At 60.9% G+C, this 223,699-nt stretch carries 221 protein-coding genes, 1 tRNA gene, 21 pseudogenes and 1 riboswitch (2 of these 244 running past the window's edge); of the genes and pseudogenes, 91 read left to right on the forward strand and 152 right to left on the reverse strand.

Annotation, left to right across the window (positions count from 1 at the left end; translation table 11 throughout):
* Positions 1-500: the final stretch of a sodium:proton antiporter gene (locus ETW23_RS17505; protein WP_254695071.1), read on the forward strand. The gene continues 649 nt to the left of window position 1, outside the view; 500 of the gene's 1,149 nt are visible here — the last part of the coding sequence; the start codon falls outside the window, past its left edge; its stop codon occupies positions 498-500.
* A gap of 271 nt (positions 501-771) precedes the next feature.
* Here the strand turns inward: ETW23_RS17505 and ETW23_RS17510 are convergent, their stop codons facing one another.
* Entirely contained in the window at positions 772-1,188 is a 417-nt protein-coding gene (locus tag ETW23_RS17510; protein WP_134830774.1) for a hypothetical protein, read from the reverse strand.
* Between the two features lie 89 nt (positions 1,189-1,277).
* On the opposite strand from ETW23_RS17510, the gene ETW23_RS17515 reads away from it, so the two are divergent.
* Both ETW23_RS17515 and ETW23_RS17520 read left to right on the forward strand, forming a co-directional pair.
* A complete protein-coding gene (locus ETW23_RS17515) occupies positions 1,278-2,009 on the forward strand; it encodes a Crp/Fnr family transcriptional regulator (RefSeq protein WP_129369360.1) in 732 nt (243 codons plus the stop codon).
* A 304-nt stretch (positions 2,010-2,313) separates the two neighbouring features.
* Positions 2,314-2,484, forward strand: a complete 171-nt coding sequence (locus ETW23_RS17520) for a DUF1328 domain-containing protein (RefSeq protein WP_134830775.1) — start codon at positions 2,314-2,316, stop codon at positions 2,482-2,484.
* 175 nt (positions 2,485-2,659) lie between these two features.
* On the opposite strand, the gene ETW23_RS17525 is transcribed toward ETW23_RS17520, so the two are convergent.
* Positions 2,660-3,067 (reverse strand): hypothetical protein, encoded by a 408-nt coding sequence (locus ETW23_RS17525; protein ID WP_134830776.1) that lies wholly within the window; start codon positions 3,065-3,067, stop codon positions 2,660-2,662.
* Positions 3,068-3,602: 535 nt separating this feature from the next.
* Here ETW23_RS17525 and ETW23_RS17530 point away from each other — a divergent pair.
* The 3 genes and pseudogenes from ETW23_RS17530 (at position 3,603) to ETW23_RS17540 (ending at position 7,324) form a co-directional block, all read left to right on the forward strand.
* Complete coding sequence (locus ETW23_RS17530) at positions 3,603-5,009, forward strand: Zn-dependent hydrolase (protein ID WP_254695072.1); 1,407 nt, start codon at positions 3,603-3,605, stop codon at positions 5,007-5,009.
* A pseudogene (locus tag ETW23_RS26850) lies at positions 4,918-5,651 on the forward strand (carbon-nitrogen hydrolase family protein). Before ETW23_RS17530 ends, ETW23_RS26850 begins: the two are co-directional and overlap by 92 nt.
* A complete protein-coding gene (locus ETW23_RS17540) occupies positions 5,648-7,324 on the forward strand; it encodes an amidohydrolase (RefSeq protein ID WP_134830778.1) in 1,677 nt (558 codons plus the stop codon). Before ETW23_RS26850 ends, ETW23_RS17540 begins: the two are co-directional and overlap by 4 nt.
* Positions 7,325-7,326: 2 nt before the next feature.
* Here the strand turns inward: ETW23_RS17540 and ETW23_RS17545 are convergent, their stop codons facing one another.
* The 3 genes from ETW23_RS17545 to ETW23_RS17555 are packed head-to-tail and all read right to left on the reverse strand — an operon-like array spanning position 7,327 to position 10,335.
* On the reverse strand, positions 7,327-8,208 hold the full coding sequence (locus ETW23_RS17545) for a response regulator transcription factor (protein WP_134830779.1): 882 nt from the start codon (positions 8,206-8,208) through the stop codon (positions 7,327-7,329).
* Between the two features lie 49 nt (positions 8,209-8,257).
* Positions 8,258-9,319: an agmatine/peptidylarginine deiminase gene (locus ETW23_RS17550; RefSeq protein ID WP_134830780.1), complete on the reverse strand. Its 1,062-nt coding sequence runs from the start codon at positions 9,317-9,319 to the stop codon at positions 8,258-8,260.
* Positions 9,316-10,335: an agmatine/peptidylarginine deiminase gene (locus ETW23_RS17555; protein WP_205879914.1), complete on the reverse strand. Its 1,020-nt coding sequence runs from the start codon at positions 10,333-10,335 to the stop codon at positions 9,316-9,318. The genes ETW23_RS17550 and ETW23_RS17555 overlap by 4 nt, the downstream gene beginning before the upstream one ends.
* Before the next feature lie 100 nt (positions 10,336-10,435).
* On the opposite strand from ETW23_RS17555, the gene ETW23_RS17560 reads away from it, so the two are divergent.
* Positions 10,436-11,002: a LysR family transcriptional regulator gene (locus tag ETW23_RS17560; RefSeq protein ID WP_134830781.1), complete on the forward strand. Its 567-nt coding sequence runs from the start codon at positions 10,436-10,438 to the stop codon at positions 11,000-11,002.
* A gap of 50 nt (positions 11,003-11,052) precedes the next feature.
* Positions 11,053-11,316: a LysR substrate-binding domain-containing protein gene (locus ETW23_RS26855; RefSeq protein ID WP_368075900.1), complete on the forward strand. Its 264-nt coding sequence runs from the start codon at positions 11,053-11,055 to the stop codon at positions 11,314-11,316.
* Here ETW23_RS26855 and ETW23_RS17570 read toward each other — a convergent pair.
* Positions 11,204-12,355, reverse strand: a complete 1,152-nt coding sequence (locus ETW23_RS17570) for an ABC transporter ATP-binding protein (protein WP_134830782.1) — start codon at positions 12,353-12,355, stop codon at positions 11,204-11,206. The genes ETW23_RS26855 and ETW23_RS17570 overlap by 113 nt on opposite strands.
* Entirely contained in the window at positions 12,352-13,341 is a 990-nt protein-coding gene (locus tag ETW23_RS17575; protein ID WP_167738146.1) for an ABC transporter ATP-binding protein, read from the reverse strand. Before ETW23_RS17575 ends, ETW23_RS17570 begins: the two co-directional genes overlap by 4 nt.
* A 216-nt stretch (positions 13,342-13,557) precedes the next feature.
* Here ETW23_RS17575 and ETW23_RS17580 point away from each other — a divergent pair, with 216 nt between their 5' ends.
* From ETW23_RS17580 to ETW23_RS17595, 4 genes are read left to right on the forward strand one after another with little or no spacing between them, the layout of a single operon-like run.
* Positions 13,558-15,213 (forward strand): ABC transporter substrate-binding protein, encoded by a 1,656-nt coding sequence (locus tag ETW23_RS17580; RefSeq protein WP_134830784.1) that lies wholly within the window; start codon positions 13,558-13,560, stop codon positions 15,211-15,213.
* An 11-nt stretch (positions 15,214-15,224) separates the two neighbouring features.
* Positions 15,225-16,232, forward strand: a complete 1,008-nt coding sequence (locus ETW23_RS17585) for an ABC transporter permease (RefSeq protein ID WP_134830785.1) — start codon at positions 15,225-15,227, stop codon at positions 16,230-16,232.
* The gene (locus ETW23_RS17590) at positions 16,229-17,158 is read left to right on the forward strand and encodes an ABC transporter permease (RefSeq protein WP_134830786.1); all 930 of its coding nucleotides are present in this window, start codon (positions 16,229-16,231) and stop codon (positions 17,156-17,158) included. Before ETW23_RS17585 ends, ETW23_RS17590 begins: the two co-directional genes overlap by 4 nt.
* A 16-nt stretch (positions 17,159-17,174) precedes the next feature.
* Positions 17,175-18,287 (forward strand): agmatine/peptidylarginine deiminase, encoded by a 1,113-nt coding sequence (locus ETW23_RS17595; protein WP_134830787.1) that lies wholly within the window; start codon positions 17,175-17,177, stop codon positions 18,285-18,287.
* A 37-nt stretch (positions 18,288-18,324) separates the two neighbouring features.
* Here ETW23_RS17595 and ETW23_RS17600 read toward each other — a convergent pair whose 3' ends face one another.
* From ETW23_RS17600 to ETW23_RS17610, 3 genes and pseudogenes are all read right to left on the reverse strand, one after another.
* A complete protein-coding gene (locus ETW23_RS17600) occupies positions 18,325-18,786 on the reverse strand; it encodes a GNAT family N-acetyltransferase (RefSeq protein ID WP_129370038.1) in 462 nt (153 codons plus the stop codon).
* A pseudogene (aguB, locus tag ETW23_RS17605) lies at positions 18,783-19,663 on the reverse strand (N-carbamoylputrescine amidase). The gene ETW23_RS17600 and the pseudogene aguB overlap by 4 nt, the downstream one beginning before the upstream one ends.
* Positions 19,651-21,039: an aminotransferase gene (locus ETW23_RS17610; protein WP_134830788.1), complete on the reverse strand. Its 1,389-nt coding sequence runs from the start codon at positions 21,037-21,039 to the stop codon at positions 19,651-19,653. Before ETW23_RS17610 ends, aguB begins: the two are co-directional and overlap by 13 nt.
* A 556-nt stretch (positions 21,040-21,595) precedes the next feature.
* Here ETW23_RS17610 and ETW23_RS17615 point away from each other — a divergent pair.
* Positions 21,596-22,682 (forward strand): annotated as a pseudogene (locus ETW23_RS17615) (IS5 family transposase).
* A gap of 145 nt (positions 22,683-22,827) precedes the next feature.
* On the opposite strand, the gene ETW23_RS17620 reads toward ETW23_RS17615, so the two are convergent.
* Entirely contained in the window at positions 22,828-23,022 is a 195-nt protein-coding gene (locus ETW23_RS17620; protein WP_134830789.1) for a hypothetical protein, read from the reverse strand.
* Positions 23,019-23,294, reverse strand: coding sequence for a PhzF family phenazine biosynthesis protein (locus tag ETW23_RS17625; protein ID WP_167738147.1), 276 nt, complete (start codon positions 23,292-23,294; stop codon positions 23,019-23,021). Before ETW23_RS17625 ends, ETW23_RS17620 begins: the two co-directional genes overlap by 4 nt.
* A 1,117-nt stretch (positions 23,295-24,411) precedes the next feature.
* On the opposite strand from ETW23_RS17625, the gene ETW23_RS17645 reads away from it, so the two are divergent.
* Entirely contained in the window at positions 24,412-24,648 is a 237-nt protein-coding gene (locus ETW23_RS17645; RefSeq protein WP_134830791.1) for a hypothetical protein, read from the forward strand.
* Between the two features lie 292 nt (positions 24,649-24,940).
* Here the strand turns inward: ETW23_RS17645 and ETW23_RS17650 are convergent, their stop codons facing one another.
* From ETW23_RS17650 to rplB, 31 genes and pseudogenes are all read right to left on the reverse strand, one after another.
* Positions 24,941-26,029, reverse strand: coding sequence for a 3-deoxy-7-phosphoheptulonate synthase (locus tag ETW23_RS17650; protein WP_134830792.1), 1,089 nt, complete (start codon positions 26,027-26,029; stop codon positions 24,941-24,943).
* Between the two features lie 292 nt (positions 26,030-26,321).
* Positions 26,322-28,745 carry a CHASE3 domain-containing protein gene (locus ETW23_RS17655; RefSeq protein WP_134830793.1) on the reverse strand — a complete coding sequence of 808 codons (2,424 nt, stop codon included), beginning with the start codon at positions 28,743-28,745 and terminating at the stop codon, positions 26,322-26,324.
* A 173-nt stretch (positions 28,746-28,918) separates the two neighbouring features.
* Complete coding sequence (rplQ, locus tag ETW23_RS17660) at positions 28,919-29,347, reverse strand: 50S ribosomal protein L17 (protein WP_027257365.1); 429 nt, start codon at positions 29,345-29,347, stop codon at positions 28,919-28,921.
* A 145-nt stretch (positions 29,348-29,492) separates the two neighbouring features.
* On the reverse strand, positions 29,493-30,509 hold the full coding sequence (locus tag ETW23_RS17665; protein ID WP_129372206.1) for a DNA-directed RNA polymerase subunit alpha: 1,017 nt from the start codon (positions 30,507-30,509) through the stop codon (positions 29,493-29,495).
* 112 nt (positions 30,510-30,621) lie between these two features.
* Positions 30,622-31,011 carry a 30S ribosomal protein S11 gene (rpsK, locus tag ETW23_RS17670; RefSeq protein WP_129372207.1) on the reverse strand — a complete coding sequence of 130 codons (390 nt, stop codon included), beginning with the start codon at positions 31,009-31,011 and terminating at the stop codon, positions 30,622-30,624.
* A 15-nt stretch (positions 31,012-31,026) separates the two neighbouring features.
* The gene (rpsM, locus tag ETW23_RS17675; RefSeq protein ID WP_129372208.1) at positions 31,027-31,395 is read right to left on the reverse strand and encodes a 30S ribosomal protein S13; all 369 of its coding nucleotides are present in this window, start codon (positions 31,393-31,395) and stop codon (positions 31,027-31,029) included.
* A gap of 270 nt (positions 31,396-31,665) precedes the next feature.
* Positions 31,666-32,313 carry an adenylate kinase gene (locus ETW23_RS17680; RefSeq protein WP_134830794.1) on the reverse strand — a complete coding sequence of 216 codons (648 nt, stop codon included), beginning with the start codon at positions 32,311-32,313 and terminating at the stop codon, positions 31,666-31,668.
* On the reverse strand, positions 32,310-33,674 hold the full coding sequence (gene secY, locus ETW23_RS17685; protein WP_129372210.1) for a preprotein translocase subunit SecY: 1,365 nt from the start codon (positions 33,672-33,674) through the stop codon (positions 32,310-32,312). The genes ETW23_RS17680 and secY overlap by 4 nt, the downstream gene beginning before the upstream one ends.
* A 111-nt stretch (positions 33,675-33,785) precedes the next feature.
* Positions 33,786-34,256, reverse strand: coding sequence for a 50S ribosomal protein L15 (gene rplO / locus ETW23_RS17690; RefSeq protein WP_129372211.1), 471 nt, complete (start codon positions 34,254-34,256; stop codon positions 33,786-33,788).
* 142 nt (positions 34,257-34,398) lie between these two features.
* Positions 34,399-34,935, reverse strand: coding sequence for a hypothetical protein (locus ETW23_RS17695; protein WP_134830795.1), 537 nt, complete (start codon positions 34,933-34,935; stop codon positions 34,399-34,401).
* A 223-nt stretch (positions 34,936-35,158) separates the two neighbouring features.
* Positions 35,159-36,350 (reverse strand): annotated as a pseudogene (locus ETW23_RS17700) (IS3 family transposase).
* Between the two features lie 303 nt (positions 36,351-36,653).
* Positions 36,654-36,866 carry a DUF1127 domain-containing protein gene (locus ETW23_RS17705; RefSeq protein ID WP_134830796.1) on the reverse strand — a complete coding sequence of 71 codons (213 nt, stop codon included), beginning with the start codon at positions 36,864-36,866 and terminating at the stop codon, positions 36,654-36,656.
* Positions 36,867-37,134: 268 nt separating this feature from the next.
* Positions 37,135-37,347, reverse strand: coding sequence for a DUF1127 domain-containing protein (locus ETW23_RS17710; RefSeq protein ID WP_129372213.1), 213 nt, complete (start codon positions 37,345-37,347; stop codon positions 37,135-37,137).
* Between the two features lie 244 nt (positions 37,348-37,591).
* Positions 37,592-37,780 carry a 50S ribosomal protein L30 gene (rpmD, locus tag ETW23_RS17715; RefSeq protein WP_129372214.1) on the reverse strand — a complete coding sequence of 63 codons (189 nt, stop codon included), beginning with the start codon at positions 37,778-37,780 and terminating at the stop codon, positions 37,592-37,594.
* 13 nt (positions 37,781-37,793) lie between these two features.
* Complete coding sequence (gene rpsE, locus ETW23_RS17720; RefSeq protein ID WP_129372215.1) at positions 37,794-38,363, reverse strand: 30S ribosomal protein S5; 570 nt, start codon at positions 38,361-38,363, stop codon at positions 37,794-37,796.
* A 130-nt stretch (positions 38,364-38,493) separates the two neighbouring features.
* Complete coding sequence (gene rplR / locus ETW23_RS17725; protein WP_027257354.1) at positions 38,494-38,853, reverse strand: 50S ribosomal protein L18; 360 nt, start codon at positions 38,851-38,853, stop codon at positions 38,494-38,496.
* Positions 38,854-38,864: 11 nt separating this feature from the next.
* Positions 38,865-39,398, reverse strand: coding sequence for a 50S ribosomal protein L6 (gene rplF / locus ETW23_RS17730; RefSeq protein ID WP_129372216.1), 534 nt, complete (start codon positions 39,396-39,398; stop codon positions 38,865-38,867).
* A 12-nt stretch (positions 39,399-39,410) separates the two neighbouring features.
* Positions 39,411-39,802, reverse strand: a pseudogene (rpsH, locus tag ETW23_RS17735) (30S ribosomal protein S8).
* A 13-nt stretch (positions 39,803-39,815) separates the two neighbouring features.
* Positions 39,816-40,121: a 30S ribosomal protein S14 gene (gene rpsN / locus ETW23_RS17740; protein WP_129372217.1), complete on the reverse strand. Its 306-nt coding sequence runs from the start codon at positions 40,119-40,121 to the stop codon at positions 39,816-39,818.
* A 20-nt stretch (positions 40,122-40,141) separates the two neighbouring features.
* Positions 40,142-40,705 (reverse strand): 50S ribosomal protein L5, encoded by a 564-nt coding sequence (rplE, locus tag ETW23_RS17745; protein WP_129372218.1) that lies wholly within the window; start codon positions 40,703-40,705, stop codon positions 40,142-40,144.
* Positions 40,705-41,010: a 50S ribosomal protein L24 gene (gene rplX, locus ETW23_RS17750; RefSeq protein ID WP_027257351.1), complete on the reverse strand. Its 306-nt coding sequence runs from the start codon at positions 41,008-41,010 to the stop codon at positions 40,705-40,707. Before rplX ends, rplE begins: the two co-directional genes overlap by 1 nt.
* A gap of 2 nt (positions 41,011-41,012) precedes the next feature.
* Positions 41,013-41,381: a 50S ribosomal protein L14 gene (gene rplN / locus ETW23_RS17755; RefSeq protein WP_027257350.1), complete on the reverse strand. Its 369-nt coding sequence runs from the start codon at positions 41,379-41,381 to the stop codon at positions 41,013-41,015.
* 100 nt (positions 41,382-41,481) lie between these two features.
* Positions 41,482-41,712, reverse strand: coding sequence for a 30S ribosomal protein S17 (gene rpsQ / locus ETW23_RS17760; RefSeq protein ID WP_024088546.1), 231 nt, complete (start codon positions 41,710-41,712; stop codon positions 41,482-41,484).
* An 11-nt stretch (positions 41,713-41,723) separates the two neighbouring features.
* Positions 41,724-41,924 (reverse strand): 50S ribosomal protein L29, encoded by a 201-nt coding sequence (rpmC, locus tag ETW23_RS17765; protein ID WP_024088545.1) that lies wholly within the window; start codon positions 41,922-41,924, stop codon positions 41,724-41,726.
* Between the two features lie 223 nt (positions 41,925-42,147).
* Positions 42,148-43,190 (reverse strand): annotated as a pseudogene (locus ETW23_RS17770) (succinylglutamate desuccinylase/aspartoacylase family protein).
* A gap of 132 nt (positions 43,191-43,322) precedes the next feature.
* The gene (locus ETW23_RS17775) at positions 43,323-43,943 is read right to left on the reverse strand and encodes a TIGR02466 family protein (protein ID WP_129372220.1); all 621 of its coding nucleotides are present in this window, start codon (positions 43,941-43,943) and stop codon (positions 43,323-43,325) included.
* A gap of 240 nt (positions 43,944-44,183) precedes the next feature.
* Positions 44,184-44,597, reverse strand: coding sequence for a 50S ribosomal protein L16 (gene rplP / locus ETW23_RS17780; RefSeq protein ID WP_024088541.1), 414 nt, complete (start codon positions 44,595-44,597; stop codon positions 44,184-44,186).
* Between the two features lie 12 nt (positions 44,598-44,609).
* Positions 44,610-45,320, reverse strand: a complete 711-nt coding sequence (gene rpsC, locus ETW23_RS17785) for a 30S ribosomal protein S3 (RefSeq protein WP_044008297.1) — start codon at positions 45,318-45,320, stop codon at positions 44,610-44,612.
* Positions 45,320-45,700, reverse strand: a complete 381-nt coding sequence (rplV, locus tag ETW23_RS17790; protein WP_024088540.1) for a 50S ribosomal protein L22 — start codon at positions 45,698-45,700, stop codon at positions 45,320-45,322. The genes rpsC and rplV overlap by 1 nt, the downstream gene beginning before the upstream one ends.
* Positions 45,701-45,703: 3 nt before the next feature.
* The gene (gene rpsS / locus ETW23_RS17795) at positions 45,704-45,982 is read right to left on the reverse strand and encodes a 30S ribosomal protein S19 (protein ID WP_024088539.1); all 279 of its coding nucleotides are present in this window, start codon (positions 45,980-45,982) and stop codon (positions 45,704-45,706) included.
* A 3-nt stretch (positions 45,983-45,985) separates the two neighbouring features.
* Positions 45,986-46,828 (reverse strand): 50S ribosomal protein L2, encoded by an 843-nt coding sequence (gene rplB, locus ETW23_RS17800; RefSeq protein WP_129372221.1) that lies wholly within the window; start codon positions 46,826-46,828, stop codon positions 45,986-45,988.
* A 360-nt stretch (positions 46,829-47,188) separates the two neighbouring features.
* On the opposite strand from rplB, the gene ETW23_RS17805 reads away from it, so the two are divergent.
* Positions 47,189-48,034, forward strand: coding sequence for a hypothetical protein (locus ETW23_RS17805; protein ID WP_134830797.1), 846 nt, complete (start codon positions 47,189-47,191; stop codon positions 48,032-48,034).
* A 298-nt stretch (positions 48,035-48,332) separates the two neighbouring features.
* Here the strand turns inward: ETW23_RS17805 and ETW23_RS17810 are convergent, their stop codons facing one another.
* The 10 genes from ETW23_RS17810 to rpsL all read right to left on the reverse strand — a co-directional run bounded on the left by ETW23_RS17810 (position 48,333) and on the right by rpsL (position 56,516).
* Positions 48,333-48,848, reverse strand: coding sequence for a hypothetical protein (locus ETW23_RS17810; RefSeq protein WP_247676990.1), 516 nt, complete (start codon positions 48,846-48,848; stop codon positions 48,333-48,335).
* 247 nt (positions 48,849-49,095) lie between these two features.
* The gene (locus ETW23_RS17815; RefSeq protein ID WP_024088533.1) at positions 49,096-49,392 is read right to left on the reverse strand and encodes a 50S ribosomal protein L23; all 297 of its coding nucleotides are present in this window, start codon (positions 49,390-49,392) and stop codon (positions 49,096-49,098) included.
* A complete protein-coding gene (gene rplD / locus ETW23_RS17820) occupies positions 49,389-50,006 on the reverse strand; it encodes a 50S ribosomal protein L4 (protein WP_129372224.1) in 618 nt (205 codons plus the stop codon). The genes ETW23_RS17815 and rplD overlap by 4 nt, the downstream gene beginning before the upstream one ends.
* Complete coding sequence (gene rplC, locus ETW23_RS17825; protein ID WP_027257340.1) at positions 50,003-50,728, reverse strand: 50S ribosomal protein L3; 726 nt, start codon at positions 50,726-50,728, stop codon at positions 50,003-50,005. Before rplC ends, rplD begins: the two co-directional genes overlap by 4 nt.
* A gap of 18 nt (positions 50,729-50,746) precedes the next feature.
* Positions 50,747-51,061 (reverse strand): 30S ribosomal protein S10, encoded by a 315-nt coding sequence (gene rpsJ / locus ETW23_RS17830; protein ID WP_019298501.1) that lies wholly within the window; start codon positions 51,059-51,061, stop codon positions 50,747-50,749.
* Positions 51,062-51,297: 236 nt separating this feature from the next.
* A complete protein-coding gene (locus ETW23_RS17835) occupies positions 51,298-51,897 on the reverse strand; it encodes a hypothetical protein (RefSeq protein WP_134830798.1) in 600 nt (199 codons plus the stop codon).
* Between the two features lie 386 nt (positions 51,898-52,283).
* Positions 52,284-53,459 carry an elongation factor Tu gene (tuf, locus tag ETW23_RS17840; RefSeq protein ID WP_072503619.1) on the reverse strand — a complete coding sequence of 392 codons (1,176 nt, stop codon included), beginning with the start codon at positions 53,457-53,459 and terminating at the stop codon, positions 52,284-52,286.
* Between the two features lie 63 nt (positions 53,460-53,522).
* Complete coding sequence (gene fusA / locus ETW23_RS17845; RefSeq protein ID WP_129372227.1) at positions 53,523-55,640, reverse strand: elongation factor G; 2,118 nt, start codon at positions 55,638-55,640, stop codon at positions 53,523-53,525.
* 18 nt (positions 55,641-55,658) lie between these two features.
* The gene (rpsG, locus tag ETW23_RS17850; protein WP_027257337.1) at positions 55,659-56,129 is read right to left on the reverse strand and encodes a 30S ribosomal protein S7; all 471 of its coding nucleotides are present in this window, start codon (positions 56,127-56,129) and stop codon (positions 55,659-55,661) included.
* Positions 56,130-56,144: 15 nt separating this feature from the next.
* A complete protein-coding gene (rpsL, locus tag ETW23_RS17855) occupies positions 56,145-56,516 on the reverse strand; it encodes a 30S ribosomal protein S12 (protein WP_008204009.1) in 372 nt (123 codons plus the stop codon).
* A 386-nt stretch (positions 56,517-56,902) separates the two neighbouring features.
* On the opposite strand from rpsL, the gene ETW23_RS17860 reads away from it, so the two are divergent.
* Positions 56,903-57,709: a putative rhamnosyl transferase gene (locus ETW23_RS17860; protein ID WP_134830799.1), complete on the forward strand. Its 807-nt coding sequence runs from the start codon at positions 56,903-56,905 to the stop codon at positions 57,707-57,709.
* 23 nt (positions 57,710-57,732) lie between these two features.
* Here the strand turns inward: ETW23_RS17860 and ETW23_RS17865 are convergent, their stop codons facing one another.
* The 10 genes from ETW23_RS17865 to secE all read right to left on the reverse strand — a co-directional run bounded on the left by ETW23_RS17865 (position 57,733) and on the right by secE (position 72,040).
* Complete coding sequence (locus tag ETW23_RS17865) at positions 57,733-58,548, reverse strand: glycosyltransferase (protein ID WP_134830800.1); 816 nt, start codon at positions 58,546-58,548, stop codon at positions 57,733-57,735.
* A gap of 131 nt (positions 58,549-58,679) precedes the next feature.
* Positions 58,680-62,924, reverse strand: a complete 4,245-nt coding sequence (gene rpoC, locus ETW23_RS17870) for a DNA-directed RNA polymerase subunit beta' (protein WP_129372230.1) — start codon at positions 62,922-62,924, stop codon at positions 58,680-58,682.
* Between the two features lie 52 nt (positions 62,925-62,976).
* The gene (rpoB, locus tag ETW23_RS17875; RefSeq protein ID WP_129372231.1) at positions 62,977-67,110 is read right to left on the reverse strand and encodes a DNA-directed RNA polymerase subunit beta; all 4,134 of its coding nucleotides are present in this window, start codon (positions 67,108-67,110) and stop codon (positions 62,977-62,979) included.
* A 246-nt stretch (positions 67,111-67,356) separates the two neighbouring features.
* Positions 67,357-67,728, reverse strand: coding sequence for a 50S ribosomal protein L7/L12 (gene rplL / locus ETW23_RS17880; RefSeq protein WP_129372232.1), 372 nt, complete (start codon positions 67,726-67,728; stop codon positions 67,357-67,359).
* A gap of 80 nt (positions 67,729-67,808) precedes the next feature.
* The gene (gene rplJ / locus ETW23_RS17885; protein ID WP_129372972.1) at positions 67,809-68,327 is read right to left on the reverse strand and encodes a 50S ribosomal protein L10; all 519 of its coding nucleotides are present in this window, start codon (positions 68,325-68,327) and stop codon (positions 67,809-67,811) included.
* A gap of 296 nt (positions 68,328-68,623) precedes the next feature.
* Positions 68,624-69,685: a Hint domain-containing protein gene (locus tag ETW23_RS17890; protein WP_134830801.1), complete on the reverse strand. Its 1,062-nt coding sequence runs from the start codon at positions 69,683-69,685 to the stop codon at positions 68,624-68,626.
* 153 nt (positions 69,686-69,838) lie between these two features.
* On the reverse strand, positions 69,839-70,537 hold the full coding sequence (gene rplA, locus ETW23_RS17895) for a 50S ribosomal protein L1 (RefSeq protein ID WP_134830802.1): 699 nt from the start codon (positions 70,535-70,537) through the stop codon (positions 69,839-69,841).
* Between the two features lies 1 nt (position 70,538).
* On the reverse strand, positions 70,539-70,964 hold the full coding sequence (gene rplK / locus ETW23_RS17900; protein WP_129372235.1) for a 50S ribosomal protein L11: 426 nt from the start codon (positions 70,962-70,964) through the stop codon (positions 70,539-70,541).
* Positions 70,965-71,092: 128 nt separating this feature from the next.
* Positions 71,093-71,626, reverse strand: coding sequence for a transcription termination/antitermination protein NusG (gene nusG / locus ETW23_RS17905; RefSeq protein ID WP_129372236.1), 534 nt, complete (start codon positions 71,624-71,626; stop codon positions 71,093-71,095).
* Between the two features lie 216 nt (positions 71,627-71,842).
* Entirely contained in the window at positions 71,843-72,040 is a 198-nt protein-coding gene (secE, locus tag ETW23_RS17910; protein ID WP_027257327.1) for a preprotein translocase subunit SecE, read from the reverse strand.
* Between the two features lie 202 nt (positions 72,041-72,242).
* Between secE and ETW23_RS26210 the strand changes: the two genes are divergently transcribed.
* Together ETW23_RS26210 and ETW23_RS17915 are read left to right on the forward strand one after the other, a co-directional pair.
* Positions 72,243-72,920 carry a tetratricopeptide repeat protein gene (locus ETW23_RS26210; protein ID WP_254695075.1) on the forward strand — a complete coding sequence of 226 codons (678 nt, stop codon included), beginning with the start codon at positions 72,243-72,245 and terminating at the stop codon, positions 72,918-72,920.
* On the forward strand, positions 72,824-74,365 hold the full coding sequence (locus ETW23_RS17915) for a UDP-N-acetylglucosamine-peptide N-acetylglucosaminyltransferase (RefSeq protein ID WP_254695076.1): 1,542 nt from the start codon (positions 72,824-72,826) through the stop codon (positions 74,363-74,365). The genes ETW23_RS26210 and ETW23_RS17915 overlap by 97 nt, the downstream gene beginning before the upstream one ends.
* A 1,375-nt stretch (positions 74,366-75,740) precedes the next feature.
* Here the strand turns inward: ETW23_RS17915 and ETW23_RS26860 are convergent.
* The 3 genes from ETW23_RS26860 to ETW23_RS17930 form a co-directional block, all read right to left on the reverse strand.
* Complete coding sequence (locus ETW23_RS26860) at positions 75,741-76,064, reverse strand: SIR2 family protein (protein WP_134830803.1); 324 nt, start codon at positions 76,062-76,064, stop codon at positions 75,741-75,743.
* A 44-nt stretch (positions 76,065-76,108) separates the two neighbouring features.
* A protein-coding gene (locus ETW23_RS17925) for an IS3 family transposase (protein WP_134830046.1) occupies positions 76,109-77,238 on the reverse strand; the annotation gives its coding sequence in 2 pieces (ribosomal slippage) (positions 76,109-76,995 and positions 76,995-77,238; 1,131 coding nt in all).
* Positions 77,239-78,417: 1,179 nt separating this feature from the next.
* Positions 78,418-78,493: transfer RNA gene (locus tag ETW23_RS17930), tRNA-Trp, on the reverse strand.
* A gap of 176 nt (positions 78,494-78,669) precedes the next feature.
* Between ETW23_RS17930 and ETW23_RS17935 the strand changes: the two genes are divergently transcribed.
* Complete coding sequence (locus tag ETW23_RS17935; RefSeq protein WP_134830804.1) at positions 78,670-79,380, forward strand: lysophospholipid acyltransferase family protein; 711 nt, start codon at positions 78,670-78,672, stop codon at positions 79,378-79,380.
* A 190-nt stretch (positions 79,381-79,570) separates the two neighbouring features.
* Here the strand turns inward: ETW23_RS17935 and tuf (ETW23_RS17940) are convergent, their stop codons facing one another.
* The 3 genes from tuf (ETW23_RS17940) to ETW23_RS17950 all read right to left on the reverse strand — a co-directional run bounded on the left by tuf (ETW23_RS17940) (position 79,571) and on the right by ETW23_RS17950 (position 83,945).
* On the reverse strand, positions 79,571-80,746 hold the full coding sequence (tuf, locus tag ETW23_RS17940; RefSeq protein ID WP_134830805.1) for an elongation factor Tu: 1,176 nt from the start codon (positions 80,744-80,746) through the stop codon (positions 79,571-79,573).
* 124 nt (positions 80,747-80,870) lie between these two features.
* The gene (locus ETW23_RS17945; protein ID WP_129369357.1) at positions 80,871-81,470 is read right to left on the reverse strand and encodes a hypothetical protein; all 600 of its coding nucleotides are present in this window, start codon (positions 81,468-81,470) and stop codon (positions 80,871-80,873) included.
* A 126-nt stretch (positions 81,471-81,596) separates the two neighbouring features.
* Positions 81,597-83,945, reverse strand: a complete 2,349-nt coding sequence (locus tag ETW23_RS17950) for a DNA topoisomerase IV subunit A (protein WP_129369356.1) — start codon at positions 83,943-83,945, stop codon at positions 81,597-81,599.
* A gap of 240 nt (positions 83,946-84,185) precedes the next feature.
* On the opposite strand from ETW23_RS17950, the gene ETW23_RS17955 reads away from it, so the two are divergent.
* The 6 genes and pseudogenes from ETW23_RS17955 to ETW23_RS17980 all read left to right on the forward strand — a co-directional run bounded on the left by ETW23_RS17955 (position 84,186) and on the right by ETW23_RS17980 (position 88,502).
* The gene (locus ETW23_RS17955; RefSeq protein ID WP_134830806.1) at positions 84,186-84,806 is read left to right on the forward strand and encodes an SH3 domain-containing protein; all 621 of its coding nucleotides are present in this window, start codon (positions 84,186-84,188) and stop codon (positions 84,804-84,806) included.
* A gap of 35 nt (positions 84,807-84,841) precedes the next feature.
* Positions 84,842-85,672, forward strand: a complete 831-nt coding sequence (locus ETW23_RS17960) for an SDR family NAD(P)-dependent oxidoreductase (RefSeq protein WP_134830807.1) — start codon at positions 84,842-84,844, stop codon at positions 85,670-85,672.
* A 75-nt stretch (positions 85,673-85,747) separates the two neighbouring features.
* Positions 85,748-85,951 (forward strand): twin transmembrane helix small protein, encoded by a 204-nt coding sequence (locus ETW23_RS17965; protein WP_129369353.1) that lies wholly within the window; start codon positions 85,748-85,750, stop codon positions 85,949-85,951.
* A 6-nt stretch (positions 85,952-85,957) separates the two neighbouring features.
* Positions 85,958-86,529 (forward strand): annotated as a pseudogene (locus ETW23_RS17970) (cob(I)yrinic acid a,c-diamide adenosyltransferase).
* A gap of 285 nt (positions 86,530-86,814) precedes the next feature.
* Entirely contained in the window at positions 86,815-87,573 is a 759-nt protein-coding gene (locus ETW23_RS17975; protein ID WP_134830808.1) for an electron transfer flavoprotein subunit beta/FixA family protein, read from the forward strand.
* On the forward strand, positions 87,573-88,502 hold the full coding sequence (locus tag ETW23_RS17980; protein WP_129369350.1) for an electron transfer flavoprotein subunit alpha/FixB family protein: 930 nt from the start codon (positions 87,573-87,575) through the stop codon (positions 88,500-88,502). The genes ETW23_RS17975 and ETW23_RS17980 overlap by 1 nt, the downstream gene beginning before the upstream one ends.
* 78 nt (positions 88,503-88,580) lie before the next feature.
* Here the strand turns inward: ETW23_RS17980 and ETW23_RS17985 are convergent, their stop codons facing one another.
* Positions 88,581-89,333, reverse strand: a complete 753-nt coding sequence (locus ETW23_RS17985) for a DUF6473 family protein (RefSeq protein WP_254695077.1) — start codon at positions 89,331-89,333, stop codon at positions 88,581-88,583.
* A 221-nt stretch (positions 89,334-89,554) separates the two neighbouring features.
* Here ETW23_RS17985 and ETW23_RS17990 point away from each other — a divergent pair, with 221 nt between their 5' ends.
* Positions 89,555-90,430, forward strand: coding sequence for a 3-hydroxybutyryl-CoA dehydrogenase (locus tag ETW23_RS17990; RefSeq protein ID WP_129369348.1), 876 nt, complete (start codon positions 89,555-89,557; stop codon positions 90,428-90,430).
* 65 nt (positions 90,431-90,495) lie between these two features.
* Here ETW23_RS17990 and ETW23_RS17995 read toward each other — a convergent pair whose 3' ends face one another.
* The 7 genes from ETW23_RS17995 to ETW23_RS18025 are packed head-to-tail and all read right to left on the reverse strand — an operon-like array spanning position 90,496 to position 95,893.
* Positions 90,496-91,389 carry a lysophospholipid acyltransferase family protein gene (locus ETW23_RS17995; RefSeq protein ID WP_134830809.1) on the reverse strand — a complete coding sequence of 298 codons (894 nt, stop codon included), beginning with the start codon at positions 91,387-91,389 and terminating at the stop codon, positions 90,496-90,498.
* Between the two features lie 32 nt (positions 91,390-91,421).
* A complete protein-coding gene (locus tag ETW23_RS18000) occupies positions 91,422-91,691 on the reverse strand; it encodes an HPr family phosphocarrier protein (RefSeq protein ID WP_129369346.1) in 270 nt (89 codons plus the stop codon).
* Complete coding sequence (locus ETW23_RS18005; protein WP_129369345.1) at positions 91,692-92,099, reverse strand: PTS sugar transporter subunit IIA; 408 nt, start codon at positions 92,097-92,099, stop codon at positions 91,692-91,694.
* 9 nt (positions 92,100-92,108) lie between these two features.
* On the reverse strand, positions 92,109-92,987 hold the full coding sequence (gene rapZ / locus ETW23_RS18010; protein WP_134830810.1) for an RNase adapter RapZ: 879 nt from the start codon (positions 92,985-92,987) through the stop codon (positions 92,109-92,111).
* A complete protein-coding gene (locus ETW23_RS18015; RefSeq protein ID WP_134830811.1) occupies positions 92,980-93,417 on the reverse strand; it encodes an HPr kinase/phosphorylase in 438 nt (145 codons plus the stop codon). Before ETW23_RS18015 ends, rapZ begins: the two co-directional genes overlap by 8 nt.
* Positions 93,418-93,419: 2 nt before the next feature.
* Positions 93,420-95,135, reverse strand: coding sequence for a sensor histidine kinase (locus ETW23_RS18020; protein WP_134830812.1), 1,716 nt, complete (start codon positions 95,133-95,135; stop codon positions 93,420-93,422).
* A 53-nt stretch (positions 95,136-95,188) separates the two neighbouring features.
* Positions 95,189-95,893, reverse strand: coding sequence for a response regulator transcription factor (locus ETW23_RS18025; protein ID WP_134830813.1), 705 nt, complete (start codon positions 95,891-95,893; stop codon positions 95,189-95,191).
* A gap of 342 nt (positions 95,894-96,235) precedes the next feature.
* On the opposite strand from ETW23_RS18025, the gene ETW23_RS18030 reads away from it, so the two are divergent.
* On the forward strand, positions 96,236-97,834 hold the full coding sequence (locus ETW23_RS18030) for a phosphoenolpyruvate carboxykinase (protein WP_027257306.1): 1,599 nt from the start codon (positions 96,236-96,238) through the stop codon (positions 97,832-97,834).
* 68 nt (positions 97,835-97,902) lie between these two features.
* On the opposite strand, the gene dgt is transcribed toward ETW23_RS18030, so the two are convergent.
* The 3 genes and pseudogenes from dgt to ETW23_RS18045 all read right to left on the reverse strand — a co-directional run bounded on the left by dgt (position 97,903) and on the right by ETW23_RS18045 (position 101,014).
* Complete coding sequence (dgt, locus tag ETW23_RS18035; protein WP_134830814.1) at positions 97,903-99,258, reverse strand: dGTP triphosphohydrolase; 1,356 nt, start codon at positions 99,256-99,258, stop codon at positions 97,903-97,905.
* A gap of 70 nt (positions 99,259-99,328) precedes the next feature.
* A pseudogene (locus tag ETW23_RS18040) lies at positions 99,329-100,224 on the reverse strand (cation diffusion facilitator family transporter).
* Between the two features lie 22 nt (positions 100,225-100,246).
* Positions 100,247-101,014: a sulfite exporter TauE/SafE family protein gene (locus ETW23_RS18045; protein WP_134830815.1), complete on the reverse strand. Its 768-nt coding sequence runs from the start codon at positions 101,012-101,014 to the stop codon at positions 100,247-100,249.
* A 688-nt stretch (positions 101,015-101,702) separates the two neighbouring features.
* On the opposite strand from ETW23_RS18045, the pseudogene ETW23_RS26215 reads away from it, so the two are divergent.
* The 4 genes and pseudogenes from ETW23_RS26215 to ETW23_RS18060 all read left to right on the forward strand — a co-directional run.
* A pseudogene (locus ETW23_RS26215) lies at positions 101,703-102,289 on the forward strand (acyl-CoA dehydrogenase family protein); the annotation flags it as partial.
* A 30-nt stretch (positions 102,290-102,319) separates the two neighbouring features.
* Entirely contained in the window at positions 102,320-102,844 is a 525-nt protein-coding gene (locus ETW23_RS26220; RefSeq protein ID WP_368075901.1) for an acyl-CoA dehydrogenase family protein, read from the forward strand.
* 174 nt (positions 102,845-103,018) lie between these two features.
* A complete protein-coding gene (locus ETW23_RS18055) occupies positions 103,019-103,702 on the forward strand; it encodes an SGNH/GDSL hydrolase family protein (RefSeq protein ID WP_167738148.1) in 684 nt (227 codons plus the stop codon).
* 226 nt (positions 103,703-103,928) lie between these two features.
* Complete coding sequence (locus tag ETW23_RS18060) at positions 103,929-104,321, forward strand: META domain-containing protein (protein ID WP_129369336.1); 393 nt, start codon at positions 103,929-103,931, stop codon at positions 104,319-104,321.
* On the opposite strand, the gene recO is transcribed toward ETW23_RS18060, so the two are convergent.
* The 3 genes from recO to era all read right to left on the reverse strand — a co-directional run bounded on the left by recO (position 104,305) and on the right by era (position 106,423).
* Entirely contained in the window at positions 104,305-105,030 is a 726-nt protein-coding gene (recO, locus tag ETW23_RS18065) for a DNA repair protein RecO (protein WP_129369335.1), read from the reverse strand. The genes ETW23_RS18060 and recO overlap by 17 nt on opposite strands.
* Before the next feature lie 69 nt (positions 105,031-105,099).
* Positions 105,100-105,429, reverse strand: coding sequence for a DUF1491 family protein (locus ETW23_RS18070; protein ID WP_129369334.1), 330 nt, complete (start codon positions 105,427-105,429; stop codon positions 105,100-105,102).
* Between the two features lie 88 nt (positions 105,430-105,517).
* Entirely contained in the window at positions 105,518-106,423 is a 906-nt protein-coding gene (era, locus tag ETW23_RS18075) for a GTPase Era (protein ID WP_134830816.1), read from the reverse strand.
* Positions 106,424-106,624: 201 nt separating this feature from the next.
* On the opposite strand from era, the gene ETW23_RS18080 reads away from it, so the two are divergent.
* Complete coding sequence (locus ETW23_RS18080; RefSeq protein ID WP_134830817.1) at positions 106,625-108,004, forward strand: multicopper oxidase family protein; 1,380 nt, start codon at positions 106,625-106,627, stop codon at positions 108,002-108,004.
* Positions 108,005-108,008: 4 nt separating this feature from the next.
* On the opposite strand, the gene rnc is transcribed toward ETW23_RS18080, so the two are convergent.
* From rnc to folK, 9 genes are all read right to left on the reverse strand, one after another.
* Positions 108,009-108,686, reverse strand: coding sequence for a ribonuclease III (gene rnc, locus ETW23_RS18085; RefSeq protein ID WP_134830818.1), 678 nt, complete (start codon positions 108,684-108,686; stop codon positions 108,009-108,011).
* Entirely contained in the window at positions 108,683-109,519 is an 837-nt protein-coding gene (gene lepB, locus ETW23_RS18090) for a signal peptidase I (protein WP_134830819.1), read from the reverse strand. The genes rnc and lepB overlap by 4 nt, the downstream gene beginning before the upstream one ends.
* Positions 109,520-109,577: 58 nt before the next feature.
* Positions 109,578-110,009, reverse strand: a complete 432-nt coding sequence (acpS, locus tag ETW23_RS18095; RefSeq protein WP_129369329.1) for a holo-ACP synthase — start codon at positions 110,007-110,009, stop codon at positions 109,578-109,580.
* The gene (locus ETW23_RS18100) at positions 110,006-110,425 is read right to left on the reverse strand and encodes an ABZJ_00895 family protein (RefSeq protein ID WP_134830820.1); all 420 of its coding nucleotides are present in this window, start codon (positions 110,423-110,425) and stop codon (positions 110,006-110,008) included. Before ETW23_RS18100 ends, acpS begins: the two co-directional genes overlap by 4 nt.
* 7 nt (positions 110,426-110,432) lie before the next feature.
* A complete protein-coding gene (locus ETW23_RS18105) occupies positions 110,433-111,179 on the reverse strand; it encodes a pyridoxine 5'-phosphate synthase (protein WP_134830821.1) in 747 nt (248 codons plus the stop codon).
* 105 nt (positions 111,180-111,284) lie between these two features.
* Positions 111,285-111,926 carry a DUF2062 domain-containing protein gene (locus tag ETW23_RS18110; protein WP_134830822.1) on the reverse strand — a complete coding sequence of 214 codons (642 nt, stop codon included), beginning with the start codon at positions 111,924-111,926 and terminating at the stop codon, positions 111,285-111,287.
* A gap of 43 nt (positions 111,927-111,969) precedes the next feature.
* A complete protein-coding gene (locus ETW23_RS18115; protein WP_129369325.1) occupies positions 111,970-114,117 on the reverse strand; it encodes a bifunctional (p)ppGpp synthetase/guanosine-3',5'-bis(diphosphate) 3'-pyrophosphohydrolase in 2,148 nt (715 codons plus the stop codon).
* Positions 114,118-114,153: 36 nt separating this feature from the next.
* Entirely contained in the window at positions 114,154-114,507 is a 354-nt protein-coding gene (gene rpoZ, locus ETW23_RS18120; RefSeq protein ID WP_129369324.1) for a DNA-directed RNA polymerase subunit omega, read from the reverse strand.
* 84 nt (positions 114,508-114,591) lie between these two features.
* Positions 114,592-115,170: a 2-amino-4-hydroxy-6-hydroxymethyldihydropteridine diphosphokinase gene (folK, locus tag ETW23_RS18125; protein WP_134830823.1), complete on the reverse strand. Its 579-nt coding sequence runs from the start codon at positions 115,168-115,170 to the stop codon at positions 114,592-114,594.
* A 137-nt stretch (positions 115,171-115,307) separates the two neighbouring features.
* On the opposite strand from folK, the gene ETW23_RS18130 reads away from it, so the two are divergent.
* The 6 genes from ETW23_RS18130 (at position 115,308) to ETW23_RS18155 (ending at position 119,640) form a co-directional block, all read left to right on the forward strand.
* Positions 115,308-115,877: an NYN domain-containing protein gene (locus tag ETW23_RS18130; protein ID WP_019296609.1), complete on the forward strand. Its 570-nt coding sequence runs from the start codon at positions 115,308-115,310 to the stop codon at positions 115,875-115,877.
* A 386-nt stretch (positions 115,878-116,263) separates the two neighbouring features.
* Positions 116,264-117,214 carry a 4-hydroxy-3-methylbut-2-enyl diphosphate reductase gene (gene ispH, locus ETW23_RS18135; RefSeq protein WP_134830824.1) on the forward strand — a complete coding sequence of 317 codons (951 nt, stop codon included), beginning with the start codon at positions 116,264-116,266 and terminating at the stop codon, positions 117,212-117,214.
* 102 nt (positions 117,215-117,316) lie between these two features.
* Positions 117,317-117,931, forward strand: a complete 615-nt coding sequence (locus ETW23_RS18140) for a LysE family translocator (protein ID WP_134830825.1) — start codon at positions 117,317-117,319, stop codon at positions 117,929-117,931.
* A gap of 18 nt (positions 117,932-117,949) precedes the next feature.
* Positions 117,950-118,543, forward strand: a complete 594-nt coding sequence (locus tag ETW23_RS18145) for a class I SAM-dependent methyltransferase (RefSeq protein ID WP_134830826.1) — start codon at positions 117,950-117,952, stop codon at positions 118,541-118,543.
* Positions 118,536-119,000: a ribonuclease HI gene (rnhA, locus tag ETW23_RS18150; RefSeq protein WP_134830827.1), complete on the forward strand. Its 465-nt coding sequence runs from the start codon at positions 118,536-118,538 to the stop codon at positions 118,998-119,000. The genes ETW23_RS18145 and rnhA overlap by 8 nt, the downstream gene beginning before the upstream one ends.
* Before the next feature lie 16 nt (positions 119,001-119,016).
* Positions 119,017-119,640, forward strand: a complete 624-nt coding sequence (locus tag ETW23_RS18155) for a trimeric intracellular cation channel family protein (RefSeq protein ID WP_129369318.1) — start codon at positions 119,017-119,019, stop codon at positions 119,638-119,640.
* 206 nt (positions 119,641-119,846) lie between these two features.
* Here ETW23_RS18155 and ETW23_RS18160 read toward each other — a convergent pair whose 3' ends face one another.
* The 6 genes from ETW23_RS18160 to def (ETW23_RS18185) all read right to left on the reverse strand — a co-directional run bounded on the left by ETW23_RS18160 (position 119,847) and on the right by def (ETW23_RS18185) (position 123,530).
* Positions 119,847-120,839: a glycosyltransferase family 2 protein gene (locus ETW23_RS18160; RefSeq protein WP_164982661.1), complete on the reverse strand. Its 993-nt coding sequence runs from the start codon at positions 120,837-120,839 to the stop codon at positions 119,847-119,849.
* A gap of 131 nt (positions 120,840-120,970) precedes the next feature.
* On the reverse strand, positions 120,971-121,207 hold the full coding sequence (locus tag ETW23_RS18165) for a GlsB/YeaQ/YmgE family stress response membrane protein (RefSeq protein WP_134830828.1): 237 nt from the start codon (positions 121,205-121,207) through the stop codon (positions 120,971-120,973).
* A 10-nt stretch (positions 121,208-121,217) separates the two neighbouring features.
* Positions 121,218-121,454 (reverse strand): hypothetical protein, encoded by a 237-nt coding sequence (locus tag ETW23_RS18170; protein ID WP_129369315.1) that lies wholly within the window; start codon positions 121,452-121,454, stop codon positions 121,218-121,220.
* 13 nt (positions 121,455-121,467) lie between these two features.
* A complete protein-coding gene (gene fmt / locus ETW23_RS18175) occupies positions 121,468-122,373 on the reverse strand; it encodes a methionyl-tRNA formyltransferase (protein ID WP_134830829.1) in 906 nt (301 codons plus the stop codon).
* A gap of 127 nt (positions 122,374-122,500) precedes the next feature.
* The gene (gene def / locus ETW23_RS18180; RefSeq protein WP_134830830.1) at positions 122,501-122,998 is read right to left on the reverse strand and encodes a peptide deformylase; all 498 of its coding nucleotides are present in this window, start codon (positions 122,996-122,998) and stop codon (positions 122,501-122,503) included.
* 13 nt (positions 122,999-123,011) lie between these two features.
* The gene (gene def, locus ETW23_RS18185; RefSeq protein ID WP_129372793.1) at positions 123,012-123,530 is read right to left on the reverse strand and encodes a peptide deformylase; all 519 of its coding nucleotides are present in this window, start codon (positions 123,528-123,530) and stop codon (positions 123,012-123,014) included.
* Positions 123,531-123,640: 110 nt separating this feature from the next.
* Here def (ETW23_RS18185) and ETW23_RS18190 point away from each other — a divergent pair, with 110 nt between their 5' ends.
* Entirely contained in the window at positions 123,641-124,813 is a 1,173-nt protein-coding gene (locus ETW23_RS18190; RefSeq protein WP_134830831.1) for a MalY/PatB family protein, read from the forward strand.
* A 2-nt stretch (positions 124,814-124,815) separates the two neighbouring features.
* Positions 124,816-125,346: a murein L,D-transpeptidase family protein gene (locus ETW23_RS18195; protein ID WP_134830832.1), complete on the forward strand. Its 531-nt coding sequence runs from the start codon at positions 124,816-124,818 to the stop codon at positions 125,344-125,346.
* Positions 125,347-125,355: 9 nt separating this feature from the next.
* Here the strand turns inward: ETW23_RS18195 and ETW23_RS18200 are convergent, their stop codons facing one another.
* Positions 125,356-125,724, reverse strand: a complete 369-nt coding sequence (locus tag ETW23_RS18200) for a hypothetical protein (RefSeq protein ID WP_134830833.1) — start codon at positions 125,722-125,724, stop codon at positions 125,356-125,358.
* Between the two features lie 214 nt (positions 125,725-125,938).
* Between ETW23_RS18200 and ETW23_RS18205 the strand changes: the two genes are divergently transcribed.
* The 4 genes from ETW23_RS18205 (at position 125,939) to ETW23_RS18220 (ending at position 130,148) form a co-directional block, all read left to right on the forward strand.
* Entirely contained in the window at positions 125,939-126,913 is a 975-nt protein-coding gene (locus tag ETW23_RS18205; RefSeq protein WP_134830834.1) for a glutathione S-transferase family protein, read from the forward strand.
* Between the two features lie 148 nt (positions 126,914-127,061).
* Entirely contained in the window at positions 127,062-128,024 is a 963-nt protein-coding gene (locus tag ETW23_RS18210) for a threonine-phosphate decarboxylase (RefSeq protein ID WP_134830835.1), read from the forward strand.
* Entirely contained in the window at positions 128,021-128,932 is a 912-nt protein-coding gene (gene cbiB, locus ETW23_RS18215; RefSeq protein ID WP_134830836.1) for an adenosylcobinamide-phosphate synthase CbiB, read from the forward strand. Before ETW23_RS18210 ends, cbiB begins: the two co-directional genes overlap by 4 nt.
* 46 nt (positions 128,933-128,978) lie before the next feature.
* Complete coding sequence (locus ETW23_RS18220) at positions 128,979-130,148, forward strand: lytic murein transglycosylase (protein WP_134830837.1); 1,170 nt, start codon at positions 128,979-128,981, stop codon at positions 130,146-130,148.
* Here the strand turns inward: ETW23_RS18220 and ETW23_RS18225 are convergent.
* The 4 genes from ETW23_RS18225 to ETW23_RS18240 form a co-directional block, all read right to left on the reverse strand.
* Positions 130,145-130,489, reverse strand: coding sequence for a hypothetical protein (locus ETW23_RS18225; protein ID WP_348773135.1), 345 nt, complete (start codon positions 130,487-130,489; stop codon positions 130,145-130,147). The genes ETW23_RS18220 and ETW23_RS18225 overlap by 4 nt on opposite strands.
* Positions 130,490-130,559: 70 nt before the next feature.
* Positions 130,560-131,027, reverse strand: coding sequence for a YbjN domain-containing protein (locus ETW23_RS18230; protein ID WP_134830838.1), 468 nt, complete (start codon positions 131,025-131,027; stop codon positions 130,560-130,562).
* A 58-nt stretch (positions 131,028-131,085) separates the two neighbouring features.
* Positions 131,086-134,541: a chromosome segregation SMC family protein gene (locus ETW23_RS18235; protein ID WP_134830839.1), complete on the reverse strand. Its 3,456-nt coding sequence runs from the start codon at positions 134,539-134,541 to the stop codon at positions 131,086-131,088.
* A 165-nt stretch (positions 134,542-134,706) separates the two neighbouring features.
* A complete protein-coding gene (locus ETW23_RS18240) occupies positions 134,707-135,915 on the reverse strand; it encodes a PLP-dependent aminotransferase family protein (RefSeq protein WP_134830840.1) in 1,209 nt (402 codons plus the stop codon).
* A gap of 158 nt (positions 135,916-136,073) precedes the next feature.
* Here ETW23_RS18240 and ETW23_RS18245 point away from each other — a divergent pair, with 158 nt between their 5' ends.
* Together ETW23_RS18245 and ETW23_RS18250 are read left to right on the forward strand one after the other, a co-directional pair.
* On the forward strand, positions 136,074-136,844 hold the full coding sequence (locus tag ETW23_RS18245) for a FadR/GntR family transcriptional regulator (protein ID WP_134830841.1): 771 nt from the start codon (positions 136,074-136,076) through the stop codon (positions 136,842-136,844).
* A 90-nt stretch (positions 136,845-136,934) separates the two neighbouring features.
* Entirely contained in the window at positions 136,935-137,351 is a 417-nt protein-coding gene (locus tag ETW23_RS18250; protein WP_129369301.1) for a VOC family protein, read from the forward strand.
* Positions 137,352-137,482: 131 nt separating this feature from the next.
* Here the strand turns inward: ETW23_RS18250 and ETW23_RS18255 are convergent, their stop codons facing one another.
* The 6 genes from ETW23_RS18255 to ETW23_RS18280 all read right to left on the reverse strand — a co-directional run bounded on the left by ETW23_RS18255 (position 137,483) and on the right by ETW23_RS18280 (position 141,278).
* On the reverse strand, positions 137,483-138,040 hold the full coding sequence (locus ETW23_RS18255) for a F0F1 ATP synthase subunit B (protein ID WP_134830842.1): 558 nt from the start codon (positions 138,038-138,040) through the stop codon (positions 137,483-137,485).
* Between the two features lie 4 nt (positions 138,041-138,044).
* A complete protein-coding gene (locus ETW23_RS18260; RefSeq protein ID WP_129369299.1) occupies positions 138,045-138,593 on the reverse strand; it encodes a F0F1 ATP synthase subunit B' in 549 nt (182 codons plus the stop codon).
* Positions 138,594-138,681: 88 nt separating this feature from the next.
* A complete protein-coding gene (locus ETW23_RS18265; protein ID WP_008205040.1) occupies positions 138,682-138,918 on the reverse strand; it encodes a F0F1 ATP synthase subunit C in 237 nt (78 codons plus the stop codon).
* 84 nt (positions 138,919-139,002) lie between these two features.
* Entirely contained in the window at positions 139,003-139,803 is an 801-nt protein-coding gene (locus ETW23_RS18270; RefSeq protein WP_129369298.1) for a F0F1 ATP synthase subunit A, read from the reverse strand.
* 40 nt (positions 139,804-139,843) lie between these two features.
* Positions 139,844-140,179 carry an AtpZ/AtpI family protein gene (locus ETW23_RS18275; RefSeq protein ID WP_129369297.1) on the reverse strand — a complete coding sequence of 112 codons (336 nt, stop codon included), beginning with the start codon at positions 140,177-140,179 and terminating at the stop codon, positions 139,844-139,846.
* Between the two features lie 202 nt (positions 140,180-140,381).
* On the reverse strand, positions 140,382-141,278 hold the full coding sequence (locus ETW23_RS18280) for a DMT family transporter (protein WP_129372792.1): 897 nt from the start codon (positions 141,276-141,278) through the stop codon (positions 140,382-140,384).
* Between the two features lie 89 nt (positions 141,279-141,367).
* Between ETW23_RS18280 and ETW23_RS18285 the strand changes: the two genes are divergently transcribed.
* Positions 141,368-141,712, forward strand: a complete 345-nt coding sequence (locus ETW23_RS18285; RefSeq protein ID WP_134830843.1) for a helix-turn-helix transcriptional regulator — start codon at positions 141,368-141,370, stop codon at positions 141,710-141,712.
* Here ETW23_RS18285 and ETW23_RS18290 read toward each other — a convergent pair.
* The 3 genes from ETW23_RS18290 to ETW23_RS18300 form a co-directional block, all read right to left on the reverse strand.
* Positions 141,709-142,119, reverse strand: a complete 411-nt coding sequence (locus ETW23_RS18290) for a universal stress protein (protein WP_134830844.1) — start codon at positions 142,117-142,119, stop codon at positions 141,709-141,711. The two genes, ETW23_RS18285 and ETW23_RS18290, sit on opposite strands and share 4 nt — an antisense overlap.
* A 130-nt stretch (positions 142,120-142,249) precedes the next feature.
* A complete protein-coding gene (locus ETW23_RS18295; protein ID WP_134830845.1) occupies positions 142,250-143,146 on the reverse strand; it encodes a DMT family transporter in 897 nt (298 codons plus the stop codon).
* Positions 143,143-144,021, reverse strand: a complete 879-nt coding sequence (locus ETW23_RS18300) for a LysR family transcriptional regulator (protein ID WP_134830846.1) — start codon at positions 144,019-144,021, stop codon at positions 143,143-143,145. The genes ETW23_RS18295 and ETW23_RS18300 overlap by 4 nt, the downstream gene beginning before the upstream one ends.
* Before the next feature lie 126 nt (positions 144,022-144,147).
* Between ETW23_RS18300 and ETW23_RS18305 the strand changes: the two genes are divergently transcribed.
* On the forward strand, positions 144,148-144,729 hold the full coding sequence (locus ETW23_RS18305; RefSeq protein WP_129369292.1) for an FMN-dependent NADH-azoreductase: 582 nt from the start codon (positions 144,148-144,150) through the stop codon (positions 144,727-144,729).
* A gap of 122 nt (positions 144,730-144,851) precedes the next feature.
* A complete protein-coding gene (locus ETW23_RS18310) occupies positions 144,852-145,604 on the forward strand; it encodes an aspartate/glutamate racemase family protein (protein WP_134830847.1) in 753 nt (250 codons plus the stop codon).
* Here ETW23_RS18310 and ETW23_RS18315 read toward each other — a convergent pair.
* Complete coding sequence (locus ETW23_RS18315) at positions 145,601-146,128, reverse strand: prolyl-tRNA synthetase associated domain-containing protein (protein WP_134830848.1); 528 nt, start codon at positions 146,126-146,128, stop codon at positions 145,601-145,603. The two genes, ETW23_RS18310 and ETW23_RS18315, sit on opposite strands and share 4 nt — an antisense overlap.
* A 108-nt stretch (positions 146,129-146,236) precedes the next feature.
* Complete coding sequence (locus ETW23_RS18320; RefSeq protein WP_134830849.1) at positions 146,237-148,144, reverse strand: elongation factor G; 1,908 nt, start codon at positions 148,142-148,144, stop codon at positions 146,237-146,239.
* A 274-nt stretch (positions 148,145-148,418) separates the two neighbouring features.
* Between ETW23_RS18320 and ETW23_RS18325 the strand changes: the two genes are divergently transcribed.
* From ETW23_RS18325 to rimM, 9 genes and pseudogenes are all read left to right on the forward strand, one after another.
* Positions 148,419-148,946 (forward strand): hypothetical protein, encoded by a 528-nt coding sequence (locus ETW23_RS18325; protein WP_134830850.1) that lies wholly within the window; start codon positions 148,419-148,421, stop codon positions 148,944-148,946.
* A 208-nt stretch (positions 148,947-149,154) separates the two neighbouring features.
* Positions 149,155-150,675, forward strand: coding sequence for a signal recognition particle protein (ffh, locus tag ETW23_RS18330; protein ID WP_129369287.1), 1,521 nt, complete (start codon positions 149,155-149,157; stop codon positions 150,673-150,675).
* 3 nt (positions 150,676-150,678) lie between these two features.
* The gene (locus ETW23_RS18335; RefSeq protein WP_134830851.1) at positions 150,679-151,293 is read left to right on the forward strand and encodes a GNAT family N-acetyltransferase; all 615 of its coding nucleotides are present in this window, start codon (positions 150,679-150,681) and stop codon (positions 151,291-151,293) included.
* An 84-nt stretch (positions 151,294-151,377) separates the two neighbouring features.
* The gene (locus ETW23_RS18340; RefSeq protein WP_247676847.1) at positions 151,378-151,944 is read left to right on the forward strand and encodes a GNAT family N-acetyltransferase; all 567 of its coding nucleotides are present in this window, start codon (positions 151,378-151,380) and stop codon (positions 151,942-151,944) included.
* Positions 151,945-152,005: 61 nt separating this feature from the next.
* Positions 152,006-152,608, forward strand: a complete 603-nt coding sequence (locus ETW23_RS18345) for a GNAT family N-acetyltransferase (RefSeq protein ID WP_129369285.1) — start codon at positions 152,006-152,008, stop codon at positions 152,606-152,608.
* A gap of 114 nt (positions 152,609-152,722) precedes the next feature.
* Positions 152,723-153,031 (forward strand): chorismate mutase, encoded by a 309-nt coding sequence (locus ETW23_RS18350; RefSeq protein WP_134830852.1) that lies wholly within the window; start codon positions 152,723-152,725, stop codon positions 153,029-153,031.
* A 61-nt stretch (positions 153,032-153,092) separates the two neighbouring features.
* A complete protein-coding gene (gene rpsP / locus ETW23_RS18355) occupies positions 153,093-153,461 on the forward strand; it encodes a 30S ribosomal protein S16 (RefSeq protein WP_129369283.1) in 369 nt (122 codons plus the stop codon).
* Positions 153,462-153,519: 58 nt separating this feature from the next.
* Positions 153,520-154,103: pseudogene (gene bluB / locus ETW23_RS18360) on the forward strand (5,6-dimethylbenzimidazole synthase).
* Between the two features lie 153 nt (positions 154,104-154,256).
* Positions 154,257-154,760, forward strand: a complete 504-nt coding sequence (gene rimM, locus ETW23_RS18365) for a ribosome maturation factor RimM (RefSeq protein ID WP_134830853.1) — start codon at positions 154,257-154,259, stop codon at positions 154,758-154,760.
* A 15-nt stretch (positions 154,761-154,775) separates the two neighbouring features.
* On the opposite strand, the gene ETW23_RS18370 is transcribed toward rimM, so the two are convergent.
* The gene (locus ETW23_RS18370; RefSeq protein ID WP_167738149.1) at positions 154,776-155,603 is read right to left on the reverse strand and encodes a phosphotransferase; all 828 of its coding nucleotides are present in this window, start codon (positions 155,601-155,603) and stop codon (positions 154,776-154,778) included.
* A 272-nt stretch (positions 155,604-155,875) separates the two neighbouring features.
* On the opposite strand from ETW23_RS18370, the gene trmD reads away from it, so the two are divergent.
* Positions 155,876-156,679 carry a tRNA (guanosine(37)-N1)-methyltransferase TrmD gene (gene trmD / locus ETW23_RS18375; RefSeq protein WP_134830855.1) on the forward strand — a complete coding sequence of 268 codons (804 nt, stop codon included), beginning with the start codon at positions 155,876-155,878 and terminating at the stop codon, positions 156,677-156,679.
* A 116-nt stretch (positions 156,680-156,795) separates the two neighbouring features.
* On the forward strand, positions 156,796-157,131 hold the full coding sequence (locus tag ETW23_RS18380; protein ID WP_134831355.1) for a YegP family protein: 336 nt from the start codon (positions 156,796-156,798) through the stop codon (positions 157,129-157,131).
* Between the two features lie 65 nt (positions 157,132-157,196).
* On the opposite strand, the gene ETW23_RS18385 is transcribed toward ETW23_RS18380, so the two are convergent.
* Complete coding sequence (locus tag ETW23_RS18385; protein ID WP_134830856.1) at positions 157,197-158,180, reverse strand: mechanosensitive ion channel family protein; 984 nt, start codon at positions 158,178-158,180, stop codon at positions 157,197-157,199.
* 351 nt (positions 158,181-158,531) lie between these two features.
* On the opposite strand from ETW23_RS18385, the gene rplS reads away from it, so the two are divergent.
* The 4 genes from rplS (at position 158,532) to ETW23_RS18405 (ending at position 162,205) form a co-directional block, all read left to right on the forward strand.
* Positions 158,532-158,906 carry a 50S ribosomal protein L19 gene (rplS, locus tag ETW23_RS18390; protein ID WP_129369277.1) on the forward strand — a complete coding sequence of 125 codons (375 nt, stop codon included), beginning with the start codon at positions 158,532-158,534 and terminating at the stop codon, positions 158,904-158,906.
* Between the two features lie 11 nt (positions 158,907-158,917).
* Positions 158,918-159,139 carry a 50S ribosomal protein L31 gene (gene rpmE / locus ETW23_RS18395; RefSeq protein WP_129369276.1) on the forward strand — a complete coding sequence of 74 codons (222 nt, stop codon included), beginning with the start codon at positions 158,918-158,920 and terminating at the stop codon, positions 159,137-159,139.
* Positions 159,140-159,251: 112 nt separating this feature from the next.
* On the forward strand, positions 159,252-161,285 hold the full coding sequence (locus ETW23_RS18400; RefSeq protein ID WP_134830857.1) for a DEAD/DEAH box helicase: 2,034 nt from the start codon (positions 159,252-159,254) through the stop codon (positions 161,283-161,285).
* A gap of 110 nt (positions 161,286-161,395) precedes the next feature.
* Entirely contained in the window at positions 161,396-162,205 is an 810-nt protein-coding gene (locus ETW23_RS18405; RefSeq protein WP_129369274.1) for a division plane positioning ATPase MipZ, read from the forward strand.
* A gap of 16 nt (positions 162,206-162,221) precedes the next feature.
* On the opposite strand, the gene ETW23_RS18410 is transcribed toward ETW23_RS18405, so the two are convergent.
* Both ETW23_RS18410 and ETW23_RS18415 read right to left on the reverse strand, forming a co-directional pair.
* Positions 162,222-163,454 (reverse strand): adenylate/guanylate cyclase domain-containing protein, encoded by a 1,233-nt coding sequence (locus ETW23_RS18410; RefSeq protein ID WP_129369273.1) that lies wholly within the window; start codon positions 163,452-163,454, stop codon positions 162,222-162,224.
* Positions 163,455-163,505: 51 nt separating this feature from the next.
* Complete coding sequence (locus tag ETW23_RS18415; RefSeq protein ID WP_134830858.1) at positions 163,506-163,946, reverse strand: MarR family winged helix-turn-helix transcriptional regulator; 441 nt, start codon at positions 163,944-163,946, stop codon at positions 163,506-163,508.
* Positions 163,947-164,017: 71 nt separating this feature from the next.
* Here ETW23_RS18415 and hmgA point away from each other — a divergent pair, with 71 nt between their 5' ends.
* The 7 genes and pseudogenes from hmgA to maiA all read left to right on the forward strand — a co-directional run bounded on the left by hmgA (position 164,018) and on the right by maiA (position 170,910).
* Entirely contained in the window at positions 164,018-165,373 is a 1,356-nt protein-coding gene (gene hmgA / locus ETW23_RS18420; RefSeq protein WP_134830859.1) for a homogentisate 1,2-dioxygenase, read from the forward strand.
* A 106-nt stretch (positions 165,374-165,479) separates the two neighbouring features.
* Complete coding sequence (gene fahA / locus ETW23_RS18425) at positions 165,480-166,736, forward strand: fumarylacetoacetase (protein ID WP_134830860.1); 1,257 nt, start codon at positions 165,480-165,482, stop codon at positions 166,734-166,736.
* 11 nt (positions 166,737-166,747) lie between these two features.
* Entirely contained in the window at positions 166,748-167,698 is a 951-nt protein-coding gene (locus tag ETW23_RS18430) for an MBL fold metallo-hydrolase (RefSeq protein WP_134830861.1), read from the forward strand.
* 149 nt (positions 167,699-167,847) lie between these two features.
* Positions 167,848-169,457 (forward strand): annotated as a pseudogene (locus tag ETW23_RS18435) (FAD-dependent oxidoreductase).
* Between the two features lie 5 nt (positions 169,458-169,462).
* Positions 169,463-169,678, forward strand: a complete 216-nt coding sequence (locus tag ETW23_RS18440; protein WP_129369267.1) for a DUF2783 domain-containing protein — start codon at positions 169,463-169,465, stop codon at positions 169,676-169,678.
* Positions 169,675-170,217 (forward strand): VOC family protein, encoded by a 543-nt coding sequence (locus ETW23_RS18445; RefSeq protein WP_129369266.1) that lies wholly within the window; start codon positions 169,675-169,677, stop codon positions 170,215-170,217. The genes ETW23_RS18440 and ETW23_RS18445 overlap by 4 nt, the downstream gene beginning before the upstream one ends.
* A gap of 60 nt (positions 170,218-170,277) precedes the next feature.
* Entirely contained in the window at positions 170,278-170,910 is a 633-nt protein-coding gene (gene maiA, locus ETW23_RS18450) for a maleylacetoacetate isomerase (RefSeq protein WP_134830862.1), read from the forward strand.
* Between the two features lie 206 nt (positions 170,911-171,116).
* Here maiA and ETW23_RS18455 read toward each other — a convergent pair whose 3' ends face one another.
* The 8 genes and pseudogenes from ETW23_RS18455 to ETW23_RS26225 form a co-directional block, all read right to left on the reverse strand.
* Complete coding sequence (locus ETW23_RS18455) at positions 171,117-172,541, reverse strand: aminotransferase class V-fold PLP-dependent enzyme (protein ID WP_134830863.1); 1,425 nt, start codon at positions 172,539-172,541, stop codon at positions 171,117-171,119.
* Between the two features lie 224 nt (positions 172,542-172,765).
* A complete protein-coding gene (locus ETW23_RS18460) occupies positions 172,766-173,416 on the reverse strand; it encodes an energy-coupling factor ABC transporter ATP-binding protein (RefSeq protein WP_134830864.1) in 651 nt (216 codons plus the stop codon).
* Positions 173,403-173,888: an energy-coupling factor transporter transmembrane protein EcfT gene (locus ETW23_RS26865; RefSeq protein ID WP_368075855.1), complete on the reverse strand. Its 486-nt coding sequence runs from the start codon at positions 173,886-173,888 to the stop codon at positions 173,403-173,405. The genes ETW23_RS18460 and ETW23_RS26865 overlap by 14 nt, the downstream gene beginning before the upstream one ends.
* Positions 173,819-174,190 carry an energy-coupling factor transporter transmembrane protein EcfT gene (locus ETW23_RS26870; RefSeq protein WP_368075856.1) on the reverse strand — a complete coding sequence of 124 codons (372 nt, stop codon included), beginning with the start codon at positions 174,188-174,190 and terminating at the stop codon, positions 173,819-173,821. Before ETW23_RS26870 ends, ETW23_RS26865 begins: the two co-directional genes overlap by 70 nt.
* Positions 174,187-174,780, reverse strand: a complete 594-nt coding sequence (locus ETW23_RS18470; protein WP_134830865.1) for a cobalt ABC transporter permease — start codon at positions 174,778-174,780, stop codon at positions 174,187-174,189. Before ETW23_RS18470 ends, ETW23_RS26870 begins: the two co-directional genes overlap by 4 nt.
* The gene (cbiM, locus tag ETW23_RS18475) at positions 174,777-175,394 is read right to left on the reverse strand and encodes a cobalt transporter CbiM (RefSeq protein WP_134830866.1); all 618 of its coding nucleotides are present in this window, start codon (positions 175,392-175,394) and stop codon (positions 174,777-174,779) included. The genes ETW23_RS18470 and cbiM overlap by 4 nt, the downstream gene beginning before the upstream one ends.
* 10 nt (positions 175,395-175,404) lie before the next feature.
* Entirely contained in the window at positions 175,405-176,190 is a 786-nt protein-coding gene (locus ETW23_RS18480; protein WP_134830867.1) for a DUF4198 domain-containing protein, read from the reverse strand.
* Positions 176,191-176,330: 140 nt separating this feature from the next.
* A riboswitch (cobalamin riboswitch) is annotated at positions 176,331-176,546 on the reverse strand.
* A gap of 225 nt (positions 176,547-176,771) precedes the next feature.
* A pseudogene (locus tag ETW23_RS26225) lies at positions 176,772-177,111 on the reverse strand (hypothetical protein); the annotation flags it as partial.
* Positions 177,112-177,310: 199 nt separating this feature from the next.
* Here ETW23_RS26225 and ETW23_RS18490 point away from each other — a divergent pair.
* A complete protein-coding gene (locus ETW23_RS18490) occupies positions 177,311-177,874 on the forward strand; it encodes a LysR substrate-binding domain-containing protein (RefSeq protein ID WP_134830868.1) in 564 nt (187 codons plus the stop codon).
* Positions 177,777-178,163 (forward strand): hypothetical protein, encoded by a 387-nt coding sequence (locus tag ETW23_RS26875; RefSeq protein WP_134830869.1) that lies wholly within the window; start codon positions 177,777-177,779, stop codon positions 178,161-178,163. The genes ETW23_RS18490 and ETW23_RS26875 overlap by 98 nt, the downstream gene beginning before the upstream one ends.
* Here the strand turns inward: ETW23_RS26875 and ETW23_RS18500 are convergent.
* The 9 genes and pseudogenes from ETW23_RS18500 to pqqA form a co-directional block, all read right to left on the reverse strand.
* A protein-coding gene (locus ETW23_RS18500; RefSeq protein WP_134830870.1) for an IS3 family transposase occupies positions 178,081-179,210 on the reverse strand; the annotation gives its coding sequence in 2 pieces (ribosomal slippage) (positions 178,081-178,967 and positions 178,967-179,210; 1,131 coding nt in all). The two genes, ETW23_RS26875 and ETW23_RS18500, sit on opposite strands and share 83 nt — an antisense overlap.
* Positions 179,211-179,674: 464 nt before the next feature.
* Positions 179,675-180,025 (reverse strand): RlmF-related methyltransferase, encoded by a 351-nt coding sequence (locus tag ETW23_RS18505; protein ID WP_247676978.1) that lies wholly within the window; start codon positions 180,023-180,025, stop codon positions 179,675-179,677.
* A 17-nt stretch (positions 180,026-180,042) separates the two neighbouring features.
* A pseudogene (locus ETW23_RS26880) lies at positions 180,043-180,117 on the reverse strand (hypothetical protein); the annotation flags it as partial.
* A gap of 306 nt (positions 180,118-180,423) precedes the next feature.
* Positions 180,424-180,864: a hypothetical protein gene (locus tag ETW23_RS26230; RefSeq protein WP_247676979.1), complete on the reverse strand. Its 441-nt coding sequence runs from the start codon at positions 180,862-180,864 to the stop codon at positions 180,424-180,426.
* Between the two features lie 273 nt (positions 180,865-181,137).
* Entirely contained in the window at positions 181,138-182,223 is a 1,086-nt protein-coding gene (gene pqqE, locus ETW23_RS18520) for a pyrroloquinoline quinone biosynthesis protein PqqE (RefSeq protein WP_134830871.1), read from the reverse strand.
* Positions 182,220-182,507: a pyrroloquinoline quinone biosynthesis peptide chaperone PqqD gene (gene pqqD, locus ETW23_RS18525; RefSeq protein ID WP_129369631.1), complete on the reverse strand. Its 288-nt coding sequence runs from the start codon at positions 182,505-182,507 to the stop codon at positions 182,220-182,222. The genes pqqE and pqqD overlap by 4 nt, the downstream gene beginning before the upstream one ends.
* Positions 182,504-183,256 carry a pyrroloquinoline-quinone synthase PqqC gene (gene pqqC, locus ETW23_RS18530; protein WP_134830872.1) on the reverse strand — a complete coding sequence of 251 codons (753 nt, stop codon included), beginning with the start codon at positions 183,254-183,256 and terminating at the stop codon, positions 182,504-182,506. The genes pqqD and pqqC overlap by 4 nt, the downstream gene beginning before the upstream one ends.
* Positions 183,253-184,137: a pyrroloquinoline quinone biosynthesis protein PqqB gene (gene pqqB, locus ETW23_RS18535; RefSeq protein WP_134830873.1), complete on the reverse strand. Its 885-nt coding sequence runs from the start codon at positions 184,135-184,137 to the stop codon at positions 183,253-183,255. The genes pqqC and pqqB overlap by 4 nt, the downstream gene beginning before the upstream one ends.
* Positions 184,138-184,158: 21 nt before the next feature.
* Positions 184,159-184,260 (reverse strand): pyrroloquinoline quinone precursor peptide PqqA, encoded by a 102-nt coding sequence (gene pqqA, locus ETW23_RS18540; RefSeq protein WP_134831356.1) that lies wholly within the window; start codon positions 184,258-184,260, stop codon positions 184,159-184,161.
* Between the two features lie 1,346 nt (positions 184,261-185,606).
* Here pqqA and ETW23_RS26885 point away from each other — a divergent pair.
* Together ETW23_RS26885 and ETW23_RS18550 are read left to right on the forward strand one after the other, a co-directional pair.
* Positions 185,607-186,485: a 4Fe-4S binding protein gene (locus tag ETW23_RS26885; RefSeq protein WP_368075857.1), complete on the forward strand. Its 879-nt coding sequence runs from the start codon at positions 185,607-185,609 to the stop codon at positions 186,483-186,485.
* Positions 186,482-187,393, forward strand: coding sequence for an FAD:protein FMN transferase (locus tag ETW23_RS18550; RefSeq protein WP_134830874.1), 912 nt, complete (start codon positions 186,482-186,484; stop codon positions 187,391-187,393). Before ETW23_RS26885 ends, ETW23_RS18550 begins: the two co-directional genes overlap by 4 nt.
* 77 nt (positions 187,394-187,470) lie before the next feature.
* Here the strand turns inward: ETW23_RS18550 and ETW23_RS18555 are convergent.
* The 3 genes and pseudogenes from ETW23_RS18555 to pedF all read right to left on the reverse strand — a co-directional run bounded on the left by ETW23_RS18555 (position 187,471) and on the right by pedF (position 190,536).
* Positions 187,471-188,853, reverse strand: a pseudogene (locus ETW23_RS18555) (transposase).
* Positions 188,854-188,938: 85 nt separating this feature from the next.
* Entirely contained in the window at positions 188,939-189,841 is a 903-nt protein-coding gene (locus ETW23_RS18560) for an ABC transporter substrate-binding protein (protein WP_205879915.1), read from the reverse strand.
* A gap of 17 nt (positions 189,842-189,858) precedes the next feature.
* Positions 189,859-190,536 (reverse strand): cytochrome c-550 PedF, encoded by a 678-nt coding sequence (pedF, locus tag ETW23_RS18565; RefSeq protein ID WP_134830875.1) that lies wholly within the window; start codon positions 190,534-190,536, stop codon positions 189,859-189,861.
* A gap of 170 nt (positions 190,537-190,706) precedes the next feature.
* Between pedF and ETW23_RS18570 the strand changes: the two genes are divergently transcribed.
* The 9 genes from ETW23_RS18570 to ETW23_RS18610 all read left to right on the forward strand — a co-directional run bounded on the left by ETW23_RS18570 (position 190,707) and on the right by ETW23_RS18610 (position 201,090).
* Positions 190,707-191,870, forward strand: a complete 1,164-nt coding sequence (locus ETW23_RS18570) for an ABC transporter substrate-binding protein (RefSeq protein ID WP_134830876.1) — start codon at positions 190,707-190,709, stop codon at positions 191,868-191,870.
* Positions 191,867-192,844, forward strand: a complete 978-nt coding sequence (locus ETW23_RS18575; protein WP_134830877.1) for a YVTN family beta-propeller repeat protein — start codon at positions 191,867-191,869, stop codon at positions 192,842-192,844. Before ETW23_RS18570 ends, ETW23_RS18575 begins: the two co-directional genes overlap by 4 nt.
* A 49-nt stretch (positions 192,845-192,893) precedes the next feature.
* Entirely contained in the window at positions 192,894-193,352 is a 459-nt protein-coding gene (locus tag ETW23_RS18580) for a hypothetical protein (RefSeq protein WP_134830878.1), read from the forward strand.
* Positions 193,349-194,068, forward strand: a complete 720-nt coding sequence (locus ETW23_RS18585) for an ABC transporter ATP-binding protein (RefSeq protein WP_134830879.1) — start codon at positions 193,349-193,351, stop codon at positions 194,066-194,068. Before ETW23_RS18580 ends, ETW23_RS18585 begins: the two co-directional genes overlap by 4 nt.
* Positions 194,065-194,865, forward strand: a complete 801-nt coding sequence (locus tag ETW23_RS18590) for an ABC transporter permease (RefSeq protein ID WP_129369622.1) — start codon at positions 194,065-194,067, stop codon at positions 194,863-194,865. Before ETW23_RS18585 ends, ETW23_RS18590 begins: the two co-directional genes overlap by 4 nt.
* Positions 194,866-195,078: 213 nt before the next feature.
* Positions 195,079-196,845: a PQQ-dependent methanol/ethanol family dehydrogenase gene (locus tag ETW23_RS18595; protein WP_129369621.1), complete on the forward strand. Its 1,767-nt coding sequence runs from the start codon at positions 195,079-195,081 to the stop codon at positions 196,843-196,845.
* A 141-nt stretch (positions 196,846-196,986) separates the two neighbouring features.
* Positions 196,987-197,682 (forward strand): response regulator transcription factor, encoded by a 696-nt coding sequence (locus tag ETW23_RS18600; protein WP_134830880.1) that lies wholly within the window; start codon positions 196,987-196,989, stop codon positions 197,680-197,682.
* A 33-nt stretch (positions 197,683-197,715) separates the two neighbouring features.
* Positions 197,716-198,885: an FIST N-terminal domain-containing protein gene (locus tag ETW23_RS18605; protein WP_129369619.1), complete on the forward strand. Its 1,170-nt coding sequence runs from the start codon at positions 197,716-197,718 to the stop codon at positions 198,883-198,885.
* A gap of 3 nt (positions 198,886-198,888) precedes the next feature.
* Entirely contained in the window at positions 198,889-201,090 is a 2,202-nt protein-coding gene (locus ETW23_RS18610) for a PAS-domain containing protein (protein ID WP_134830881.1), read from the forward strand.
* A 17-nt stretch (positions 201,091-201,107) separates the two neighbouring features.
* On the opposite strand, the gene ETW23_RS18615 is transcribed toward ETW23_RS18610, so the two are convergent.
* Both ETW23_RS18615 and adh read right to left on the reverse strand, forming a co-directional pair.
* A complete protein-coding gene (locus ETW23_RS18615) occupies positions 201,108-201,455 on the reverse strand; it encodes a DUF779 domain-containing protein (protein WP_205877333.1) in 348 nt (115 codons plus the stop codon).
* Between the two features lie 70 nt (positions 201,456-201,525).
* A complete protein-coding gene (gene adh, locus ETW23_RS18620) occupies positions 201,526-203,070 on the reverse strand; it encodes an aldehyde dehydrogenase (RefSeq protein WP_134830882.1) in 1,545 nt (514 codons plus the stop codon).
* 387 nt (positions 203,071-203,457) lie between these two features.
* Between adh and ETW23_RS18625 the strand changes: the two are divergent.
* A pseudogene (locus tag ETW23_RS18625) lies at positions 203,458-204,553 on the forward strand (IS5 family transposase).
* A gap of 322 nt (positions 204,554-204,875) precedes the next feature.
* Here the strand turns inward: ETW23_RS18625 and ETW23_RS18630 are convergent.
* The 4 genes from ETW23_RS18630 to ETW23_RS18645 form a co-directional block, all read right to left on the reverse strand.
* The gene (locus ETW23_RS18630) at positions 204,876-205,610 is read right to left on the reverse strand and encodes a DUF3726 domain-containing protein (RefSeq protein WP_134830883.1); all 735 of its coding nucleotides are present in this window, start codon (positions 205,608-205,610) and stop codon (positions 204,876-204,878) included.
* Positions 205,607-207,262: a hypothetical protein gene (locus tag ETW23_RS18635; protein ID WP_205879916.1), complete on the reverse strand. Its 1,656-nt coding sequence runs from the start codon at positions 207,260-207,262 to the stop codon at positions 205,607-205,609. The genes ETW23_RS18630 and ETW23_RS18635 overlap by 4 nt, the downstream gene beginning before the upstream one ends.
* Positions 207,263-207,411: 149 nt before the next feature.
* Positions 207,412-208,374: a LysR family transcriptional regulator gene (locus ETW23_RS18640; RefSeq protein ID WP_134830885.1), complete on the reverse strand. Its 963-nt coding sequence runs from the start codon at positions 208,372-208,374 to the stop codon at positions 207,412-207,414.
* A 140-nt stretch (positions 208,375-208,514) separates the two neighbouring features.
* Positions 208,515-209,735: an IS110 family transposase gene (locus ETW23_RS18645; RefSeq protein ID WP_134830886.1), complete on the reverse strand. Its 1,221-nt coding sequence runs from the start codon at positions 209,733-209,735 to the stop codon at positions 208,515-208,517.
* A gap of 12 nt (positions 209,736-209,747) precedes the next feature.
* Between ETW23_RS18645 and ETW23_RS18650 the strand changes: the two are divergent.
* Positions 209,748-210,409: pseudogene (locus tag ETW23_RS18650) on the forward strand (integrase core domain-containing protein); the annotation flags it as partial.
* Between the two features lie 586 nt (positions 210,410-210,995).
* Here the strand turns inward: ETW23_RS18650 and ETW23_RS18655 are convergent.
* Positions 210,996-212,176: pseudogene (locus tag ETW23_RS18655) on the reverse strand (IS3 family transposase).
* Positions 212,177-212,518: 342 nt separating this feature from the next.
* Here ETW23_RS18655 and ETW23_RS18665 point away from each other — a divergent pair.
* Together ETW23_RS18665 and ETW23_RS26890 are read left to right on the forward strand one after the other, a co-directional pair.
* Positions 212,519-214,159, forward strand: a complete 1,641-nt coding sequence (locus ETW23_RS18665) for an FAD-dependent oxidoreductase (protein ID WP_134830888.1) — start codon at positions 212,519-212,521, stop codon at positions 214,157-214,159.
* 110 nt (positions 214,160-214,269) lie between these two features.
* On the forward strand, positions 214,270-214,962 hold the full coding sequence (locus ETW23_RS26890) for an alpha/beta fold hydrolase (RefSeq protein ID WP_247676923.1): 693 nt from the start codon (positions 214,270-214,272) through the stop codon (positions 214,960-214,962).
* A 153-nt stretch (positions 214,963-215,115) separates the two neighbouring features.
* On the opposite strand, the pseudogene ETW23_RS26895 reads toward ETW23_RS26890, so the two are convergent.
* Positions 215,116-216,105 (reverse strand): annotated as a pseudogene (locus ETW23_RS26895) (AraC family transcriptional regulator ligand-binding domain-containing protein); the annotation flags it as partial.
* Positions 216,106-216,194: 89 nt separating this feature from the next.
* On the opposite strand from ETW23_RS26895, the gene ETW23_RS18675 reads away from it, so the two are divergent.
* The gene (locus ETW23_RS18675) at positions 216,195-216,665 is read left to right on the forward strand and encodes a hypothetical protein (protein ID WP_134830890.1); all 471 of its coding nucleotides are present in this window, start codon (positions 216,195-216,197) and stop codon (positions 216,663-216,665) included.
* A 351-nt stretch (positions 216,666-217,016) separates the two neighbouring features.
* Here the strand turns inward: ETW23_RS18675 and ETW23_RS18680 are convergent.
* A pseudogene (locus ETW23_RS18680) lies at positions 217,017-218,019 on the reverse strand (IS110 family transposase).
* 154 nt (positions 218,020-218,173) lie between these two features.
* Positions 218,174-218,409: pseudogene (locus ETW23_RS18685) on the reverse strand (hypothetical protein); the annotation flags it as partial.
* A gap of 65 nt (positions 218,410-218,474) precedes the next feature.
* Here ETW23_RS18685 and ETW23_RS18690 point away from each other — a divergent pair.
* Positions 218,475-218,942, forward strand: a pseudogene (locus ETW23_RS18690) (IS5 family transposase); the annotation flags it as partial.
* On the opposite strand, the gene tnpA reads toward ETW23_RS18690, so the two are convergent.
* The 3 genes from tnpA to ETW23_RS18705 form a co-directional block, all read right to left on the reverse strand.
* Positions 218,882-219,346, reverse strand: coding sequence for an IS200/IS605 family transposase (gene tnpA / locus ETW23_RS18695; RefSeq protein WP_134831358.1), 465 nt, complete (start codon positions 219,344-219,346; stop codon positions 218,882-218,884). The pseudogene ETW23_RS18690 and the gene tnpA overlap by 61 nt on opposite strands.
* 554 nt (positions 219,347-219,900) lie before the next feature.
* Positions 219,901-221,046, reverse strand: a complete 1,146-nt coding sequence (locus tag ETW23_RS18700; RefSeq protein WP_254695078.1) for a fumarylacetoacetate hydrolase family protein — start codon at positions 221,044-221,046, stop codon at positions 219,901-219,903.
* 69 nt (positions 221,047-221,115) lie between these two features.
* A complete protein-coding gene (locus tag ETW23_RS18705; RefSeq protein ID WP_134830891.1) occupies positions 221,116-221,895 on the reverse strand; it encodes a MipA/OmpV family protein in 780 nt (259 codons plus the stop codon).
* A gap of 602 nt (positions 221,896-222,497) precedes the next feature.
* On the opposite strand from ETW23_RS18705, the gene ETW23_RS18710 reads away from it, so the two are divergent.
* The gene (locus ETW23_RS18710; protein ID WP_167738151.1) at positions 222,498-222,950 is read left to right on the forward strand and encodes a LytTR family DNA-binding domain-containing protein; all 453 of its coding nucleotides are present in this window, start codon (positions 222,498-222,500) and stop codon (positions 222,948-222,950) included.
* Between the two features lie 125 nt (positions 222,951-223,075).
* On the opposite strand, the gene ETW23_RS18715 is transcribed toward ETW23_RS18710, so the two are convergent.
* Positions 223,076-223,699 carry the 3' portion of a hypothetical protein gene (locus tag ETW23_RS18715; RefSeq protein ID WP_134830893.1) on the reverse strand. Its footprint extends 231 nt past the window's final position, so the window shows 624 of its 855 coding nt (coding positions 232-855); its start codon lies beyond the right edge, outside the window; it ends in the stop codon at positions 223,076-223,078.

Genomic DNA, 223,699 nt, shown 5'->3' on the forward strand with positions numbered 1-223,699 from the left:
GTGTTGTGATGGGCGCCTGCGGTGGCTGGGCGCTGGGGCAAGTGCTGTTTCGGTTTCCCCGTTCTGCGGTTCTGGCTGACACTGCGTCGGGTGTTGTGGCGGTTGCCGGCGTATTGCTTTGCTACGGCTCTACCGAACTGGTCGAAGGCTACGGGTTCATCGCCGTCGCTGTCATGGGCCTGACACTGCGCCGGATCGAAAATGAACACCGTTTTCACCGCAGGCTGCACGATTTCTGCGAAACAATCGAACACGCTTTGACAGCACTGCTATTGGTTGCCCTTGGCAATGTCCTGCCGGTTCTTCTTGAAGATCTAACCTGGGCACATCTCCTATTGGCGCTTTTGCTTATCGGTGTGATCCGGCCTCTGGCTGGCTGGCTCTCGCTGGCTGGTTCGCAGCTCCGCAAACGCGACCGTTTTGTGGTGTCCGTGTTTGGTGTTCGGGGATCGGGTCAATCTATTATCTCTGCTACGCCGGCGCACATTTGGAGTTTGTGAACGAACCGGAATTATGGGCACTGATCGGGCTGACCATCCTGCTTTCGACCATGTTGCACGGCTTCACTGTCGGCCGCGCTATGGATGCGATCGCAAAATAAGCAGGCCGGTCAATCTGAAACACGCAGCCTATAGTCTTAAGCATGCAAGAAACGGGAGAAATTCCGGGAAAGAGTGACCAGACGACCCAGGCATTCATGTGCACTTTAACAAGCGCTTCCAGTGCAACAGCCATCAACATTCACGGACTTCGGCAATTCTGCTGCAATCCCTAACTTTGCCCGGCAACACCGCGATTGCTCCGCATCCTGCACTGCTCCTGCGCCAGATGCGCCTGAATCATCCGGGTGGAAACTGGGCGGGCAAGCACCGGCCATCTTAAGCGCGGTGAATGCCCGTCCAGTTCGTCTTCGGCAGCATCACCCAATAGGACCAGCCTCCCGCCGCGTCCCTGAACCGCCTGATCAATCTTGAGACTGGTAACCTGTTCGGATCCCGCTTCGACAAAGGCCACCGCAATCCGCCGGAATGGCGTGATCGACATCAGCGCGCATTCATGCCCCTTTTGCACACTGATTTCGGCCACCGGGTCAAAGTCCGAGATGGTATCGCAGATATCGCAAGTGATCAGGTAGTTTCTGGACACGATCAGATAGACATGTGCCCTGTCTTGATTGGGCTCTTCCATTGCTTCCGCTCCCCCTACAGTCAAGCATTTTGGAACTTTTCCGGTTCAGGCGCATTAAACTGTGACATAGCTGCGAAAGGGGAAGGCCCGTGTCACCAACCGCCTGCCAGAATTGCCCGCTGCGCAAGCGGCCCGTTTTTACACCAATGTCGCGTGAAGAAGTCATCTTTACCCAGGAGTTTAAAACTGGAGAGCTAACGGTGGATGCAGGCACGACGATCCTGCTGGAAGGATCTAACAGCCCGCAGTTTTATACAGTGCTGAGCGGCATGGGCACGCGCTACACGACCTTGGAAAATGGCCGCCGGCAAGTGATCAATTTTCTTTTCCCCGGCGATATAGCCGGTCTGCAGGCCAGCCTGATGGGAGAGATGAAGCATTCAGTGGAAGCGGCCACCCCGATGACGCTGTGCGTGTTCCGCCGCGCTGCGCTGTATGAGCTGTTCCAGCGGCAGCCAGAGCGCGCATACGACTTGACGTGGATTGCCGCGGTCGAGGAGCATTTCCTGGGCGAAACCATTGCGTCTCTGGGGCAGCGGGATGCTTCGCAGCGCATTTCCTGGGCACTGGTGCGGATTTACGAGCGGCTCAAATCTGTTGGCATGGAGGTGAAGGACACAGTGCCGCTGCCATACCGCCAGCAGGACCTGGCAGATGCGCTTGGCCTGTCTTTGGTACACACCAACAAGATGCTGAAAACGCTGCGGGACAGCAAACTTGCACAATGGCAGAATGGAAATCTGCAGATCAGGGACCTGCCCGCGCTTGCCGAGGTGGCGATGGTCGAATTGACCGCGCCCGAACGGCGGCCGTTGATCTGACGCAGCATTGCCAGGTGCTTCCGCCAAATCTTCCGCCTGCCTCCAGCTTCGGCTTCCTAGGTTTCAGCGGTCTCTCTGCTTCGAGTTTCTTGCGCGGGGCATCGCCGCTTTAAAGATCAACAAATGCGCGCCGCGAATAGGTCCCCGGCCCGGCCTTGCGCCCGGATTGGCGGCCAGAACTATGTTTTGTCCTGACGGATCGCGGTCAGCACTTTGCCGCTAAGGAAGTTCCGGACCGCAATACGGAACTTTTGGCTGCCTGAAGGGTTTTACTAACAACAACTCGCAACCGAAAGGACAAGGTATGCTCAATTGGGCTCTCGTTTTCCTGGCCGTTGCCATCATTGCCGGCATCTTCGGATTTGGCGGCATCGCTTCGGCCTCCGCTGGGATCGCACAGATCCTGTTCTTTATTTTCCTCGTGCTATTTGCACTGGCGCTGATCCTGCGCTTAGTTCGCGGCGCCTCCCGCTGACGGCCAGTGCGGGCGGCCGTCCGAAATCGCCGGATTCTTTCCTGGTCGGGGATGAAGGTGAGGGTGCACGCACCCATAATGCCAATGCGAGACCAGCGAGTGCCAATGCTCTTCCGCGCCAATCTGATGTCAGTCAGCGCAGGGCGGCAATGTCCTGCAGGAAGTGCCAGCCAGTTCATTGAACAGGCGGCGAGCTTCCGGATGCAGATCCGCGCCGCAATGTTGGTGCAAATGTATTCGCGATGCGGCGCCAAAGTCTCGGCAAGCGCTCTGCCCATTCCGGTCCGAGGCTGATCGTTTGCTCGGCGGTATAGAGCAGGTATTCGACGTAATGGTCATAGGCAATGCGCTTTTCAAAGGGATGAGCGACGCAGTGGTCGAAGGTGGCCAGTTCGGATTTGTTCATCGAAATCCCGAGAAAGCCCCGGTAACAATCCCGGGCTGATTGCGCGCGCTGCTGCGCCGCGGCAGAATCGATCTGGAACTTTACTCCCACGATCGCGACGACCGCCGCAAGCGCCATGCTCAGCGCCGCGAGCGCCTTGATCGGCGTTGAATGTCTACTGATCGAAGCCTGCTCCACATTCTGAAATTCAATTGAGCGAGATGCCGCAGACGCTCGTGTCTTACGAGTCCCCGGCTGGTGAGGCACGAAAAACTGCTAGCAACATGGGGAGGTCGAAGCCACGGAAACCTTCAGCCCCATGCAATCTCCCGGCTGCAGTAGCCAGCAATTTTGCCCGGGAAGCCGACCCATTCGGTTCGCTTCGGCATCTTCGCCTTCACGCTCATCGCAGCCCCTTTGGAGGGACACCCCAGTGGTCTGCAAAATCGAAAATAAGCAGTTCCCGGACGTGGGTCATATTCCGGTCAACCAAAGTCACCCGTCACCCTTCCCTACGGCGCAGTTTCCGGTCAGCCCGTATATTCAGTGCCAATCTGCCCTCTATGCAGCCTGTGCGTGCAATCACTGCCAGCCTGAAGAGGACTGCCAAAAGCGGCACCAAAAGCACCACGATACTGGGGGCGGTTCGCCAGTCCCACAGATGGGGGACTACCGGGAAGCTGCCCCGGCGGGGATCATGCGGGTATTTCGCGAAGCTTTGAAGGAGCGTTCGATGACAGGTTATTCGGTAGACGGAACGCGGCTTTGGTCCCGGCTAATGGACATGGCCGAAATCGGTTCCACAACAAACGGCGGTTCGCACCGGCTGTCGCTCAGCCAGGATGACGAGGACGGCCGCGAGCTGTTTCTTGCATGGTGCAAAAACCGCGGCTTTGCACCGGTCTTCGACAAGATCGGCAACCTGTTCGTCCGCCGTGCGGGCCGGAACCCGGCAGCGCCTCCGGTTGTCATCGGCAGCCACCTGGACACGCAGCCCAATGGCGGCCGGTTCGACGGCGTGCTGGGGGTGCTGGCCGGATTGGAAGTGCTGGAAACGCTTGAAGATCTCGGCATTGCAACAGTGACGCCGGTAGAGGTCGCCGTGTGGACCAACGAGGAAGGCGCCCGGTTTCAGCCTGCCATGATGGGCTCGGGCGTTCATTGCGGTGTGCTTCCCCTTGCAGAGGCACTGGCGGCGACCGACGCATCCGGCATCCCGGTTGCGCGGGAACTCAAACGATTTGGCTACGATAGCGGTAAGGAGCCGGGAAACCGCGCAACCGGCAGCTATCTGGAACTGCATATCGAGCAGGGGCCGGTCCTTGAGCAGGAGGAGAAGACCATCGGTGTAGTCACCGGCGGACAGGCAATCCGCTGGTATACCCTGACACTGAGCGGCGAAGAGGCCCACGCAGGTCCGATGCCCATGGCGATGCGGCGCGATCCCGTGCAGCATCTGGCAGCAGTGACGGAGCTTGTTTACCGGAGTGGCCTGACGGATCCCGATGCCCGCGCGACCATCGGAATAATCGAAACGCTGCCGGGTTCGATCAATGTAATGCCCGGTCAGGTTTGCCTGTCGGTCGATTTGCGCCACCCCGGCGAGGCCGCGCTGGAGCACATGCATGGCGCGTTGGCCGAGGGTATTGCGCGATTGAATGCCGCGGCCGAGGGCGTGGATATTCGTCTTGAGCAGATCTGGCACTCGCCTGTGGTGTCTTTCGATCCGCAATTGATTGAGGCGGTGCGAACCGGTGCTGCAGCGCGGGGCTATCCCTCCCGGGATATGGTCTCCGGAGCCGGGCATGATGCGTTCCATCTTGCCAAACTGGTACCCGCAACGATGATCTTTGTGCCCTGCCGTGATGGCATCAGCCACAACGAGCGGGAATACACGGCACCGGAACATGTCGAGGCCGGTGCGAACGTGCTGCTGGATGTCGCGCTGCAAGCAGCGGGTGTGCAGGCATTGGCGGGGGCACGGCATGAGGATCAGCATTGCCGATTGGGATCCGCGGCCGCAGGCAAGGGCGGCGCAAGCGGACGCATTGGCCGACCATGCGGCGGCAGAGCAGAGCGACCTTGTGCTGCTGCCGGAAATGCCGCTGAGCGCTTGGCTGGCCATCAGTCCGGAACGTGACGCGGCGCTGTGGGAACAGTCTGTCCATGACCACGAGAGCGGTTTGGATGAACTTGGTGAGCAGCTGGGAACGGGTTTGGCGGGATCGCGGCCGGTCCTGAATGCAGGCGGCCAGCCCAGAAACCGTGCTTTCCTGTGGCAGAACAGCCGGTTCGCCGCCGTGCAGCACGAGAAAGCGGCCCTGCCGGAGGAAGACGGCTATTGGGAGAGCCGCTGGTATGGAGCGGGTGCGCAGCAACCGGCGCCGCTGGATTGGAACGGGCTGCGGATCGGTTTTGCCATCTGCACCGAGCTTTGGGACCCGGCGCATGGCTGCCGCCTGTCGCAGGCGGGGGCAGAAGTGCTTCTGGTGCCCGCGCAAGCCCGGATCTGGGCAGCGATATCTGGGTCTCCGGCGCCCGCGCCATGGCGGTGCGGACCGGCTGTTATGTCCTGTCTTCGAATTTTGCCTATCCGGCAGGAAGTTTTGCTTTTGAGGGGCTTTCCGTGGCGGTGGATCCGGACGGCGAAATTCTCGCGGTGACCAGCGAGGAGCAGCCCTATGCCACGGTGTCAGTCAGCGCCGGTGCCGCACGGGATGCAAAGGCCACCTATCCCCGGTATGTGTTTGACAAAATCAAGAAACAGAAAGGTGCGACATGAAACATCTCTGCGCAGTTGCGGCGGGGTGGGCCCTTTTGGCAGGCGGTGCCGCAAATGCGGACAGCCTGGTGCTGACCAATGCCGCCATATACACGGTGGATGAGGCGCGCAGCAGGGCCGAGGCGCTTGCCATTGATGAAGACGGCATCATTACCGCCGTTGGCAGCGAGGCTGAGGTACTGGCTGCCGCAGGTGAAGACCCGGAGATTGTGGATCTGGCCGGGCGAATGGTGCTGCCGGGGTTCCAGGACATCCACTTGCATGCGGTAGAGGCCGGGGTGAATGCGGTTCTCTGCCCGTTCGAAGCCTTCGACACGCTTGCGGGCTATAAGGCCACGGTACAAGGCTGCGCCGAAAACGGCGATACCGGCGCCTGGGTGCTGGGGGCCGGAGTGAATATGGTCAACCTGCTGGAATTGCACAGCAACCCGGTTACGGTACTTGACGAAATCTCGCCGGACCGCCCGGTGATGATCCTCGACGACATCGGCCATGGCGCCTGGGCCAATTCCCTGGCGCTGCAGGCAGCGGGATATGACACGGCCAAGGATGCGGCCAACGGCAATATCATCCTGCGCGGGGCTGATGGGCGGCCCAACGGGGTGGTGCTGGAAAACGCACCGCACAACCTGCGCACACTTGCCTTCCCGCCAACTCAGGAGAACTTGGACTTTGCCTATGACAGCCTGCTGAACGCGGCAGCAGAACTGAATGCCAACGGGATCACTTCGATCAGCGATGCAGGCGGATATTGGCCGCAGGGCCATCACAAGGTGTGGGATTGGGCCGAGGAAGCGGGTGAGCTGCCCCTGCGGGCCTCGAACGCCTTTTACATTTATCCTGACCGGCCATTGGACGCGCAAATCGCGGAGATCAAGACCCTCTACCACAACGACCCGGACCGGCTGGTGCGCTTCAACGCCGCCAAGATCTATGTCGACGGCATTCTGAGTCAGGCCACCGGCGCCTTGCTGGAACCTTATGAAGCAGGGCTGGACCTGCAGGGCGGCGCGGAATACGGGTATCTCTATTTCGAGAAAGACGAGCTGATGCGCGCCGCGCGGGAACTTGCCGCAACCGGCTTTCAGCTGCATTTCCATGTGACCGGGGATTACGGCGCGCGGCTGGCGCTGGACGCGATTGCCCAGGCCGCGCCGGAATCTGGACCGCATCGGCTGACCCATCTTTACCTAGCCGACCCCGCCGATTACCCCCGCTTTGCCGAGCTTGGCGCCATTGCTGATTTGCAGCTGGCACCCAGCGCGGTCGCCGAGGACTACCAGGCCTTCATGGCAGAGTTCATCGGCGACCGCATCGATCGGCTGCTGCCTGCCGGGGCACTGCTGGAAGCCGGAGCGACCGTTACGCTGTCAAGTGACTGGGACGCGGATGAGTTGAATCCGCTGATCAAGATCGAAACGGCGGTCAGCCGCAGGCACGACGGCCTGCCCGATGTCGCCACGGCCATCGCGGCGATGACCATCAACCCGGCCATTGCCCTGCGCCACGCAGACCGGACCGGCTCCATCGAGGTTGGCAAATTCGCGGATCTGGTGGTGCTCAGTAAAGACATCCTGAAGATCCCGGCCAACCAGATCAGCAGCGTTGCCGTTGAGGCGACCCTGCTGCAGGGCGAAGCGGTCTTTGACAACGCGGGGCTGTTCGCTGAATGAGCTCAGAGCTGCCCGCTCACTGGCCTGTCGAGGTAGCTGAGCGGGTCTTCGGTGGCATTCGCCGGTGCCTTGGTCAATGCCTCGAGAAACAGCGAGAAAAGTTCGCCCTGCGAGGTAATACCCAGCTTGTTGTGAATGCGCTTGCGGTGGACCTTGACGGTTTCCGGGCTGTTGCCCAGCTCGCGTGCAATCGACTTCGAGGAATGCCCCTTAAGGATCAGCTGCACGATTTCAACCTCACGCCCGCTCAGCGTCGAGGTGGCAAACCGGTCAAAGGACTTTTTCAGATGCAGCCCCATGCGGCCGCTGCCGGCCAGAGAATTGGGGTCCAGCGCAGGCCAATGGCGGCGGCACAGCGCCGCAATGCAGGGCAGCAGCCCGGCAAGCGCGGCCCTTTGATCCGGACCAAACTGGAAGCCTTCCTCCCTGCTGCCCAGCGAGATCACCGTAGCAGCACCGTTCCCGAAGCCGACGAACACGCTGGTTTCATCAAACAGACCGGTGTCTGCATAGAAGGTCTGGTAGTATTCTGACCACATGAAATCATCAGGCGCGCATTCGCCAAGCGTGACCACGCGGTCCCCGATCCCCTGCTGGAAGAGATTGTAAAAAGGGTCGAGGAAATAGGCGAAATCCAGATAGGGCTTGATCGTCGCGGCACTGTATTCATCCGACAGGTTGTCGAACAGCTCCATCGGCGGGTGATCCGGGAAAAAGGCTGCAATGAAGGTGCTGTCATATCCTGATGCCGATTGGCACAGGTCTGCGAGGGCGGCCAGGAACCCGTCCTGCCCGGCAAGCTCGATGGCCCGGGCAAGGCCTGCAAGGCAGCCAGACTCACCTGTTCTGTTGGAGCTTTGCATCATCGTCCTTGCGTCAAACATCGTGATTCCCAACGTTCAAATCAGAATAACCTTGACCGCCTGCCGGCATCTAGGCCGGCTGCTGCTGTGTCATGCAGTGGATGCCGCCGCCGGCATGGCAGATCCCGCGCATATCCACCGCCAGGATCTCGCGGCCGGGGAAAGCCTTGGCGAAGATTTCCTGCGCTGCCGCATCAGTGGGCGTTCCGAACGATGGGACCACCACGCCGCCGTTGGCGATATAGGCGTTCACATAAGACAGGGCCGTCGTGTCGGTTTCGGGTTCGACCATATAGGCCTCGTCGATCAGCCCGAATTCGATCTCCCGGCCATCGGCATCGGTCTGGCCGCGCAGGGCTTTCAGGTTTTCCTCACAGACCCTGTGGCGCGGGTTTGCCGGGTCCGGGTTGCGCTCGAACAGCAGCTTGCCCGGCGCAGTGAAGGTCAGCATGCCGTCGATATGGCCGTCAGTGATCCATTCCTCCTCGTCGCCCGGCAGCCAGATGACCTTGCGGGCGCCGATGGCATGGAACAATTCGCGTTCCACATCCGCCTTGGTCATGCCCGGATTGCGGTTGGGATTGAGAAAGCAAGTCTCCGTCGTGATGACGGTGCCGCGGCCGTCCACATGCAAGCCGCCGCCTTCGCCGGTCAAGGGGGACTGGAACAGCGGCAGGTTGAGGTGGCGTACCAGTGCGGCACCGATGCCTGCATCAAGCTCGTAGTCCGGGAACTTTTCGCCCCAGCAATTGAAAATCAGATTGGATCCGATGGTCCGCCCGTTGCCATCCGTCACGAACAGCGGGCCGGTGTCGCGGAACCAGTGATCATTCTGCGCCAGCGGTACGACATCGGCCTGAGGCGGCAGCAGACGGCGCGCAATGCTGGCGTGATCGGGATGCGCGGCAACCCGGACCGGCTCAAACCTTAAGATCGCAGTTGCGACCCGCACAAAGTTCTCCTGCGCGGCAGCCAGGCCGCTGCCCCAGTTGTCTTCGTGGCCGTCCCAGGGCCAGGCCATCCAGCAGGCGGTATGATGCGCAGTTTCGATCGGCATGACAAAGCCCAGTTCTCCGGGGCTCTTGCCGCTGGCAAGGGCTGCGGTCAGGTCTGTTGAGGTAAGCATGTTCATGCTGCGGGCTCCTGCTGGGTAATACAATGAATGCCGCCGCCGCCAATGGCGATGGCAGGGATCGGCACTTGCGCCACGCGGCGGCCGGGGAAGAGTTCTTCGAAGATTTCGCGCACCAGCCCGTCCTCGCGGATCCCGTATTCAGGCATCACCACACCGCCGTTGCAGATGTAGGAATTGACGTAGGAACGGCAGAACCGCGGATCGTCAGAGTCGGCACTGGCGGCATCGGGGATCTTCACCAGCCTGAGGCTGCGGCCCTTGGCGTCGGTCTGGTCTTCTATCGCGCTGATATTGGCCAGATTGATACCGTGCCAATCGTGATCAGCGGGGCCTTCCGCCTCGATCAGCACCACGCCCGGTGCGACAAAGTTTGCGATGCCGTCGACATGGCCGTCGGTTTCGGTTTCCTCCACATTGCCGGGCAGCCAGATCACCTTGTCACCGCCAAGCATGGCCTTCAGCTCTTCCTCGATGCGGCTGCGGCTCCAGCCAGGATTGCGGTTGGCATTGGGAAAGCAGCTCTCGGTGGTCAGGATGGTGCCTTCGCCATCGACGGAGACGCCGCCGCCTTCGGCGATCAGACCGGAGTGGAAGATTGGCACACCGGCGGCGTTCAGGATCGCATCCGCAGCGGCATTATCGCCATCAAACGGCTGGTACTTGCCGCCCCAGGCGTTGAAGCCAAAGGACACGCCGGCGCGGCCGCCCTTGCCATCGGTCAGGAAACAGGGGCCGGCATCGCGCGCCCAGCTGTCGTCGATCGGGCTGGTAAGGACGTCGATATCCGACCCCAGCAGCGACTTTGCTTCTACCGCATCTTCGGGGCGGACCAGCATGGTCAGCGGTTCGAATTCGCGGATGGCGCGGGCCACGGCGGCGTAGTTGCGGCGGGTCTCTTGCATATCGGGCCAGAACCCTTCCCGCGTCGGCCACATCATCCAGGTGCGCTGGTGCGGCGCCCATTCAGCGGGCATGCAAAAGCCCGCGGATTTTGGTGTTTGCTGGTCGGACATGGAGGGCTCCATTATGCAGGAAATGTTGTCCGACCAGTCTAAATGTGAGAATATGTAATGCACAAACGCGGATTTCTACGGGTTAGGATGAGATATTTTAATGAATAACCCCTATCGCCCCTTACCGCCGCTGGGCGCCCTGATCGGGTTCGAAGCCGCGGCCCGGCTCGGCAGTTTCTCGCTGGCGGCGGAAGAGCTGAACATGACGCAATCGGCAGTGTCGCATCAGATCCGGACGCTGGAGACTCATCTGCAGCAACCGCTGTTCCTGCGCATCAGCCGGCGGGTGGAACTGACAGACGCCGGCCGCGACCTGATGGTCTCTGCCCAGGAGGCGCTGGAGACGGTGCGGCTGGGGGTGCGGCGGCTGGACGCCTATTCCAAGCCCGGTTCGGTGGTCATCCACATGCCGCCCGCTTTCGGGGCGCTCTGGCTGGCGCCCCGGCTGGCGCGTTTGCGCGGCAGCCATCCCGATGTGGACCCTTGGCTTTATACCGGCAGCCACGACGTCGATCTCACCGAATCCGAATTTGACATCACGCTGACAACAGAGGCGCCGATTGGTGAAGGCTTTGCCGCGGCGACATTTTTGCGCGAGGAACGCATTGCGCTGGCGAGCCCCGGTCTGGCGGCGGATTTTCAAAACTGCATGGGCGAGGCCCCCTGATCCATGACGAACACCCCGATGACTGGCAGAGCTGGTTCCTGGCAGCCGGGCTGGAGCGGGCGGATTGCGCCAAGGGGCTGAACTTCTCCGATACCGCGCTGGCAGTTGATGCCGCCACGCGCGGACTGGGGATGTGCCTGTGCGACAGGACGCTGGCGCAGCCGCTGGTCCGCGCGGGCAGGCTGCAGGTGCTAAGCACTGTCAGCCTGCGCGGCGGCGGCCAATACCGCCTTGTGACGCTGGAACGCAATCTGAAGCGCACTGCGGTCCGGGCGCTATGGGATTGGATGCTGGCGGAAACCGGCGGCAGTTAGCGGCCGGCTGCCGAAGGGGCGGTGCCGGTCTGGCCGCCTCATCCGGGAAGAAGCAGGCCGACTGGCGTCCACCCGCCCGCGTTTCCAACTGCGGCACTTCGGTCCGGCAGCGGGCCGGGCAGCCCTTCTGCTCATACAGCCAGCAGCGGGTGTGGAAGGGGCAGCCGGCGGGAATGGCGGCGTGTGAGGGGACGTCGCCGGACAGCACGATCGGCGCGGCCTGTGCCCGGTTCCTGGCCTTGACCCGCGGCGCTGCCGACAAGAGGGCCGTTGTATAGGGATGCGCTGGGGCGGCGGTCATCTGCTTTGACGGACCGATCTCGACAATCCGGCCCAGATACATCACCGCAATACGCTGGCACAGATGCCGCACCACCGACAAATCATGGCTGATAAACAGCATCGCCATGTTTTGTTCGGCGCGCAAATCGTCCAGCAGATTCAGGATCTGCGCCTGCACCGATACATCCAGGGCACTGACTGGCTCGTCTGCGATGATCACCGGCGGATCATTGGCAATCGCCCTTGCGATGGCGATGCGCTGGCGCTGACCACCGCTGAACTGCTGGGGGTAGCGCGCCGCATGGTCCGGGCTCAGCCCGACGCGCCGCAGCAGCGCCCGGACGCGGGACTGGAGCTCAGGGCCCGAGGCGGTTTGCTGGATCCTGAACGGTTCCGACAGAATGCGTCCGATGGTCTTTCTGGGATGCAGCGAGGCATAGGGATCCTGGAACACCATCTGAACCCGCCGCGCGAGAGTGAGCCGCTCTGGTGAACAGGAAGGATCAATATGCTGGCCGTTGACTTGAATGCCGCCTGCAGAGGTTCCGGTGAGGCCGACGATGGCCTTGCCCAGCGTGGTCTTGCCGCTGCCGGATTCACCAATCAGGCCCAGCACCTCGCACTGCCGGATCTCCAGGGTTACATCGCTGAGCGCCTTGAAGGTTGCGGGTTTCTCAAACAGCGCCCGGCTGCCGGAGGCACGGAATTCGACGGCAAGATTGTTGATCTCAAGCGCCGGGGACGGTGTCGGCCTCATGCGGTTTCCTTTGCCTGGGAAAGGGTGGCGTGCAGCAGGCAGGCGACCTTATGCGCCTGCTGCGGCATTGCAACGGGTTGCGGTTCAACCAGGGCGCAGGTGTCAAATGCTGCCGGGCAGCGATCGCGGAAGGCACAGCCCGAGGGCCGCTGCCAGATCGCCGGCGGGGTTCCGGGAATGGGCGTCAGCCGGGCGTGCTCGCCGTCCATTGACGGATGCGCCCCCAGCAATCCTTGCGTATAGGGATGCTGCGGGTTTTCCAGTACCTCAGCGGCGGGTCCGCGTTCCACGCCGCGCCCGGAATAAAGCACGATCACCTCATCGGCCATTCCGGCGACCACCCCCAGATCGTGGGTGATCAGCACCAGCGCCATGTTCAGATCCTGTGAGAGTTTTGTGAGGAGCTGCAGAATTTGCGCCTGGATCGTCAGATCAAGCGCGGTGGTCGGCTCGTCTGCGATCAGCAGCTTGGGTTCAAAAACAATGGCCATCGCGATCATGACACGCTGGCGCTGGCCGCCGCTCAACTGATGCGGATAGCGGGCCATCATACCTTCGGGGTCCGGCATTCCAACCCGTGACAGCGCCTCTATGGCCTTGCGGCGGGCCTCGGCTTTGGTCAGGCGCCGGTGCGCCTGCAGACATTCCACAATCTGATCGCCGATCCGCATCACCGGGTTCAGGCTGCTCATCGGGTCCTGGAAGATCATCGCAATGCCGGTGCCCTGCAGTTTGCGGAACTCCGCTGCGGGCAGCTGGGCCAAATCGGCGCCGTCGAACAGGATCTGCCCGGAGACCTGCAAAGGCCCAGCAGCCAGCAGCCCCATAATGGCCATCGCCGCAGTGCTTTTGCCGGAGCCGCTTTCACCCACGATGCCCAGGCATTTGCCCCTTGCAAGGCGCAGGCAAAGGGGGGCGACAATTGCTGCCGTCCGATCGCCTGCCTTGATGCTTACTTTCAGATCCGTGACGTCCAATAGTGCCATGGCGCGCGCAACATCCTTTTTTGTCTGGGTGTCCGCCGGCACACAGAGAGAACCGGGGTATTGCAAATTACTATAGCCCATCCGCTTCAGGTGGCTGTGCCCCATAGGTGGTATCGACAGGAACAGCACTATTTTGGGAGTTTAAGAGCAAGGAAACGGTAAGCGGCTCCCTGATTGGCCGAGGCGCAGATTTCCTGACAACATAGGGAGCTGAACATGAGCCATCCGCGCAAACGCCCGAACACACCGCAATTCCATCTGCCGCGCCGGTCCTTTCTGGCCGGCAGCTGTGCCTTTGCCGCGTTGGCAGCGGCGCCAGGTACGGTGGCCTGGGCCGCGGGTTCTGCGGTTCCGCCCAGCCTTGGCGCCCGCGATCCCAATGCCCTGGTGGTGCTGGTGGATGCGACGGTCGAAAACCTTGACCCGGCGACCAATATCGAATGGGCCTATGGGCTGCGCCCGGTCTATGAAACGCTGACCGTGCTGGACGGCACCGATACGCTGAAGGCGGCACCGGCGCTGGCGGCCTCCTGGGAGGCCAGCGAAGACGCCAGCAGCTGGACCTTTACCCTGGCCGAGGGGGTGATGTTCCACGATGGCACCCCCTGCGATGCCGCAGCGGTGAAAAAAGCGGTCACCCGTCTGGTGCTGCATCCCGCCGGGCTGGCCGGCACCTGGCAGCTGGATGACCCGGACAGCCAGATCGTGGTGGTGGATGCCAAAACCATCCGCTTTGACCTGGGCGAGCCGCGCCCGTTCTTCGACCGCCAGGTGTCTTCGCAATACGGGTTCTGGATCGCCAGCCCCACCGCGGCCGAGGCGCATTCCAAGGGTGATGATGACATGGGGTCGCAATACCTGCAGGCCAATCCGGTGGGCACCGGCCCGTATACGCTGGAAAGCCTTAACCCCGGTCAGGATGCAACCTTTGCCGCCAATACAGAATTCCGCGGCGGCTGGGACCATCCGCATTTCAACCGGGTGATCACCAAGACCATTCCGGTCTCCGCCACCCGCCGCCAGCTGCTGGAAACCGGCGAAGCCGATATGACCCTGGCGATGGAACCCGAGGATATGGTGGTGCTGCGCGATGACCCGCGGTTTGCGGTAAGCGATACACCGACCTTCACCGTGCAATATGTGGCCTTTGCTACCGACGGAAAACTGGCCGACCCGCGCGCCCGCCAGGCGCTCTGCCATGCCTTTGACCATAACACCTATATCCAGGAAGTGGCGCTTGGCACCGCTGACAAACCTACCTCGGTATTTCCATCGCTGATGCAGGGCATGGACGGCAAGGACCGGCTGCTGCCGTTTGACCTGGACAAGGCCCGCGCCCTGCTGGCCGAGGCCGGGATCACCGAAGGCACCGAGCTGACGATGGCCTATTACTCCGGTTTCGGGGACATCGAAGGCCAATTGCTGCAAGCCTGGCTGTCCGAGATCGGCATCAGCCTCAAACTGCAGGAAATGTCCTTCTCCGCCTATCTCGACGTGTTCTTTGGCGAAGGCACCGCCGAGGAGCGCCCCGATCTGTTCTATTTCTCCTGGTGGCCCAATGTGGATCATCCCTACAGCTTTGCCTGGGGGCTGTTCAGCGGCGATGCGGCCACCTTCGACGGCAATGCCGGGCGTTACGGAAATGCCGAGGCGACGGCGCTGATCGACGAGCTGCGCAATCAGGTGATAAATGACGAAATGGCGGCCAAGTTCCAGCGCCTTGCCGCCATACTGACAAATGAAGACCCGGCCTGGCTGCCCATTCTGCAGGAGCGGTCGCAGTTTGTATCGCGCAGCGACATTGCCGGGCTGGAGAACAACCCGGTCTATGTGGCGACGCTCGATATGTACAACCTGTCGCGCACGTCATGAGGGGTGTCTGAATGCTGCGTTTCATTCTCAGGCGCACGGCAGCCACCCTGGTTCTGCTGACAGGTGTTGTGCTGATGACCTTTGCGCTCGCCCGGCTGTTGCCGGGCGATCCCGCGCGCCTGATCGCCGGCGCCCGCGCCGATGCCGAGGCGGTGGCTGCGGTGCGCGAGCGGCTTGGCCTGGATGACCCGGTCACCACGCAATTCGCGGCCTATGCAGGCAACGTGCTGCAGGGCGATTTCGGACGCTCGGTTGTTACCAGGCGGCCTATATCCGAGGACATCCAGGCCTTTTTTCCTGCAACGCTGGAATTGGTTCTTGCAGCGGGGCTGATCTCATTGGTGCTGGGGGTGCTGCTGGGCACTATCGCCGCGGTCAAAAGCGGCCGGCCCGCGGATGCCGGCGTGCGCAGCGTGGCGGTTCTGGGCCTGTCGGTGCCCGACTTCTGGATTGCGCTGGTCTGCCAGCTGATCTTCTTTGCTACCCTGGGGCTGGTGCCCTTTGGCGGACGGCTTGGCACCGGGATTGCAGCGCCTGAGTTTGTCACCGGCTTCATGACCATCGACAGCCTGATTGCGGGCCGGTTCGACCTGTTCACCGACGCGCTGCACCATATGGTCCTGCCGGTTGCTGTGCTGGCGATCCCGTCTATGGCGATCACCATCCGGGTGGTGCGGACCTCGCTTCTGGAGGTACTGTCGCAGGATTTCATCCGCACCGCGCGCGCCAAGGGGATTTCGCCGGTCCGGGTCTATTTCAAACATGCGCTTGGCAATGCGCTGCTGCCGATCGTCACCATCTTCGGGCTGAACACCGGGCTGCTGATTTCCGGCGCGGTGTTCATCGAGCTGATCTTCGACTGGCCGGGGCTGGGCCGCTACACCGCCAATGCAATCTCCGCCTCCGACTATAACGCCATCATGGCCATCACCCTGGTGGTGTCGATGGCCTATACGCTGATCAACTTCCTGGTTGATCTGAGCTATTCCTTCCTCGACCCGCGGGTGGATCTGACATGAGCGCCGAAACCTCTTTGCCCCCGTCTCGCACCCGCCTGCCAAAAACCCTGGGCCGCATCATCCGCCCGGTTGCCGGTTTTGCCGGTTCATCGGGCCAGGCTGCTCTGGCGGTGGCAATTGTCACCCTGGTGCTGACGATCTCGCTTCTTGCCTTCGGTGCCTATGCAATGGACACGCATATCACTGCCTTTGACCCGCTTAAGATGAACATCCGGGCGCGGCTTGATCCGCCCTCGGCAGAGCATTGGATGGGCACAGACAAGATCGGCCGGGACATGCTGGCGCGGGTGGTGGCCGGGTCCTGGATCTCGCTGTCGGTGTCCTTTGCCGTGCTGACGGTTGCTGCGGTGATCGGCACCAGCTTCGGGCTGATTGCGGGCTATGCCGGCGGGCTGGCGGATGAGATCCTGATGCGGGTGACCGACCTGTTCCTGGCATTCCCTGCGCTGATCCTGGCGGCGGCAATTGCCGCCAGCTTTGGCGGCGGGATGCTGTCGACCACCATTGCCCTGTCGGCGGTGTTCTGGCCCTGGTACGCCCGGTTGATCCGCAGCCGCATCCTGTCGCTGAAAGAGCAGGAGTTCATTGCCGCCGCCCGCTGCATGGGCGCCTCGCACCTGCGGCTGATCTTCTCGGACCTGCTGCCGATGGTCTGGCCCTTGGTGATCGTCCAGGCCACCACCGACGTGGGCTTTGTGATCCTGGCGGCATCCGGACTGTCGTTCCTTGGGCTGGGTGCGCAGCCGCCAACGCCGGAATGGGGCGCGATGATCTTTGACAGCCTCACTCACCAGCCGGCCTCGTGGTGGCTGGCGGTGTTCCCCGGCGGCGCGATTGCCCTGGTTGCAATCGGCTTCAACCTGCTTGGCGATAGCCTGCGCGACCACCTCGACCCTTCGCTTGGCGCGTCCGAAGCCGGCATCTGAACAAGGAACCCCTGATATGAACCGACGAAACTTTCTCGCCTCCGGGGCGGCGGCGCTATCCGGTGCGCTGACAGCAAGCCCTGCCGCGGCAGCCCGGTCTGTGAACTACGCCAAAACCGGGGCTGAGATCATTCCGGGCAGCGCGGGTGCGGACGGATTTGCCTTTCCCGCCGAATGGGTTCGGCACGAGCGCACGCTGATGCAATTCCCGCCGCCGCAGAACTGGTATCCCAACCAGCTCAACGCTGCGCGCAAGGAATGGGCGGAAGCGGCCAATACCGTGGCGGAGTATGAGCCCGTCACCATGGCAGTGCGGCGGCGCGATATGGCAACGGCGAAAAAGCTGTTGTCCTCGGAGATCAGCCTGATCGAAATGCCGCTGAACGATGCCTGGTCGCGCGACAGCGGGCCGATGATTGTGCAGAACGCGCAAGGCGCGCGCCGGATCGCTGGATTTACCTTCAACGGCTGGGGCCGCAAGTTTCCGCCCTACAAACACGACACGCTGGCAAAAGGCCGGTTTGCGGCACACCTTGGCCTGCCAATGTATACGTCCGATCTGGTGCTGGAAGGCGGCGCCGTGGCGGTGGACGGCCAGGGCACCCTGCTGACCACCGAGGAATGCCTGCTGCACAAGAACCGCAATCCTGGCTGGAGCAAAGCCCAGGTGGAGGCAGAGCTGAAGGCGGGTCTGGGTGTTCAGAAGGTGATCTGGCTGCCTCGCGGCCTCACCCCGGACCCGATCACCGACGGGCACGTGGACGGCATTGCAGCCTTTGCCGCGCCGGGCGTCGTGCTGCTGCACACAACCGATGACCGCTCCGATCCGAACTACGAAATCACCCAGGATGCCAAGCGCATCCTGCAGCAGGAAACCGACGTCCACGGGCGGCGCTTTAAGATTATTGAGATCCCGTTGACCAGCTATGACGTTGTTCACATGAACTTCTACATCTGCAATGGCGCTGTAGTCGTTCCGGTGTCCGGCAGGAAGGGCGAGGATGACCAGCCCCTCGCCATCCTGCGCGAGGCTTTCCCCGGCCGGCGCGTTGTGGGCGTTTCAGGCCGCATGATCGGCGGCGGCGGTGGCGGGGTGCATTGCATCACCCAGCAGGTACCCGCGGTTTGAGAGCAAAAAAGAAGGGGCCAATTGCTTGGCCCCTGTTTCAGTTGCGGGAGAGGGGCTTGTCGTACTTCACGAAAGGTGTGAGCGCGGCAATCCGGTCGTAGAGCTTGCGTGCAGTGTGATTGAATTCCTGCGTGTGCCAGTAGAGGACAGAGGCACCTTCGGCCGCCCCCCGCCGCGCCACTTCATCGATCAAAGCCCGCCCGATACCGGCTCCACGCGCCTGCGGATCGACAAACAGATCCTGAAGATAGCAGGTATCTTCCACCGACCACATGTCGCGGTGCAGCAAATAATGGGCGAGTCCAACGGCTTCGCCATTCAGTTCAGCAATCAGGCCGCTGTATTCCCGCGCATCCGCCGACAGCAGCCTTGCAAAGCTGCTGTCGTAGATGCGCGCCGGCAGCGTAGCCTTGTAAAAGGTGAGGTAGCCGGTCCACAGGCGGTCCCAGCATTCACGGTCGCTTTGTTCAACCGCTCGGATCGTCAGCAAGTTTGTCATCGCAGTGCCCCTGTTTCGCCGTCCAAGGTACGCAGCGCCCCGTACATATGCGGCCTGCGGTCCCGGAACACCCCCAGGCACTGCGGTAGCGCGCGGCGGCGTCCAGATCGACAGCTGCCGTGATGAAGGTTTCCTCCGTGCGGTTGGCGTCCGACAGAATCTCTCCAGTATAGCCCGCGATGAAGGAGGTGCCGTAAAAGACGCCGGCTGTTTCGCCACCCTGTTCGGTGCCCACGCGGTTGGACGCCACCACCGGGATCATGTTTGCCGCGGCGTGGCCCTGCATCGTGCACCGCCAATGGCCGCTGCTGTCCAATTCAGGGTTCTTCGGTTCGGTGCCGATGGCGGTCGGGAACAGCAGCACCTCAGCCCCCTGCAGCGCCAGGCAGCGGGCGGTTTCCGGGAACCACTGGTCCCAGCAGATGCCGCAGCCGACGCGGCCAAAGCGGGTTTCAACCACCTGAAAGCCGCTGTCGCCCGGCGAGAAATAGAATTTCTCCTCATATCCCGGTGCCTGCGGAATATGGGTTTTACGGTAGTTGGTCAGGATGGTCCCGTCAGCATCGGCGATGGCCAGCGAGTTGTAGCGCGCCAGCCCTGCCTCCTCGTAATAGGAGATTGGCAGCACCACTCCCAGTTTCCGCGCCAGCGACGCAAAATGCGACACCACCCGGCTTTGCTCAAGCGGCCGGGCGAGCTGCAGGTGGTCTAGTGACTGTTCAAGACAGAAATAGGGCGTTTCGAACAGCTCCTGCAGCAGGATAACCTGGGCCCCTGCTTCGGCGGCATTGGACACCAGCGCCTCAGCCTTGGTGATGTTTTCGTCGATGTCCCAGTTGCAGGCCATCTGGGATGCAGCAAGCGTTATCTGTCGCATGCATTCACTCCTGACTCAATGAAGTCCTTGATTGAGCCGGCAACAGCCCCGATCAGCTGGTCGCATTGCTCCCTGTTGATGATCAGCGGCGGTGACAGGATGAGCCGGTCGCCAACCGGGCGCACGATGACGCCCCGCTCCATGCAGCCCTTGAACACCTTTCTGGCTGCTTGCTCGGACAGATCGAGCGGGGCCTTGCTTGCCTTGTCGGCGACCAGATCAATGCCCAGCATCAGATGGCTGCCACGCACATCGCCTACAATCGGCAGATTGAGCAAAGACTGGGCGCATTCCTGAAGATAAGGGCCAACCGTCCGCACATGATCCAGAATGCCTTCGCGCTCGATGATCTCGATGTTCTTGAGCGCCGCCGCGCAGGCCACGGGATGCCCGAAATAGGTCAGCCCCATTGAGAATACGCCGCCCTCACACTGCGGCCTGGCGATGATGCCGTAAATCTCATCCGAGATCAGCGTTGCCCCCAGCGGGATGTAGCCCGAGGTCAGCCCCTTGGCGCAGACCAGGATGTCCGGCGTATAGCCATACAGCGTTTCCGAGGTGAACCACTCCCCCAGACGGCCAAAGCCGGTGACCACCTCATCAGCAATATAGAGCATGCCGTGGCGCTTGCAGACTTCATACATGCGCTTGTGGTAGCCCGCGGGCGCAACCAGCACACCGCCGGCACCCATGATCGGTTCGGCGATGAAAGCGGCCACATTGTCAGGGCCCAGCTGTTGAATGCGGGCTTCGAACTCGCGCACCAAATGGTCGCAATAATCCGCATCGCTCCAACCCTCCGGCTTGGCATAGAGATTGGCTTCGGAAACGTGGCTGATGAACTCCTCGCCAATCCGGTCGAAGCCGTATTTAGTGCCATGGATGCCGGTGAGCGAGGCCGCCACATAGGTGGCGCCATGGTAGCCGTTCTGCCGCGAGATGATCTTTTTCTTCCGGTGCTGGCCCTTCATGTCAAAGTAGTAGTGGACCAGCCGGACTGCGGCATCATTGGCGGTGGAGCCGCCGCAGGTGTAATAGATGTGGTTCAGATCCCCCGGCGCCAGCTCCGCCAGCTTGGCGCCCAGCTGGGCCGCCGGCACATTGGTGCTGTGCCCGAACGGGTTGTAATACTGCATGTCCATCACCTGTTTGGCGATGGTCTCGGCCATCTCCTCGCGGCCATGGCCGATGTTCACGCACCACAGCCCGGCAATGCCGTCCAGCAGCCGGTTGCCCTCGGTATCGATGACATGCATGCCCTGGGCACGCTCGATGACATGGCTGCCTTCTTCGGCAAAGGCGGCAAAATCCGTGTAGGGGTGCAGAAGATGGGCGCGGTCCTGTGCCCATGCGGTCTGCGGTTCGGGAACACTCATCTGGACTCTCCTGAATGTGGCGGGGTTTCCATTGCTGGGTCCCAGCTTCTTCCAGGTTGTCTTGCGGGCACAGTCCCCCGCAGTGGGTATTGGCAACCCGGTTGCCATCCAAGGAACCAGGCCATCACCAATGTCGCACCGGTCAGCCATGCCTCCGCCTGATAACCTGCTCCATGCGGTATTTCTGGATTGAGCGTGTCCGGAAGCTGCGAGAGATGAAGTGATCATGGTCGTGCAGCATAGATGCAGCGTCTGAAACGAACTGGAGCTTCCCGGGCCGCACTGCAGGGTTGAGGTAGACGGCATTCAGAAAACAGCGCCGATCTTACCGCGGGCAAGCTGCATTCTTGCTGGCTGCCAAGGGTCGTCATGACCTTCATTTTCAGACCTTCGATTGCAGCACCTAAGTTCAGGCAAAGACAGTGTATTTTGCATCAGATCGAGATCTTTCAGCCAATCGTTTTTCGGGCCTACATCAATTCGCTCACGGATGGGCCTTGTTGCAAAAATCGGGCGAGGGATTCACTGCGTGAAACCAGCATGCTAGCTGTGAGCCATGAGCAGTTGGGCCGCTAGGAAGTACAAGACCACGAACCGGCCGGCTTACAATGAGGCACTAAGGCGGCGCGGTTCGCTGACGGTGTGGTTTGATCCCGACATGGTGTGGAGACCTGCGCCGACGGGACGGCAGCCGAGCTTCAGCGATGCCGCAATCCAGACCTGCCTGACGATGAAGGTGCTGTTCGCGATGCCGTTGCGACAGACGGCTGGGTTCGTCGAAAGCCTCCTGCGGCTGGTCGGGCTGGACTGGCCGGTCCCGGACTTCAGCCCCTTGTGCCGTCGCCAGCGGAAGCTGAACGTGGCCATCCCCTACCGTGGAGGGAAAGGCCCGCTGAACCTGTTGATCCCCTCTCGTGACATCACTGCGTGATGCACTGCCGGGCAGCGGACAGCACCGGGATCAAGGCCGAGGGCGAAGGTGAGTGGAATGCCCGAAAGCCCCCCTCTCGCACATGCCATGCATGTGCTGCCGGGCAGCGGGTGGCTCCAAGCGGCGCATCTGGCGCAAGATACACATCCCTTGCCGTCAGGGTCATGCACAGCATGATCCCGAGAGGGGAATTGATGAGGAAACGCTGGAAGTTCGGGCGGTTGATGTCACCAGTAGCAATATCGGCGACGCCCCCATACTACCGGAACTGCTGGACCAGACCGGAGCGGATCAGGACATCGCGCCGGTCACAGCCGGCGGGGCCTGCGGCACAAGAAATTGCCACGAGGCAATCGCTGCCCGAAATGCTGCCGCTGTCATACCGCCACGCAAGAACGCAAAGCCTTGGAAACCAACGGGTCCCGGCGCCGTCGCCCGCAACGAAGCGCTGCGAGCCTCGAAGGACTTGGGCCGTGCCGTCTGGCGACGGTGGAGCGGCTGCCACCGCCGGAGCCGTGTCGAGATATGAGGAGGATCAGAAGAGGATCCGGGGGATCCTTTTCCCGGCGATTGTATGAATTGCATCAAACTCCTTGGCCAATCCTTGATGGCACGAGACTTCGAACGCCAAGTCGCCGAGCTGCAGGTCCGTATCGCCGTGCTGAACGGCTGCACTGCGCTTGGCATATCTGTTACGCGGCCCGTGGGGTAAGTCCGTCCGGGGAAAGGGGAACTACGGTCAAACCCCGATTTGTGCAACAAGGCCCGTCGCTGGGAATGAAACCTGAAGCCCAATAAACTCGCAATTCTCATCTTCCGGGTTCGACGCAATCAAAGCCCGATTTTGCTTAACGAGTTCACACATCGCGGTTGTCTTGCCGCTTCCCGATTGCCCAATAAGCACAATTCCACGGACATTCGTTGTGAGCCGCCGCCGCTGCTTTGCCTGTGCTGCAGGCAATCATCGCCTGGCGCACCGGTGACAGCAGGGCCGCGTGGGACAGCCGGGCGGAGATTTCGTCGCGGGTGATATGGCGCAGGGCAGGTGTCATGGCAGCACCTCGAACCAGCCGGTGCCCAGGATTGAGACCTGACCTCCGACTTGAATAGCTCTGATCCCGTCCGGCCCGCTGTCGACCTGCACCGAAATCCGGCTGGGGCGGCCTGCATACTGCCCCTGCTTAAGTTCCAACCTGTTGGCCGCGTTCAGCAACTGGTGCTTATGGGCATAAGCGCCGATGACGCCTGCGGCGCTGCCGGTTGCAATGTCCTCGATCCGCCCATCGTTGGTCCAATGGCGCCCTTCGGTTTTTGGTTCCGGCAACCACAATGTGATCGCTGGTCGCACCGGCAAAGGTAACAGCCGCTGGAAAGGTTAGCCCGGCAGGGTCGGTGTCTTGCAGCCCGAGGGCCAGGATCGAGCGGGTTGTCCAATGATTGCCTGGCACCAGGCTCTGCGCCGAGAGGGCCAGGTCGGATAATTTCAGCGGTACCGGCTTTAATTTGATTTTCGTCTCAATCACCTCAGCCAGCAGCGTGAATGCATCTGTATGAAGCCCGCTGATCGGGTGCCCGGAATTTGTGACCCCTGTCACGATAATTCCGCGCGGTTTCAGACGCTCAACAAGACATCGCGTGTTGTCGCAGATCTTGTGCAGGTCAATTTTAATACGCGGTACGCTCATAGCGCTGCCGCAACAGGCATCAGCCGCAACCGGGAATAGCTAACCTAGGTCAGTGCGCACCGATCGGGACCCAGCTAAGCATTCTAGACTGGCCGCGCATTTGCCAGCGTGAGTATTACGAATGCAAAGATGCGCGGAGGATGTGCCGGCCTAATTTAGCCCTGCGTGCAGTTCGCGCTTCTTTTTCCGCGGGCGCCAAGGAAAGGACAATCGAATGACACCTGAAACAAGAGAGCTGTCCATAAAGCTGGCCTCTGTCAGAGCTGCCTGAGAAAGGGTTCCTGCCGGGCCGCGGAAAGATACTGCCTGGAAGCATTACCGGCTGGCCGAGCTGGCGCAGAGCGAGGAAAACGATGCCGAAATGTACAAGGGGCTTGATGCGGCAAAACTAGCCCTCGTGTAACCTTCCTGTTCCGGACCGGTTTACCGGCCGCCCAGGTTTCACCCGAGGGCGGCCGCTTCATTTCAGAAGCGGTCCAGCCTGATCCAGATACGCCGGATCGAAATCCGCCAGTGCCACCAGGCGGTCAAAACTGCCGAACTTCACATAACCGTCGCAAAAGCTGACAACTTTCTTGTAAAAGGGCTATTTTTGATGGCGTTCATGGCCCCCCGGACAGACGCAGCAGTTCAGAACGCCCCCAGGACAGTGACTGCTCTCGATCAGCCCAGCATACTCCGTTTTCTGCAAAGATGCCCTTCATCACCAGTCTGCCACATTGGCTTGATATGCAATGCAAGAAAGGAAAATGCAGGATGCCTGAGTATTCCGGCAATGCTGGAATGGCCGCCCTATCAATTTGCGAGGCGCTGCTGCTTGCCATCAATGACCTCCAAGTGTTGCCGGAGCATGAAATCACCGGAATCCTCCGTGACGCTGCAGCCTCACATGAAAACGCTGCCGGTACGGATGCAGAAGTCGCGATTCACAAGGCAGCGGCTGCTCTGATCAATCAGATCATCGCCAACGGAAACTCTGTCCGGCGGACGTGAACGCGGCTCTCGGCAAGCGGTGCGAAGGACTGAAATCCTGAAGCGATCAATGCTTTGCAAAGCCCGCTTCCTGCGCAAAGGTGCCGCTCGTGCTAGGCGCAGCATTCGGCGCTCTGGGTTCTCCTGTTGATTTCGCTGCGCGAAAGAAGAAGGGCTGCTCTGCTGAAAATCGCATGGGCTGAGTATTGACCAAAGCAACACGATAGATGTTCTCCACCAGAAAGAAGCAGACGGCCGGCAAGGCGCATCAGGCCTTCTTCCTTGCCGGCATCCTCGCAGTCCCTTTGCGGCATCAGGCCTCTGCCAAGCTCGGTGCAGCAGCCCGCGCCGCATGGGCACGCCGCGCGGTGACAGCTTCTGCCAGCGCCTCCAGCTCTTGTACTGTATCCTCCCAGCCCAGGCAGCCGTCGGTAACCGACTGCCCGTAAGTGAGGTCCCCTTTGCCCAGGTCCTGACGGCCCGCCACCAGATGGCTTTCCACCATCACCCCGGTAATGCGGCTGTCGCCGCCTGCGATCTGGCCCGCTACATCGCGCAGCACGGCGGGCTGCTTCATGGGATCCTTGCCGCTGTTGGCATGGCTGGCGTCGATCATCACATGGCCGCGGATGCCGTCTTTTTCCGCCAGCCTGCAGGCCGCATCGACCGAGGCGGCGTCATAATTGGTGCCGCCGCCGCCGCGCAGGATCAAGTGGCAGTCCGGGTTGCCGCTGGTCGCCGCAATTGCCGCGCGGCCCGATTTGGCCAATGCCATGAAATGATGCGGATGCGCCGCCGAGCGCACCGCGTCCACTGCGATCTGCAGATTGCCGCGGGTGCCGTTCTTGAAGCCCACCGGGCAGCTGAGGCCTGAGGCCATCTCGCGGTGGATCTGGCTTTCGGTGGTGCGGGCGCCGATGGCGGCCCAGGCCACCAGATCCGAGATGTATTGCGGCACCGCCGTGTCCAGAAACTCAGTTCCGACCGGCAGGCCCAGGCTGTTGATGTCCAGGCACAGACGGCGGGCCAGCCCCAGGCCTTCGTTGATGCGGAACGAGCCGTCGAGGCCGGGATCGTTGATCAGCCCTTTCCAGCCCGAGATGGTGCGGGGTTTCTCGAAATAGACCCGCATCACAACCTCCAGCTCACCCGCCAGCCGTTGGCGCAGCGGTGCCAGCCGTTCGGCATACTCCATCGCCGCCTTGGGGTCGTGAATCGAACAGGGGCCGACCACAGCGACAACACGGTCATCGCGATCATGCAGCACATCCTGGATGGCGGTGCGGCTGGCCAGCACGGTATCTGTGGCCGCCGCCGTGCCGGGTAGCTGGGATGCGAGGTCTTCCGGCGAGATCAGCTCCTGCATGCCGGTGATACGGAGATTTTCGGTCTGGGGTGTCATGTTTCAGCTTCCTTGGCGGGGGCCCTTGGCGCTGCGGCGGATACGAAAAAACCGCCGGCTGCTGCGGGCGGTTGGTGGTATCCTGGTGCGTTCCGATATCTTAGCTCAGAATGCGCTGACCCCTCCGTCCGCCATGTGGCGCGGATAAAAGAAATACCAGAATGCGGCATAGCTACGGGTCATGAGCCGGACGCTAGCGGAGATTCGCCGGGCTGTCACCCCGGAAAATCCTCCCTGAAAAGGCAACAGGCCCTCCACCAGGGAGAGCCTGTGCGGCGGTTTCCTCTGCGACTCAGAAATCCTGCCAGAGGTCGCGGGCTGCATTTCCGTCTGCCGCCGGCGCTGCTGCGGGCGGGGCCGGGTTGGCCTCCAGGTCCCAATCATCGCTGCCATGGGCTGAGGGCGCCATGGCAGCCGGCGCCGCGGAAACCGGGGCGGATGCGGCTGCAAGGGCACCGCCGCCGGCCACCTGGAAGCGGGCGACCAGATCCGACAGCTTACCCGCATCGCTGTTCAGCAGATGGCCTGCTGCCGTGGCTTCCTCGACCATGGCCGCGTTCTGCTGGGTAACCTGATCCAGCTGGGTGACGCCGGTATTGATCTCAAGCAGGCCGGTGGATTGCTCCTCGGCGCCTTCTGCGATCTCGGAGACCAGTTGCGAGATATGGCTGACCTGGCCGACAATCGACTGCAGTGCGTCACCGGCGCGGCCGACCAGGTCCACCCCCTCCCCGACCTGACGTGAACTGTCGCCGATCAGAGTTTTGATCTCCATCGCCGCGTCCGAAGACCGCTGCGCCAGCGCCCGCACCTCGGACGCCACCACCGCAAAGCCGCGACCGGCCTCGCCCGCGCGGGCGGCCTCGACCCCGGCGTTCAGCGCCAAAAGGTTGGTCTGGAAGGCGATGTCGTCAATCACCGAGATGATCTGGGAAATCTTCTTCGAGCTGGCCTCGATCCCGCTCATGGCGGCCACGGCGCTTTGCACCACCTCGCCGCTGCTTTCGGCCTCCTGGCGGGCTTCGCGCACGGTTGCCTCGACATTACGGGCACCTTCGGCGGCGGATTTCACCGAGGCCGTCAGCTCATCAATCGCGGCAGCGGTTTCTTCGAGCGTTGCCGCCTGGCTTTCGGTCCGGTGGGACAGATCGTCGGAGGCCTGACTGATCTCTGCAGAACCGCTGCGGATGCTGGTGGCGGCTTCGATCACCTGCTGCACCGTGGCGTTCAGATTGTCGATGGAGCCGTTGAAATCAGCGCGCAGCTGTTCGTATTCCTCCGGGAATTCCTCGGCGATGCGGATGGTCAGATCGCCGTGCGACAGCCGCGCCAGACGCTCGCTCAGCTGCTGGACCACATTGCCCAGTTCGGCGTCTTTGCTTTCCGCCTTCTGCGCTTCCGCCTCCTGCATCCGCAGCAGTTCAGCGCGGAATTTATCCAGCGCGCGGGCCATATCGCCGACCTCGTCGCCGCGGGTCTGGCCCTTGATCTCCACCGCGTTGTTGCCCTCGGCCAGACCCCGCATCGACACCACAATGCGCCGCAGGCCCGAAGCGATGCCGGAGCCGGTGATCAGCGCCATCACCGCGCCGATCAGGATCGCCGCAGCAATTGCCCCCGGAATCATGATCCGGGTCTGGGCGGCTAGCGCCTCATTGGCGGCGCGGCGGGCGGCCATTGCCTCGGCCCCTTTCGCCTCGATCGTCTCCATGGTGGCACGGAAGCTGTCGAAATACGCCTTGCCCTGCCCCTGAGCGACAAGATCGGCCATGTCATCCATAGTCGCCGCGCTGCCGATCACCCGGCGCAGCTGCAGCATCGGAACCACCACGCTGCTGCGCCATTCGTCAACGATTTTGGCCACGTTATCCAGGCGGTTTGCCTGCATCAGATTGTCGGCCAGCGCTAGGTGGAGGTCGGCCAGCACCTCGTTGAAGCGCCCGTTGCCCTCCATATACGGTTCGAGAAATTCCCGGTCGCCCGCCAGAAGAAAGCCGCGCATCCCGGTTTCCATGTCGACCGCCGCCGACAGCAGATCCTTGGCGCTGCTGATGACCTTGTGGGTCTGCTCCACCGCCTGCAGCGAGGTGTTCAGGTAATCCGGATCGGCAATCCCGGCGTTTACCAGGGAAGAAAAGGTGTTGCGCCGGTTGTTCAGCTCGACTTCCTCTTCCTCAATGACCTTAGCCATCTCCGCACGGAAGTTCTCGAAGTAGACCCTGCCCTTGGACTGTTTCACCTCTGCCGCCATGTCGTTCATGGTCAGGGCGTCGCCGATATCGCGGCGCAACGCGATGGCGCCGGCCGCGACATCCTCCTGCCAGCCGGCCAAAGTCTGCTCCGCCGTATCGAGGTCAGCCAGCAAGTCCGGATTGCCCGCGGCCAGGCTGCGCAAACGATCCAGGGAGCCGGCAACTTTGGCGCTGCCGTTCTCAAACGGCACCAGATATTCATCCTGCCCGGCCAGCAGATAGCCCCGCAGCCCGGCCTCCATGCCTGAGGCGGCTTCGGCCAGCGCCTGCGCTTCGGTCAAAATCTCCTGGGTGTGGTCAACAGCCTGCGCAGTCTTGTCCATGCGGCCCAGGTTCACCACCGCCAGCACCCCGACCCCAAGAACCAGCAGCAGCGGGAACACCGCCACCGAAACGATCTTTGTCTTGGTGCTGAGGTTCGCCAGTGAGAACCGCCTGGCCGCGGGTGTCTTCTTTACTGCCATCACATCCGTCCCGGAACTTGCTTGTTTGCGACAGTAAAATCAGAAGAAAATTACGATTCCCTTTCGCACAAAAAATGCATTCTAAACATTGTCCGGATGCCGTCAGGTAACGAAAAACCCCCGCTCCGGGCGGAGCGGGGGCCAGATAGCTGAACCTGATAATTCAGCGTGATTTATTCGTCAGCTTCAGCAGCTGCTTCTGCTGCTTCCAGGCGGGCCTTGTCGGCGGCACCTTTGGCGGCAGTGTCGCGGTCGACAAACTCGATGATCGCCATCGGAGCCATGTCGCCGTAACGGAAGCCGGCCTTCAGGATACGGACATAGCCGCCCTGACGGTCCTTGTAGCGCGGGCCCAGAACCTCGAACAGTTTTGCGACGTCCTTGTCCTGCTTTAGCTTGGACGCGGCCTGACGGCGGGCGTGCAGGTCGCCGCGCTTTGCCAGGGTGATCATCTTTTCGATGATCGGGCGCAGTTCTTTTGCTTTGGGCAGGGTTGTCTTGATCTGCTCGTGTTCGATCAGCGAGCCGCACATGTTCGAAAACAGGGCTTTGCGGTGCTCATGAGTACGGTTCAGGCGGCGGTAACCACGTGCGTGACGCATTTCTAAATTCCTTATCTTGCGTTTTTGCTTTGTCAGGCAGCTGATGCGTGTCGGCTGCTCACCTTGGGGCAGAAGCCCGTGTCTTCCCCGGCCAAACCCGGGAATGGTTTGGGGAGGGCCAGTGCCCTCCCCTCAAAGACGCGCTTTAGAAGCTGTCTTCGAATTTCTTGGCCAGATCTTCGATGTTGTCCGGCGGCCAGTCCTCGACGTCCATGCCAAGGTGCAGACCCATGCCCGACAGCACTTCTTTGATCTCGTTCAGCGACTTGCGGCCGAAGTTCGGCGTGCGCAGCATTTCTGCTTCGGTCTTCTGGATGAGATCGCCGATATAGACGATGTTGTCGTTCTTCAGGCAGTTTGCCGAGCGCACGGACAGTTCCAGCTCGTCCACTTTCTTGAGCAGAAGCGGGTTGAACTCGAGACCGTCGTCCTCGTCCTGACGGTTTGCCGATTCCGGCTCGTCGAAGTTGACGAAGATCGACAGCTGGTCCTGCAGAATGCGGGCGGCATAGGCCACGGCGTCATCCGGCGTGATGGAGCCGTCGGTTTCCACCTTCATGGTCAGCTTGTCATAGTCCAGAACCTGGCCCTCACGGGTCGGCTGAACGTCATAGGAGACCTTCTTGACCGGCGAATAGATCGCGTCGATCGGGATCAGGCCGATCGGTGCGTCTTCCGGCTTGTTCTTCTCTGCCGAGACATAGCCTTTGCCGGTGTTCACGGTCAATTCCATGAACAGGTCGGCACCGTCGTCCAGGTGGCAGATGACGTGATCGCGGTTCAGAACCTCGATGCCGGCGGTTTCGGCAATGTCACCAGCAGTGACAACAGCCGGGCCCTTGGCATTGATCGACAGGCGCTTGGGGCCTTCGACTTCCATGCGCAGGGATACGCCCTTGAGGTTCAGGATGATGTCGGTGACGTCTTCGCGCACACCGGCAACAGACGAAAACTCGTGCAGCACGTTGTCGATCTGCACGCTGGTGATGGCCGCGCCTTGCAGCGAGCTCATCAGAACGCGGCGCAGCGCGTTGCCCAGGGTCAGGCCGAAACCGCGTTCCAGCGGCTCTGCGACGACAGTCGCCTGACGTGCAGGATCGTTGCCCGGCTTCACTTCCAGCTGTGCCGGCTTGATCAGCTCTGCCCAGTTCTTATGGATCATGCGTTCCCTCCATTCCTGTCCTTGCCCCATGTCCGAAAGGCCAAGGACGCCCGAGGTTTAAATGACGCACTGGGGCCCTGCGAATCAAGCGGGGCCCCAGCAAAAATTCGAATTAGACGCGACGGCGCTTCGGCGGGCGGCAGCCGTTGTGCGCGATCGGGGTCACATCACGGATCGAAGTGATGTTGAAACCGACGGCAGCCAGTGCGCGCAGAGCCGATTCACGGCCAGAGCCGGGGCCCTGAACTTCGACTTCCAGCGTCTTCACACCGTGATCCTGGGCTTTCTTGCCCGCATCCTCGGCAGCCATCTGGGCCGCGTAAGGCGTGGATTTCCGCGAGCCTTTGAAGCCCATGGTACCGGCCGACGACCAGGAGATCGCGTTGCCCTGCACGTCGGAGATCAGGATTTTGGTGTTGTTGAACGACGAGTTCACATGCGCAACACCGGTTGCGATGTTCTTGCGCTCTTTCTTCTTAACGCGTGTCTTATCACGTGCCATTGGTCAAACCCTCCCTTACTTCTTCTTACCAGCGATGGCCTTTGCGGGGCCTTTGCGGGTGCGAGCGTTGGTGTGGGTACGCTGACCGCGGACCGGCAGGTTGCGGCGGTGGCGCAGGCCACGGTAGCAGCCAAGATCCATCAGACGTTTGATGTTCATCTGAGTTTCACGGCGCAGGTCGCCTTCGACGGTGAAGTTGGCGTCGATGTGCTCGCGCACGGCCAGGACTTCTGCGTCGCTGAGTTCGTTCACACGGCGGGTCGCGTCGATGCCAACGGCTTCGCAGATAGCTTTCGCCGAGGTATTACCGATACCGGTGATGTAGGTGAGGGCGATGGGAACCCGCTTTGCAGTCGGGATGTTAACGCCGGCAATACGTGCCACGTGTCACTTTCCTTTTCGTTGCGGTTCCGTAGCGCCGGAACCTTTTTTCACAACACTTGACCGTGGCAGTGTGGCCAGAGGGTCCAGCATTTCGAGGTGATAAAGCAGGCAAACGAATCTGCCCGCCGGGAATCATTCCCAGAAGGGATGTGGGTAACTAGGGGCTGGGAAATGGGCCGTCAAGCCCTAAAGAAAAAGCCCCGCCGGACCGGCAGGGCTTGGCTGTTCAGGCAGCTGGCAGAGCGGCTGCCCTGCTGCCTGCAATGTGCGTTATTCGCCCATAATCCAGGCCATCGTCTTGCGCACTTCCTGGATCGAGGCAAGGCCGTCCAGACGCTGCAGATTGCCCTTGGCATAGTAGTAGCCAATAAGGGGCGAGGTCTTTTTGTAATACTCCATCAGACGGGTCCTGAGGCTGTCCTCATTGTCGTCCGCACGGCGTTTCACATCATCGCTGCCGCAGTTGGCGCATTTGCCGTCCGCCGGCCAGGGCTTGGTCTGGTCATGGTAGACCTCGCCGCAGCCGCCGCAGGTGGAGCGGCCGGTGATGCGGGTGACCAGCGCGTCATCATCGACCTGCATCTCGATCACCGCATCAAGCTTCAGACCCATCTCGTCCAGCAGCTTGGCCAGCGCATCGGCCTGCGCAAGGGTGCGCGGGAAGCCGTCGAAGATAAAACCGCCCTCGGCGCCCTCGCGCAGTTTCTCGCGGATCAGGCCAATGACGATCTGGTCGGTGACCAGCTTGCCTTCGGCCATGATGGCAGCAACCTTCTTGCCCATTTCGGTTCCGGAGGTCTGGGCCTCGCGCAGCATATCACCGGTGCTGAGTTGCACCATGCCGCGGGATTCAACCAGGTAGCGCGCTTGCGTACCTTTGCCCGCCCCCGGCGGGCCAAGAAGGATAATGTTGCTCATCGGCGAGAGGGTCCCCGTTTTGTCCGTTTTTTGTTGCGCCCGCGCAGCTGGCTTTTCTCAATAAGCCCCTCATACTGATGCGCGAGGAGGTGGCTTTGCACCTGTTGGATGGTGTCCATAGTGACGGATACCACAATAAGAACGGAGGTGCCGCCAAAATAGACGGGGATGGCGAATTGGCCGCGGAGGACCTCGGGCAGCAGGCAGACCAGCGCCAGGTAGCCGGAGCCGAGAACCAGGATGCGGTTGACCACGTACTCGATGTATTCTGCGGTTTTCTTGCCGGGACGGATGCCGGGAACAAAGCCGTTCTGGTTCTTCAGGTTGTTCGCCACGTCATCCGGTTTGAAGGAGACGTTGAAGGTGTAGAAATAGGCAAAGAACACGATCATCGCGACGAAGAACAACAGGTACAAAGGCTGGCCGGGGCCGAAGTTTGCCAAGAGCCAGGACATCACCGGGCCGGTTGCAGCACCCGAGGAGAACGCCGAGATGGTGGTCGGCAGCAGCAAGAGCGACGAGGCGAAGATCGCCGGGATCACGCCCGCCGGGTTCACCTTGACCGGCAGATGCGAGGAGCCGCCGTCATAGACCTTCATGCCGACCTGGCGGCGCGGGTACTGGATGTGGATCTTGCGCAGGGCGCGCTCCATGAACACGACAAACATGATCACGCCGATCACCATCAGGATCACACCGATGATCACGGCGGGGCTGATCGCACCGGAACGGCCGGAGGCAAAGAACTGGGCAATCGCTGCCGGAACCTCGGCGATGATGCCGACAAAGATGATCAGCGAGATACCGTTGCCGATGCCGCGCTGGGTGATCTGCTCGCCCAGCCACATCAGGAACATGGTGCCGCCGACCAGGGTGATCATGCAGGCCATGCGGAAATACATGCCCGGATCGGTCGCCAGATCACCCGATTCCAGCGACACCGCCAGCCCATAGGCCTGCGCGGTCGCCAGCGCCACGGTGCCGTAGCGGGTGTACTGGTTGATCTTCTTGCGGCCCTGTTCACCCTCTTTCTTGAGCTGCTCAAGCGAGGGCACCATCGAAGTCAGAAGCTGAACGATAATGGAGGCGGAGATATAGGGCATGATGCCGAGGGCAAAAATCCCCATCCGGCCAAGCGCGCCGCCGGTGAACATCGACACCATGCCGCCGATGCCCTGGCCTGCCTGCTCCATGAACTGGCGCAGGGCGCCTGAATCAATGCCCGGAACCGGAATGAACGTGCCCAGGCGATAGACAATCAAAAGGCCGATCGTGAACAGGATCCGGTTGCGCAGATCCGTGGCCTTGCCCAGGGCAGCCCAGCTGGTGTTCGCCGCCATTTGTTCTGCTGCTGATACCATGAAAAGGTCTCTTCTTTAGCGAAACGCCGCCCGGAACCGTTTTCCGGCTCGGGCGGCGTTCTAGGAAAACTCGAAGACTATGTAAGCGGCATTGGCGCCGCTCACAAGCCGTTACTCTGCGGCGGCTGCAGTTGCCACAGTCAGAGCGCCGCCAGCTTTTGCAACAGCGTCAACGGCAGCTGCCGATGCACCGGTCACAGTGATGGTGGCTTTGGCGGTGATTTCACCTTTGGCCAGGACGCGGACGCCGTCCAGCTTGCGGCGTACCAGACCCGATGCGATCATCGAATCTTCGGTGATGTCCGCAGCGTCCAGCTTGCCCAGGTCGATGAATTTCTGGATCAGACCCAGGTTCACAACGGCGTATGCCTTGCGGTTCGGCTTGTTGAAGCCGCGCTTGGGCAGACGCTGGTACAAGGGCATCTGACCGCCTTCGTAACCGTTGATCGACACACCCGAACGGGATTTCTGGCCTTTGATACCACGGCCGCCCATTTTGCCTTTGCCGGAGCCGGGGCCACGGGCAACGCGCATGCGTTTTTTGGTTGCGCCAGGATTGTCGCTGAGTTCGTGAAGTTTCATGTCGCTTCTCCTTGCCGGATGTGGCCCCCGAAGCGTGATGGGCCAACCGCGGCGTTTCTTGATTGGTGATTCCATGGCGCAGAACGCCACCGGGTGCCTATAGACCCGATGGAGGATGGGTTCAAGGGTTACGCATCCACATTCAAGCGACGACTGGTTCAAGGCCCTTTGGAATGAACTTCGCCTCAAGCCTCACTCGCCCCGGCAATCGAGCTCCCATCAACTCCAAATCGTCGGCACAGAACTCCACTAGAGGCATTCCTCGCTCTAGTTCCGCCCACAATTGGCGCCCCAAATTTCGAAGCTCGGGTGTTTGTATGCAACGAACGCTATGAAGCCATATCATTGCTCCTGCCGCATCGGACAACTGGCCTTCTTTTTGAAATGTGCGGATCAGCTTGTTCAATCGAAGACCGGCGGTATCGTCATCAATTCCGTTGGAATAAAGCCCAACATCCAAGGCGCTTTCCGAAATCACTCCCCTCTCAAGTAAATTTAGGCGAATGGTAGTCGCTACAACTAACATCATGCCTAACTCTTGACTGGCCGCACCCTTCAGCGACTCCAAGAAACGAAGAAGATCATCACGCATTGTATCTGCGATCTTCTTCTGGGCTTTTGCTTTAAGCCAGCCAAACATAACAACCTCGATGAGTGTACGCCGTATGATATTCACCATTTAGGTTTCTCAAGTCGTCGACAAGTAGAAACCACCCGCCAAGGCCCCTGCCCTGCCGGTTGCGCGTCCTGCCGCTGTCTGTATCCGTTCCGTTGCTGGCCGTCCGGTAAAGGGTGGCGCCGCCGCCGGGGTGGAGATGGGATGGGGCTGCCCCCATGCGAAAATGCTTCTTGCGCGCTCCGGGTGAGCTACTCCCCAATTGTTGGACAGGTTCTGGCGTAATTTAAGCTACTCTCTGCTCCTGCTGATCGGGTTGGGTTTTGTGTTTTCTCAGCCAATAGACCACGGCCGGGGGTTTGCCGCCAAGGGCGGAATGTGGGCGTTTTCGGTTGTAGAACTCGATCCACTTTCCGACGCCGACCTTCGCCTCTGATCCGGTCTCCCAAGCATGCAAGTAGACGCATTCGTATTTCAGGCTCCGCCAAAGCCGCTCGACGAAGATGTTATCGAGGAACCGGCCTTTGCCATCCATCGAGATGCGCACACCGGATCGCCACAGCCTGTCCGTCCAGGCGAAGGACGTGAACTGGCTGCCCTGATCTGTATTCATGATCTCGGGCGGGCCGAACTTGTGGATGGCCTCGTTCAGCGCCTCGACACAGAAGTCCGCTTCCAGCGTGTTCGAGATGCGCCAGGCCAGCACCTTGCGCGTGTGCCAGTCAATGATCGCCACCAGATACAGGAACCCCTTGCGCATTGGCAGATAGGTGATGTCTGCCGCCCAGACCTGGTTCGGGCGCCCCACCCGCAGACCACGCAGCAGATAGGGGTAGGTCTTGTGCCCCTTCGCAGCCCTGCCCCCTCTCGCACATGCTTTGCATGTGCTGCCGGGCAGCGGGTGTTGGGCTTCTGGTAGATCGGCATGAGCCCCATCACCCTCATCAGCCGCCTGATCCGCTTTTCGTTCACCAAATGACCTTCATTGCGCAGATGCCAAGTCATCTGCCGCACACCGAAGAACGGCGTTTCCAGGAACTGTTCGTCGATCCGGCGCATCAGCATCAGGTTCAGAGCCGTCTCGCCTTTGGGCTGATAATAGAACGACGACCGCGAGATCGACAGCAGCTTGCACTGCTTGCTAATGGGCAGATTGGCATTGGCAGGCTCGATCATTTTCCTCCTCACTTGCCGATCCACGGTTTGAGCTTTCGTGACAAAAAATCGTTGGCAACGGCCAGCTCCCCAATCTTGGCGTGCAGCTCTTTGACCTGTTCTTCGTCAATCTCCTGGGGCTTCCTGCCGCCGCGCTTGAACACGCCGGACGCGCCCTCCAGAAGAGCCCGCTTCCAGCTGTGGATCATCGTTGGGTGAACGCCAAACTGGCTCGCCAGCTCAGCAACAGTCCGCTCGCCCTTCAGAGCCTCAAGCGCGACTTTCGCTTTGAAATCGGGCGAATGGTTCTTCCGTTTCGACATCTCTGATCTCCTCTTCGTCGAAGATCAGCAGACAGCAAATCGCAGCTTACGTCAGTGTCCGAAATTCAGGGGGTAGCTCAGGGTGCCACGCCGGAACCCTGCTCCAGGTGCCGGGGGTGTCAGGCCCGGCGGGTGATCATGACCGGGGAACAGCATGGCGCATCCGGGTTAAATCCGCGTGGGCAGTGCGAACGGCGCCTGCGCAACACCTCTGCAAACAAAAACGCCCCCGCCGGGATGGCAGGGGCGCTTTCGGGCCGGGCTTTCGGAGAGGGAGGAGGATCCGTCAGCCGGCCGATGAGGTTACTTGCCGTAAACGTGTTCACGCGCGACGCCGGGGATGGCGCAGCGGGTCAGGCCGATGTCGGCCAGATCGCGGGCAGACATCGCGCGCAGGGCGTTGACGGTCGCCTTGTAGTCGCGGCGCAGCTTCCAGTTCTGGATCAGCCCGGCGGCAAAGCCTGCGAAACGGGCTGAAATCCCGGCGGAGGGTGCGGAGAGAGTTGAATATGCCATTGTTCTTGTTCCTTCGCTGCGCTGCCGGAGCGGGCCTCCGGCGCGTTGCTTGATCTGTTCGTCTGAAGTGAACGGCACATAAGGACGGCACGGACCGGGATCAACGGATGCTTTGGTCTGGCGGCTATGCAGCACCCGCATAGCACGATTGCGTGAGTTTCCTTCAAAGGCGCGCAAAAGAAAACGCCCCCGCCCGGCGGGGGCAGGAGCGCTTTGGCCCGGACACAAAGGAGGAGGAGGAGAGTAGCGTCCGGGAAGGAGGAAATTCTTAGCCGTAGACGTGCTGACGGGCCAGGTCGGCGATATCGTCGCGACGCACGCCGATGTCCGAAAGCTCATGATCGCTCAGCGCGTCCAGTTCATTGTAGGTGCGCTGGAATTCACGGGCTTTCACCCAGGAATCGGCCAGGCCTTCCACGGCGGAACGGATGCGGGCGGTGAGGCTGTGGGTGCTGTGTGCGGTGCTGATAACATGTGCCATCGTAACAATCCTTATCTCTGATACCGGGCATATTCCCGGTGGTCTGTGTTTGGTCATTTGCTGTGACCCCGAGATAGGGAGCCGCTGCGATTCCAACAACTGACACAACCGGCAAGCCGCTATGCACGCGGCGCAAGGGGCTTTTCCCGCAGGCAAACGCCCTGCCCCGGCCCTGCGCTGTCCCAAAACGAAAAACGCCCCCGGTTTCCCGGAGGCGTTTTTTAGTCAGGGATCGAAAAGAGGCTTAGCCGCGCTCTTCGATGATCTGAACCATATGCGAGATCGAGTTGACCATGCCGCGGACCGAAGGAGTATCCTCCAGCTCACGGGTTTTGTGCATCTTGTTCAGGCCCAGGCCAATCAGCGTTGCGCGCTGTTTGGCAGGACGGCGGATCGGCGAGCCGATCTGCTTGATCACGATGGTTTTTGCCATGTCTCTCTACTCCTTACGCTTCAGCTTCGGCAGCTGCCGGTGCTTCGTCCCGCTTGGGCAGGATGTCAGCGACCTTTTTGCCGCGGCGCTGAGCCACCGAACGCGGGCTCTGCTCTTTGGACAGGCCGTTCAGGGTGGCGCGGATCATGTTGTAGGGGTTCTGCGAACCGATCGACTTCGAAACAACGTCTTTGACGCCAAGCATTTCGAAGACAGCACGCATCGGACCACCTGCGATGATACCGGTACCTTCAGGCGCGGTACGCATCACAACTTTGCCTGCGCCGTGACGGCCGGCCATGTCGTGGTGCAGGGTGCGGCCCTCTTTCAGCGGCACGCGGACCATCTGGCGCTTGGCCTGCTCGGTCGCCTTGCGGATCGCTTCGGGCACTTCTTTCGCTTTACCCTTGCCAAAGCCGACGCGGCCTTTTTGGTCGCCAACAACAACCAGGGCTGCAAAACCAAAGCGCTTACCGCCTTTTACGGTTTTGGAGACGCGGTTGATCGCGACCAGGCGATCTGCGAATTCCGGTGTCTCGTCACGGTCGCGGCGGTTGCCACGGCGGTTATCACGTTCTGCCATCAGGCATTCCTTTTAAGAGAGGCGCACTGCACAAAGCACGGGGCGCCTGTTGTTCCAATCCTGGTGACACCCGGACAAAGCCCGGGGTCCCGGATCATCGGGGCGGTCCCGAAAGACCGCCCGCAATAGATTAGATCTTCAGGCCGCCTTCACGCGCAGCGTCGGCCAGAGCCTTCACCTTGCCGTGAAACAGGAAGCCGCCGCGATCGAAGTAGGCTTCGCTGACACCGGCCGCTTTTGCGCGTTCGGCGATCAGAGCACCAACTTTGGTCGCTGCTTCGACGTTGTTTTTGCCAACAACGCCGAGATCTTTTTCCAGGGTCGAAGCGGAGGCCACGGTCACGCCGCGCAGGTCGTCGATCAATTGAACAGAGATGTTCTTGTTCGAACGGTGCACAGAAAGACGCGGACGGCCTGCGTTCACTTTGCGAAGCTTGTTCCGGACGCGCAGCCGGCGCTTCAGAAACAGGGTACGTTTGCTGTTTGCCATTTTGCTGGTCCTTACTTCTTCTTGCCTTCCTTGCGGAAGATGAATTCGCCCTTGTAGCGGATGCCTTTGCCTTTGTAGGGCTCGGGACGGCGCCATTCGCGGATTTTCGCCGCGACTTCGCCCACCTGCTGCTGGTCGATACCTTCCACAACGATTTCGGTCTGCTTCGGTGCGGTGATGGTGACGCCATCAGGTGCAGTGAAGTCGACATCGTGGCTGTAGCCCAGGTTCAGCTTCAGGGTGTTGCCCTGCATCTGAGCCCGGTAACCCACACCCTGGATCTCAAGCTCTTTCTTGAAGCCCTGGGTCACGCCGGTCACAAGGTTGGCCACCTGAGTGCGGGACATGCCCCACTGCTGACGGGCACGCTTGGACTTGCCGCGCGGCTCGATGGTGACAACATTGTCGTTGACCGACAGGGTGACATCGTCGGTGGCAGTGAAGGTACGGGCGCCTTTCGGGCCTTTCACTTCGATGGTCTGGCCGGACACGGCAGCGGACACGCCGCTGGGCAGTTCGACCGGTTTTTTACCAATACGGGACATCTGCGAGCCTCCTTAGAAGACGGTGCAGAGCACTTCGCCGCCAACGTTGGCTGCGCGTGCGCTTGCGTCCGACATCACACCCTGGGGGTGGAGACAATCGACACGCCCAGGCCCTGACGGACCGACGGGATGTCATTGACGCCCATGTAAACGCGGCGGCCGGGCTTGGAGACCCGCTTAAGCTCGCGAATGACAGGTTCGCCGTCGAAGTACTTCAGGCTGATTTCGATGGCCGGGTGGCCATTGGCACCAGTCATCTTCTCATAACCGCGGATGTAGCCCTCGTCTGCCAGCACGTCCAGCACCCAGGCCCGCAGCTTGGAAGCCGGGGTCAGGACGGTGGATTTGCCGCGCATCTGAGAGTTACGGATACGGGTGAGCATATCGCCGATAGGATCGTTCATATCTGTCTCTCCCTTACCAGCTCGATTTCACCATGCCGGGGATCTGACCAGCAGAACCCAGCTCGCGCAGCGCAATACGGCTGACCTTCAGCTTACGGTAGTAAGCGTGGGGACGGCCGGTGAGCTGGCAGCGGTTGTGAAGACGGGTTGCCGACGAGTTGCGCGGCAGTTTCGCCAGTTTCAGACGCGCTGTGAAACGCTCTTCCATCGGGCGGCTTTCGTCAGTCGCGATTTCTTTCAGCTCGGCGCGCTTTGCGGCGTATTTTGCCACCAGGCGCTCGCGCTTCTTCTCGCGTTCGATCATGCTTTTCTTAGCCATGGTCTCTATCCTTCCCCCGCTTAGCTGTTGAAGGGCATGTTGAAAGCTTTCAACAGCGCCTTTGCTTCCGCGTCGGTGTTCGCGGTGGTGGCGATCACGATGTCCATGCCCCAGTTTTCATCGATCTTATCAAAATCGATTTCCGGGAACACGAGATGCTCTTTCAAGCCCATGGCATAGTTGCCACGGCCGTCGAAAGAGGTGCCCGAAACACCGCGGAAGTCGCGGATACGGGGCATCGCAATGGTGATCAGACGGTCGAGGAATTCGTACATCCGGTCACCGCGCAGGGTCACCTTGGCGCCCATCGGCATGCCTTCGCGAACGCGGAAGCCGGCGATGGAGTTCTTTGCCACGGTGGTCAGAGCTTTCTGGCCCGCGATGAGGGTCAGATCGGCCTGAGCGGATTTGGCTTTCTTGCTGTCTTTGACAGCAGCGCGGCCGCAGCCGATGTTCAGAACGATTTTCTCCAGCTTGGGGAGCATCATGTCGTTCTTGTAGCCGAACTCTTCTTTCAGGGCGCCACGGATGGTGTCCTTGTACAGAGTCTTCAGGCGCGGGGTGTAGGTTGCAGCGTCAAGCATCAGACAGTCTCCCCGGTGGTCTTGGCGAAGCGCACCTTCTTGCCGTCTTCCTCGCGGAAGCCGACACGGGTTGCTTTGCCGTTGCTGTCCAGCAGCGCCAGGTTCGACAGGTCGATCGGCAGTGCTTTGGGCAGACGGCCGCCCTGTTCGTTTTGCGACTGGCGGGTATGGCGGATGGCCATGTTCACGCCGTCGACGATGGCTTTGCCGGCTTTCGGGTCAACGGAGGCGATAGCGCCTTCTTTGCCTTTGTCTTTGCCGGACAGCACGACGACCTTGTCGCCTTTGCGGAGTTTAGCAGCCATGATTACAGCACCTCCGGAGCAAGCGAGATGATCTTCATGAAGTTTTTCGCGCGCAGTTCACGAACAACCGGGCCAAAGATCCGGGTACCGACCGGCTCATTGTTGGTGTTCAGGATGACGGCTGCGTTCCGGTCGAACCGGATTGCAGTGCCGTCTTCGCGGCGGACTTCTTTGGCGGTGCGTACGACAACGGCCTTGCGGACGTCGCCTTTTTTCACGCGGCCGCGCGGGATGGCTTCCTTGACCGAAACGACAATGATGTCGCCTACGGATGCGTATTTACGCTTGGAGCCACCCAGAACCTTGATGCACTGAACTCGGCGGGCGCCGGAGTTGTCAGCAACATCCAGATTTGTTTGCATCTGGATCATGTGGTTTCTCCCGACCTATGGGGCGCCGATGCGTGGCGTGATCCCCCAGGGTTTCGACTTTGCTTTTCAGCCCAGTCGCCAGGAGTCTCGGATGAGACTCTTAGGCTTCCAGAACTTCCCAGCGTTTCGTTTTCGATTTCGGCGCGCATTCGATGATGCGTACAGAGTCGCCGACCTTGAAAGCGTTCTTTTCATCGTGAGCCCGGTATTTCTTGGACTTACGGATGGTTTTCTTCAGAACCGGATGCGTGAAGCGGCGTTCAACCGAGACAGTTACGGTCTGGGCGTTGGCATCGCTGGTCACGGTGCCAGTGAGAATACGTTTGGGCATCGTGTCGCTCCTTATTCAGCTGCTGCAGCAGCTTTTTCGTTCAGGATGGTCTTCACTTTGGCAGCGTTGCGGCGGGCCGCTTTGATGCCTGCAGTGTTTTCCAGCTGACCGGTCGCCTGCTGAAAGCGCAGGTTGAAGCTCTCTTTTTTCAGGGATGCGAGGGCATCGCGGAGTTCATCCACGGTTTTGTCGCGCAGATCATTGGCGTTCATCGCCTTTGTTCCTTGTCCAAAGCACCAGAAGGCCCCGATGGGTAACCTTTGACCTGGTGGGTTATGTCAACCGCGCCAAAGACGCGGCAAAAAAGAATCACCCGGCCCAAATCCAAGGCGGATAAGGGACAGGCGATGGGTCCCTATAGAGGAGACAGGGTGCAGGGGCAAGGGAAAGATCGGAGATACGCCGCAAGCCCGTCCGACCAGCGGCGGCGGCGGTTCAGATGATCTCATCCTCGTCGAACATCGCCGCGTCCTCCAGCTGCGCATGCAGGCTCTCGATGCGGCTTTCGGCCTCTACCGGCGTCGCCACCCTGGCAATGTGGAACAGGGCGTCGCCCTCATTCACGATCGGCATATTGGCACGGCCGATGATCAGGCCCGCCTGGCCTGCCTGCAGCTCTTCTTCGTGTTCGCCAAAGGGATCGGAAACAACCCCCAGCACATCGCCCTCCTCGACCATTTCACCGGTGGTCTTGTAGGTCCGCAGCAACCCGCCGGCGGGCGCGCGCTCCCAGCTGCTGCTGCCCGCCCGGACCGGCACCACCTCGGCCAGCGGCACGCCATCCCCGGGATCATGTCCAGCGCGTGCATCACCCGCAGGATGCCGGCAACCCCCACCCGCGCGGACTGCTCGTCGAACCTAAGGCCCTCGCCGGCCTCATACAGCAGGACATCGACCCCGCGCGCCTGCGCCTCCTTGCGCAGGGAACCGTCGCGCAGCCCGGAGCGGATCACCACCGGCGCGCCAAAGGCATCGGCATAGGCCAGGGTCTCCTGCGCCTTCGGCGACACCCGGATCTGCGGCATATTGGTGCGGTGGATGGCGGCAGAATGCAGGTCGATACCCAGATCGCAGCGATCCACCACTTCGGTCATGAACAGATGCGCCAGGCGGCTGGCCAGCGAACCGCCGCCGCTGCCTGGGAAACAGCGGTTCAGGTCGCGCCGGTCCGGCAGATAACGGGAGTGGTTCAAAAACCCGAAGGTGTTGACGATCGGCACCACGATCAGCGTGCCCTTCAAGCGCGAAAACTTGCGGCTGCGCAGCAGGCGGCGGGCAATTTCCACCCCGATCACCTCATCGCCATGAATGGCCGCCGAGACAAACAGGGTTGGCCCGTCCTTCGCCCCGTGGATCACATGTGCGGACATGGTTACCGGTGTATGATCCGACAGCACGCTCACTGGCAGGTCCACCGTGCGGCGGGTGCCGGGCGGAATGTCGAAGCCGCCGATTTCAAAGTCAGGACGGGTCGCCATGGCAAAGCCTTTCAATGAGATACTCTCAACAGGCTTAGCAAGTTTTCCGCGTTACGCAATTGCACCGGTCCAGGTCAGCGCTCTGCCCGTTCGCAGGCGAAACCCTCACCGGAGCGTTTCAGGGAAGCCTGGTTACTCCCACTTGTAATTAAAACTGACCGAGATCCGCTCTTCCTCGGCCATATTCAGCGGCACTTCGTGGCGGATAAAGCTTTCCCACAACAGCACATCCCCCACCGCGGGCGACTGGTAGACAAAGGTCCGCAGCTCCTGACGGCAGTCCTTCACCCGCGGCGGATGCGCCATCATCATCGCATGGCGCGGGTCCTCCAGCTTCAACGCCGAGGCGCCCTCGGGCATCGACACATAGGTGGTGCCGGAAATCACCGAATGCGGATGGATGTGGCTTGCATGGGTCCCGCCCTCAGGCAGAATGTTGATCCACAGATCCTCTAGCACCAGTGCGCGCCCGTCCAGATCCAGCTCCAGATCCTTGGCAAATGCCGCCACATGCAGATCCAGCGATTTCACCAGATCGGCAAAGATGGGAAACCGCCAGGGCAGATCGGTGAGCGAGGCGTAAGAGGTATAGCCGGGATAGCCGTTCTCCTCGCACCAATCCTGCCCGGCATCGTCATCACCGGCGATGACAAGACAGGAGTTTTCCATTTCCTGCGCGTCAATAGATGGTCCGTGTTCGGACAATTGCGCGCGGTAGAGGCGGGTCGCAAAAAGCGATTCAATCTGGGCCATAGCGCCGTCTTAGCGCAGCACTCCTGCCTTGGCGAGATGCTTCCTGCAGCTTCTTTCTGGTTGCAAATACCCCGGGGGAGCCGCCAAGGGCGGCGGGGGCAGCGCCCCAACGGACGGCCACAACGAAAGACCCCCGCCGATCACTCAGCGGGGGTCTTTGATTTTTTCAAAAACCGGCCGCGCTCTCATCGCTTTTGCAGGCAAAAGCAACTGTTGCGCAGGCGGCGGCAAGGCCGCCGTTTACCAGTCTTCGCGAACCACGACGCGGGTCTTGACCGGCAGTTTCATCGCTGCCAGGCGCAGGGCCTCGCGGGCGACTTCGTCGGTGACGCCGTCGATCTCGAACATCACGCGGCCAGGCTTAACCTTGGCGGCCCAGTAATCCACGGAACCTTTACCTTTACCCATACGGACTTCGGTCGGCTTCGAGGTCACCGGAGTGTCCGGGAAGATACGGATCCAGACACGGCCCTGGCGTTTCATGTGCCGGGTCATGGCGCGGCGGGCAGCCTCAATCTGGCGTGCAGTCACACGCTCAGGAGTGGTTGCCTTCAGGCCATAGGTGCCGAAGTTCAGGTCGGAACCGCCTTTTGCCAGGCCGTGGATCCGGCCTTTGTGCATTTTGCGGAATTTAGTGCGCTTTGGCTGAAGCATCTCAAATCCTCCTTAGCGACGGCCGCCACCGGCACCGCGAGGTGCTGGGCCGTCCTGGATTTCTTGTGCTTTACGGTCACGTGCCGAAGGATCGTGCTCCATGATCTCGCCTTTGAAGATCCAGACCTTGATCCCGATGATCCCATAAGGGGTCACCGCTTCGGTGGGTGCGTAATCGATGTCGGCACGCAGGGTGTGCAGCGGCACGCGGCCTTCGCGGTACCATTCGGTACGGGCGATTTCAGCACCGCCCAGACGGCCGGCGACGTTCACCCGGATACCCAGGGCACCCATGCGCATGGCGTTCTGCACGGCACGTTTCATCGCGCGGCGGAAGGACACACGGCGTTCCAGCTGCTGAGCGATGGACTCGCCGACCAGAGCAGCGTCGAGTTCCGGCTTGCGGACTTCAACGATGTTCAGGTGCAGCTCGCTGTCGGTCATCGAAGCCAGCTTCTTGCGAAGCACTTCGATATCCGCGCCTTTTTTACCGATGATCACGCCCGGACGCGCGGTGTGAATGGTCACACGACACTTCTTGTGGGGGCGTTCGATGATCACACGGGCGATGCCCGCCTGCTTGCACTCGGTTTTGATGAACTCGCGGATTTTCAGGTCCTCGAGCAGCAGATCACCGTAGTCTTTGGTGTCGGCATACCAGCGGCTGTCCCAGGTGCGGTTCACCTGCAGGCGCATGCCGATCGGATTGACTTTATGACCCATTAGGCTTGCTCCTCAACTTGACGCACCTTGATGGTGATCTCCGCAAACGGCTTCAGGATTTTGCCGAACCGGCCACGGGCACGCGGACGGCCGCGCTTCATGGTCAGGTTTTTGCCGACCCACGCCTCGGCGACGACCAGTTCATCGACGTCCAGGTTGTGGTTGTTTTCCGCGTTTGCGATGGCGGACTGAAGGCATTTCTTCACGTCCTGAGCAATCCGCTTGTTGGAGAATGTCAGGTCGGTCAGCGCCTTCTCGACTTTCTTGCCACGGATCATCTGAGCCACCAGGTTCAGTTTCTGCGGCGAGGTACGGAGCATGCGCAGTTTTGCCATTGCTTCGTTGTCTGCCACGCGGCGGGGATTCTTTTCCTTACCCATGACTTACTTCCGCTTCGCTTTTTTGTCAGCGGCATGGCCATAATAGGTGCGGGTCGGCGAGTATTCACCGAACTTCTGACCGATCATGTCTTCCGAGACGTTGACTGGGATGTGCTTTTTGCCGTTGTAGACACCAAAGGTCAGACCGACAAACTGCGGCAGGATGGTGGAACGGCGCGACCAGATCTTGATCACTTCATTGCGGCCCGACTCACGCGCTGCTTCGGCCTTTTTCAGGACATAAGCATCAACGAAGGGGCCTTTCCATACGGAACGTGCCATGGATTAGCGGCCTTTCTTCTTGGCGTGGCGCGAGCGGACGATAAGCTTCTGCGACGCCTTGTTTTTGTTGCGGGTCCGTTTGCCCTTGGTCGGTTTACCCCAGGGGGTCACCGGGTGGCGGCCACCGGAGGTCCGGCCTTCACCACCGCCGTGGGGGTGGTCGATCGGGTTCATAACCACACCACGCACCGAAGGACGCTTGCCCTTGTGGCGCATACGGCCGGCTTTACCGAAGTTCTGGTTCGAGTTGTCGGGGTTCGACACGGCACCGATGGTGGCCATGCATTCCTGACGCACCAGACGCAGCTCACCCGAGGACAGGCGGATCTGAGCGTAACCGCCGTCACGGCCAACGAACTGAGCGTAAGTACCGGCTGCACGGGCGATCTGGCCGCCTTTGCCGGGCTTCATTTCGATGTTGTGAACGATGGTACCGATCGGCATGCCCGAGAACGGCATTGCGTTGCCCGGCTTGATGTCAGCCTTCGCCGCAGCGATGACCTTGTCGCCGACTGCCAGACGCTGCGGTGCCAGGATATAGGCCTGCTCGCCGTCTTCGTATTTGATCAGCGCGATGAATGCGGTCCGGTTCGGGTCGTATTCGATCCGTTCAACGGTGGCCGCGACATCAAATTTGTTCCGTTTGAAGTCAACGATCCGGTAGAGACGCTTTGCGCCGCCGCCGCGGCGGCGTGAAGTAATCCGTCCGGTGTTGTTCCGGCCGCCCGATTTGGTCAGACCCTCAGTGAGAGATTTGACCGGACGCCCTTTCCAAAGCTCCGAACGGTCGATCAGAACCAGCCCACGCTGGCCCGGCGTCGTCGGCTTATACGACTTAAGTGCCATGCTTTCTGTCTTCCGTTTAGCGTGCAGGCCCTTAGGTTTTTGTCTTTGGACCCGCTATGTGTTAGCCCCCGCCCGGTTGTCTCCTTTGGAGACGCCCTACTAGGGTTGCCTGAGATATAGGGCCCGAAGGTCCCAAAGTTGATGCATCCTGACAAACGTAACAACCCCGGAACGAATCCGGGGTCTGCAGGATTGGTGCGGCTTAGCAGAGGTGTTTGGGAGTGTCTAGGGGCAAGCCATCTCTTAGCAACTCGAACTTACAAATCGTAAGTTTCCAGGCGGCTTTGAAAATCAACCAAGAGTGGTTCTCCCGGTTGGCAAATAGAGGTATCAAACCAAAGCTATAAAAAGGATTTTGCCATGACCAGCCCAGAACCAGGCAGAAGGTTCTCCTTAAACTACATTTCTCACCCAGAACTCTTGCCGGACAGCATGAGAATGCGCCGACGCTTGGGGCACCTTTACTTTAAGCACTGCGACGGAGCAAAGCTTAAGTCGCGATTGAACAGAGAACTTGGGACGACCCTCGGCAATGCTGATTCGGGCACAGAATCTTACTGGCCGAGAGCGATGGGTTCAGTCGAGCTTCGCGACGTCTTAGATGCTGTAACCATTACCAATGATTACATCATTGATACTTTCTACGACAATTCAGAGCGATCTGCCTCTTTCCTGGGCGACGTTCAAAAAATCTTTCAAGAGGAACGCGTTCGCTATTTTGTAGATGACCAAGGTGGTGTTCACCTCGCTGTAGATGCAGCCTTCGAGCAAACGCGCATTTCTACAGTTCAAGCTCTAACTTCAAGCAGATATACTGCTGTTCGCAAGTCACTCGAGGACGCCTATACGGCTTTAGATCAAATTCCCCCAGATGGGAAAACAGCGCTTAGGCAAGTCTTCTTCGCCAATGAAAGCTTGTTTCGGCTTATTTTTCCAAAAGCACATCAGCTTGGAAAGAGTGAGCTACAAAAGAACCTCAAGCCCGCAGTTGATCAAAAATACTCCGGACAAACTCCTGCAGTTTATGCCGCACAAAAACAACTGGCACAATACACTGAGTGGGTAGCAGGCGCGCACTTTTATAGGCACGAACCTGGAAGCGAAGAGCCAAGCCAACCTCCATTGGAAATGGCCATTCACTTTGTCACGTCGGGAACTGCTTGGCTTCGCTGGCTTCAAAGTTTCGACAATATCGGAACAACATAGCCACCAGACCTTAAGTATTCTAATCGTGCCAGCGCCGTCCCGCGGGGTGGCGCTCTCAACGTGGCGTAGGCCACTTTATCCCGGCCAAATCCGCGCACATCACCGACGCGCACATCACCAGCCAAAGCGCCGCCCCATGGGGGCGGGTCATGCCGGAGGCATGCTTTCAGCATGACGCTGGCGCGGCGGCCTGCGGCCTTGATCCCGCGCCGGGGAACTTTCCGCTCCTGCAGCACTTCGGGGGCGGATTACGCCGGAGGCATAATTTCAGCATAACGCTGGCACGCCCGGCAGCGCCCTATTGCGCCTCAAGAAAACGGCTGGCGTCCAGAATGGTCTCGGTCAGCCCAGCAAAGAAGCCGGGAAAACTGATATCCACCAGCCCTACTGATGCCGCGCCGTCATCGTCCGCCGTGTCCTGGCTGGTATTCACCGCAAACTTGCCCCCCGGCGCATTCAGCAACTCCCGGTAGCTCGCCCCCTTGCCGTGCTTCAAAACATTGATCACCAGATAATACTGATGGACCCTCTCGGCGAGGGCGGCCTGCCCGGACTGCGACAGCAGGGCTGTCAATTTCCGTGAAAACGGTCCGCGCTTAAAATGGTGCTGCATCCGCGCCTCGAACAGAGTGAAGATATCGACCGCTTCCGCCTCCAGCGCCACCGTAGCCGCGCGCAGCTCCTCGGCTTGGCCGGCCGATGCAGCCGGCCCGCCGTCAGGGGACTGTGCCGCCATGATGCGATCCTCAAGCGTCTTGGCATTGGCCCGCGCCGCCGCGACCAGTTCAGGCAAACTCTGTGAAGGTCCCATCATTCATTCTCCTTAAGGCACCCTCTCCCATACGCTATAACGCCAGGAATGATAGTGCCGGGGCGTCGTTTTTGAACGCCGCCCGTTGCGCAGGCAGCGCACGCGGGGCTTCGCGGATCTTAACCGCCAGCGGCTATTAATCAGCGGACGGAATGCACCAAGGAAGCCGCCATGCAGACATGCCTGCCCCGCACATACGCAAAAGGCCCCGCTGTCGCGAGGGCCTTCCAAAGTCTCAAAGAGGCGAATCTCAGAGTCCGGTGGACACGTCGATTGTGTTGCCCTCTTCCAGGGTCACATAGGCTTTTTTGACGTCTTTGCGACGGCCCATCTGGCCGCGGAACCGCTTGACCTTGCCTTTGGTGATGGTGGTGTTGACCGCCTTCACCTTGACGCCAAAGAGAGCTTCAACAGCTTCTTTGATCATCGGCTTGTTCGAGTCGATTGCCACCTCAAAGACCACTGCGCCGTTTTCGGACGCCATGGTGGTTTTCTCGGTGATGATCGGCTTGCGGACCACGTCGTAGTGTTCTGCTTTCGCGCTCATTTCAGGCGAGCCTCCAGTGCTTCGACACCTGCTTTGGTGATCACCAGGATGTCACGCTTCAGGATGTCATAGACGTTTGCGCCCATTGTCGGCAGGATATCCAGGCCTTCAATGTTGCGCGACGCTTTCAGGAAGTCTTCGTTGACCGAAGAACCGTCGATGACCAGCGCGCGTTTCCAGCCCAGGTTTTTCACCTGTTTGGCCAGAGCCGCGGTTTTGCCTTCGGAGGCTGCATCCTCGATGATGACCAGCTCGCCCGCTTTTGCCTTAGCGGACAGCGCGTGGCGCAGACCCAGCTTGCGGAACTTCTTGGTCAGATCGTGGCCGTGCGAACGGACAACCGGGCCCTTGTAGATACCGCCTTTGCGGAAGATCGGCGCGTTACGGTCACCGTGGCGTGCGCCGCCGGTGCCCTTCTGGCGATAGATCTTCTTGGTCGAATAGGAGGTTTCCGAGCGGGTCTTCACCTTGTGGGTGCCCTGCTGCGCGTTGTTGCGCTGCCAGCGGACCACACGGTGCAGGATGTCCGCACGCGGCTCCAGGCCGAACAAGTCTTCGGACAGCTCGATGTCGCCGGACTTGCCGCCGTCGAGTTTGATCACGTCAAGTTTCATGCTTCACCACCTTCCGCGGGGGCTTCAACAGCCGGTGCATCGGTTGCAGCCGCTTTCAGACCAGCCGGGAACGGCAGACCTTCGGGCGCTTTCTTCTTCACGGCGTCCTTGACGGTAACCCAGCCGGATTTCGGGCCGGGAACGGCGCCTTTGATGAAGACCAGGCCGCGATCGGCGTCGGTTTTCACCACTTCCAGGTTCTGGGTGGTCACGCGGGCAGCGCCCATGTGGCCGGCCATCTTCTTGCCTTTGAAGACTTTGCCCGGATCCTGACACTGACCGGTCGAACCATGCGAACGGTGCGAGATCGACACACCGTGCGTGGCGCGCAGGCCGCCGAAGTTGTGCCGCTTCATGGCACCGGCGAAACCTTTACCGATCGAGGTGCCGGTGACGTCCACTTTCTGGCCAGCCAGGAAATGTTCGGCCGAAATTTCGGCGCCGACTTCGATCAGGGCGTCTGCGGGCACGCGGAATTCCACGAGCTTGCGCTTCGGCGCAACCTTGGCTGCTGCGAAGTGGCCGCGCATGGCTTGCGACGTGCGCTTTGCCTTGGCGGAACCAGCACCGAGCTGAACGGCGGTGTAGCCGTCTTTGTCATCGGTGCGCTGCGCAACAACCTGCAGGCCGTCCAGCGACAGAACGGTCACAGGGATCTGCTTGCCGTCTTCCAGGAACAGCCGGGTCATGCCGACTTTCTTTGCGATAATACCAGAGCGCATATTCATTACCCTCCGATCTTACGACTGCAGCTTGATTTCGACGTCCACACCAGCGGCGAGGTCGAGCTTCATCAGCGCGTCCACGGTCTGGGGGGTCGGATCAACGATGTCGAGAAGACGCTTGTGCGTCCGGATTTCGAACTGATCGCGGGATTTCTTGTCAACGTGGGGGCCACGCAGAACAGTGAATTTCTCGATCTTGTTCGGCATCGGGATCGGGCCACGAACCTGAGCGCCGGTGCGCTTGGCTGTGTTGACGATTTCCTGGGTGCTGGCATCCAGCACGCGGTAATCGAATGCCTTCAGCCGAATGCGAATGTTTTGGCTTTGCATTACATCTGCCTTTATTGAGGCGTTGAGGTTGAGAGGAGGGCCTGCGACCACCGCCGAACCCTCATCGAACCCAAAAGGCGGGAATCACCCCGCCCCTATCCGCACATAGCGAACCTGCGCGCTATACGCTTGATGAAGCAATGTGGCAAGGGGTTTCGCGGCGAAACGGTTGCGTTTGGGGCGGACGGTGCGTTTGGGGCTTGTTTACTGTCGGTTCTCTCAGAAATGTACTAGCGTCACACAAGCTTAGCACACGTCTCGATTGAGCGGCACGCCAACTCCAAAGCAAGCTTCGTCTTATCTGAGATTGTCTTGTCTGAATACCTTTTAGGTTTCACAAGATCCATGATGCAGAATCTAGAATTCCCAAGCGCTGTACCCTTGAAGGAATCCAGTAGAATCAGAGAACCAATGTTAGCAATTCTTTGAGCCAATTCCGGCTTTTGTGTTGCCCAAACTAAGTGTAGGTGGCTCTGACCCTTTTCAAAGGTGCGGAACCAAGGATCGACTTTTAGCTCAATGTCGAAATTCGGAACCGAGTAAACCCTTTGTTGATCAACCACTTCAATCTGCTTGGCCTTCCCAAACTTAGCGATGAAGTTCTCATAGGCAGCTTTGTTGTACTTGCGTTCCGCTTCTTTGCTGGGCGTGCCTAAAATGTCTTCGATTTCTTCTGGAGTAGAGCCTTCGATATGGCAATGGATGGCCTTCTTCAAAGACCAGTGAAAATTGTGACCGCCGCCTGGATTGTTCAACATCGCATCAAGTGCACTTACCAGTTCGACCTGATCGAAGTGGCAAAGCTTGATGAAGGTTTGCAGGCGCATTGTGAGCATTAGACTCTCCCTTTAGGTGCAGCACAATAACACCCCCAAACAAAACGGCAAGTAATGGAAACTTGGTTTCTTGGTGTCGCTGGATGAGTGAATTTAGCTTGGAAATTCAAAAACTTCGCCTGGACGCCCCGCGTTCGGGCCGCGCCCGGCCAGCCCGGAGGGCGGGCGCGATTGCATCGCTCCCGGAGCTAACGCTCCCTGCGGCCTCAAAAGCTCCACCGGAGCTTTTGCAAGACGGCCTTCGGCCCCTGGCCGGTCCCTGCCCTGTTCCAGCGTCAGCGCATAGAAAAAGGGCCGCTCGATTGAGCGGCCCTTTCGCAGAACATTACCGGTGTGGCTCCCGGCGATTTTCTAGCGAAAACCGCCTGCCGCCACTGTTTCCAAAATTACTCGGTAATTTTGGAAACGACGCCGGCGCCGACGGTGCGGCCGCCTTCGCGGATGGCGAAACGCAGGCCGTTTTCCATTGCGATCGGCGCGATCAGCTCAACGTCGAACTTCAGGTTGTCGCCGGGCATAACCATCTCGGTGCCCTCGGGAAGGGTCACGGTGCCGGTCACGTCGGTGGTGCGGAAGTAGAACTGCGGACGGTAGTTCGCAAAGAACGGCGTGTGACGGCCGCCTTCTTCCTTGGTCAGGATATAGGCTTCGGCTTCGAACTTGGTGTGCGGGTTCACCGATTTCGGGGCGCACAGAACCTGGCCGCGCTCAACGCCGTCACGGTCGATGCCGCGCAGCAGGGCGCCGATGTTGTCGCCGGCTTCACCGCGGTCCAGCAGCTTGCGGAACATTTCAACACCGGTGCAGGTGGTGGTTTTGGTGTCGCGGATACCAACGATTTCGATCGAATCGCCAACGTTGATCACGCCGCGCTCAACCCGGCCGGTCACAACGGTGCCGCGGCCAGAGATCGAGAACACGTCTTCAACCGGCATCAGGAACGGCTGGTCAACAGCACGCGCCGGGGTCGGGATGTACTCGTCCACAGCGGCCATCAGCTCTTTGATCTTCTCTTCGCCGATTTCAGGCTTGTTGCCTTCCATTGCGGCCAGAGCCGAACCCGCGATGATCGGGATATCGTCGCCCGGGTAGTCGTAGGACGACAGCAGCTCGCGGATTTCCATCTCGACCAGCTCAAGCAGTTCTTCGTCGTCGACCTGGTCGACTTTGTTCATGAACACGACCATGTGCGGGATGCCGACCTGGCGGCCCAGCAGGATGTGCTCGCGGGTCTGCGGCATCGGGCCGTCAGCTGCGTTCACAACCAGGATCGCGCCGTCCATCTGCGCCGCGCCGGTGATCATGTTTTTCACATAGTCAGCGTGGCCGGGGCAGTCGACGTGGGCGTAGTGGCGGCCTTCGGTCTCATACTCGACGTGGGCGGTCGAGATGGTGATGCCGCGGGCTTTTTCTTCCGGTGCGCCGTCGATCTGGTCGTAGGCTTTGAAGTCACCGAAGTATTTGGTGATTGCTGCGGTCAGCGTGGTTTTGCCGTGGTCAACGTGGCCGATGGTGCCGATGTTGACGTGCGGTTTTGTGCGTTCGAACTTTTCCTTAGCCATGATGGCCTCCTATTGTTTCGAGAGGAGCCCGCAGCGGATGCGAACCCCTCAATTTTTTGACGCTTACGCGAATTTCGCCTGGATCTCTTCCGAGATGTTCTGCGGAACCGGTTCGTAGTGGTCGAACTGCATGGTGAACTGGGCGCGGCCCGAGCTCATCGAACGCAGGGTGTTGATGTAGCCGAACATGTTCGCCAGAGGCACAAACGCGTCGATTGCGATTGCGTTGCCGCGGTTCTCCTGGCCGGACACCTGGCCCCGGCGCGAGGTCAGATCGCCGATGATACCGCCGGTATAGTCTTCCGGGGTGATCACTTCGACTTTCATCACCGGCTCGAGCAGTTTCGCACCAGCCTTGCGCATACCTTCACGCATGCCCATGCGGGCCGCGATTTCAAAGGCCAGAACCGAGGAGTCCACATCGTGGAACTTACCGTCGATCAGGGCAACCTTGAAGTCGATCACGGGGAAGCCTGCCAGCGGGCCGCTATCCATGACGGACTTGATGCCTTTTTCGACGCCCGGAATGTATTCCTTCGGAACCGCACCGCCGACGATGCGGGATTCGAAGGAGTAGCCTTCGCCCGGCTCTGTCGGCGAGATGATCAGTTTCACCTCGGCGAACTGGCCCGAACCACCCGACTGTTTCTTGTGGGTGTAGGAATGCTCGACCTCTTTGGAGATGGTCTCGCGGTAGGCAACCTGCGGCGCACCGATGTTGGCTTCGACCTTGAATTCACGCTTGAGACGGTCAACCAGGATGTCCAGGTGAAGTTCGCCCATGCCCTTCATGATGGTCTGACCGGACTCGATGTCGGTCTCCACACGGAAGGACGGATCTTCAGCAGCAAGACGCTGCAGACCCTGGGACATTTTCTCCTGGTCGGCCTTAGTCTTGGGCTCAACCGCGATTTCGATAACCGGATCCGGGAAGGTCATGGTTTCCAGCACGACCGGATCGTTGACAGCGCAGATGGTGTCACCGGTGGTGGTGTCTTTCAGACCTGCCAGCGCGATGATGTCGCCCGCGAACGCTTCCGTGATTTCCTCACGGTTGTTCGAGTGCATCATCATCATCCGGCCAACGCGCTCTTTCTTGCCTTTGGTCGAGTTCAAGAGCGTGTCGCCCTTGTTCAGGACACCGGAATAGATCCGGGTAAAGGTCAGCGAGCCGACAAAGGGGTCGTTCATGATTTTGAACGCCAGGCCGGAGAAGGCCATGCTGTCGTCCGCACGGCGGGCGATGTCACGGACTTCTTCTTCGTCACCGGGTTTGAAGCCCATGTAATCAACAACGTCCAGCGGGCTGGGCAGATAGTCGATCACAGCGTTCAGCAGCGGCTGCACGCCTTTGTTCTTGAACGCAGAACCGCCCAGAACCGGCACAAAGGCCATTTCCAGCGTGCCCTTGCGCAGCAGTTTGCGCAGGGTCGGCACGTCGGGCTCTTCGCCTTCCAGGTAAGCTTCCATGGCGTCGTCGTCCATTTCGACGGCCGCCTCGATCATCTTACCGCGCCATTCGTCAGCCATGTCTTTCAGGCTGTCGCGGATCGGTGCTTTGATCCACGATGCGCCAAGGTCTTCGCCCTGCCACAGCCATTCTTCCATGTTGACCAGGTCAACCAGGCCTTCCAGCTCGGTTTCGGCGCCGATCGGCACACCAACCGGAACCGCGCGGGCGCCGGTGCGGTCTTCGATCATTTCAACGCAGTTGAAGAAGTCAGCGCCGATCTTGTCCATCTTGTTGACGAACACCATGCGCGGAACCTTGTAGCGGTCAGCCTGACGCCACACGGTTTCGGTCTGCGGCTCAACACCGGCGTTGGCGTCCAGAACACAGACAGCACCGTCGAGAACCGCCAGCGAACGCTCAACTTCGATGGTGAAGTCAACGTGGCCGGGGGTGTCGATGATGTTCAGGCGGTGCTTGGGCGAGTCAGCGGTTTCACCGTCTTCGGTGCGTTCCCAGAAGGTGGTGGTCGCAGCCGAAGTGATGGTGATGCCGCGTTCCTGCTCCTGCTCCATCCAGTCCATGGTGGCTGCACCGTCGTGCACCTCACCGATGTTGTGGGATTTGCCGGTGTAATACAGGATGCGCTCGGAGCAGGTGGTTTTACCTGCATCGATGTGCGCCATGATACCGAAGTTACGGTACAGTTCTAGCGGATAGTCGCGTGCCATAGGTCTAGGTCCTCCGGCTTACCAGCGGTAATGGCTGAAGGCTTTGTTCGCCTCGGCCATCTTGTGGGTGTCTTCGCGCTTTTTCACTGCGGTGCCACGGGACTGGACAGCGTCCATCAGCTCGCCTGCAAGGCGCTCTTCCATGGTGTTTTCGTTGCGCTTGCGCGCAGCAGTGATCAGCCAGCGGATTGCCAGTGCTTCACGGCGCTCGGGGCGGACTTCAACCGGCACCTGGTAGGTGGCACCGCCCACACGGCGCGAACGGACTTCGACCGAGGGTTTGATGTTGTCGAGAGCTTCGTGGAACACTTCAACCGGAGCGCGCTTGATTTTGCCTTCAACGCGGTCAAAGGCGTTGTAGACGATACGCTCTGCGACCGACTTCTTGCCGTCGATCATCAGGTTGTTCATGAATTTGGTCAGAACGCGGTCGCCGAACTTGGCGTCGGGCAGGACTTCGCGTTTTTCGGCGGCGTGACGACGTGACATATCAGCCTCTCCTTCTTACTTAGGACGCTTGGCGCCGTACTTCGAACGGCGTTGTTTACGGTCTTTAACGCCCTGGGTATCCAGAACACCGCGCAGGATGTGGTAACGGACACCCGGAAGGTCTTTTACCCGGCCGCCACGGATCAGAACCACAGAGTGCTCCTGAAGGTTGTGGCTTTCACCGGGGATGTAGGAGATCACTTCGAAACCGTTGGTCAGGCGGACCTTCGCAACTTTCCGCATAGCGGAGTTCGGTTTCTTCGGTGTGGTGGTGTACACGCGGGTGCAGACGCCGCGCTTCTGCGGGCACTGCTCGAGGTGCTGGGACTTCGAAACTTTGCGTTTCGGCTGACGCGGCTTGCGGATCAGCTGCTGGATCGTTGGCATTCAGGTTTTCCCCGTTTTCGCAACACTGTCATGCACGCCGGCGCGTGCGGGTGATTTCGCTGCACTTGTGCGTCCACAAGCGCAAAAACCGCAATCGCTCCCATTCCGAGGTGAGACGACGCGGTGAGGTTACAGAGGGCCCGGGTGGTAAAAGTGCCCAAGCCTTGAGCCACTGCAATTTTGAATTCGGCTTTCGAAGAATACACTCCGGGTGCCGGATAAGCGCGCGTATATGGGGAGTCGCCAAGGTTGTCAACAGCAGGCGGGGGCCGCCCTGCCGCCGGCAGGTCCGCATGCGTGTCCGCGCGCCCTGCCCGCCCTTGCCCGCGGCACGGCTGAGCGGCATAGTCGCGGCGGCAGCGCTTTAGTATAAGACGGATTTCAGAATGCAAGTCATCGGATTGTGCCGGTTTTCCTATCCGGCCATCGGCGGGTTCCAAGTAGAGCATGAAACGATTGAGGAGCGGATTGCCTATCTCTATGCCGAAGCCCGGATGGAGGAGCGGTTCCGGCTGCTGGAAACCGTCGCGCTGCCCTGCCTGCGGGAGCAGACCGACCAGGATTTCGACCTGATCATGGTGATCGGCGACAGCCTGCCGCAGGTTCACCGCGACCGGCTGCAGGATCTGATCGCGGACATACCGCAAATCCAGCTTCACGCAGAGCCGCCGCGCAGGCATCGCGAGGTGATGAAAGATCTTCTGAACGGTGCAAGGCGGAAACCCGGCCAGCCCTGCCTGCAATTCAGGTTCGACGATGATGACGCGGTGGCAACGGAATTTGTCGAGCGCCTGCGGGACACCGCAAAAGACTGCGCCAAGCTGTTTGCCAAATCCGCCTCGGCTGCGATTGATTTCAACCGGGGCTATGTCGCGGAGTTCGGCCCGGACGGCATTTCAGCGGCACCAACCGTCCGGCCCTATTTCACCGCAGCCCTTGGCATGCATGTGGCAGCGGGCAGCCGCAAAACGATAATGAACTTTGCCCATCACCGTATTCACCACCACATGCCGTCTGTCACCATTACCGACGTCCCCATGTGGGTCCGCAGCCACAACCGGTTCAATGACTCCCGGCAAGACGGCGCCGCAGCCGTTGACGTCGCACCGCTGACGGGCAAGCTGGAAGCAGAATTTGCAACGGTCTTTGGTCTGCGGGCAGCCAAGGTGCGGGCGGCATTCAAGCCGCGCTAAACCTGCCGCGGCCAGGCGGGCAGCTACGGCAGCAAGGCCTTGAGGCGCGCCGGTGTGAAGCCGAAATGCTCGTTCAGCGCGTCTTCGATCTGGCGGGCGGGCCATTTCCGGGTCAGCCCCATCTGCGCCGGATCCGATTTATTGTCGCCATGAATGGTCCGCAGGAAGGCGGGCACCGAAATGTCGGAAAACGTATTGTAATGCTGCGCAATTTTGCGGTGGTTGAACGCATAGGGGTTGGCCCGGTGATCCGCCGGAGCAACCAGCGACAGGCCGGTGGACAACGGCGACCGCTCGCAGGTGTCATACAGCTCGGCGCCTTTGGCGGTTTTTTCCAGATACAGGCCACGGTTATGGGCGATGATAAACGGCGTCTGGCCTTCGCCCTGCAACGGGATCATGCCGCGGGCAAAGCCCTTGGTGCGTTTGACGAAATTCCGGTCCAACGCATCATCATCATCCAGCCGGAACAGAACATGATGGGTGGCGCGCCGTAAATTCACCAGGCCAAAAGCGTCCTTCAGCTGCTGGTAATGCGAGTCCGGCGCCGCACCGTGGCAGAAGATGTTGCTGTAAGGCTCTGTCAGTTCCAGCAGCCGTTCCAGATAGGGAGCAGGCAAGTCTTGCGAGGTCAGAACGATCAGCCGGAAACTCGGGTCGCTTTGCTGTGTCAGCGACCGCAGGCACAAATGTTCAAACAGCCGGAAGCGCAATTCCATCCGTTCGGGCGAGAACAGATGTGCTGCCTTTTCCTCCAAACTATTGAACCGCTCTGAATAATAATTCGTGCTGAGCACGGAAAACCGCACCAGTCCAATCATCCGCAGCCTGATGTCCATCACCGTCCCCTGCCTGCCGCCATGTTGCCCGGTGTAATCCCGCGCCCGGCTGACGATAGCTGCGGTTGCGGAAATGAAAAAGCCCCCGCATGAAACCATGCGGGGGCTTTCCTGAAGGTATGAGCCGTGGCTTAGTCGCGGCTTTCCGGGGTTTCGACCAGGATATCCAGATCGTCGCCGCCCATCGCGTCTTCGTCCATCACCGGTGCGGCCAGGGCTGCAGCGGCTTCGGCTTCTTCGCGGCGGGCTTCCAGAACCACGTTGTCGCGGCCCTGGGCAATGGCGCGCACTGCCTGGGTCGCACCACCGGTGCCGGCCGGGATCAGGCGGCCCACGATGACGTTTTCCTTAAGGCCGACCAGCTTGTCCTTCTTGCCCTGCACCGATGCCTCGGTGAGAACCCGGGTGGTCTCCTGGAAGGAGGCCGCCGAGATGAAGGAGCGGGTCTGCAGCGACGCTTTGGTGATGCCGAGCAGGATCGGTGCGCCTTGAGCCGGACGCTTGCTGCGGGCCAGCGATTTCTCGTTGGCTGCGTCAAACTCCTGCTTGTCCACGTGTTCGCCTTTGAGCAGCGTGGTGTCGCCGGAGTCGGAGATCTCCCACTTCTGCAGCATCTGGCGGACGATCACCTCGATGTGCTTGTCGTTGATCTTCACACCCTGCAGGCGGTAGACGTCCTGAACCTCGTCGATCATGTAGTTGGCCAGAGCCTCGACACCCATGATGGACAGGATGTCATGCGGCGCCGGGTTGCCGTCCATGATGTAGTCGCCCTTCTGGACAAAGTCACCTTCCTGAACAGGAATGTGCTTACCCTTGGGCACCATGTATTCGACGGCATCCCGCGACTCGTCCGACGGTTCGATCGCGATGCGGCGCTTGTTCTTGTAGTCGCGGCCAAAGCGCACGTAACCATCGATTTCGGCGATGATCGCGTGGTCTTTCGGACGACGGGCTTCGAACAGTTCGGCAACGCGCGGCAGACCACCGGTGATGTCCTTGGTCTTGGCGCCTTCACGCGGGATACGCGCAACAACGTCACCAGCCACAACCTGATCGCCATCTTCGACCGAGAGGATCGCATCCACCGACATCGGATAGGTCAGCGGATTGCCAAGGTCGTTGCGCATCGGCTCGCCGTTGCTGTCGACCAGGATGATCTCCGGCTTCAGGTCCGAACCTTTCGGAGCCGTGCGCCAGTCGATCACGATCTTCTGGGTCATGCCGGTGGCTTCGTCGGTCTCGTCACGGACAGCCAGGCCCGAGACCAGGTCCACGTATTTGGCAGTACCCGGCTTTTCGGCGATGATCGGCAGGGTATAGGGGTCCCATTCGAACAGCTTGTCGCCGCGCGCAATGTCCTGACCTTCCTTGACGAACAGCTTGGAACCGTAACCCAGCTTGTGGCTGGCACGTTCTTCGCCGTGTTCGTCCTGAATGATCAGCTTCATGTTGCGGCCCACAACCATGGTCTCGCCGTTGGCGTTCTCCAGGGTCTGCGGCATCTCAAAGACGATCTTGCCTTCCTGGGACGCTTCCTGGAACGACTGCTGGCCACCCTGCGCAACGCCGCCGATGTGGAAGGTCCGCATGGTCAGCTGGGTGCCGGGTTCGCCGATCGACTGCGCCGCGATGATACCCACCGCTTCGCCTTCGTTCACCTTGGTGCCGCGCGCCAGGTCGCGGCCGTAGCACATGGCGCAGACGCCCTCTTCCGACTCACAGGTCAGCGGCGAGCGGATACGGGTCGACTGAACGCCGGCCTCTTCCACGGCATCTGCCATACGTTCGTCGATCAGCTGGCCTGCAGCAATGATGACTTCTTCGGTGCCAGGACGCAGAATGTCGTCTGCAGCCACACGGCCCAGAAGACGTTCGCCCAGGGTCGCGACGACTTCACCATCGTTTACAGCCGCTTCGGCAGTGATCGCACGCTCGGTGCCGCAATCGTTCTCACGCACGATGCAGTCCTGCGCCACGTCCACCAGACGGCGGGTCAGGTAACCCGAGTTCGCCGTCTTAAGCGCGGTATCGGACAGACCCTTACGGGCACCGTGGGTCGAGTTGAAGTACTCGAGAACGGTCAGGCCTTCTTTAAAGTTCGAGATGATCGGAGTCTCGATGATGTCGCCGTTCGGCTTGGCCATCAGGCCGCGCATGCCGCCCAGCTGCTTCATCTGGGTAACCGAGCCACGCGCACCGGAGTGGGCCATCATGTAAACCGAGTTCGGTTCCATGACAGCGCCAGCCTCGTCACGCTTGTCAGCCGAGATGGTGCCCATCATCGCTTCGGTGACCTTGTCGTTACACTTGGACCATGCATCGACCACTTTGTTGTACTTTTCACCCTGAGTGATCAGGCCGTCCATGTACTGCTGTTCAAAGTCCTTCACCTGATCGCGGGTCTCTTCAACCAGCGTCCATTTGGTGTCGGGGATCACCATGTCGTCCTTGCCGAACGAAATGCCTGCCTTGAACGCTTCGCGGAAGCCCATGGTCATGATCTGGTCACAGAAGATAACCGATTCCTTCTGACCGCAGTAGCGGTAGACGGTGTCGATGACCTGCTGCACTTCCTTCTTCCGCAGCAGCCGGTTGACCAGCTCAAACGGGGCTTTGACGTTTTTCGGCAGCAGTGCGCCCAGACGGACACGGCCAGGCGTGGTTTCAAACCGCGACTTAACCTCGTTGCCTTCTTCGTCAAACTGGGTGATCCGGGCGGTGATCTTGGTGTGCATGTGCACAACACCAGCGTCCAGCGCATGCTGAACTTCTTCGATCGAGCCGAACACCATGCCTTCGCCCGGCATGCCTTCGCGTTCCAGGGTCACATAGTAGAGACCCAGGATCATATCCTGCGACGGAACAATGATCGGCGCGCCGTTGGCCGGCGACAGAACGTTGTTGGTGGACATCATCAGGACGCGCGCTTCCAGCTGGGCCTCAAGGCTCAAGGGGACGTGCACAGCCATCTGGTCGCCGTCAAAGTCCGCGTTGAACGCCGAGCAGACCAGCGGGTGCAGCTGGATAGCCTTGCCTTCGATCAGTGTGGGTTCAAACGCCTGGATGCCAAGACGGTGCAGCGTCGGTGCGCGGTTCAGCATCACCGGGTGTTCGCGGATCACCTCGTCGAGGATATCCCAAACCTCGGGACGCTCTTTTTCGACCAGCTTCTTCGCCTGTTTCACGGTGGAGGACAGACCTTTGGCCTCCAGACGCGAATAGATGAAGGGCTTGAACAGCTCCAGCGCCATCTTCTTGGGCAGGCCGCACTGGTGCAGTTTGAGTTCCGGGCCGGTCACAATGACCGAACGGCCGGAGAAGTCGACGCGCTTACCCAAAAGGTTCTGACGGAAGCGGCCCTGCTTGCCTTTCAGCATGTCAGAGAGCGATTTCAACGGACGCTTGTTGGCGCCGGTGATGACGCGGCCGCGGCGGCCGTTGTCGAACAGCGCGTCCACGGATTCCTGCAGCATCCGCTTTTCGTTGCGGACGATGATGTCAGGCGCGCGAAGTTCGATCAGCCGCTTCAGACGGTTGTTCCGGTTGATCACGCGGCGGTACAGGTCGTTCAGGTCGGAGGTCGCAAAGCGGCCGCCGTCCAGCGGCACCAGCGGACGCAGTTCCGGCGGGATGACCGGGATCACGGTCATGATCATCCATTCCGGACGGTTGCCCGATTCCAGGAAGGACTCCACGACTTTCAGACGCTTGATGATCTTCTTGGGCTTCAGTTCGCCGGTCGCTTCGGCCAGTTCGGCGCGCAGCTGCTCGGCTTCGGATTCCAGGTCGATCTGGGCCAGCATGTCACGGATCGCTTCGGCGCCGATGTTGGCGGTGAAAGCGTCCGTGCCGAAGGCATCCTGGGCGTCCATGAACTCTTCTTCAGTCATCATCTGGCCATAGGACAGATCGGTCAGGCCCGGCTCGATGACAACATAGTTTTCAAAGTACAGAACACGTTCCAGGTCGCGCAGGGTCATGTCCAGCATCAGGCCGATGCGCGACGGCAGCGACTTGAGGAACCAGATATGCGCAACGGGTGCGGCCAGTTCGATGTGGCCCATGCGCTCGCGGCGGACTTTTTGCAGGGTGACTTCGACGCCGCATTTTTCGCAAACGACGCCGCGGTACTTCATCCGCTTATATTTGCCGCACAGGCATTCGTAGTCTTTGATCGGGCCGAAGATCCGGGCGCAGAACAGGCCGTCGCGCTCGGGCTTGAAGGTCCGGTAGTTGATGGTCTCGGGCTTTTTGATTTCGCCGTAAGACCACGACAGGATCCGTTCCGGCGACGCCAGCGAGACTTTGATTTCATCAAAGACCTTGGGCGGCGTCAGCGGGTTGAACGGGTTGTTGGTGATTTCCTGGTTCATTTTGATACCTCAAATTCGTGCGGAAGGGAGGAGGGGGTAAGGGCCGCAGCCCTTACTCTTCTTCCGCATCCAGGAGTTCCATGTTCAGGCCGAGGCCGCGGACTTCTTTCACCAGAACGTTGAACGATTCCGGCACGCCCGCTTCATAGTTGTCCTCGCCCTTGACGATCGACTCATAGACCTTGGTCCGGCCGGCGACGTCATCCGATTTCACGGTGAGCATCTCCTGCAGGGTGTAGGCGGCGCCATAAGCTTCGAGAGCCCAGACTTCCATCTCACCAAAGCGCTGACCGCCGAACTGCGCCTTACCGCCCAGCGGCTGCTGGGTAACGAGGCTGTACGGGCCGGTGGAACGCGCGTGGATCTTGTCGTCCACCAGGTGGTGCAGCTTCAGCAGGTACTTGATGCCAACGGTCACCGGACGCGCGAACTGCTCACCGGTGCGGCCGTCGAACAGGATCGACTGGCCGGACTGGTCAAAGCCCGCACGCACCAGGGCGTTGTTGACGTCGTCTTCCTTGGCGCCATCAAAGACCGGAGTCGCAATCGGCACACCGCGGGTCACATTGCCTGCGGCATCCACCAGGGCGGCCTCGGTCATGTTGGCGATGCCTTCGTCATAGACGTCGTCGCCATAGGCGTGGTGCATCGCTTCACGGACCGGGGTCAGATCGCCCGAGCGGCGGTATTCCTGCAGCGCGTCGTCCACCTTGATGCCAAGACCGCGCGCGGCCCAGCCCATGTGGGTTTCAAGGATCTGACCGACGTTCATACGCGACGGAACACCCAGCGGGTTAAGACAGAAATCGACCGGGGTACCATCGGCGAGGAACGGCATGTCCTCCATCGGCACCACTTTCGAGATCACACCTTTGTTGCCGTGACGGCCGGCCATCTTGTCGCCCGGCTGCAGCTTGCGCTTCACGGCAATGAAGACTTTGACCATCTTCATCACACCCGGCGGCAGGTCGTCGCCGCGGCGGACCTTCTCGACCTTGTCCTCGAAACGGGCGTCCAGGGCACGCTTCTGCGCCTCGTACTGCTCGTTCAGGGCCTCGACAACCTGCGCGTCTTTTTCGTCTTCCAGCGCCAGCATCCACCACTGGCCGCGGGACAGGGAGTCCAGCAGCTCTTCGGTGATCTCGGCGCCGGCACGGACGCCTTTCGGGCCTTTGACAGCCACTTTGCCCAGAAGCATGCCGCGCAGACGGGCATAGATGTTGCGGTCCAGGATCGCCAGTTCGTCGTCCCGGTCACGGGCCAGACGTTCGACTTCTTCACGCTCGATCTGCAGCGCACGTTCGTCTTTTTCCACACCGTGGCGGTTGAAGACGCGCACCTCGACCACGGTCCCGTAGTCGCCCGGCTTCACGCGCAGCGAGGTGTCGCGCACGTCAGATGCTTTTTCGCCGAAGATGGCGCGCAGCAGCTTTTCTTCCGGGGTCATCGGGCTTTCGCCCTTGGGCGTGATCTTACCGACCAGAATATCGCCCGGTTCCACATCGGCACCGATGTAAACGATGCCCGCTTCGTCGAGGTTGCGCAGGGCTTCCTCGCCGACGTTGGGGATGTCGCGGGTGATTTCTTCCGGGCCAAGCTTGGTGTCACGTGCGGCGACTTCGAATTCCTCGATGTGAACCGAGGTGAAGACGTCGTCACGCGCGATGCGCTCGGAGATCAGGATGGAGTCTTCGTAGTTGTAGCCGTTCCACGGCATGAACGCGACGACCACGTTTTTGCCCAGAGCCAGTTCGCCCATATCGGTCGACGGACCGTCGGCGATGACTTCGCCCTTGGTCACGGTGTCGCCCACCTTCACCAGCGGACGCTGGTTGATACAGGTGTTCTGGTTCGAACGCTGGAACTTGCGCATCCGGTAGATGTCCACGCCCGCGTCGCCCAGTTCCAGATCGGAGGTGGCACGGATCACGATACGCTGCGCATCAACCTGGTCGATGATACCCGCACGCTTGGCCTGAATGGCCGCGCCGGAGTCGATCGCCACTTTTTCCTCGATGCCGGTGCCGACCAGCGGCGCCTCGGCGCGCAGCAGCGGAACCGCCTGACGCTGCATGTTCGAGCCCATCAGAGCGCGGTTGGCGTCGTCGTTTTCCAGGAACGGGATCAGCGAGGCCGCAACCGATACCAATTGCTTGGGGCTGACGTCGATCAGGTCCACGCTTTCGCGCGGCGCCAGGGTGTAGTCGCCGGACTGACGGGTCGAGACCAGATCATTGATGAACTTGCCGTTCTCATCCAGCGTCGCGTTGGCCTGCGCCACAGTGTGGCGCATTTCCTCGGTCGCGGACATGTAGTGGACTTCGTCGGTCACCTTCGCTTCGTTCACGACGCGATAGGGTGTCTCAATGAAGCCGTACTTGTTCACACGGGCAAAGGTCGCCAGCGAGTTGATCAGACCGATGTTCGGGCCTTCCGGCGTTTCAATCGGGCACATCCGGCCATAGTGGGTCGGATGAACGTCGCGGACTTCAAAGCCTGCGCGCTCGCGGGTCAGACCGCCGGGGCCAAGCGCCGAGAGACGGCGTTTGTGGGTGACTTCCGACAGCGGGTTGGTCTGGTCCATGAACTGCGACAGCTGCGAGGAGCCGAAGAATTCACGCACGGCAGCAGCAGCCGGTTTTGCGTTGATCAGATCCTGCGGCATCACGGTGTCGATCTCGACAGAGGACATACGCTCCTTGATCGCGCGCTCCATGCGCAGCAGACCTACGCGGTACTGGTTTTCCATCAGCTCGCCGACGGACCGCACGCGGCGGTTGCCAAGGTGGTCGATGTCGTCGATATCGCCGCGGCCGTCCCGCAGATCGACCAGCGCCTTGATACAGGCGACGATGTCTTCCTTGCGCAGAGTGCGCTGGGTGTCTTCGGCGTCCAGTGCCAGGCGCATGTTCATCTTCACGCGGCCAACTGCGGACAGGTCGTAACGCTCGCCATCGAAGAACAGGGTGTCGAACAGCGCCGACGCAGCCTCGACGGTGGGCGGCTCGCCCGGGCGCATCACACGGTAGATATCCATCAGCGCGGTGTCGCGGGACCGGTTCTTGTCCTGCGCCATAGTGTTGCGCATGTAGGGGCCGACGTTGACGTTGTCGATGTCCAGCACCGGAATGTCGGTGATGCCGGCATCCAGCAGACCTTTCAGCGAGCCGCCGATCAGTTCGCCGTCTTTGTCGTATTCCAGGGTCAGCTCATCACCGGCTTCGACATAGATCGCGCCGTTTTCTTCGTTGATGATGTCCTGGGAGACATATTTGCCGACGATATGCTCGAAGGGCACCAGAAGCTCGGTGATGGTGCCTTCTTCGATCATCTTCTTGACGGCGCGCGGGGTGACCTTCTTGCCGGCTTCGCAGATGATTTCGCCAGTGGCCGCATCGACCAGGTCATAGGTCGGGCGGGTGCCGCGCACACGTTCCGGGAAGAACGGGGTGACCCAGCCGCGGGACTTTTCAAGCTTGAACTGGACGGTGTCGTAATAGGCGCTCATGATGGCGTCCTGGTCCAGGCCCAGGGCGTACAGCAGAGTGGTCACCGGCAGTTTGCGGCGGCGGTCGATACGGGCAAAGACGATGTCTTTGGCGTCGAATTCGAAATCCAGCCAGGAGCCGCGGTACGGGATGATACGGCAGGCGAACAACAGCTTGCCCGAAGAGTGGGTCTTGCCCTTGTCGTGGTCAAAGAACACGCCCGGCGAACGGTGCATCTGGGACACGATCACACGCTCGGTGCCGTTGACGACAAAGGTGCCGTTCGGGGTCATCAGGGGCATGTCGCCCATGAAGACGTCCTGTTCTTTGATGTCTTTTACCGACTTGGCGCCGGTATCTTCGTCCACATCAAAGACGATCAGGCGCAGGGTGACCTTCAGCGGCGCGCTGTAGGTCATGTCGCGCTGCATGCACTCTTCGACGTCGTATTTCGGCTTTTCAAACGCGTATTTGCCGAACTCCAGGACCGAAGTCTCGTTGAAGTCCTTGATCGGGAAAACCGACTGGAACACACCTTTGATGCCTTCGCCGTCCAGCGGCTCGGCTTCATCGCCAGAGCGCAGGAACAGGTCGTAGGAAGATTTCTGCACCTCAATGAGGTTCGGCATCTCCAGCACTTCGCGGATTTTGCCGTAGTATTTGCGTAGACGTTTCTGGCCAAGGAACGATTGAGCCATGTCAGATGTCACCTTTCGAGTTCTCACCGGTCAAGGATGCCGCCGGGCCCCGGCACCTTGCCCATACGAGACAGCGCGTTCGGATCAATTCATGGCCACCGTCCCGAAGGCAGCCTCCCGATCCTTTGAACTCCGCCTGAAAAAACGCCTCCTCAGAGGCCCTTTCTAAGACAGGTTCGGCTGGGCCCGGAAAACTCCGGACCCAGCCAAATTTCCGATGCATCAGAAATGCACCAGGAGCAGGGCTTAGGCCAGCTCGACTTCGGCGCCAGCTGCTTCCAGCTTGGCTTTGACGTCTTCGGCTTCGTCCTTGGACACGCCTTCTTTGATCTTGCCGCCGGCTTCGACCAGTTCTTTGGCTTCTTTCAGGCCCAGACCGGTCAGACCGCGGACTTCTTTGATCACGTTGATCTTGGAAGCGCCGGCGTTCTTCAGAACGACGTCGAATTCGGTCTTTTCTTCTTCAGCAGCTGCGCCGCCGTCGGCCGCAGCCATGACAACTGCGCCGCCAGCTGCGGGCTCGATGCCGTACTCATCCTTCAGGATGGTTTTCAGTTCTTGTGCTTCCAGCAGGGTCAGACCCACGATGCTTTCTGCGAGTGCTTTCAGATCAGCCATTGTATCAGCTCTTTCCGTTTACAGTATGTGTGTTCCAACGTGCAGGCTTTGCCCCACGCCAGTCATTCAGTGCCAACCGCTTACGCAGCTTCCGCCTTCTCTTCGATGGTCGAAAGGATGCTTGCGATGTTGCTTGCAGGTGCGCCAATTGCGCCGGCGATGTTGGAAGCGGGTGCGCCAATGCAGCTTGCGATCTGAGCAATAAGCTCGTCGCGGGACGGCATTTTCGACACGGCTTCGACGCCTGCGCGGTCCAGAGCATTCTCACCCATTGCGCCGCCGAGGATTTCAAACTTTTTGTTATCCTTGGCGAAACCCTCGGCCACTTTTGCAGCGGACACGGGGTCTTCGGAATAGGTCAGAACGGTCATCCCTGTCAGCAGGTCAGACATGCTTTCACACGGCTTTCCCTCGAGGGCGATTTTGGCGAGCCTGTTTTTGGCAACACGCACAGAGCTGTTCGCATCGCTTGCACGCGCGCGCAGATCCTGCATCTCGGCAACTGTCAGACCGGCGTAGTGGGCAACCACTACGACGCCAGAGCTTTCGAAGATCTGGCCGAGTTCCTCGACCACTTTCTCTTTCTGGGCTCTATCCACAGTTCTCTCCAAGTTAGGGATGCTTGTGCACCCCGGCTCATATTTGCCGGTCCAGAAGTCCCGGCGTTCAGGTCCGTTTTACGGGATGAGCCAAATCCGCCCGAGGGAATGAAAACCCTCGATCTTCTTGGTCTGTACCCGTCTCAGGAGGGAGATTAAGGCCCGATCGAAAGGCCGCCCACCATCTTGGACGAAATGAAATAAAGCGCACGACGAATCGCACGCTTTATCTCGTAGCCGTAGTTAGTCGTATTTTACGGGATTTCCAAGGGGGAAACTGGCCGTCTCAGGCAAATTCACTGCGCCGCCAGGCAGACCTGCCCGCGATGGGAATCCAAGCAGCCCTTCAGCACACGCGCCTCGCCTGAGGTCAGCGTCATCGCCGCAGTCTTGCCGAACCGGCTGCTGTCCCGGCCAAGCGACGGAAACAGCGACAACAGTTCACGGCGCTGCGCCCGGTCCAGCGCAGCCACCGATCCCGGCGCCAGAAAAAAGCTTTCGGTCAGCACGCCATTGGACCTTACGATATGATGCCGGTCGAACATGAAGTGAAAGTACCGGATCACGGCCTGCTCACGGATCCCGACTCCCGGAAGCCCGCAGAGATGCTTTGCAGCCACCAGAACATCCGCCTGGCCGAACAGCATCTCCGCTACCGGCAATTCAACATGAACCCGGTGCTGCTGCGACAAGATCAGCTCCCGGTCATTACCAATCGCCCCCGGCGCAAAAACAACCGGCGCAAACGCCCCGGTGCCGCGCACAGATGTCTCAGCGATCCAGCAAATTGGCTGCGCCCCGGAATCTTTGGTCCAGACACGCTGCCCCCGGGAAAGGTCCTCCACCGCAACCGGACCATCGGCGGTATCAATCCACGTCCCCTCGCCAAAGCAAGTGACATAATCGGAATAACGCGACGTGCCGGTGTTCTGGCCACCGGTCTTTACATAGGATTTCCCGGCCTCAAGCGGCAGGTCCGTCGCAAATCCCCAGACATTGGATGTCTGGCCGTCCTGCGAAAAGACGTAGATCCTGATCTGCGGACCGGTAGGGTTTCCGTTTCCGTCAAGTTCGCGCACCAGGATATGCGATTCGGATTCGACCTTGGCACCGTCTGCAACGATGCCGCCGCCATCGGTAATGACGTGATCCGATTCCCTGTCGTCATTGAACCTGTTCCGCCCGCCGCCGGTGTCATTCAGCGTAACCTCGGTTCCGGCGCCGCCGGAATAGGCGAAAACCGTTCCGTTGGGCGTGTCCGAATTATTGATGACCGCATCACCGACAATCGAGCCATTGGAGCTCGACGTAACAACCAGGCTCGAACTGTCCTGAGCAAAGAAACTGCGTAGTGCCATAGGTTGCAATTATGGGTGCTGCCAGGCAGGCACAAGGGTAAACAACCGGTTAAAATGCACCGCACGGCCATTTGAGCGCCTGATTGCCGCCCGGCAAAAGAAAAGGCCCCGGGTGCGTCACCCGGGGCCCATGATCTGGCAATGCTGTCCCGATTACTCGGTGACAGCGTTGTCCACGTCAACTGTGACGCCCGGACCCATGGTCGAGGTCAGGTTGATCTTTTTCATGTAAGCGCCTTTGGCGCCCGACGGACGGGCCTTGGCCACAGCCGAAATGAAGGCGCGGATGTTTTCGACCAGCTTGGCTTCGTCAAACGAGGCTTTGCCGACACCTGCGTGCACAACGCCGCCTTTTTCCGCCTTGAACTGGACTTCACCGCCCTTGGCCGCTTCAACAGCTGCCTTGACGTCCATGGTCACGGTGCCGACTTTGGGGTTCGGCATCAGGTTGCGCGGGCCAAGGATCTTACCCAGACGGCCAACGACGGGCATCATGTCCGGGGTTGCGATGCAACGGTCAAAGTCGATGCTGCCGCCCTGGATGGCTTCCATCAGGTCTTCCGCGCCGACGATGTCAGCACCGGCCGCAGTGGCTTCTTCTGCCTTGGGGCCGCGGGCGAACACTGCAACGCGCATGGCTTTGCCGGTGCCGTTCGGCAGGCCGACAACACCGCGGACCATCTGGTCTGCGTGGCGGGTGTCAACACCCAGGCTCATGGCGATTTCGACGGTTTCGTCAAACTTCGCAGTGGCGTTCGCCTTGATCAGGGAAACAGCTTCTTCGACCGACAGGTTATCTTTGCCGACGAGAGCTTCGCGCGCGGCGCGGGTACGTTTACCGAGCTTTGCCATCTTACTTTACCTCGATGCCCATGGAACGGGCAGAGCCCAGGATGATCTGCATTGCCGCGTCGATATCGTTGGCGTTCAGATCTTTCATCTTGGCTTCGGCGATTTCTTTCACCTGGGCCGCGGTCACGGTGCCGACGGTTTCGCGCGACGGGGTTTTTGCACCCGACTTAACCTTGGCAGCCTTCTTCAGGTAGTAAGACGCGGGCGGCGTCTTGATGTCCATGGTGAAGGACTTGTCCTGATAGTAGGTGATCACGGTCGGGCACGGCGCGCCGGGCTCCATGTCTGCGGTCTTGGCGTTGAACGCCTTGCAGAATTCCATGATGTTGATGCCGCGCTGACCCAGCGCCGGACCAACCGGCGGGCTTGGGTTTGCCTGACCGGCTTTTACTTGCAGCTTCATCGTGCCGACGAGCTTCTTGGCCATTGGCCTTCTCCTTTTCCAACACCCTCGGGACGCGTCCGTTGGGCTGCTTTGCTGTGTGGTCCGGCCTTGGCACCGCGGTGCCGCCGCCTCCCACGCTCGGGGTGCCGGCCAAAGCGGCCGGCGTCACATCAGATCTGCTTGGTGACCTGAGTGAAATCCAGTTCGACCGGGGTTTCCCGGCCAAAGATCGAAACGGTGACCTTCAGCTTCTGGCTGTCCTCGTCGACCTCTTCGACCATGCCGTCGAAATCTTCGAACGGGCCGTCGTTGACTTTGACCTTCTCGCCGATCTCAAAGTGGATCAGCGTCCGCGGCGCCTCGACGCCTTCCTCGACGCGGCCCAGGATACCCTGCACCTCGGCGTCGCGCATCGGCATCGGGCGGCCCTGCGGACCCAGGAAGCCGGTGACCCGGTTGATCGAGGAGATCAGATGATAACCGCGGTCGGACATCTCCATGTGGACCAGCACGTAGCCCGGCATGAACCGGCGCTCGGTCGAGACTTTCTTGCCGCGGCGGATCTCGATCACCTCTTCGGTGGGGACCAGCACTTCGTCGATCTCGTCCTCAAGGCCCTGTTCAGCGACCGAGGTGCGGATTTGCTCTGCGATTTTCTTTTCGAAGTTCGAAAGAACGCTGACCGAATACCACCGTTTCGCCATGAACAATCGTCCTTGTTTTGCCAGGCGGGCCATTGCCGCGCCGCCGCTTTATCATCCCGATGCAGCCCGTAAGCTGCGCTCTCCAACAAAAAGCGGCGTGCAAACCGAATCGCCGCACGCCCGCCTTAATAGTTACGGGTCACCTACCGCCCATTGCCGCCAAGATCAAGGGCGGCACAGCAACACGGGCTTGGAAGCCATCAAACTGCCGCAGGCTTAACCGAACATCCCCAAAAGCCCCTGCAGGCCATAGCGGATCAGCAGGTCGACCAGTGCAAAGAACACCGCCGTAAGCGCCGCCATGATAAACACCATGACCGTGGTCAGCAGAACCTCGCGCCGGGTCGGCCAAACGACCTTGGACACTTCGGCACGGACTTGCTGAATGAACTGAACTGGATTGATAGTCGCCATACTGGGGTGTCTCTCTGCTAGCAGTGGTCGCGATTTAACGCCTGCTGCGGGTAAATTCAAGCCCTGCTCCGGCGGCAGAGCGGCTTGGGCCGCGCAGTCAATCCAATTTTAATCCACTTGCTGCAAAACTGTCCCAAGCAGCCCCGGCGCCATGTGCGCGCCGCGCAGGCATATCCCGCGTTTATTGATGAGATTGGATGCCATGACACCAGCATATTCCTTATCCCAGGCCGAACAGCTTGAACGTGATTCCAAACTTGAGGATGCAGTGCTTGCCTATTCCGGCATCCTGGCACGCAACCCGAAGAATACCCGCGCCCTGCAAGCGCTGGACTCCCTGCGCGGTCGCCTGCGTGAACAGCGCGAGCCCTCGCCGGACACCAAAGCGGAACTGGAGACAGCGCTTGCCGCCGGCCGCCACTTTGATGCGGCAGACAGCTGCGGCGCCTTGCTTAAGACGTTCCGCGATTCGCATTTCCTGTGGGATTTTCTGGGCCGCTGCCATCTGGCAGCAGGCCATTTGGACAATGCCGCAACCTGCCTGAACAAGGCCTGCGGTCTGAACCCCCAGGAAGCGGGCACCTATGCCGCGATGGGACGCGTCCATATGGCACGCGGGCAGCATGACAACGCCATGGCGCTGTATCAGAAAGCCCTGAAACTGGATGCCGAATGCCTGCCCGCCCTGCGCAGCATGGCCGAAGCTCTACCGCTGGAGGGCCGCAGCGTCGAGGCCGCCGGCGTTCTGCGCCAAGCGGTTTCCCTTGCCCCGAAGATGCCTCATTGCATTTCACATTGGCCGGCCTGCTGCAGCAGCTGGGCGCGGCGGCTGAGGCCAAGGAACATTACACCCGTGCCGCCAGCCTGGATCCGCAACTGACCGAAGCGCACTTCCAGCTTGGCCTGCAGCTTAAGGCCGAGGGCCGGTTTGCGGATGCTCTGCCTTGTTTTGACAGAATCCTGCAGATTTCGCCATCCGACGACCGCAGCCGCACCCAGCGGCTGCATGTTCTGGCAGAGCTCAATGACTGGCGGTGGATCCAAGAATACGCGGACTGCCGGCGCCTGCTGGGCTTGCGTGGCAGCGGCTGCGATCCAAGCGTACTGATGCTGATGGAAGACAACCCGGATCTGCTGCGGGCACGTGCCCAGGCTTATGCCGGCGACGCATTTCCTGTGATAGAGCCGCAAACGGCGCCACCCGTCCGGCAGCGTCCCGCCCGGTTGCGGATAGGATACTTTTTTGCCGGCAGTGATGGAGACGCAATTGCAATCCGGCACGCGGCAATGCTGGCAGCCCACGATAGCACCCGGTTTGAAATCCACGCCTATGCCACCGGCTCCAGGCTCTCGGCAACGACCACTGCCGAACTGAGCCAAACCGTCTCCTGCTTCCGGCAATTGGGCGGAACAGCCGGACAAGAAGCGGCCGTCGCAGTCAAGGCAGACCGTCTGGACATTGCCGTGGATGTCTCAGGCTATACAAACGGCAGCCTGAACCACTTGCTTTCCGGCCGGCTGGCACCGCTGCACCTTGCCTGGCCGAGCTATCCCGGCACCATGGGCACCGCCGCCTTTGACTACCTGATCGGCGATCACACCGTGTGCCCGCCCGGCAGCGAACGGTATCACAACGAACACTTGCTGCGCCTGCCGGCAAGCCATCTGGCTGTGACGCCTGCACCGGCCGCAGCAGCGGGCAGCCCGGACCGGGCCGGCTGCGGCCTGCCGGAGTCTGGATTTGTATTCTGCAACTTTGCCGCAGGCAGCCGGATCACCCCGTCGGAATTCGACATCTGGATGCGGCTGCTGAGCGGGGCCAAGGATAGCGTTCTGTGGCTGCAGGATAATGGCGCGCATGCAGTGTCCAACCTGCGCCGGGCTGCAGCAACGCGCGGCATTGATCCGGACCGGCTCATCTTTGCACCGCCTGCCCCGCCGGCGGAACACCAGGCCCGCCTGCCGCTGGCAGATCTGTTCCTGGACACCTTCACTGTGAATTCCCGCAGCGCCGCCCAGTCAGCCTTGGCTGCCAGGCTGCCGGTGCTCACCTTGCCGGGACAGCAATTCGCCGCCCGCACTGTCGCAAGCCTGCTGCAGGCCGCCGGGCTGCCGGAACTGATCGCCGCCGGTACAGAAGACTACGAGGCGAAGGCTGCGGGCCTGGCGCAGGATCCCGAGGCCGGCAAGGCATTGAAACACCGCCTACAGTATGCAGTTTTGCCGGACCCGGCACGCCTGGCACAGCAGGCCGAACAGGCCTATGACGCTGCCTATGACCGGTATTTGCAAGGATCCGCCCCGGAGCATCTGCCGCTGGCCTGACCATAGCACTGGCGCCCGCAACCCAAGCGGGCGGGCTTTCCCGGAAGTGTTTCACTGTGCTGCTAGTGATCCGCCAGTAAGGCATGAGAATGCACGCTTCTTTGATTTGAAAATCAAAGCATAAAATTTTACTATTAACATCAATTACTTACTGACCGCGAATGGTGGAGCACCCCAAAAACATGCACGCGAAAACCAAAAGCATGCACATACTTGGCAAAGTAAGCAGCCCGCACAAGGCGGGCCTTTCGGAGCAGTTACTGGCGTCCTGACTGTTATTGGTTTTTATGAAGCAGCGACACCATCACCTTGGGATTGAAGGCCTCTTCGAAGTCGATAACAGTGAAAGGTGAGTACCCGCGCCGCGCGAAACGCTGCCCTCCTATGTTGGGCGTTTAGCAACTTATAGGGACATCACCGCGCAGAACCTGTGCTACGACATCAGTGTTTAAATTCGCCGGATGCTGCACCACGAACCTTATGCGCTGGAGTGCTTAGCTAAGTGGGGACACCTTACTGACATCCAAATTGAAGAGATGCCCTCCTGGACCGGCCGCATTTGTGGTGATGCGCGCATACTCTTCAGTGGAGAGATCTATGTCTCAAGATCTCTCCGCAACCCCGTGGTCCGAGGATGCCCCAAGTGTCTTCGGGAAGACCTGAAGACGCTAGATCCGCCGCTCGCGGAGACGATGGTTAAACCATCCGTCGTTCCATGCGGCTCCACGTTTGCCAGCCAAGGACTCAAGGATCAGGCTCCACGTATTTCGCGCCTTGAGGTGAAGATCGCCGTTGCCTCTCAGCCGACGTTCGATTTCCTTCGCATGTTGTGGGTGCAGCCGGTGCTGGCGAACGGCCCACCACGCAAAAACGGGATCGTTTAGGTGCTTTGCGGACCAGTCCAAGAGATGAGACAGGCGTGATGGGACGGCCTCCCATCCTTCGGGCTGCCTGCCAGCCAAGCTATGCCCCAGAGTGGATTGGAATCTCCACGTCGCCATTCCAACAAATGATCATGTGTACGGGCAGTCCTGCGTCCTGTCTCTGGAGGCCTTTCGGGGTCATCGTCCAGGCCATAGACATCCAGTGGATCAAACGCGGCTGCGTATTCACCGGAGCTTCGGGGTTTCTTGGCTGCTCGGCAGGAAGCGTCAAAGACGTTCAGCCACTCGGCAGGAGGAGAGTTTTCGGACCTGGAAAATAACCTTGCTCCGGGAGTACTGCGCACCAAATGCGCGACCTGCCCGTGCTCGTGAGGGGACAATGCCCTAGGTCCCTTTCTCGCTACATCGACGACCCTGTTGAGCCAAGTTCGTGGATCATCTGCACGGTCGGCCCAAGCCTCCAGCGTCTCCCACAAATGACTATGGTCCGCTTAGGGGATTGGCGTGACACCACGATCTCGCCACTTGACTTCAATGTCTTCCAGTCTGCCTCGGTCAAAGGCATACAGGTTGGCCGTGTCACGCAGCCCGTCATGGTTCAACCCTTGCAGCAAGTATTTCACCGGTGGGCTCTCAGCCTGGTAGCCCACCAAGACGACTGTGTATTGGTCCAAGAACGCCCTCACAAATTTGGTAGCCCATCCCTCGGCAAGATATGCACGCCCGAAGTCAGCGCTGCTTAGTATGTAGTCGTGGTGTGGATAGTCTGGCGATTGGATCCGGCCATGTAGGTAAGTGACCCCATAGATCGGCATGCCAAGTGGACCTGTCCCGCTTTCGTGCCGCCCCAAGTGCTCGTTTAAGCCACTTTCCGTTCAAACGCGACAGGGCTTTTCCAGCCCAATGCTGAGTGACGGCGGCGCGGATTGTAGAAGCCGTTGATGTATTCGAAGATCGCCATTTCAGTCTGCCGCCGTGTTTCCCAAGACCGTCGCCAGATCAACTCAGCCTTGATGGTCTTGAAGAACGTCTCAACAGCGGCGTTGTCATAGCAATTTCCCTTCCCACTCATCGATACCTTGAACCCGTGTTGGCGCAGGATCTTCTGATAGTCGTGAGAACAATATTGCGATCCACGGTCCGTGTGGTGAATGCAGCCCTTCGGCGGTGTCCGGAACGCAGTTGCCATGTTCAACGCACGGATCGCCAGGTCACGTTTCATGCGGTTTCTCACGGCCCAGCCAATGACGCGCCGAGAGTGCAGATCAAGGATCACAGCAAGATACAGCCAACCCTCGCGCGTCCAGATATAACTGATGTCGCCAGCCCATTTCTGGTTGGGTTGGCTGGCTGCGAAGTCCCGGTCCAGCAGGTTTGGCGCAATGTTGAACTTGTGGTCACTATCTGTCGTGCCCTTGTGTTTACGTGTGCGCACAACAGATATGCCGTTCAGGCGCATCAACCTGCCCACACGGCGGTGGCCGACATCCAAACCGATCTCTTTCAGCTCCTCTGTCATGCGCGGGCGACCATAGCTGCCAAGGCTGAGACGGGATTGCTCTTTGATATGGGCCAATGTCACCATATCAGACCGCTGCCTGCGGCTTGCTGGGCGACGACGGAAAGCCCTCAAGCCACGCGTGCTGACTCCGACAACATCGCACAGCCGGTTGGCTGGAAAGTGGCCCCTGTGTTCTTCGACGAACCTAAATCTCATTGCTTTAGGCCCGCAAAGAACTGGGTGGCCTTTTTTAGGATCTCCCTCTCCTCCTTCAAGAGACGGTTCTCACGTCGAAGTCGGTCATTCTCTTGGGCGAGACTCAAATCCTCTTTCGAAACCACGTCAGTATCTCGATGTGCCGTGATCCACTTGTTCAGCGTCGACATTCCGACACCCAAATCGTCAGCCACCTGTTTACGCGTAAGCCCACTGGTCAGCGCGATACGCACCGCATCCTGCCGAAATTCGTCCGTCCGTTTCAGTCCCATAGTCAGTCTCCTTTGTTGCGGTAAATGCTATCAAAGGAGCGGCATCAAACCGCGACAGGTCCAAAGCTCGATATCAGGGAACGCCGGTGGCTCGAAGATTCTGCCCTCGGAAACGCCGGGGCATTGATCGAGAAGTCGGTCGAAGTTGGTGGTTACAATCTGTGGGCGGCCCCCAGGGTCAGATGAAATGCGGCAATGAGCCTGTGCTCCCGGCTGACTTTAGTCAAGTCTTCGGCTGTCAACCGTTCGGCAATCAGAATGCTTACTTCTTGCTTGCCATATTCCTGTTCAGCAGATGAAACACCTGATCGAGCGGAGCCAGGGGACCACCCTCATTCCCCGGCCTGTAGTCATCTCGCATTCGAAGGCAAATGCGCTAACGATAGATGAAACCGATGGTAGATCGAAGAATTTCGATTACATGTCGGATCAAGCCTGCAAAGTCTGGCATGCCAGACGTGAATGAAACTCAGACATCGCACAAGAAAACTACACAGCCTTGGTCGCAGCGATGTAAAAGCGCATCCGGGATGTTAGGGCCATTCGCATGAAACCGTATTTATTCAGGCCTTTATCTCAGCATGCCAAGCGTTCGGATCAATTTAAGTGACCAGACAAAGAACCATAAGTGCATAAATAATCCAGCTCTACGTGCGCACTAAGGGTCAGTTGTCCGGAAGCTTCAATGTCCACTCGTTATTGGCGTTTTATTGGCGTTGGAAAAAATATTGTAATCATAGAGAATTTTCGCTTCTCGCCCATCCTGTCGATTGCCACCTACGTGAAGCCGGTGCCACCGACCGCCAGCTTCGGACTAGCTCCCGTAAAACCGGGGAGCCTCCGAGATCTACTCTGGTCTTCCAAGGCGGTGGCCTGGTCGCCGCGGCGCCGCACTGCGGCTGTGTGTCCAAAGAACCGAATGCTGCGTTGGGTGCGGAGGTCCGATTTAGAGAAACCAAAGTAGGACCAAGCAAAACAGCCGCCGTGCTGCTATGCTATCCAGAAACGCCCCCAATAAAGACTTCACGTGTTAGCACGCCGCATCGATTGAGCGCGAGTATAAGGAATTCTGTGGCTCCTCCTAAAAGATGGAGGTGCCGAGCATTTTGATGTTAACAGCCAGTGCGCATAAAAACCGGCATCTGTGCATTCTTATGCTTCAGTGGCAATCCGGTGAACTGGCAGGGGCATCAGGGTTCGAACCCGAGACCTACGGTTTTGGAGACCGTCGCTCTACCAACTGAGCTATACCCCTGCGGTGCGGCATTTCCTAAGGCAGACGTGTTGCGCTGGCAAGAGGAAAAACGGGCTTTCTGCGTACAGGCCTGCGGTTTGGCCGCTGCAGGCTTTGCCATGGCGCAGCCAAGCAGTTAGACAGAGCAGATAACTGCGCCCCTGCGCCGGGACGCCCGAAAATACGAGCCGCCTACCGTGAGTCTGAGAAAGAAAATCGCCGACAGCCCCGGCGTCAACCGCGCCGTCGAGGGGCTGCTTGCCGCCTATGTGCGATTCGCCTTCCGCACCTCGCGCTGGACCCGCAGCGGTTTCGAAGAAATGGATGCCTGCGTGCGCCGTGGCGAACCGGTGATCTTTGTGCTGTGGCACCAGCGGCTGATTATGGCGCCTTATCTGTTTGACACATCGCTGGGCCGCATCTGCGCCCTGACTTCCTCGGCCCGCGCCGGGCGGCTGGCCGGCCAGATTCTGGTCAGGCTTGGGTTTGAGACCATTCCGATGTCCAGCCACAAACGCCATGTGGCGCTTTCGCGTGAAGTGTTGCGCCGCACCAGGGACGGCTGTTCAATCGGGATTGCCGCCGACGGGCCGCGCGGCCCGGCGCGCATATCCTCAACCGTCCCTGTTGTCTGGGCCCGGATGACCGGCTGCCGGGTGTTCACGGTCGCGTTCGCCGGGAAAAAAGTAGTCGAGCTGCCGACCTGGGACCGCCAGATGCTGCCTCTGCCGTTTTCGCGGGGTGTGCTGATGTGCCAGGAGTGGACAGATGAAGTTCCGAAAAAGCCGACCGATGCCGAGGCAGAAAGTTTGCGCTTAAGTCTGGAAGCCTCGCTGGAGGCAATCACCGCTGCGGCAGACAGCGCCGCCGGACGGATTAGCAAGCGCCCGCAATCCCGGACCACCTGAGCACCGTTCCCTGCAAGAGAAGCGGCCCGGAAAATTGTTTCTTCCGGCCCGGAAACCGCGCCGGTTTCCGGATGTTAAAACGAAAAAGGGCCGCTCTTTCGAGCGGCCCTTTCTATTATCTCAGAGGTGCGGGCTCTCAATGATTTTGCTGCGCAAAACCACCTGCCGCCCGCCAGACGGCAAAGCCGTCTTACTCGGTGATTTTCGAAACGACGCCGGCGCCGACGGTTCGGCCGCCTTCGCGGATGGCGAAGCGCAGGCCGTTTTCCATCGCGATCGGCGCGATCAGCTCAACGTCGAACTTCAGGTTGTCGCCGGGCATAACCATCTCGGTGCCCTCGGGAAGGGTCACGGTGCCGGTCACGTCGGTGGTGCGGAAGTAGAACTGCGGACGGTAGTTCGCAAAGAACGGCGTGTGACGGCCGCCTTCTTCCTTGGTGAGGATATAGGCTTCGGCTTCGAACTTGGTGTGCGGGTTCACCGATTTCGGTGCGCACAGAACCTGGCCGCGCTCAACGCCGTCACGGTCGATACCGCGCAGCAGGGCGCCGATGTTGTCGCCGGCTTCACCGCGGTCCAGCAGCTTGCGGAACATTTCAACACCGGTGCAGGTGGTGGTTTTGGTGTCGCGGATACCAACGATTTCGATCGAATCGCCAACGTTGATCACGCCGCGCTCAACCCGGCCGGTCACAACGGTGCCGCGGCCAGAGATCGAGAACACATCTTCAACCGGCATCAGGAACGGCTGGTCAACAGCACGCGCCGGGGTCGGGATGTACTCGTCCACAGCGGCCATCAGCTCTTTGATCTTCTCTTCGCCGATTTCAGGCTTGTTGCCTTCCATTGCGGCCAGAGCCGAACCCGCGATGATCGGGATATCGTCGCCCGGATAGTCGTAGGAAGACAGCAGCTCGCGGATTTCCATCTCGACCAGCTCAAGCAGTTCTTCGTCGTCGACCTGGTCGACTTTGTTCATGAACACGACCATGTGCGGGATGCCGACCTGGCGGCCCAGCAGGATGTGCTCGCGGGTCTGCGGCATCGGGCCGTCAGCTGCGTTCACAACCAGGATTGCGCCGTCCATCTGGGCCGCGCCTGTGATCATGTTCTTCACGTAGTCGGCGTGGCCGGGGCAGTCGACGTGGGCGTAGTGGCGGTTGTCGGTCTCATACTCGACGTGCGCGGTCGAGATGGTGATGCCGCGGGCTTTTTCTTCCGGTGCGCCGTCGATCTGGTCGTAGGCTTTGAAGTCACCGAAGTATTTGGTGATTGCTGCGGTCAGCGTGGTTTTGCCGTGGTCAACGTGGCCGATGGTGCCGATGTTGACGTGCGGTTTTGTACGCTCAAACTTTTCCTTAGCCATTCCTTAGGCGCCCTTTTGAAACAGGGGTCATGCATTGACCCGGTTACCTCTGCGCGGGCGGATTATTTGGTTTGAGCGGAAAAATCAACCCGTTCCTGCTTGACGGAGGCGGAAATCGCAAGGCTCAGCCGGCTGGCGCAGGCGCGGCGGCATCCGCAGCAGCTCCGCTTCCGGAACCTGCCGCCGGACGTGGCGCAAACCATCCCTCGTCCTCGTGCTGCTTAGCCATCCATTCTTCCACCTTGTCGGCAATATTGACCGCCAGGCCCTGGATTTGCTGCTCTTTGGTGCGGGCATGGCCGGATCCCAGCAACGCGCTTTCGCCGGTGGTGCTTTCAAAGATCTCCATCTGGTGCTTCTTGGCCAGGAATTTCTTTGCCGCAACGTCATAGACAAAGACATTCACCACCACCGCGCTTTTGGGGGAGAACAGCACCGGCACGCCGGGCGGTGCCAGCATGAACCCCTCCAGCGTAACCGCCACATCATATTCCTGCGCCCCCTGATAGCGGCGCAGGCGGGTTTCCAGGGCGTTCTTCATCGCCGCATCCCACTCGCTGTGTTCCGCATTGCGGGACAACGGCCATTGCAGCGCTTTTTCGGTGTAGACATGCGTTACCCGTGCCTGAAAAGCGCCAAGGTCCTCGGGCGCTTCGTCCAACCGGGTTTCACCGCAGGACGCGAGCAAGGCCAGCGTGGCCAGAATGGAAAGAAAGCGGATCATGGAGCCCCCCAAGGAAATTCGACACCGTCCAGATAGCCGGGCACGGCACAGCGGGTAAAGAGGTGGAAACAGCTGCCCCCGCGCGGGTGGCGCGGGGGCACAGGCAGGCAGCAGGTTTCAGCCGCCTTATTTGAACTTGTAGTCGCGCGGGAAGCCATGCGGCGGGCGTTTGCCAACGCCGGCCCGCTTGCCCAGCCACTGGCCAAGATCTGTTTCGTGGCGGGTCTTGCCACCGCCCATTTCCCATTTGAGCCCATCATCCCAATTGAAGGTCGTGATGTCGCTGAGACCGCCGTCCAGTTCCAGCGAACCCTGCTTGCCGCGGGCCATGTTGTATTTCTGCAGGCGTACGCCCTTGCCGCGGGTGAGCTCCGGCATTTCCTCGACCGCGAAGACCAGGAACTTGCCGTTTTCCGAGACAATGGCGACGTGATCGCCTTCGACCGGGATACAGATCTTGGCGTGATCGTCATCCTTGACGTTCAGCACCTGCTTGCCGCTGCGGGTCTGCGCGACGATTTCCTTCTCTGCGCAGATAAAGCCGTTGCCCGCATCGGATGCAACAAGCAGCCGGCCTTCGGGATTGTGGATCAGCAGGTCGACAATCTCCACCTCGTTGGGCAGGTCGACCATAAGGCGCAGCGGTTCGCCCATGCCGCGGCCGCCGGGGAGATTCGCCGCCGACAGGGTGTAAAAACGGCCATTGGAACCGAACACTAAGAGCCGGTCGGTGGTTTCCGCATGGAAGACAAAGCGCGGACCATCGCCGTCCTTGAACTTCAATTCGCGGCTGAGGTCGATATGGCCGGTCATTGCCCGGATCCAGCCCATCTGGCTGCAGACAACAGTGATCGGCTCGCGGTCGATCATCGCCTCCAGCGGCACGTCCTCGACCTCGCCCGCCTCGGCAAAGCGGGTACGGCGGGCGCCGCCGGCGTAGTCTTTGCCAAACTGCTTTTTGGTGTCCTTCAGCTGTTCTGAGATCCGGCTCCACTGCAGCTCTTCGGACCCCAGAAGCTCAACCAGCCCGGCCCGTTCCGCACGCAGCGCGTCGCGCTCGCGGACCAGCTCGATCTCTTCCAGCTTGCGCAATGACCGCAGGCGCATGTTGAGGATGGCCTCGGCCTGGACCTCAGTCAGCTCGCCCACGCCCTGAGCCGGGGTAACATAGTCCGCCTCGGTGAAAGCGCGGGGGTGGTCGCGGCTCCAGTCCTCGCGGATCAGGGCGGCCTTGGGGTCGTCATCATAGCGGATGATGTCGATCACACGGTCAAGGTTCAGGAAGGCGATAATGAATCCTTCCAGGACCTCCAGCCGGTGGTCGATTTTCTCCATCCGGTGCTGCGAGCGGCGCTGCAGCACGTCGCGGCGATGATCGAGGAAGGCACGCAGCACCTCTTTCATCGAGCAGACCTTGGGGGTGACGCCGTCGATCAGCACATTCATGTTCAGGCTGAAACGGGTTTCCAGATCCGAGTTGCGGAACATCATGTTCATCAGAACCTCGGGGTCCACGTTTTTGGACTTGGGTTCGAGGATGATGCGGATGTCTTCCGCTGATTCGTCGCGCACATCGGCGAGAATCGGCACCTTCTTGGTCTGGATCAGCTCGGCGATTTTTTCGATCAGCTTGGATTTCTGGACCTGATAGGGGATCTCGGTGACGACGATCTGCCACTGGCCGCGGCCCAGGTCCTCGACCTCGTGGGTGCAGCGCAGGCGGAAGGAGCCGCGTCCGGTGCTGTAGGCCTTGGCGATGCTTTCCTTGGGTTCGACAATGACGCCGCCGGTGGGGAAGTCCGGACCGGGCACATAGTTCAGCAGCGTTTCGTCACGGGCATCCGGGGTTTTGATCAGATGCAGGCAGGCGTCGATCAGCTCGGCAATATTGTGCGGCGGGATGTTGGTCGCCATGCCAACGGCAATACCTGCGGCACCGTTGGCCAGGATGTTCGGGAATGTGGCGGGCAGCACCGCCGGTTCAGTCAGGCGGCCGTCATAGTTGTCGCGGAAATCCACCGAATCTTCGTTCAGGCCTTCGAGCATCGCCTCGGCCACGAAGGTCATCCTTGCCTCGGTGTAGCGCGAGGCCGCCGGGTTGTCGCCGTCGATATTGCCGAAGTTGCCCTGGCCGTCGACCAGCGGGTAGCGGACGTTGAAATCCTGCGCCAAACGCGCCATCGCGTCATAGATCGCGGCGTCGCCATGCGGGTGGAAGTCGCCCATGGTGTCGCCGGAAATCTTGGCGGACTTCAAAAAGCCGCCAGTGGAGCTGAGCCGCAGGCGGTTCATCGCATAGAGAATGCGCCGGTGTACCGGCTTCAGCCCGTCACGCGCATCGGGCAGTGCGCGGTGCATGATAGTGCTCAGCGCATAGGTCAGATAGCGCTCGCCAATGGCGCGGCGCAGCGGTTCCAGGATTTCGCCTTGTTCGGGGGCGGACGGCATGTCGGGGTCTTCTACCAGATCGGTCATGAATCGGTGATACTGCCGCCGCCGGAATTGGTAAAGCGGGCGAGCGCGAAATTCGCACAGTCCTGCGCAGCTTTGGCGGCAGCGGATGCGGTTCGGGGGAGAAGCCGGCCGACTCTCCCCTGTTTCCGCGGCTTTAACTTGCCCTAGATAAAAGGGAACCAAGCTGCCGCACCGCGCGTTTGATTCCAAACTCAAGCAATAAAGTGCAGCTGCTGTCTGTTGGTCTGGGGGGACCGGGTTATGTCGCGATTTGTTATGGTATCTTTCGCCTTCCTTGGGTGGGGCTTTTACGAGTTGAGCGGAGGCGCGGATTTCGAGCCGCCCAAACGGCCCGCCGCCGTGGCAGAGACTGATACCGCGGCCCAGCCGGCCGAACGGCCAAGACTCTCCGCGGCCTCAATCGCGGCCCAGCCTGTTCTCACTCAGCGGGCGCAGATTCAGAGACCGGCCCGCCCGGCAGCGGATCCGGCGTTGCGCCAGCGCGTGGCAGCAGGGCATCTGGCCAGCGCATCCGGTGTGCTAGCCACGACACAAACCGCCTTTTCAGACGAGCCGGCACCCGGTGGCCTGCAGCTGGCATCGCTTGACGGCGGCCTGGCAGCCATCACCGCGGCCCCCGCTGCAGAACTGATCCCGCAGCCTGCAGAAGTTTCATATTTGGACCGCCGCAGCATCCGTGCCTCACGCGTGAATATGCGCCAGGGGCCCGGCACATCCTATCCGGTCATCACCCGCCTTCTGGGCGGCGAGGAAGTCATCGTGATTGAGGATAGCGGCACCGGCTGGCTGCATCTCCGTGCCCCGGACAAAGGCCATACCGGCTGGATTGCGGCTTCCCTGGTAAGCAAGAAACGCCCATAACTGCTGCGGAGCATTCCGCGGCAAGAGGCGTTCACATGAAGAAAACCATTCTGATTACCGGCTGCTCCTCAGGGATCGGCCTGGATGCGGCGCGCGGTATGCGGGAACGCGGCTGGCGGGTGTTTGCCTCCTGCCGCCAGCAGCGCGATTGCGACCGGATGCGCGCCGAGGGGTTTGACAGCCCGCGCATCGATTACACCGACCCCGCCAGCATCGGAACAGGCCTGGCCGAAGTACTGGCGGCCACGGGCGGCACTTTGGATGCGCTGTTCAACAATGGCGCCCACGGGCTGCCCGGCGCGGTGGAGGATCTGCCGACCGACGCGCTGCGCACAATTTTCGAAGCTAATTTCTTTGGCTGGCACGAGCTGACCCGGCAGGTGATTCCGGTGATGCGCAAGCAGGGGCACGGGCGGATCGTACAGAATTCCTCGATCCTCGGCTTTGTCACCTTTCCCTGGCGCGGCGCTTATGTGGCGACGAAATACGCGTTGGAAGGGCTGACCGACACGCTGCGCGTGGAGCTGCGGGGCACCGGGATCCATATGGTGCTTATTGAGCCGGGACCGGTCACGTCGAAGATTCGCGAGAAGTCGATCCCGCATTTCGAACGCTTCATCGACTGGCAGGCGTCGCCGCTGCGGGAGCTTTACGAATCGCGCCTGCTGAAGCGGCTGTATGAAAGCAATGGACCGGACCGGTTCGAACTGCCGGCCTCAGCCGTGACAGCCAAGCTGGCGCACGCCTGCGAATCCCGCCGTCCGCGCGAACGCTATTACGTCACCACCCCCACCCATATCGCCGGATTTCTGCGCCGGATCCTCAGCACAAGGGCAATTGACCGCATCCTGGTGAAGCTCGGATAGCGGATTCGCAGTCGCCAATGGCCCTGACGCAGGGTAGAGGGAGGCAACAGAATTGATGCGCCTTTGGGGGACAAGATGAGCGATCCGCTGTATTATCTGGGACTGGCAGCCGTTGCCGCCGTGGTTGTGGCACTGGTCGTCGGCATCGGCGGCTTTGGCAAGGGCGGCGAGTTCAACCGCAAGAACGCAAACAAGATGATGCGGCTGCGTATCCTGTTTCAGTTCATTGCAGTGGCGGTGCTGCTGGCCTACGTCTACCTGCGCAGCAAGGGAGGATAACCGGCAATGGTCGTTTTGAACAAGATTTACACCCGCACCGGCGACAAGGGTGAGACCGCTCTGGGCAACGGTGATCGCGTTGCCAAGCATTCGGCGCGGGTCAATGCCTATGGCACCTCGGATGAGCTGAATTCTTTTGTCGGCGTCGCACGGCTGGAAGCAGACGGCGACATGGATGCAGCGCTGGCGCGGATCCAGAACGACCTGTTCGACCTGGGCGCTGACCTGTGCCGGCCGGAAATGGCAAAAGACGCAGATGCGGAATACCCGCCGCTGCGGGTTGCCGTCGCACAGGTCGAGCGGCTGGAAGCTGAAATCGACGTGATGAACAAGGAACTGGAAGCGCTGCGCAGCTTCATCCTGCCGGGGGGTCGAAACTGGCCGCGCATCTGCACGTCTGCCGCACCGTCGCGCGCCGCGCCGAACGGCTGACTACAGATCTAAGCACCGCTGAAGAGGTGAACCCGGCAGCAGTGAAATACCTGAACCGGCTGTCCGACTGGTTCTTTGTCGCCGCCCGCATGGCGAACAACGGCGGCAAGGACGACGTTTTGTGGGTTCCCGGCGCCAACCGCTAATTCCCCAGCTACCGGCTTGATTCGCGATTTCACGCCGGTTTTCGGCCGATCCCGCGGGCAACGCGTCATTTTCGCGCCCGCGGCAGCGCCAATCCGGCAGGCTGATTTCCCTCCGGAAACATTCTTGCAAAAATGATGTTCCAAATGAGCAAACGCGACGTCGGCGTGCGCTAACGTGACGATTTTGCCCTGTTGCAGACGCACACCAGCCGGTATCAACGCAGCGAGAGCATGGAGGGGAGTCGCCCAAAGGTGGCTTGCCGTTTGTTAAGGAGAGAACGCAAAATGAAGGTACTTGTGCCTGTCAAGCGCGTGATTGACTACAACGTGAAGGTCCGCGTCAAAGCGGACGGCAGCGGTGTCGATCTCGCCAACGTGAAGATGTCGATGAACCCCTTCGACGAAATTGCCGTCGAAGAGGCGATCCGCCTGAAAGAAGCCGGCAAGGCCGACGAGGTGATTGCGGTTTCGATCGGCGTGAAGCAGGCCCAGGAAACCCTGCGCACCGCGCTGGCGATGGGTGCGGACCGCGCCATCCTGGTGGTTGCAGCCGACGACGTGCACACCGACATCGAGCCGCTGGCCGTTGCGAAAATCCTGACCAAAGTGGTCGAGGAAGAGCAGCCGGGCGTCGTGCTTTGCGGCAAGCAGGCAATCGACAACGACATGAACGCAACCGGCCAGATGCTGTCGGCGCTGCTGGGCTGGTCCCAGGGCACCTTTGCCTCTGAACTGGACATTGAAGGCGACAACGCCAAGGTGACCCGGGAGGTCGACGGCGGCCTGCAGACTATTTCCGTGAAGATGCCCGCCATCATCACCGTGGACCTGCGCCTGAACGAGCCGCGCTATGCGTCGCTGCCGAACATCATGAAAGCGAAGAAAAAGCCGCTGGCCGAAAAGACCGCCGCCGACTACGGCGTCGACGTCACCCCGCGCCTGGAAATCGTCAAGACCGAAGAGCCGGAGGCCCGCGCCGCAGGCATCATCGTCGGTTCCGTCGACGAGCTGGTTGAGAAACTCAAAGAAGCGGGGGCTGTGTAATGGCTGTTCTTCTCCTTGCTGAAGTGACCGACGGCGCGCTGGCGCTGGACGCAACCGCAAAAGCCGTGGCCGCTGCCGCATCGCTGGGCGACGTGACCGTTCTGGCCGCTGGCGCCTCTGCTGCTGCGGCCGGCGAAGAAGCTGCCAAGATCGCAGGCGTTGCCAAGGTTCTGGTTGCCGAGGACGCATCGCTGGGCCACCGCCTGGCAGAGCCGACCGCGGCGCTGATCGCAGGCCTGGCCTCTGACTTCGAGCACATCGTGGCCCCCGCCACCACCGACGCCAAGAACGTTCTGCCGCGCGTTGCCGCGCTGCTGGACGTGATGGTGATCTCGGACGTGTCCGGCATTGTCGACGGCGACACCTTCGAGCGCCCGATCTATGCCGGCAACGCGATCCAGACCGTGAAGTCGAAAGACGCCAAAAAAGTCGTCTCGATCCGCACCGCATCCTTTGATGCAGCCGGTGACGGCGGCTCGGCTTCGGTTGAGAGCATCTCGGCTGCAGCAAACCCGGGCTTGTCCGAGTGGGTTGAAGACAAGGTTGCCGCAAGCGACCGTCCCGAGCTGACCTCGGCCGGTATCGTTGTTTCCGGCGGCCGCGGCGTTGGCTCCGAGGATGACTTCAAACTGATCGAAACCCTGGCCGACAAGCTGGGCGCCGCAGTTGGCGCATCGCGCGCCGCGGTTGATTCGGGCTACGCCCCGAACGACTGGCAGGTCGGTCAGACCGGCAAGGTTGTTGCACCGGACCTGTATGTCGCCATCGGCATCTCGGGTGCGATCCAGCACCTGGCCGGCATGAAGGACTCCAAGGTCATCGTGGCGATCAACAAGGACGAAGAAGCACCGATCTTCCAGGTTGCTGATTTCGGCCTGGTTGCCGACCTGTTCGAAGCCGTCCCGGCCCTGACCGCAAAACTGGGCTAAGCCCTGTTCGACAGCTGATCAATCAGGAAAGGCCCGCCATCCGGCGGGCCTTTTTTGCTTCCGCCACTGGCGCTGTTCCTATTTACGAACAAGCGGCAACAGGCGGTCAGCCAGCGCATCGGCGATCCGCAGATGTTCCTTCGGGCCAATCATGTGGCGGGCGGCGGGTAATTCCATCTGGCCAAAGATCATGCCGGCGATATCCTGTGCCATTGCCGCCGAAGAGGCTCTGAACTCCAGCACCCCCTGAACCTTGGGGCGCAAGGCATCGGCCATGGAACGGTCTACCAGGACCGGCTCTTCTGGAAATCCGGCTTCGGCATCCAATTCATAACGGAGCCATAGCAGCAGAACACGGCCATCAAGTGCCTCGATCAAAACGCTCATCCGCTCTATCCAGCTGCGTTGCAGCTGTTCCTGCACCTGCTCAAACCGCTGGCTGGAGATTTCACGCAGGGTGCACAGCAGATGCTTGTTGAAATGAAACTCCGTAAAATCCACTTCGGGATAAAGCGTCTTTAGGGCCGCATGGGCCTGCAGGAACCGGTCGTTGCGGCGCGGATGCACCCGGTAGTAGGGGTTTGAGATGTTCTGCGCCCCCAGCATCTGCACCACTGATACATCCGCCTGTCTGGCGATACCGATCAGGGAATCATCCTGCACAAAACTGTCCAGCCCGGCATTCACACTGCCCAGATTGATGCAATCCAGTCCAAGCTGGGTTTGCAGGGAGTCGACAAAGGGAAATTCAACGAATCGCCCGTAAACTTCGGTTCCACCAAGAAAGGCAACATAGGGATCTTCCAGGGACCGCTGCGGGCCCCGGACCAACAGTCTGGATTGCCCGTATCTGCATGGTTCCCCGAAAGCGCCCCCGCGCTTTTGAGTTCATAGCTCATTTCACCACCAATTTTTCACCCGAGACTCACCTTGCCGCGCAAGCATTGCAAATTCCCTAAAGTGAGAATTTGCCTCAAATCAGCCCCAGCCGCCCTTGTGCCTGCCCTTCGCCCGCCAGTAAGGTTGCCGCAGATATTTCGGGAGCCTGAGGCATGGAAATTCAGAAGGTTGGAGTGATCGGCGCCGGGCAGATGGGCAATGGCATTGCCCATGTTCTGGCGCTTGCCGGGTACGAGGTCGTGCTGAATGATGTCAGCCAGCCTGCGCTGGACAGCGCCCTGAGCCTTATTCTCAAGAACATGGAACGCCAGGCAAGCAAGGGAAAAATCTCGGAGGCAGACGTAAAGGCTGCATTGGCCCGCGTTACGCCCTCACTGAAGCTTGCAGATGTCGGCGCAACCGATCTGGTCATCGAAGCGGCCACCGAACGGGAAACTGTCAAACAAGCGATCTTTGATGACCTGCTGCCGCATTTGCTGCCGCACACGATCCTGACCTCCAACACCTCGTCAATCTCGATCACCCGGCTGGCCAGCCGCACCGACCGGCCGGAACGCTTTATGGGCTTTCACTTCATGAACCCGGTGCCGGTCATGCAGCTGGTCGAGCTGATCCGCGGAATTGCCACGGATGAGCCGACATTCACGGCCTGCCAGGAAGTCGTGGCACGATTGGGCAAGACCTCTGCCAGCGCCGAGGACTTCCCGGCCTTTATCGTCAACCGGATCCTGATGCCGATGATCAACGAGGCGGTCTATACCCTGTATGAGGGCGTTGGTTCGGTCAAATCGATCGACGAATCGATGAAACTTGGCGCCAACCACCCGATGGGTCCGCTGGAGCTGGCGGACTTTATTGGTCTGGACACCTGCCTGGCCATCATGAACGTGCTGCATGACGGGCTGGCAGACACCAAATACCGCCCCTGCCCGCTGCTGACCAAATATGTCGAGGCCGGCTGGCTGGGCCGCAAGACCCAGCGCGGCTTCTATGACTATCGCGGAGAAACGCCGGTGCCGACACGGTAGAGGGAACAAAAAAGGCGCCCCGCGGGGCGCTTTTCTGTTTCCGGCCCGGTGGTGATAAGGCAGGCTTAGCCTTTTTTGCCGAGGCTCAGGGTATGTTCGCGCAGCCAGGCCATAAAGCCCCGCGGATCGCTTTGCAGCTGTTCCATCTGCGCGTCCGTCAGCGGTTCACCCACAACCGGCGCCTGCGGCTTGTTGCAGGAGCGCACGATTTCGCGCAACAGCAGCCCCTGGCGCAGGATCGGGGAAATCCGGCAGGCGATCTGATACCAGCGGGAATTGTGGCCGGGGAAGTAGATCGGCACCACCCGGGCACCAGAACGGCGGATCAGCTGGGCAGTGAAGACATTCCATTCACGTTCAACCGCGGGGCCGAACCAGCTGTCGGAGGACATCACCACGCCGGACGGGAACAACGCCACTGCGCCGCCATCCTTGAGGAAAGTCATGGTTTTTGCCCGCATGTCGACCATCTTGCGCTGCGCTTCGGGGTCATGCGGGAAGGGCACCGGGATCATGAAGGAAGTTGCGGCCTCGTCCAGCCCTGTCAGCACCGAGCGGGTCAGGATCCGGTAATCCAGGCGGCGGCGGCCGATGAGGTCGGCAAAAATCATGCCATCGACCATCCCATGCGGATGGTTGGCGACGATCACCACAGGCCCGTCCTTGGGAATGTTGTTGATCTGCTGTTCCGGTGTCTGCAGTTCAATGCCCATGATATTGAGGGCCCCGCGCCAGAACTTCTGACCGCGGTATTCTGCATTCTGTTTTTCGAACTTGCTGACCATACGCAGGATGGTCAGTTTTCCGGTGAGCCATTCGATGGTCTTGATCGCCAGCGAGGTCCAGCGGTCGTCAAAGGAATTGGCATAGGTCAGCGTGCGGCGGTCATAGACCTCGCCCGTCTGATCAGCGGTTTCCGGCGCGACGCCGGTATTCCTGTCGTGTGCGGTATCCGCCAAAGTGTTTTTCCCGTTCCGCTGCCGGCGCGGGCCTAGTAGCCCTCGCCGAACTTGCCGGCCACCAGGGCCTCCAGCGCATGCGCCAGCGCATCAGCATCGGGCCCCGAAGTCTCGACGTCAATAGTCGTTCCTTTCGAGGCTGCCAACATCAAAAGACCCATTATGCTGTCACCAGAGGCAGACAGGCCGTCCTTGATAACTTCTGCCGTGGCGTCAAACCCTTCTACAACCTCTACCAGCTTGGCCGAGGCGCGGGCGTGCAGCCCCTTTTCATTGATGATTTCCAGCGTCTTCAGAGCCATTTAGTGTGCTTGCTCCCCGTCAGGGTTAACGTTTTGCGCGTTGATATACTTGCGCCCGGCCTCCATTGCCTGCCGGACTGCATCGGCAACCGGCAAGTGGCGGGATTTCGCCAGTTTGATCAACATCGGCAAATTGGCCCCGTACAGAATACGGCGATCCGCCGGGGCGCATGCCTTCAGGCTGAGGTTGGAAGGCGAGCCGCCGAACAGGTCGGTGACCACAACGACCCCGTCGCCGGTGTCCACTTCATTCGCAGCCGAGCATATTTCGTCCTGCTTGCTGTCCCTGTCGTCCTCGGGTCCGATGCCGATGGCCATCAGGCAGGGCTGCGGGCCCACAACGTGTTCCACAGCGGCAAGGTATTCCCTTGCCAGCTCGCCATGCGCTACGATCACAATCCCGATCAACCCGGCCTCTCACTTCTTTTGCTGGCCTTGCAGCTCGCGGTGTCTAATTGACACTTGCAGGCCGTCTTCCGCAAGGGCCTTGGCCAGGGTTTCCGCCATCGTTACCGATCTGTGCTGCCCGCCGGTGCAGCCGAAGGCGATTGAAAAATGCGACTTCCCCTCTTCCCGGTAAGCCGGCAGCAGCAGACGGGTGAGGTCCAGCACCCGGGAAAAGAAAGGGGTGAACCTGCCGTCGGCCCGCACAAAGTCCTGCACAGCCTGATCAATGCCGTTGAACTGCCGCAATCCGGGCTGCCAATAAGGGTTGGCCAGAAAACGGCAATCAAACACCATGTCAATTCCGTGCGGCATCCCGCGTTTGTAAGAGAAGCTTTGCACCGACAGCGCCAGCGCGCGGCCTTCAGGCGCAAACCAGCGTTCGATCTCTGCCTTCAACTGGTGCACATTCATATCCGAAGTTTCCAGCAGGATATCAGCACGGTCACGGATCGGCGCCATCAGATCCAGCTCTCGGCGCACGCCTTCGCCCGGAGATTCCGCGGGTGCCAGCGGATGGCGGCGGCGGGTCTCGGAATAGCGCCGCAGCAAAACGTCAGCTTTCGAATCAAGGTAGAGCACCGTCAGCTCTACCTCGCGGCGGCCGGACAGCATGTCGATCACATCCAGCAGCGCCCGCGGCGAGAAATCCCGGTTGCGGCTGTCCAGCCCCAATGCCATCGGCCGCGGAGCCGCAGCTGCATCAATCAGCCCCGGCAGCAGCCGCAGCGGCAGGTTGTCGATCGCCTCAAAGCCAAGATCTTCAAGCACGTTGATCGCCGTGGTCCTGCCCGCCCCGGAAGGGCCGGTGACCAGCACCGCCGGGACCGCCTTTTGCTCTGCCTCAGGCATCGGGGTCCAAAGCTCCGCATCTGAGATACTGCATCAGCGCCGGAGCAAAATGCGCACCGTCCACGCGCTTGACCCGAAGCACCTCCTGCCCCAGCAACTGCGTGCTGTGCCGCATCGGCAAGCGTTCAGTTTCGGCCTCATCCAGGTCCACCAGTGCAGCAACCGGCACAGGGCTGCGGATCTGCGCGTGCAGCAGCCCCATAAACCGCGCCTCGATCAGTCCGCGGATCGGCTCTGGCGCGCTGGCCACAACCTGCCCGTCCAAAAGCTGCAGCAGCACCCGGTCGTCCGCCACCAGCTGCGCGCCAAAAGCCATCAACTGCAGTGCCAACGCGGATTTGCCTTGCCCGGAATTTCCCGTGATCAAAAGCCCCCGCCCCTCCAGCGCGACGCAGGAGGCATGCAGAATAAGGCTTTCGGTATCAGGCATGGTTACACCGGAAGACCAACTACAAACCGCGCACCCAAGGGCTCGGAGGTGACGTCGGCTTCTGTCGGACGGATGTTTTCGGCCCAGATCACGCCGCCGTGCGCCTCGACAATCTGCTTCGAGATCGCCAGACCGAGTCCTGAGTTATTGCCGAAATGCTCCACCGGGCGCTGCGAATAGAAGCGTTTGAAAATCTTCGACAACGCCTGGTCCGGGATGCCCGGACCGGTATCCTCAACCACAATCAGCACCCGGTTGGCACGGCGCCGGGCCCAAACGCGAATGGCGTCACCCTCTTCGCAGAACGAGATCGCATTGGTGATCAGATTGACAAAGACCTGCGCCAATCGTGCTTCAAGGCCCTGCAACTGAATGGGCTGAGCCGGAAGGTCGGTGATGTAATCGATCCCCTTGGTGCGGGCGTCTTCCCCCAAGTACTGGTTGAGATTGCCCAGCATGGCCAGCAGATCGAAGTCTTCTTCTTCCTCCTTGACCAGCTCGGCATCCAGCCGCGACGCGTTGGAAATGTCGCTGACCAGCCGGTCCAGGCGGCGAACATCGTGTTCAATCACATCCATCAGCTTCTCGCGCTGGTCATCACGGTGAACCATGCGCAATGTGCCGACCGCCGACTGCAGGCTGGCCAGGGGGTTTTTGATTTCATGCGCCACGTCGGCTGCAAACTGTTCGTTGCTGTCGATCCGGGAGTACAACGCCTTGACCATCCCGCGCAGAGCCCGGCTGAGGCGGCCGATCTCATCCGGCCGGGCAGACAGGTCCGGAATCCGGATCCGTCCCGGGTTTGACTTGCGGCTGCCGCGCTCGCGGCCAAGTTCGGCAGCCTCGGCAAGATCGGCAAGCGGGTTGGCGATGGTCGAGGCCAGCACCAAACTCAACCCGACCGAGACCAGCAAGGCAACGACAAACATCTGCAGCACGCGCTCCTGCTCGCCGCGCACCAAAGCGTCCACCTCGCCGGTGGGGGACGTCAGCGCGATAACGCCGACTGCCCTGCCGTTATGCATGATCGGCGTGGCCGCGGAAATCACCCGGCTGCCGGTGGTGTCCACCACAGTTTCAATGCCGGTGCCGCCGCTCATCGCCCGGTCAACCAAACCGCCCAGCCGTTTCTCTAAGGACGGCCCCAAAGCGGCGGCATCTTCAGCTGCCGCATCGCCGCCATCCGCAATGCCCCAAATGGCCGACAGCCCGTCGCTGATCAGCGTGCGGCTTCGGCCGCTGTCATTCAGCACATTCAGGGCATCGCTGCGGTCCACGCCCTTGATGCTGGAAATCAGATTGCCGGTGGTGTCGAACACAAAGGCTTCGACGCCGCCGCGCAGGCTGAGCCGCGCCAGGGTGTCCTCGACCTGGATGCCGTCACCTGCAACGAAGCTGACCGCGCCTGCGGCCGGCATTTCGGCCTCAAAGACATCCGCCGCCAGCATGGCTTCGGATACCAGAGTGCCCGCCCGCTGCTGCACCAGGCTTTGACGCGAGGAATTCAGGTACAGGATCCCGGTGACCAGAATGATCAATGCGATCAGGTTGAAAGTGATGATCTTCCGGGTCAGCGGCGAACCCTTGAGCGACAAAAGCCCCCGGCGCGCGCGCTTGACCTGCATTTCACGCGTGACGGATTGTTCCGGGGTGACCCAGTCTTCCCCTAGAACAACATCGCCGTCCTGCTGGCGTTGCGTAATGCTGGTATCGCGCATGCGCGCCCACTCCTTCGGCCCCGGGGGCAAACAGCCCCGCTTAAACGTGCCGCTTATTCTTCGTTATAACGGTAACCGATTCCATAAAGGGTTTCGATTGCCGCAAAATCCGTGTCTGCCGTGCGCATTTTCTTGCGCAAGCGCTTGATGTGGCTGTCGATGGTCCGGTCGTCCACATAGACCTGATCATCATAGGCCACATCCATCAGCTGGTCCCGGCTTTTGACAAAACCCGGCCGCTGGGCCAGCGCCTGCAGCAACAGGAATTCGGTCACAGTCAGCGACACATCATTGCCCTTCCAGCTGACCGCATGGCGCAGCGGGTCCATCCGCAGATTGCCGCGTTCCATCACCTTGGTTTCAGGCGAGACGGTTCCGGCGGCGTCGCTGTTGATCGCCTCCTGGCGGCGCAGCAGCGACCGGATCCGTTCGACCAGAAGGCGCTGCGAGAACGGCTTTTTCACATAATCGTCGGCGCCCATGCGCAGGCCCAAAACCTCGTCGATCTCATCATCCTTGGAGGTGAGGAAGATCACTGGCATCTGGGATTTCTGGCGCAGCCGCTGCAATAGGTCCATGCCGTCCATCCGCGGCATTTTAATATCCAGCACGGCCATATCCGGCAGCTTCTTGTTGAATGCGTCCAGCGCCGCCTGGCCGTCGTTGTAGGTTTCCACCTCAAAGCCTTCGGCCTCAAGCGTCATGGAAACGGATGTCAGGATGTTCCTGTCATCATCTACCAATGCAATTTTTGACATCGGAATTGCCCCTAATCTGCTCTGTTCTGTGTTGTTTTTTAGCACTTTCATCGCCGTTATGGTGCCCCGAATCAATCCCATTTAAAGAATCAGGGCGATCTTTGGTCTCAATTGGGGCAAAAATACCTTAGCGTCTGCTGAACAAGCAGGCACCGGCGCAGGCTTAAACTGATGGTTGCGCTAAACGTCGCCTTGGTGGCGCTAACTCGGGGGAACCGGCCTGTTCACCGCCCGAAACGCCGTGTTAAGACCCCGCCACCGGCAGCGATGCCGTGTTCTATTGCCCCATTGGCGCAGCCCCGCAGCCTGCGTGCAGCCGCGCCGCCACAGGAGAAAAAACGTATGACATCTGGACGGGTTAACCCGCAATTCCGCCTCGAGGATCAGGGCATCGAGGGTCTGGGCAATGTCTTCTACAACTTCATGGAGCCCGCGCTGATCGAAGCCGCGCTGAAGCGCAGCGAAGGCACGCTGGGCAATGGCGGCGCCTTCCTTGTGACCACCGGGAAATTCACCGGCCGCTCGCCCAAAGATAAACACGTCGTCAAGTCGGACAGCGTCCGCGACACCATCTGGTGGGACAACAATGCAGCGATGAGCCCGGAAGGCTTTGATGCGCTTTACACCGACATGCTGGAGCATATGAAGGGCAAGGACTATTACGTCCAGGATCTGGTCGGCGGTGCCGACCCTGCCCATGCCATCAATGTCCGCATGGTGACCGAACTGGCGTGGCACAACCTGTTCATCCGCACCATGCTGCGCCGTCCGGACCGCGAAGACCTGGATGACTTCATCGCAGACTTCACGGTCATCAACTGCCCGAGCTTCCAGGCTGACCCCAAGAAGCATGATTGCCGTTCCGAGACCGTCATTGCGATGAATTTCGACCGCAAGATGATCCTGATCGGCGGCACTGAATACGCAGGCGAGAACAAGAAATCCGTCTTTACCCTGCTCAACTACCTGCTGCCGGAGAAAGGCATCATGCCGATGCACTGCTCCGCCAATCACGCCAAGGGCAACCCGGTCGACACCGCCGTGTTCTTCGGCCTGTCGGGCACCGGCAAGACCACCCTGTCCGCCGACCCGGACCGGGTGCTGATCGGCGATGACGAACATGGCTGGGCCGACAACGGCACCTTCAATTTCGAAGGCGGCTGCTATGCCAAGACCATCAACCTGAATGCCGAGGCAGAGCCGGAGATCTATGCCACCACCTCCAAATTCGGCACCGTGATCGAAAACATGGTGTTCGATCCGGAGACCAAGGAGCTGGATTTCAACGACGACAGCCTGACCGCCAACATGCGCTGTGCCTATCCGCTGCATTACATCTCCAATGCCTCGGACAGCGCCCGCGGCGGCCACCCGAAAAACATCATCATGCTGACCTGTGATGCTTTCGGCGTACTGCCTCCGATCTCGCGGCTGACCCCGGCGCAGGCGATGTACCACTTCCTGTCGGGCTTCACCTCCAAAGTGGCCGGCACCGAGCGCGGCGTGACCGAACCGGAACCGACCTTCTCGACCTGCTTCGGCGCCCCCTTCATGCCGCGCCGCCCGGAAGTTTACGGCAACCTGCTGCGCGAAAAGATCGCCCAGCACGGCGCGACCTGCTGGCTGGTGAACACCGGCTGGACCGGTGGCGCTTATGGCACCGGCAGCCGGATGCCGATCAAGGCAACCCGCGCCCTGCTGACCGCAGCTTTGGATGGCTCGCTGGCCAATGTCGAATTCCGCAAGGATGCCAACTTTGGCTTCGACGTGCCGGTCGACGTGCCGGGTGTTCCTGAAATGCTGCTGGATCCGCGCCGCACCTGGGACGACAAAGGTGCATATGACGCGCAGGCGGCCAAGCTGGTGCAGATGTTCTCCGACAATTTCGAGCAGTACCTGCCGTTCATTGACGAAGACGTGAAAGCCGCCGCGATCGGCTGAGCCATTTGCTCTGCAAATAGAAAACCCGGCCAATGGCCGGGTTTTTTCGTTTCAGATGACTGAGCAGATCAAATATTCAGACTGCCTGTAACCATGTCCCGGACCTTGACCGCGTAACGGTCGGTCATGCCGGAAACGAAGTCGGCAAGCGAGTGCATCGCGGTGTACGGGTCTTCCACGCCGCGCAAATCCAAATCCACAGCGCGGATCAGCTGCTTCCAATGGTTGTGCTTTTTGCCCAGCTGATCCTGATCCCAATCACAAGCAGCAAGATCGGCATAAAGCCCGTGAAACTGGTCGAGAAGGCGATGCAGCACGTGGCGGCCTGCCACTTCCAGCTCGGTTTTGCGGCGCGCGGCAAAGATCCGCTCCACCGACAATCGCTGCAGCTCGGCGAACGCGTCTGCCTTGGCGGAAGCGCCAATCAGATCGCCGTCGAATTCGCCGCTCATGATGGCGTCATAATTGTCCATGAACGCCTGCACCGCAGCGCTGGTGGCAGCGCCGATCGACAAGGCGCGCAGCAAAGCAACCCGGTCATTCAGCGGCATGGCCGCGTCTTCCTCACGGTTGCGCTTGCCTGTGATATCCTCGAGCACCGCGGCCACGTCGGCGCGATCCAGGTCGCCGACTGCGCCTGCGTCCTCGATGTCCATGATCCGGTAGCAGATGTCATCCGCCGCCTCGACCAGGAAGGCGAGCGGATGGCGGCGGAACCAGCCTGTGTCTTCGCGAATCATGCCGGTGGCCGCGCAGATTTCGTCAAGCAGTGCAGTGTCAGAGGCAAAAACACCGAATTTCTTGAGGCCCGCATAGGGCGCCGGGCCGCCGCCGCAGGCCGCGTCCCGCACCTGGCGGGTGCAGGGGTACTTCAAAAAGGCACCCAGCGTTGCATAGCTGAGCCGCATGCCGCCCTCGCGCCGGGCCATTTCCAGCCGCCCGGCGATGCGCAGGCCCTGAGCGTTGCCCTCGAAATGCGCAAATTCTGCCTGCCGGTCCGCAGGCACCTGTGCTGCCAGCCCCTGTTTCGTACGGAACTGAACGGCGAACCAGCCGCCGATGCTGTCCTCGCCGGAATGGCCGAAGGGCGGGTTGCCGATGTCATGCAGCAGGCAGGCGGCCTGAACGTGGCCCGCGATGCGCAAAACCTGATCCGGAGTGATGCGATCTGCTGCCAGCAGCGCCTGACCGACGCCGGCCCCCAGAGAACGCCCGACGCTGCAGGTCTCCATGCTGTGGATCATCCGGTGATGCACATGGTCGTGACTGTAGAGCGGATGCACCTGGGTCTTCTGGGCCAGACGGCGGAAGGGCTCGGAGAACAGAATGCGGTCATAGTCCTGCAAATAGGCCTCGCGCCCCGGCGCTTCAGGGTAATCCGGCCGGCACAGCCGCCCCGGGTTCAGCAGCCTGTTCCACTCCATCGCCAATTGCCTGCTCCTTTGCTGGTTTCGTAAGCGGTTAAACGGGAGGCCGGGCGGAAATGCAATCGCTTCAGCGCGGCGTGATCCCGGCAGGTTCCAGCTTGGTCTCAGGCTCCACGTGAATCACCGGCTGCGCGTCCGGAAAGGCCTTGTGCAGTGCAGCCTCCACCCGGTCGCAGATGTCATGCGCTTCCTGAACAGTCATGCTGCCAGCAACAACCATGTGGCACTCCACAAACAGCGCCCTGCCTGCGCGGCGGGTCTTGAGGCCATGCACCTGCAACGCTCCGGCGGCCGAGCTGTGGATGATTTCCTCGACCTCCGCACGCTCTCCTTCGGGGCGGCGGTGTCCATCAGCCCGTTCACCGATGCAGCAATCACCAGCCAGCCTTCGCGCAAAATATTGACCGCAACCAGCAGCGCCAGCAGCGGGTCGAGCACAGCCCAGCCGCTGGCCAGTGCCAGCACCAGTCCCAGCAACACCCCTGCCGACGTCCAGACGTCGCTCATCAGGTGCCGCCCGCCGGCAGACAGCGCCGGTGAATGCAGCTGCCTGCCCGCCCGCAACAGCACCCGCGCCCAGGCCAGGTTCACGCCCATTGCCACTGCATTGACGACTATTCCGGCGATGCCCCATTCGGCTGCAGCCGGGCGGCCCAAGGCATTCACGGCTTCATGCACGATTACCAAAGCGGCGATGACAATCATGATGCCTTCGGCCACAGCAGAAAAATATTCGGCCTTGTGATGACCAAAAGGGTGGCCCGCATCCGGCGGCCGCTGGGCGTAGCGCACAGCAAACCACGCCATAACTGCGCCCCCGATATTCACCAGCGACTCCAGCGCATCAGACAGCAACGCAACTGAGCCCGTCATCACCCAAGCCGCCGTCTTCAGCCCCATAACCGCCAGCGCGATCAGGATAGAGCCTGTTGCCAGCTGCCCGGCACTTAGCCGTTGATGCATGATCCCATCCTCCGGCCCATGGTCACATCAGCAAGCCGCGGCGCAGCAGGTTCACCCCCGCAATCAGCAGAACCACAAGTGTTGCGCGGCGGAACAGCACCTGATCGATCCGGTCATGCAACAGGCCGCCGATCCACATGCCTGCCACTGCCGGCGCAATCAGCACCAGCGAAAAGGGCGCAGTTTCAATCCGCATCACGCCGGATCCAATATGTGCGACCAGAAGCGCCACCGCGCCAAGGCCATAGATCACTCCTTGCACCCGGATCTGCTCTGTTTTTTCAGTATTCAATGCGGTCAGGTAGGCGACCGTCGGCGGCCCCCAAACTCCGGAGACACCGCCAATCAGCCCGGCGATGCCGCCCACCATGGCCTCGCTGCGGCGGGAGGGATAGGTGATGGTGAATGTCTTGCCCATCAGCAGGATACAGGCAAAGACCGTAACCGGCAGGCCAATCACCAAAAGCAGCGCCTGCTGCGGCAGCAGCCGCACTGATTGGGCGCTCAGCAGCAGGCAAACGAGACCAATCAGCAGGAATACCCGGAACTTGCGGATCGAGGCCATCGCCGCGTCCGGCCCCTGGCGCAGCGCCTGCATGCCGTTTGTCACCAAGGTCGGCAGAATCAGTCCCGCCAATGCCAGATCCGGAGCCAGGAACAAGCTGAGACCGGAAATAAAAATCATCGGCATGGCAAAACCAACCAGGCCTTTGACAGTGCCTGCCAGCAGCGCGATGCCAAAAGCTGCTGCCAGCTCTGCCGGGGAAAGGAGTGAAAACAATGCCGTCATATCTCCGCTGTACCACATCCGGGCCGTGCTGCACGGGCAAAATCAATACGCAATATTTGATCCAAACGCCGCAGCTGTGAGTATTTTTGTTGCGCTGCACCTGCAAAATGATTTACCACCGGGCGACCGGAAAAGGATCTGATTCATGGCCCGCGACGGACAGGACTTGCATATGAAACCGACACTCATCCCCGACCTGCTGGCGTTGACCGCCGCATCCCTGGAACCCCTGGACCAGCTGCTGGAGGCCGCTCGCGCCTCGGTCAAGGACATGGTGAGCGAAGAGGGCCGGATCTCCGGCCGCCTGATCGAGGAAAACCAGGTTGCCGCACATGGCCTGTCGTGGCTGGCAACCTATGTCTACAGCCTGCGGCAGATGCAAAAATGGGCCGAAAAGCTGCAAGCCGAGGGCAAGTTCAGCGAATTGGATCAGCTGATCCATCAGATCGGTTTCGGCGAATACCTTTGGCAGGTCTACGGCGGCATCCAGATGAACCAGGGCGAGATTATCCGCCTGCAGGATCTGGGCCTTTCCCAAGACGCGCAGCGCGGGCTGATGGTGCCTGCAGTGATGACACTTTGCGAACAAGGCAACAGCCAAGCCGCCCGTACCCGCCTCGTGGACCTGATGGAAGAGCAGGCCGGCGCCACCATGTTCGGCGCTTCAGGCCTGGAAGAAGAACTGGAAATGATCCGCGACCAGTTCCGCCGCTATGCGGTGGAGAAGGTAGAGCCGCACGCCCATGACTGGCACCTGAAGGACGAGCTTATCCCGCTCAGCGTGATCGAAGAGCTGGCCGAGATGGGCGTATTCGGCCTGACTATCCCGAGGAATACGGCGGGTTCGGTCTGTCCAAGGCGTCGATGGTCGTGGTCTCGGAGGAACTGTCGCGCGGCTATATCGGTGTCGGATCACTTGGCACCCGTTCGGAAATCGCAGCCGAGCTGATCCTGTGCGGCGGCACCGAGGAGCAGAAGGCCAATTGGCTGCCCAAGCTGTCCAGCGCCGAGATCCTGCCCACCGCCGTGTTCACCGAGCCGAACACCGGTTCCGACCTCGGCTCCCTGCGCACCCGGGCTGTGAAGGATGACAACGGCGACTATAAGATCACCGGCAACAAGACCTGGATCACCCACGCTGCCCGCACTCACGTGATGACCCTGCTTGCACGCACTGATCCGAACACCACGGATCATCGCGGCCTGTCGATGTTCCTGGCGGAAAAAACGCCAGGAACCGATGAGGCACCGTTCCCGACTGAGGGCATGACCGGCGGCGAAATCGAAGTTCTCGGCTACCGGGGCATGAAGGAATACGAACTGGGTTTCGACAACTTCCACGTAAAGGGCGGGAACCTTCTGGGCGGCGAGGAAAACAAAGGCTTCAAACAATTGATGGAGACCTTTGAATCGGCCCGCATTCAGACTGCGGCACGTGCAATCGGCGTGGCCCAGTCGGCACTGGACATCGCCATGCAGTACGCGCAGGACCGCAAGCAGTTTGGCAAATCGCTGATCAAATTCCCGCGTGTGTCCGGCAAGCTTGCAATGATGGCGGTGGAAATCATGATCGCCCGCCAGCTGACCTATTTCTCGGCCTGGGAAAAGGACCACGGTCACCGCTGCGACCTGGAGGCCGGAATGGCCAAGCTCCTGGGTGCCCGGGTTGCCTGGGCCGCCGCGGACAACGGGTTGCAGATCCACGGCGGCAACGGGTTTGCGACAGAGTATAAAATCTCCCGCGTGTTGTGCGACGCCAGGATCCTGAATATTTTTGAAGGCGCAGCGGAAATTCAGGCTCAGGTTATCGCCCGCCGCCTGCTGGGCTGAACCGGCTGAAAGCAATTCCTAAGGGAGCAATCCTGTTCAGGCCCGGCGTTTACGCCGGGCTTTTTGCAGCCGCATCCCATCCAAAGTGCGTTCACGCTGCAACCAGCACACGGAATAAGACTGTTTCCAATCCTGGTTATTCGGTTTTTCATAAATTGTGGTTAACAAGAGTCCATGACACTCTTTCGCTGCTTCCTGCTTCCCTTGCTGTTTTTGTTTTCCGCCTGTGCCGGTGCCGTGCCGCCGGAACAATCCCCCCGCATCCTGGCGATGGGGGATTCCCTGCTGGCCTGGCACAGCCTGGCAGGTAAATCCATCGCAGACACCGTTGCCCGTGAGTTGCAGGAACCAGTCGTTGACCGCTCGGTCTCTGCCGCACGGATCATCTACAAGCTGCCGATTTCCGGCGCGGCTGGGATGCAGATCCGCAAGCAGTATAAGCCCGGCAAATGGGACTGGGTGATCGTGAATGGCGGCGGAAATGATCTGTGGCTCGGCTGCGGCTGTTTTGCGTGCAATCGAAAACTGAACAAACTGGTTTCCCCCGACGGACGCAAAGGTGCGATTCCGGGCATGCTTTCTGAACTGCGCGCAACCGGTGCCAAGGTGATTTACGTCGGCTATCTGCGCAGCCCCGGAGTGGGATCGATGATCGAGCACTGCCGCGACGAAGGAAACGAGCTGGAATCCCGCATCGAACGGCTGGCCGCGCTGGACACAGGCATTCATTTCCTGTCTCTCAAGGATTTGGTGCCCTTCGGCGACCGGTCTTATCACGCGCTCGACATGATCCATCCGTCGGCAAAGGCCAGCGACGAGATCGGCCGCAAGGTGGCCGAAATTATCCAGTCGAATTAAACAGCGGCCCCTCCCGCCCCTTCAGATACATTCTTGGAATGCACCTTCTGCGCCGTTGCGCCCGGACCCGGCCTGCGCCGCGCATTGCGCGGCGCCACGCCCAACGGGAGCAAGGTATTTTCAATGCCGCCGCAACGGGCGGGAGCCGTCACTATTTCAGGGCGAGGCCTTGCAATTTCTGCCCCTCTTGGCCAGAGTGTGCAAAATACTTCAATTGGGTAACCCGGTGCCGCGCATCGCTTGGATCTGTTCTCTGCTGTTTGCCAGTGCCTGCACCGGCGACGAAACGCTTTCAGCTTACGGGGCGGCGGGAAAGGTCTGGCACCTCTCCAGCATTGATAATGAGCCCTATCCCGCATTGGCCAGGCTGACCTTCCCGGAACCTGGAAAAATCACGGGGCGGGCACCCTGCAACAGTTTCCAGGGCACTCAGACGGCACCTTACCCCTGGTTCAGCGCTGAGGCGCTTACCGCTGCACGCGCTGCCTGCCCGGAACTGGCACTCGAAGCCGATTTCCTGCAGTCCCTTCAGAAAATGACGCTGGCCGAGGTTTCCGGCGATGTGCTGATCCTCAGCAACGGCCAGGGACGCGAGATGCTGTTCACAGCCGGCGGATGAGCAGGTCCGTCAGCCGTCCCCGCGCCTCCGGCACTGGCTGATTGCCCAAAGACGGCGCCAGATGCGCGTCCAGAAAATAGCCGGTGGTGTGCAGCGCCTGCACAATTTCCGCATCCTCCGCGCTGCCCTGCCCCAGCATCACCGGCGGCAAAGGCAGCAGCCGATCCGCCCAGCCTCCGGCGCCTTCACGTGAAACAGCCCGGCCAGATTTCGGCGAGACATAGCACAGGGCGCTGCCACTGCCGGTCACGGCGCAGGCTGTCAGATCAAGGCCGAAACCCATCTCCTCCAGCAGCGCCAGCTCCCAGCGCAGATAGGCAAGCGGCCAGAGCTCTTCATTACCCAAGAGATCCAGCAACAGTTCACTGCGGGTATAGAGGTCAGGATGCGGTTCACGCTCTGGCAGGCAGAAGGACAGCAGCGCTGTCACCGCATTAAGGCCGGCCAGCGCCAGCCGTCCGGACATCGCAGCTGCAGCACGGCTGCGTAAAGGTTCAGCGTGATAGCTGCCCAGATGATCCTCCAGCCGCGCTCTCCAGGTCAGGTCCAGCTGCGCACCGGGCTGCAGGATCGGGGCCAGCTTGCGGCTGGCACCGCCGCGCACCATGCCCGCATGGCGGCCATGCTCTTCTGTAAAGACGTCGATGATGGCCGAGTTTTCACCGTGGCGGCGCATCGAAAGCAAAATGCCGTGATCACGCCATTCCACTGGCGGCCCTCACTGTTGTTCTGGCAGCCTCAGCAGACCGCATTGCGGTGCGTTCCGCAAGCGTCAAGACTATTCCAACCCAGGCTCGTCCAGCAGGTGGCGTCCGGCCCGGTCTTCGACCTCAATAACCCAGAGGTCGGGATCAAACGACCGCTGACGCAGGATAGAAGTGTCGACCTCAGCCTCCGGCCCGGCTGAAAGCCCATCCCATTTGCGCGCGCCGCTCATCAGATCATAGGTGCGGTGGAAAGCGCGTGCCTGGCCGTCCAGGGTGTTGAGTTTGACCAGCACGGCACCCGCCGTGTCGTCACCATGCGACGTTACAAAGGCAGGGATCCCCATCAGCCGCAGCCGGGCCAGATAGGCCTGCACCCAGAATTCAGCAGTAAGGCGGGTCATGCTGCGTGTTTTCCGGCGGTGCCGCCGGTTGAACGCACGGGAGCCTCCGGCGGGAGTATTTTCACAAAGGTGAAACGCATGGGGAGCATTAATTACCGTCTTTGAAGTCGAGGCCCATTTCGGAATAGCGTTCGGATTCCTCCAGCCAATTCGGGCGCACCTTCACTTGCAGGAACAGATGCACCTTACGGTCCAGGAACCCTTCCAGCTCAGCGCGGGCCGCTTGGCTGACCGCTTTGATCGTCTCGCCCCGTTTGCCCAGAATAATCCCCTTATGCCCGTCGCGCACCACATAGATCAGTTGATCCACCCGGGCTGAGCCGTCCTTGCGTTCTTCCCAATTCTCGGTTTCGACCGTCAGCTGGTAGGGCAGTTCCTGGTGCAGGCGCAAAGTCAGTTTTTCGCGGGTCATTTCTGCCGCAATCATCCGCATTGGCAGGTCGGCAATCTGATCCTCGGGGTAGAGCCAGGGGCTTTCCGGCAGTTTGCCCGCCAGCCACTGGCGCAGGTCATCCACACCATGGCCGCGCTCGGCCGAGATCATGAAGGTTTCGGCAAAACCGTAGCGGCTGTTCAGGTCCTCGGCGAGGCCCAGCAGTTTTTCTGCCGGCACCCTGTCGATCTTGTTGATGGCCAGCGCCACTTTGCGGCCAGTGCCGATTTCTTCAAGTCCGTCCAGAATGGTTTCCACGCCTTCGGTGATACCCCGGTGCGCCTCGACCATCAGCACCACGACGTCGGCATCCGCTGCGCCGCCCCAGGCAGCGGCGACCATTGCCCGGTCCAGGCGGCGGCGTGGTTTGAACAGACCTGGTGTGTCGACAAACACCAACTGCGCGTCACCTTCCATCGCCACGCCGCGGATCCGGGTACGGGTGGTCTGCACCTTATGGGTCACGATCGAGACCTTGGCCCCGACCATACGGTTCAAAAGGGTCGATTTGCCCGCGTTGGGCTCTCCGATCAGGGCAACGAATCCGGCGCGTGTGGTCATCTTTACTGGTCCTGTTTGCAGAGTAGACCCCCTACAGGATTTTACCCACAGGGGCCAGAGGCGTTTTCAACGGGGATCCGGCACCTTCCGCAACCTTGCCCTATGTCAAAGACCTGTGGCAGATCCAATGTGACAATCGCAGCGCCGAGCCATTCCGCGAGCCAGGCTTTTCATGACATTTATGCCTTGGGGAGGCTTCCGATGAGACGCCGTGATTTTCTGCTTGGGTCTGCTGCGACGGCAGGGGTGATGGGCGCCGCGTCCTGGGGCAGCGCTCGCAGCACCGTACAGCAGCTGACCATCCAGACCGCCCGTTTTGCTTTTCGCGAAAGACCAACAGACGGGCTGGTGAGCCTGTCGCCGGATGCGCCGCCGCCGGTTCTTTACGGAACCCAGGGCGCCCCCATGCGCCTGCGGGTGGTCAACGGCACCGAAGATTACACCGCGATGCACTGGCACGGGCTGCGGATCGCCAACGCAATGGACGGGGTGCCTTATCTGACCCAAATGCCGATCGCCGGCGGCGAGTCGTTTGAGTATGATTTCACCCCGCCGGATGCCGGCACCTACTGGTATCACCCGCATTGCATGACCATGGCGCAAATGGCGCATGGGCTGACCGGGGTGATGGTAATCAGGGAAGCAGAGGATCCCGGTTTCGACAGTGATCAGGTGATCAATCTGCGCGACTTCCGGCTGGATGGGAATGGCGGCTTCCTGCCTTACTACACCGCCCGCGGCGCGGCCCGCAGCGGAACCCACGGCAATGTGCTGACCGCGAACTGGCTGCAGGCGCCGGTTTATGATCATCCCACGGGCGGGCTGGTGCGGCTGCGGGTGGTGAACAGCGACACCACACGGATCTACAAGCTGCACCTCAGCACCGGTCAGGCAAGGATTATCGCTTGGGATGGGCATCCCGTAGAAATTGACGTTCCCCTGCCGTCTGTTGAGCAACCGCTGCTGATCGGCCCTGGCCAGCGGGTGGATTTCGCGGTGCGGATGCCAGCAAGCGAGGGGCAGACGGCGGATCTGTTGGCAGAGCTGCCAGGACAGCCCACCCGCACCATGGCGCAGCTGAGGTCCGTTGGAGCTAATCAAAAACGGGACCTGCAGGATCTGAAGCCGCTGGCTGCCAACCCTGTTTCACGTCCAGACCTTTCAAGCGCCGAGATGCTCGACTTCGTCTTTGGCTGGACGCCAGAGGGCGGGCCGCCGAATGACGGCTATTGCGGTTCCTTGGGATACAGTTTCTGGTCGATCAACCGCACGCCCTGGGCCGGAGATGCGGCCAAGGGCACCGGGCCGCTGGCGACCCTGAAGCGCGGAAAAAGCTATGTGCTGCGGCTGAGGAATGAATCGCCGAACCTGCATCCGATCCACCTGCACGGGCTGACCTTTGTCCCGATCCGCTCAAACTTGCGCAGGCTGCCGCCGCTGGTGACCGATACCATGCTGCTGCTGAAGGATGAGGTGGCCGAGATTGCGCTGGTCGCCGACAATCCCGGCGACTGGGCGTTCCACTGCCATGTGATCGAACATCAGAAAACCGGTCTCGCGGGCTATATCCGCGTGACCTGAGTGTTCAGCCGAGCTGTTCCAGCAGAGCTTTGGCGGCGGCCTGTTCGGCCTGCCGCTTAGAGCCTGCGGTGGCTTGTGCTTCGGTGCCGTCCTGCAGCCGCGCTGCGATAGTGAAGACCGGTGCGTGATCCGGGCCGCTGCGGGACACTTCGACATAGGCCGGCGGTTTCTGTCCGCGTGCCTGTGCCCATTCCTGCAGCGAGGTCTTGGCGTCGCGCGCGTCGCTTTCGACCTGATGAACACGGCGGCCCCACAGACGCAGGATCATCTCTGCTGCGGCCTCAAAGCCTGCATCTTTATAGACTGCAGCAATCACCGCCTCCATCGCGTCACCCAGCAGCGCCTGCTTGCGCCGGCCGCCTGACATCATCTCCGACCGACCCAGTTTCAGCACTGCGCCCAGGTCGATTTCAGCGGCAACATCAGCGCAGGCTTCCTTGCGCACCAGCGCATTGAAACGCGGCGCCAGCTGGCCTTCGGTGGCGGTCTTGTCATGCTCCAGCAGAGCCGTTGCCATCACCAGCCCCAGAACCCTGTCGCCCAGGAATTCCAGCCGCTGGTTGTCTTTGCGGTTGGGCGAGGACACAGACGCGTGGGTCACGGCGCGCTGCAACAGGTCGGGGCGGGCAAAGCGATGCCCGATCCGGTCTTCAAACGCGCGCAATTCCTTGGACAGCTTCACTGGATCCCCTTGAAGAAACGGTCGCTCCGCCAGGTCCAGAAGTAGAGCATGGACCGCCCGGCTGAGGAGAACATGATCCGGTCGGCCCGGCCGATCAGGTTTTCAAACGGAACGAAACCCACGCCGCCGGCAGACTGCGGCAAGCGGCTGTCCGAGGAATTGTCCCGGTTGTCGCCCATAAAGAAATAGTGGCCTTCCGGCACCTGATAAACGCCGGTATGATCCATGCCCTGATTGGTGATGTTAAGCACAATATGCTCATTGCCGCCCGGCAGGGTTTCCAGTTTGCGCGATTTATTGCAGACAGCACCCTGGCCCACCGGCGCGTTTTCACATCGCGGGAAGGAACCCTGCGGCCCCTGGCGTTCCATCACTTCCTCGAACTGGCCCGCGTCCTGCAGTTTGACCGGTTCGCCGTTGATGAACAGCACACCGTTTTTCATCTGAATCTTGTCGCCCGGCAGACCGATCAGCCGTTTGATGAAGTCATTGCTGTTGACCGGATGGCGGAACACCACCACATCGCCGCGCTCAGGCTGGCTGCCCATCAAACGGGTGTTGTCGCCGTCCAGGAAGCCGCAGATGTTCTTGGCGTCGATGTTGAGGCCAACAGCAGGGATGCGCACGCTGGGGCAGGACGCGTAAGAATAGCCATAGGCCATCTTGTTCACGAACAGGAAATCCCCGATCAGCAGTGTCTCTTTCATCGATCCGGAGGGGATCCAGAAGGGCTGGAAAAACAGGGTGCGGAAGACACCGGCGATCAGCAGCGCATAGACGATGGTCTTTATCGTCTCGATGATCGAACTGCTGGTCTTTGCTTTGGCCGTCATCAGGCTCTCCGGATTGGAAACAGGGTCCGGCGCTACATGCGGGCCTGAGGGAGGCAAGTCAAGTTCCGGCGGGCAATTCCGCCGGGTTCGCGGGGATAGGACGCGCCTCAATCACCACAAAGGCCTGCGCCCAGGGGTGATCATCAGTCAGTGTCACGTGGATCACAGCCTCATGGGCAGGAGGCGTCATCTCCCGCAGGCGTTCGGCGGCCCAGCCGGTCACATGCATCACCGGCTGGCCGGTGCGCAGATTGGTAACTGCCATGTCCTTCCAGGCAATCCCCATGCGCAGGCCGGTGCCCAGCGCCTTGGAACAGGCCTCCTTGGCGGCCCAGCGTTTGGCATAGGTGCCCGCCACGTCGCGGCGGCGTTCAGCCTTCTTCTGTTCGGTTTCGGTGAAAACCCGGTTGCGGAACCTGTCGCCGAAACGGTCCAGCGTGCGCTGGATGCGTTCGATATTGGCGAGATCGGTTCCAACACCCAGGATCATTCTTCCAACCGCTTCAACCCCAGTTTGATGCCATGCCCCAGGAACAGGCGGTTGACCATCAGGATGACTGCCAGAAGCAGCAGGAAAATTCCGGCCAGGAAAACAAGTGGAATGGTCTCCCGCGCCTCGGCGACCATTGGCGAGTTCCAGTAGAGCGGCAGCTGAATGATGGTCAGCACGGCCACCACCCCGGTCATCGCCGCAGCGTTGATCCAGGCCGTTTTACCTGCCAGCGGCGCCCGGGTTGAATGGGCAATTCGGATCCCTTCAAGAACCGCAGCAAACATCGGCGGCAGAACCGTTGCCAGCCCGGCCGGCATACCAACCCCGAATTGTGCAAGCACCAATCCCAGCAGAAGCATCGCGACTGAGGCCGCCATCCACAGCAGCCCGTAGCGGATCAGATTGACTGGCATAGCCGCGTTACCCCCGTGCATCATCCATCAGCCGGCGCATTTCCTGCACTGCAGGGGTCAGCCCGCGGAAGACCGCCTCGCCGATCAGGAAGTGGCCGATATTCAGCTCCTTCACCTCTGGAAATGCCGCCACCGGCTTTACTGTTTCATAGGTGAGGCCATGACCTGCATGCACTTCCAGCCCCAGCGAATGGGCAAACGCGGACATCTCGCGCAGTGCTTCCAGTTCGCGGTCGCGGTCCTCGGCCTTGCCCTCGGCGTGATAGTCGCAATAGGCGCCCGTGTGCAGTTCGATCACCTCGGCACCGATCCGGTGCGCGGCTTCGATCTGCTTTTTATCAGCCGCAATGAAGATCGACACCCGGCAGCCCGCATCGCGCAAGGGCGCGATGTAATGGGCCAGACGGTTTTCTTCACGGGCGACCTCGAGCCCGCCTTCAGTGGTGCGTTCCTCGCGTTTTTCCGGCACGATGCAAACCGCGTGCGGCTTGTGGCGCAAGGCGATCTGCTGCATTTCCTCGGTCGCTGCCATCTCGAAATTCAGCGGCACGGTCAGCGCTTCCATCAACCCGTCGATATCTGCATCAGTGATATGGCGGCGGTCTTCGCGCAGGTGCGCCGTGATCCCGTCTGCGCCAGCCTCCTCGGCCAGCTTCGCGGCGCGGACCGGGTCCGGATAGGCACCGCCGCGGGCGTTGCGCACGGTGGCAACATGGTCGATGTTCACGCCCAGGCGCAATTTGTTCTGTGTCATGACAGCTGTCTCATCCGTCTGAAGTCAAAGCTTTAACCAAAGACTAGACACCAGCCCGGCAAGAGCAACCCCGCAAGTGATAATGGTACAATCCGGCTGTACGGGTCAGGCGTCAGTCCCGACTTCTGCCCGTTGTTTGATTGCCTCGAACTTGGCCTTGATCTTGGACCGCCGGCGCTGCTGGTAGACGCGGATCACCGGCAGGCTTAGCACATAGCAGACCGTGGCCGTGATAATGCCCGGGAGGATGCCGCCGATCATGTAAGGGTAGAACACTTCGTTGTAGAACAAATACAGGCCCTGCCAATCGGCGGGCCGGTCGTTGAACAGCGCAATCAGGTTGTCCTTCAGGTCGCCGCCGGCTGCCATGAACTTGCCAACCAGGGATTTGTCGACTTCCTCGTCGAACTCGGTGCCCAGGATCCAATGCCCGGTCTGCAGCGAGGCCACTCCGATCGGCACATAGGTCAGCGGGTTGCCAAAGAAGGTGGCGCTGAGCGAGGCAAGAATATTTCCGTTCATCAGCCGGGAAACGATCGCCGCCACAAGAAAATGCAGCCCGTAAAAAGGCGTGAAGGTGGTGAACACTCCGGCCCAGATGCCGCGGGCGATGCGCTCGGGCGAATCGGGCAGACGCCGCACCCGGTGCTTTACATACAGGAACGCCCTTCCCCAGCCGCCGCGCGGCCAGAGAAAATTCGCCAGCGCCCGGAGGGGCGGACGTCTGTCCCGGCGCCTGAATACCAAAGCTGTGCGTCCTTCCCAGTTCCCGGCTCAAAATTTCAGCGGCTTATCCCGGAAAATGGCGTTCTTCCGGCTTGTTCCGGAACCGCGCCACCGCGGCAACATCGCTTTCGGCTTCAAGCGTCAGCATCAGCGAGTGCAGCTGTTCCACATCCCGCAGCTCCACATTGATCATAAGCCGGTAAAAGTCTGGTTTCCTGTCGACAAATTCAAGGTCCGAGATATTGGCCTTTTTCTCGCCAATCAATGTGCAAATGCGCCCCAGCACACCGGCGTCATTGCCAATGGTCAGTTCAAGCGTGGTGCCATAAGCCGCCGGGTGGGTGCCGCTGTGCCATTGCACATCCATCCAGCGTTCCGGCTGGTCCTCAAACTCGCCCAGCTTGTCGCAATCCGCAGAATGCACGACAACCCCGCGGCCGCGGTAGGTAATACCAATGATGCGCTCACCCGGCAGCGGCTGGCAGCAGGGCGCGCGCTCAAAGCTTTGACCCGGCTCCAGGCCGACCACCGCGCGGCGCGGAGAGATTTCGTCGCCATCGCCAGTGGTGGTCAGTTCCGGATAAACCGATTGCACCACGTCATGCGCGGTGATCTCTGCCGCGCCAAGCCGCGCCAGCAGCTCATTCACCCCGCCTGCCCGCAAGGCGCGCGCTGCGGTTTCCAACGCTTTGTCGGTGGCTTTCTTGCCGACATGTTCAAAAGCCGAGCGCGCCAGTTCATGGCCCAGCTTCACAAACCGCGCCCGGTCCGCTTCGCGCAGGGCGCGGCGGATCGCAGTGCGGGCCTTGCCGGTGGTGGCAATCTCCAGCCAGCTGACCTGCGGGGTCTGGCCCTCGGCGGTGATCACATCCACAGATTGGCCATTGCGCAGCCGGGTCCACAGCGGCACCCGGATCCCGTCCACCTTCGCGCCGACGCAGGCATGGCCGATGCGGGTGTGGATGGCATAGGCAAAGTCGATCGGCGTCGCACCTTTCGGCAGTTTGATCACATCGCCCTTTGGCGTGAAGCAGAACACCTGGTCCGAATACATCTCGAGCTTCACCGCCTCGAGGAATTCGTCGTGATCATCCTCGGCGTCGAATTGCTCGGTCAGCGAGGCGATCCACTTGGCCGGATCAACGGCAAAGGGGTTCTCCGTCCGCACACCGTCGCGGTAAGACCAATGCGCCGCAACCCCGGTTTCGGCCACATCGTGCATCTGCCGGGTGCGAATCTGCACCTCAACCCGCTTGCCGTCGCGGCCCGACACCGTGGTGTGAATTGAGCGGTAGCCATTGGATTTCGGCTGGCTGATGTAATCCTTGAACCGGCCCGGCACCGCCCGCCAACGCTGGTGGATGGCGCCCAGCGCGCGGTAGGCGTCCTCTTCGGACAGGGTGATCACCCGGAAACCGTAGATATCAGAGAGCCGCGAAAAGCCCTGATCCTTGGCCTGCATCTTGCGCCAGATCGAATAGGGCTTCTTGGCGCGGCCGAACACTTCGGCTTCGATCCCGGTCTTTTCCAGCTCCAGCCGCATGTCCCCGGTGATCCGGTGGATCACATCGCCTGTTTCGCGCTGCAGGGTCACAAAGCGGCGGATGATCGACTGACGCCCTTCGGCGTTGAGCACGCGGAAGGCCAGATCCTCCAGCTCTTCGCGCATCCACTGCATCCCCATGCGGCCCGCCAGCGGCGCATAGATGTCCATCGTCTCGCGCGCTTTCTGGGCCTGCTTTTCCGGGCGCATCGCCTTGATTGTGCGCATGTTGTGCAGCCGGTCGGCAAGCTTGACCAGGATCACCCGCAAATCCTTGGACATCGCCATGAACAGCTTGCGGAAGTTTTCCGCCTGCTTGGTCTCGCGGCTGCTGAGCTGCAGATTGGTCAGTTTGGTGACGCCATCGACCAGCATCGCCACCTCATCGCCAAAACGGCGGGTGACCTCCTCGTAAGAGGCCTTGGTGTCTTCGATGGTGTCATGCAAAAGCGCGGTGATGATTGTTGCATCATCCAGGCGCTGTTCGGTCAGGATGGCGGCAACGGCCACCGGATGCGTGAAATAGGGTTCGCCCGAATGGCGGTATTGCCCTTCATGCATCTGCTCGCCGAATGCAAAAGCTTCAGCAATCCTGTCCGCATTTGTCTTTGGGTTGTAGTTGCGGACCAGAGCAAGCAGATCTCCAGCGGAAATATCGGGGGAGTTCATGTCGGGTCCGCAGCCTCAAATTCGTCAGCGTACGCCTCAGCCCTGGCCCTGGGCCTCCATCAGCGCGCGCAGCAGTTTCTCTTCAGACATATCGTCATCGGCGGGCTTATCGTGATCCGCTCCCATCAGCAGAGCCATCGAATCCTCTTCCGGCTCATCGACTTCGATCTGAGTCTGGTTGCCTTCGATCAGACGCTCGCGCAGATCGTCTGCGCTTTGAGTCTCGTCAGCGATTTCACGCAAGGAAACGACCGGGTTTTTGTCGTTGTCGCGGTCCACGGTGATCGGGGCACCAGCCGAGATTTCGCGGGCACGGTGCGCTGCCAGCATCACCAGCTCAAAGCGGTTGGGCACTTTATCGACGCAATCTTCAACCGTCACGCGGGCCATCAGCGACTCTCCATATCATTCCGGGTCCAGAAGGCAGACATTTACGCCCAAACCTTTCCCTTGACAAGAGCGGAAAACACCGCATCACGCGTCCTGCAACGGCGTGACCTCTGCCACATCTTCCGGTGGCAATTCCGCCAGCAGCCCGGCGGCAGTTTTCTGTAGCACCGGGTGGCGCCAGCGCGGGGCAATATCGCAAAGCGGCACCAGCACAAAGGCGCGGTCCTGAATGCGCGGATGCGGCAGGATCAACTGCCCTGGCGCCTCCTGCATCTGGGTCTCCAGCGGCAGCCCCTGCCAGCGGGCGAACCCCTCCGCGTCCGGCAGCACCGCGCCGCCATGGTCAATCAGATCCAGATCAAGTGTACGCATCCCCCAGCGTTGCTGGCGCACCCGCGCGAACTGCGCTTCAATCTCGTGCAAGCGCGCCAGCAGCGCGCGCGCGGACAAAGACGTCTCAACCGCAACCGCGGCGTTCACATAATCCGGCCCCGCCCCTGCCGGGAAACAGGGCGTCTGAAAGAACCGCGAGATGCAGCGCAGCACAACATCATCCGATTGCAAAGCGGCAAGAGCCTTTGACAAGGTGGCTTGCGGCGCATCTGCCTCAACAGGCAGGTTGCCGCCAAGCGCGATGAGCGACGTTTTCCGGTTTCCGGCCATTTTTGACCCTATTTCAGAATGGCAGTATACTTGCGGCAGATGACAAATAACTTACATTAAGTCCACCCGTCCCGCTGATTTCAAGCACTCACTCACGGAAGACCCGGCCGGGACGGTTATACCGGAAGGAACATTTTATGTTTTATAAAGACGAACGGCTTGCGCTGTTCATAGACGGGTCGAACCTGTACGCCGCAGCTAAGGCGCTTGGGTTTGACATCGACTATAAGCTTTTGCGGCAGGAATTCATGCGCCGCGGCAAGCTTCTGCGGGCCTTTTATTACACTGCCCTGCTGGAGAATGACGAGTATTCACCGATCCGCCCATTGGTCGACTGGCTGCATTACAATGGCTTCACCATGGTCACCAAACCGGCCAAGGAGTACACCGACAGCATGGGCCGCCGCAAAGTCAAAGGCAACATGGATATCGAGCTTACCGTCGATGCCATGGAATTGGCCCCGCGGGTGGATCATATCGTGCTTTTCTCAGGCGATGGCGATTTCCGGCCGCTGATTGCCAGCCTGCAGCGCCAGGGCGTGCGTGTCTCGGTGGTGTCTACCATCCGCAGCCAGCCGCCTATGATCTCGGACGATCTGCGCCGCCAGGCTGACAATTTCATCGAGCTGGAAGAACTGCGCGATGTCATCGGCCGCCCGCCGCGCGAGCAAAGCGAACCGCGTTCAGCGACCGCTGCGCACGGCTAAGAAAAACCTGCCGGAACAAGGCGCCTGATGGGGTGGCGCCTTGTTCCGGACAGCGCGTTCCCCCGCTTGACTATTGGTCTGATTGCGGCGGGTTGCCCGTATTGTTGCGTGTGGCGCATCCAGCGTGCCGGCAGTGCCCTGAACCGGTGGATCGCCGGCATCAATAAGCTGCTTTGAGCTTGGGCGGGGCCGTCTGAACGGCCGCGCCAGCCGCTGCCTGTTAAAGGCAGAAATTGTCTTTTTCATACAATCACCGCTGTCCGCGCGGCACTTCCGGCCTATTTGCGGCCGGTCGCCGCGGCAAGTTCCGCAGGCACCGGCTGCGGCCCCGCCGGCACTGGACCTTACGGCCCGAACCGCTTACCTCTGGCCGTAAGGAGACGCCAATGACCAAGCCAGCCCTGACACTCTACCTTGCTGCGCCGCGCGGCTTTTGCGCCGGAGTGGACCGCGCCATCAAGATTGTCGAATTGGCGATCGGTAAATGGGGGGCGCCGGTCTATGTGCGCCACGAAATCGTGCACAACAAATTCGTCGTCGACTCGTTGCGCGACAAGGGCGCGGTGTTTGTCGAGGAGCTGGACGAATGCCCTGATGACCGCCCGGTGATCTTTTCCGCCCACGGGGTTCCGAAATCAGTCCCGGCTGAGGCCGGCCGCCGCGAAATGGTCTATGTCGATGCCACCTGCCCGCTGGTCTCCAAGGTGCATATCGAGGCCCAGCGCCACGCCGAAGCCGGCCTGCAGATGATCATGATCGGCCACAAGGGCCACCCCGAAACCATCGGCACCATGGGACAGCTGCCCGACGGCGAGGTGCTGCTGGTGGAAACCGTCGAGGACGTGGCCGCGGTGGAGGTTCGCGACCCGGATCAGCTGGCCTATGTCACCCAGACCACCCTGTCGGTCGATGACACCAAGAGCATCGTGGCAGCATTGCACCAGCGGTTCCCGAACATTACCGGCCCGCACAAGGAAGACATCTGCTACGCCACCACCAACCGCCAGGAGGCGGTGAAGTCGGTGGCGCCCAAAGCAGACGCTCTGTTGGTGGTCGGGGCGCCGAACTCCTCGAATTCCCGCCGCCTGGTCGAGGTCGGCGCCAAAAACGGCTGCGATTACGCCCAACTGGTGCAACGCGCGGACAACATCGACTGGCGCGCGCTGGAGGGCATCCGCTCGGTTGCCATCACCGCCGGCGCCTCGGCCCCGGAACTGCTGGTCAACGAAGTGATCGACGCCTTCCGCGGCCGCTACGACGTGACGGTCGAGGTGGTGGAAACCGCTGTCGAAACCGTGGAATTCAAGGTGCCCAAGGTGTTGCGCGAAACCGCCTGACGAAACGCGGCTGGATTGCGGCGAAAGTCACAGAAAACACGCCTGCGGTACGCTATTCATGTTACCCAAAAGCACTCGGACATTTTTTCAGGAGCCGTATTGATGATTACCCTGCAATTTCTGATCACCGCCTTTGTTGTTGTCCTCGCCCCGGGTACCGGCGTCATTTACACATTGGCCCTGGGCCTCGGCCAAGGCCGCCGCGCTGCGATCTGGGCTGCGCTTGGCTGCACCTTCGGCATTCTTCCGCATTTGGCTGCAGCAACCCTCGGGCTGGCGGCGGTCCTGCACAGTTCGGCGCTGCTGTTCCAGATGGTCAAGGCCGCAGGCGTTGCCTATCTGCTTTATCTGGCCTGGCAGGCCCTGCGCGGCGGCGGCGTCCTGGCCGTCAGCTCTAAGCGTACCAGCCAGCCCGGCCGGACCATCGCCTGGCGCGGAGCGCTGATCAACATTCTGAACCCCAAACTGTCGGTATTCTTTCTGGCGCTGCTGCCGCCGTTCCTGAGCGGCACCCCCGCCAGCGCAACGCTGGAGATGTCCGTTCTGGGACTGGTGTTCATGATGATGACCTTCGTCATTTTTGTGTTCTACGGACTGTTTGCCGCACAGGCCCGCAATTATCTGCTGAACAGCGAGCGGGTGCTGAAATGGATGAGCCGAGGCTTCGCCGCCGTGTTTGCAGGCCTCGCAGCCCGGCTAGCGTTGGAACGCGCCTGAGCCTACGGAGACCGCAGTATGACCGATTCAGAAACCATCCGCGTCTACGATAGCCGCGCCGCAGATTATGCCGCACTGACAGATGAGCAAGCCGGAAACGACCCAAGCCTGGCGGCCTTCATCGAAGCCTGCCCCAAGGGTGGCCGGGTGCTTGATCTTGGCTGCGGCCCCGGTACTGCTGCTGCGTGCATGGCCCAATCCGGTCTGCAAGCTGACGCGCTGGATGCCTCTGCCGAGATGGTCGCATTGGCGGACCAGCACGCTGGCGTCAACGCCCGCCTGGCGACCTTCGATCAGATCGGAGGCACCGCGATCTATGATGGCATATGGGCCAATTTCAGCTTGCTGCACACCCCGCGCGCCGATATGCCCCGGCATCTGGCAGCCCTCAAGCAGGCGCTGAAACCCGGCGGTGTGTTTCACATCGGCATGAAACTGGGGGAAGGCGGAGCCCGCGACGGTATCGGCCGCCTCTATACCTATTACTCCGAGGACGAACTGGTGCAGCTTCTGGAACAGACTGGCTTTGTCGTGAAAACCCGCAAATTCGGCGAGGCTGAGGGCCTGGATGGCACCATGGCCCCCTTCATTCTGGTGACCGCCCATGGCTGAGCTGTTTGCCTATACCGATGGCGCTTGCTCCGGCAACCCCGGCCCCGGCGGATGGGGTGCGTTGCTGCGTGCGATGGATGGAGACACCGTCGTCAAGGAGAAAGAACTGAAGGGTGGCGAAGCCGAGACCACCAATAACCGGATGGAGCTGCTGGCGGCGATTAACGCGCTGGAAAGCCTGGCGCGCCCGTCCACGCTCACCGTGGTGACCGACTCGGCCTATGTGAAGAACGGCGTCACCGGCTGGATCTTCGGCTGGAAGAGAAACGGCTGGAAAACCTCCAGCAAGAAGCCGGTCAAGAACGTCGAGTTGTGGCAGCGCCTGGACGAAGCGCAAGCCCGCCACAAAGTGACCTGGGAATGGGTCAAGGGCCACGCCGGCCACCCGGAGAACGAACGCGCGGATGAACTGGCCCGCGCGGGCATGGCGCCCTTCAAGAAAAAGAAGAGCGCCTGATGCAAGCGCACTGCCCATGACATTTCTGGCGCTGCTGGATTACGCTTCTGTTCTGGTTTTTGCCCTGTCCGGCGCACTGGTAGCCAGCCGGGCACAGCTGGATATCGTCGGCTTTGCTTTTGTTGCCTGCCTGACTGCGCTTGGCGGCGGCACGCTGCGCGACCTGCTTTTGGACCGCAATCCGGTGTTTTGGATCGGCAACCCGAATTACATCCTGCTTGCGGCCTTTGCAGCGGTGGCCGTGTTCTTCACTGCGCATTTGCTGGAAAGCCGGTTGCGCTGGGTCGTGTGGCTCGACAGTTTTGCGCTGGCCGTGGCCGTCCCCGCGGGGACAGGTGCTGCGCTGGCGCTGGACAGCCCGCCGGTGATCACCGTGCTGATGGGCATGGCTACCGGAACCATGGGCGGTTTGATGCGCGACGTCGTCTGCAACGAGGTGCCATTGGTGCTGAAACAGGGTGAGCTGTACATCTCCTGCGCCATGGCAGGAGCGATCACTGCCGTTATGATGATCTGGCTGGGACTGGAGGTGCGGTTTGCCCTGCTGGCCTGCGCCGGGGTGTGCTGGACATTGCGGGCAGGTTCCATCCTGTTCGGCTGGCACCTGCCTGTCTACAAAAGCCGCCCGCCGCGCAGTTAAGACCGACTTGCGGCCAGAACAATGGGCGCCTTCCTCCAATCAACCGGAAATACCTGATTGTGAACCCAATCTTCACAACCCGGATCCGGAAACTGTCACCAGCGCAATCAGATACGCGGCGGCTGCGGAGCAAGGCTGCTCAATCTGCCGCCACCGGAAGCCAAGACGCGCTGACACGAATGGCACCCGCTACCAATCAGCCGCAATCAGGCGGTTTTGCGGCTGTCAGCCAACGAGTTCAGAAACTCCTGGCCGTCCTTGCTGATCCTGGCTTTCCGGCCCTTGCGCCGATGCCAGACCAGCGCCATTTCATGATATTCCCGCAGATTGTCGTCTTGCAGAAGGTCTTCCTTGATCTGCAGCGCGGCTGAGAAATTGTCCGCCAGCCGCCGGTCTTCTTCTTCATTCTTATCAAACTTGTGCCAGTAGCCTGGCTCGATGGAGGAGGTGAAGTGGTTTGCCCGGCCACGCGCTTTCTTGTTCAGGAACCCGTCACGCGACCGCAGCGCATAGTGGTTGAGCTGCGCTGCAGAATAGCCGTAGCCGCCGCGCACGTACAGGGCGCCTTCCAGCTCATCCTCCGGCAGGCGTGTGCCATCGGCAAGCTGCCAGTTCACCTCGCCCGCCGTGTCCGCAAGAAAAGGGCGGTGAACCCCCATACGGGTGAATTTCCCATTTTTGCGGAACGCTGTCTTGAAGAAACGGTGTTCATCCGGGAGCCCCGCCGCGGGTTCAGCCAGCACAAAGGCCTGAGGCACAGGGGGGTGATCCACAGGTCCAACACCCGCATTGCCGAAAATGCGCCAAACAAAGGAAACCGCATCTGCATCCGCCCGCTCTGCCAGCAGCCCCGGCAACGTGCCGTCACCGGAATTGATCTGCAGATATTCATCGACGTCGATCACCAGAACCCAGTCGGCATTGTTCACCTTGGGCTCGTACTCCGCCCACATCAGTGCGCTTTTGTGCGGGCCGCGGCGCACAACCCGGCTGAACCGGTGTTCGATTACACCCATCCGGTGCAGACAGCGCAGGATATGGTCCGTGGGATCGGAGCATTCATTGGTGAAGATGACAAAATCGCTGACACCAATGGATTTGTAGTGGCTGATCCAGTCGAGAATATAGGCGCCTTCATCCTTCATGGTGGTCACAACCACCACGTTCGGCGCGCCGGGCTGGCCGCTGTCCTGTGTCATCTGCAAATGCCCTCTGCCTCGATTTTCCACCGCATTGCTCAGCGGTTGAGATATTGTATTCATTCAGCGGCCCGGTGCAGCAGAAATCGCGCGTTCTCCCTTCGGCTGTGGCCTGTGTACCTCAGCCGGGATTACTTGTGCAGATAACGCTGCCAAAGCCAGATCAGCACCAAAGCGCCCAGTACCGCGCCGGCAAAGCCGGCCATGAACCCCATGACCGCCAGCAGGGCGCGCAGCACCAGCCCGCCGATCAATGCACCGGCCATGCCAATCACAACAGTTGTGATAATATCGGTTTCAAGCCGCATCAGCCGGGTCGCCAGGAAACCTGCCGCAGCGCCGATGATAATCAATGCAAGAACGGGCATAGCAATCTCCCTATCTGCGCCAATGGGTCGGCACGATCACCAAGGCCCCGATGGAAGAAGCAATCGCATTCCAGCCCGGCGCGCTGAAGCCGATGCCGAACATCAGCCGCATGAAATAGAACAGGAACGCACCGCCAGTGCAAATGATGATCGATGGCACATAGCCATTGCTGGTAAAGCCGCTGCGTTCAGAAGCGTAGCCGACAATACCGGCAATCACCACGGTGCCCATCAGGGTCAGAATCATGCCCGGCTCCAGGTTACAGGCGGCAGCCCTTCGAAACAGGGTAGCCACGTAAGAATGCTTCAGGATCCTGCGCGCTTTTACCTGCCCGTTGCAAGCGCAACAGCTGGACCGCCCCGGACCCGCAAGCGATTGTCAGATTGTCATCCAGAACTTCGCCCGGCGCGCCTTGACCCTTTGCCAAACGCGACGCCAGCAGCTTGACCCGCTGGCCCTCGATTTCGCACCAGGCGCCGGGGAAGGGCGACAGCCCGCGGATCTGACGGTCCACTTCAGCCGCCGGACGGGTCCAGTTTATCTGCGCCTCGCCTTTGTCGATCTTTTCGGCATAGGTAACACCCGCCTCCGGCTGCACCTCAGGCGTCAGCTCTGCCAGGCGGCTTAGGGCGTCCACGATCAGCGCAGCGCCCATCTCCGACAGCCGGTCATGCAGCTGGGCGGTAGTTTCCCCGTCCCCGACTGCGGTGGCCTCCCGCAGCAGCACTGGACCGGTGTCCAACCCTGCCTCCATCTGCATGATGCAAATGCCGGTTTCCGGATCACCCGCCATGATCGCCCGGTGGATCGGCGCCGCACCGCGCCAGCGCGGCAAGAGGCTGGCGTGGATGTTCAGGCAGCCATGTTCGGGTGCGTCCAGAACCGCCTGCGGCAGGATCAGACCGTAGGCCACAACCACCGCCACATCCGCATTCAAAGCCGCAAAGGCTTCCTGTTCTTCTGCCCCTTTCAGAGAAACTGGATGGCGCACTTCCAGTCCCAAGGCGGCGGCGCGGGCGTGGACGGGCGCGGGCCGGTCCTTCTTACCGCGGCCTGCAGGCCGGGGAGGCTGGCAGTAAACGGCGGCAATTTCGTGCTCTGCATCGACCAGCGCATCCAGCACCGGCACCGAAAAATCAGGCGTTCCCATGAAGATAATACGCATCTGCATCCCCTGCCCCGGTTGCCCTGCCCGCAGCCGTCAAAACGGGCCTTACGCAGTTTCGCGTCCGTCCTGGGGACGGGGCCGGGCGCGAACCGGGCCCAAGCGGCCCGGGAAATGAAATCCGGCCTCAGCCGTTCAGCTTTTTCGCCTTGCGGATCAGCATGTCGCGTTTCACCTTGCTTAGACGGTCGAAATACATCCTGCCGTTCAGATGATCGATCTGATGCTGTACCGAGGTCGCCTCAATTCCGATAAAATCCTTGCGGTCAACCATGCCCTGTTCGTTGATGAAACGGACGGTCACGGCACGCGGGCGTTTGATCTTGGCTGAGACGCCCGGCAGATTGGGGCTGGCTTCGTCATGCTCGCGCAGTTCGATCGAGGAGTGCAGGATCTCCGGGTTGGCCAGCTTCACCGCGCGGCCGCGTTCGGTGGAGCCGTCCACCACTGCCAGCCGCAGCATCACGCCGATCTGGTTGGCGGCCAGGCCCACGCCCGGCATCGCGTCCATAGTATCAACCATGTCGTTCCAGATTTCACGAATCTCACTGGTGATTTCGCTCACGTCTTCGGCCTTGGTGCGCAGGCGCTTGTCAGGCCAGGGCAGGCAGGTGCGGACGGTCATGTCTGATGTTTCCTCAGGCGCGGGCGCGTTCGCGCTTCAACTTCTGCATCTTGCGGGTGATCATCTGGCGCTTCAGCGGTTTCAGGTAATCGATGAACAGCTTGCCATTCAAGTGGTCGATCTCATGCTGCACGCAAGTGGCCCAAAGCCCGTCGAAGGTCTCGCGCTGCGCATTGCCGTCGCGATCCATCCATTCGACTTCTACGACCCTGGGACGGGTCACTTCGGCATACTGGTCCGGGATCGACAGGCAGCCTTCCTCATAGACGTTGGTGTCGTCCGACGACGACAGGACCTGCGGGTTGAACATCACCAAGGGGCGCGCATCGCCGTCCTCTTCCTTAACGCAATCCAGCACGATCAGCCGTTGCAGAATACCGATCTGCGGCGCCGCCAGACCAATGCCGGGGGCTGCATACATGGTTTCCAGCATGTCATCCGCCAGCACGCGCAAATCATCGCTCAGGTCCGGCACAGGCACACAGACCTTTTTCAGGCGGGGATCGGGATGGATCAGGATCGGTCGTTTCATGCGCTTCATGTATGCGATCAGCAGCGCCATCGCAACGCCCCCTTGCGCGTGCCGCTGCAGCGGCTAGCTTCGCATGCAAAGTTACGGGCAACGACACGGGAATTCACCACATGAATTTTGACAAAATCACCGACCGCTGCGGCACTCACAGTTCGAAATGGGACAAGATGGAGAAACTGTACGGCATCCCGGCGCAGGACGGTCTGGCGATGTGGACGGCGGATTCCGACTATGAAACTGCGCCTTGCGTGATTGATGCCGTCAAAGCCGCCGCCGAACATGGTGTCTTCGGCTATTCCTGGCAGCACCCGGAGTATCTGCAGGCGGTTCAATGGTGGATGAAAACCCGCCACAGCTGGGACATTGAAACCGATTGGGTACTGACATCGCAAGGGCTGGGCAATGCCATTGCCCTCTGCCTGGATGTCTGGAGCCAGCCCGGTGATGGCGCTGTTATCTTCTCGCCCGTTTATCATGAGTTTGCGCACAAGGTGAACAAGTCGGGGCGCAAGGTTACCGAATGCCCGCTGGCGCGCGACGGCGATACCTACAATCTGGACCTCGACGATGCGCAATCGCGCCTGAACGGAACCGAGAAGCTGCTGCTGTGGTGCTCGCCGCAAAACCCCTCAGGCCGGGTCTGGACCGCCGAAGAACTGCGCGCAGTGGCAGAGTTCGCCAAGCGCAACGGGTTGATTCTGATCTCCGACGAAATTCACCATGACCTAGTCTATTCTGGCAGCACTTTTGTGCCGATGGACGTGGCGGCCCCCGACGCACGCGCCTGGACTGTGACCCTGACCGCGCCTTCGAAAACCTTCAATATTGCCGGCCAACGGACCGGCAACATGATCATTCCAGACCCGGAGCTGCGCGCCGCAATGCGGCACCGGCAGAACACGCTGGACTATGATCCCAGCGCGCTTGGTGTTGCGATGATCACCGCCGCGTATTCTCCCGAGGGCGCCGAATGGGTGGATGCCCAGGTCGCCCACCTGGAAGGCAACCGAAGACTGTTTGACGCGACCGTGAACGCCCTGCCGGGGCTGCAATCACTGCCGCTGCAATCGACCTATCTGGCCTGGGTGGATTTCTCCGGCACCGGTATGAACCGCGAGGAATTCATCAAACGGCTACGCGAAGACGCAAAGATCGCGACTTCGCCCGGCGACGGTTTCGGCACCGGCGGCGAACTCATGGAACGCTTCAACCTGGCCACCCAGCGGTCACGGGTGGAGGAAGCCTGCCGCCGCCTGACTGCAGCCTTCTCGGATCTGCAGTAACCATGAAGCGCCTGCTGCGTCTTCTGGCGCTGGTTATTCTAACCGGCGCCGCCTGGGCCGCCTGGCAGGCTTTTGCACCGCGGCCCGCACCGCCGCCGCAGGCCGCGGCGGTGGAGCGGATCGACCGCATCCTGATCGAAAAATCCGCCCGCCGCCTGACCGCCAGCCGGGCGGGTGAGACGGTGCTGGAGTTCCCCATTGCGCTAGGGTTCGAACCGGCAGGTGACAAGTTTCAGGAAGGTGACGGAAAAACGCCCGAAGGCACATTCCTGATCGACCGGCGCAACCCCAACAGTGCCTATCATCTGTCGCTGGGAATCAACTATCCGCAGCCCGAAGACAGGAAGCAGGCCCAAGCGGCCGGGGTCAGCCCCGGCGGCGACATCTTCATTCATGGACAGCCGAATTCGGTAGGCGATCTGATCACCCTGCCCGGCGATTGGACCGCCGGCTGCATCGCTGTCAGCAATGAACAGATGGAAACGCTGTGGCGCCTGGCAGAAATCGGGACGGAGATTGAAATCCGTCCCTGAGCCAGCGGCTCAGATCTTGCCCTGCGACTGGTCGAAGGGGATCAGCCCGGAAGGTGCGTCCGGGGATTTGTAGAAATCCAGCGGTGCCCTGTCCGCAGCGGGTGTTGAGCGCTTGAATTCATAGCGCATCTCGCCGCCCTCTTCTTCGCTGGCAACGATCAGGCATTGCGACAGGTGCCGCGCTCCCTCGTAAAGATCGACCAGCCCGCGCAGCATCGGCGCGGTCTCTGCCTCAACCGAAAAACCCGTCTTCCACATCCGCAGAACCGGGACCAGCTCATTGTCCGCCATTACCCGCAAACGGCTTTTCTTGCGCATCCCCTGAAGGCGGGCGGTGTCCAGCGCTTCCTGCACGGCTTTGGGCACATAGGTATTCATCGTTCCGGCCTTCCAAATGCTTAGGGTCTCTCGGGTCCTTCTTTCAACGGTGCGTCACAAATATATAAAATCAAGTGAACATTTTCGGAAATTTGACGGTCGCGCAATTTTGTTGCTCTTGTGCAGTGGCGCAGAGGGCTTGCGCGCTGCACTGCATAGGCACCCGGCCTGAGCAGGTCTATGTTTCCTGCGCACAGCAGCAGGAGCAGACCCGATGGGCCTTTTGATCGACGGGAAATGGCACGACAAGTGGTATGATACCAAATCCAATGGCGGCGCGTTCAAACGCAGCGAATCGCAGTTCCGCAACTGGATCACAGCCGATGGCAGCGCCGGTCCTTCGGGCAAAGGCGGCTTCCCGGCAGCAAGCGGACGCTATCACCTTTTTGTCTCGCTCGCCTGCCCCTGGGCCCACCGCACGCTGATCTTCCGCAAGCTGAAGGGGCTGGAGGATCATATCTCCGTTTCCGTTGTGCATCCCGATATGCTGGGCGAAGGCTGGACCTTTGACAGGGATGACCATGGCGCCACCGGCGACACTCTGTTCGGCAGTTCCCATATGCACCAGATCTACACCCGCGCCGATGCAGGCTATACCGGCCGGGTGACGGTGCCGGTTCTGTGGGACAAGGAACAGGATACCATCGTTTCCAACGAAAGCGCCGAGATCATCCGAATGCTCAACTCAGCGTTCAACGGGATCACCGGCAACACCGGCGATTACTGGCCGGAAGAGCTGCGGGAGCCGATCGAGGCGGTGAACGCCCGCATTTACAGCACCATCAATAACGGCGTCTACAAATGCGGCTTTGCTACCACGCAAGAGGCTTATGACACCGCAGTCAAGCCGCTGTTTGAAAGCCTGGACTGGCTGGAGGACCTGCTGTCGCAACACCGCTACCTGCTGGGGGACCGCGTGACCGAGGCCGATTGGCGGCTGTTCACCACACTCCTGCGGTTTGATCCGGTCTATCACGTGCATTTCAAGTGCAACCGCAAGCGGTTGGCGGACTACCCGAACCTTTGGGCCTACACCCGCGAGCTGTACCAATGGCCGGGCGTGGCGGAAACCGTCGGCATGCAGCATATCGTGCGCCACTATTACTACAGCCACGACACCATCAACCCGCACCGGATCATCCCGGTCAATCCGGATATCGACTGGCAAGAACCGCACCGGCGCGGCTGATCCGCCGCTGGCAGCCGCCAATCCGGCGATTCCGGACGATACCGCTAAAATTAGGGAGTTCACGCCCCGTCCCGGTTGCTTTATGAACCGCTGTGTCTGATTTGACGTCCGATCCGTTCGGAGCAACATTCAACCGGTGGCTACCGCGATGCTTGAACTCCCGCATGAAAATGCAGCCCCATCCAGGGACCACGGCGGCAATTTGGGCGTTGCCATGGCAGAATTCGGCGGAACCCGCAGCGATTGGATGGACCTGTCCACCGGTATCAACCCGCACCCCTATCCGCTGCCGGACTTTACTGCCGGAGATTGGGGCGCGCTTCCGGACGCCGATGCGCTGACCGATATGGAACGCGCCGCGCGGTCGTTCTGGAACATCCCGGATGAGGCCGCCGTCCTGGCTGCCCCCGGTGCATCAGCCCTGATCGCAGCCCTGCCTGCGCTGGCCGCGCCGCGCTGGGTGCAGATCAGCAAGCCGACTTACAACGAGCACGCCGCTGCTTTTGAAGCCCGCGGGTGGAAGATTCGCGTGGATGGCCCGGCTGAGGCCCGTGTCGCGGTGCATCCGAACAACCCTGACGGCCGGATGTGGAAAGAAGAGCAACTCACCGCACCGCTCACTATTATCGACGAAAGCTTTTGCGACGTCTGCCCAACGGAGAGCCTGATTCGCATGGCCGCCCGCCCCGGCGTGATTGTCCTGAAAAGCTTTGGCAAATTCTGGGGCCTCGCCGGCCTGCGGCTGGGCTTTGCGATCGGCGATCCCAAACTGATCGCCGCTCTGTCAACGTGGCAAGGCCCTTGGGCCGTCTCCGGCCCGGCCCTGCGAACTGGCGCGCTGGCCCTGCAGGACCACGGCTGGGCCGGAGACACCCGCAGCCGGCTCCGGGCGGATGCGGCGCGGCTGGATGAAATGGTGCTTGCCAAGGGCGCCAGCCTGGTGGGCGGCACCGATCTGTTCCGTCTCTACAATGTTGACGATGCTGCTGCCTGGCAGGATAAACTTGCCCGCGCCCGCATCTGGAGCCGCATTTTCCCTTATTCCAAAACCTATCTGCGCCTCGGCCTGCCGCCCGCTGACGGTTGGGACCGGCTGGAGGCCGCGCTATGACTACCGCGGCAATGCTGGCGGTGGCCCTGGTGCTGGATGCCGTTTTCGGCGAGCCCAAATGGCTGTGGTCCCGTATCACCCATCCGGCGGTGCTGATGGGCAAGGCAGTCGGCTTCTTCGACCGCAAGCTTAATACCGGCCAAAACCGCCGCGGCAAAGGCGTGCTGGCGGCGTTGGCGCTGGTTCTTTGCGGCATTATCGCCGGCAAGCTGCTGTCGCTGCCCGGCACGCTGGTGGAAATCCTGGTGGCAGCCATCCTGATCGCCCAGCGTTCGCTGATCGAACATGTTGCTGCCGTTGCCAAGGGCCTGCGCAGCAGCCTGGAGGATGGCCGCCAAGCGGTGGCCATGATCGTCAGCCGCGACACCGCGGCCATGACGGCGCCGCAAGCCGCCCGCTCTGCCATTGAAAGCGGCGCCGAGAACATGTCGGACGGCGTCATCGCCCCTGCCTTCTGGTTTCTGATTGCCGGGTTGCCGGGCCTGATTGCTTACAAGATGGTCAACACCGCCGACAGCATGATCGGCTACCGTACCAGCCGGTATGAGGATTTCGGCTGGGCATCTGCCCGTCTGGACGACCTGTTGAACCTGATCCCGGCCCGCCTTACCGGGGTGCTTATCGCCCTGTCCAGCGGCCAGCTGCGCCACTGGGGCGCAATTTCTGCAGACGCCCGGAAGCACCGGTCGCCCAATGCAGGCTGGCCTGAAGCCGCCATGGCGCGGGCGCTGGACACCGCACTGGCCGGCCCGCGATCCTATGAGGGGCAGATGCGCGATTTTCCCTGGGTCCATGCCTTTGGTGCCAAAAGCGCCAATGCCGAAACCATCACCCGCTCCGTGACCCTGCTTTGGCAGACCTGGGCGCTTGCGCTTGTCCTGACGGTTGCCATTGCCACGGTTTTCTAGCACATAAGGCCCTGCGGGAGCGGTCAGACAAAGGAGCGCCGGATCAATGCGCCTAATGCCCTTCGTCCTTGCAGCAAGCCTGCTGCCTGCGGCGGCAACTGCCCAATGCGGCGGCGGCTTTCAGAATTTTGTTAAGCTGATGAAAGACGAGGCGGTGCAGGCCGGATATGACACGTCCACTGTCAACGCCTTCTTCTCGGGCACCCGCAAAGATGCCCGCGTGCTTAAGGCCGACCGTGCCCAGGGTGTGTTCCAAAAACCTTTCATCGAGTTCACCCGCCACCTGATCTCGCAAAGCCGGATCAAGCGCGGCCGCCAGATGGCGCAAAAACATGATGCCACCTTCCAGCGGATTGAGAACACCTATGGCATTGACCGCGGTGTGCTGTTGGCGTTCTGGGCCTTCGAGACCGACTATGGCGGCTATCAGGGCGATTTCAACACCCGCGATGCGCTTGTCACCCTGGCGCATGACTGCCGCCGCCCGGAGCTTTTCCGGCCGCAGGTCTTCTCGGCACTGGAGCTGTTCAACCAGGGCAATTTCGATCCCAAACGCACAACAGGCGCCTGGGCCGGCGAGATCGGCATGGTACAGATGCTGCCCGGAGATATTCTGGATCATGGTGTCGATGCCGACGGCGATGGCCAGGTCAGCCTGAAAACCTCTGCCGCCGACGCGCTGATGTCGGGTGCGCGGATGCTGTCCCATTTGGGTTGGAAACCGGGCCAGCCCTGGCTGCAAGAGGTCATCATCCCTCAGGATCTGGATCTGACGCTGACAGGCACTGGACGCAAGAAATCCGTGGCCCAGTGGCGCGGTCTGGGCGTCTCTGCGCGGGACGGCAAACTCCCCGATCCCTCCATGCGCGCTTCGCTTCTGCTGCCGCAGGGCCACAAGGGGCCGGCTTTCCTCGCTTACCCTAACTTTGACGTCTATTTTGAGTGGAACCAGAGCTTTACCTATGTCCTCACGGCTGCTTACTTTGCCAACCGGTTGAAAGGTGCGGAAGCCTTTAGCGCCGGCCAACCCGAAAGCGGGCTGAATGGCACCCAGATGAAGCAGTTGCAGCAGATACTCCAGGCCCGCGGCCATAACGTTGGGGATATCGACGGCATTCTCGGCGCCCGCACCCGGATTGCAGTGCAAAAAGAGCAAGCCCGCCTTGGCCTGCCCGCTGATGCCTGGCCGACGCCGGCGCTGCTGCAGAAGCTTTAACGGACCGGGAACCGCTCGCCCTTTTCGGTAATCAGGATAACCCGGCTTCCATTGCGCACATACAGATCGCAGCGGCCAAGTCCGTTGGCGAACTCCACGCAGACGCTGCCATCTGCGGCAATCCGGTAAGTGCCCCAAGCGGTGCCCCCGCCGTTCTCCGCCGAGTAAGTATAAGCATAGGCGCCATCGCTGCCATACAGAGACTCTCCGCCATCATAAAAGCGAAAGGACCGGCCTGACAGCGCGTCCAGTTCGTCCTGCGCCAAGACCGTGTCGCCGGGCCGCAGCGGCCAATCGCCGGCCAACGCGCTGCCTGCCATCAGAGATAGAAAAAGGGGCATGATCCATTTCATGCCCCTACCTTAGCGGTTCACTTGTTAAGCTGGTGTCACGATCCGGTGACTCGTGGGTTCACCAGTCAATGAAAGCTTCGAAATCCAGCATTGCGCGGTTCCAGATCCCCACTGCCTCGGCAAAATCATCCGGGCTCATGCCCTTGTTGCCCAGGAACACATCCATTTCGATCCGGGCTGAACCCTCTTCCGAGACATAGCCGCGGGCAAAACGGTTTTCATTGTTCCACTCGTTGATCTTGGACAGGCGCACGCTGCCGTCTGTCTGATAGCCGGAAAAGAACTGGATGGCCTCGCAGTTGGTGTTGTTATCGCAGCCGTAGTAATAGACTGAGAAATCGTTGCCGTAATACTCAACTTTCAGGTTGGGATCACCTACGCTGTCCGTGGTTACTTCGACCTTGGCGCCCTCATCCTTGAAGAAACCGGCAACACTGTCGCCGGTTTTGGCGACTACATTCTGGGCCGCCGCGGCAACCGGGATCATCAAGACCACGGATGCGGCAATTGCTTTGAGCATATTCATTTGTCACTCCACTAATAAATTCAAAAACAAAAGCACCAATCCCAGTAGTGCCTCTGCCTTAGGCCACCATCGCCTCTGCTTTCTTCAGGTCAACTGAAACCAGCTGGCTAACGCCCTTTTCCTGCATGGTGACCCCAAACAGCCGGTCCATCCGCGCCATCGTTACAGCGTGGTGGGTGATGATCAGGAAACGGGTGTCAGTCTGGCGGCACATCTCGTCCAGAAGGTCGCAGAAGCGGGTGACGTTAGCGTCATCCAGCGGCGCGTCGACCTCGTCCAGCACACAGATCGGCGCCGGATTGGACAGGAAAACCGCAAAGATCAGCGCCATCGCGGTCAGCGTCTGCTCGCCACCCGACAGCAGCGACAGGGTCGACAGCTTTTTGCCCGGCGGCTGGCACATGATCTCCAGGCCCGCATCCAGCGGATCGTCGCTTTCGACCATCACCAGATTGGCCTCGCCGCCGCCGAACAGATGGGTGAACAGCATCGCAAAGCTGTTGTTCACCTGCTCAAACGCCGTCAGCAGCCGTTCGCGCCCCTCGCGGTTAAGACTGGCAATCCCGTCGCGCAAGGTCTTGACAGCGCCTTCCAGGTCCAGCTTCTCGGCGACCAGCGTGTCATGCTCGTTCTGCACGCCGCGGGCGTCTTCCTCTGCCCGCAAGTTCACTGCACCCATAGCATCGCGCTGGCGCTTGCAGCGGTCCACGTCGTGTTCCAGGTCATCCGAGGCGGGCATTTCATCCGGTGAAACGTCCAGCTTCTCCAGCAATGCCTGCGGGGTGATCTGCTGCGCCTCGATGATGCGGCCCGCGGCCTGGGTCACCGCCTCCTTGGCCGCATCGCTGCGCGCCTCGGAGCGGGCGCGTGCTTCGCGTGCCTCAGATGCCAGCCGCTCGCATTCGCGTTCCTTATGAACCGCGTCGCGCAGTTCGGCCTCGGCTCCAATCAACGCTTCTGTTGCCGCAGACTTACGCACCTCTGCCTCGGAAATCGCCTCGTTCAGCTCCTCGCGTTTCCCGGCAATCTCCGCCGGGACTGCATTTGCCTCTTCCAGCTCTTCTTGCGAGGCTTCGCGGCGTTCGGCCAATTCTGCGATCCGTGCCTCAGCGCTCTCCAGACGGTGGCGCCAGCCGGACAGTTCCTTGGTCACTTCCTGGGCGCGCTTGGTGCGGGCCTCGCCTTCACGGCGAAGCTCATCGTGGGAGGACCGGTGAGTCAGCATGGTGATCCGCGCCGCCTCGACCGACTGCTTGATGTCCTCAACCGCAATGCGGGCCTGGTCCAGATTGCCGAGATCCCCCAGCGCTTTTTCCGCCTCTTTCAGCTGCAGGCTGGAACTCAGCGCGTCTTCCTCATGGCGGGAGACGGCAATCCCCAATGTCTCAAGTTTGGCCTCAGCCAGGTTGCGGTCCGCCTCGGCACGGCTCAGCGCACGCGCGGCGTCAGCCACCCGCTGGTCGGCCACGCGGCGCGCCTGGCGGGCGTTCTGGTCGGCCAGCGTCACCTCCTCCAGCTTGCGCAACAGCATCTCATGTGCCGCGCGCGCGCCGTCCGCCGTGGCGCTGACACGTTCCATCTCCTGCTTCAGCGTTTCCAGCTTGTTCAATTGCTCCAGCCGCAGGGCTGCTGCACTTGGCGCGTCCTCGGCCCAGGCGCGGTAACCATCCCAACGCCATAGGTCACCCTCAACCGTCACCAGCCGCTGCCCTGGCATCAGCTGCGCCTGCAGCCCTGCTGCCGCATCGCCATCCACCAGTCCGATCTGCGCCACCCGGCGGGACAGGGCATCAGGGCCGGAAACAAACAGCGCCAGCGGCTGCACACCATCGGGCAGGGGCGCATCCTGATCATAACCGGACAGCGACACCCAGCCCGTCGGCCCGTCCGCCTCCGCCAGCGGCGCACGCAGATCATCGGCCAGTGCCGCACCCAGAGCCTTTTCATACCCCGGAGCCACGGTCAGCTCGTCCAGGATCTGCCCCCCCTCGGCGGTATCCCGCTCCACCAGTTTGGCCAGCGCCGTAACCTCGGCACGCAATGCGCCCAGCCCGCCTTCGGCTTCCGAGCGCTGCGAACGCGCTTCGGCCTCCCGGCTTTGTGTCTCGGTGCGGGTCTCATCCGCATCGGCCAGCGCCTCTTCAGCCATTTCCGAGGCCTCGCGGGCCTCTTCCTCAGCGGCCACCGAAGTTTCGAATTTCTCCACCGCCAGTTCCAAGGCATCCTGCGCCTCGCCCTTGGCGGCGCGGGCCTTCTCAGCCTCGCCCTCGGAACGGCCCAAAGCTCGTTGGCAATCCTCTAATGCACGGCGTGCCGACTGGTGGCGAGCCGCCAGACGGGCCACATCCTCGGTCACCTGCGCCAGATGATCCTCGCGTGCCTGCAAGATCGAGTCGGCATCGCGCGCCAGCTCCGCTGCTTCGGCCATCTTTCCGTCATGCCCGTCACCGGCCTTGGAAAGCTCGCGCTGCTCCCACTCCAGCCTTTCGATGGTTTCGCCGGCGTCCTTGTTGAGCCCCGCTTCGCGCTCAATGTCGTTGCCCAGCTGCACAACACGACTGCTGAGCCGTTCGATGGTCTGGCGCGCCTGCGCCTCCTGATCGCCCAGCGAATCCCGTTGCACCGCCAGCCGCTGCAGGATGGCAGCGGCAATCGCCTCCTCTTCCCGCAAGGGCGGCAACTTTTCTTCAAACGTGCCGCGCTGCGCCGCGGCTGCACGCACCAGCGCCTCAGCCTTGGCGGCCTGCTCAACCCGCGCCCGCAGCTCATCCTCAGAGGCCAGCCGCAACGCATCCGCTTCGCGCCAGCGGCGGTACAGCAGCATGCCCTCGGCCAGGCGCAGCTTTTCACCAATCTCTCGGTAGCGCTGCGCCTGCCGCGCCTGCTTGGCCAGCTGCGCCAGCTGTGCCGCCAGCTGCTCGATCACGTCATCGACACGCAGCAGGTTGGCTTCGGTGTTCTTCAGCTTCAGCTCAGCCTCGTGGCGCCGCTGATAAAGGCCGGAAATACCCGCCGCCTCTTCCAGAATACGCCGCCGTGCCTTGGGCTTGGCGTTGATCAGCTCGGCGATCTGCCCCTGCCGCACCAGCGCCGGCGAATGCGCCCCGGTCGAGGCATCGGCAAACAGCATCTGCACATCGCGTGCCCGCACATCCTTGCTGTTCGACTTGTAGGCACTGCCCACATCGCGGGTGATGCGGCGCACGATTTCCAGCCCGTCCGCCTCATTGAACCCCGAGGGCGCCAGCCGTTCAGAATTGTCGATTTGCAGGCTGACTTCGGCAAAGTTGCGCGCAGGCCGCGACGAAGTACCGGCAAAGATCACATCTTCCATGCCGCCGCCGCGCATTGCCTTGGCACGGGTCTCGCCCATCACCCAGCGCAAAGCCTCCAGAAGATTGGATTTGCCGCAACCGTTTGGACCCACAACCCCGGTCAGCCCATCGGCAATGACCAGTTCGGTAGGATCAACAAAGCTTTTGAAGCCGTTCAGCCTGAGCTTGGAAAACCGCAAAGCTGCCCCTCCGTGATTCCGGATCGAGAAAGTTCAGCGGTTCCTATCGTGTGTGTCAACGCTCTGCATCCCCAAATCGGGGCGAACCTGCCTCAAACTACACCATATCTTGTGGATAACCCGCACAACCCGGCGATCTTTTGCCAAGCCGGTGGCAATCCGGCCTTAGACATAGCCCAGCAGCCGGCCCAACCGGGCAATCCCGTCCTCAATCGCCGTATGGTTAGAGTTGGAAAAGCTCAACCGGATCGTGTTCTGGCCGCTGCCATCGGCGAAAAATGCCTGCCCCGGGACAAAGGCCACCCTCTCCGTCTCCAAAGAACGGGCCAGCAACTGCGCCCCATCCATGCGGTCCGGCAGGGTCATCCACACGAACATGCCGCCCTCAGGCCGGGTCCAGCTGACACCCTCCGGCATGTGCTCCGCCAGCGCCGCCAGCATGACGTCCCGGCGGCGTTGGTAGACCGCGTGCAGCTGCGCCACATGCACATCGAAACGGGCCTCGGCAACGCCATGGACTGCCATCTGGTTGATTGTCGAACTATGCAGGTCCGCCGCCTGCTTAAGCAGCACCATTTGCGTGATCACCGGCTTGGCTGCCACCGCCCAGCCGATCCGCAAACCCGGCGAAAGGGTCTTGCTGAACGAACCGCAATAAATCGTCCGGCAGTCCTCAATCGAGCCCTTCCGTTCCAGCTCCAGCGCCAGAACCGGCGGCACCACTTCCCCATCATAGCGCAGCGACTGGTAAGCCGCATCTTCGATGACGGCACACTCCAGACTGTCAGCCAGTTCCAGCAGCCGCAGCCGCCCGGCGAGGTCCAGGGTCTCTCCGGTTGGATTGGCAAAATCCGGCGACAGATAGGCGAATTTCACCGCGCTGCCCGCGTCCGCTGCATCCTCGGCATAACTTTCCGCCGTTCGGTTGCCCTTCAAAGACAGCCGGTCATAACGTGGCTCATAGGCGTTGAACGCTGCCAGCGCGCCCAGATAGGTCGGCCAGCCGACCAGTGCAGTATCCCCCGGCGACAGGAACAGCTTGCCCAGATAATCCAACGCCTGCTGGGAGCCGGAGGTGATCAGCACATTGTTCGCATCACAGGCGATACCGATCTTCGCCATCACCTCAACAATCCAGTCACGCAGCGGCAGATATCCCTCGCTCACTGAATACTGCAGTGCCATGGCCTGCCGTTCCGGTGTCAGCGCATTCTTGAATGCATCGGCAAATTCATCCGCCGGAAACAGTGCCGGGTCCGGGATACCGCCGGCAAATGAGATGATATCCGGCTGGTCCAAGAGCTTCAGCAGTTCGCGGATTTCCGACGCCTTCATCCGCGTGTTCCGGCTGGCAAAGCTCTGGTCGAACTGCATCCTGGCTCTCCTGGCTTGGGATCTGGTGCCACGGTAGGAGAGCGTGAAATAATGTCAACAATACTGACCTAATGTTACAGCCTTCGTGATCCCTGCCTGCCCTTGCAGCCCCTCCTCCCCGTGGTCATATGATTTGACCAATTCAGATGAGCCTCAGCATGCCATTTCAGAAAGTTCAGCCCGAAAAACTCTCCGCCTCCGTCGTTAAGCAGATAGAGCAGCTGATCCTGCGCGGCATCCTCTCACCTGGTGAACGGCTGCCCGCCGAACGGGAGCTGGCGGAGAGGCTTGGGGTCTCCCGCCCCTCCCTGCGTGATGCCATCGGCGAGTTGCAGGCGCGCGGGCTGCTTGCCTCCAAGGCAGGCTCCGGCGTGTTTGTGGGGGATGTTCTGGGATCTGCTTTTTCGCCGGCACTGATCCAGTTGTTCGCCACCCATGACGAAGCCGTGTTTGACTACCTCTCCTTCCGCCGCGACATGGAGGGGCTGGCCGCAGAACGCGCAGCCCGGTTCGGGTCGGACTATGACCTGCAGGTGATCCAGGCGATCTTTGACAAGATGGAGGCGGCCGGCAATCCCGCCATTTCTGAAGAAGCGGCCCAGCTCGACGCCCAGTTCCACTCCGCCATCATGGACGCCAGCCACAACGTCATCATGCTGCACATGATGCGCTCGATGTTCGATCTGCTGCGCGAGGGCGTGTTCTACAACCGCCGGATCATGTTCCAGCAGCACACCACCTATGAAGCGCTGCTGGAGCAGCACCGCGCCATCAACGCCGCCCTGCAGACCCGCGACCCGCAAGCCGCCCGTTCCGCGGTGGAGGCGCATCTGGACTATGTGAAACAGGCCCTCACCGACCACCAGCGCGCCGAGCGCAACGCCGAAGTGGCAAAGCAGCGGCTGGAGCATGAGATCGGCAAGGGGTGAGGCTGAAACCGTGAACAGAATTCGGGGCAAACCGAATTGTGCCACTGTCAAACCAGTGCCGGCTTTGGAGGCCGGAAAGAAAGACGAAAAATGATAGCCTATATCACAGTCGGAGCGGATGATATCGCGTGCGCGAAACTGTTTTATTCTGCGTTCCTGCCAGCCCTTGGATACAAACTGGAAGAGGGGTCTGAGGGCCTTAGTTACGCACTGCCTGTTGGGTCCGGTCAGTCTCCGATTCTGCCTGACTTCTACGTTAAACCAACTTTCGACGGGCGCCCCGCCTCGGCTGGCAACGGGTCTATGGTCGCCTTTGAAGCGTGCAATCAACAACAGGTTCGCAACCTTCACTCCGCCGCGCTTTCTGCGGGCGGGTCGGACGAGGGCCAGCCCGGCTTTCGTGCCTCTTACGGGCCTCACTTCTATGTGGGGTACCTGCGCGATCCTCAAGGCAACAAGATCGCACTGTTCTCAAACGATCCAAACGAACCTGGACGCGACGGGTAAAGTGGACGGCACGGGCAATCTGCGGCGGCGCGCGGATTTGCGGAATGGGTTCACATCATCCCCTCCCAAATTTGCACAAAAAAACCCGGCCGCTTGGGCCGGGTTCTTTGATTTCAGCAGTGGTGCCCAGCTTAGTGCAGCTTGGCGTCCACATCCGCGATGGCGGCGTCGATCAGCTTGTTGGCCTCGGCGGCGGTCATCTGCTTGGAGATCACCTGATCCGCAGCAGCAACAGCGATTGTGATCGCCTGGTCGCGCACTTCCTTCACAGCCGAGGCTTCCGCCGAAGCGATCTGCTCCTCGGCAGCCGCCAGACGGCGGGCTATGGAGGTTTGCAGATCCGCTTTTGCCTGTTCCGCTGCGCGGGCAGCTTCGTCACGGGCGGCAGCAACGATCTGATCAGCCTGGGCCTGAACTTCCTGCTGCTTACGCTCATAGGACGCCAGAACGGTCTGGGCCTCTTCACGCAGCGCGCGGGCTTCGTTCAGTTCCTTCTGGATACCTTCCGCACGGTTATCCAGCTGGCCTGCGAGCAGCGATGGCACTTTGGCAAACAGCAGAATGCCAACGAACAGTACAAAGCCGAGACCCACAACCAGATTGGTATTGGACAGGTCCAGGCCGCCGCCGGCAGCAAAGGCAGGCGAAGCTGCACCGAAGATCAGGGCAAGGGCGAGAATATTGCGCATGTCCTTATCCTTTCGTCCGCTCGGCAACTGCCGCGGCAATTGCGTCTGCGTCTGCCGAACCGCCCAGCGCCGTCACCAGCGCCTCTGCGGTATCGGTGGCAACAGCCTTCACGCTTTCCAGCGCACCGGCCTTGATTTCGGCGATTGCCTTTTCGGACTCGGCGGCCTTGGCAGCGATCTGTTCGTCTGCTTTGGCAATTGCCTCGTCCAGCCCGGCCTGAATTTCCACACGTGTCTCAGCAACTATGCGCTGAGATTCGGCACGGGCATCCGCCAGAGCTTTGTTATATGCGTTTTCGGCCTCGACTGCCTTGGCTTTCAGGTCTTCAGCCGCGGCGAGGTCGTTGGTGATGGTCCCCTGACGCTCGGCCAGCACAGCCGCAATGCGGGGCAGCGCGACGCGCGACAGGATGAGGTAGATCACGACCAGAGCGACCGCGAGCCAGAAGATCTGGTTCCCGAAGGTCGAGAAGTCCAGCTGCGGCATACCCGGAGCAGACCCGTGCGCTGCGTCTGCGGCGCCGTGTGCTGCGTCTTGCGTATTAGATGCCATGTCGTCCTCCTTGGGAACTTGCCGTTACACCGGGCAGTGCGGATTTAGGCCGCACTGCCCGGCCGTAAGGAAATAGGTTCCTGAGGTCTTAGACGGCGAACATCAGCAGCAGCGCAACCAGGAACGAGAAGATGCCCAGTGCTTCTGCAAATGCGATGCCGATGAACAGGGTTGCGGTCTGGCCGGCGGCTGCCGACGGGTTGCGCAGAGCGCCTGCCAGGAAGTTGCCGGCAACGTGGCCCACACCGATTGCGGCTGCGCCGGAACCGATTGCTGCCAGGCCTGCGCCGATGAACTGACCGAGTTGTGCGATATCGCCTTCCATGAGTATTCTCCTTACGATGGAATGTGGTGATTTAGGGTCTGGGTGAACCGCCAGGCTCACCCGGTAAACTTGTCGATCCTGGCCTTAGTGGCTCGGGTGCAGCGCATCCTTCAGATACACGCAGGTCAGGATGGTAAAGACGTAGGCCTGAATGAAGGCCACCAGAACTTCGAGTGCGTAAACCGCGGTGATGGCAAAGATCGGCAGGAAGCTGAACATGCCCAGTGCTGCGGCAAAGCCTGCGAACACTTTCAGAACCGCGTGGCCCGCCATTACGTTGCCTGCCAGACGAATGCTGTGGCTGACAGGGCGCACGAAGTAGGAAATCAGTTCGATGATGGCCAGGATCGGGCGCAGCGCCAGCGGCGCGCTCGACACCCAGAACAGGCCCAGGAAACCAGCGCCGTTCTTGACGAAACCTACGATGGTCACAGTGAAGAACACCAGCGCCGCCAGAACCGCGGTCACCGCGATGTGCGAGGTGGTGGTGAACGAGCCGGGGATCAGGCCCAGGAAGTTGGCCATCACGATGAACATGAACAGGGTCATGATGTAGGGGAAGAACTTGACGCCGTCCTTGCCTGCCACGTCCTCGACCATCTTGTAGATGAAGCCGTAAGCCAGTTCCGCGACCGACTGGGCGCGGCCAGGCACGATGGCGCGGCGCGATGAGCCCATGACCAGCAGCGCAAACACCGCGGCAACAGCCAGCGCCATCCACAGGGTCACGTTGGTCGGGGTGTACCAGGAGATGTGATCGCCAAACAGCGCTGCCACGTTGAACTGGTCCATCGGGTGGATTGCCAGTTTTGACTCCGCCGGGGCGAAAATCAGGCCGGATACCAGCACCAGCGCCAGCGCTGCGTAAAAGAAAATTTTGCCCATCGGTCCGCTTCTCCTGTCGCCGGCGTTTGATCCCGTCGGATCAGTCCCGGTCTTGCGCATTTTTCTTGGCCTCATCGGCCAGTTTCTGTTCCTGGATCTCCTGCGCGGTGCGAAGCATTGTCTTCACTCCAGCCGCAAGGCCCAGCATTACAAACAGCACCATGAAGATGGGCAGGGTTCCAAACAGAAGGTCCAGCCCGTATCCGATGCCAAAGCCGATCCCGAGACCGGCCACCAATTCAATCACCATCCGCCAAGCCTGATTGGCCATGGAATAGTGCTCATCCGCGCGCGGCTTGGGCTGCTGTGCCTTACGCGCCGCCGCGAGCTTTTCCTCCAGCTGCGCCATGCGCTGCTTTTGGTCGTCGTCGGTCACGGGCGCCATCCTCACGCGATTTCTATGAGGTTGCTAAGGCCATGGGGCTTAGGAGTCAATTACAAGGGAAGAAGATTCAATACGTCACCAAGTCACTGATTTATAAGTGACAATTTGATCTCTCGAAAAACCGCGCCGCTCTGCCGCAGCAGCCGTTGGCGCCAATCCACCCCAGTTTCTATATTCAACCAAAAGGTTGATTTTAGCGAATGGGCGGTTTTGCCATCCGCCAGCGCACAATCCGCCCGTCGATCAGCAACAATCCCAGCAGGATCGCTGCCATGCCCCACAGGTGCTCTGCCAGCAGCTGCTCCTTCAGGATGTAGGTTCCAAGGAACAGCGCCGAAACCGGCGCGATCAGCGTTGGCAGGGTAATGTTGGTTGGCCCCACCTTGGGCAGCACCCAGTAAAAGGCGATGAAAGCGGCTGAGGTCAGCACAAAACCGATGATGAACAAGGAGGCCCAGGTCTCAATCCGCGTCACATGCGGCAGGCCTTCGCTCCAGATTGCCAGCGGCGCAATCGCCGCGGTGGCCCCGGTCAGCGCAATGGCCACCAGCACCACCGGCTGCATATCCTTAAAGCGTCGCGCGATGTTGACCGAAAAGGCATAGCACAGCGGCGCGCACAGGGTGATCAGCACCGCCCAGATCTCCGACGACCGGCCGCTATCCAGCAGAGGCAGCGACAGCAGCACGATACCAAGGAACCCGCAGACCACCCCTAGAGACTTCAACCCGGTTGCGCGCTCGCCGCCGGGCCAGAAATGGGAGACAACCACCGCCAGCGCCGGCGTGGTCGCATTGACGATACCAGCAACACCGCTGGCGATATGCTGCTGGCCCAAGGCGTAAAAGGCAAACGGCCCGGCATAGCTGAGCACTCCAAAGCCAAACAGCGCCAGCCAGCGCCCAGGCTCTGCCGGCACCCGCTTGCGTGCCGCCAGCACATAGATCCAGCAGCCCAGCGCGCCAAATCCGACCCGCCCCATCGACACCGACAACGGCCCCAATTCGCGCAGCAGAATGGCGTTGAACATGAACGACATGCCCCAGCCGATGCCGAGAATGAATATCACCAGCCAGTATTTCAATGCCATGCCATCAATCCCCGTGCGCTTGAAAGGCGCCACCATGACGGTTCAGGACAGATTGTCAAACTGCCGGACGATGGGTAGGAGTATCAGGCATGAGCGAACCTCTTGACACTGTCTTTGCGGCCTTGGCCGACCCCACCCGCCGGGCGATCCTCACCATGCTGCTGGAGGACGATATGGCGGTGACCGATGTGGCGGAACCGTTTGAGATGTCGCTGGCAGCAATTTCAAAACACTTGGTTATCCTGACCCGCGCAGGCCTGATCGCGCAGGAAAAGCATGGCCGGGTCAAATGGTGCAAGCTGCAACCGGATGCCATGCGCGCAGCCTCTGTCTGGATGCAGGGCTTCGGCCAGTTCGAGCCGGTCAATCTGGATGCCTTTGAACGCTTTCTGGAGGCCGAGCATCTGTCAGAGGACGCGCAGCCGGACCTCTAGCGCACCACAAATACCGAGGTTTCGGAATGCAGCACCAGATGGCTGGCGTGGGACGAAAACACATAATCCAGGATCCCCGGCATATGGGTGCCCATCACAACCAGATCCACCTCCAGCTCCTTGGCGGTCCGGGGCAGAATGGAGTCGATCTCTGATCCGACATCCACAGAATAGACCGGCAGCCCCTCCACCCTTGCACCGGTCTGCGCCGCCATCTTGTTTGCCAGGTCTGCCAGCTCGTCACCTGACGGCCCGACCGTATGCCCGCGCTTGACCTGCTGATCCGTCACATGCACCAGCGTTACGCGCGAGCTGTGATTTTTGGCAAAGTCCGCTGCCACATCCAGGGCTTTCTTGACCGTTGCGGGCATGTGCAGATCAACGGGCACCATGATATGCTTGAACATTTCTCCCTCCTCTATCCGAAGAGTCCCTCAGGACCAGTATAGCGGAAAACAAGGGAATTGCGTTGACCTGCCGCAAGCGGCGGCGAAGGCCCGCCGGCGGTCAGGCCCACTGCGTTCAGGCCCGTTGCGTTCAGGCCGGGACCCGCGACCGCGCGCCTTCCAGCAGCATCGCCAGCGCCACCACCGACATCGCCACCCCGATCAGCACCAGGCCCGGCGGCGCGCCGCGGCCCAGCGCGATCTCCCACAGGATCACCCAGCTGGGGGTGAGATAAGTATAGGCCATCACCTTGGCCGAGGGCAGCCGCATCGCCGCATATTGCAGCAGCACAAAGGTGGCAGAGCTGGCACAGACCGCCAGATAGAACAGACCGATCCAGACGATACCGGGCAGCTGGGACCAATTGGTGGCCAGAATGTCCTGCCAGCCGAATACCGCCAGCAACGCGCCGCCCGCCAGCAGCATCCCGAAGGTGAACACCACCGCCGGCTCACCCCGGTTCAGCTTGCGCACCATCGGCGTATAGATCGCGTGCAGCACGCAGCCCCAGAAATAGATGACCTCGCCCTGGCCGATCTCAAAGGCAGCCAAGGCGCCCGGATCACCACGCACGATCACCCAGACCGCGCCTGCCGCGCCAATCGCCAGCGCCAGTGCCATCCAGCAGGTTGTGATCTGCCGCAGCAGCAGCCAGCCGAACACGGCGCTCATCACCGGCACCAGCGTGAAAACTGCCGCTGCGCTGACCGGCGCCGCCGTCTGCAGCCCGTAGAACATCAGCACGAAATAGCCGCCGAACAGCCCGCCCAGCACCGCAAACCGCCACGGCGCCCGGAAATGCGCCCGTTGCAGCCCGGTGGTGGCCAGCGCCGCGACACCGATCACCACAGCGGCAATACCAAACCGCGCCGCATTCAAGGCCGCTGGTGCAATCTCGTTGGCGACCATGACACCCAGCGAGAAAGACCCCGCCACCAGGGCCGAAAACAACAGCATCGCCAGATGCCCGCGCAGTGCCTCGCTCACAGCTGCCAGTCCTTTACCTGTTCCTTGAGGAACGTCAGGAACGCCTGCACCTTAGTGGTCCGGTGCAGATCCACATGGGTCACCAGCCACAATGCGCCTTCCCAGTCCTCCTGCGGCGGCATCATCTCTACCAGATCCGGTTGCCGCCGCGCCTCCCAGGCCGCCATAAAGCCAATCCCGGCACCGCTGCGGACCGCTGACTTCAGCGTAAAGCCATCGGTACAGCGAAAGGCGATGGCCTCAACCGGCGCATTGGCCCGCAACCAGCGCGAAAACGGCGCCCTGCTGCTCTCATCGTCCTGACCGACAAACCGGTGATTGGGAATATCCTCGACACCCTTCAGCATTCCGTATTCTTCGGCATAAGCCGTGGAGGCATAAAGCCCGATCTGCTGTTTCATAAAGGGCTGCACCACATTGTCGGGCTGATCCGGTGCATTGCCCGCGCGGATCGCCACATGCGCCTCGCCATACTCCAGCCGGAACAGGCGGTCGCCGGTCAGGTAGCGGATGATCAGCCCCGGATGCATATCCTGAAACAATTTCAACGCCGGCACCATCATCGGCGCAAAGGACGCCAGCGAGGTCACAACCAGTTCCCCCGACACATCGTCGCCCTGCCCTTTCAGCCGCCCGACCAGCTGGCTGAACTGGTCATCGGTCGCCTGCGCCACCCGCAGCAAGTCCTGACCGGATTCCGTCGGGGTATAGCCGCGGGCGTGGCGCTGAAAAAGTTTAACGCCCAGCCGCGCCTCGATCGCATCAATATGCCGGATCACCGTCGCGTGATGCACGCCCAGCACCTCGGCGGCACCGCTGACCGTGCCCATGCGGGCCACTTGATAGGCGGTGCGGACTTCGTCCCAATTATCCATGGCGGCCTCCTTGCCAGCGGAATAGCATCTCCCACAAAAACGCACAATTCATGTGATTTGAGCGGCATTGCGTTCGAAAATGCAATAACCCAAATTCCTGCCAGCAACAAGCACAGGAATACAGTAATGGCCCGTACCATCCTCCATATCGACTCCTCCGCCCGCATCGATGGCTCCGTTTCCCGCGATCTTTCGGCGCAGATAACCAGCCGCCTTGGCGCCTCCCATGTGATCCGCCGCGATCTGGCTGCACCGCTGCCGCTGCTGGACGGCGCCTGGATCGGGGCCAACTTCACCCCGGCAAACCAGCGCAGCGATGAACAAAAGCAGCAGCTTGCCCTTTCCGACTCGCTGGTGGAGGAACTGAAACAGGCCGATACCATCGTGATCGGCACGCCGATCTACAACTTCTCGGTGCCGTCCACACTCAAGGCCTGGATTGACCTGGTGGCCCGCGTGGGCGTCACCTTCCGCTACGAGGAAACCGGTCCCGTCGGCCTGCTGGAAGGCAAGCGCGCCATCATCGCAGTGGCCTCCGGCGGTACTCAGGCGGGCTCTGACATCGACTTTGCGACCACCTATCTGCGCCACGTGCTGGGCTTCATCGGCATCACCGAGGTTGAGATCGTGGCCGCCGACGCCCTGATGGCCGGCGCTGACAGCGCCCTGGCCAAGGCAAAATCCCAGATCGAAGCCCTGGCGGCCTGATCCTCTGCACATCCGCACGGCCGCCAGCTCTCCATCGGGAGGGCTGGCGGTCTTTTAAGTTTGGCACCCCTCCGCTGCCGTGCCAATCTGCCAGCATCAGCGTTTAAAGGGCAGGCAACTCAATGAAGAAAATCGGCATTCTCGGCGGCGTCGGCTGGGCCTCCACCGTCGATTACTACCGCGCCATCTGCGAGGGCGCTGGACGGTTCTTCGCGGAGCGCGGCGCCACATCGCCGCTACCGGTACCGCCCATTGCCATCGAATCCGTTGTTCAAGCCCAGACCCGCGCTCTGCGCGGCCGCCCCGGTGATGAGGCCAGCTGGGCCGCTTTCGACGCCGTCTTTCGAGAGGCCATGCTGACCCTGGAACGCGCGGGCTGTGATTTTGCCTTAATCGCCTCCAACACTCCGCACGCGCGACTGCATGCGATACGCGACGGGGTAATGATGCCCATCCTCAGCATCTTTGACACCACTGCCAAAGCCACCGCCGCCATCGGCGCGACCCATGCGCTGGTCTTGGGCACCGCTGTCACCATGCAGGCCCGCAACTATGCCAGCGTACTCGCCGAACACGGGGTCAGCGCCAATGACCCTTTGCCAGAGGAAGATATCATCGGAATGCAGGCCATGATCGACGAGGATTTCCATGGCGGCGCGGCCAGTGGCGCACAGAGCCGTCTGCTGCGGTTTTGCGCCAAACACGCCCGGCCCGGCACCGCCATTCTGCTGGCCTGCACCGAACTGCCGCTGGCCTTCCCTGACCACATCGACGACGTCAGTTTCGAGACCGGCGGCTTCCTGTTCGTGAACCCCTCTGCCGCCCATGTTGCCGCCGCGCTGGATCTTGCGCTGGAGGAGGAGCGGGCCGGTTAGACCCAGCTGACCTCGCAGCCTGTCTTTTCAAAGAATGCCATCACATCGGCACGTTTCATCGCCACCGTGCGGTCATTGACCAGCGGGTGCATATAGATCACATCCGCTTCCTGTGCAGCGGCGTCCATATAGAAGGTGACGCCTTTCTTTGCGCCGGTGATCATCGCCAGCGGGCTGACCGCGCCAGGGCGGATGCCGAGGTTCTCCAGCAACCTGTCAGCGGAACCAAAGGACAGGTTGCCTGCGCCCAGTTCCGCGCCCAGCGCTTTCAGGTCGATTTCGCGGTCCTGCTGCAGCGTCACCAGATAGTTCCGCTTCTTCTTGTCGCGCAGATACAGGTTCTTCAGCCGCAGAGCGTTTTCGCCCGGCACCATGAACTGCTCCTCGACGCCCTTGGCATCCTCCACCGTGCGTAGCGGCACATGGGTGTGCAGCTGATAGGCAATGCCCCAGTCGTCCAGCTGCTTCAGCAGCGCGTCCGAAGAGACAGGCAGGCTGTCCTGATAGGTTGATGAGGCGTCCATGGCGTGCTCCGCGAAATCAGTGTCGAATTGCAGAGCAAATCACGCAAAACAGCAGCGGGACGCAAGAGGTGTTCCGCCCCCTGCACCCCGATTTGCGCCAGCCTGGACCTAGGCCTCGGCGAAATCCGCCCGCCGCGCCTCTTCATAGTGGTCGAAATCAGTGCTGAACCAGCCGGTACCGCGGGTGGCACTGGCCAGCGTGTTGCACAGATTATCCTGCGCCGACATTGGCAGCAGGGTTTCGAACACGTCCCAGCCGGCCACGCCGTCCTCAGCCTCGAACCCCAGAATCTGCCCCTTCATGCCGCTCACCACCGGCACCAGCCCGCCGGTGAAGACGGACGGCACATGGATATGCACCCGCATGATCGGCTGCAGCAGCACCGCGCCGGCCTCAGACAGCGCCTCCCGAACCGCGTTCTTGCCCGCGGTGCGGAAGGCATAGTCGGAACTGTCGACCGAGTGATGCTTGCCGTCCTTCAGCGTCACGCAGACATCCACTACCGGATGGCCGTTAAGCCCCTGCGCCAGCGCTTCGCGCGCGCCGGCCTCGACCGAGGGGATGTAGTTCTTGGGCACCGCGCCGCCCTTCACTGTTTCCTCGAACACAAAGCCGCTGCCGCGCGGCAACGGCTTCACCTTGATCACCACATCGGCAAACTGACCCGCGCCGCCGGACTGCTTGCGGTGTCGGTATTGGATCTGCACGCTCTTGCTGATGGTCTCGCGCAGCGCCGGAGGCACCTGCCCCTCCTCCACCTCGACGCCGAACTCGTCTTTCAAAGCCTGCTTGATGCGTCGCATGTGCAGCGGCCCCTGCAGGTTCAGCAGCAGATGGCCGCTGGCCTCATCCTGCCCCACCACCAGCGCCGGGTCGATCTCCGCCAGCCGTTCCAGCGCGCCCGACAGCCGCGCATCGTCGCGCTCATTCAACGGAGTGATCACCCGCCGGAATGTCGAAGGCCGCGGCTGCGCCCAATCCGGCAACGGCGCCGCCCCTTCCGGCCCATAGGCAAAACCCAGGTTCAAATGATCCGATTTAACCGCCTGCCCAATGTCTCCTGCCTGAAACGCGTTGTTCACGGCGCCGCCGATCCCTGTCAGCGACCCCAGTGCCGCGCCGCCGACAGGGGCGCCATTGCCCATGCCTATGTCCAGCGCGCGTACCATCACCGTCTTGCCAAGATGTTTGACCAGATCCGCCATGCAGCCGACGGCCACCACCGCGCCGTCCTGCGACAGCCGCTCCAGTGCGACGCCCACATCCGGCGCCTCGTGCCGCAAGGACTTCATCAGCCGCAGGATGCCATTCTTATGCTCAGCCGACCCCATCAGTGCCGGAACCAGGTCGTTATGCTGCAGCACCTTGGTCGCCACATCATAGACCTCTTCCGGCATCACCTTCTGATCCTCGATCAACTCTTCCAGCAGCGTGTCGTCAAAATCCGCCAGCGCTTCCAGCAGCTCGGTGCGGGCCTCCTGCTCGCGCGCATACATTGCCACCGGCAGCTCAATCAGCGCCGAAGGCTTACCCTCCTGATACTGCCAGGCGCGTTCGGAAATCAGATCCACAGCGCCCACAACCTGGCCATCCTCGCGGATCGGCACCTGCCGCAGAATGATGTTGTGGCTGCAATAGGCCTGAAGCGCGGCAACGATCTCTGCCACCCGGTCCGCTGCCTGGTCCATGCGGTTGACAAAAAGAAAGGCGGGGATGCCCGCCTCCTCCAGCTTGCGCAGATACGGCGCGCTTAGCACCGCAGCCCCGGCATCAGCCGGCACGCAAAGGACGGCCGCGTCGCTGGCCGCCAGTGCAGGCCCCGCCTGCGCCAGATTGTCGGCCCCGCCCGCGATGTCGATTGCGGCCCAGTCCTCGCCCATGAATGAAAAAGGCTGCAAAGCGGCAACGCCTGCAACCTCCTGCCGCTTGCCGGCAGCGCTGTCCAGATTGGCCAGCGCCGTGGCCAGCGTTGATTTGCCGGACTGCGACGGTCCCAGAATAGTGAAAACGCGCATGTTCTTAGATCCTCCCTTGGCTGATGCGAATGCCCGCCTAGGACCGCAGCCGCCAAGGGCGTGCAGCTTACCTGTGTCAAAGATCTGCCTCGGTGCTCTTCTGAGCGCCCCGTGCCGGTGAATGGACAGCAGAGGGCCGTTTTTGATGTTGGCCAAGCGCCCCGCCCCGAGTCAAGCGCGCAGAGGGCGTAGCGGCGGCGCCCCGTACACGAATTTGACGCAAAGTCCGCCATTTTCCCCTGAAGGACCGCTTTCCCCAGGGTAAGCTTACACCATGAAAATCACCCGCAACACGCCTGAACAGCTGATCCTGGCCGATAACCCTTGGTTCATCGGCATCGCCCTTACCCTGTTTATCCTGGTCTTTGTTGGCGCAGGTCTTGGCGCGGCCAGCACCGGCGGCGCGAACCTCTGGTTCGGCATCTTCTTTGCCCTCGCGGGCGGCGGTATGGGCTTTGCCGCCTTCTGCCTCTTTGTGCGCCGGGTGCAGGTGATCCTCGACCGCTCCGGCGGCAGTATCGTGATCCGGCGCCAGTCGGTGTTCGGCTACAGCGAGGCCGAACACCGGCTCGCCGACCTGTCCCACGCCGAGGTGGAAAGCACCACCAGCCGCAGCGAGGGCCGCACCCGCACGCTTTACCGCCCGGTGCTGGTACTGGACGGCGGCATGAGCGCCGGCCGCCACCCGGTGGTTGAAGCCTTTACCAATGGCCGCGGCCCGCTGCAGCTGGCCGATGCGATCAACGCATGGCTGCCTGCAGCCCCCCTTGCAACAGTTGACTCTGACGGTCAATCGGCGTAACGCCTGCTCCAACGTCCGGAAGCACTGAGTCTTCCGGTCCCTGCCCGTGCCAGGGATCGCCCCCCACCAGCGTGTTACGCCCGTGGGGCAAACCCGTTTGGTTTGCCCCACGACTGACACGAGGAGCTTGGGGCATTTGCGCATGGATCGCATGTCTCCTACATACGGGGGCGCTACAACTGGAAACCGGCACAGGAGGCCGCAAGGCATGTTTGAAAATCTATCCGAACGCCTTTCCGGCGTCTTTGACCGGCTGACCAAACAGGGCGCCCTCAATGAAGAGGACGTCAAGTCCGCCCTGCGCGAAGTCCGCGTCGCCCTGCTGGAGGCTGATGTCTCGCTGCCGGTGGCCCGCGACTTCGTTAAAAAGGTGCAGGAGCAGGCCACCGGCCAGTCCGTCACCAAATCGGTGACCCCCGGCCAGCAAGTGGTCAAAATCGTCCATGACGCGCTGGTCGACGTGCTGCGCGGTGACGAAGACCCCGGCAAGCTTAAGGTCGACAACCCGCCCGCCCCGGTCCTGATGGTCGGCCTGCAAGGCTCGGGTAAGACCACCACCACCGGCAAACTGGCAAAAAGGCTGAAGGACAAAGAGGGCAAGAAGGTCCTGATGGCCTCGCTCGACGTCTACCGCCCGGCGGCGATGGACCAGCTGGCCGTCCTCGGCACCCAGATCGGCGTCGACACTTTGCCGATCGTACCCGGCCAGAAACCCGTCGATATCGCCAAACGCGCCAAGCAGCAGGCGACGCTGGGCGGCTATGACGTTTACATGCTGGACACCGCCGGCCGCCTGCACATCGACGAAGTGCTGATGCAGGAGGTCGAGGACGTCCGGAACGTAGTCTCCCCGCGCGAGACCCTCTTGGTGGTCGATGGCCTGACCGGCCAGGTCGCCGTCGAGGTGGCCGAGGAATTTGATGCCAAGATCGGCATCTCCGGCGTAGTGCTCACCCGGATGGACGGCGACGGCCGCGGCGGTGCGGCGCTGTCGATGCGCGCCGTCACCGGCAAGCCGATCCGCTTTGTCGGCCTGGGCGAGAAGATGGACGCCCTGGAAACCTTTGAGGCAGACCGGATCGCCGGCCGCATCCTGGGCATGGGCGACATCGTGGCGCTGGTCGAAAAGGCCCAGGAAACCATCGAGGCCGAACAGGCCGAAAAGATGATGAAGCGCATGATGAAGGGTCAGTTCAACATGAACGACCTGAAGATGCAGCTTGAACAGATGCTCCAGATGGGCGGCATGGAGGGCATGATGCAGATGATGCCCGGCATGGGCAAAATGGCCAAGCAGGTGCAGGATGCCGGCATGGACGACAAGGTGCTGAAACGTCAGATCGCCATGATCCAGTCGATGACCAAGAAAGAGCGTGCCAACCCCGCGCTGCTGCAGGCCAGCCGCAAGAAACGCATCGCGGCCGGTTCCGGCATGGAGGTCTCCGACCTCAACAAGCTTCTGAAGATGCACCGGCAGATGGCCGATGTGATGAAGAAGATGGGCAAGATGGGCAAAGGCAAGATGCTGAAACAGGCCATGAAGGGCATGTTCGGCAAGGGCGGCATGCCGGATATGGGCGGCATGGATCCCAGCCAGATGGACCCCAAAGCGCTGGAAGCCGCGGCCAAGGCAATGGGCGGCAAAGGCGGCCTGCCCGGCGGCCTGCCCGGTCTTGGCGGCGGCATGGGCCTGCCCGCGGGCCTCAGCGGTTTCGGCAAGAAGAAGTAACCTATGCAGCTCCCCGCCATCCCTCAGCTTGAAACCGAACGCCTGGTCCTGCGCGGACCGGAGGCGGCGGATTTCGGGCCGGTGGCAGAGTTCTTCGCCGATGAAGCACGCTCCTGGGGGTTTGGCGGCCCGCTCGACCGCAACGAAGCCTGGCGCTGGTTCACCATGTCGGTGGGCCACTGGGCAATGCGCGGTTTCGGCTTCTGGACCATAACCTGCAAGGAAACCGGCGAGGCGCTTGGCATCACCGGCATCTGGCAGCCCGAAGGCTGGCCGGAACCGGAACTGGGCTGGGTGGCGTTCCCGGCCGGCGAAGGCCGCGGCGTCATGGCCGAGGCCGCGCTGGCCGCCCGCACCCACGCCTATGAGGTGATGGGCCTGCCCGCACTCAGTTCCAACATCTTCCCGGGCAATACCCGTTCGGTGGCGCTGGCCGAACGGCTTGGCGCGGTGTTCGAGGCGGAATTCGACAACCCGAAACACGGGCGTGAGCTGGTCTACCGCCACCCTGCCCCGAGGCGCCTTGCGACGGCGGGATGGAGGCCTACGCATGAGCTTCTGTCAAATTTGCACAAACCAGGCCGCACCGGCAGCCCGGGATGCAGCCCGTTTAACTGAAAATTACGCAGTCTCCCGATACTCCCTCATTGGATGGGTGAAATTTATGCCGGGCGGTCCGCCGCCCGGACAAAGGGGTACAAGATGACTGACGTGCAAACGCCGTATCCGCGGCTAAAGTCCAAACGGCTTATGCTGATGTCTCCGGCGGACCCGGAGTTCGACGCCAATGCCGCCTTCCTCGACACGGGCGCGGCGCGCTTCATCGATGCGGCAGAAGATCCGGATTCGCTTTGGTGGTCGATTGCCACCATCATCGGCCACTGGCATCTGCACGGCTACGGCCTGTTTGCCGTGGTTGAACGCAGCACCGGCCGGACCGTGGGCCTGGTTGGCCCCTGGTTCCCCAAAGGCTGGCCGGAACCGGAACTGTCCTGGCACCTGATGGAAACGGGCCGCGGCAAGGGCTACGCCAGCGAAGCCGCGCAATGTGTTCTCGACTGGCTGTTTGCCGAGGCCGGGTGGGACTGCATCGTCTCCTACGTGCCCGAGGAAAACGGCGCCTCCATCGCACTGGCCCAACGCGTCGGCGCCCGCCCGGAAAAGCCGGTCAGCTTCCGCCTGCAGCCCGCGCCCAATATCCGCGTCTGGCGCCATGTCCCGCCCGCCCGCATGTCCGGCGCGCAGGCCGAACGGGGCCTGCTGCACTAATGCGCCGTTACGGGATCATAGTCCGGCCCGGCCGCGACCTTCCGCTGAAGGGAGCGCGCTGATGCCCTTTGACATCCCGGTGATCGAAACCCGCCGTCTGGTACTGCGTGGCCCCGAACCGCAGGACTACCCCGATTTCAAAGCCACCTTCAGCTCCTACCGCTCGCGCTTTATGGGCGGTCCGCTGAATACCTACGAGGCCTGGATGCTCTATGCGGCTGAGATCGGCCATTGGCAGGTGCGCGGTTTCGGCATGTGGATGATCCATGACAAGGCCACGGACGAGACTTACGGCATGGCCGGCGGCTGGCAGCCCGCGGGCTGGCCCGAACGCGAGATCGCCTGGATCATCTGGCCCGGTGCCGCCGGCAAGGGCTATGCGCTGGAGGCGGTACAGGCCGCACGCGGACATTTTTATTCAAATCTGGGCTGGGAGACCGCGGTCAGCTATATCGATCCCAAGAATCTCGATTCGATCCGGCTGGCGGAGCGGCTCGGCGCTGCCAAGGACCACAGCGCCGCAACCATCGACGGCAATGATGCGGTCTACCGCCACCCTGCGCCGGACACCCTGAAGGACAGCCAGATTGCGCATGGCATCGAAATGGAAATCGGCCACTACGCCGACCCGTTGTTCAAGCCGGAGGGTTGGGCACTTGACTGAGTTGCACCAGAACACCCATTTGCTGCGCTGTGGCGGTCTACTTGCTGTGAATAGCGGATATATGCCTGCTGCTGTCCCGGCACGCCCTGGCATTGCTGCCCTGCGGAGGACCTGATGACGACCGAAACCCAAGACCCCGCCGTCCGCGCAGCCCAGCTGCTGAAGGGCCACCGCGAAAGCATCGACCGCCTGGATGCGATCCTCGTTTACACTCTGGGCGAGCGGTTCAAGCACACCCAGGCAGTGGGGCGGCTCAAGGCTGAACACCACCTTCCGCCGTCTGATCCAACCCGCGAAGCGGCGCAGATCGCGCGGCTTGAAGACTTGGCAAAACAGGCCGATCTGGACCCTGAATTCGCTAAGGCATTTTTGAACTTCATCATCGGTGAAGTCATTCGGCACCACAAGAAACACCAAGAATAATAACAGACAACAGGAACAACCGGGGCAAACCCCGGACAACGCCATCAAAGGAGATGTACCCATGGCAATGAAAATCCGTTTGGCCCGCGGCGGCTCTAAAAAGCGTCCTTTTTACCGCATCGTGGCTGCTGACAGCCGCATGCCGCGCGACGGCCGCTTCATCGAGAAGCTGGGCACCTACAACCCGCTGCTGCCGAAAGACAGCGAAGAGCGCGTGAAAATGGACATGGAACGCGTGCAGCACTGGCTGGACCACGGCGCGCAGCCCACCGACCGTATCGCCCGCATGCTGGAAGCGGCCGGTGTCCGTGCCAAGACCGAGCGCAGCAACCCCAAGAAAGGCGCCCCGGGCAAGAAAGCCCAGGAGCGCGCAGAAGAGAAAGCTGCAAAGGCTGCTGAAGCCTCCGCAGCAACTGCAGACGCGGAATAATTCCGTGGAGCTGCGGGGCGCTTTTCCCGAAGAGTTCCGCAGCCAGCTTGATCTGCTGATGCGGCTCCGGCGCGACGTGCGCCGGTTCCGCAGCGATCCGGTGGAAGAGGCAGTGCTGATGCGCTGCCTCTCTGCCATTCCGCTTGCCCCGTCTGTGGGTCTCAGCGAACCCTGGCGCATCCTGCGGGTGGACAGCAGCCCTGCCCGTGCCGCTGCGCTGAAGAATTTTGAGACTGCCAATGCGCAAGCCCTGGAAGGGTATTCCGGCGAACGCGCCGAGCGTTATGCCGGGCTGAAACTGTCCGGAATGCGCGACGCCCCGGTGCAATTGGCGGTCTACTGCGACGATGAAACTGCGCAGGGCCACGGCCTGGGCGCCGCAACCATGCCGGAGATGCGCCGCTATTCGGTGGTCACCGCTATCACATTGTTCTGGCTTGCTCTTCGGGCCGAAGGACTGGGCCTGGGCTGGGTTTCGGTGCTGGACCCCGAACAGTTGAACCGCGACCTGAACGCCCCGAAGGCTGGCAGCTGATCGGCTATTTCTGCATTGGCTATCCGGAACGGTTCTCGGACACGCCGGAGCTGGAAGAAACCGGCTGGGAAAGCCGGATGGCCAGCCTGCCGCTTGAAACCCGCTGAGGCCCGCGATGGGACGGTTGATCCGGCTTGTGTTTTTTGTTGCAGTGGCATTTACCGCAGGCATCTTTTTTGAACGCAACCACCAAAGCGAACTCTGCGAACACTCTGGCGGCCAATGGCTGCGCGCTGGGTTCTGTGCAAAGGAATAACACCATGAGCGACCTGATCTGCGTGGGAGCGGTGGCCGGCGCTTTCGGCGTGCGCGGCGAGGTGCGGCTCAAGAGCTTCTGCGCCATTCCCGAAGAAATCAGCGACTATTCACCGCTTACCAGCGAGGACGGCAGCCGGAGTTTTACGGTGACCCTGACCCGAACGGTCAAAAACGGCTTTGCCGCCCGGCTGAGCGGCGTTGAAACCAAAGAGCAGGCCGATGCAGTCAGAGGCCTGCGCCTGTTTACCCGCCGCGACCAGCTGCCAAAGCTGCCGGATGACGAATTCTATCACACCGACCTGATCGGGCTGGAAGTGTATGACACCGGCGGCACCCTGCTGGGCACAGTGAAATCGGTGCAGAACCACGGCGCAGCCGACCTGCTGGAAATCCACGGCCCCGGCCTGAAAGCCACGGTGCTGCTGCCCTTCACTCTGGAAGCGGTGCCAACCGTGGACCAGACCCGGGGCCGCATTATCGCCGATCCGCCCGAAGGGCTGTTCTGAGCGGGCAGGCCCCGCTCAGCCCGGCTCTTGGTCCAGAAGTAAATCAAGAACCTTAACCACCTGCTCAAGCTGCCTCTGACCTTTCTTTCCGGCGGCGCGGCCGGATGCCGAGAACCTGATCCAGGATTCCCAAAGCCGCAGCGCAAAGCAGAACTGGAAAAGCGGTTCACGGGAAACATGCCGCCCGTAGCCTTCTTCGAACGCCGCCCAATCTGCTTGTGAAACCCCGCCAAATCCAGCGTCTCCGTCCAGGCCGGACAAATGGTCCAGGCCATTTGCAAGCCATAGGTTGGAGATATCGCGCTCGGCGATAGAAAACCTCTGGCTGGAAAAATCGATAAAGGAAATCTGATCATCTGAGGCCAGAACATTCCGGAAATGCAGGTCGCCATGGGCAAAGCCGGGCTGGTATCTGACACCTCTGGCGCGCCGCCCAGCACGGTGCAGATACGCACACAGCCCCAGGAAACGCTTCGGTTTTACAACGGTCACCTCTCCTGCACGAACGGTACCGGCAGTCCGTGACACGGTTTTAAGATGCCGCATCGGCCAGAATACCTGCTCATCCGTCGCCGAGCAGCGGTGCAGCGCAGCAACCGCGGCGCCGATCCGCTGCAACAGCCGGTCGCGGTCCCCAAGCCCATAGCCAGCCAGATACAATGCCTGGAATGCTGTATCCCCAGGAGCCAATTCCATCAGCGTGTACTTATACTGGGGATCGCACCAAAGAAGCTGCGGCACCGATACGCCCGCCGTGAATTTCAGCGCCTCTGCTGCGGTCCGGTGGCGTTTCAGGTTCGCCTGATGCCGGTGAAGGTTTCCTTCGGCGAAGTCAGCCCGCATCACAAGTTCCCTGCCGTCCTGCAAGCATACTATCAAGACGCAGCATTGATCCTCTTTTTTGGGGTTGACCTGCATCCGTCTGAACAAAGCGCCTGCAGCCGGGAGCCCCAGATCCGAAGCAATCCCGGGCCACAGCGCTTCGGCACGGCGCTGCGCGGCCTCGAACCCGCCCTGCTGCTCAATGGATGCTGGCAGAGAAGTGCGTTTCGAATTCATGCAGGGGCCAAAGCTTTCTATTGCGCGAAAATCTGACTGAACTAAACAGCATTATTATGACAGCACCAAGCAAATCCCACGGCCGCAAGGCCATCCGTCCGACCCTGAAACCGCGTGAACTGATGACACCCACGCCGGACCTTGCAGGCGTTTGGAAAGCCAAGGTCATCACCCTGTTTCCCGCAGCCTTCCCCGGAGTGCTGGGCGAAAGCCTGACGGGTAAGGCGCTGCAAGACGGGTTGTGGCAGCTTGAGACAGTGGATCTGCGCGAGTTCGGCGCCGGCAAGCATCGCAATGTGGATGACACCCCTGCGGGCGGCGGCGCCGGCATGGTGCTGCGCGCGGATGTTCTGGGCAATGCTATTGAGCACACCATGGCCGGAACCAAAGGCAACTGGCCACTGATCTACCTGTCGCCACGGGGGCGCCGGATGGACCAGCAGATGATGCAGAACTTCGCCCAATGCGATGGTATGACCCTGTTGTGCGGCCGGTTTGAAGGCGTCGATGAACGGGTACTGGACCATTACGGTATTCAGGAAGTCTCCCTGGGCGATTTCGTGATGACCGGCGGCGAACTGGCTGCGCAGGCACTGATTGATGCCACCGTCCGGCTGATCCCCGGCGTGCTGGGAAATCAGGCCTCGACCGAGGAGGAGAGTTTTTCCTCCGGCCTGCTGGAGCATCCGCAATATACCCGCCCTGCCGAATGGAACGGCCGCGCAATCCCGGATGTGCTGATGTCAGGCCACCATGGCAAGATCGCGGAATGGCGGCACAGGATGAGCGAAGACATTACCAAGGCCCGCCGTCCTGATCTATGGGAAGCTCACAGCAGCAAGAAAGACAACAAACGCTGATCGGGTGATTGGCCCGCACCGCCGATTCCGCGTTTGCAGCAGCCCCAAAACATTGCCGGATGACCCAAGCCGTGATTAAGTCCCCTCATATTCATCAGGAATTAGGAGTGAGCAGGGTGTCTGGGAAATTCGAACTTTATACCGATAATGCGGGCGAATTCCGCTTCCGCCTGAAAGCAGGCAACGGCGAGAACATTCTGGCCAGCGAAGGCTACAAGCAGAAAGCCAGTGCTGAGAACGGCATTGAGTCAGTTAAAAAGAACGCTGGTGATGATGGGCGGTATGAGCGCAAGGAAACAGCCGCCGGCAAGCACATGTTCAACCTGAAAGCCACCAATGGCCAGGTGATCGGCACCTCGCAAAGCTACGCCAGCGCCTCTGGCCGCAACAATGGCATCGAGTCCGTCAAGAAAAACGCCCCTGATGCAGCAGTGGACGACAAAACCGGCTAAGATTGCCGGTATGACAGACACAAGGCCCACCGGCCTTGTGCAGCCACGCCCGTCCGGGAACCCGGTTACTCTTGGCTCTCCTCACTTTGCGTCTGCCGCCTCCCGGCCAGCGCATCTGCGATCCGGAGCGGCCTGGGGTTGTTGCCATCGGGCCGCGCAGGCCAGCCTTCACGATGCCGGCTGCGGTCGCCATCGGTTTCCTCGGTCTGGTCGTGAAACAGCATCACCTGGGTCGGGTACGGCATGTCAATTCCGCTGTCATCCAGCGCTTTGTAGACAGCCTCGATCACCTGGGCAAAGGTCTGCACCACGCTTGCCCGGTCGGATTTGGTCCACCAGCGCAAGCGGATATTGTTGCCATTGTCAGCAATCGCCCAAGGCAGCGCTTCCGGCGCCGGGTCCTCCAGCACCCCGTCGCATCCGCGCGCAGCCTCCAGCATGATCCGCTTGGCGTCGTCCCAGCTGTCGTTGCAACCGATCTGCACGTCATACTGCGAACGGCGCTGCTCAAACGCTGTGTTGACGGTGACGGCATCGGTGTAAATGTCAGAATTCGGAATGACAACGCGGCGCCCGTCGTATGTTTTAATCAGCGTTGCCCGGGTTTCGATCCGCTCCACCGTGCCTTCATGCCCGCCAGAGATAATCTGGTCCCCAACTGAAAACGGTTGGCGCAACAGAATCAGGATCCCCGCCAGCAGGTTCTGCAGAATGTCCTTAAAGGCAAAGCCGATGGCAACGGAGCCGATACCCAGGCCGGCAAACAGATCCGCAGGAGTGATGGAGGGCGCAATGACCGTGATCGCCAGCATCAGACCGACAATGATCAGCGCCCATTTTATCAGGGCTGCGCCGACCTCGCCCAGATTGTCCCGCCCGCGTCTTTTTCCGGCCCTACTCACGACACCGGCAACCAGCCTGGCCAGCAGCCAGAACACGGCAAGCAGAACCAGCGCGATGCCAAGGTTGGGCAGGATTCTGAAAAAGCCGTCCACCCAGCTGTCTATCTTCTCAAAAACATTGCCGACATCCGCATCCACCTGCTCCATCTGTCTTCCTCTCTTGGCTCCGATCAGGTAAAACGCCTGTCATCCTCGAAGGTTCCCTGCTCCGCCCCCGCTGCGGCCGGACCTGCATTTCTTTCCCTTGATCCGGCCCGCATTTCTGCCTATACGTCCGCAAGTCTGGATTCGCTTTTGCGGCTCCGGACTGCTGGCTGTTGGATCAATCCACCTGAAGATCTTCTTCGGTTTTCACCCGGGATCTGACCGCCAGAAGCAAGAAACAGACTGCGTGATCTCTGGCGGGCTGCCTAAGGCGGGACCCGGTGAAGACCAAGAGCTCTCATGACGGCGCAAACCTCTGCGGAAAGAACCGCAGGCCAATTTAGGAGAGTTGCGATGAACTTGATCGCACAGCTGGAGGCGGAACAGATCGCCGCCCTGGGGAAAGATATCCCTGATTTCAAAGCCGGCGACACCATCCGTGTCGGCTTTAAGGTGACCGAAGGCTCGCGTTCGCGCGTGCAGATGTACGAAGGTGTTTGCATCAGCCGTAAAAACGGTTCGGGCATTGCCGGTTCGTTCACCGTCCGCAAGATTTCGTTCGGCGAAGGCGTGGAGCGTGTGTTCCCGCTGCATTCGACCAACATCGACAGCATCACCGTTGTGCGCCGCGGCCGCGTGCGCCGCGCCAAGCTGTACTACCTGCGCGAGCGCCGCGGCAAGTCGGCCCGTATCGCAGAAGATGCACACTACAAGCCCAAGAAAGCCTGAGGAGCGGTATCATGAAAAAAGACACTCATCCCGAATACCACTTCATCGACGTCAAAATGACCGACGGCACCATCCTCAAAATGCGCTCCACCTGGGGCAATGAAGGGGATCAGCTGGCGCTGGACATCGACCCGACCGTGCACCCGGCCTGGACCGGCGGCACCTCGCGCCTGATGGATGCCGGCGGCCGCGTGTCGAAGTTCAAGAAGAAATACGAAGGCCTGGGCTTCTAAGCCACCTGCCGTATTTTGCCAAACTCCCGAAGGCTGCCCCGGACGGGCAGCCTTCTTTCTTTTCTCCTGACGCTGAGGCGGTATGCGCCTTGCGGGAAAGACAGCCCTCCTCGTGAAACAAGCCCTGGCCAACGCACTGCAAGAGCGCGGATATGAAACCCTGACTCAAGTTCAGGAGGCTGTGACCCAGCCAGAGCTGAACGAGCGCGACCTGCTGGTTTCGGCGCAGACCGGATCAGGCAAGACCGTCGGGTTCGGACTGGCGCTGGCACCGACACTGCTGGGTGAGGCTGAGGCATTTGAGGCTGCTGCCGCGCCGCTGGCCCTGGTGATTGCGCCGACACGGGAATTGGCGCTGCAGGTGAAACACGAGCTGAGCTGGCTGTACAAGGGCGCCGGTGCGGTGATCGCCTCCTGCGTTGGCGGCATGGATATGCGCGACGAGCGCCGGGAGCTGGCCCGCGGTGCGCATATCGTCGCGGCAACGCCAGGGCGGCTGCGTGACCACATCATGCGCGGCTCTATTGATCTCAGCAATCTGCGCGGCGTGGTGCTGGACGAAGCCGACGAAATGCTGGACCTGGGCTTCCGCGAAGATCTGGAGTTCATTCTGGGCGAAGCGCCCGAAGACCGCCGCACCCTGCTGTTCTCGGCCACCGTGCCGTCGGGCATTGCCAGCCTGGCCAAGACATTCCAGAAGGACGCGCAGCGGATCCAGACCGCAGGCGAAACCAAACAGCATTCCGACATTGAATACCGGCTGATGAGCGTGGCGCAGCAAGATGCGGAAAACGCCATCATCAATGTGCTGCGCTACTATGAGGCGCCCAGCTCCATTGTTTTTGCCAACACCCGAGCGGCGGTGAACCGTCTGGCGGCACGGCTGACCAACCGCGGTCTGTCGGTGGTGACGCTGTCGGGCGAATTGTCCCAAGCCGAGCGCAGCCAGGCGCTGCAGGCAATGCGCGACGGCCGCGCCCGGGTCTGCGTGGCCACTGACGTGGCCGCACGCGGCATCGACCTGCCAGGGCTGGAGCTGGTGGTTCATGCCGAGCTGCCGTCGAACCACGAAACTCTGCTGCACCGTTCGGGCCGCACCGGCCGCGCGGGCCGCAAGGGCGTCAGCGCGCTGATCGCGCCGCCCAAGGCCCGCAGCAAGGCGCTGCGGCTGCTGAAGTGGGCCAAGCTGACGGCAGAACACTGCGAAGCGCCCTCGGCCGACGACATTATGGCGCGTGACGAGGAGCGGATGCTGGCCGACCCTGTCTGGCAGGAGCCTGTTGTGGAGCAGGAACAGGCAGGCGTTAAGACCCTGCTGGAGCATTTCTCTGCCGAGCAGATTGCCACCACCTACCTGCGCCTTTTCCGCAGCCGCCATTCGGCGCCGGAAGATCTGCGCCCGGCCGGTGCGGAGGAACCGCGCAAGGAACGCAAAGAACGCAAGGATTTCGGCCCGTCGGTGTGGTTCTCGCTGTCAGGCGGGCGCGCCGCTGGTGCGGACCCGCGCAAGGTACTGCCGATGCTGTGCAAGGCCGGCAATATTGATCGCGACGTTATCGGGGCGATCCGGATACAAGAAAACGAAACCTTTGCCGAAATCAGCCAGGATGCGGTTGATGGCTTCCTGAAAGCACTGGGCGGCAAGACCGAGCTGGAGCCAGGCGCGGTGCTGACACAGCTGTCCGAAGCCCCTGATCTGGGACCAGCCCAGCGCCGTGGCCCCGGTGGCCCCAAGGGCGGATTCAAGGGCGACCGTGATCGCGGCGAAAAACCGCACCGCGGCAAGCAGGATGGCCCCAAACCCTATCGCGCCAAATCCGATGACGGCCGCGACAGCCGGCCGCCGCGTAAGGAATGGAGCGGCAAGCAGGACCGGGAAGAACGCCGCGAACCGCGCCCCGATGACCGTCCCCGCAAGCCCGCTCCGGCAGTCACGGCCAAGCCCAAAGGCGCTTCGGATCCGTCCAAACGGATGGCAAAACCCGGCGCACCGGCAGCCAAACCTTTCAAAGCCAAAGGCCCCAAACCGCCGGCCGGCAAGCCGAACAGCAAGAAAAACAAGGCCCGCGCTCCATTTGCCAAACCTGGGAAAGGCGGCGACACCCGTCCCAACCGCAAGCCGGCGGGACCTTCAAAACACAGGTGATACACTAAGTTTACCAGCCCGCGCAGACCGCTTTTCTTGACCGAATCCAGAGCCTATACAGGGGCGCAAAGATAAAAGCGTGCCAAAGGCACGAGCGAAGGGACCTGTACATGGCGCATATTATTGTCGTCGGCAACGAGAAGGGCGGCGCGGGAAAATCCACTGTGTCCATGCATGTTGCTACCACCTTGGCCCGGCTTGGGCACAAGGTGGCGGCGCTTGACCTGGACTTGCGGCAGCGCTCGATGGGGCGGTATCTGGAGAACCGCAAGGATTTCTGCGCGAAGGCAGGGCTGGACCTGCCGATGGTGGGAATGCACGAACTGCCGGAGATTGATCCCGATAGCTTGCAGCCGGGGGAAAACATCTATGACCACCGGCTGTCAGCGGCGGTCTCGGCGCTGGAGCCTGGCCATGACTTCATCCTGATCGACTGCCCCGGCTCGCACACGCGTCTCAGTCAGGTGGCGCATTCGCTGGCTGACACGCTGATCACTCCCTTGAATGACAGTTTTGTCGATTTCGACCTGCTGGCGCATGTGGACCAGAAGGGTGAGGCGATTACCGGGCCGTCAGTCTACTCGGAGATGGTCTGGAACGCCCGTCAGCTGCGGGCGCAGGCGGGGCTAAAGCCGATCGACTGGATCGTGATCCGCAACCGCGTCGGCACACAGCGCATGGTCAACAAGGAAAAGATGGAGCGCGCAATTAATATGCTGTCCAAGCGGATCGGCTTCCGGGTCGCACCGGGCTTTTCCGAGCGGGTGATTTTCCGCGAGTTGTTCCCGCGCGGGCTGACGCTGCTGGACCTCAAGGATATCGGTGTCAAGCAGCTGAACATTTCCAACATCGCTGCCCGGCAGGAGCTGCGCGACATGATGAAGGAAGTGAACCTGCCGGGGGTCGAGATCAGTATCTGATCCTGCCCGCGGCGGTTTAGCCATCGCAGCCGCAATTGCCGCGGTAAATGGTGTAAAGCTCAATCGGCTCGGCCACTCCGCGCAGCATGTAACGGCCCAGCGACACCAGATCGTGGTTGGTGCCTTTGGCCGCCTTCTGCACGTCTTCGGACATGATGATGCTTTGGCCGACCGAACGGTGCATCCCCGCGATCCGGGCGGTCTGGTTCACCGCCTGGCCGATGACGGTGAAATCAAGCCGGTTCTCTGCACCGATATTGCCGTAGAGGATGGTTCCCGCGTGCAGCGCCAGGGTAAAGCCCGCGGTGGGCAGCCCCCGCTCTTCGCGCTCGGAGTTGAAGGCACGCACTTTGCCGCACAGTTCATTGGCCGCCGCAAGGGCCGCATGGGCGTCCTCCTCGATACTGCCGAGGTTGAACATGGTCAGCATGCCGTCGCCCATGAACTTGAGGATATTGCCGCCATGCGCCTGGATGGTTTCCACCGCCAGGCCGAAATAGCCGTTCAGCATCTCGATCAGCTCGGTTCCGGGCAGCCGTTCCGCCAGCTGGGTAAAGCCCTTAAGGTCAAACAGGCAGAGCACAGCATCGATCTGCTGCGAGGAACCGCGTTGAATTTCGCCTGACAAAACCCGGCGGCCCGCATCGCGGCCCAGATAGACCTGCAAAAGATCACTGGCCATCTGCCGGTTGGAAGAGGATTTCAGCGCCAGCCCCAGGTGCGGCAGCGTAGTACGGATCAGATCCAGCTCGCGGTTGCTGAACCCGCCGGGCCGGTCTGATGACCAGGAAACCAGCATGCCTTCCTGCGGATGGCGCGGATCGTTCGGACCCGCTTCGGGCGGTGCAAACCGCACGCCTTTTGCGAAGTAATCGGTCGCCCCGCGCTCGCGCAATTCAGGCAGCAGCGGAAATTCTGCCGGGGCACTGTCTTCGATCCTTTCCCGGAACTCTTCCAGATTGTGCTCCAGAATGTGGAAGAACGGGCTGCGCAGCCATTCCTCGCGCGGGGACTCGCGGTATTCGTAGTGCTCGTGGCTGATGCCGTCGGTGCGGGTCCAATTGAAACCGAGACCACCGAACTTCGGGTGGAAGGCGCGCTGTGCCAGGTGGAACCGCCACAGCGGCACTCCGGCATCGACCAGACGCTGGCAATATCCCTGCAAAAGATCCTGCTGCTGCGCGCCTTGAAGCCCCTGCTCCATCAGCCAGGCAATCAACGGTCCGGAATTGACATCAATCTGTATCATGTTTTCACCTTCAATACCGCCGCCTTACTTGGGTATTCCAGGCGCCGATGTCTATGGGTCTATCTCTGCTAAATTGCGCAGCATATACCGCAAAATTGCAACTTCGCCGGTGGTGAACCGGGCGCAGATGCCGGTGTCGAACTGCAACGCATGTTCGCGCAGATCTTTATAGGCGGCCTCCCCAGCGGCAGTCAGGGTCAAATGTTCGGCCCGCCGGTCATTTTCATCGCGGGTGCGGGTCACAAACCGCTTTTCCGATAGTTTGGCCACGGCGCGGCTGATTTTGGTCTTGTGGATCTTTGCCCGCGAACCGATTTCCTTGGCGGTCATCTCACCGTAGTTGCCCAGGTGGAACAGCACCCGCCACTCTGTGCGCAGCATTCCATAGCGGTTTTTGTAGTGTTTTTGGAAACCCAGCGAGCTTTCCTCAGCCGCCCGGTTCAACAGATACGGCAGGAAATCCTGCAAGGCAAAATCATCTTTTTCGTTCATTTTGCTCCCCTCTCCCTTGTTAGTTACAAAAACAACTAATATTCCGCAAGCAGCAAGAGGAGAAACGCGCGATGAATCGGCCCGCCGATCCCCATGAAATGATCTTGGCCCCCTCTCTTCAGGGGCCGAACGAGGGCTACATGCCCGGTTTTGCCAATGACTTTGAAAGTGAGGCGCTGCCCGGTGCGCTGCCGCAGGGTATGAACAGTCCGCAAAAGTGCAACTATGGCCTTTACGGCGAACAGCTGAGCGGCACCGCCTTTACCGCCGACCCGCCGGAACGGACCTGGTGCTACCGGATCCGCCCGTCGGTAAAGCACTCGCACCGTTATGAGAAAATCGACCTGCCGCTTTGGAAATCAGCGCCTTACGTTGACCCGGACGTGATCTCGCTGGGCCAGTACCGCTGGGATCCGGTGCCGCATTCAGATCAGGGCATGACCTGGCTCACCGGCATGCGCACCATGACCACCGCGGGCGACGTGAACACGCAAGTAGGCATGGCCAGCCACATCTATCTGGTCACCGAGTCGATGGTGGACAGCTACTTCTTTTCCGCTGATTCCGAACTGCTGGTAGTGCCTCAGGAAGGCAGGCTGCGTTTTACGACAGAACTGGGCATTATCGATCTGGCGCCGCAGGAAATTGCCATCATCCCGCGCGGGCTGGTTTACCGGGTCGAGGTGCTGGAAGGCCCCTGCCGCGGTTTTGTCTGCGAAAATTACGGCCAGAAATTCGAACTTCCGGGCCGCGGCCCGATCGGCGCCAATTGCATGGCTAACCCGCGCGACTTCAGGGCGCCGGTGGCAGCGTTTGAAGATCGTGAAGCCCCCTCGACCGTAACCATCAAATGGTGCGGCCAGTTTCACGAGACCAAAATCGGCCATTCGCCGCTGGATGTGGTTGCCTGGCACGGCAACTATGCACCTTTCAAATACGACCTGACCACCTACTGCCCGGTTGGGGCGATCCTGTTCGATCACCCGGATCCGTCGATTTTCACCGTTCTGACCGCTCCTTCGGGCGTTCCGGGCACTGCCAATATCGACTTTGTGCTGTTCCGCGAGCGCTGGATGGTGGCGGAGAATACCTTCCGCCCGCCATGGTATCACAAGAACATCATGTCGGAGCTGATGGGCAACATCTATGGCCAGTATGACGCTAAGCCGCAGGGATTTGTCCCAGGCGGCATGTCGTTGCACAACATGATGCTGCCGCACGGGCCGGACAAAAACGCATTCGAGGGCGCGTCGAATTCCAACCTCGGCCCTGAAAAGCTGGAGAACACCATGTCCTTCATGTTCGAGACCCGCTTCCCGCAACATCTGACTGCCTTTGCTGCCAAGGAAGCGCCGCTGCAGGATGACTACATCGACTGCTGGAACGACATCGAAAAGAAATTCGACGGCACGCCCGGCCTGAAATGAATATGGTGAGGGGGCGCTGCCCCCTCTGGGCCTGACCGGCCCATTCACCCCCGGAGTACTTCCGGAAAGATGAAAAGGATCTGCGGATCCGGAAACTGGAGACACCATGCCTCTGCTGAAATCCTGGGTGGCCTCGGCCAATGACGCTGCCCACCCGTTCCCGCTGAACAACCTGCCATATGGCGTGTTCTCTGTTGATGGCGACGATCCGCGCTGCGGCGTGGCCATCGGCGGCATGATCCTGGACATGCAGGCCGCCGAAGAGACCGGGCTGATCCAGCTGGGCGATGCGCCGCTGTTCGACGTGCCCTATTGGAACGACCTGATGGAAGAAGGCCCCGCAGTATGGGCCGCACTGCGTGAACGGCTGACTGCGCTGCTTTCCGACGGCGCTGCCGAACAGGAAAAGGTGGAAGCCCTGCTGGTCTCCGCTGTGGATGCCGAGCTGCACATGCCTTTTGCGGTCAGCGAATACACCGACTTCTATGCCGGCAAAAACCACGCCTTCAACGTCGGCACAATGTTTCGCGGCCCGGAAAACGCGCTGCCGCCGAACTGGCTGCATATCCCGATCGGCTATAACGGACGGGCATCCTCTGTGGTGGTCTCCGGCACCGATGTGCGCCGCCCCTGGGGACAGCTGAAAGGCCCCAATGATGCAGCCCCCCGCTGGGCCCCCTGCGCGCGGTTCGATATCGAACTGGAGATGGGCGCCATTGTCGGCACGCCTTCGGACGGTCCGATTACTGTGCAAGAGGCCGATGACCATATCTTTGGCTATGTGCTGCTGAACGATTGGTCGGCGCGCGACATTCAGGCCTGGGAATACCAGCCGCTGGGGCCGTTCCAGGCCAAGGCGACCGCCAATTCGATCAGCCCCTGGATTGTGACCAAAGCAGCACTGGAGCCGTTCCGCTGCGACACGCCCGAGCGCGAGGTGGAGCTGCTGGACCACCTGAAAGACTGCGGGCCGATGCTCTATGACATTGACCTGGAAGTCACCATGGCGCCGGAAGGCAAAGAGGCGACCACCATCGCGCGAACCAACTACAAGGAAATGTACTACTCCGCCGCGCAGCAGCTGGCACATCACACCACCTCGGGCTGCCCGATGAATGCAGGCGACCTTTTGGGGTCCGGCACCATCTCCGGCCCAAGCAAGGAAAGCCGCGGCTCGTTGCTGGAGTTGAGCTGGGGCGGCAAGGAACCACTGACGCTGGACAGTGGCGAAGAGCGCTCCTTCATTGCCGATGGCGACACGCTGACCCTGCGGGGCGCGGCAAAGGGCGACGGCTATTCCATCGGGTTCGGCGACTGCACCGGCACCGTTCTGGCCGCCCTTGAAGACCCCTACGCAAGATAAGGAAGACCACCATGGCAAAAGCTTTTGCGTCCCAAGGGGACATGACCGAAAAGAAGATCACCTTTGATGAAATCGGAGAAGGCCTCTATGCCTTCACCGCCGAGGGCGACCCGAACTCCGGCGTCATCATCGGCGATGACTCTGTGATGATCGTGGAGGCGCAGGCAACCCCGCGGCTGGCGAACAAGGTGATCGAATGCGTGCGCTCGGTGACAGACAAGCCGATCACCCACGTCGTGCTGACGCATTATCACGCTGTCCGGGTGCTGGGCGCCTCGGCATTTGGCGCGCAGCAGGTCATCATGGGCGATGCGGCCCGTGCCATGGTGGTGGAACGCGGCCAGGAAGACTGGGACAGCGAGTTCCAGCGCTTCCCGCGGCTGTTCGAAGGCCATGAAAGCATTCCGGGCCTGACCTGGCCGACCACGACTTTTTCCGACGATATGACCGTGTATCTTGGCAACCGGCGGGTCGATCTGATGCACCTGGGCCGGGCCCATACCGCAGGCGACATCGTAATCCATGTGCCCGACCAGAATGTGATGTTCACCGGTGACATCGTGGAATACCACTCCGCCTGCTACTGCGGTGACGGCCACTTCAGCGACTGGGGCGATACGCTGGACAACATCAAGTCATTCGACGTGGACGCCATCGCACCTGGCCGCGGCGACGCGCTGGTGGGCAAGGACATGGTGAATGCCGCAATCGAAAACACCCGCGGCTTTGTCGAGAGCACGTACCGTCCCGCCGCCAAGGTAGCCGCCCGCAATGGCACCCTGAAAGAGGCCTGGGACGCCGTGCGTGCCGAGTGCGACCCGAAGTTCTCGGATTATGCGATCTACGAGCATTGCCTGCCTTTCAACGTCGCCCGCGCCTATGACGAGGCCCGCGGCATCGACACCCCGCGTATTTGGACCGCCCAGCGCGATCTGGAGATGTGGGAGGCCCTGCAGGGCTGAGCCCCGGCCAGGAATTGCAACCGGGGCGGTTTGATCCAGATCGTGTCGCCCCGGCAGAACCTGTGAGACGCTAGACCATCCTCTCGGCTGCCCACGCCGGGAAGCGGTAAAGCTGTGCCTGACGGCACCCGAATTAGGGAGGAGACCTGATGAACAAGATCTTTGAAGTCCCGTTGTACCCCTATGCGCGCCACGCGGATCAGGACGCCCCTGCCCCCGTGCGCCGCAAGGTGGTGGTGATCGGGGCAGGCCCAATCGGCCTGGCTGCCGCCATAGACCTGGCGCAAGCCGGCACCGAAGTGGTGATTCTGGATGACAACGACAAGGTGAGCTTCGGCTCCCGGGCGATCTGCTTTGCCAAGCGGCCCCTGGAGATCCTCGACCGGTTGGGCTGCGGCCAGCCGATGGTTGACAAGGGCGTGCAGTGGAATGCCGGCAAGGTGTTCTTTGACGAACGTCAGGTCTATGACTTCAATCTGCTGCCGGAGGAAGGCCACAAACGCCCCGCCTTCATCAATCTGCAGCAGTATTACTTTGAGGAATACCTGGTGAACCGGGTTCGCGAGCTGCAGCAGCAGGGCGCACCAATCGAAATCCGCGGCCGCAACAAGGTTTCGGCCATCGGCACTCATCCCAGCCATGTGACATTGGAAATCGACACGCCCGAAGGCTCCTATAACCTGGAGGCCGATTGGCTGATCGCCTGCGACGGCGCAGGCTCTCCGACCCGGCGGATGCTGGGACTGGATTTCGTCGGCCGGGTGTTCGAGGACAACTTCCTGATCGCCGATGTAATTATGGAGGCGGATTTTCCGACCGAACGCTGGTTCTGGTTCGACCCGCCATTCAACAAAGGTCAGTCGGCGCTTTTGCACAAGCAACCGGACGGTGTCTGGCGGATTGATCTGCAATTGGGATGGGATATCGACAAGGAGCGCGAGAAACGCCCGGAAAACGTGATCCCGCGCCTCAAGGCGATGCTGGGGGAGGACGTGAAGTTCGAGCTGGAGTGGGTGTCGATCTACACATTCCAATGCCGCCGGATGGAGCAATTCCGCCATGGTCGGGTGCTGTTTGCCGGCGATGCCGCGCATCAGGTCTCGCCCTTTGGGGCCCGCGGTGCGAACTCCGGCATTCAGGACACCGACAACCTGTGCTGGAAGCTTCAGATGGTGATCGACGGCACCGCGCCGGAAAGCCTGCTGGACAGCTATGACACCGAGCGGGTTCACGGTGCGGATGAAAACATCCTGAACTCATCGCGCTCCACCGATTTCATCACGCCCAAGTCCGAGATGAGCCGGGTGCTGCGTGACGCGGTTCTGGACCTGTCCGAACAGTTTGAATTCGCCCGTCCGCTGGTGAACTCGGGCCGCCTGTCGGTGCCATGCACCTATGACGGCTCGCCGCTGAATTCGGCAGATGCACTGGACGGGCCAGAGCGTACCCGCCCAGGCTCCTCCTGCCCCGACGTGCCGCTGGGCGACGGATTCTTGCTAGACAAGCTGGGAGATAAATTCGTGCTGCTCACCATCGACGCCGATGCCCCGATGTGATCGAGGAAGAAGGTATGGAAGTCACCCGGCTGGCGCTCTCCATCAAGGATGACAAGACGCTGGCGCTGAAGGAACGGTATCTGGGCAAGCATGACAGCGGTGTTTACCTGATCCGCCCGGACCAGCATGTTGCTGCCCGCCGCCCCGGCTTTGACGAAAACCAGTTCCGGCACGCAATCCGCCGGGCCATCGGCAAGGAGTGATCAAGATGACCGAAGACCAATTGATCCTGACCGCCAACCTCGAGCGCGCCGACGATTTCTATGCAGATCTCCTGACCGCGCATGAGGGCCTCAGCAAAGCCGAAAGCGATGCGCTGAATGCGCGTCTGGTGCTGGTGCTGGCTAATCACATTGGAAAACGCGCGATCCTGAAACAGGCGCTGGCCGCGGCCGCGCTGAAACCTGGGGAGGACACCGCTTGAAAATCGAACAGATCCACCACGTCGCCTACCGCTGCAAGGACGCCAAACAGACGGTAGAGTGGTACAACAAGATGCTGCACATGGACTTTGTCCTGGCAATTGCCGAGGACCATGTTCCATCAACGCATGAACCCGACCCCTACATGCATATCTTCATGGATGCAGGTAACGGCAACGTCCTGGCCTTCTTTGAACTGCCGACCAAGCCGGAGATGGACCGCGACCGCAACACGCCGGTCTGGGTGCAGCATATCGCCTTCAAGGTGAAAGACCGCGAGACCCTGATCCAGTTCAAGGAGCATCTGGAGGCCAACGGTGTCGAAGTTCTGGGCGTCACTGACCACTCGATCTTCCACTCGATCTACTTCTTCGACCCGAACGGCCACCGGGTGGAACTGGCCTGTCCGGATCCCGAGGAAGAGGCGTTGCTGAAGAAGCTGGACTCGGTGAAATGGGAAATGCTGGAAGAATGGTCCAAGACCAAGAAGGCCCCCAAGCATGCCGAATGGCTGCACGCCAAGGAATTGCACAAGACCTGAATATGGCCAAACCAATTAAGGCAGCCCATCGGGCTGCCTCCTCAGCACCGGAGGACGCCGATGGGCAGCACGCTTCTTTATGACTACTGGCGATCATCGGCCAGCTACCGGCTGCGCATCGCGCTGAACCTGGGTGAAATCGAATACACCTCGGTCCCGGTTGATCTGGTTAAGGGCGAGCACAAGAGCCCGGAGCACCTGGCCCGCAACCCGCAGGGCTTTGTACCGGTGCTTGAGATCGACGGGCTGCGTCTGACCCAATCACTGGGGATTCTGGATTACCTGGACGAAACCCGGAACCTCGGCCTATTGCCCAAAGACCCAGGCTTGCGTGCCAAGGCACGGGCGTTGGCCCATTCGGTTGCGGTGGATGTGCATCCGGTCTGTAACTTGCAAGTGGCCAGACACGCGACCCAGCTCAGCAGCGGTGCGGCAGACATGCCCAAGGCCTGGATGCAGCATTTCATCCGGCCTGGCCTGCAAGCGTTTGAGGCATTACTTGCCGGCTTCAGCCAGTCGCCCTTTTGCATTGGAAAAACACCGGGGCTCGCCGATATCTGCCTGATGCCGCAACTTTACAATGCACGCCGCTGGGAAGTGGACTTTGCGGACCTGCCACGGATCTGCGCCGTGGAAACAGCCTGCGCGGCGCACCCTGCTTTTGCCGCGGCGCACCCGGATCAGCTCCGCTGACCAGTCACTCCGCATGTTGCGCCGGCATAAATATGCAATAGACCGAGGCATTGGCGGGAGTCTGCGTGCGCCAGGGGCGCAGGCAGGACAGGCGCACATCGGGTGCAGCATTTCAAATTAAGCAATGTTCCCGCAGGGCTAGCCGGTTTTCGCGGCACCTGCCGCTTGCGTAAACTGGAGGGGCTTCAAGTTGCTATTCAAGCCATTCAGCGAACATTGGCGACGCAGTGGCGATAAGCATTAATTAATTCAGTTGAAAGAAGGTCAGCATCTTCTTCCTGCATGCCGTATCCAATGACAGAAGCCCGAATGATCTTGCGGCCCGCCCATTCGCCGTGTGTCGGGTAAACTTTGCCATTTTCCTGAACACGCCGCAGGACCTGCATAGTGAGCTTGTCGCCATCCGCCCCGTCGCCGCAGCAAATCGCAACCTGGTTGCTGTGGGTGCGGTTCAGGACTGTTAAGCCGGGCTCGTTAGACACCGTTCGGGCAATCCGCTCCGCGAGGCGGCAATGGTGCGCCACAAGTTCGCGAACACCCGCCCGGCCGAGATGCCGCAGTATCGCATAGCTAGGGACACCTCTTGCCCGCCGGGATAATTCAGGCGTTGAATCACTTGGTTCCCAATGTTCAGTGGTCTCAGGCAGATAGGCGCCACGGGCAGACATCGACGCAACGAGCGGCGCACGGTCGCGTACTATAACCATGCCGGCATCGAAAGGAGCGTTAAGCCACTTGTGCAGGTCGATTGCCCAGCTGTCCGCTTCGCCGACCCCCTCCAGCCGATTTGCAAGCTCGGGCACTGCAGCGAGCCATAGCCCGAACGCTCCATCGACATGAACCCAGCCCTTCTTCTCGCGCACCATTGGGATCAATTCGTCAAACGGATCGAAGGCGCCGGTGTTTATTTGACCTGCTTGCAGGATCACAAGCGGCGGCTTGCTGCACCGGTTTATTGCTGCCCGAAAGGCGTCCGGCTTAATCCTCCCTTCGCTGTCGGCAGCTACAGTTTGTGTGCGGCTTGCTCCAAATCCGGCGTAGCGCAGGGCTGCAAATGGCGCAGAATGTGCGTCTTGCCCGATCAGAACCGGAATCTCCGGTGCCCCGAAAAGCCCATCAGCTTCGACATCCCAACCCTGAGCGGCCAGCAGCGCATGGCGTGCCGCCATAATGCCAGCCATGTTTGCAACCGTACCGCCGGTCACCAATCCGGCTCCGCTTTCGGCAGGCAGCGACAGCAATTCAATAACCCAGTTGCAGACGGCGCGCTCCATACCCGTGATTGCTGGTGTCTCAAAGGATGAACCCGCGTTTTGCCCCCAGGCTGACACTAAGAAATCAGCAGCTACACCAACGGGATGCGACGCACCAAGGACATAGCCGAAGAAGGTCGGGGCTGCCATTTTGTGCAGCCCGCCGTCAGCCTGCTGCACGATATCCTCGATAACCTTACTCTCCGGCACCCCTGTTTCAGCAAGAGGCCCCAGGAAGCGGTTTGCAGCTTCGCCAAGTTCCAAGCTGGGGCGGGCCAGCCCCTGAGGCAGATCCTCGCGAAAAGCCTTTGCCGCTCTGTAGGCTGTTTCTAAAGCTACCGCTTGCCCATCACTCAAGCCACGCCGAACACGTTCCATCTCACATATCCCTCCTACTTTTTAACAACACGTCGAAAAGTAGCACGAATTCCGAGTTCCCCTGAGCGACCAATGCCATTTTGGCAATGCGGCCGGTCGTGGCGGATTGGAGAACCCGCCAGCTGCCTGCCGCCCAGCCTGGAGCGAGGGACGGGTTGTTGGGCAGGGGGTTTTTCGGGTGCCGGTTCGTGTTTGGGCCATTCGTGTTCAATTAGCCGCACGTCCTAAGCCCGTATAAGCTCGCGGCCCTTCAAGCGATATCCTCCAGGAGCAATCTGTTTACGGAATTCCTGATCATGGCTGACCAGAAGGATTGCTTGATCAAGCCCTTTCAGGATCCCGGCCAGCCGCGCGTAGTTGTCCGGGTCCAGTGCGTTGGTCGGCTCATCCAGAATAAGCACCGCCGGCTCCATGGCCAGCACCGTGGCCAGTGTCACCAGCCTCTTCTCGCCGCCCGACAGTTTGTGGGTCACCCGGTCGCGCAGGTGCATCAGTTCCAGGCGGGTCAGCACGCTGTCAACAATTGCCAAGGCATCCTGTTTGGATTTGCCCAGGTTGAGCGGACCAAAGGCCACATCCTCGGCCACGGTCGGGCAGAAGAGCTGGTCGTCGGCGTCCTGAAACACAAAGCCCACGCGGCGGCGCATCTCGTGAAAATCCGCTTCCGCCATGCAAGGCTTGCCAAAGGCGGTGACGGTGCCGCTGGCGGGAACAAGCAGCCCCATAATGATTTTCAGCAGTGTCGATTTTCCGGCGCCGTTGGGCCCGGAAATCGACAGCCGTTCACCAGCGTTGAGCCGCATCGAGGCGCCTTCCAGCACTGGATCAAGCCCTGGGTAGGCAAAGTGGATATTGTTCAAATCAAGAAGCGGCATAGGCGGCCTCCGCCCAGATCAGGGCAGCAAGTGCGGCGGACAACGCCGCGGCAAACAGCAGGTCGGACCGGTTGAAACGAAAATCCTCCAGCAGGATGATGCGGCCGGAGAACCCCCGGCATTTCATCGCCGCCAGAATGCGCTCCGACCGTTCGATGGAGCGCACCAGCATCATGCCAACCAGATAGCCGTAGCTGCGGTAGGTGTGCCAATTGGTTCCGGGTCGGAAGCCGCGCAGCTTCATCGAGGTGCGCAGGCGCTGGTATTCCTCGCGCAGAACGTCGATGTAGCGGATGGTGAACATCATCAGATGCACCAGCCGCTCCGGCATCTTGAGGGCAAAGAGCGCGTGGCCCATGGTTACCGGCTCCATCGAACCCACCAGTGTCATAACCGCAAGGATCACCGCATTGGCGGTAAGGGCAATCTCGGTTGCACGCCACAGGCCTTCCCAGCTGGCCTCCAGCCCCAAATGGACAGGGCCGGGGTTCCCGGCACTGTAAACGGCAGCAGCACCAGCATGAAGATGATGAAACTGTCCATCATCGCCATCCGTTTCAGCGTTTTCCGGGGCGGCAGGCCAGAGAAGGCCAGCAACCACATCGACAGGCCGAGAGCGGCCGCCAGAACCCAAAGATTGCTGAGCGAGACAACCACCACCGCATAGGCGACCGTCATCACGATGCGCATCCGCGGGTCAATTGCTGTGACCTTGGCGTGGAAGGTGCCGAAACCGCCGAGCGGTTTTTCCTCGCTCGTCAGAACATAGGTCATGCGCTGCTGCCGATCTTGCGGCGTGCGGCAATGTAGAAGCCCAGCCCGAACAGGCCGCAGATATAGCCGATGCCGCCAAGCACGGATTGAAAGTCCGACTTGTTCTTGAACGCTGTCAGCTCCTGCCGGAGCGGGCGCAGTTCATTGCGCATCATGGTGGCAAGTTCGGAGCGGGTTTGATCGGAGAGGCCCGCGGACCCTGCCGTCGCCGGCGCTGCAGAGGTGTCCGGGGCAGCAGCCGCTGAAACTGCTGCCGCGCCCGGGCTTTGCCCAATGATCTGCGCGACTTCCGCACCGTCCATCATCATCTCGGCCACGTGGCCAGCACCCAGATCGCCGCGGAAGATATGTGTCACAGGCTCCGACGGAGTGAACAGGAAAAAGCCGTCACCGTCGGTTCTGGCCTCTCCCAGCTTGCTGCCGGCCGCGTCAAAGATCTCAATCAGCAGGTCCGCGGCCATGTCACCGTTGGAAAAGCCCACTTCGCCTTCAATGTCGGAACCGGACGGAAAGACAGCTGAGATAACATTGTGTGCCATCACCGGGAGCGGCGCCAGCAGTGCAAGGATCAGAATGCAGGAGCGGATCATGCAAGGCTTCCTTTTGTGTCGAAAAACAGCTCGGGCTTCACACGCCGCGCCAGGAAAATGGCAGCACCGGACAAAAGCGCTTCGATGATCACCACCGGAATATGGGAAAAGAACACCAGTTTCGCGGCCAGGATAAACTCATCGCCGGACAACATCAGCGAGACTGCAACAGCAAGTGTTGTGGCAGCAATGGCCGCGCCGCCGCCGATACCGCCCCAGATGGCGCCCTGCAGAGGCGAGCCGCGGGCCACCAGCGGTCGGAATATCAGCCCGACCAGAACTGCAGGCAGGGCGATGTTCACGGCGTTCACGCCCAGCACGGTCAGCCCGCCAAAGCCAAAGAACACCGCCTGCAGCAAGAGGCCGACAAACAGGGCCGGAAAGGCCGCCCAGCCCAGAACCAGCCCCGCAAGCCCGTTCAGGATCAGGTGAACCGAACTCGGCCCGATCGGGACATGGATCAGGGAGGCCACAAAGAAACTGGCCGAAAGAACCCCCGCCGCCGGAATACGTTCCAGCGGCAGGCTCCGCAGCCCCATGGCGATACCGCCGACGGCGGCAACCGCGCCGCCGATCACAACCGGATTCGACAATGCGCCGTCTACGATATGCATGGTGCTATTCTCACTTCAGCTCTTCAGCGTGGATCCACAACACAGCGTCCTGGCTGAGTTCCTTGCCGTCATGCTCAGTCGCCGGGCCGGAGCCGAGAGCAGCAAAGCCCCAGTGGCCCGCTTTCGGAATGCCAAAGGAAAAGACGCCATTCTGGTCTGCAATCGCAACGATGGCGCCGCCGGACATCGGCTGAACCGTCGGGTTGGTTGTGGAAAAGGCCGCAAGGTCAGGCTCTGATGCCATGAATTCAACCTCGATTTCGGCACCAGGAACCGGCTTGCCATCCGCCAGCACCTGACCTGAGAAGGTAGAGCCGACAATGACGTTATAGGGCTTGTTCAGCGGCAGGATCTCGGTTTCCAGGCCCACCGGCTGATCCCAATCGGTGGGCAGGGTGTTGCGGTTCAGCACGACTTTGGAAATCTGCTGAATATAGATGTCTTCGCTTTCCTCATAATAGGGCGCGGGCACAGTCACCACCACATAGTCGCCCGAGCGCTTGACCGGAACCGACGCCCTGTAGGCGGCGGCTTCGTTCTCCGCGCCCTTGAATGTGGCCGGTTCCAAGCGGTCCGAAAGATCAACCTTTTCGCCCTTGTGAACCATAAAAAATTCTTCGGGTTTGCCCATGTCCATCACATGGCCGTTTTCCAGCGGGTGCCAGAACACCAGCCCCATCGGCACATCGCCGGGCTTCCCGATCAGCACGTTTTCAGTGTAGTTCAGCTGGAAATGCGCCGATGCGGTGACCGGCAGGGATATGGCCAGAGCTGCAGCCAGATAATTCAGTTTCATTTCGTCCTCATTCGACGACACAGGCGCACCTGCAATCAGGAATGAACAACGGGGAGAGTGGCACGGAGAAGCCTGAACGGCAGCCGCGCCAGACGCGCACCCCGGCGTCCGGTGGAAAAGGGCAGACACTCCGCTAGCGAAGTCTTTGCCCTGTGTCCGGCAGGTCTCCTGACTCGCGGGTCTTGGTTCGGCTGGCCTTCCCGGGAAAGATCCCAGTGGCATGTTCAGCGTCACTCACCGCTCACAGTTGCGGGGGCAGTCACGGATTTGGTCCCTTATGGGTACGCCGCACCGTGTTCCCTATTTCTTCCGCTGCGCATTGAAACACTCGCGGAACCGGTCACACTGGCTGAATGGCAAAACCATTTTACTGAGTCAAGCTTCCCGTCTTCTGTTCAATTGCCGAATGAGTACTTCCTTGCGGTGCTCCATGATGAGCTGGCCTGTTAGTATTGAGTGGCGGATCACGAACAACAATCGGCCCTTTTCGGTACTCTTGAATGCCGGCAGGTGCCACGTTCCTGTTCCGGCAGCTGGCACCTGCTATCTTGATATAAGTGCGTCGTTGCACCTTGCCGCCGCTAGCTGTTCAGTCCCGGCATCTGGTGGATCGGATCAATGATGAATCGATCTGGCTCTGAAGTCCGGATTTTGCAGATGCATTCGTAGGGCGTGAGGCCGCTGAGAGTTTTGAGTCTGCGGGCAAAGTTGCAGGCAGCCATGAGGTCGCCGAGATGTGTTCGTAACTGATCGTGGCTGTCGTTGAGATGTCGCATCACTGCCGCCTCATTGAGCGTGCGGTTCATCCGCTCAAGTTGGCCGCCACTCTGGAGAAGTCCCCCGGACTGTTTACCAATCCTCGCAGCTCCACGGATGGTTCAGTTTGGTCAATCGATGCTCGATCCCGTTAGCCTCACAGATCATGCCGCAGCGCATCTTCCGGGAGTATCGGTCGACCTTTATTTGCAATTTCCAAATATTGATTTCACTACGGATCCGATTGTCTTAGCGCGCCCCTGCGTACCCTACCCCGGCAAACGAGGATAATTCCAATGTCGGACCCCCGCGCAGATTCCACTGTTCTTGAAGACCTCGAGAAGAAGGCACATTGGTTGTCGACATGGAAGAAGCCAAGGAGACGCTGCGGGCGCTGGTGGAGCGGATCGTGCTGACACCTTCGGTGGAGGGCGCTGGCCTGGATCTGCCCCTGGAAGGCGATCTGGCCGGGCTGCAGCGGCTGGCGGCAGGTGCTAAAGGCACGAACACGGATAAGGCCCCGGACGTGTCATCCGAAACCTTTGAAAAAAATGACGAATTAGGGATACTTGCGGGAGCAGGCAAGCGCCGTATCCTACCTGCCCTCGCCGGGCTTCGGTCCCGCTACCCGGATATCGAACTGGAATTGCATGCCGATGATTCAAAATCGGATTTTGCGGCAGAGGCCATCAATCTTTCCTTCAGAACCGGTCTCGCAGACAAGGAGCGGTTTATTTCGGCGGCCGTGCCGTCCGCGCAGCGCGCGCCTTTTGCCAGCCCGGCCTTTGCAGAAAAGTCACCCTGTCTCTCCCGGCCTGCGCGTCAATTCGATGGAGCTTGTATTTGCAGCTGTCCTTGCCGGGCAAGGAACGGCCCTGCTCCCGTCCTTGCTGACAGAGGTGCATTTTCTCGCGCACCTGATCCCTAACTGGTCTGCCGATCCTGTGTTACTGACTTTGCTTTGCCGTCCTGAACGTTTGGCTGCTCCTCAGGTTGCGGCGGTACGGCGCCATATCCTGGATGCATGCGGTAACAGCGACTTCTTGGGGACAGAGCATCGAGACGAGAAAGTCTTACAGCTTACCAAAGCCCGGTTTGGACCTGTCCCGCTTTCGTGCCGCCCCAAGTGCTCGTTTAAGCCACTTTCCGTTCAAACGCGACAGGGCTTTTCCAGTCCAATGCTGAGTGACGGCGGCGCGGATTGTAGAAGCCATTGATGTACTGGAAGATGGCCATTTCAGCGTCTCGGCGCGTTGGCCATGACCTGCGCCAGATCAACTCTGCTTTGATGGTCTTGAAGAACGTCTCAACAGCGGCGTTGTCATAGCAATTTCCCTTACCACTCATCGATACCTTGAACCCGTGTTGGCGTAGGATCTTCTGATAGTCGTGAGAACAATATTGCGATCCACGGTCCGTGTGGTGAATGCAGCCCTTCGGCGGTGTCCGGAACGCAGTTGCCATGTTCAACGCACGGATCGCCAGGTCACGTTTCATGCGGTTGCTCACGGCCCAGCCAATGACGCGCCGAGAGTGCAGATCAAGGATCACAGCAAGATACAGCCAACCCTCGCGCGTCCAGATATAACTGATGTCGCCAGCCCATTTCTGGTTGGGTTGGCTGGCTGCGAAGTCCCGGTCCAGCAGGTTTGGCGCAATGTTGAACTTGTGGTCACTATCTGTCGTGCCCTTGTGTTTACGTGTGCGCACAACAGATATGCCGTTCAGGCGCATCAACCTGCCCACACGGCGGTGGCCGACATCCAAACCGATCTCTTTCAGCTCCTCTGTCATGCGCGGGCGACCATAGCTGCCAAGGCTGAGACGGGATTGCTCTTTGATATGGGCTAATGTCACCATATCAGACCGCTGCCTGCGGCTTGCTGGGCGACGACGGAAAGCCCTCAAGCCACGCGTGCTGACTCCGACAACATCGCACAGCCGGTTGGCTGGAAAGTGGCCCCTGTGTTCTTCGACGAACCTAAATCTCATTGCTTTAGGCCCGCAAAGAACTGGGTGGCCTTCTTTAGGATCTCCCTCTCCTCCTTCAAGAGACGGTTCTCACGTCGAAGTCGGTCATTCTCTTGGGCGAGACTCAAATCCTCTTTCGAAACCACGTCAGTATCTCGATGTGCCGTGATCCACTTGTTCAGCGTCGACATTCCGACACCCAAATCGTCAGCCACCTGTTTACGCGTAAGCCCACTTGTCAGCGCGATACGCACCGCATCCTGCCGAAATTCGTCCGTCCGTTTCAGTCCCATAGTCAGTCTCCTTTGTTGCAGTAAATGCTATCAAAGGAGCGGCATCAAACCGCGACAGGTCCAAATCTCTTCCGGCTGGTGTCGCTTTATTCCCATATTCGATCCTCCGTTTCCTAACTATACGGGCGGACCACTTCAGTGGGGAGGATCAAGACAGCAAGACCATTGAAATGATGGAGCACAGTCAGCCCGTCAACCGAGACACCCCGTCGAATGTCAGGGACATCTTACTGCGTGCAGAGCGGTTTGGGACTCGGGTTGCGGAAACCATCAGGGCCAGCGGCCACCTGTGCCGCGCAACCGGGCCGGACACACGTCTGCTTCTGACCAGTGCCGAAATCAACTTCAACATGTCTTGCTTTGCAGCAGCTATCCACACAGGTCATCCGGGTGTCCTGGAATGCTGCGATACTGCTTCGCCGAAGCAGACATTGTCTGCACAACGGAGCTTCGACAGAGGGGTCCTATGTCCGGGCTTTCTTCGCAACAGAGGAGCGCAGACTTTTCTTCATGTAAGTCCACGCAATAAAACGACTGGTTTTTTGCCCCTGTGCCTTTTCGACGACTTTGCATTCAGCAACCCTGGTTTTTCCTAAAATTCGGTTGAGGGGCTGGAGGTTATCTTTTTTCGACACCAACGAAGTAAACCACAGGCACTGGCCGGCGAATTCCATGCTCTGTTCAACCATGCAGGCGAGCAACTTTATCTCCCCACCAGGGCACCAAAGTTCCGCGTTTTGGTCACCAAAGTTGAGTTTTGTTGAGCGCCCCTTACCAGCCCGACCAAGGCGCAGGCACACTCCCTCAACACCCATTCCGGGCTGTTGAGGGACCAGACGACCACGCGTTCCCCCGGAGCGAACCGGGTCGAGATAGCCCGCGCCAGTTTCTCAGCCTCTGCCAGCAGTTCGCCATATGTTCAGTTCCGTCCCGACGACCCATCCTGCCGGGTCTCTTTTCAGGGCCTCGAAAACTGGCCGCGCCTCGGCAATTTCGCGCAGCGAAACTCCGATGGTGATCTCGCGTACATCCATGTCTGACTGGGCCGGTATGTAGGTAATCGTGGGGTCACCTCAATCGAAGACATGTCTCGCGGGCCCTGCGCAGGGTCATCCATGCGCACGATACAAACACCACAGCCCTGATACGGGGAATAGCCCGATGAGCAGACTCGGTCGGCTTCCTGGCCATCTATGGTCATCACGCGGCCCAACTACGCCACACCACCAGTCACACGCATCCCCCAGGTACGGCAGGATTTGTCGGCGGCTTCCAGAAACTCGCGGCCGATAAAGTCTCGGTCACCGAACTCTACAAATGCGCCAAGCCCGGCGTCGAAAGTTGTGGTCTCCGCTCCGAAATCGGATCCGGCATTCAGCAGGCCGGCCTCGATCCTCCGGGCGCGGAAAACAGGTGTGCCGGTCAGCAGGATGTCGAATGCCGCACCGATCTCCATGATCTTGCCGCCGATTGCAGGGATAAGTTTCGACGTGGATGTATTGGTAGGCCATGAGGTGGCATTCCATTTTTCATTTGGTACGCGGCCTCGGTGAAAACGCAAAACGCGGATCCGCTCCAGAAACTTTTTAATATGAGGATAAGCTCTTTTGCCATATAGTTTTTTTGTCTCTTTGGGCAGCTCTGACAGGCGCACAAATGCGCGTGAAAGCTCCCCAAAGAGACAGACTATAGGTAGCTGAAGCTACCTCGTCTGCCCCTTACGCCGGGGAGGCGCTCCAGCAGCCCTGCGGGTGCTTGCGCGGCCGGTTCCCGGCCTTGCGTTTGGACTGTTTCGAACGGCTTAAAATGCTTTTTGAGTGTCCATCTCGGCTTCAACGCGGCCAGCTTGCCAGCACTTTTTTACACAACTCAGAGTTTTTGGCTATCACAAGGATGCTCCGAAAGCCTAGGTCAAGGCTCGCGTTACTTAGCAGGCCGCACTCCGGTAGAAAAAAGCAGTTTCAGTATTGCTCCCACCTGTTTCAAGAAGCTCAACCACAGTCTGATGCCGCGGTGACTTCCGGCACACGGGATCGGTTGCGCCTGCATCCCCGGCCAGGGCCAGCGCCTGACAGCGGCAGCCGCCAAAATCGGTTTCCCTTCGGTCGCAGCTGCGGCAGGGCTGCGGCAGCCAATCCGTGCCCCTATAGGCGTTGAATGCCGCGCCCTCGTACCAGATCGCCGCCAGCGGTTTGCTGCGTATATTGTCGAAGTTCAGATGCGGGATGGTCTGCGCCGCATGGCAGGGCAGCACGGTGCCGTCTGGCGCGATGTTCAACCCGGCTGTGCCCCAGCCGCCCATGCAGGCCTTGGGATAATCCGCATAATAGTCCGGCGGCACGAAGTCGAAGGCCAGCACCCCGCGCAGCCGCTGCTCTGCCTCTGCGACGATGCGTTTGGCGTCCTCAGTCTGCGCGCGCGTCGGCAGCAGCTGGGCCCGGTTGCGGGACGCCCAGCCGTGAAACTGCACGCAAGCCACTTCGAGCCGCCGGGCACCCATTTCGACAGCCATGTCGACGGTGCGTTCCAGATCATCCAGATTGTGCCGGTGCATGACGGCGTTCAGCGTCAGGGGAATTTCCCGGGCCTTGATCTCCGCCGCGATCTTCATCTTGCGGTCAAACCCGCCCTTGTAGCCGCCGATCCAGTCCGCGAGTTCTGCAGTCGTGCCTTGCAGAGACAGCTGAATGTGGTCCAGTCCCGCGGCCTCCAGCGCATCCAGCCGCCTGGGCGTCAGGCCGATGCCGCTGGTGATCAGATTGGTATAGAGCCCGCAGCCCTGTGCTGACGCGGTGAGCTCTGCCAGATCCGGGCGCGCGGCGGGCTCGCCGCCGGACAGGTGCAATTGCAGGACACCCAGTTCGGCAGCCTGGCGGAAGGCATCCGCCCATTCAGCGGTGGTCATCTCCGCCTCGCGGCCCAGCAGGTCCTGTGGGTTGGAGCAATAGGGGCAGGCCAGCGGGCAGCGGTGCGTCAGCTCAGCCAGCATCGCGATGGGAGGAGGCACGGTCATGACCGCACCGCCAGATACATGCGGGCCCGCAGACCAGCCAGAAAGCGCTGCACATCCCCGGCGATCTGCTCCGACGGGGCATCGTAGGCCGCCGCCAGACCGGCAACGATTTCCTTGAACGAAGCGCGTCCATCCACCCGCGACAGGACCGCCTCGCCGATGGCATCTAAAGCAATGGCCTTTTCCGGGCAGAGCAGCACCGTGCCGCCCCGCACCTTATCCGTGATCATCCGCACCCCGCGCGGCAGATAGGGGCGGTCCGTGGGGGCAAGCGCCAGTGTCATGCCAGCCCCTCGCCCGGCTGCCAGGCGCCCGGCGGAATCCGCCCCGGCTCCACATAAGCGCCCCAAAGCGCATCCAGCTGCACCCACAGGACATTGGTCTTGAAGATCAGCGCCGCGCAGGCGGCGTCTTCCTTTTCCGGGGTGTTGGCGTTCTCCAGCACCCAGGCCAGGCCGAATTTCACGTCCTTCGGCGCCTCGGTCAGCCGTTTGCGGAAATAGGACAGGCTGGCGGCATTGGCAAAATCGTAGTGCTGCAGCAGGCCTTCGATCCGCCGTTCGTGGATGGAGGGGGCGAATAATTCCGTCAGCGACGAGGCCACCGCCTGCAGGAGCGGCATGTCGCGCACGTAGCGGACATAAGCGTCGACAGCGAATTGGGTGGACGGCAGCACGCCCCGGCCGGAGGCCACATAGTCCGGATCCAGCCCGACCGCTTCGGCCAGCCGCAGCCAGCGGCGGATACCGCCGCCCTCGCTGACGCCGCCGTCATGGTCTTCGATCCGGCTGCGCCAGGCTCGGCGCATGGCGGGATCGGTGCAGCGGGACAGAAAGGCCGCATCCTTCATCGGGATCGCCGCCTGATAGGCCCAGCGGTTGATCACCCAGGCACGGACCTCGTCAGGCGAACACTCCCCGCCGTGCAGCCTGTGGTGAAACGGATGCTTGTCGTGGTAGCGCGCCGCGCCGATGGCGCGCAGGCGGGCCTCAAGCGGTTCTCTGGCCGGCATTTCCCGGGTTTGGGCTTTCATAGCGCAATCTCCATTCCATCCGCTGCAATTGTCCACCCTGCGGCCAGCACCTGCGCGCGCTCGGCGCTGCCGGGCTGCCAGACGGGATTGGTGTTGTTGATGTGAATGAACGTCTTGGCGGCATCCACATTCCGCAAGCTGGCGATGGAGCCTAGGGGGCCGCTGATGGAGATATGCCCCATCCGCTGGCCGGTCTTGGTCCCCGTTCCGCTCTGGATCATCTCCTGATCGTGCCAGAGTGTGCCGTCAAAGAAGATGTGATCAGCATCCGCCAGTATCCCCAGCAACCCTGCGGAGACAGCGGAACAACCGGGAATGTAATAAGCGGTTTTGGTGCCGTCGGTCAGCCGGACGCCGACTGTCTGCTCGCCCATCAGATCCGTCTCCACCTGCCCGCCTTCCAGGAACAGCGGCACCTTGCCCGGCACCGGGAAAACCGTTGCCTGTAGCCCCGGAAGCAACTCGAAACCCTCGCTCAGACGCACCGGATAGCGGCCGACAGCCGCCGGAAGCACGTTGAACACCGGGTTCGCCGACAGCAACTCCAGCAGACCCGCCGTGGCGAACAGGGAAAACGGCGATTGCTCCCGCAAGGACAGCAGCCCCGCGATGTGATCAATATCGCCATTGGTCAGCAGCACTGCGCGCAGTGGGCAGTGGCGCAGCGATTGCGGGTGCATGGACGGGCAGTTCTGCAACTGAACACGGATGTCGGGAGAGGTGTTCAGAACCGCCCAGTTCTGCCCGTCCAATGTCACGGCCAGCGAGGACTGGGTGGCGGAAGCGATCCTGCCGAGACGCGCGTCCCGGCAGTTCCGGCAGCCGCAATTCCATTGCGGCAGGCCGCCACCCGCTGCTGCACCAAGAACAAGAAACCGCATGGCCGTTTTCCTGTTTCGCGATCAGTACAGATCGGGTTCGTATTCGCGGCCCTCGTCCTCGGACGGGGAGTACATGTTGATTTCCATGCCGCAGTTTATTTCTTTCAGTTTCGGGCAGACCAGGCCATTTCATCCTCCTTTGCTGGCTTTAATCCCGTCAGCCTACCCTCCCGTCCCGGGCCCCGGTATTGGCCTTTGGTCGTAGGGACGGCCTCAGACTTTGGTCCAATGGCACGGGACGTATATGCCCGGCAGACTGCCAGCCATGCGCGTATCCTGGTTCATACTCTGGCTTCAGGCCTGGCTGTTTGCGGCCAGCGCGCTGGCGGCGTCACCATTGCCGCGTGAGGAAATCAGCGCCCTGATCATGCCGCCGTTCTCCTTGGGGGAGCCGGTGAACGGCAAGGGCGTTTATACGCTGCTAAACTCCGGCGGGGCGGAGGCGGGCTATGCCTTTGAAACCGAGCCCCTAGCCCCCCTGCCCGGGTTTTCCGGCGCGCCGGTCAACGTGCTGGTGCTTCTGGACCTGGACGGCACCTTTCTGGATGTCCGGCTGATCAGCCATAACGAGCCAGTCTTTGTCTCTGGGCTAGGCCCAGCCCCGTTTCACAAGTTCTTTGAGCAATATCCCGGCCTGTCAGTCTTTTCGGCGATCACTGTCGGCACTCCCTACGGCGAGGCGAGCTCCGGTTCATCCCTCGTTTATCTTGACGGGGTAACCAAGGCGACCGCGTCGGTGCGGATCGCGCATGACTCGGTTATGGCGGCAGCGCTGGCGGTCGCGCGTGAGAAGATGCACGGCGTCATCACCGCCCCCCCGGCCCGGCCGGACCCGGACTACAGCGAGGCGCTGGACTGGGCCGACCTGGTGGATCAGGGCTTGGCCACCCACGCCACCATCTCCAATGAGAAGGTTGACGCGGCTTTTTCCGGCACGCTTTGGGCCGATGACGATCCGGAGGCGCAGCAGCACCCGGAGGCTGCCTATCTCGATCTCTGGATCGTTGACCTTGGCCCGCCGTCAATCGCACAGGCGGTTCTTTCACCAGACGGTTATGATGAGCTGCAGGAGTTCCTGACGATCTCCCCCGATGATGAGCCGCTCTTGCTGATCGAGACCGGCCGTCACGGGCTGGTCAGTTCGGATTTCATCCGCAATACTGCGCCGGACCGGGTTTTTGCCACACAGAACGAGCTGCCGGTCGCGCTGCGGGACAGTGATCTGCTGGTGGAGCTATCGCCGGACCTGCCCGGCCCCTTGCACGACGGTACTGCGATGATCCTGCGGGCGGACCGCCGCCTCGGGTTTGACCCAGCGCAGGAGTGGACGCTGCACGTCCAAGCGCTACGCGCGCATGGCATGTTCCAGCCTGAGACAGGCACTGTGGAACTCCCCGTAACGCACCAGACCCACGAGCGTTTTTTCCTGCGCGCCGCCCCCCGGCACCGGTGCCCCCTGGCTGGAGGCAATGCGCAGCCGCCGTACAGACCTGATCGTTCTGGCGTTGCTGCTGACCGCGCTGACCGCCGCGCTGCTGTTGGCTCAAGGCCGGATCGCCGCCCGCAAGGTGCTGACACCGCTACGGCTGACGGTGCTGGCGGTTGTCACCCTGTTCATCGGCTGGTGGGGCCAGGGTCAGCTGTCCATCGTCACTGTGCTTGGCGTGCTGCGTACCGCAGCCGAGGGCGGCAGTTTTGCTTTCCTCGCCTACGACCCGTTTTCGCTGCTGCTTTGGGGATTTGCCATCTTTGGCCTTTTCCTGTGGGGCCGGGCGCTGTTTTGCGGCTGGCTGTGCCCGTTCGGCGCGCTGCAGGAATTCGCACACCATCTGGGACGCAGGCTAGGGCTGCCGCAGGTACCCCTACCGCCGATCTGGGACGGACGGCTCAGATACATCAAATACGGGGTTCTAGTCGGACTGGTATCTCTGCTGTTCCTAGCTCCCGCGCATGTGGATACCGCGGCAGAGGTTGAGCCTTTCAAGACCGCAATCACCACCTATTTCCTGCGCGAATGGTATTTCACCGCCTATGCCGCCTTCTGGCTGGTGGCGGGGCTGGTGCTGTTCAAGCCGTTCTGCCGCTACCTGTGCCCGCTGGGCGCGGCCATGGCCGCGGGCGGACTGCTGCGGCAACGCAGCTGGATCGCCCGGCGCACTGCCTGCGGCAGCCCTTGCCAGCTGTGCCGGGTGAAATGCGCCTATGGCGCTATCGAACCATCCGGCTCGGTCCGCTATGACGAATGCTTCGGCTGCCTCGACTGTGTATCGATCCACGACGACGCGGCCCGCTGTGTGCCGCTGATCCTGGCGGCACGCAAGAAACAACAGCTGGAGGCTGCGGAATGAGCGCCAAACTGACCCGCCGCCGGTTCCTGACAATCTCTGCCGCCGCCCTCGGCGTCACAACTCCTGCGGCGCGGGCCGCACCCGTCACTTGGCAGGGATTTGCACTTGGCGCCGAGGCACGCCTTACCATTCACGCGCCGCAACCGCAGGCAGACCGAGCAATTGCCGCCGCGCAGTCGCAGCTGCGTCAGGCCGAACAGCTGTTCAGCCTTTATGATCCAACCTCCTTGCTGTCCCGGCTGAACCGGTCGGGATTTCTGAAAACACCGCCCTTGCCGTTTCTGCGCCTGATCCGGCTCTGCACCCGGATGCACACAGCTACCAAAGGCGTGTTCGACCCGACGGTCCAGCCGCTGTGGCACGCCCGGTCACGCGGAGGCCGCGTAGACGAGGCAGCCCGCCTCGTGGGCTGGCATAAGGTCTCAGTGACGGAAAAGGCGATCCGGCTGGCGCCGGGCCAGGCGCTGACCTTCAACGGCATTGCCCAGGGCTATGCCACCGACATGGTGCGCACGGCGCTTGGCCGTCTGGGGTTAGAGCGAATTCTGATCAATGCCGGCGAGTTTGCCGCCCTCGGTGGTCCGTTCCGCGTTGGGCTGGCCGATCCTGAGCTCGGTGTCTTTGCAGCGCGCAGTTTGATTGACCGGGCCATCGCCACCTCCAGCCCCGGCGCACTGGAATTGAAGGGCTCGGCGCATATTCTACATCCCGCCCTTGACCGCCAGCCGCAGTGGGCCACGGTCAGCACCGAGGCTGCGAGCGCCGCGCTGGCGGATGCCGCCTCCACCGCCTTTTGCCTGATGCAGGAAAGTGAAATCACCGCCGCGTTGGCGCGCCTTCCGTGTGACTTCAGCGCGACCCTGCTGACACTGGATGGCCGAGTAAAAACAATGAGCCGATGCCGTTGAAAAACCTGTTGTTTTTGGCGGCATACCCGGGGTTATGGACCTAATTTCCTGGAGTAATCTGTGGTTGCACCGCTCTTCTACGCAGCGGCAGGCACTATTGGCTTCAGTTTGGCCAGTTTCCTGAGGTTCTGGACGGTGGCTGCGAGGGTGAACTCGTCCTGGACGCCACATGGGCCTCGTAGCCGGAGCCGCCCCAGCCCGAGGATGCGTTTGAGGTGCGCGAAGAGCATTTCGACCTTCTTACGCCGCCTCTGGGCGGTCGGGTTGTAGCCGGAGGCCGTGCAGAGCCGGGCGAAGTCTCTCACGATCTCATATTTGTCTCGATTGATGCTGCGCGTTGCAGTGTCGGGGCAGCATTTCTGCTTCGATAGGCAGGTCTGGCTGTCGAGTTTTGAGCTGCGGTACTGGCGGCGGCCGGGCTTGGGGTTGTGTCTTCTGGGATCAGAATAATTTCGCCGGGTGTGGCGCAGTTCTTTACCTTCCGGGCAGATGTAGCGGTCATTTTCTTCGTCCCATGCGAAGTCGGATCGCAACCGGATGCCATCCTTGCGCTTTGAATGATCAAAGACCGGAATGAACGGGAGTATCTTCCGCTTGAGCGTCAGCCAAACCAGATTATCAGATGAGCCATAGGCGGTGTCCGCTGCGGCCCGATCAGGCTTCAGGCCAAAGCGCTCTTCCGTCCGGCCGGTCATCTTGCGCATGGCACCCGCCTCTGCCTGCCGGATCGAGCGGCTGGCATCCACGTCAAGAATGATCCCATGATCCGTGTCGATCAGGTAATTGTCTGAATAGGCAAAGAATGCAGGTCCTTTGCGAGCCGCGGTCCATTGGCTGGCGGGATCGGCATGTGCCGTGAACTTGGGTGTTGTTTCACTGGCCGCACCGAATGCTGCGTCATCGAGAGTGTCGAGATACTCGCGCACCGCCCGTGATATATCATTGGGATCGATCTCCCTGGCCACCCATTCTTCGGGATTGCTGGAGTTCTGCTTCTGAACATCCGCAACAATCAGGCTGGCATCCACGGCGACCCCCTGGCCACCGACAAGCCCTTCCGACACGCATCTTTCAACAGTCGTCTCAAAAACATGACGCAGCAGATCACTGTCGCGGAAGCGGCCGTGCCGGTTCTTGGGGAATGCCGAGTGATCCGGGATGCGGTCAGTCAGATCAAGGCGGCAAAACCAGCGACAGGCCAGGTTCAGATGCACCTCTTCGCAAAGCCGCCGTTCGGATCGGATGCCAAAGCAGTAGCCAACCACAAGCATGCGGATCATTGGTTCAGGATCGGCCGATGGTCGGCCCGTGCGGCTGTAGAAACCCGCCAGATGACCCCGGATGCCGCTCAGATCGAGATGCCGGTCAAGCGATCGCAGCAGATGATCTTACGGGGCATGCTCCTCTAGAGAGAACTCGTAAAAGAGTTCGGCCTGCGCCGCCTGCCTCGGTCCCGTCATCGCCAACCCTCCCGCTTAATGCGGATATTGAATCAGCCACTTAATCGCCGATCAAGTAGGAGTTTTTCAACGACATCGGCTAAGGTCAGCGTAACTCCGGCGGCCGGTGGGTCAGGCTGTGGGCTGCGAAAATGGCGGCAATCCGGCCATCCTGTAGCCCGGCGGCAATGGCATCCTCAACCGCATAGGCCAGCGGGCGATACGAAAAATGCACCGCCACCCCGGCGGTCCAGGTGCCCGCAGAGAAGCCAGGCAGCGGCGGTGTATGGACCGCGGTCTGCGCTGTCAGACCAGCCTCCAGCTGTGCCAGCGGCCCCATTGCAGCCTTGGTCTCAGCCCGTCTCAAACCCGCCATCGCCGCTGCCGCCGTCGGATAGCGGCGGATATTACTGCTCAGCTGGCCGCCCGGAAAAGCCGAGAGGTAGAAATCAGCAATCGAGTCATTCTCCACCGCGACGCTGTCGAAGCGGAAATAGGCCGGCACCGGCGGGTCTTCGGGATAGGCCTCCCGGCGGTAGGCGATGGCGACCTCCTCGACGTGGTATTGACCGGTGAACACCACCTGTTCGACCCGGCAGGCAAATTCGCTGTCATAGGGCACATGCAGCATGACGTTGGCCACGCTGCCGCCCACGATAGGCCCTTTCCAGATCCAGTGGCGCAGGTCCGCGTCCAGTGTCTCGCCCGCCGCGACCAGGGTGAAACGAGCCTCGACCCCCAGCTCCGCGGCAATCAGCCGGGCCAGGTCGATGTCGGCGCCTTTGATTTTGCCCGCCTCCTCGTAGGACCAGGGGCGGAAATCATCATAGGCCGCAAAGGTGATGAAGCCGCGCTCAAGGATAGTCTCGAGATCCTGCCCGACGATGTCGCGCGAGGCGTTCTGCGGCTTTGGCTGCGGCACGTGATCCGCACAGCGGGCCTGCCCGGCCTGCGCCCAGCCGCAGCCCAGCGCAGTAATCGCAAGAAATCCGGCCAGCTGCTGTCTCATGTGCCGCCCCCCCCGTCTTAGTGCGCCGCCGAGAGGCCGACAGTCAGGACCTCCGCGGCCCCGGCAAAGTCCGGCTGCGCGCCGCCGATCAGGCTGGCAGCCCGGTAGGGCGCGCTGTCAGCCACCGGAGCGCCGGACCCGGTTTCGACCCCTTGCGCGATTTTTGAAAGCTCCGCCCGCAGCGCCGCCGCATCACCATTGCTGCCCCCTGCCAGCGCGGTCAGCTCGTCGCGGATCTCCAGCAGCCGGCCGGTGGCCTCATCCAGCGCGCCGTCATCAGGCCGGGTTTCCAGATAGGTACGGATTGCCCAGGCGGCCTTCTGGCCCAGCAGCTCCCCGAAAGCGGGCATCTTGGTGATACCGTTCTGAGTGTAGCCAGTGCGGAACCGTTCCACGAACCACTCGTCGCCGAACTCCTCCGCCTCCAGATAGCGCAAATCGGGGGCCAACCCGCCTGAGACGCCACCCAGACCATGGCATCGGGCACAGTTCTGGTTGTAGCCGCTGCCGCCGATGTCGATCGCCGCCTGCCAGACCTCCGCTTCCTGGCCGCGATAGGGGTTTTCGGTCAGCCATTCCTCGCCCACTTCGGGCAGGGCATCGGTATTCACAGGCTGCGGCGCGACGTCTCCGTGGGCCTGCACCGTGGTGGCAAGAGCCGCGAACCCGAGGGCTGCAAGAGGCAATTTGAACATGAGTTCCTCCCGTAAGTTTGAGCTTGCCGCAACCATAGCCAGTCCGGGCCATGCCCCGATACGCGACTTAAGTCGGTCACCGGCCCCGAAAGCCTACGACCTTGGTCCAATGGCCGCGGGGCTGCAGGCGGCAGTACGCTCGGCCCATGCAGCCAGAACAGGGTGCCCCGATGCGCTTTCTAATCATACTCCTGATGGCCCTTTGCCCCGCCGCCTTTGCCGCGCCCAACAAGATTGAGGTGCCAGTCATTTATCTGAAACAGCAGGAGCAGCAGCCCCCCACCCTTTCTAATCTCGACCCGCCACCCGCAGACCTGGGCGAGACCGGCGCCCGGCTGGGGCAGGAAGACAACCGGACAACCGGCAGCTTCCTTGGCCACAGCTACAGTCTGGAGGTGGTGGTGGTGCCGCCGGGCGGCGATTTCACCGCTGCGGTACAGGCGGCGCTGGCACGCAGCGCGCTTCTGATCCTGGATGCGCCCAAACCGGCGCTGCTGGCCGCCGCCTCCCTGCCGGAGGCGCAGGAGGCGCTGCTGTTCAACACCACCAGCCCGGACATCGGCCTGCGCAGCGGCGACTGCCGCCGCAACCTTTTGCATACCCTGCCCTCTGACCTGATGCGCAGCGACGCGCTGATGCAGTTCGCGCTGTCCAAGCGCTGGACCGGGCTGGCGCTGATCTCCGGCAAGCACCCGCAGGACCAGGCTTTTGCCGGTGCCCTGCGCCAGAGCGCCGCCAAGTTCGGGCTGGAAATCACCGCCGAAAGGACCTGGGACTATGGCGCCGACATGCGCCGTAACGCCGCCCAGGAGGTGCCGCTCATGTCACAGGGCCTGGGCCGTCACGATCTGCTTCTGGTCGCTGACGAGCTGCAGGATTTCGCCCGCTACCTTCCCTACAACACCTGGTTGCCGCGACCGGTCGCCGGCTCCGAAGGCCTGGTTCCCGCGGCTTGGGCGCCGGTGGTCGAGCAATGGGGCGCCGCGCAGTTGCAGTCGCGGTTCCAGGAGCTTGCCGGACGCAAAATGCTGGCGCGGGACTACGCGGCTTGGGCTGCGGTGCGCAGCATCGGAGAGGCGGTGACACGCACCGGCTCGGCCGACGCGGATGTCCTGCGCCGCTACATGCTGTCGGACGCGTTCGAGCTGGCCGGCTTCAAGGGCCGCCCGCTCAGCTACCGCAGCTGGAACGGCCAGCTGCGCCAGCCGATCCCGCTTGCAACCCCCCGCGCGCTGGCGGCGCAGGCGCCCCTGCCCGGCTTCCTGCACCAGCACAGCGAACTTGACACTCTGGGCCTTGATGCGCCCGAAAGCCGTTGCGGAGCCTTCCAATGACATTTGCTGCAAAATCCCTTGCGCCCCTCGCCCTTTCGGCGCTGCTGGCCCCGGCGGCGCCGCTTAGCGCCGCGGAAATCTGGGTGACAAACGAAAAGGACGACACCATCAGTGTGATCGACATCGCCACGCTGGAGGTGGTCCGCACTATCGCAACGGGGGAGCGGCCACGAGGCATCACCTTTTCCAAGGATTTTTCGCGGGTCTATGTCTGCGCCTCCGACAGCGACACGGTGCAGGTTCTGGATGCTGCCACCGGCGAGATCCTGCACGACCTGCCCTCTGGCGAGGATCCGGAGCAATTTGTGCTGCACCCCAACGACCGGCACCTTTACATCGCCAACGAAGACGATGCCGTGACCACCGTGGTCGACACCGAAACCCGCAAGGTGGTTGCCCAGATCAATGTCGGGATCGAGCCCGAGGGCATGGCGGTCTCGCCCGATGGCAAGATAGCCATCACCACGTCGGAGACCACCAACATGGCCCATTGGATAGACACGGAGACGCAACAGCTGTTTGCCAATACGCTGGTCGACGCCCGCCCCCGCCACGCTGAATTCACTGCCGGAGGCAGCGCTCTGTGGGTCTCCTCCGAGATCGGCGGTACCATCACTGTCTTTGACACCGCAACCCAGGCCAAAACCGGCAAAATCACCTTCGAGGTCAAGGGCGTGCATCCCGACCGGGTGCAGCCGGTGGGCTTTGTCTTCACCGGCGATGAAAAGACTGCCTTTGTGGCGCTTGGCCCGTCCAACCATGTGGCGGTGGTCAATACCCAGACGCTGGAGGTGGAGGATTACATCCTGGTCGGCCGCCGGGTCTGGCACATGGCGTTTTCCCCCGACAAGTCGCTGCTGTTCACCACCAATGGCGTTTCCGGCGATGTGACCGTGATCGACACCGCCCAGCGCCTGGCACTGAAATCAATCAAAGTCGGCCGTTTTCCCTGGGGCGCGGCGCTGCGCCCCTGAGACTTGCCGCGCCCCGGCGGCGCGGCGTATCCTGACAGGAGGATCCACGATGCTTAATCCCCGCTTTTTCGCCGCGGCGCTGTGCCTGGCGCTGCCCGCCGCCGCCCTGGCCGATGACGATAACGATCCGGGCAAGGCCAGCCTAGGCCTTGCCGGACTGCTGTCCGCCGACAACAAGAAAGACCTGCCGCCGATTGCCCTGTCGGCGGGGATGCCGCTGGCGGAATCGCCCTGGGTGCTGAAATCCGGCACCTATTACGAGTTCGAAATCCAGGGCGACGGCAGCCAGGAACTTGCGTTGACCGGGGCTGATTTCTTTCGCGCTATCTGGATCGACGAGATCGTGGTGGAGGGCCTGGAAATCCGCCCGCTGGGGCTCGACAGCATCGAATTCGACGAGGCCGGCGAGATGGAGATCGGCTTTATCGCGCTGAAGCCGGGGAATTACCATCTCAAGGTGCCCGGCTCCACCGGCGATACCCAGCGGCTGGAGATCACTATCCAATGACCGGGCTGCGGGTGGAGAACCTGAGCTACGCCTACGGTGCCCGGCAGGCGCTCGACGGGGTCAGCTTCCGGGTTGAGCCCGGCACCTTCTGCGCCCTGCTCGGCCCCAACGGCGCGGGCAAGTCGACGCTGTTTGCGCTGCTCACACGGCTGTTCACCGCGCCGCAGGGCAGGATCGGGATTGCCGGCCACGACATGGCACGCGCCCCGCGCAAGGCGCTGCGGCAGATGGGGGTGGTGTTCCAGCAGCCGACACTGGACCTGGACCTGACGGTGCAGCGCAATCTCAGCTATTTCGCCGCCTTGCACGGCCTGTGCGGCGCCAGCGCGCAGGCCCGGATCGAGGCCGCGCTGGAGCGGCTGGAGATGCGCGGCCGGCTGGGTGAGCGTGTGCGCGACCTCAACGGCGGCCACCGCCGCCGGCTGGAGATCGCCCGCAGCCTGATCCACCATCCCAAGGTGCTGCTGCTGGACGAGCCAACCGTGGGGCTGGATGCAGCAACCCGGCGCGCAATCACCGCCCATGTCCATGACCTGTCCCGGCGCAAGGGGCTGACGGTGCTCTGGGCCACCCATCTCACCGACGAGGTAGAGGACGCCGATCAACTACTGATCCTGCACCGCGGCAAACTGGCGCAAAACGGCACCGCCCGCCAGCTGCGCGGCGGCCTGGGGCTGGCCGATCACTTCCTCAGGCTTACGGGTCAGGCCGCATGACCGCCTGGCTGACAGCCCTAGTGGCAATAACGCAGCGCGAAGCGCTGCGGTTCATCGGCCAGCGCGGACGCTTCGTCGCGGCGCTGGTGCGGCCAATGCTGTGGCTGGTGGTCTTTGCCGCGGGCTTTCGCGCCGCGCTTGGCCTGTCGATCACCCCGCCCTACGCCACCTACACCACCTACGAGGTCTATATCGTGCCGGGGCTTTGCGGCATGATCTTGCTGTTCAACGGCATGCAAAGCTCGCTGTCGATGGTTTATGACCGGGAGATGGGTTCGATGCGGCTGCTGCTGACCAGCCCGCTGCCGCGCTGGTGGCTGCTGGTCTGCCGGCTGCTTGCCAGCACCGCGATCTCGATCCTGCAGGTCTATGTCTTCCTGGCACTGGCAGGGTTATTCGGCATCCGCTTCAGTTGGGGCGGCTATGCCGCGCTGCTGCCCGCCCTTGTCCCAGCCGGGCTGATGCTGGGAGCGCTGGGGCTGGCGCTGTCTTCGGTGATCCGCCAACTGGAGAACTTCGCCGGGGTGATGAATTTCGTGATATTTCCGATGTTTTTCCTGTCCACCGCGCTCTACCCGCTATGGAAGATGGCCGAAAGCTCGGCGCTGCTGCGCGACATCTGCGCCGTGAACCCTTTCAGCCAGGCAGTCGAGCTGATCCGCTTTGCGCTTTACCAGCAACTGAACGCAGGCGCGCTGGCCTGGGTTCTGCTGTCGGGGCTGGTCTGGCTGGGGCTGGCGGTCTGGGGCTACGACCCGGCGCGCGGGCTGATGCGCAAGGCCGCGAAACCGGGGTGAGCGGCCACCCTCTGCACCGCGCGGCAAATTCACCGCAGACCCGGTCCGCAAGGCTCCGGGCATTGCTGCGTTGCGCCGGCCTCCCCCCTTACCGCCGCCCGCATACGACCATTGTGCAATACCGCCGGCCCGGCGCGCCTTGGATACTGTGGCAGGCCGGCAGCCCGCACCGGGTCGTGGCTGTTGAGGATCCAATGAGAGGGAGGAGCCAGAATGAACCGCTTCATCACGGCGGTCGCCGCAGGGACCATGATGGCGGGCGTCAGCCACGCCGGGGTCACCGAGGACGACCTCAAGAACGATCAGACGACCACCACGCAGGTGGTCACCAACGGGATGGGGCGGCACCTGCAGCGCTACAGCCCGCTGGACACCCTAAACAAGGACAACATCGCTAATCTGGTGCCTGCCTGGGCCTTCAGCCTCGGCGGCGAGAAGCAGCGCGGCCAGGAAACCCAGCCGCTGATCTACGACGGCATCATGTACATCACCGGCTCCTACAGCCGGGTCTATGCCATCGACATCGAGACAGGCCAGGAGATCTGGCAATATGACGCCCGTCTGCCCGAAGGCATCCTACCCTGCTGCGATGTGGTGAACCGCGGCGGCGCGATCTATGGCGACAGCTTCTATTTCGGCACGCTGGACGCCCGCATCGTGGCGCTGGACCTCAAGACCGGAGACGTGAAGTGGCGCAAGAAGGTGGCCGACTACAAGGCCGGCTATTCGATGACCGCGGCACCGCTAATCGTCAACGGGCTGGTGATCACCGGCAACTCCGGCGGCGAGTTCGGCATCGTTGGCGAGGTACAGGCACGCGACGCCGAAACCGGCGAACTGGTCTGGACCCGGCCGGTGATCGAGGGCCACATGGGCACCTTCAAGGGCGAGGAAAGCACCGTGACCGGCACCCTGAACGCCACCTGGCCGGGCGACATGTGGAAGACCGGCGGCGGCGCCACCTGGCTGGGCGGCTCCTATGATGCGGAGACAGATACGCTGGTCTTCGGCGCGGGCAACCCGGCGCCCTGGAACAGCCACCTGCGCAACGCGGGCACACCGGTTGAAGGCAACGCAGGCGACAACCTTTATGCCGCCAGCCGCATCGGCATCGACCCTTCGAACGGCGAGATCAAATGGCACTTCCAAACCACCCCGCGCGAGGGCTGGGATTATGACGGCGTCAACGAGGTGGTCGCCTACACCGACCGCAGCGGCAACAAGCGCTTTGCCACTGCCGACCGCAACGGCTTTTTCTATGTTCTGAACCGCGAGGACGGTAAATTCGTCAGCGCAACGCCCTTCGTCAAGGACATCACCTGGGCTGAGCGCATCGACGACACCGGCCGCCCGGTGTTCAACGAGGACAACCGCCCCGGCAACCCCGCGGACGCAGCCGATGGCAACAAGGGCGAGGTGATCTTTGCCTCGCCGTCGTTCCTGGGCGGCAAGAACTGGATGCCGATGGCGTTCTCGCAGAACACCGGCAATTTCTATGTGCCCTCGAACGAATGGGGCATGGATATCTGGAACGAGCCGATCAGCTACAAAAAGGGCGCCGCCTATTTGGGCGCGGGCTTTACCATCAAGCCGAACTACGAGGACCATATCGGCAGCCTCAAGGCGATAGACCCCGACACCGGCACGGTCAAATGGGAGTTCAAGAACGACTCGCCGCTATGGGCCGGGGTGATGACCACTGCGGGCGGTCTGGTGTTCACCGGCACGCCCGAAGGACGCTTCATTGCCTTTGACGACGAAACCGGCGAGGAGCTTTGGTCGTTCCAGACCGGCTCCGGCATTGTCGGCCAGCCGATCACCTGGGAACAGGACGGCGAGCAATATGTCTCGGTCATTTCCGGCTGGGGCGGCGCGGTGCCGCTGTGGGGTGGCGAGGTTGCCAAGAAGGTCAACTATCTGAATCAGGGCGGCATGCTCTGGACGTTCCGCCTGCCCCGCCAGCTAGCACAAGCAGACTGATTCCGGCCGGCAGAGGGCCGCAGGCAACAAACTCAGGCGCGCCTCCTGCGGGGGCGCGCCCGCCATATGCGACTTTAGGCGTATACCGCTGCTGCCGCCGGCTTGCTAAGCTGGCAGGAAAACAACAGCTCTGGTGCAGATATGCCGACACACACGGACACGCCGACCACCCCAGGGTTCCACGCGGCGCTGCTGGTGGATGACCACCCGCTTTTCTGCGACGCCCTGGCGATGACACTGCAGGCGGTCACCGCAATCAGCAGCATGCACACCGCGCCGGCCCTGCAGGCCGCGCTCGACATGATCGCCGACGGCATCCGCATCGACCTGGTGGTGCTGGACCTGAACCTGCCCGACGTCAACGGGCTGGACGGGCTGCTGCGGCTGCGCAAGGTGACGGACTGCCCGATCCTGGTAGTCTCCTCGATGGCCGACAACCGCATCGTCAGCTCGGTGATCCATGCCGGCGCCAACGGCTTCATTCCCAAACACAGCCAGCGCGACGTGTTCCAGAAGGCGGTGGAAGCGATCAATCAGGGCAAGGTGTTCCTGCCCGAGGGCTGCGTGCTGCTCGATGACAAGGCCGGCAGCAGCGACGACGTGCTGCAGCGGCTGTCGCAGCTGACCAATCAGCAGGCCCGGATCCTTCAGCTGATCTGCGAAGGCAAGCTGAACAAGCAGATCGCCTATGAGCTGTCGATCGCCGAGACCACGGTCAAGGCCCATATCACCGCCATCATGCGCAAGCTGGGGGTGCAAAGCCGCACCCAGGCGGTGCTGGCCGCCAAGCAGGCGAGCTTTGCAAACGTCTTGCAAGACGCGCCGCCGCCCGCCTAGTCTGGCGGGTGGAATTTTGGGAGGAGAAAGAGGATGGACCCTGTCGATGGCCCGTCAGGCGCGCCCGTGGCGGAGCCGCAGGTTGTCCGGTCCGGCTCGGTCGACTGCCGGGCGCCAGATGCTGTCGAACAGCTGGCCCAGGCGCTGAACCCGAACGGCCTGTCGCTGGTGGTGCTGTTCCTTTCGCCGGACACCGACGTTGACCGGCTTATCGGGGAGGCGCAGCGCCGGTTTGCCCCGGCGCAGGTCGTCGGCTGCACCACCGCGGGGGAGATTTCTGCGGGCGGCTATGTGGAAGGCGAGATCGTCGCCATCGGCTTTGCCCAGTCGCATTTCCAGACCCGCACCATCCTGATCGAGGATCTCGGCAGTTTCGATCCGCACTGCGTGATCGAGCGGATGATCAGCAACCGCAACCACATGGCACAGAACACCGTGGACTGGGTCTCGGACTTCACCTTTCTGCTGGTCGATGGGCTCTCCACCAAGGAAGACACGCTGACCTCGCAATTGTCGATCGGGCTGGGGCCCGTGGCCTTCTTCGGCGGCTCGGCAGGCGACGGCACCAACTTCGGCAGGACCTTTGTTCTGCATGGCGGCCAGGCCCATTCCAACGCCGCCATTCTGATCCAAGTCCGCAGCCGCTGCCCGATCGAGGTGTTCAAGACAGACCACCTGATCCCGTCGGAAAAGCGCATGGTGGTGACCGGGGCGGATCCGGCCCGGCGGGTGGTGCATGAAATCAATGCCGAACCGGCCGCCCGCGAATACGCCCGGGTGCTGGGCAAGGACCCAGAGCAGCTGACCGCCTTCACCTTTGCCGCCCATCCGGTCGCGGTGCAGTTCGGCGACCAGCACCACGTGCGTGCCATCCAACGCGTCGCCGACAACGACGAGCTGGTGTTCTTCTCAGCCATCGACGAGGGCGTAGTGCTGACCCTGGCCGAACCGGAGGACATGGTGACCCACCTGGAGCGCGAGATGGCCGCCCTCAGTGCCAGGCGCCGCCCCGAGATCATCCTGGCCTGCGACTGCATTCTACGGCGGCTTGAAGCGCAGCAGAAACAGGTCTCGCAGGACATTTCCCGCATCCTCCGGGACAACAGGGTCGTCGGCTTTTCAACCTATGGCGAGCAGATCAACTCGATGCACGTCAACCAGACCCTGACCGGGGTGGCGATCTACCCGCCGGACGAGGGCTGAGCGATGGTGCATGAGCTGATCGACCCCCGGGACCCGCCGGAACGGCAGAACGAGAAGCTGCTGAAAATCATCGAGACCCTGATGCGCCGGGCCGAGCAGAGCTCGGAAGCCTCCGGTGAGGCCTACGCCCAGTTCCAGCGCGCGGTGATGCTGGAGGAGGAGGTGCGCCTGCGCACCCGCGAGCTGGAGCACGCGCTGGACCTGCTCAACGAGTCGAACGCCCGGCTGGCGCTGGCCAATGCCGAGACCGAGGCCGCCCGCGCCAACCTGGCGAACGCGATCGAGACGGTGCAGGAAGGCTTTGCCCTGTTTGACGCGCAGGACGTGCTGGTCATGTGCAACACCCGGTTCGGCAAGCACATGACCGATATCTACCATCTGCTGCGCCCGGGACTGAAATTTGCCGACTATGTGAACCTGGTGGCGACCAGCGCTCATCTGGCGCTGCCGGAGGGCGAGACCGCCGTCGGCTGGGAAGCTTACCGGATCGCCCGCCACAAGGACGACCATGCGGTGTTCAACGTGATGATGGCCGGCAACAGCTGGCTGCAGGTCAGCGAGCACCGCACCCCGGACGGCGGCACCGTGATCCTGCAGACCGACATCACCGACATGATGCGGCTGGAGCGGCAGGAGCGCGAGCGGCTGCTCGACGACCAGTCGCGGGTGATCAAGGCGACGCTGGAGCATCTTGACCAGGGGGTCTGCATCTTCGACGCCCAGAACCGCCTGGTCGGCTGGAACCACCGCGCCGGAGAACTCCTGTCGATGCCTGCGGGCAAATTCCAGCTGGGCATGTTTTTCGCCACCCTCTACCGCCAGGCCGCGGACAGCATCCGCCTGCTCGGCGGCACCCGGCCGGAAGAGGTCGAGGCCTGGGTGGCCAGCACCGCCAAGCGGGCGCCCCTGTCGTTCGAGATCGGATTGGGCCGCGACCGCGTCCTGGCGGTCTTTGCGCAGCAGATGCCGGACAAGGGCTTTGTGATCAGCTTTACCGATGTCACCGCCGAACGCGCCGCGGTCCGCACCATCTCCCAGGTCAACGAAACGCTGGAGCAGCGGGTGGCCGAACGGACGCTGGAGCTGGAGGACGCGCTGTCTGAGGCGGAGCGCGCCAATGCCTCCAAATCGCGGTTCGTCGCCGCCGCCAGCCACGACCTGCTGCAGCCGCTGTCCGCCGCCAAGCTCTATGTCGGCTCGCTGGAGGACGACCTGCAGGATGCGGGCTTCAGGGACCGGGCGGCCAAGGCTGGCAACGCGCTGGTCGCGGTCGAGCGGATCCTCGGCGCCCTGCTGGACATTTCCAAGCTCGACTCCGGCCTGGCGGCAATCGACCGGAGCGCCATCAGCCTGAGCGGCATGCTGGACCAGCTGAAGGACGAGCTGGAACCGGTTGCCCGGCTCAAGGGGCTGGAATTCCGGGTCGTGCGCAGCGGCGCGGTGGTGGAAAGCGACGCCGCTTACCTCCGCCGCATCCTGCAGAATCTCGCCTCCAACGCGGTGCGCTACACTGATAGCGGTAAGGTTCTGATCGGGGTGCGGCAACGCCGCAGCCGGGTGCTGCTCGAGGTCCGCGACACCGGCCCCGGCATCCCGCCGGAGCATCAGGACAGGGTGTTCCAAGAGTTTCAGCGTCTCAACGCCAAGGCCAGCCCGTCGGACGGCATGGGGCTGGGTCTCGCCATTGTCGAACGGGCCTGCCGGCTGCTGAAACATCCGCTGAACCTCACCTCGGAGGTCGGGCGCGGCACCTGCTTTTCGGTGGAGCTGCCGCTGAGCACGGCGGCGCGCCCACCGTCGCCCTTGCCCGTCCCCGGCACCGGCGCCGCGGTGCCGTTTGCGCACCGGATCGTGGTTCTGATCGAAAACGACACCGGCCTCAGGGCGGCGTTGGAGATCACGCTGGACAGCTGGGGGCTGAATGTGCTGCCCTGCGCCAGCTGCGCCGAAGCCAGCGCGCTGCTGCAGGAAATCGACATTGGCCCGGATGCGATCATCGCCGATTACCAGCTGGACGACGGGGCACTTGGCACTGATGCGATTGCCACGCTCCGGGCGCAGCACGGGCCGATCCCGGCCTGCCTGGTGACCGCCAACCGCTCTCCGGATCTGGCGGCTGCCTGCGCCGGGCTGAACGCGGCGCTCTTGCATAAGCCGATAGACACTGGCGCGCTGCGCGGCTTCCTTGGGCGCGCGCTGACCTGACCATGGTGCGGCGCAACTCAGCGCAGGCACACGTCCGAGCGGGTCAGGAACCGCTTGCCGCTGCCGTTCTCCAGCGAGAACATCCCGCCGATACCGTCAATTGCGTCGATCACCAAATTGGTGTGCTTCCAGCGTGCATGCTGATCGGCATTCATGTAAAACGGCACCCCTCCGATTTCCCCAACCAGCACATCGCTGCCGCCAATGATGTAGTCGCCCTGCTGAAAGCACATCGGCGCGGACCCGTCGCAGCAGCCGCCGGACTGGTGAAACAGCAGATCCTGCCCGAACCGCGCCTTCAGCGCGCCGATCAGATCCAGCGCCGCCTCTGTTGCCGTCACGGTCATGCCAGTAGCCCCGGTCATTGCAGTCTCCCCGGTTGAATGAAAAAAGGAACGGCCCCGGACACCCGGGGCCGCCTGCAGCGCGACTTGCTCAGAAGAAGCCCAGCGCGTTGGGGCTGTAGCTGACCAGCAGGTTCTTGGTCTGCCGGTAGTGGTCCAGCATCATCTTGTGGTTCTCCCGGCCGATGCCCGACTGCTTGTAGCCGCCAAAGGCCGCATGGGCCGGATAGGCGTGATAGCAGTTGGTCCAGACCCGGCCCGCCTGGATGTCACGGCCAAAGCGGAAGGCGCGGTTGGTGTCGCGGGTCCACACGCCGGCGCCCAGCCCGTAAAGCGTGTCATTAGCGATCTCAAGCGCCTCGGCGTCGTCCTTGAAGGTGGTGACGGACAGCACCGGGCCAAAGATTTCCTCTTGGAAAATCCGCATCTTGTTGTGGCCCTTGAACACCGTCGGCTCGATGTAATTGCCGCCTTCAAGCCCCTCCAGGGCAGAGACATTGCCGCCGGTCAGCAGTTCGGCCCCCTCGTCCTTGCCTAGCTGCAGGTAGGACGCGATCTTCTCATTCTGCTCGGCGGAAGCCTGAGCGCCGATCATAGTGTCCATCGACAGCGGGTTGCCTTGCTTCACCGCCTTCACTCGTTCAATCGCGCGGGCCATGAAGTCGTCGTAGATCGATTCCTGGATCAGCGCCCGGCTGGGACAGGTGCAGACCTCGCCCTGGTTCAGGGCAAACATGGTGAAACCTTCCAGGCATTTGTCGAAATAGGCGTCATCGGCGGCCATCACATCCTCAAAGAAGATGTTCGGGGACTTGCCGCCCAGCTCCAGCGTCACCGGGATCAGGTTCTGGCTGGCATACTGCATGATCAGCCGCCCGGTGGTGGTCTCGCCGGTAAAGGCGATCTTGGCGATCCGGTTCGACGAGGCCAGCGGCTTGCCCGCCTCCAGCCCGAAGCCGTTGACGATGTTCAAGACGCCCGCGGGCAGCACATCGGCAATCAGCTCCGCCAGCACCATGATCGAAGCCGGCGTCTGCTCGGCCGGCTTCAGCACCACGCAGTTGCCCGCCGCCAGCGCCGGCGCCAGCTTCCAAACTGCCATCAGCAGCGGGAAGTTCCACGGGATGATCTGCCCGACCACGCCCAGCGGTTCCGGAATGTGATAGGCATAGGTGTCGGCGTCGATTTCGGAGATATGGCCTTCCTCGGCGCGGATGCAGCCCGCGAAATAGCGCCAGTGGTCGACACAAAGGGCGAGGTCGGCTGCAATCGACTCGCGGATCGGCTTGCCGTTGTCCAGTGTTTCCGCCGCCGCCAGCAGCTGGGTGTTTGCCTCCATGATGTCGGCTATTTTCAGCAGCATGTTGGCACGTTCGGTGGTCGAGGTCTTGCCCCAGGCCGGAAACGCCGAATGAGCCGCGTCCAGGGCTGTCTCGACATCCTCGGCGTTGGACCTGGCAATCTCGCAGATCACATCGCCGGTAATCGGAGTGGTGTTTTCGAAATACTGACCCGAGCGGGGCTCGGTGAATTCACCGTTGATAAAGTTGCCATAACGCGGCTTGAACGGAAAATCGACGCCCAGATGGGCCGTGTCCAGTGCCGCGTTGGCCAGCCCGTTCGTGTGGATGTTCATGCCATTCCTCCCAAGAATTGATCCAAGAAATGCAGCGGAACTGGTGGCCATGCACCTTAGATTGCAGGCACTGGGTCCGGTGCTGCCTAAAGGCTTAGACCATCGGCAAAAGCCGCGGTATTCGACCAAAGTCCCTGCCGGCCACTAAGTGGGGGAGAGGAAAGCTGTGGGCACAACCTGTTATTTCGCTGCGGTTGGCGCACCTGTGCAAGGTGCGGCCACCATGATTTCCGTCTAGCGTGAAAAGCCGCAGAGATGGGCTTGTGAAACCGGCAAAATGACATTTGCCGAGAGCCTGGCAAAGCGCTGTTTAGAGATGCTGGTGGCCTTGTTGCACAAATCGGGTGAGGGATTCACTGTATGAATCCAGCATGCTAGCTGAATGATATGAGAAGTGGGACCCCTACGAAGTACAAGACCACGAACTGGTCGGCTTACAATGAAGCGTTGAAGCGGCGTGGATCGCTGACGGTGTGGTTCGATTCAGAAATGACATGGCGGCCGCCACCGACCGGCAAGCGCGGTCGACAACCGAGCTTCAGCGACGCGGCGATCCAGACCTGCCTGACGATGAAGGTGCTGTTTGGCATGCCGTTGCGGCAAACGACGGGGGTCGTACAAAGCCTTTTGCGGCTGGTCGGCCTGGACTGGACCGTGCCGGACTTTAGTACCCTGTGCCGCCGTCAGACACGCTGAATGTGAGCATCCCCTGTCGTGGCGCGAAGGGGCCGCTGCACCTGTTGATCCCCTCTCGTGACATCACTGCGTGATGCACTGCCGGGCAGCGGACAGCACCGGCATCAAGGCCGAAGGAGAAGGTGAATGGAACGCCCGCAAGCCCCCCTCTCGCACATGCCATGCATGTGCTGCCGGGCAGCGGGTGGCCCCAAGCTGCGCATCTGGCGCAAGATACATATCGGCATCGACGAGGAAACGTTGGAGGTTCGGGCCGTCGGGATCACGGGCAGCAACATTGGTGACGCGCCCATGTTACCAGAATTACTGGACCAGATTCCGCCGGATCAGAAGATCGGCAGCGTCACCGCCCCCTCTCGGCAGATTGCTTCGCAATCGCCTGCCGGGCAGTGGATGGAGCCTATGACACACGCAAGTGCCATGAGGTCATCGCGGTGCGAAACGCAGCGGCCGTCATCCCGCCCCGCAAGAACGCCAAACCCTGGAAGCTGACGAGCCGGGCGCCGAGGCACGCAACGAAGCTCTGAGAGCCTCAAAGCACCTCGGCCGCGCTATCTGGCGGCGATGGAGCGGTTATCACCGCCGGAGCCGTGTCGAGATATGAGGAGGATCAGAAAAGGATCTGGGGGATCCTTTTCCTGACGATTGGATGAACTGCATCAAGCTGCTTGGTCAGTCATTGATGGTTCGAGACTTCGAACGCCAGGTCGCCGAACTCCAGGTCCGCATCGCCGTGCTGAACGGCTACACTGCGCTTGGCATACCCGTCACTGTGACTGTGGGATAAATCCGTCCGGGGAAAGGGGAACTGGGGTCAGACCCCGATTTGTGCAACAAGGCCCTGTTAAACTACGAAAGATCCGGGTTGCCACAAGTGTCCAATGCCGATGTCTGGTTAATCCAAGAATATTGAAAGTCCTACTATGCATTCTGACGCGACCGGCGTATTTGCCGTCCCTTCGCAAGCATGCGTGATTTGGATCAGCTCCTCACGCATCCTTGCGACCGCTGGCGGCGGCACGTTTCGGGTGCCGCCGCCAGCCTTCAGATTTTCCTGGCTTCCGCCCTGTTCCTAACGGCGTTGAACGCAATAAGGTAAACCCCAGAGGTCAGCCCGGCCCGGCGCCGGCTCGTGACTGCTCGGTGGTCGCAACAAGGATCGGCCACGCAGACGCGTTCAGCGCGTCCCAATGCGCCTGCGGAACCATGATCCCTGCCTCCAGAGATTGGCCGTAATTGGCAGCAAGCTGCGCAGCCGAATACTCGTGGCGCCGCAGTTTCGGATGCTCGGCCTGCCGTGCCACGGCATCCGCCAGCAGCGTCGGCTTGTCAGTGCAGATGATCGTGGTGGTCGAAACCTCTTCGGTGCCAACAGGCGATTCCACCCACCAGTAGTTCGGAAAAACCGCCCCGGCCTCGAAACTGGCTCCGTGGGAGCCCGCGGCATCCTGCCAATAGGCGGCAATGAACACGCCCTGTTGTGCAACCAAGGATAGGCTGCGCAGGATCAGACCGGGATAGCGGCAATTGGCCAGTTGCACGACGGCAAAGCCGGATTTCCGCGCTTTGGTATGCGCCAGATCCGCCGCCAGCGAGCCGTGTTCGCAGACCTCGGCACCACCCGCATCGACCACCGCAATTTCTTTATTTTCAAAAACCAGCCTTGGCGTTGCTCCGCCTTTCGGGCCAACTGGCGGCATGGCGATGTTGTCAAAGCCCGCAAGTCCGCACATTTGCGACCAGGTCACAAGCTGGGCGGCGTCTTCGTAATCGCCGATGTGGTGGCCGGCCCCTTCATAGGCGCGCGACAGCGCCGCGATCATTTCGTTGCGGGAAACTTTCATGCCTGTTGCTCCTTCAGGTCGGGTTTCAGCGGCAGGAACCAACTGTCAAAGGTGTGGCCGATATCGTCGATCAGGGGCGCGCCCTGATACATGGTGTTGCGCACCCAGAGCTTGGAGCGCGGGTCGAACTTGCTGACGCCGAAAAACGCGAGCTTGCAGCGCAGCAAGTCCATCGGGCGCACACTGCGGTTGGCCAGGTTGGCGCGGATTTCCCCATATTTATAGCGGGACATGGTCTGCATCCGGCGCACGATGCTTTTCTGTGACGGGCGGCGCAGCAGGAAATGGACGACATCGCCGTCAGGATGTTCGGCCAGATCCGCGACCAGCAGATCATAGCAGTCGCGCACCCGGCGGCCGATCGGCAAGGGCATCTGTTTTTCAACACCAGGATCGGCACCGACAAAACCCAGCCGCGGCTCCAGCTTTTCCTCCGACCGGTACCAGAAGGCATCGGTTTCGACCGGTTCCGAAAAGTCGATCGCCAGCGCCCAGTCATAGCGGTCTTCGATCATCAGCCGCAGCTGATCTGTGGTCATTGCCGGGTCGAGAACCGGGTTGGGAATGACTGCGCAATTGTCTTCCAGGTCGTTGACCAGTTCGGGATGGATTTCCATGCAAATGGCGTGGATCAGCTCCTGGGTTTCCAGGCTCCAGGCTTCTCTGGCGTGATCGGACAGGACCGACCAGGTGTCCAGCTTGTCGCCCTGATCGCGAACCCAGGCATCGATCTCGGCCAGTTCCGCGATCAGCACGCGGTTACGTTCGATCTGCTCTTCGTCACCGGTGCGGCTTTCGCTAAAGTGCCTGATGCCGCGCAGCACCAGATCGTGGAACAGCTCAATCCGCCAGCCTGTCGGCGTGGCCTTGTGCAGCACCTGGGCCAGCGCGGTTTCGCGCATCTCCACCCACTGGCTGAACAGCTCACCATGATTGACCAGATAGGGGGCCATGCCCAGACCGGTAGAATTGCCAATGCCGAAGAACCGCTTCAGCCGGTCGTCCAGCGCCACAGCGCTGTCAGGTGCGCGCGATTTGGCGATGTGATCGACCTGATCCAGGCTGAACTGGCGCAGCATGTAGCAGATGAACATCTCCGGCGCGAACGGGCGGTTGAAGTCGGCGAACTTGTTGCGCACCTTGTTCCAGTCGGCCATGCCCAGCTTGCCGCTGCCATAAACGGCGGTGGTGCGGTAGAGATATCCGACTTCGGCAATGCGGTCGGCTTCCGGCTGACGTCCGGCGCATAGCTCGTCCAGAACATAGCCAAACAGGCGCGAGGAACGGTTGGCGCGCGACAGGCTGAAGACTCGTGCATCAACCCGGCCTGCTTCCTGTTTCGGGACGTTGTTGCGCATTTCTTCCAGCCAGAGATCGTCGACGACACCTTCGCACAGCGCCATGGTCAGATCCCAGCTGGTGGCGATCACCCGGTCATTGCGGTCCTCGTCGGACAAGTGGTTGGAGAACAGCACGAAGCTGAACGTGTCATTGGGCGTTTCGATCTGGTAGATCGCGGTGCCAAAGCCGTTTTCGTCAAGGTCGAAGACCCGCCGGTCGATTGCCCACTCTTCCTTCATGATACGACGCACCAGCGTGCGCATGAAGCTGAGTGTCGAAGAATGTAGCGAACCCAAGCGCGCGAGGTCCATGACCTCCACCTCGGGCCGCATTTTTTCCGATATAGCCTGGAGCATTTTCAATCCTTCCCCGCGTGTGATTGCTTAGGAAAAGTCATTGCGCAAAATGCGCCATAAGAGAAATTTGAAGAATCGAACAAGTTATTTGAAAAACAAATAAATCAATCTGACGGGGCCATGCACCCGACCGTATTGTTGGGGAACGTCGCGCTGATCCGGTGTGAATGGTTGAGCAAGAAATCGCGGAAACCCTTGGCGGCCGCAGAGAGCGGACGGCCCTTCGCGGTGATCAGGCAAAGTTCCCGATGCAATACCGGTTCGCGCAGGCCTCGATAGACCAATGCCGGGTTCAAATAATCCGGAGCAGACAAAGCCGGCAGCGCCGAGATCGCCTCGCCGTTTTCGACAAGCCCGACCAGCGCGGCAATGGTCAGAACTGTGTAGGCCGGGTCAGTCACCCCTTCAGGCAGCCCCTCGACGCTCTTCGCAAGCCGACTGATCCCGGTGTCGGGTGCCATACCCACGAAAGGGTGGCCCTCAAGACTCGCCCAGGTCAGCGGGGGCTTTTGCTTTGCCAGGGGATGGTCGCCACGACAGATCAGGCCCAGCTGGTCGCGCATGAATGGAGTGAACTGCAGATCGGCCTCGTCACTCCAGATGTTGGAAATCCCGAAATCGGCTTCATGGCTGAGAACCTGCGCCTGTACCCCGCGCCCGTTGTCATCCTGCACCGAGATTTTCGTTTCCGGCGAGGTATCCGCGTAGTCGCGCATCGCGGCCGGAAGGACACGAACGGCAACGGAAGGCAACGTGGCGATCTTGACCCGGTTTTTCTGATGTATCGCGCTGGCCCGTGCCGACAGCACGGCGGCCTCGATGTCGCACAGTATCTTTTCCGCTTTCGGCCGGAACTCCTGGCCTTGCTGCGTCAGCGACACAAACCGGGTGGTCCGCTTCAGCAACGCCGCACCGACGATGTCTTCAAGTTGCTGAACGCTCAGTGTCAGGGCGGGCTGCGAAATCGCCAGAGCTTTTGCTGCGCGGCTAAAGGACTGGTGTTCAGCAACACTCACAAACGCGCGTATCTGTTTGATCGACAGGTTCCGGGCAATCTTTGTATCCATCCAAAGACCTTAGCAATGCGACACCCAATTGAAATTGACCTGTGACAACCTGTGTAAGTGATAGAGCCGCCGAGGAAGGTTGGCGTGGCATGGCGTCCTTGGCTGATGGCACCAATTCCGCTCCATTTTCCAACCTTCGCTTAACGGGACGAAAGGGATCCAAAACCAGAGGATCGAGGGTGAATGGCGGCTTCTCCTGCCGCATTGCAGCGCCAAGATGCTCCGCAATGGTCTCCTTTGGGCCGCTCAGATTCCGAAGGGCGACCACAGTTCGCAAACTTGAAGCGACAGCTATCCTGAAGGTTTTTCGATGCGGGCCGCTGCGTGACGGCGGGGCGCCTGCGGGCGTCGGCCCGCGTTGACAAACCTCGGAAGGAGGAAGCCGCAGGACCCGGGCGCTGTCTTTGGGAAAAGCGTGCTGCGGGTGATTGCGAGGGTGGGGTCTGGCCACCGACCGGGCGGGACGTGTCGATCGCTGAAGGTCGCTCGGACGACTGGAGGCGTGGGTTTCGGATGCCGGCGGAACAGTTGATTGCATTTTCCTGAGCGAAGCGCGGCGACGAGCAGGCCAGGAGCGATCCAGCCTGCAGGCGACAGCTGGTGAGTTTCGCGCGTTTGAGACGGGCGGTGCGCCATGCGACCTGCTCCCGGGGTGGTGCTCGAGATGGCGGCTTCTGACCGCGGCGGACGATCTCGATGATGCGCATCACGCCGCCACAGCAGGGGCACGGTTCGCGCAGTGTGAGCGGGATGTCGGTCACAAGCAGGAGCATTCGGGGTGAAAGATCGGCAGCGCCCTCTGCTGACAATCTGGCCAGCTCCTTTTGGAAAACATGGCGGCCAGTGCCTACTCGGATGCCGCGTTCCATCAAGAAGCCTCGACCCTGGTTGATCAAGCGCGTCCTGTCCGACACGAGGCGCTCTCGCGCACGGTGCAAAGCCTGAAGGTCGAGCTGTTCTTCCGATTTAATCGCAACGGATGACATCGTCGGCCGCGTCGCGGCTTCGGCAATCGCCTCCGCATCACGGTCATCGTTCTTGTGAACCTTGACATAGGGCCGGACATAGAGTGGCGACATCAACCGGGGCTCATGTCGCTTCTCAAGACAAAAACGCCCGATGTGATGCGCCCCGCAGCAGGCTTCCATCGCAACCACGCTGGGCGGCAGCGTAGCAAGAAAGTCCAGCAGCCGATGCCGCTGGAGCCGTTTGCGAAACACAACCGCTCCCGCTTCATCCAGCCCGGCAAGACTGCAAACGGTCTTGCCCAAATCAATGCCCAGAACCTTGATGTCCATCAGATGCTCCTCTCTCCACCTATGCCGCCAATGTAGCAGCGGGTTGGTGGGAAGGCAGTTCATCTCATTAGCTCAGGGCTTAAAGTGCCAATGAAGCAGCCCAAGAAAGGGCGGCTCTGGCTGAACCCTCTCGGGACATTGCTTCGCAATGCCCTGCCGGGCAGTGGACGGTTCATGCATTCGATTACGGCCAGAGTATCGCAACCATGTCTGGTCGTATGACGCTCGCCATTGTCACTCGGACCAATGGCGTTCCCAATGGCTCGATGCATCATCGAACCGATGATGGGAAAGCGTTCCGAACGCTCAACATCCTGGATGAACACAGCCGGGAATGTCTGGCGATCCGGGTGAAGCGCAAGCTGAACTCGACCGAGGTCATCGACGCGCTTACCGACCTGTTCATCCTGCGCGGCGTGCCTGCGTACATTCGGTCAGATAATGGCCCGGAGTTCATAGCTCAGGCCGTTCGGGCCTGGATCGCAGCGGCCGGTGCCAGAACGGTCTACATCGAGCCCGGCTCGCCTTGGGAGAACGGATACTGCGCGAGCTTCAACGCCCGCCTCAGGGATGAACTGCTGAACGGGGAGGTCTTCTACAGCCTGCGAGAGGCGCAAATTCTGATTGAAAAATGGAGGAAGCACTACAACACGAAACGACCACATAGTGCCCTGGGCTACCGCCCACCGGCCCCGGAAACCATCGTCCCGATGAAACCCAGGCCAATCATGCACTAACATTCAAACTGGACCACTTAAGTGGGGCTGATCAGCAGACGACGGGGTCGATGGCGCTCGTGCATTGGTGGAGCGGATTGTGCTGACGCCTGCGTCGGAGGGCTCTGGCCTGGATCTGACCCTTGAGGGCGATCTGGCCGGGCTGTTGCGGCTGGCGGCGGGAGGGGAAGGCGCGAACACGGCGAAGGCCCCGGGCTGTAGATCCGAAGCCTTTGATATTTCTGAGGAGATTGTGTTGGTTGCGGGAGCAGGCAACCGCCGTATCCTACCTGCTCTCTCCGCAATCATTTAACCGCATGGTGGCGCACACCTAACGGCAGCTTTGCGCAGGTGTCCATTATCAAATGAAGTGGTCTGATTGAGCTGACGGCATTTAGGACGGCCTGGCGCATCGGTTTTGATCTTAAGTAGCGCGCCCGAGATTGAGCAAGCGTCGCTGTTTCAGTGTTTTTTCCTTGATGGTTCTCCTTTCCTTCAGAATGCTGCCGCTGCGACCGAAGTAGACACCGGCCGGTGTCATATTGCCGAGGCTTTCTGCTCTGAACCCCAACCTTGGACCGCCAGAAACTGGATTTTTCCGGCTCTGTCACGATGACGGGCTGGTGACGCCATCGGGATAATGCATGGCAATCGGGACGTTGTATCCGATTGCGCTGCGGGGTCTGTCCTCATTGTAGTGCCGGCGCCAATCCTTCAGCTTTTTGCGGGCATCTGCAACGCTCATGAACCAGTGTGCGTTCAGGCATTCCGCTCGGAGCTTGCTGTTAAACGCCTCAATGAAGCTATTATCCGTGGGCTTTCCAGGCCGTGAGAAGTCGAGGGTAACTTCGTTGGCGCAGGCCCAGAGATCGAGGTCCCGCGAGATGAACTCGCTGCCGTTATCGACTCTGATCGTCCTGGGATAGCCGATCTGCCCGCAGACCCGTTCGAGCGTCTGCACGACATCTTCGCCCCGATAGATAAAGCGCGGATCGGCCGCAGGGCAGAGCCGGGAATGCGTGTCGACAATGGTCAGGATACGCAACCTCCTGCCCAGGGCGAGTTGGTCGTGAACGAAGTCCATCGCCCAGGCATCGTTCGGCCCAACGGCTTCCTGACGGTCTTCTCTGAGCTTTGCCTTCACCCGGCGCTTTGGGTGCTTGTTCCTGAGCTGCAGCCCCAACTCGTTGTAAATCCTGCGTGCCTTCTTCATGTTGATCACCCAGCCCTCCCGTCTCAGAAGCACGTGGACGCGCCTGTAGCCATAGCGCACACGCGTCTCTGCGATCTCTTTGATCCGCCGTTCGACGGCAGCCTGATCCCCTCTCGGGACATCGCCGCGCGATGCCCTGCCGGGCAGTGGTCCGCCGGGACTTGTAGTGGTAGGTGGATGTGTCGAAGCAGATGGCCCCGTCGCCGGTGGTCGCTCGGACCAATGGCGCAACCACCGGCAACCCCTCCGGATCGACACGCCCCAGTCGACGCACATCCCGGTGACGATCTCGCGCAAACGGCCAGGCTTCAGAGGTTTCGCCGAATGACATCCTGAAGCATTTCCCGGTCCAGCGTCAGATCGGCTACGATCTTCTTCAGCCGGGTGTTTTCATCCTCCAGCGCTCTCAGCCGGCGCATCTCGTCCGGCAGAAGACCCCCGTATTTTTTCTTCCAGTTGAAGTACGTCGCCTGGCTGATCCCCGCCTTGCGGCAGATCTCCGCGACCGGCGTGCCTTGCTCGCCCTGCTTCAGGATGAAGGCCTTCTGCGCCTCCGTGAACTTCGATGCTTTCATGCGATTCCGCTCCTCTCCCAACCAGGGAAACTTAGCGGAAAACTCCAGCTTCATACGATCCAGTTTTCAGGGAACAGAGCACCACACCGACCTGCCACTGATGCGAATACACGACCTACGGCTGCATGCAGATTGCCCAAAGCTCATCCATCACCCTATGAAGACGCACCATTCATGGCGGCAGTGTAATCTGCATCGCGCATTCGCTCCCGACGTCAGGCCTGCAATCTGCGCCCCTTTAACCAAACAGTTGATCTCTTTCGCTCTCGAACCATGTGGCTAAGATCGCCACTCTCGCAATCACGGTGGAAATTACCAGCCGCATTGCTTGAGAGGCGCTCCATGACTCCCTTTCCCAGACACTTTGACGCCGTGGTTATTGGTGGAGGGATCGCCGGGATCGTCACAGCGCTTGAATTGCTGGACCACGGCCGGTCGGTGGCCATTCTGGAACGCGGCAAGCCTTCCAAAATCGGCGGTCAGGCTTATGAAGCATTCGGCGGCATGTGGTTTACCGGCACGCCCGTTCAGCGGAGCAACCGGATCAAGGATTCCAAGGAACTCGCCACCCGTGACTGGCTGCACGCAGCCGAATTCGGCCCAGAAGATGTTTGGCAAAAAAAATGGGCGCTTTCCTATATCAATGAAGGCTCTGATACAGTCTATCAATGGCTCACCAAGGAGCTGGGAATCCGCTTTCTACCGGCGCCCGGCTGGGTGGAGCGGGGCGACTACACGTCTGGCAATTCGGTACCAAGATACCACATCATGTGGGGGTCATCGGAAAAGCTGACCCGGCTCTTGGTACAGCGCCTGATGCGCCACAAGCAGCGCCGCAAGCTGACGCTGGTGTTCCACCACGATGTGCAGCAGTTCATCTACAAAAACGGCAGGGTCATCGGCTGCATTGCTGAAAACAATGGTATCGAACGCCGTTTTCACGGCCGGGACATAGTCATCGCTAGCGGTGGCGTAACAGGCAGCGAGGAGGAGGTTCGCCGCCTCTGGCCGAACAATTGGCCCAAGGTGCCGGACTACATCCTTAATGGCTCGCATGAATATTCCGATGGCAAGCTGCATCGCGTGGCGGCCGAATATCTATCTGCTAATGTAACGCATCTGGACGCGTTTTGGAATTATGCCGCCGGAATTCATCACCCCTATTCCGATCGCATGGACCCCAAGCATGGTGCCAGTCTGATCCCGCCCCGGTCCGGGCTCTGGGCTAACTGCTATGGGCGCCGTATTGGCCCGATGCCACTGGTTTCCGGGTTCGACACCCGCCATCTGTGCCAGCGGGTCTGTGAGCAGGACCACGGTTACACCTGGCAGGTGATGAACTGGGAAATTGCCAAGCGAGAGCTCAATATCTCCGGCGCCATCTTTAATACGGCTATCCGGGACGAACGCAAACTCACGTTCCTAGCCAATCTGCTGCGTGTTCCTGATGACTTTCTGAAGCAGATAGAACCCCGCAGCCGGGACATCATTACCGCCGACACTCTGGATGAGCTCGTTGCGAGCATGAACCGATTAAGCGGCCATAACCGGATCGACAAAGCAGTTCTGGAAGCCGAACTGACCGATTATGACCGCCAGCTTACAGCTAGTGACGGCCAGGTCAACGACGACCAGGTTCGCCGTATTGTCGGCCTGCGCCAATGGAAAGGCGACCGGCTTAGGATTTGCCGGGGTCAACCCATCCTGGACCCGGCGGCGGGGCCTCTCGTGGCAATCCGGCTGCACCTGATCACACGTAAAAGTCTGGGCGGGATCAACACGGACCTGTCCTCACGCGTGCTGCGGTCTGACGGATCTGCCATTGACGGTCTTTATGCCGTTGGCGAGGCCAGCGGTTTCGGCGGCGGTGGTGTAAACGGGAGGCGTTCTCTGGAAGGAACCTTCCTATCTCTATGTATCTACAACGCGATGAAAGCCGCCTCGGCCATTAACGCGACCTACCAAGCGGAGACAGCAACGTGATCAAAGAGCAAATCCAGACAAGCCTGGGCAGCATGGCCGTGGCGATCAGCCGTTCGCCTAACCCCAAGGGGACTTTGACCTTCTGGCCCGGCATGTTTTTCGACGGAACTATGTGGGATCCGATCCTTGAGGCCTTTATCCCCGACTACAACATTCTGGTCATTGACCCCCCCGGCCACGGCGGCTCAGATGCCCCGCAGAAACTGTTCTCAATCAAAGATTGCAGCGTCGCTCTGCGCGAGATACTGGACCACCACGCGCTGCCGAGCTGTACAATTGTCGGCCTGTCGTGGGGAGGCTTTGTCGCGCAGTCCTTCTGCAAACATTTTGCCGACCGCTGCGATGGCCTGATTCTGATGAACACCTGCGCATCCGGTCCCAAAACCTCCGAGAAAATCATGTTCTCGATTATTCCGCGCCTGCTGGCCCGCTTCGGCGTCAAGAACTTCGAAGGCGCGCTGACAAAGGCGCTCTTGTCCAAGTCCGCAGCCGAAGACGACCATATGCTGGTGAGCAAACTGCGCAACTATTTGCACCTCTTGGACTACAAGGCGCTCAAACCTGTTTTGTTCAGCGTCATGAAATACCGCGAAGACCTGTCGGACTGCCTGAACGGACGCAATGTTCCCTGTCTGGTGATCTATGGTGATCAGGATCCGGCAATGGACGCAGCCCGCTCCGAACATCTTCTCTCCCGTATGCCATCGCAAGCCTCTGTCACCAAATTGCCAGTCGGCCACAACGCTGTTCTGGAAGCTCCGGAAGATGTGGCCGCAACCATGCAAAGGTTTCTTTACGCCTAAACCGCACCCTCCCGGTGTTGCTGCCAGCTGTGCTGGGAACCGGGAGCAATCTGCAAAACCCCCGGCCCGCCGCGCGCTAATCCACCAGCCTATGCCGCTCCCGGAACTGGCCGGGGTTTCCCCGAAATACTGCCTGAACGCCTTTGACAGATTGCTGGCATCGCTGAATCCAGTGCGAACAGCAATCTGGTCAATCGACAGATTGCCAAGCAGAAGATGCCCGGTGACCCGGTCGAACCTGACCTGTTTCTTGATTTTAATGAAGGAGGTCCCCTGGCTGTTCAACTGCCGCTTCAATGTCGCGGGCGAAACGCCAAGACGGCTTGCCGTTGCCTCAAGCGTAGGCAGTTCCGGTTCCGTCTTCCGGAACATCCACTGCACCTTCTCCACCACTCCCGAATTGGGTGGTGGCGCCTCCATTTCCACCTCACAGCGGCGCAAAGCCGCATCCATCAAACTGGGGCTGCTGGATACGATCCGCGTATGCAGCCGGGTCTTAGGGAGCGCAATCAGGTTCTCCCGCTGTTCGAAACTGACCGTTGTACCCGGCGGCAGCAAATCAGCCGGAATTTCCAAACCGGGATCGGGCCAGGAGATTTGCAACTCCTCATCCAGAAATCCTGTTTCGGTTCCTGTCAACCGGCGGCTCATCCAGGCAAATGCCATCAGGCTGGCAATAGTATTGAACCGCACGATATGTCCGGGAGCATCGGGTTTTGACGAACGGACAACAATTTCGCAGCGGGTTTTGGCGACCCTGACAGAGACGGATTGGGCGTAACCCGCACGGGTCGCAAAAAACATCGGCAGAAGATCGAAGAATTGTTGCAATGTGGCACAACTCTGAAGCGCTAGACCGACGGCTCCATGGGACAGCTCACTGATGGCCTTGCCGTATTTCCACGGCAGCAACGGATCGCGCGAGGCGCCCACAAGCTCGTCGATTAGCCCGTTATACGTATCACTCCGCACAAAGAGCGGCCTGGACAAATAGTCAGTTAATGAAACATCCGAATTGGAAAACAAAGACTCTGGTGAAACGCCGTATTTTGCTGAAAACGATATCAACAACCCAAGGTAATCCGCAGAGATCAGGAACTCGCCTTTTCCTATTGCGGCACCGGTCTGCGTAGCTCTATTCATGAGCTTTCTTAACCATGCCGCAGAGCCAAGTCAACCTCGTCACCAGACCAGAAAAAACCGCTATGATGATAAATGAGGAGAAGTTGTGAATGGATCAAATTTCCTTCACAAATAAAATATCAGGGAGAAAAAATATGACACTATTAGGACGCATACTGATCATCAGCGGAATATCGTTCATGTTCATTGCATATTCTCAGTTTATCCCGACGTCCCTTTCGACACCGTTGATCGCTGACTATGTGAAGAACCACTTCATACGCGAGGTGACATTTGGACTGACGCTCGCATCTATCACTATCTACTTCACATTCAAGGCCCAAACCCTTCAAGACTGGCGACGTGTATCAATTCTTGGCACAATAGTCGTAATCCCCTTTTGGGTCGCTTGGACCTTTGGCTGGTCAACAGGTGGAATTAGTGAAGTATGGGGCGACTCCATCTCACCAAATGGCGCGTATATGATCCACGTCCCACAAATCACGTTATTCTTTTCAGGCCTTGCGGTACTTTTTTTCTCCTTAAGAAAAAAGGCCGAAACTTCGGCCCATTCCTATTAAATGTTCGTATCGTGAAACAACGGGGCAGCGATCATAATCCTTAGGCCGTGTTGACAAAAGGGATTCGCAGCTCCCGCTGAACGTGTTTCATATGTGGACGCCCCCTGTGGCAAGGGCTGATTTCGTCGCGTTGCGTTGATCGGTTGCTTTCATATGTCCGGCCTGTTTGTGCGGTGTGCTGTTCCGCTGGCCTTGATGGAAATCCGCCGGTGAGGTCCCTGATCAAGCTGGCGCGTTTGCGAAGCGCATTGATACAGACGGGGTTTCCTCGCCATTGGCTCCGTCGTTACGCATCATCGACTGCCATTGCCAATTCGGGATTGGGCTGCATGCCTTTCAGGCGGGCAAGTCCTATGGCCGGCAGGTGTCTCCTCTCGTCAGGATGCCCAGGCGATGCGGGCGAGCTTGTTGGCCAACGCGACAGAGACAAGCCGGAATGGCTTTTTTCCAGCAGGCTGTTGACCCGATCAGTCATCGGTGACGGTGTCCTCTTCGCATGGCGCATCACGGCAGTCGCGCCGACCACCAGCAATCTTCGTAGATATCGGCCGCCCTGCTTCGGGATGCCGCCGAGCCGGGTTTTGCCGCCGGTCGAGCGCTGCTGAGGTGTGAGACCGAGCCAGGCAGCGAACTGCCGGCCCGAGCGGAACTGACCGGGGTCCGTTACAGTGGCAGCAATGGCGGTTGCGGTGATCACGCCGACGCCGGGGATGGCCGCGAGCCTGCGGCTGGCTTCGTTTTCGGCATGCCAGCCCCGCAGTTCCCGGTCGAGCATGCTGATCTCTTCGGTCAGTTCGGCAAGTCGCCGGATCAGGATTTCAAAGGCTCGGCGGGCATAAGACGGAAGGTCGTTACCGGCGAATGCCCGGTCAGCCAGTTTCACAAGATTGGCGATGCCAGGATTGGCGGCAAGGCCGAATTCGGCCAGATGGGCGCGCAGTGCATTTGCAGCCATCGTGCGCTGACGAACCAGCAGTGAGCAGGTCCGGTGCGCCACGAGAATACCCTGCTGCTCGACCGCTTTCACCGGCACGAAGCGCATGGTTGGACGCTGAACCGCTTCGCAGATCGCTTCCGCATCCAGTGCGTCACCCTTACCGCGCTTGACGTACCCTTTCACAAACGAAGGCGGCATCAGTCGGGCTTCGTGCCCCATGGCGATCAGCGTGCGCGCGCAGTGATGCGCTGTGGCGCAGGCCTCCGCACGGATCAGGCAGGGCGGTGGTTTCGAGAAGAATGGGATCATCCGCTTTCGATGCAGACGCTTCACCAAAACCGTCTTGCTGTTCTCATCTATGCCATGCGCCTGGAAAACGCTCTTGGCCAGGTCAAGCCCTATCGTTGTGATCTTCACAATGGCCGCTCCTTTTCTGCCGCGAATTGTCGACCTGAGCGTATCTGTCTCAAGTCTCTGTGGCAGGGGCGTCCACATCATCAAGCCGGGGTCTGCGATGGGCCTTGTTGCACAAATCGGGGTTTGACCGTAGTTTCCCTTTCCCCGGACGGACTTATCCCACGGGCCGCGTAACAGGTATGCCAAGCGCAGTGTAGCCGTTCAGCACGGCGATACGGACCTGGAGTTCGGCGACCTGGCGTTCGAAGTCTCGAACCATCAATGACTGACCAAGCAGCTTGATGCAGTTCATCCAATCGTCGGGAAAAGGATCCCCAGATCCTTTTCTGATCCTCCTCATATCTCGACACGGCTCCGGCGGTGGCAGCCGCTCCACCATCGCCAGACGGCATGGCTCACAGCTAGCATGCTGGTTTCACGCAGTGAATCCCTCGCCCGATTCATGCAACAAGGCCCTTTAGGAGGACATTCTGGATGCCCTCAACCAGAGCGGGGCCGTCCCAGACGCCCTGCAAATGGTCGATAGCACCGTCATTCGCGCCCATCATGAGGCAACGGGCGCTAAATGGGGACTCCTCGACAGGGTTTTAGCCGCTCACGAGGTGGGTTCACGACCAAGATCCACCTTCGCGTCAACGCGCATGGCCTGCCAATGAGAACGGAAATCACACCGGGCCAAACGTCGTGTTATCTCGGTTGTCGACCTGGTCATGGCCGACAACCTGCCGGAGCCCAAGGTGCTGTTAGCAGATCGGGGTTATGATGCTGACCGTATTCGGAAAACCATGGATGAGCGCGACATCCTCACTCAAATTCCAATGCGCACGACCCGCAAGATGCGCGTGGGTGTAGATCACAGACTTTACCGGCTGCGCAACATGGTTGAGCGATGCTTCAACAAACTGAACGACTGCCGGCTGGCGCCGGTAGGATCGGCAATGTGATTTTCCAGGTACTGAAGCATGATGTCTTCGGTGATGGCGCCTTTGATGGTTGAAAAATACCTGCGGCCCCAGAACCGGCAGCCCCAGTAGCGCCTGCGGATCGCAGGGAATTCCCGTTGCACCTGGTAAGACGAACGGCCCTTCATTTTGCGCACCAGTTCGGAGATGGCGAGTTTCGGCGGTACCGACACGAAAATATGCACATGGTCGCTCGACAGCACCCCGCGCAAGATGGCGACCCCGTTCTCGGCGCAGACCTGGCGGCAAATGTCGCGCACCCGCAGGCGCAATGCCCCGCGCAGCACTTTGTAGCGGTATTTGGTCGACCATACGATATGGTAGCGGTGGTAGAAAACGCAGTGTTTGCCGGTATCATATTGCATGCGCTTACCCTCCGGAAAATGAGCCTTCGACCCGGCTGCGGCTCGAAGGCTCATTTTCCGGAGGGTAAGCGCATAAAAGGATTCTTTCACGCTTAAGCGGATCCGGCTGGAAGCCGGAGGGTTTGCTCCAGTGAGTGGATACTAAAGAATGCCCAGCGCGTCGCAACCCGCTATGACAAGACTGCTGAAAGCTTCCTGGGCTTCATTGACATCACTTCTATCCGCCTTTGGCTCCGCATTTGTCAACATGGCCTAGGGAAATGTTCGGGTATCTATCGCGATGGGTGGCGGCATCTCGCCACCCGTTCAGTTTTTCAAAACTGATCTCGCGACGGTCTTCACCGGGTGCCCCGTCAAATCCCTTTGGTGATCAAGACATCTTCGACAGGTCGGCATTTCAGTCCCGACCAAGAAGCACCCGTCCGCAGCCGGACAACTTAAGCGGCCAGAACCACAGCTCTGGCCACATCCTTGTTATGTCCCCTGCCCTGCCGGGGAGGTCACAGCGATGGTGATTTTTCCCATACTAGAAGAGAGATATGATACTTCTTCGTCTAGCATGAGAAACCGCCCGGCTTCCTGCTCATCAGTGACAACAGATGAGATGATCGCGTCGTAAGGATTTGCTGCCTTGAAGACGGCCCCGAAACAACATACCTGACTACTCCACGGACGATCTGGCGCGCTGTCGGCGGCATGAAGATCACGCCTTCCGGTGTCCCGGACATCAGGCCTTGCCCCTCGGCGATCTGTTCGTCCCGCACCAACCGGTGATTGGAGCCTTTGTAAACAAATCGTGTGGAAGCCGTGTCCCCAAGAACCTTCTGTACAAGATCATCAAAGCCCAAAATCATCTCTGCGCCAAAAGCGTCCTGACGGATTACACCGTTTCGCAGCGTCTGAATGCGTTCATCAGTCACAAACTTCTGCCACTCTGCCGGAATGACGAGGAAGGGCCCGCTGGGAAAGAAGCCTTCTCCGCTTTTTGAATCGCTGAACCCGGACCCGGAATCAAAGTTCCCCGTATCAATCATCCGCAGCAGCGTACCGCGATCGGTAAAATCCCCGCAGAGGAAGAAGCCTTTCCGAGCGGCTTCGAAGTCTGCAAATGACCTGATGTCGCGATCGAACCGGACACAAAGTTCCACTTCATAATCCAGCAGCATGTCATCGCGCAAAGCCACGCTGGTAACTGGCGGTGTCGCAACGCCGAACTTGGGAAAGTTGAAGACCGACGAACTGAGGGTTTCTTCCGCATGCTCGGGGAAATTCGTTCCGCTTCCAATATGCAAATCCCCCCCGCCCGCAGCGGGCTTCAACACATCGAAGCTGTACTCACCCAGCAGTCCCGCGGCTCCATCTGTGCCCTGGGCCTGCTGCCACAGCGTTTTTAACGTCTCCTCTCCGACCTGATCAAACACGCGAAAAAGATCCGTATCCGGCGCTCCGCCATACCGGGTTAGGTCGACAGCCGTCACGTTATCAGGCGTCATCCCGACAACCAGAAGCGGGATCGCCTGGCCATTCCTGCCCTGCGCCTGAGCCATGGTAATTGCCTTGCCAGCCGGCAGGACACCAGGCTGAACGATCTGCCCATCCGTGGTGATCTGGTTCATGCGCGCAGGATCATCGTCAAGCAAGAAAGCCCAGAGCAATACGGCTGCACACATAGCCGCAGCCGCGGAGAGAATACGTTTCATTAAAGCCTCCAGTGATTTCGCCGCATGCAACCGGCCTGGCTGCCGCCAGGCCGACCGCGTGCCAACGTTTTAGAATCGGAAGTAGATGCCGGTCGAAATCGCGGTTTGCCCCGAGTCAAAGGTGACCGGACTGTCTTTGGCATCGCCCACCAGTTCCGCGTGGTTCAGCCCCAAAAAAATGCCAGTACGGTCATTCAGGGCATAAGTGGCCTGCAGTTCGACACCAACCCGTTCAAACCCGGAGCCGGCCGTAAATCCGGCAAACGTCGAAGCAGCTGCTTCGGACGGGCTAACGCCATAAAACGCCTGAGAATAAGAGCTGTCGGCCCAAACGAGATAGGGGACTGCAGAGAGTGAGAGACGCGAATTGACCTGCCCGCTGAATTCCAGGCTCATTGTTGCGCGCGTACCTTCATGGCCTGCGCTTTCCAACCCTCGGTTCAGCTCAAGCCCGAAATCCGCGAACCCGAGATCATATTCGAGAAACGCTGTCAGCATTGCGCCGGCTTCGACATCGCGCAGCCCTGTCAGCCGGGAGTCATCAGAGGCGATCCGTTCGTCAAAATCATATCCGATTGCCAGACCCGCAGACAGCCCCGAGCCACCCTGGTTCCGCAGGGCGTAAAACCCCAACCCGCGGTCATCAAAGAAATAGCGCTCGCCCCATTCCAGACTGATGATCGGGAAGGCCGAGGCTGAAGACTCATCGGAACCAGAAAACTCTGGGCCGTAGGACGTACCCAGACCGATAACGCCTGTGAGGTTCTTTTCGCCGGCCAGGGCGGGTGCGCCTAAGAGTGCTGTAGCTGCGGCGGCAAGGGCGAGAGAAGCCCTAAGAGACTGAGACATGGAGAAACCTTTTGATGATCATTCTCAAGCGCATAGGCTGCGCTTGGCAAAGGCATCTCTCCGTATGGCAGCCCAGAAAATACTGAATTCCCTGATCCGCTGTTATTGTGCATGAACGGTCGCCAAAAGGTACGGACGGTCGTACGTCGACCGTTCAAGATTCAGCGTTTACACCTATATAGATTTGGAAAAGTTGAGCATCCTACCAGCACCTAAGGAGGCTAGGTTATGCAGCTGAGTTCTGGATCGCAGGGAGGAATGAATATCGCCCTGTCCCTCTTCGGCCTGAGCGGCATCAGCTGGCAGCGGCTTTGGGCCTATGCCGCCTCCCTCTCGTTTACAGCAGCGCTGATCCTGACCAGTTTTTCCCCGCAGCCAACTGCAGAACTGAGCTATCTCGCGGCAGCCGCCTCCTGGTTTATCCATTTCTTCCTTTCCATCGGGATCGTCTTGGGCACCGCTATGCTATGCGTCCGGCTCGGCCTTGGCAGGACACCTTCTCTCACTGCGGGTATACTCTGTCTTCCAGTCCTGCTATCGCCAGTGTCACTGCTGCTCGACCAATGGTTCTCGGGCACCTTCAGCGCCCCCCAGGCGGTATCATGCAAAACCTCTTCGATGAGTTTACTTCAGTTGGCCTGTCCGCTGTGGTCTGCAGCGCTTTTTTCACTATTGCCGCCAGCAAACTCGCAGCCGCCGTCCGTGAGCACCGCAAGCTATTGGCAGCCTTCCCCGCCACCGAACCTATGCTGAGAAGCGCGCTGCCTAACGTGCCCCACAACCTAGGCAATGATCTGATCCGGATTGAGGCCCAGGGGCATTATGTAAATGTTGTCACTGCCGACGGGAAAGTGCTGATAAAACAGCCATTTGCCGAAAGTGTGGCGGCGCTCGAGGAGTTCACCGGCCTTCAATGCCACCGGTCACACTGGCTGAATCTCAAGCACGCTAAGGTAATCAAACGTGTTGGCAGCGCCTATGCCTGCGAGATGTCCAACGGAGATAACGTTCCAGTCAGCCGACGGAAATACAGCGAACTGCGGCACAAAATATGATTGCAAGCTGGAGCCTATGCGCCAGAGCCACCGGCGTCCCTGCCCGTACCTGCCGCAATCACCGTAGTATCGCTTCCCCCCTGCGTCCGACAACGAGCAGCCTCACCCCGATCCTGTCCGGCACCCTATGCAACGGGTATAAGCGGATAGCCCATGAGTGCCTGACAGAAAACCGCCATTGTGAAGACTGCGTATAGCGCACTCCAGCAAAACAGGCTGCGCCGTCCAAGGCTGCCCCTGCGGTTCAATGCAAACGCAATAAGTGGCAGCAGTTGCATAGCGTGAAGCGAGAGAAAATGCGCGGGCCGCAAATCACCGGCGACGCGGGACCAGCCTAGAACAGGCAAGGTTGGCGCTCCCTCTGGATGCGCTCCGACAAAATGCCCATCCTGAGCGCTGAGATAAATCGCCACAATCATTGTAAGCAAGAAGGTCAAAAGGCCGCCCAGCCAAACCGCCTCCCGCAGAACCGGAGATATGTGGGCCTCATGGTCGTGTTTGATAAGCCAGGCAATGTACAGATTGACAATCAGAATACATATCGCGCTTGCGAACATCAGGCCCGAATACATCACGGTATGAAACAGGGAGCTCAAGTTAAAGTGCGAAGGCTCCGCCCTCGCGGCCTGATAGAAGATATAGGCCATTTCCGCCAGAAAGCAGACCGACATCACGCCAAACGCGATCTGTAACGGCTTCCCACGGCGCAGTCGAGCTGACATGAACCTCTCGAAGACTTCTATCGTGGC

This window comes from Leisingera sp. NJS201 (genome assembly GCF_004535885.1).
Classification (GTDB): Bacteria; Pseudomonadota; Alphaproteobacteria; order Rhodobacterales; family Rhodobacteraceae; genus Leisingera.

Excerpts from the sequence above, each read along its gene's own strand:
- ETW23_RS17510 (WP_134830774.1), bottom strand. The coding sequence starts at position 1,188 with ATGGAAGAGCCCAATCAAGACAGGGCACATGTCTATCTGATCGTGTCC.
- ETW23_RS17520 (WP_134830775.1), top strand. The coding sequence starts at position 2,314 with ATGCTCAATTGGGCTCTCGTTTTCCTGGCCGTTGCCATCATTGCCGGC.
- ETW23_RS17530 (WP_254695072.1), top strand. The coding sequence starts at position 3,603 with ATGACAGGTTATTCGGTAGACGGAACGCGGCTTTGGTCCCGGCTAATG.
- ETW23_RS17540 (WP_134830778.1), top strand. The coding sequence starts at position 5,648 with ATGAAACATCTCTGCGCAGTTGCGGCGGGGTGGGCCCTTTTGGCAGGC.
- ETW23_RS17545 (WP_134830779.1), bottom strand. The coding sequence starts at position 8,208 with ATGTTTGACGCAAGGACGATGATGCAAAGCTCCAACAGAACAGGTGAG.
- ETW23_RS17550 (WP_134830780.1), bottom strand. The coding sequence starts at position 9,319 with ATGAACATGCTTACCTCAACAGACCTGACCGCAGCCCTTGCCAGCGGC.
- ETW23_RS17555 (WP_205879914.1), bottom strand. The coding sequence starts at position 10,335 with ATGTCCGACCAGCAAACACCAAAATCCGCGGGCTTTTGCATGCCCGCT.
- ETW23_RS17560 (WP_134830781.1), top strand. The coding sequence starts at position 10,436 with ATGAATAACCCCTATCGCCCCTTACCGCCGCTGGGCGCCCTGATCGGG.
- ETW23_RS17570 (WP_134830782.1), bottom strand. The coding sequence starts at position 12,355 with ATGAGGCCGACACCGTCCCCGGCGCTTGAGATCAACAATCTTGCCGTC.
- ETW23_RS17575 (WP_167738146.1), bottom strand. The coding sequence starts at position 13,341 with ATGGCACTATTGGACGTCACGGATCTGAAAGTAAGCATCAAGGCAGGC.
- ETW23_RS17580 (WP_134830784.1), top strand. The coding sequence starts at position 13,558 with ATGAGCCATCCGCGCAAACGCCCGAACACACCGCAATTCCATCTGCCG.
- ETW23_RS17585 (WP_134830785.1), top strand. The coding sequence starts at position 15,225 with ATGCTGCGTTTCATTCTCAGGCGCACGGCAGCCACCCTGGTTCTGCTG.
- ETW23_RS17590 (WP_134830786.1), top strand. The coding sequence starts at position 16,229 with ATGAGCGCCGAAACCTCTTTGCCCCCGTCTCGCACCCGCCTGCCAAAA.
- ETW23_RS17595 (WP_134830787.1), top strand. The coding sequence starts at position 17,175 with ATGAACCGACGAAACTTTCTCGCCTCCGGGGCGGCGGCGCTATCCGGT.
- ETW23_RS17600 (WP_129370038.1), bottom strand. The coding sequence starts at position 18,786 with ATGACAAACTTGCTGACGATCCGAGCGGTTGAACAAAGCGACCGTGAA.
- ETW23_RS17610 (WP_134830788.1), bottom strand. The coding sequence starts at position 21,039 with ATGAGTGTTCCCGAACCGCAGACCGCATGGGCACAGGACCGCGCCCAT.
- ETW23_RS17620 (WP_134830789.1), bottom strand. The coding sequence starts at position 23,022 with ATGACACCTGCCCTGCGCCATATCACCCGCGACGAAATCTCCGCCCGG.
- ETW23_RS17645 (WP_134830791.1), top strand. The coding sequence starts at position 24,412 with ATGCCTGAGTATTCCGGCAATGCTGGAATGGCCGCCCTATCAATTTGC.
- ETW23_RS17650 (WP_134830792.1), bottom strand. The coding sequence starts at position 26,029 with ATGACACCCCAGACCGAAAATCTCCGTATCACCGGCATGCAGGAGCTG.
- ETW23_RS17655 (WP_134830793.1), bottom strand. The coding sequence starts at position 28,745 with ATGGCAGTAAAGAAGACACCCGCGGCCAGGCGGTTCTCACTGGCGAAC.
- rplQ (WP_027257365.1), bottom strand. The coding sequence starts at position 29,347 with ATGCGTCACGCACGTGGTTACCGCCGCCTGAACCGTACTCATGAGCAC.
- ETW23_RS17665 (WP_129372206.1), bottom strand. The coding sequence starts at position 30,509 with ATGATCCATAAGAACTGGGCAGAGCTGATCAAGCCGGCACAGCTGGAA.
- rpsK (WP_129372207.1), bottom strand. The coding sequence starts at position 31,011 with ATGGCACGTGATAAGACACGCGTTAAGAAGAAAGAGCGCAAGAACATC.
- ETW23_RS17680 (WP_134830794.1), bottom strand. The coding sequence starts at position 32,313 with ATGAGCAACATTATCCTTCTTGGCCCGCCGGGGGCGGGCAAAGGTACG.
- secY (WP_129372210.1), bottom strand. The coding sequence starts at position 33,674 with ATGGTATCAGCAGCAGAACAAATGGCGGCGAACACCAGCTGGGCTGCC.
- rplO (WP_129372211.1), bottom strand. The coding sequence starts at position 34,256 with ATGAAACTTCACGAACTCAGCGACAATCCTGGCGCAACCAAAAAACGC.
- ETW23_RS17695 (WP_134830795.1), bottom strand. The coding sequence starts at position 34,935 with ATGGTGAATATCATACGGCGTACACTCATCGAGGTTGTTATGTTTGGC.
- ETW23_RS17705 (WP_134830796.1), bottom strand. The coding sequence starts at position 36,866 with ATGGCATATTCAACTCTCTCCGCACCCTCCGCCGGGATTTCAGCCCGT.
- ETW23_RS17710 (WP_129372213.1), bottom strand. The coding sequence starts at position 37,347 with ATGGCACATGTTATCAGCACCGCACACAGCACCCACAGCCTCACCGCC.
- rpmD (WP_129372214.1), bottom strand. The coding sequence starts at position 37,780 with ATGGCAAAAACCATCGTGATCAAGCAGATCGGCTCGCCGATCCGCCGT.
- rpsE (WP_129372215.1), bottom strand. The coding sequence starts at position 38,363 with ATGGCAGAACGTGATAACCGCCGTGGCAACCGCCGCGACCGTGACGAG.
- rplR (WP_027257354.1), bottom strand. The coding sequence starts at position 38,853 with ATGGCAAACAGCAAACGTACCCTGTTTCTGAAGCGCCGGCTGCGCGTC.
- rplF (WP_129372216.1), bottom strand. The coding sequence starts at position 39,398 with ATGTCCCGTATTGGTAAAAAACCGGTCGAACTGCCCAGCGGCGTGTCC.
- rpsN (WP_129372217.1), bottom strand. The coding sequence starts at position 40,121 with ATGGCTAAGAAAAGCATGATCGAACGCGAGAAGAAGCGCGAGCGCCTG.
- rplE (WP_129372218.1), bottom strand. The coding sequence starts at position 40,705 with ATGCTTGACGCTGCAACCTACACCCCGCGCCTGAAGACTCTGTACAAG.
- rplX (WP_027257351.1), bottom strand. The coding sequence starts at position 41,010 with ATGGCTGCTAAACTCCGCAAAGGCGACAAGGTCGTCGTGCTGTCCGGC.
- rplN (WP_027257350.1), bottom strand. The coding sequence starts at position 41,381 with ATGATCCAGATGCAAACAAATCTGGATGTTGCTGACAACTCCGGCGCC.
- rpsQ (WP_024088546.1), bottom strand. The coding sequence starts at position 41,712 with ATGCCCAAACGTATTCTCACTGGCACCGTGACCAGCGATGCCAACGCC.
- rpmC (WP_024088545.1), bottom strand. The coding sequence starts at position 41,924 with ATGAACGCCAATGATCTGCGCGACAAAACCGTGGATGAACTCCGCGAT.
- ETW23_RS17775 (WP_129372220.1), bottom strand. The coding sequence starts at position 43,943 with ATGGCCCAGATTGAATCGCTTTTTGCGACCCGCCTCTACCGCGCGCAA.
- rplP (WP_024088541.1), bottom strand. The coding sequence starts at position 44,597 with ATGCTTCAGCCAAAGCGCACTAAATTCCGCAAAATGCACAAAGGCCGG.
- rpsC (WP_044008297.1), bottom strand. The coding sequence starts at position 45,320 with ATGGGTCATAAAGTCAATCCGATCGGCATGCGCCTGCAGGTGAACCGC.
- rplV (WP_024088540.1), bottom strand. The coding sequence starts at position 45,700 with ATGGGTAAGGAAAAGAATCCCCGCCGCGTGGCAGACAACGAAGCAATG.
- rpsS (WP_024088539.1), bottom strand. The coding sequence starts at position 45,982 with ATGGCACGTTCCGTATGGAAAGGCCCCTTCGTTGATGCTTATGTCCTG.
- rplB (WP_129372221.1), bottom strand. The coding sequence starts at position 46,828 with ATGGCACTTAAGTCGTATAAGCCGACGACGCCGGGCCAGCGTGGGCTG.
- ETW23_RS17805 (WP_134830797.1), top strand. The coding sequence starts at position 47,189 with ATGACCAGCCCAGAACCAGGCAGAAGGTTCTCCTTAAACTACATTTCT.
- ETW23_RS17810 (WP_247676990.1), bottom strand. The coding sequence starts at position 48,848 with ATGATGGGACCTTCACAGAGTTTGCCTGAACTGGTCGCGGCGGCGCGG.
- ETW23_RS17815 (WP_024088533.1), bottom strand. The coding sequence starts at position 49,392 with ATGAGCGCGAAAGCAGAACACTACGACGTGGTCCGCAAGCCGATCATC.
- rplD (WP_129372224.1), bottom strand. The coding sequence starts at position 50,006 with ATGAAACTTGACGTGATCAAACTCGACGGCGGCAAGTCCGGCGACATC.
- rplC (WP_027257340.1), bottom strand. The coding sequence starts at position 50,728 with ATGCGCTCTGGTATTATCGCAAAGAAAGTCGGCATGACCCGGCTGTTC.
- rpsJ (WP_019298501.1), bottom strand. The coding sequence starts at position 51,061 with ATGCAAAGCCAAAACATTCGCATTCGGCTGAAGGCATTCGATTACCGC.
- ETW23_RS17835 (WP_134830798.1), bottom strand. The coding sequence starts at position 51,897 with ATGCTCACAATGCGCCTGCAAACCTTCATCAAGCTTTGCCACTTCGAT.
- tuf (WP_072503619.1), bottom strand. The coding sequence starts at position 53,459 with ATGGCTAAGGAAAAGTTCGAACGCACAAAACCGCACGTCAACATCGGC.
- fusA (WP_129372227.1), bottom strand. The coding sequence starts at position 55,640 with ATGGCACGCGACTATCCGCTAGAACTGTACCGTAACTTCGGTATCATG.
- rpsG (WP_027257337.1), bottom strand. The coding sequence starts at position 56,129 with ATGTCACGTCGTCACGCCGCCGAAAAACGCGAAGTCCTGCCCGACGCC.
- rpsL (WP_008204009.1), bottom strand. The coding sequence starts at position 56,516 with ATGCCAACGATCCAGCAGCTGATCCGCAAGCCGCGTCAGCCGAAACGC.
- ETW23_RS17860 (WP_134830799.1), top strand. The coding sequence starts at position 56,903 with ATGCAAGTCATCGGATTGTGCCGGTTTTCCTATCCGGCCATCGGCGGG.
- ETW23_RS17865 (WP_134830800.1), bottom strand. The coding sequence starts at position 58,548 with ATGGACATCAGGCTGCGGATGATTGGACTGGTGCGGTTTTCCGTGCTC.
- rpoC (WP_129372230.1), bottom strand. The coding sequence starts at position 62,924 with ATGAACCAGGAAATCACCAACAACCCGTTCAACCCGCTGACGCCGCCC.
- rpoB (WP_129372231.1), bottom strand. The coding sequence starts at position 67,110 with ATGGCTCAATCGTTCCTTGGCCAGAAACGTCTACGCAAATACTACGGC.
- rplL (WP_129372232.1), bottom strand. The coding sequence starts at position 67,728 with ATGGCTGATCTGAAAGCACTCGCAGAAAGCATCGTGGGTCTGACCCTG.
- ETW23_RS17890 (WP_134830801.1), bottom strand. The coding sequence starts at position 69,685 with ATGGCACTACGCAGTTTCTTTGCTCAGGACAGTTCGAGCCTGGTTGTT.
- rplA (WP_134830802.1), bottom strand. The coding sequence starts at position 70,537 with ATGGCAAAGCTCGGTAAACGTACCCGCGCCGCGCGCGAAGCTCTCGTC.
- rplK (WP_129372235.1), bottom strand. The coding sequence starts at position 70,964 with ATGGCCAAGAAGCTCGTCGGCACGATGAAGCTGCAAGTAAAAGCCGGT.
- nusG (WP_129372236.1), bottom strand. The coding sequence starts at position 71,626 with ATGGCGAAACGGTGGTATTCGGTCAGCGTTCTTTCGAACTTCGAAAAG.
- secE (WP_027257327.1), bottom strand. The coding sequence starts at position 72,040 with ATGGCGACTATCAATCCAGTTCAGTTCATTCAGCAAGTCCGTGCCGAA.
- ETW23_RS26210 (WP_254695075.1), top strand. The coding sequence starts at position 72,243 with ATGACACCAGCATATTCCTTATCCCAGGCCGAACAGCTTGAACGTGAT.
- ETW23_RS26860 (WP_134830803.1), bottom strand. The coding sequence starts at position 76,064 with ATGCCGATCTATGGGGTCACTTACCTACATGGCCGGATCCAATCGCCA.
- tuf (WP_134830805.1), bottom strand. The coding sequence starts at position 80,746 with ATGGCTAAGGAAAAGTTTGAGCGTACAAAACCGCACGTCAACATCGGC.
- ETW23_RS17945 (WP_129369357.1), bottom strand. The coding sequence starts at position 81,470 with ATGATCCGCTTTCTTTCCATTCTGGCCACGCTGGCCTTGCTCGCGTCC.
- ETW23_RS17950 (WP_129369356.1), bottom strand. The coding sequence starts at position 83,945 with ATGACCGATCTGGTAGAAGACCCCGACATGCCGTCCGCCCCCGAACAA.
- ETW23_RS17955 (WP_134830806.1), top strand. The coding sequence starts at position 84,186 with ATGTCGCGATTTGTTATGGTATCTTTCGCCTTCCTTGGGTGGGGCTTT.
- ETW23_RS17960 (WP_134830807.1), top strand. The coding sequence starts at position 84,842 with ATGAAGAAAACCATTCTGATTACCGGCTGCTCCTCAGGGATCGGCCTG.
- ETW23_RS17965 (WP_129369353.1), top strand. The coding sequence starts at position 85,748 with ATGAGCGATCCGCTGTATTATCTGGGACTGGCAGCCGTTGCCGCCGTG.
- ETW23_RS17975 (WP_134830808.1), top strand. The coding sequence starts at position 86,815 with ATGAAGGTACTTGTGCCTGTCAAGCGCGTGATTGACTACAACGTGAAG.
- ETW23_RS17980 (WP_129369350.1), top strand. The coding sequence starts at position 87,573 with ATGGCTGTTCTTCTCCTTGCTGAAGTGACCGACGGCGCGCTGGCGCTG.
- ETW23_RS17990 (WP_129369348.1), top strand. The coding sequence starts at position 89,555 with ATGGAAATTCAGAAGGTTGGAGTGATCGGCGCCGGGCAGATGGGCAAT.
- ETW23_RS18000 (WP_129369346.1), bottom strand. The coding sequence starts at position 91,691 with ATGGCTCTGAAGACGCTGGAAATCATCAATGAAAAGGGGCTGCACGCC.
- rapZ (WP_134830810.1), bottom strand. The coding sequence starts at position 92,987 with ATGCCTGAGGCAGAGCAAAAGGCGGTCCCGGCGGTGCTGGTCACCGGC.
- ETW23_RS18015 (WP_134830811.1), bottom strand. The coding sequence starts at position 93,417 with ATGCCTGATACCGAAAGCCTTATTCTGCATGCCTCCTGCGTCGCGCTG.
- ETW23_RS18020 (WP_134830812.1), bottom strand. The coding sequence starts at position 95,135 with ATGCGCGATACCAGCATTACGCAACGCCAGCAGGACGGCGATGTTGTT.
- ETW23_RS18025 (WP_134830813.1), bottom strand. The coding sequence starts at position 95,893 with ATGTCAAAAATTGCATTGGTAGATGATGACAGGAACATCCTGACATCC.
- ETW23_RS18030 (WP_027257306.1), top strand. The coding sequence starts at position 96,236 with ATGACATCTGGACGGGTTAACCCGCAATTCCGCCTCGAGGATCAGGGC.
- dgt (WP_134830814.1), bottom strand. The coding sequence starts at position 99,258 with ATGGAGTGGAACAGGCTGCTGAACCCGGGGCGGCTGTGCCGGCCGGAT.
- ETW23_RS18045 (WP_134830815.1), bottom strand. The coding sequence starts at position 101,014 with ATGACGGCATTGTTTTCACTCCTTTCCCCGGCAGAGCTGGCAGCAGCT.
- ETW23_RS26220 (WP_368075901.1), top strand. The coding sequence starts at position 102,320 with ATGAAGGAATACGAACTGGGTTTCGACAACTTCCACGTAAAGGGCGGG.
- ETW23_RS18055 (WP_167738148.1), top strand. The coding sequence starts at position 103,019 with ATGACACTCTTTCGCTGCTTCCTGCTTCCCTTGCTGTTTTTGTTTTCC.
- ETW23_RS18070 (WP_129369334.1), bottom strand. The coding sequence starts at position 105,429 with ATGACCCGCCTTACTGCTGAATTCTGGGTGCAGGCCTATCTGGCCCGG.
- era (WP_134830816.1), bottom strand. The coding sequence starts at position 106,423 with ATGACCACACGCGCCGGATTCGTTGCCCTGATCGGAGAGCCCAACGCG.
- ETW23_RS18080 (WP_134830817.1), top strand. The coding sequence starts at position 106,625 with ATGAGACGCCGTGATTTTCTGCTTGGGTCTGCTGCGACGGCAGGGGTG.
- lepB (WP_134830819.1), bottom strand. The coding sequence starts at position 109,519 with ATGACGGCCAAAGCAAAGACCAGCAGTTCGATCATCGAGACGATAAAG.
- acpS (WP_129369329.1), bottom strand. The coding sequence starts at position 110,009 with ATGATCCTGGGTGTTGGAACCGATCTCGCCAATATCGAACGCATCCAG.
- ETW23_RS18100 (WP_134830820.1), bottom strand. The coding sequence starts at position 110,425 with ATGCCAGTCAATCTGATCCGCTACGGGCTGCTGTGGATGGCGGCCTCA.
- ETW23_RS18105 (WP_134830821.1), bottom strand. The coding sequence starts at position 111,179 with ATGACACAGAACAAATTGCGCCTGGGCGTGAACATCGACCATGTTGCC.
- ETW23_RS18115 (WP_129369325.1), bottom strand. The coding sequence starts at position 114,117 with ATGAACTCCCCCGATATTTCCGCTGGAGATCTGCTTGCTCTGGTCCGC.
- rpoZ (WP_129369324.1), bottom strand. The coding sequence starts at position 114,507 with ATGGCCCGCGTGACGGTTGAAGATTGCGTCGATAAAGTGCCCAACCGC.
- folK (WP_134830823.1), bottom strand. The coding sequence starts at position 115,170 with ATGGCCGGAAACCGGAAAACGTCGCTCATCGCGCTTGGCGGCAACCTG.
- ETW23_RS18130 (WP_019296609.1), top strand. The coding sequence starts at position 115,308 with ATGTTTTATAAAGACGAACGGCTTGCGCTGTTCATAGACGGGTCGAAC.
- ispH (WP_134830824.1), top strand. The coding sequence starts at position 116,264 with ATGACCAAGCCAGCCCTGACACTCTACCTTGCTGCGCCGCGCGGCTTT.
- ETW23_RS18140 (WP_134830825.1), top strand. The coding sequence starts at position 117,317 with ATGATTACCCTGCAATTTCTGATCACCGCCTTTGTTGTTGTCCTCGCC.
- ETW23_RS18145 (WP_134830826.1), top strand. The coding sequence starts at position 117,950 with ATGACCGATTCAGAAACCATCCGCGTCTACGATAGCCGCGCCGCAGAT.
- rnhA (WP_134830827.1), top strand. The coding sequence starts at position 118,536 with ATGGCTGAGCTGTTTGCCTATACCGATGGCGCTTGCTCCGGCAACCCC.
- ETW23_RS18155 (WP_129369318.1), top strand. The coding sequence starts at position 119,017 with ATGACATTTCTGGCGCTGCTGGATTACGCTTCTGTTCTGGTTTTTGCC.
- ETW23_RS18160 (WP_164982661.1), bottom strand. The coding sequence starts at position 120,839 with ATGACACAGGACAGCGGCCAGCCCGGCGCGCCGAACGTGGTGGTTGTG.
- ETW23_RS18165 (WP_134830828.1), bottom strand. The coding sequence starts at position 121,207 with ATGCCCGTTCTTGCATTGATTATCATCGGCGCTGCGGCAGGTTTCCTG.
- ETW23_RS18170 (WP_129369315.1), bottom strand. The coding sequence starts at position 121,454 with ATGATTCTGACCCTGATGGGCACCGTGGTGATTGCCGGTATTGTCGGC.
- fmt (WP_134830829.1), bottom strand. The coding sequence starts at position 122,373 with ATGCGTATTATCTTCATGGGAACGCCTGATTTTTCGGTGCCGGTGCTG.
- def (WP_134830830.1), bottom strand. The coding sequence starts at position 122,998 with ATGACCGTCCGCACCTGCCTGCCCTGGCCTGACAAGCGCCTGCGCACC.
- def (WP_129372793.1), bottom strand. The coding sequence starts at position 123,530 with ATGAAACGACCGATCCTGATCCATCCCGATCCCCGCCTGAAAAAGGTC.
- ETW23_RS18190 (WP_134830831.1), top strand. The coding sequence starts at position 123,641 with ATGAATTTTGACAAAATCACCGACCGCTGCGGCACTCACAGTTCGAAA.
- ETW23_RS18195 (WP_134830832.1), top strand. The coding sequence starts at position 124,816 with ATGAAGCGCCTGCTGCGTCTTCTGGCGCTGGTTATTCTAACCGGCGCC.
- ETW23_RS18200 (WP_134830833.1), bottom strand. The coding sequence starts at position 125,724 with ATGAATACCTATGTGCCCAAAGCCGTGCAGGAAGCGCTGGACACCGCC.
- ETW23_RS18205 (WP_134830834.1), top strand. The coding sequence starts at position 125,939 with ATGGGCCTTTTGATCGACGGGAAATGGCACGACAAGTGGTATGATACC.
- ETW23_RS18210 (WP_134830835.1), top strand. The coding sequence starts at position 127,062 with ATGCTTGAACTCCCGCATGAAAATGCAGCCCCATCCAGGGACCACGGC.
- cbiB (WP_134830836.1), top strand. The coding sequence starts at position 128,021 with ATGACTACCGCGGCAATGCTGGCGGTGGCCCTGGTGCTGGATGCCGTT.
- ETW23_RS18220 (WP_134830837.1), top strand. The coding sequence starts at position 128,979 with ATGCGCCTAATGCCCTTCGTCCTTGCAGCAAGCCTGCTGCCTGCGGCG.
- ETW23_RS18225 (WP_348773135.1), bottom strand. The coding sequence starts at position 130,489 with ATGCCCCTTTTTCTATCTCTGATGGCAGGCAGCGCGTTGGCCGGCGAT.
- ETW23_RS18230 (WP_134830838.1), bottom strand. The coding sequence starts at position 131,027 with ATGAATATGCTCAAAGCAATTGCCGCATCCGTGGTCTTGATGATCCCG.
- ETW23_RS18240 (WP_134830840.1), bottom strand. The coding sequence starts at position 135,915 with ATGCAGTTCGACCAGAGCTTTGCCAGCCGGAACACGCGGATGAAGGCG.
- ETW23_RS18245 (WP_134830841.1), top strand. The coding sequence starts at position 136,074 with ATGCCATTTCAGAAAGTTCAGCCCGAAAAACTCTCCGCCTCCGTCGTT.
- ETW23_RS18250 (WP_129369301.1), top strand. The coding sequence starts at position 136,935 with ATGATAGCCTATATCACAGTCGGAGCGGATGATATCGCGTGCGCGAAA.
- ETW23_RS18255 (WP_134830842.1), bottom strand. The coding sequence starts at position 138,040 with ATGCGCAATATTCTCGCCCTTGCCCTGATCTTCGGTGCAGCTTCGCCT.
- ETW23_RS18260 (WP_129369299.1), bottom strand. The coding sequence starts at position 138,593 with ATGGCATCTAATACGCAAGACGCAGCACACGGCGCCGCAGACGCAGCG.
- ETW23_RS18265 (WP_008205040.1), bottom strand. The coding sequence starts at position 138,918 with ATGGAAGGCGATATCGCACAACTCGGTCAGTTCATCGGCGCAGGCCTG.
- ETW23_RS18270 (WP_129369298.1), bottom strand. The coding sequence starts at position 139,803 with ATGGGCAAAATTTTCTTTTACGCAGCGCTGGCGCTGGTGCTGGTATCC.
- ETW23_RS18280 (WP_129372792.1), bottom strand. The coding sequence starts at position 141,278 with ATGGCATTGAAATACTGGCTGGTGATATTCATTCTCGGCATCGGCTGG.
- ETW23_RS18285 (WP_134830843.1), top strand. The coding sequence starts at position 141,368 with ATGAGCGAACCTCTTGACACTGTCTTTGCGGCCTTGGCCGACCCCACC.
- ETW23_RS18290 (WP_134830844.1), bottom strand. The coding sequence starts at position 142,119 with ATGTTCAAGCATATCATGGTGCCCGTTGATCTGCACATGCCCGCAACG.
- ETW23_RS18300 (WP_134830846.1), bottom strand. The coding sequence starts at position 144,021 with ATGGATAATTGGGACGAAGTCCGCACCGCCTATCAAGTGGCCCGCATG.
- ETW23_RS18305 (WP_129369292.1), top strand. The coding sequence starts at position 144,148 with ATGGCCCGTACCATCCTCCATATCGACTCCTCCGCCCGCATCGATGGC.
- ETW23_RS18310 (WP_134830847.1), top strand. The coding sequence starts at position 144,852 with ATGAAGAAAATCGGCATTCTCGGCGGCGTCGGCTGGGCCTCCACCGTC.
- ETW23_RS18315 (WP_134830848.1), bottom strand. The coding sequence starts at position 146,128 with ATGGACGCCTCATCAACCTATCAGGACAGCCTGCCTGTCTCTTCGGAC.
- ETW23_RS18320 (WP_134830849.1), bottom strand. The coding sequence starts at position 148,144 with ATGCGCGTTTTCACTATTCTGGGACCGTCGCAGTCCGGCAAATCAACG.
- ETW23_RS18325 (WP_134830850.1), top strand. The coding sequence starts at position 148,419 with ATGAAAATCACCCGCAACACGCCTGAACAGCTGATCCTGGCCGATAAC.
- ffh (WP_129369287.1), top strand. The coding sequence starts at position 149,155 with ATGTTTGAAAATCTATCCGAACGCCTTTCCGGCGTCTTTGACCGGCTG.
- ETW23_RS18335 (WP_134830851.1), top strand. The coding sequence starts at position 150,679 with ATGCAGCTCCCCGCCATCCCTCAGCTTGAAACCGAACGCCTGGTCCTG.
- ETW23_RS18340 (WP_247676847.1), top strand. The coding sequence starts at position 151,378 with ATGACTGACGTGCAAACGCCGTATCCGCGGCTAAAGTCCAAACGGCTT.
- ETW23_RS18345 (WP_129369285.1), top strand. The coding sequence starts at position 152,006 with ATGCCCTTTGACATCCCGGTGATCGAAACCCGCCGTCTGGTACTGCGT.
- ETW23_RS18350 (WP_134830852.1), top strand. The coding sequence starts at position 152,723 with ATGACGACCGAAACCCAAGACCCCGCCGTCCGCGCAGCCCAGCTGCTG.
- rpsP (WP_129369283.1), top strand. The coding sequence starts at position 153,093 with ATGGCAATGAAAATCCGTTTGGCCCGCGGCGGCTCTAAAAAGCGTCCT.
- rimM (WP_134830853.1), top strand. The coding sequence starts at position 154,257 with ATGAGCGACCTGATCTGCGTGGGAGCGGTGGCCGGCGCTTTCGGCGTG.
- ETW23_RS18370 (WP_167738149.1), bottom strand. The coding sequence starts at position 155,603 with ATGCGGGCTGACTTCGCCGAAGGAAACCTTCACCGGCATCAGGCGAAC.
- trmD (WP_134830855.1), top strand. The coding sequence starts at position 155,876 with ATGACAGCACCAAGCAAATCCCACGGCCGCAAGGCCATCCGTCCGACC.
- ETW23_RS18385 (WP_134830856.1), bottom strand. The coding sequence starts at position 158,180 with ATGGAGCAGGTGGATGCGGATGTCGGCAATGTTTTTGAGAAGATAGAC.
- rplS (WP_129369277.1), top strand. The coding sequence starts at position 158,532 with ATGAACTTGATCGCACAGCTGGAGGCGGAACAGATCGCCGCCCTGGGG.
- rpmE (WP_129369276.1), top strand. The coding sequence starts at position 158,918 with ATGAAAAAAGACACTCATCCCGAATACCACTTCATCGACGTCAAAATG.
- ETW23_RS18405 (WP_129369274.1), top strand. The coding sequence starts at position 161,396 with ATGGCGCATATTATTGTCGTCGGCAACGAGAAGGGCGGCGCGGGAAAA.
- ETW23_RS18410 (WP_129369273.1), bottom strand. The coding sequence starts at position 163,454 with ATGATACAGATTGATGTCAATTCCGGACCGTTGATTGCCTGGCTGATG.
- ETW23_RS18415 (WP_134830858.1), bottom strand. The coding sequence starts at position 163,946 with ATGAACGAAAAAGATGATTTTGCCTTGCAGGATTTCCTGCCGTATCTG.
- hmgA (WP_134830859.1), top strand. The coding sequence starts at position 164,018 with ATGAATCGGCCCGCCGATCCCCATGAAATGATCTTGGCCCCCTCTCTT.
- fahA (WP_134830860.1), top strand. The coding sequence starts at position 165,480 with ATGCCTCTGCTGAAATCCTGGGTGGCCTCGGCCAATGACGCTGCCCAC.
- ETW23_RS18430 (WP_134830861.1), top strand. The coding sequence starts at position 166,748 with ATGGCAAAAGCTTTTGCGTCCCAAGGGGACATGACCGAAAAGAAGATC.
- ETW23_RS18440 (WP_129369267.1), top strand. The coding sequence starts at position 169,463 with ATGACCGAAGACCAATTGATCCTGACCGCCAACCTCGAGCGCGCCGAC.
- maiA (WP_134830862.1), top strand. The coding sequence starts at position 170,278 with ATGGGCAGCACGCTTCTTTATGACTACTGGCGATCATCGGCCAGCTAC.
- ETW23_RS18455 (WP_134830863.1), bottom strand. The coding sequence starts at position 172,541 with ATGGAACGTGTTCGGCGTGGCTTGAGTGATGGGCAAGCGGTAGCTTTA.
- ETW23_RS18460 (WP_134830864.1), bottom strand. The coding sequence starts at position 173,416 with ATGCCGCTTCTTGATTTGAACAATATCCACTTTGCCTACCCAGGGCTT.
- ETW23_RS26870 (WP_368075856.1), bottom strand. The coding sequence starts at position 174,190 with ATGACCTATGTTCTGACGAGCGAGGAAAAACCGCTCGGCGGTTTCGGC.
- ETW23_RS18470 (WP_134830865.1), bottom strand. The coding sequence starts at position 174,780 with ATGATCCGCTCCTGCATTCTGATCCTTGCACTGCTGGCGCCGCTCCCG.
- cbiM (WP_134830866.1), bottom strand. The coding sequence starts at position 175,394 with ATGCATATCGTAGACGGCGCATTGTCGAATCCGGTTGTGATCGGCGGC.
- ETW23_RS18480 (WP_134830867.1), bottom strand. The coding sequence starts at position 176,190 with ATGAAACTGAATTATCTGGCTGCAGCTCTGGCCATATCCCTGCCGGTC.
- ETW23_RS18490 (WP_134830868.1), top strand. The coding sequence starts at position 177,311 with ATGGAAGAAGCCAAGGAGACGCTGCGGGCGCTGGTGGAGCGGATCGTG.
- ETW23_RS26875 (WP_134830869.1), top strand. The coding sequence starts at position 177,777 with ATGGAGCTTGTATTTGCAGCTGTCCTTGCCGGGCAAGGAACGGCCCTG.
- ETW23_RS18505 (WP_247676978.1), bottom strand. The coding sequence starts at position 180,025 with ATGGGTGTTGAGGGAGTGTGCCTGCGCCTTGGTCGGGCTGGTAAGGGG.
- pqqE (WP_134830871.1), bottom strand. The coding sequence starts at position 182,223 with ATGACCGTGCCTCCTCCCATCGCGATGCTGGCTGAGCTGACGCACCGC.
- pqqD (WP_129369631.1), bottom strand. The coding sequence starts at position 182,507 with ATGACACTGGCGCTTGCCCCCACGGACCGCCCCTATCTGCCGCGCGGG.
- pqqC (WP_134830872.1), bottom strand. The coding sequence starts at position 183,256 with ATGAAAGCCCAAACCCGGGAAATGCCGGCCAGAGAACCGCTTGAGGCC.
- pqqB (WP_134830873.1), bottom strand. The coding sequence starts at position 184,137 with ATGCGGTTTCTTGTTCTTGGTGCAGCAGCGGGTGGCGGCCTGCCGCAA.
- ETW23_RS26885 (WP_368075857.1), top strand. The coding sequence starts at position 185,607 with ATGCGCAGCCGCCGTACAGACCTGATCGTTCTGGCGTTGCTGCTGACC.
- ETW23_RS18550 (WP_134830874.1), top strand. The coding sequence starts at position 186,482 with ATGAGCGCCAAACTGACCCGCCGCCGGTTCCTGACAATCTCTGCCGCC.
- ETW23_RS18560 (WP_205879915.1), bottom strand. The coding sequence starts at position 189,841 with ATGAGACAGCAGCTGGCCGGATTTCTTGCGATTACTGCGCTGGGCTGC.
- pedF (WP_134830875.1), bottom strand. The coding sequence starts at position 190,536 with ATGTTCAAATTGCCTCTTGCAGCCCTCGGGTTCGCGGCTCTTGCCACC.
- ETW23_RS18570 (WP_134830876.1), top strand. The coding sequence starts at position 190,707 with ATGCGCTTTCTAATCATACTCCTGATGGCCCTTTGCCCCGCCGCCTTT.
- ETW23_RS18575 (WP_134830877.1), top strand. The coding sequence starts at position 191,867 with ATGACATTTGCTGCAAAATCCCTTGCGCCCCTCGCCCTTTCGGCGCTG.
- ETW23_RS18580 (WP_134830878.1), top strand. The coding sequence starts at position 192,894 with ATGCTTAATCCCCGCTTTTTCGCCGCGGCGCTGTGCCTGGCGCTGCCC.
- ETW23_RS18585 (WP_134830879.1), top strand. The coding sequence starts at position 193,349 with ATGACCGGGCTGCGGGTGGAGAACCTGAGCTACGCCTACGGTGCCCGG.
- ETW23_RS18590 (WP_129369622.1), top strand. The coding sequence starts at position 194,065 with ATGACCGCCTGGCTGACAGCCCTAGTGGCAATAACGCAGCGCGAAGCG.
- ETW23_RS18595 (WP_129369621.1), top strand. The coding sequence starts at position 195,079 with ATGAACCGCTTCATCACGGCGGTCGCCGCAGGGACCATGATGGCGGGC.
- ETW23_RS18600 (WP_134830880.1), top strand. The coding sequence starts at position 196,987 with ATGCCGACACACACGGACACGCCGACCACCCCAGGGTTCCACGCGGCG.
- ETW23_RS18605 (WP_129369619.1), top strand. The coding sequence starts at position 197,716 with ATGGACCCTGTCGATGGCCCGTCAGGCGCGCCCGTGGCGGAGCCGCAG.
- ETW23_RS18610 (WP_134830881.1), top strand. The coding sequence starts at position 198,889 with ATGGTGCATGAGCTGATCGACCCCCGGGACCCGCCGGAACGGCAGAAC.
- ETW23_RS18615 (WP_205877333.1), bottom strand. The coding sequence starts at position 201,455 with ATGACCGGGGCTACTGGCATGACCGTGACGGCAACAGAGGCGGCGCTG.
- adh (WP_134830882.1), bottom strand. The coding sequence starts at position 203,070 with ATGAACATCCACACGAACGGGCTGGCCAACGCGGCACTGGACACGGCC.
- ETW23_RS18630 (WP_134830883.1), bottom strand. The coding sequence starts at position 205,610 with ATGAAAGTTTCCCGCAACGAAATGATCGCGGCGCTGTCGCGCGCCTAT.
- ETW23_RS18635 (WP_205879916.1), bottom strand. The coding sequence starts at position 207,262 with ATGGACCTCGCGCGCTTGGGTTCGCTACATTCTTCGACACTCAGCTTC.
- ETW23_RS18640 (WP_134830885.1), bottom strand. The coding sequence starts at position 208,374 with ATGGATACAAAGATTGCCCGGAACCTGTCGATCAAACAGATACGCGCG.
- ETW23_RS18645 (WP_134830886.1), bottom strand. The coding sequence starts at position 209,735 with ATGAACTGCCTTCCCACCAACCCGCTGCTACATTGGCGGCATAGGTGG.
- ETW23_RS18665 (WP_134830888.1), top strand. The coding sequence starts at position 212,519 with ATGACTCCCTTTCCCAGACACTTTGACGCCGTGGTTATTGGTGGAGGG.
- ETW23_RS26890 (WP_247676923.1), top strand. The coding sequence starts at position 214,270 with ATGTGGGATCCGATCCTTGAGGCCTTTATCCCCGACTACAACATTCTG.
- ETW23_RS18675 (WP_134830890.1), top strand. The coding sequence starts at position 216,195 with ATGGATCAAATTTCCTTCACAAATAAAATATCAGGGAGAAAAAATATG.
- tnpA (WP_134831358.1), bottom strand. The coding sequence starts at position 219,346 with ATGCAATATGATACCGGCAAACACTGCGTTTTCTACCACCGCTACCAT.
- ETW23_RS18700 (WP_254695078.1), bottom strand. The coding sequence starts at position 221,046 with ATGAAACGTATTCTCTCCGCGGCTGCGGCTATGTGTGCAGCCGTATTG.
- ETW23_RS18705 (WP_134830891.1), bottom strand. The coding sequence starts at position 221,895 with ATGTCTCAGTCTCTTAGGGCTTCTCTCGCCCTTGCCGCCGCAGCTACA.
- ETW23_RS18710 (WP_167738151.1), top strand. The coding sequence starts at position 222,498 with ATGCAAAACCTCTTCGATGAGTTTACTTCAGTTGGCCTGTCCGCTGTG.